The sequence below is a fragment of the Lentilactobacillus hilgardii genome (genome assembly GCF_009832765.1).
Classification (GTDB): domain Bacteria; phylum Bacillota; class Bacilli; order Lactobacillales; family Lactobacillaceae; genus Lentilactobacillus; species Lentilactobacillus hilgardii.
Window position 1 is genome coordinate 2,595,219 of sequence record NZ_CP047121.1, and the last position, 230,686, is coordinate 2,825,904.

The 230,686-nt window shown below is 40.8% G+C and carries 193 protein-coding genes, 3 rRNA genes, 1 pseudogene, 2 riboswitches and 1 other annotated feature (2 of these 200 only partly in view); of the genes and pseudogenes, 93 read left to right on the forward strand and 104 right to left on the reverse strand.

What is annotated here, in order from left to right; all coding sequences use genetic code 11:
• On the forward strand, positions 1-998 hold the 3' end of the coding sequence (locus GQR93_RS12340) for a M13 family metallopeptidase (protein WP_004466321.1). It extends 1,006 nt beyond the left edge of the window; the window shows 998 of its 2,004 coding nt (coding positions 1,007-2,004); its start codon lies off the left edge, out of view; the stop codon is at positions 996-998.
• Between the two features lie 263 nt (positions 999-1,261).
• On the opposite strand, the gene GQR93_RS15315 is transcribed toward GQR93_RS12340, so the two are convergent.
• Positions 1,262-1,432, reverse strand: coding sequence for a hypothetical protein (locus GQR93_RS15315; protein ID WP_004466315.1), 171 nt, complete (start codon positions 1,430-1,432; stop codon positions 1,262-1,264).
• A 215-nt stretch (positions 1,433-1,647) separates the two neighbouring features.
• Between GQR93_RS15315 and GQR93_RS15320 the strand changes: the two genes are divergently transcribed.
• The 3 genes from GQR93_RS15320 to GQR93_RS12350 all read left to right on the forward strand — a co-directional run bounded on the left by GQR93_RS15320 (position 1,648) and on the right by GQR93_RS12350 (position 3,371).
• Entirely contained in the window at positions 1,648-1,815 is a 168-nt protein-coding gene (locus GQR93_RS15320) for a hypothetical protein (protein WP_003558924.1), read from the forward strand.
• A 173-nt stretch (positions 1,816-1,988) separates the two neighbouring features.
• The gene (gene map, locus GQR93_RS12345) at positions 1,989-2,792 is read left to right on the forward strand and encodes a type I methionyl aminopeptidase (protein ID WP_003558922.1); all 804 of its coding nucleotides are present in this window, start codon (positions 1,989-1,991) and stop codon (positions 2,790-2,792) included.
• A gap of 78 nt (positions 2,793-2,870) precedes the next feature.
• Positions 2,871-3,371 (forward strand): phosphatidylglycerophosphatase A family protein, encoded by a 501-nt coding sequence (locus GQR93_RS12350; protein ID WP_004466309.1) that lies wholly within the window; start codon positions 2,871-2,873, stop codon positions 3,369-3,371.
• Between the two features lie 546 nt (positions 3,372-3,917).
• On the opposite strand, the gene GQR93_RS12355 is transcribed toward GQR93_RS12350, so the two are convergent.
• On the reverse strand, positions 3,918-4,544 hold the full coding sequence (locus GQR93_RS12355) for a DNA-3-methyladenine glycosylase (RefSeq protein WP_004466307.1): 627 nt from the start codon (positions 4,542-4,544) through the stop codon (positions 3,918-3,920).
• Positions 4,545-4,586: 42 nt separating this feature from the next.
• On the opposite strand from GQR93_RS12355, the gene GQR93_RS12360 reads away from it, so the two are divergent.
• Complete coding sequence (locus GQR93_RS12360) at positions 4,587-4,955, forward strand: DUF488 domain-containing protein (RefSeq protein WP_004466306.1); 369 nt, start codon at positions 4,587-4,589, stop codon at positions 4,953-4,955.
• Here GQR93_RS12360 and pgmB read toward each other — a convergent pair.
• Complete coding sequence (gene pgmB, locus GQR93_RS12365; RefSeq protein ID WP_004466303.1) at positions 4,937-5,611, reverse strand: beta-phosphoglucomutase; 675 nt, start codon at positions 5,609-5,611, stop codon at positions 4,937-4,939. The two genes, GQR93_RS12360 and pgmB, sit on opposite strands and share 19 nt — an antisense overlap.
• Before the next feature lie 121 nt (positions 5,612-5,732).
• Positions 5,733-6,173 (reverse strand): VOC family protein, encoded by a 441-nt coding sequence (locus GQR93_RS12370; protein WP_187117480.1) that lies wholly within the window; start codon positions 6,171-6,173, stop codon positions 5,733-5,735.
• Positions 6,174-6,273: 100 nt separating this feature from the next.
• Between GQR93_RS12370 and GQR93_RS12375 the strand changes: the two genes are divergently transcribed.
• The gene (locus GQR93_RS12375) at positions 6,274-6,933 is read left to right on the forward strand and encodes a DUF2179 domain-containing protein (protein ID WP_004466297.1); all 660 of its coding nucleotides are present in this window, start codon (positions 6,274-6,276) and stop codon (positions 6,931-6,933) included.
• Here GQR93_RS12375 and GQR93_RS12380 read toward each other — a convergent pair.
• Positions 6,927-7,916 (reverse strand): ribonuclease H family protein, encoded by a 990-nt coding sequence (locus GQR93_RS12380; RefSeq protein ID WP_004466295.1) that lies wholly within the window; start codon positions 7,914-7,916, stop codon positions 6,927-6,929. The genes GQR93_RS12375 and GQR93_RS12380 overlap by 7 nt on opposite strands.
• A 93-nt stretch (positions 7,917-8,009) precedes the next feature.
• Here GQR93_RS12380 and GQR93_RS12385 point away from each other — a divergent pair, with 93 nt between their 5' ends.
• On the forward strand, positions 8,010-8,456 hold the full coding sequence (locus tag GQR93_RS12385; protein ID WP_003558907.1) for a hypothetical protein: 447 nt from the start codon (positions 8,010-8,012) through the stop codon (positions 8,454-8,456).
• A gap of 210 nt (positions 8,457-8,666) precedes the next feature.
• Here the strand turns inward: GQR93_RS12385 and codA are convergent, their stop codons facing one another.
• Positions 8,667-9,908: a cytosine deaminase gene (gene codA, locus GQR93_RS12390; RefSeq protein ID WP_004466292.1), complete on the reverse strand. Its 1,242-nt coding sequence runs from the start codon at positions 9,906-9,908 to the stop codon at positions 8,667-8,669.
• A gap of 146 nt (positions 9,909-10,054) precedes the next feature.
• Between codA and GQR93_RS12395 the strand changes: the two genes are divergently transcribed.
• Both GQR93_RS12395 and GQR93_RS12400 read left to right on the forward strand, forming a co-directional pair.
• Positions 10,055-11,392 (forward strand): TrkH family potassium uptake protein, encoded by a 1,338-nt coding sequence (locus GQR93_RS12395; protein WP_003558905.1) that lies wholly within the window; start codon positions 10,055-10,057, stop codon positions 11,390-11,392.
• 40 nt (positions 11,393-11,432) lie between these two features.
• Positions 11,433-12,098 (forward strand): potassium channel family protein, encoded by a 666-nt coding sequence (locus GQR93_RS12400; RefSeq protein WP_035444702.1) that lies wholly within the window; start codon positions 11,433-11,435, stop codon positions 12,096-12,098.
• A gap of 55 nt (positions 12,099-12,153) precedes the next feature.
• On the opposite strand, the gene GQR93_RS12405 is transcribed toward GQR93_RS12400, so the two are convergent.
• A complete protein-coding gene (locus GQR93_RS12405; RefSeq protein ID WP_004466290.1) occupies positions 12,154-12,849 on the reverse strand; it encodes a YoaK family protein in 696 nt (231 codons plus the stop codon).
• 91 nt (positions 12,850-12,940) lie between these two features.
• On the reverse strand, positions 12,941-13,063 hold the full coding sequence (locus GQR93_RS15585) for a hypothetical protein (protein ID WP_003558898.1): 123 nt from the start codon (positions 13,061-13,063) through the stop codon (positions 12,941-12,943).
• A 168-nt stretch (positions 13,064-13,231) separates the two neighbouring features.
• Here GQR93_RS15585 and thiD point away from each other — a divergent pair, with 168 nt between their 5' ends.
• Both thiD and GQR93_RS12415 read left to right on the forward strand, forming a co-directional pair.
• Positions 13,232-14,044 carry a bifunctional hydroxymethylpyrimidine kinase/phosphomethylpyrimidine kinase gene (thiD, locus tag GQR93_RS12410; protein ID WP_187117479.1) on the forward strand — a complete coding sequence of 271 codons (813 nt, stop codon included), beginning with the start codon at positions 13,232-13,234 and terminating at the stop codon, positions 14,042-14,044.
• Between the two features lie 54 nt (positions 14,045-14,098).
• Entirely contained in the window at positions 14,099-15,220 is a 1,122-nt protein-coding gene (locus GQR93_RS12415; RefSeq protein ID WP_223800316.1) for a hypothetical protein, read from the forward strand.
• Positions 15,221-15,352: 132 nt separating this feature from the next.
• Here GQR93_RS12415 and GQR93_RS12420 read toward each other — a convergent pair whose 3' ends face one another.
• A complete protein-coding gene (locus GQR93_RS12420; protein WP_147605401.1) occupies positions 15,353-16,150 on the reverse strand; it encodes a hypothetical protein in 798 nt (265 codons plus the stop codon).
• 234 nt (positions 16,151-16,384) lie between these two features.
• Here GQR93_RS12420 and GQR93_RS12425 point away from each other — a divergent pair, with 234 nt between their 5' ends.
• Complete coding sequence (locus tag GQR93_RS12425; RefSeq protein WP_080544214.1) at positions 16,385-16,756, forward strand: helix-turn-helix domain-containing protein; 372 nt, start codon at positions 16,385-16,387, stop codon at positions 16,754-16,756.
• Between the two features lie 2 nt (positions 16,757-16,758).
• Here GQR93_RS12425 and GQR93_RS12430 read toward each other — a convergent pair whose 3' ends face one another.
• The gene (locus GQR93_RS12430; protein ID WP_003558887.1) at positions 16,759-16,938 is read right to left on the reverse strand and encodes a hypothetical protein; all 180 of its coding nucleotides are present in this window, start codon (positions 16,936-16,938) and stop codon (positions 16,759-16,761) included.
• A 2-nt stretch (positions 16,939-16,940) separates the two neighbouring features.
• A complete protein-coding gene (locus GQR93_RS12435; protein WP_004466283.1) occupies positions 16,941-17,657 on the reverse strand; it encodes an NAD(P)H-dependent oxidoreductase in 717 nt (238 codons plus the stop codon).
• Positions 17,658-17,716: 59 nt separating this feature from the next.
• Here GQR93_RS12435 and GQR93_RS12440 point away from each other — a divergent pair, with 59 nt between their 5' ends.
• From GQR93_RS12440 to GQR93_RS12460, 5 genes are all read left to right on the forward strand, one after another.
• A complete protein-coding gene (locus tag GQR93_RS12440) occupies positions 17,717-18,136 on the forward strand; it encodes an OsmC family protein (protein ID WP_003558882.1) in 420 nt (139 codons plus the stop codon).
• Positions 18,137-18,383: 247 nt separating this feature from the next.
• Positions 18,384-20,420, forward strand: coding sequence for an ATP-dependent Clp protease ATP-binding subunit (locus tag GQR93_RS12445; RefSeq protein ID WP_004466281.1), 2,037 nt, complete (start codon positions 18,384-18,386; stop codon positions 20,418-20,420).
• A gap of 194 nt (positions 20,421-20,614) precedes the next feature.
• A complete protein-coding gene (locus tag GQR93_RS12450; RefSeq protein ID WP_035178119.1) occupies positions 20,615-20,818 on the forward strand; it encodes a cold-shock protein in 204 nt (67 codons plus the stop codon).
• 186 nt (positions 20,819-21,004) lie between these two features.
• Positions 21,005-22,783, forward strand: coding sequence for an alpha/beta hydrolase (locus GQR93_RS12455; RefSeq protein ID WP_004466279.1), 1,779 nt, complete (start codon positions 21,005-21,007; stop codon positions 22,781-22,783).
• A 175-nt stretch (positions 22,784-22,958) separates the two neighbouring features.
• The gene (locus tag GQR93_RS12460) at positions 22,959-23,861 is read left to right on the forward strand and encodes an IS982 family transposase (protein ID WP_138467835.1); all 903 of its coding nucleotides are present in this window, start codon (positions 22,959-22,961) and stop codon (positions 23,859-23,861) included.
• 43 nt (positions 23,862-23,904) lie between these two features.
• Here GQR93_RS12460 and GQR93_RS12465 read toward each other — a convergent pair whose 3' ends face one another.
• From GQR93_RS12465 to ilvB, 6 genes are all read right to left on the reverse strand, one after another.
• Positions 23,905-24,756 (reverse strand): fructosamine kinase family protein, encoded by an 852-nt coding sequence (locus GQR93_RS12465; protein WP_225430317.1) that lies wholly within the window; start codon positions 24,754-24,756, stop codon positions 23,905-23,907.
• Between the two features lie 102 nt (positions 24,757-24,858).
• Positions 24,859-25,884, reverse strand: coding sequence for a ketopantoate reductase family protein (locus tag GQR93_RS12470; RefSeq protein WP_004466277.1), 1,026 nt, complete (start codon positions 25,882-25,884; stop codon positions 24,859-24,861).
• Between the two features lie 471 nt (positions 25,885-26,355).
• On the reverse strand, positions 26,356-34,782 hold the full coding sequence (locus GQR93_RS12475; RefSeq protein ID WP_004466276.1) for an LPXTG cell wall anchor domain-containing protein: 8,427 nt from the start codon (positions 34,780-34,782) through the stop codon (positions 26,356-26,358).
• A 384-nt stretch (positions 34,783-35,166) separates the two neighbouring features.
• Positions 35,167-35,949 carry an ABC transporter ATP-binding protein gene (locus GQR93_RS12480; protein ID WP_004466274.1) on the reverse strand — a complete coding sequence of 261 codons (783 nt, stop codon included), beginning with the start codon at positions 35,947-35,949 and terminating at the stop codon, positions 35,167-35,169.
• Between the two features lie 227 nt (positions 35,950-36,176).
• The gene (gene ilvC, locus GQR93_RS12485) at positions 36,177-37,217 is read right to left on the reverse strand and encodes a ketol-acid reductoisomerase (protein WP_004466273.1); all 1,041 of its coding nucleotides are present in this window, start codon (positions 37,215-37,217) and stop codon (positions 36,177-36,179) included.
• A 108-nt stretch (positions 37,218-37,325) separates the two neighbouring features.
• A complete protein-coding gene (gene ilvB, locus GQR93_RS12490) occupies positions 37,326-39,029 on the reverse strand; it encodes a biosynthetic-type acetolactate synthase large subunit (protein ID WP_004466272.1) in 1,704 nt (567 codons plus the stop codon).
• 758 nt (positions 39,030-39,787) lie between these two features.
• Between ilvB and GQR93_RS12500 the strand changes: the two genes are divergently transcribed.
• From GQR93_RS12500 to GQR93_RS12515, 4 genes are all read left to right on the forward strand, one after another.
• Complete coding sequence (locus GQR93_RS12500) at positions 39,788-40,507, forward strand: hypothetical protein (protein ID WP_225430316.1); 720 nt, start codon at positions 39,788-39,790, stop codon at positions 40,505-40,507.
• Positions 40,508-40,598: 91 nt separating this feature from the next.
• Positions 40,599-41,867 (forward strand): threonine ammonia-lyase IlvA, encoded by a 1,269-nt coding sequence (gene ilvA / locus GQR93_RS12505; protein WP_004466269.1) that lies wholly within the window; start codon positions 40,599-40,601, stop codon positions 41,865-41,867.
• 466 nt (positions 41,868-42,333) lie between these two features.
• A complete protein-coding gene (gene ilvD, locus GQR93_RS12510) occupies positions 42,334-44,076 on the forward strand; it encodes a dihydroxy-acid dehydratase (RefSeq protein WP_004466268.1) in 1,743 nt (580 codons plus the stop codon).
• Positions 44,077-44,135: 59 nt separating this feature from the next.
• Positions 44,136-45,119: a bile acid:sodium symporter family protein gene (locus GQR93_RS12515; RefSeq protein WP_187117478.1), complete on the forward strand. Its 984-nt coding sequence runs from the start codon at positions 44,136-44,138 to the stop codon at positions 45,117-45,119.
• A gap of 77 nt (positions 45,120-45,196) precedes the next feature.
• Here the strand turns inward: GQR93_RS12515 and GQR93_RS12520 are convergent, their stop codons facing one another.
• Positions 45,197-46,216, reverse strand: coding sequence for a lipoate--protein ligase (locus GQR93_RS12520; RefSeq protein ID WP_004466264.1), 1,020 nt, complete (start codon positions 46,214-46,216; stop codon positions 45,197-45,199).
• Between the two features lie 145 nt (positions 46,217-46,361).
• Here GQR93_RS12520 and GQR93_RS12525 point away from each other — a divergent pair, with 145 nt between their 5' ends.
• Positions 46,362-46,739, forward strand: coding sequence for a glycine cleavage system protein H (locus tag GQR93_RS12525; protein ID WP_003558680.1), 378 nt, complete (start codon positions 46,362-46,364; stop codon positions 46,737-46,739).
• 85 nt (positions 46,740-46,824) lie between these two features.
• Positions 46,825-47,058: a P8 family protein gene (locus GQR93_RS12530; protein WP_003558678.1), complete on the forward strand. Its 234-nt coding sequence runs from the start codon at positions 46,825-46,827 to the stop codon at positions 47,056-47,058.
• 43 nt (positions 47,059-47,101) lie between these two features.
• Here GQR93_RS12530 and GQR93_RS12535 read toward each other — a convergent pair whose 3' ends face one another.
• A complete protein-coding gene (locus GQR93_RS12535; RefSeq protein WP_375711425.1) occupies positions 47,102-47,428 on the reverse strand; it encodes a DUF7671 family protein in 327 nt (108 codons plus the stop codon).
• Between the two features lie 98 nt (positions 47,429-47,526).
• Between GQR93_RS12535 and GQR93_RS12540 the strand changes: the two genes are divergently transcribed.
• On the forward strand, positions 47,527-48,366 hold the full coding sequence (locus tag GQR93_RS12540) for a DegV family protein (RefSeq protein WP_004466260.1): 840 nt from the start codon (positions 47,527-47,529) through the stop codon (positions 48,364-48,366).
• Between the two features lie 113 nt (positions 48,367-48,479).
• On the opposite strand, the gene GQR93_RS12545 is transcribed toward GQR93_RS12540, so the two are convergent.
• A complete protein-coding gene (locus tag GQR93_RS12545) occupies positions 48,480-51,326 on the reverse strand; it encodes an MMPL family transporter (RefSeq protein ID WP_225430315.1) in 2,847 nt (948 codons plus the stop codon).
• 323 nt (positions 51,327-51,649) lie between these two features.
• The gene (locus tag GQR93_RS12550; protein WP_004466257.1) at positions 51,650-52,645 is read right to left on the reverse strand and encodes a LacI family DNA-binding transcriptional regulator; all 996 of its coding nucleotides are present in this window, start codon (positions 52,643-52,645) and stop codon (positions 51,650-51,652) included.
• 195 nt (positions 52,646-52,840) lie between these two features.
• Between GQR93_RS12550 and GQR93_RS12555 the strand changes: the two genes are divergently transcribed.
• Complete coding sequence (locus GQR93_RS12555) at positions 52,841-54,586, forward strand: phospho-sugar mutase (RefSeq protein ID WP_004466255.1); 1,746 nt, start codon at positions 52,841-52,843, stop codon at positions 54,584-54,586.
• 152 nt (positions 54,587-54,738) lie between these two features.
• On the opposite strand, the gene GQR93_RS12560 is transcribed toward GQR93_RS12555, so the two are convergent.
• On the reverse strand, positions 54,739-56,553 hold the full coding sequence (locus tag GQR93_RS12560) for a glycerophosphoryl diester phosphodiesterase membrane domain-containing protein (RefSeq protein WP_004466253.1): 1,815 nt from the start codon (positions 56,551-56,553) through the stop codon (positions 54,739-54,741).
• Between the two features lie 154 nt (positions 56,554-56,707).
• On the reverse strand, positions 56,708-56,926 hold the full coding sequence (locus tag GQR93_RS12565) for a hypothetical protein (RefSeq protein WP_147605399.1): 219 nt from the start codon (positions 56,924-56,926) through the stop codon (positions 56,708-56,710).
• A gap of 1,837 nt (positions 56,927-58,763) precedes the next feature.
• Here GQR93_RS12565 and GQR93_RS15325 point away from each other — a divergent pair.
• The 6 genes from GQR93_RS15325 (at position 58,764) to GQR93_RS12590 (ending at position 63,306) form a co-directional block, all read left to right on the forward strand.
• Positions 58,764-58,901: a hypothetical protein gene (locus GQR93_RS15325; RefSeq protein ID WP_004466242.1), complete on the forward strand. Its 138-nt coding sequence runs from the start codon at positions 58,764-58,766 to the stop codon at positions 58,899-58,901.
• A gap of 146 nt (positions 58,902-59,047) precedes the next feature.
• On the forward strand, positions 59,048-59,911 hold the full coding sequence (locus GQR93_RS12570) for a DegV family protein (protein WP_004466240.1): 864 nt from the start codon (positions 59,048-59,050) through the stop codon (positions 59,909-59,911).
• Between the two features lie 96 nt (positions 59,912-60,007).
• Positions 60,008-61,417: an MFS transporter gene (locus GQR93_RS12575; protein ID WP_004466239.1), complete on the forward strand. Its 1,410-nt coding sequence runs from the start codon at positions 60,008-60,010 to the stop codon at positions 61,415-61,417.
• Between the two features lie 274 nt (positions 61,418-61,691).
• The gene (locus tag GQR93_RS12580; RefSeq protein ID WP_080544213.1) at positions 61,692-62,201 is read left to right on the forward strand and encodes a TetR/AcrR family transcriptional regulator; all 510 of its coding nucleotides are present in this window, start codon (positions 61,692-61,694) and stop codon (positions 62,199-62,201) included.
• Positions 62,198-62,794 (forward strand): NAD(P)H-dependent oxidoreductase, encoded by a 597-nt coding sequence (locus GQR93_RS12585; protein WP_004466235.1) that lies wholly within the window; start codon positions 62,198-62,200, stop codon positions 62,792-62,794. The genes GQR93_RS12580 and GQR93_RS12585 overlap by 4 nt, the downstream gene beginning before the upstream one ends.
• A 77-nt stretch (positions 62,795-62,871) precedes the next feature.
• The gene (locus tag GQR93_RS12590) at positions 62,872-63,306 is read left to right on the forward strand and encodes a hypothetical protein (protein ID WP_004466233.1); all 435 of its coding nucleotides are present in this window, start codon (positions 62,872-62,874) and stop codon (positions 63,304-63,306) included.
• Between the two features lie 53 nt (positions 63,307-63,359).
• On the opposite strand, the gene GQR93_RS12595 is transcribed toward GQR93_RS12590, so the two are convergent.
• On the reverse strand, positions 63,360-65,174 hold the full coding sequence (locus tag GQR93_RS12595; protein WP_004466231.1) for an N-acetylmuramoyl-L-alanine amidase: 1,815 nt from the start codon (positions 65,172-65,174) through the stop codon (positions 63,360-63,362).
• Positions 65,175-65,529: 355 nt separating this feature from the next.
• Here GQR93_RS12595 and GQR93_RS12600 point away from each other — a divergent pair, with 355 nt between their 5' ends.
• The 7 genes from GQR93_RS12600 to GQR93_RS12625 all read left to right on the forward strand — a co-directional run bounded on the left by GQR93_RS12600 (position 65,530) and on the right by GQR93_RS12625 (position 70,438).
• The gene (locus GQR93_RS12600; RefSeq protein ID WP_004466229.1) at positions 65,530-66,264 is read left to right on the forward strand and encodes a hypothetical protein; all 735 of its coding nucleotides are present in this window, start codon (positions 65,530-65,532) and stop codon (positions 66,262-66,264) included.
• 563 nt (positions 66,265-66,827) lie between these two features.
• Entirely contained in the window at positions 66,828-67,046 is a 219-nt protein-coding gene (locus GQR93_RS12605; protein WP_223801631.1) for a hypothetical protein, read from the forward strand.
• 216 nt (positions 67,047-67,262) lie between these two features.
• Positions 67,263-67,670 (forward strand): hypothetical protein, encoded by a 408-nt coding sequence (locus GQR93_RS15465; protein ID WP_004466226.1) that lies wholly within the window; start codon positions 67,263-67,265, stop codon positions 67,668-67,670.
• On the forward strand, positions 67,625-68,110 hold the full coding sequence (locus tag GQR93_RS15470) for a hypothetical protein (RefSeq protein WP_004466224.1): 486 nt from the start codon (positions 67,625-67,627) through the stop codon (positions 68,108-68,110). The genes GQR93_RS15465 and GQR93_RS15470 overlap by 46 nt, the downstream gene beginning before the upstream one ends.
• Positions 68,111-68,209: 99 nt before the next feature.
• The gene (locus tag GQR93_RS12615) at positions 68,210-69,052 is read left to right on the forward strand and encodes a hypothetical protein (protein ID WP_004466221.1); all 843 of its coding nucleotides are present in this window, start codon (positions 68,210-68,212) and stop codon (positions 69,050-69,052) included.
• 178 nt (positions 69,053-69,230) lie between these two features.
• Positions 69,231-69,968 carry a hypothetical protein gene (locus GQR93_RS12620; protein ID WP_003553290.1) on the forward strand — a complete coding sequence of 246 codons (738 nt, stop codon included), beginning with the start codon at positions 69,231-69,233 and terminating at the stop codon, positions 69,966-69,968.
• A gap of 101 nt (positions 69,969-70,069) precedes the next feature.
• Entirely contained in the window at positions 70,070-70,438 is a 369-nt protein-coding gene (locus GQR93_RS12625) for a DUF1648 domain-containing protein (RefSeq protein WP_003553289.1), read from the forward strand.
• A 16-nt stretch (positions 70,439-70,454) separates the two neighbouring features.
• Here GQR93_RS12625 and GQR93_RS12630 read toward each other — a convergent pair whose 3' ends face one another.
• A complete protein-coding gene (locus GQR93_RS12630) occupies positions 70,455-71,669 on the reverse strand; it encodes an ArgE/DapE family deacylase (protein ID WP_159298801.1) in 1,215 nt (404 codons plus the stop codon).
• A 552-nt stretch (positions 71,670-72,221) separates the two neighbouring features.
• Between GQR93_RS12630 and GQR93_RS12635 the strand changes: the two genes are divergently transcribed.
• Positions 72,222-72,647 carry a YjdF family protein gene (locus GQR93_RS12635; RefSeq protein WP_225430312.1) on the forward strand — a complete coding sequence of 142 codons (426 nt, stop codon included), beginning with the start codon at positions 72,222-72,224 and terminating at the stop codon, positions 72,645-72,647.
• Between the two features lie 64 nt (positions 72,648-72,711).
• Here GQR93_RS12635 and GQR93_RS12640 read toward each other — a convergent pair whose 3' ends face one another.
• From GQR93_RS12640 to GQR93_RS12665, 6 genes are all read right to left on the reverse strand, one after another.
• Positions 72,712-74,238 carry an ABC transporter permease gene (locus GQR93_RS12640; protein WP_003553286.1) on the reverse strand — a complete coding sequence of 509 codons (1,527 nt, stop codon included), beginning with the start codon at positions 74,236-74,238 and terminating at the stop codon, positions 72,712-72,714.
• Positions 74,235-75,119: an ATP-binding cassette domain-containing protein gene (locus tag GQR93_RS12645; RefSeq protein WP_035444649.1), complete on the reverse strand. Its 885-nt coding sequence runs from the start codon at positions 75,117-75,119 to the stop codon at positions 74,235-74,237. Before GQR93_RS12645 ends, GQR93_RS12640 begins: the two co-directional genes overlap by 4 nt.
• Positions 75,120-75,368: 249 nt before the next feature.
• Positions 75,369-75,767, reverse strand: coding sequence for a type II toxin-antitoxin system HicB family antitoxin (locus GQR93_RS12650; protein ID WP_003553283.1), 399 nt, complete (start codon positions 75,765-75,767; stop codon positions 75,369-75,371).
• A gap of 27 nt (positions 75,768-75,794) precedes the next feature.
• Entirely contained in the window at positions 75,795-75,995 is a 201-nt protein-coding gene (locus GQR93_RS12655; RefSeq protein WP_003553282.1) for a type II toxin-antitoxin system HicA family toxin, read from the reverse strand.
• 181 nt (positions 75,996-76,176) lie between these two features.
• The gene (locus GQR93_RS12660) at positions 76,177-77,802 is read right to left on the reverse strand and encodes an ABC-F family ATP-binding cassette domain-containing protein (RefSeq protein WP_035444648.1); all 1,626 of its coding nucleotides are present in this window, start codon (positions 77,800-77,802) and stop codon (positions 76,177-76,179) included.
• A gap of 303 nt (positions 77,803-78,105) precedes the next feature.
• Positions 78,106-78,786 carry a histidine phosphatase family protein gene (locus tag GQR93_RS12665; RefSeq protein WP_003553280.1) on the reverse strand — a complete coding sequence of 227 codons (681 nt, stop codon included), beginning with the start codon at positions 78,784-78,786 and terminating at the stop codon, positions 78,106-78,108.
• 224 nt (positions 78,787-79,010) lie between these two features.
• On the opposite strand from GQR93_RS12665, the gene GQR93_RS12675 reads away from it, so the two are divergent.
• Positions 79,011-79,829 (forward strand): ZIP family metal transporter, encoded by an 819-nt coding sequence (locus GQR93_RS12675; protein ID WP_003553279.1) that lies wholly within the window; start codon positions 79,011-79,013, stop codon positions 79,827-79,829.
• Positions 79,830-79,884: 55 nt separating this feature from the next.
• Here GQR93_RS12675 and GQR93_RS12680 read toward each other — a convergent pair whose 3' ends face one another.
• From GQR93_RS12680 to GQR93_RS12705, 6 genes are all read right to left on the reverse strand, one after another.
• The gene (locus tag GQR93_RS12680; protein ID WP_003553277.1) at positions 79,885-80,742 is read right to left on the reverse strand and encodes an aldo/keto reductase; all 858 of its coding nucleotides are present in this window, start codon (positions 80,740-80,742) and stop codon (positions 79,885-79,887) included.
• Between the two features lie 14 nt (positions 80,743-80,756).
• Positions 80,757-81,317, reverse strand: coding sequence for a sugar O-acetyltransferase (locus GQR93_RS12685; RefSeq protein WP_003553275.1), 561 nt, complete (start codon positions 81,315-81,317; stop codon positions 80,757-80,759).
• A 310-nt stretch (positions 81,318-81,627) separates the two neighbouring features.
• Positions 81,628-83,052: an L-arabinose isomerase gene (gene araA, locus GQR93_RS12690; RefSeq protein ID WP_003553273.1), complete on the reverse strand. Its 1,425-nt coding sequence runs from the start codon at positions 83,050-83,052 to the stop codon at positions 81,628-81,630.
• A gap of 80 nt (positions 83,053-83,132) precedes the next feature.
• The gene (locus GQR93_RS12695) at positions 83,133-84,506 is read right to left on the reverse strand and encodes a sugar porter family MFS transporter (RefSeq protein ID WP_035444646.1); all 1,374 of its coding nucleotides are present in this window, start codon (positions 84,504-84,506) and stop codon (positions 83,133-83,135) included.
• A gap of 235 nt (positions 84,507-84,741) precedes the next feature.
• Complete coding sequence (locus GQR93_RS12700; protein WP_035444645.1) at positions 84,742-85,842, reverse strand: GntR family transcriptional regulator; 1,101 nt, start codon at positions 85,840-85,842, stop codon at positions 84,742-84,744.
• Between the two features lie 132 nt (positions 85,843-85,974).
• Positions 85,975-86,160, reverse strand: a complete 186-nt coding sequence (locus GQR93_RS12705) for a hypothetical protein (protein ID WP_003553267.1) — start codon at positions 86,158-86,160, stop codon at positions 85,975-85,977.
• A gap of 97 nt (positions 86,161-86,257) precedes the next feature.
• Between GQR93_RS12705 and GQR93_RS12710 the strand changes: the two genes are divergently transcribed.
• From GQR93_RS12710 to GQR93_RS12730, 5 genes are all read left to right on the forward strand, one after another.
• Positions 86,258-87,367: an aldose epimerase family protein gene (locus GQR93_RS12710; protein WP_003553265.1), complete on the forward strand. Its 1,110-nt coding sequence runs from the start codon at positions 86,258-86,260 to the stop codon at positions 87,365-87,367.
• A 234-nt stretch (positions 87,368-87,601) separates the two neighbouring features.
• Positions 87,602-88,447, forward strand: a complete 846-nt coding sequence (locus tag GQR93_RS12715; protein ID WP_003553263.1) for a transporter substrate-binding domain-containing protein — start codon at positions 87,602-87,604, stop codon at positions 88,445-88,447.
• A gap of 3 nt (positions 88,448-88,450) precedes the next feature.
• Entirely contained in the window at positions 88,451-89,119 is a 669-nt protein-coding gene (locus tag GQR93_RS12720; protein WP_375711570.1) for an amino acid ABC transporter permease, read from the forward strand.
• A gap of 207 nt (positions 89,120-89,326) precedes the next feature.
• On the forward strand, positions 89,327-90,256 hold the full coding sequence (locus tag GQR93_RS12725) for a YczE/YyaS/YitT family protein (RefSeq protein WP_003553260.1): 930 nt from the start codon (positions 89,327-89,329) through the stop codon (positions 90,254-90,256).
• Between the two features lie 55 nt (positions 90,257-90,311).
• Positions 90,312-91,295, forward strand: a complete 984-nt coding sequence (locus GQR93_RS12730) for a choloylglycine hydrolase family protein (protein ID WP_003553259.1) — start codon at positions 90,312-90,314, stop codon at positions 91,293-91,295.
• Between the two features lie 142 nt (positions 91,296-91,437).
• Here the strand turns inward: GQR93_RS12730 and GQR93_RS12735 are convergent, their stop codons facing one another.
• The 6 genes from GQR93_RS12735 to GQR93_RS12760 form a co-directional block, all read right to left on the reverse strand.
• A complete protein-coding gene (locus GQR93_RS12735; RefSeq protein WP_003553258.1) occupies positions 91,438-92,748 on the reverse strand; it encodes an MFS transporter in 1,311 nt (436 codons plus the stop codon).
• Between the two features lie 95 nt (positions 92,749-92,843).
• Positions 92,844-93,752 carry an isocitrate lyase/PEP mutase family protein gene (locus tag GQR93_RS12740; protein WP_003553257.1) on the reverse strand — a complete coding sequence of 303 codons (909 nt, stop codon included), beginning with the start codon at positions 93,750-93,752 and terminating at the stop codon, positions 92,844-92,846.
• On the reverse strand, positions 93,739-94,485 hold the full coding sequence (locus tag GQR93_RS12745) for an isocitrate lyase/phosphoenolpyruvate mutase family protein (RefSeq protein WP_147605397.1): 747 nt from the start codon (positions 94,483-94,485) through the stop codon (positions 93,739-93,741). The genes GQR93_RS12740 and GQR93_RS12745 overlap by 14 nt, the downstream gene beginning before the upstream one ends.
• A gap of 76 nt (positions 94,486-94,561) precedes the next feature.
• Positions 94,562-94,812, reverse strand: a binding site (T-box leader).
• Between the two features lie 76 nt (positions 94,813-94,888).
• Positions 94,889-95,581 (reverse strand): ABC transporter permease, encoded by a 693-nt coding sequence (locus tag GQR93_RS12750; protein ID WP_003553254.1) that lies wholly within the window; start codon positions 95,579-95,581, stop codon positions 94,889-94,891.
• Positions 95,565-96,497 carry an ABC transporter ATP-binding protein gene (locus GQR93_RS12755; RefSeq protein ID WP_003553253.1) on the reverse strand — a complete coding sequence of 311 codons (933 nt, stop codon included), beginning with the start codon at positions 96,495-96,497 and terminating at the stop codon, positions 95,565-95,567. The genes GQR93_RS12750 and GQR93_RS12755 overlap by 17 nt, the downstream gene beginning before the upstream one ends.
• Positions 96,498-96,698: 201 nt before the next feature.
• A complete protein-coding gene (locus GQR93_RS12760) occupies positions 96,699-97,322 on the reverse strand; it encodes a TetR/AcrR family transcriptional regulator (protein ID WP_003553251.1) in 624 nt (207 codons plus the stop codon).
• Between the two features lie 254 nt (positions 97,323-97,576).
• Here GQR93_RS12760 and GQR93_RS12765 point away from each other — a divergent pair, with 254 nt between their 5' ends.
• Positions 97,577-98,992 carry a DHA2 family efflux MFS transporter permease subunit gene (locus tag GQR93_RS12765; protein ID WP_159298802.1) on the forward strand — a complete coding sequence of 472 codons (1,416 nt, stop codon included), beginning with the start codon at positions 97,577-97,579 and terminating at the stop codon, positions 98,990-98,992.
• A complete protein-coding gene (locus GQR93_RS12770; RefSeq protein WP_003553248.1) occupies positions 98,992-99,687 on the forward strand; it encodes a DUF4811 domain-containing protein in 696 nt (231 codons plus the stop codon). The genes GQR93_RS12765 and GQR93_RS12770 overlap by 1 nt, the downstream gene beginning before the upstream one ends.
• A gap of 257 nt (positions 99,688-99,944) precedes the next feature.
• Here the strand turns inward: GQR93_RS12770 and GQR93_RS12775 are convergent, their stop codons facing one another.
• The 7 genes from GQR93_RS12775 to GQR93_RS12805 form a co-directional block, all read right to left on the reverse strand.
• Positions 99,945-100,820, reverse strand: coding sequence for a hypothetical protein (locus GQR93_RS12775; protein ID WP_003553246.1), 876 nt, complete (start codon positions 100,818-100,820; stop codon positions 99,945-99,947).
• A gap of 29 nt (positions 100,821-100,849) precedes the next feature.
• Positions 100,850-101,746 (reverse strand): hypothetical protein, encoded by an 897-nt coding sequence (locus GQR93_RS12780; protein ID WP_003553244.1) that lies wholly within the window; start codon positions 101,744-101,746, stop codon positions 100,850-100,852.
• Positions 101,747-101,857: 111 nt separating this feature from the next.
• Positions 101,858-103,036: an acetate/propionate family kinase gene (locus GQR93_RS12785; RefSeq protein ID WP_223801349.1), complete on the reverse strand. Its 1,179-nt coding sequence runs from the start codon at positions 103,034-103,036 to the stop codon at positions 101,858-101,860.
• 151 nt (positions 103,037-103,187) lie between these two features.
• A complete protein-coding gene (locus tag GQR93_RS12790; protein ID WP_159298803.1) occupies positions 103,188-104,273 on the reverse strand; it encodes a LacI family DNA-binding transcriptional regulator in 1,086 nt (361 codons plus the stop codon).
• 172 nt (positions 104,274-104,445) lie between these two features.
• Complete coding sequence (gene uxaC / locus GQR93_RS12795; RefSeq protein WP_003553237.1) at positions 104,446-105,864, reverse strand: glucuronate isomerase; 1,419 nt, start codon at positions 105,862-105,864, stop codon at positions 104,446-104,448.
• A gap of 18 nt (positions 105,865-105,882) precedes the next feature.
• Positions 105,883-107,508, reverse strand: a complete 1,626-nt coding sequence (locus tag GQR93_RS12800) for a tagaturonate epimerase family protein (protein ID WP_035444644.1) — start codon at positions 107,506-107,508, stop codon at positions 105,883-105,885.
• Between the two features lie 45 nt (positions 107,509-107,553).
• The gene (locus GQR93_RS12805) at positions 107,554-109,008 is read right to left on the reverse strand and encodes a glycoside-pentoside-hexuronide (GPH):cation symporter (protein WP_003553235.1); all 1,455 of its coding nucleotides are present in this window, start codon (positions 109,006-109,008) and stop codon (positions 107,554-107,556) included.
• 455 nt (positions 109,009-109,463) lie between these two features.
• Between GQR93_RS12805 and GQR93_RS12810 the strand changes: the two genes are divergently transcribed.
• A complete protein-coding gene (locus GQR93_RS12810) occupies positions 109,464-109,787 on the forward strand; it encodes a hypothetical protein (RefSeq protein ID WP_003553232.1) in 324 nt (107 codons plus the stop codon).
• 172 nt (positions 109,788-109,959) lie between these two features.
• Here the strand turns inward: GQR93_RS12810 and gntK are convergent, their stop codons facing one another.
• From gntK to GQR93_RS12835, 5 genes are all read right to left on the reverse strand, one after another.
• Entirely contained in the window at positions 109,960-111,501 is a 1,542-nt protein-coding gene (gntK, locus tag GQR93_RS12815) for a gluconokinase (protein ID WP_003553230.1), read from the reverse strand.
• A 233-nt stretch (positions 111,502-111,734) separates the two neighbouring features.
• The gene (locus tag GQR93_RS12820) at positions 111,735-112,727 is read right to left on the reverse strand and encodes a D-isomer specific 2-hydroxyacid dehydrogenase family protein (RefSeq protein ID WP_003553228.1); all 993 of its coding nucleotides are present in this window, start codon (positions 112,725-112,727) and stop codon (positions 111,735-111,737) included.
• 96 nt (positions 112,728-112,823) lie between these two features.
• Positions 112,824-113,708, reverse strand: a complete 885-nt coding sequence (locus GQR93_RS12825; protein ID WP_003553226.1) for an aldose 1-epimerase family protein — start codon at positions 113,706-113,708, stop codon at positions 112,824-112,826.
• Between the two features lie 11 nt (positions 113,709-113,719).
• The gene (gene uxaC, locus GQR93_RS12830) at positions 113,720-115,144 is read right to left on the reverse strand and encodes a glucuronate isomerase (protein WP_035444643.1); all 1,425 of its coding nucleotides are present in this window, start codon (positions 115,142-115,144) and stop codon (positions 113,720-113,722) included.
• Between the two features lie 21 nt (positions 115,145-115,165).
• Positions 115,166-116,791, reverse strand: coding sequence for a mannitol dehydrogenase family protein (locus tag GQR93_RS12835; RefSeq protein WP_003553223.1), 1,626 nt, complete (start codon positions 116,789-116,791; stop codon positions 115,166-115,168).
• Positions 116,792-116,995: 204 nt separating this feature from the next.
• Here GQR93_RS12835 and GQR93_RS12840 point away from each other — a divergent pair, with 204 nt between their 5' ends.
• The gene (locus tag GQR93_RS12840) at positions 116,996-117,679 is read left to right on the forward strand and encodes a GntR family transcriptional regulator (RefSeq protein WP_035444642.1); all 684 of its coding nucleotides are present in this window, start codon (positions 116,996-116,998) and stop codon (positions 117,677-117,679) included.
• Between the two features lie 83 nt (positions 117,680-117,762).
• On the opposite strand, the gene GQR93_RS12845 is transcribed toward GQR93_RS12840, so the two are convergent.
• The 6 genes from GQR93_RS12845 to GQR93_RS12870 all read right to left on the reverse strand — a co-directional run bounded on the left by GQR93_RS12845 (position 117,763) and on the right by GQR93_RS12870 (position 128,840).
• Positions 117,763-119,082: an MFS transporter gene (locus GQR93_RS12845; RefSeq protein WP_003553221.1), complete on the reverse strand. Its 1,320-nt coding sequence runs from the start codon at positions 119,080-119,082 to the stop codon at positions 117,763-117,765.
• 18 nt (positions 119,083-119,100) lie between these two features.
• Positions 119,101-121,845 (reverse strand): family 78 glycoside hydrolase catalytic domain, encoded by a 2,745-nt coding sequence (locus GQR93_RS12850; RefSeq protein WP_003553220.1) that lies wholly within the window; start codon positions 121,843-121,845, stop codon positions 119,101-119,103.
• The gene (locus tag GQR93_RS12855; RefSeq protein WP_159298804.1) at positions 121,846-123,375 is read right to left on the reverse strand and encodes an MFS transporter; all 1,530 of its coding nucleotides are present in this window, start codon (positions 123,373-123,375) and stop codon (positions 121,846-121,848) included.
• Positions 123,376-123,908: 533 nt separating this feature from the next.
• The gene (locus GQR93_RS12860; RefSeq protein ID WP_035444694.1) at positions 123,909-124,880 is read right to left on the reverse strand and encodes an AraC family transcriptional regulator; all 972 of its coding nucleotides are present in this window, start codon (positions 124,878-124,880) and stop codon (positions 123,909-123,911) included.
• Between the two features lie 228 nt (positions 124,881-125,108).
• The gene (gene gnd, locus GQR93_RS12865) at positions 125,109-126,011 is read right to left on the reverse strand and encodes a phosphogluconate dehydrogenase (NAD(+)-dependent, decarboxylating) (protein ID WP_003553213.1); all 903 of its coding nucleotides are present in this window, start codon (positions 126,009-126,011) and stop codon (positions 125,109-125,111) included.
• Positions 126,012-126,230: 219 nt separating this feature from the next.
• Entirely contained in the window at positions 126,231-128,840 is a 2,610-nt protein-coding gene (locus GQR93_RS12870) for a YfhO family protein (protein ID WP_035444641.1), read from the reverse strand.
• A gap of 422 nt (positions 128,841-129,262) precedes the next feature.
• Here GQR93_RS12870 and GQR93_RS12875 point away from each other — a divergent pair, with 422 nt between their 5' ends.
• On the forward strand, positions 129,263-130,168 hold the full coding sequence (locus tag GQR93_RS12875; protein WP_003553209.1) for a GH25 family lysozyme: 906 nt from the start codon (positions 129,263-129,265) through the stop codon (positions 130,166-130,168).
• A gap of 35 nt (positions 130,169-130,203) precedes the next feature.
• A complete protein-coding gene (locus GQR93_RS12880) occupies positions 130,204-130,707 on the forward strand; it encodes a C40 family peptidase (RefSeq protein ID WP_003553208.1) in 504 nt (167 codons plus the stop codon).
• A gap of 90 nt (positions 130,708-130,797) precedes the next feature.
• Here the strand turns inward: GQR93_RS12880 and GQR93_RS12885 are convergent, their stop codons facing one another.
• Positions 130,798-131,223, reverse strand: coding sequence for an OsmC family protein (locus tag GQR93_RS12885; protein WP_003553207.1), 426 nt, complete (start codon positions 131,221-131,223; stop codon positions 130,798-130,800).
• 235 nt (positions 131,224-131,458) lie between these two features.
• On the opposite strand from GQR93_RS12885, the gene GQR93_RS12890 reads away from it, so the two are divergent.
• Together GQR93_RS12890 and GQR93_RS12895 are read left to right on the forward strand one after the other, a co-directional pair.
• Complete coding sequence (locus GQR93_RS12890) at positions 131,459-132,646, forward strand: MDR family MFS transporter (protein ID WP_035444640.1); 1,188 nt, start codon at positions 131,459-131,461, stop codon at positions 132,644-132,646.
• 13 nt (positions 132,647-132,659) lie between these two features.
• Entirely contained in the window at positions 132,660-132,851 is a 192-nt protein-coding gene (locus tag GQR93_RS12895; RefSeq protein ID WP_003553204.1) for a hypothetical protein, read from the forward strand.
• Between the two features lie 60 nt (positions 132,852-132,911).
• On the opposite strand, the gene GQR93_RS12900 is transcribed toward GQR93_RS12895, so the two are convergent.
• Entirely contained in the window at positions 132,912-134,324 is a 1,413-nt protein-coding gene (locus GQR93_RS12900; protein WP_003553203.1) for an APC family permease, read from the reverse strand.
• A gap of 165 nt (positions 134,325-134,489) precedes the next feature.
• Between GQR93_RS12900 and GQR93_RS12905 the strand changes: the two genes are divergently transcribed.
• Complete coding sequence (locus tag GQR93_RS12905) at positions 134,490-135,068, forward strand: TMEM175 family protein (RefSeq protein WP_003553201.1); 579 nt, start codon at positions 134,490-134,492, stop codon at positions 135,066-135,068.
• Between the two features lie 92 nt (positions 135,069-135,160).
• On the opposite strand, the gene GQR93_RS12910 is transcribed toward GQR93_RS12905, so the two are convergent.
• A complete protein-coding gene (locus GQR93_RS12910; RefSeq protein WP_003553199.1) occupies positions 135,161-136,486 on the reverse strand; it encodes a sensor histidine kinase in 1,326 nt (441 codons plus the stop codon).
• A 333-nt stretch (positions 136,487-136,819) separates the two neighbouring features.
• A complete protein-coding gene (locus tag GQR93_RS12915; RefSeq protein WP_223801544.1) occupies positions 136,820-137,185 on the reverse strand; it encodes an iron-sulfur cluster biosynthesis family protein in 366 nt (121 codons plus the stop codon).
• Positions 137,186-137,320: 135 nt separating this feature from the next.
• On the opposite strand from GQR93_RS12915, the gene GQR93_RS12920 reads away from it, so the two are divergent.
• A complete protein-coding gene (locus tag GQR93_RS12920; RefSeq protein ID WP_003553194.1) occupies positions 137,321-138,295 on the forward strand; it encodes an NADP-dependent oxidoreductase in 975 nt (324 codons plus the stop codon).
• Between the two features lie 239 nt (positions 138,296-138,534).
• Here GQR93_RS12920 and GQR93_RS12925 read toward each other — a convergent pair whose 3' ends face one another.
• From GQR93_RS12925 to GQR93_RS12935, 3 genes are all read right to left on the reverse strand, one after another.
• A complete protein-coding gene (locus tag GQR93_RS12925; RefSeq protein ID WP_159298805.1) occupies positions 138,535-139,071 on the reverse strand; it encodes a hypothetical protein in 537 nt (178 codons plus the stop codon).
• Between the two features lie 10 nt (positions 139,072-139,081).
• Complete coding sequence (locus tag GQR93_RS12930; RefSeq protein WP_003553190.1) at positions 139,082-139,519, reverse strand: hypothetical protein; 438 nt, start codon at positions 139,517-139,519, stop codon at positions 139,082-139,084.
• Between the two features lie 95 nt (positions 139,520-139,614).
• Positions 139,615-140,625: a lipoate--protein ligase gene (locus GQR93_RS12935; protein WP_035444639.1), complete on the reverse strand. Its 1,011-nt coding sequence runs from the start codon at positions 140,623-140,625 to the stop codon at positions 139,615-139,617.
• Between the two features lie 172 nt (positions 140,626-140,797).
• Here GQR93_RS12935 and GQR93_RS12940 point away from each other — a divergent pair, with 172 nt between their 5' ends.
• From GQR93_RS12940 to GQR93_RS12950, 3 genes are all read left to right on the forward strand, one after another.
• Complete coding sequence (locus GQR93_RS12940) at positions 140,798-141,268, forward strand: universal stress protein (protein ID WP_003553186.1); 471 nt, start codon at positions 140,798-140,800, stop codon at positions 141,266-141,268.
• A 92-nt stretch (positions 141,269-141,360) separates the two neighbouring features.
• Complete coding sequence (locus GQR93_RS12945) at positions 141,361-142,269, forward strand: RluA family pseudouridine synthase (protein WP_003553184.1); 909 nt, start codon at positions 141,361-141,363, stop codon at positions 142,267-142,269.
• A 93-nt stretch (positions 142,270-142,362) separates the two neighbouring features.
• Positions 142,363-143,829, forward strand: a complete 1,467-nt coding sequence (locus GQR93_RS12950) for an amidase (protein WP_159298806.1) — start codon at positions 142,363-142,365, stop codon at positions 143,827-143,829.
• A gap of 91 nt (positions 143,830-143,920) precedes the next feature.
• On the opposite strand, the gene GQR93_RS12955 is transcribed toward GQR93_RS12950, so the two are convergent.
• Together GQR93_RS12955 and GQR93_RS12960 are read right to left on the reverse strand one after the other, a co-directional pair.
• On the reverse strand, positions 143,921-146,311 hold the full coding sequence (locus GQR93_RS12955) for a phosphoketolase family protein (RefSeq protein WP_003553180.1): 2,391 nt from the start codon (positions 146,309-146,311) through the stop codon (positions 143,921-143,923).
• 387 nt (positions 146,312-146,698) lie between these two features.
• Entirely contained in the window at positions 146,699-147,430 is a 732-nt protein-coding gene (locus GQR93_RS12960) for a GntR family transcriptional regulator (protein ID WP_003553178.1), read from the reverse strand.
• Between the two features lie 122 nt (positions 147,431-147,552).
• Between GQR93_RS12960 and ybaK the strand changes: the two genes are divergently transcribed.
• Together ybaK and GQR93_RS12970 are read left to right on the forward strand one after the other, a co-directional pair.
• On the forward strand, positions 147,553-148,056 hold the full coding sequence (gene ybaK / locus GQR93_RS12965) for a Cys-tRNA(Pro) deacylase (protein WP_003553176.1): 504 nt from the start codon (positions 147,553-147,555) through the stop codon (positions 148,054-148,056).
• A 4-nt stretch (positions 148,057-148,060) separates the two neighbouring features.
• Positions 148,061-148,789 (forward strand): hypothetical protein, encoded by a 729-nt coding sequence (locus GQR93_RS12970; RefSeq protein ID WP_003553175.1) that lies wholly within the window; start codon positions 148,061-148,063, stop codon positions 148,787-148,789.
• Here the strand turns inward: GQR93_RS12970 and GQR93_RS12975 are convergent.
• The 4 genes from GQR93_RS12975 to GQR93_RS12990 all read right to left on the reverse strand — a co-directional run bounded on the left by GQR93_RS12975 (position 148,786) and on the right by GQR93_RS12990 (position 155,616).
• Positions 148,786-149,427, reverse strand: a complete 642-nt coding sequence (locus GQR93_RS12975) for an HD domain-containing protein (protein WP_375711585.1) — start codon at positions 149,425-149,427, stop codon at positions 148,786-148,788. The genes GQR93_RS12970 and GQR93_RS12975 overlap by 4 nt on opposite strands.
• 287 nt (positions 149,428-149,714) lie before the next feature.
• Positions 149,715-152,333, reverse strand: coding sequence for a bifunctional acetaldehyde-CoA/alcohol dehydrogenase (gene adhE, locus GQR93_RS12980; protein WP_003553163.1), 2,619 nt, complete (start codon positions 152,331-152,333; stop codon positions 149,715-149,717).
• Between the two features lie 227 nt (positions 152,334-152,560).
• The gene (locus GQR93_RS12985; protein WP_003553161.1) at positions 152,561-153,097 is read right to left on the reverse strand and encodes a DUF1836 domain-containing protein; all 537 of its coding nucleotides are present in this window, start codon (positions 153,095-153,097) and stop codon (positions 152,561-152,563) included.
• Between the two features lie 122 nt (positions 153,098-153,219).
• The gene (locus GQR93_RS12990) at positions 153,220-155,616 is read right to left on the reverse strand and encodes a cation-translocating P-type ATPase (RefSeq protein ID WP_003553159.1); all 2,397 of its coding nucleotides are present in this window, start codon (positions 155,614-155,616) and stop codon (positions 153,220-153,222) included.
• 211 nt (positions 155,617-155,827) lie between these two features.
• Between GQR93_RS12990 and GQR93_RS12995 the strand changes: the two genes are divergently transcribed.
• Complete coding sequence (locus GQR93_RS12995) at positions 155,828-156,685, forward strand: aldo/keto reductase (protein ID WP_003553157.1); 858 nt, start codon at positions 155,828-155,830, stop codon at positions 156,683-156,685.
• Between the two features lie 230 nt (positions 156,686-156,915).
• On the opposite strand, the gene GQR93_RS13000 is transcribed toward GQR93_RS12995, so the two are convergent.
• Complete coding sequence (locus GQR93_RS13000; RefSeq protein ID WP_050757963.1) at positions 156,916-157,275, reverse strand: hypothetical protein; 360 nt, start codon at positions 157,273-157,275, stop codon at positions 156,916-156,918.
• A 210-nt stretch (positions 157,276-157,485) separates the two neighbouring features.
• On the opposite strand from GQR93_RS13000, the gene GQR93_RS13005 reads away from it, so the two are divergent.
• The 3 genes from GQR93_RS13005 (at position 157,486) to nrdI (ending at position 162,656) form a co-directional block, all read left to right on the forward strand.
• Positions 157,486-158,892 (forward strand): hemolysin family protein, encoded by a 1,407-nt coding sequence (locus GQR93_RS13005; RefSeq protein WP_003553154.1) that lies wholly within the window; start codon positions 157,486-157,488, stop codon positions 158,890-158,892.
• Between the two features lie 115 nt (positions 158,893-159,007).
• Positions 159,008-162,136, forward strand: coding sequence for a YfhO family protein (locus GQR93_RS13010; RefSeq protein ID WP_003553153.1), 3,129 nt, complete (start codon positions 159,008-159,010; stop codon positions 162,134-162,136).
• Between the two features lie 70 nt (positions 162,137-162,206).
• The gene (nrdI, locus tag GQR93_RS13015; RefSeq protein WP_003553152.1) at positions 162,207-162,656 is read left to right on the forward strand and encodes a class Ib ribonucleoside-diphosphate reductase assembly flavoprotein NrdI; all 450 of its coding nucleotides are present in this window, start codon (positions 162,207-162,209) and stop codon (positions 162,654-162,656) included.
• Positions 162,657-162,723: 67 nt separating this feature from the next.
• On the opposite strand, the gene GQR93_RS13020 is transcribed toward nrdI, so the two are convergent.
• Both GQR93_RS13020 and GQR93_RS13025 read right to left on the reverse strand, forming a co-directional pair.
• Positions 162,724-163,944 (reverse strand): MDR family MFS transporter, encoded by a 1,221-nt coding sequence (locus GQR93_RS13020; protein WP_003553151.1) that lies wholly within the window; start codon positions 163,942-163,944, stop codon positions 162,724-162,726.
• Between the two features lie 152 nt (positions 163,945-164,096).
• The gene (locus tag GQR93_RS13025; protein WP_003553150.1) at positions 164,097-164,861 is read right to left on the reverse strand and encodes an Ig-like domain-containing protein; all 765 of its coding nucleotides are present in this window, start codon (positions 164,859-164,861) and stop codon (positions 164,097-164,099) included.
• A 362-nt stretch (positions 164,862-165,223) separates the two neighbouring features.
• On the opposite strand from GQR93_RS13025, the gene zwf reads away from it, so the two are divergent.
• Together zwf and gndA are read left to right on the forward strand one after the other, a co-directional pair.
• Entirely contained in the window at positions 165,224-166,702 is a 1,479-nt protein-coding gene (gene zwf, locus GQR93_RS13030; protein WP_035444638.1) for a glucose-6-phosphate dehydrogenase, read from the forward strand.
• A 342-nt stretch (positions 166,703-167,044) separates the two neighbouring features.
• Complete coding sequence (gene gndA, locus GQR93_RS13035) at positions 167,045-168,478, forward strand: NADP-dependent phosphogluconate dehydrogenase (protein WP_003553146.1); 1,434 nt, start codon at positions 167,045-167,047, stop codon at positions 168,476-168,478.
• A gap of 124 nt (positions 168,479-168,602) precedes the next feature.
• On the opposite strand, the gene thiE is transcribed toward gndA, so the two are convergent.
• On the reverse strand, positions 168,603-169,235 hold the full coding sequence (gene thiE / locus GQR93_RS13040) for a thiamine phosphate synthase (protein ID WP_003553143.1): 633 nt from the start codon (positions 169,233-169,235) through the stop codon (positions 168,603-168,605).
• Positions 169,236-169,577: 342 nt separating this feature from the next.
• Positions 169,578-169,714, forward strand: a riboswitch (TPP riboswitch).
• Positions 169,715-169,854: 140 nt separating this feature from the next.
• Here thiE and thiS point away from each other — a divergent pair.
• The 4 genes from thiS to GQR93_RS13060 are packed head-to-tail and all read left to right on the forward strand — an operon-like array spanning position 169,855 to position 172,739.
• Complete coding sequence (thiS, locus tag GQR93_RS13045) at positions 169,855-170,049, forward strand: sulfur carrier protein ThiS (RefSeq protein ID WP_003553140.1); 195 nt, start codon at positions 169,855-169,857, stop codon at positions 170,047-170,049.
• Between the two features lie 16 nt (positions 170,050-170,065).
• The gene (thiF, locus tag GQR93_RS13050; RefSeq protein WP_035444637.1) at positions 170,066-170,710 is read left to right on the forward strand and encodes a sulfur carrier protein ThiS adenylyltransferase ThiF; all 645 of its coding nucleotides are present in this window, start codon (positions 170,066-170,068) and stop codon (positions 170,708-170,710) included.
• 14 nt (positions 170,711-170,724) lie between these two features.
• A complete protein-coding gene (locus GQR93_RS13055; RefSeq protein WP_003553136.1) occupies positions 170,725-171,510 on the forward strand; it encodes a thiazole synthase in 786 nt (261 codons plus the stop codon).
• A gap of 11 nt (positions 171,511-171,521) precedes the next feature.
• Positions 171,522-172,739: a hydantoinase/carbamoylase family amidase gene (locus tag GQR93_RS13060; protein WP_159298807.1), complete on the forward strand. Its 1,218-nt coding sequence runs from the start codon at positions 171,522-171,524 to the stop codon at positions 172,737-172,739.
• 171 nt (positions 172,740-172,910) lie between these two features.
• Here GQR93_RS13060 and lepB read toward each other — a convergent pair whose 3' ends face one another.
• From lepB to GQR93_RS13075, 3 genes are all read right to left on the reverse strand, one after another.
• On the reverse strand, positions 172,911-173,507 hold the full coding sequence (gene lepB / locus GQR93_RS13065) for a signal peptidase I (RefSeq protein ID WP_223801555.1): 597 nt from the start codon (positions 173,505-173,507) through the stop codon (positions 172,911-172,913).
• Between the two features lie 166 nt (positions 173,508-173,673).
• Positions 173,674-173,922, reverse strand: coding sequence for a hypothetical protein (locus GQR93_RS13070; protein WP_003553128.1), 249 nt, complete (start codon positions 173,920-173,922; stop codon positions 173,674-173,676).
• A gap of 89 nt (positions 173,923-174,011) precedes the next feature.
• Complete coding sequence (locus GQR93_RS13075; protein WP_003553124.1) at positions 174,012-174,389, reverse strand: hypothetical protein; 378 nt, start codon at positions 174,387-174,389, stop codon at positions 174,012-174,014.
• A 70-nt stretch (positions 174,390-174,459) separates the two neighbouring features.
• On the opposite strand from GQR93_RS13075, the gene GQR93_RS13080 reads away from it, so the two are divergent.
• The gene (locus GQR93_RS13080) at positions 174,460-175,974 is read left to right on the forward strand and encodes a multicopper oxidase family protein (protein WP_003553122.1); all 1,515 of its coding nucleotides are present in this window, start codon (positions 174,460-174,462) and stop codon (positions 175,972-175,974) included.
• Between the two features lie 56 nt (positions 175,975-176,030).
• Positions 176,031-176,196: riboswitch (M-box (ykoK) riboswitch) on the forward strand.
• A 624-nt stretch (positions 176,197-176,820) separates the two neighbouring features.
• On the opposite strand, the gene GQR93_RS13085 is transcribed toward GQR93_RS13080, so the two are convergent.
• The 4 genes from GQR93_RS13085 to GQR93_RS13100 all read right to left on the reverse strand — a co-directional run bounded on the left by GQR93_RS13085 (position 176,821) and on the right by GQR93_RS13100 (position 183,114).
• Positions 176,821-178,122: a cation:dicarboxylate symporter family transporter gene (locus GQR93_RS13085; RefSeq protein WP_003553120.1), complete on the reverse strand. Its 1,302-nt coding sequence runs from the start codon at positions 178,120-178,122 to the stop codon at positions 176,821-176,823.
• Between the two features lie 84 nt (positions 178,123-178,206).
• Positions 178,207-178,323: ribosomal RNA gene (gene rrf, locus GQR93_RS13090) — 5S ribosomal RNA — on the reverse strand.
• A gap of 74 nt (positions 178,324-178,397) precedes the next feature.
• Positions 178,398-181,317: ribosomal RNA gene (locus GQR93_RS13095) — 23S ribosomal RNA — on the reverse strand.
• Between the two features lie 223 nt (positions 181,318-181,540).
• Positions 181,541-183,114 (reverse strand): 16S ribosomal RNA (locus GQR93_RS13100).
• The 16S, 23S and 5S rRNA genes sit together here, the layout of an rRNA operon.
• Before the next feature lie 481 nt (positions 183,115-183,595).
• On the opposite strand from GQR93_RS13100, the gene GQR93_RS13110 reads away from it, so the two are divergent.
• Entirely contained in the window at positions 183,596-184,774 is a 1,179-nt protein-coding gene (locus GQR93_RS13110) for a thiolase family protein (RefSeq protein WP_003550388.1), read from the forward strand.
• Between the two features lie 87 nt (positions 184,775-184,861).
• Here GQR93_RS13110 and GQR93_RS13115 read toward each other — a convergent pair whose 3' ends face one another.
• Complete coding sequence (locus GQR93_RS13115) at positions 184,862-186,433, reverse strand: hypothetical protein (RefSeq protein WP_003550390.1); 1,572 nt, start codon at positions 186,431-186,433, stop codon at positions 184,862-184,864.
• Between the two features lie 91 nt (positions 186,434-186,524).
• Between GQR93_RS13115 and GQR93_RS13120 the strand changes: the two genes are divergently transcribed.
• From GQR93_RS13120 to GQR93_RS13130, 3 genes are all read left to right on the forward strand, one after another.
• Positions 186,525-186,776, forward strand: coding sequence for a CsbD family protein (locus GQR93_RS13120; RefSeq protein ID WP_003550392.1), 252 nt, complete (start codon positions 186,525-186,527; stop codon positions 186,774-186,776).
• Positions 186,777-186,942: 166 nt separating this feature from the next.
• Positions 186,943-187,476, forward strand: coding sequence for a GNAT family N-acetyltransferase (locus tag GQR93_RS13125; protein ID WP_003550393.1), 534 nt, complete (start codon positions 186,943-186,945; stop codon positions 187,474-187,476).
• A 62-nt stretch (positions 187,477-187,538) separates the two neighbouring features.
• The gene (locus tag GQR93_RS13130) at positions 187,539-187,730 is read left to right on the forward strand and encodes a hypothetical protein (protein WP_003550394.1); all 192 of its coding nucleotides are present in this window, start codon (positions 187,539-187,541) and stop codon (positions 187,728-187,730) included.
• A gap of 214 nt (positions 187,731-187,944) precedes the next feature.
• On the opposite strand, the gene GQR93_RS13135 is transcribed toward GQR93_RS13130, so the two are convergent.
• From GQR93_RS13135 to GQR93_RS13160, 6 genes are all read right to left on the reverse strand, one after another.
• Positions 187,945-189,090 (reverse strand): trans-sulfuration enzyme family protein, encoded by a 1,146-nt coding sequence (locus tag GQR93_RS13135; RefSeq protein ID WP_035444130.1) that lies wholly within the window; start codon positions 189,088-189,090, stop codon positions 187,945-187,947.
• Between the two features lie 464 nt (positions 189,091-189,554).
• Positions 189,555-190,118 carry a L,D-transpeptidase gene (locus GQR93_RS13140; RefSeq protein WP_003550398.1) on the reverse strand — a complete coding sequence of 188 codons (564 nt, stop codon included), beginning with the start codon at positions 190,116-190,118 and terminating at the stop codon, positions 189,555-189,557.
• Between the two features lie 90 nt (positions 190,119-190,208).
• Positions 190,209-193,973, reverse strand: coding sequence for a helicase-exonuclease AddAB subunit AddA (gene addA, locus GQR93_RS13145; protein ID WP_003550399.1), 3,765 nt, complete (start codon positions 193,971-193,973; stop codon positions 190,209-190,211).
• Complete coding sequence (locus GQR93_RS13150) at positions 193,973-197,518, reverse strand: PD-(D/E)XK nuclease family protein (RefSeq protein WP_003550402.1); 3,546 nt, start codon at positions 197,516-197,518, stop codon at positions 193,973-193,975. Before GQR93_RS13150 ends, addA begins: the two co-directional genes overlap by 1 nt.
• Positions 197,519-198,020: 502 nt before the next feature.
• Positions 198,021-198,395 (reverse strand): hypothetical protein, encoded by a 375-nt coding sequence (locus GQR93_RS13155; protein ID WP_003550405.1) that lies wholly within the window; start codon positions 198,393-198,395, stop codon positions 198,021-198,023.
• Positions 198,396-198,443: 48 nt separating this feature from the next.
• On the reverse strand, positions 198,444-199,010 hold the full coding sequence (locus GQR93_RS13160; protein ID WP_003550407.1) for an NAD(P)-binding oxidoreductase: 567 nt from the start codon (positions 199,008-199,010) through the stop codon (positions 198,444-198,446).
• An 86-nt stretch (positions 199,011-199,096) separates the two neighbouring features.
• Here GQR93_RS13160 and GQR93_RS13165 point away from each other — a divergent pair, with 86 nt between their 5' ends.
• Entirely contained in the window at positions 199,097-200,044 is a 948-nt protein-coding gene (locus GQR93_RS13165) for an aldo/keto reductase (protein WP_003550409.1), read from the forward strand.
• A 630-nt stretch (positions 200,045-200,674) separates the two neighbouring features.
• On the opposite strand, the gene GQR93_RS13170 is transcribed toward GQR93_RS13165, so the two are convergent.
• A complete protein-coding gene (locus tag GQR93_RS13170; RefSeq protein WP_003550411.1) occupies positions 200,675-200,905 on the reverse strand; it encodes a winged helix-turn-helix transcriptional regulator in 231 nt (76 codons plus the stop codon).
• A 489-nt stretch (positions 200,906-201,394) separates the two neighbouring features.
• Between GQR93_RS13170 and GQR93_RS13175 the strand changes: the two genes are divergently transcribed.
• From GQR93_RS13175 to GQR93_RS13210, 8 genes and pseudogenes are all read left to right on the forward strand, one after another.
• Complete coding sequence (locus GQR93_RS13175) at positions 201,395-202,555, forward strand: RNA-guided endonuclease TnpB family protein (protein WP_159298808.1); 1,161 nt, start codon at positions 201,395-201,397, stop codon at positions 202,553-202,555.
• Positions 202,556-202,669: 114 nt separating this feature from the next.
• Positions 202,670-202,864: pseudogene (locus tag GQR93_RS13180) on the forward strand (DJ-1/PfpI family protein); the annotation flags it as partial.
• Between the two features lie 272 nt (positions 202,865-203,136).
• Entirely contained in the window at positions 203,137-204,447 is a 1,311-nt protein-coding gene (locus GQR93_RS13185) for an NCS2 family permease (protein ID WP_003550421.1), read from the forward strand.
• Positions 204,448-204,559: 112 nt separating this feature from the next.
• Entirely contained in the window at positions 204,560-205,078 is a 519-nt protein-coding gene (locus tag GQR93_RS13190; RefSeq protein WP_003550422.1) for a QueT transporter family protein, read from the forward strand.
• A 108-nt stretch (positions 205,079-205,186) separates the two neighbouring features.
• The gene (locus GQR93_RS13195; RefSeq protein WP_225430340.1) at positions 205,187-205,411 is read left to right on the forward strand and encodes a hypothetical protein; all 225 of its coding nucleotides are present in this window, start codon (positions 205,187-205,189) and stop codon (positions 205,409-205,411) included.
• A gap of 295 nt (positions 205,412-205,706) precedes the next feature.
• The gene (locus GQR93_RS13200; RefSeq protein ID WP_187117493.1) at positions 205,707-206,981 is read left to right on the forward strand and encodes an acetylornithine deacetylase; all 1,275 of its coding nucleotides are present in this window, start codon (positions 205,707-205,709) and stop codon (positions 206,979-206,981) included.
• Between the two features lie 22 nt (positions 206,982-207,003).
• Complete coding sequence (locus tag GQR93_RS13205; RefSeq protein WP_003550425.1) at positions 207,004-207,381, forward strand: VOC family protein; 378 nt, start codon at positions 207,004-207,006, stop codon at positions 207,379-207,381.
• Positions 207,382-207,475: 94 nt separating this feature from the next.
• Complete coding sequence (locus GQR93_RS13210; protein ID WP_003550427.1) at positions 207,476-208,594, forward strand: glycerol dehydrogenase; 1,119 nt, start codon at positions 207,476-207,478, stop codon at positions 208,592-208,594.
• A 117-nt stretch (positions 208,595-208,711) separates the two neighbouring features.
• On the opposite strand, the gene GQR93_RS13215 is transcribed toward GQR93_RS13210, so the two are convergent.
• Positions 208,712-208,921, reverse strand: a complete 210-nt coding sequence (locus tag GQR93_RS13215) for a hypothetical protein (protein WP_003550434.1) — start codon at positions 208,919-208,921, stop codon at positions 208,712-208,714.
• A gap of 568 nt (positions 208,922-209,489) precedes the next feature.
• Between GQR93_RS13215 and GQR93_RS13220 the strand changes: the two genes are divergently transcribed.
• Positions 209,490-210,812, forward strand: coding sequence for an MFS transporter (locus tag GQR93_RS13220; RefSeq protein ID WP_003550438.1), 1,323 nt, complete (start codon positions 209,490-209,492; stop codon positions 210,810-210,812).
• Positions 210,813-211,244: 432 nt separating this feature from the next.
• On the opposite strand, the gene cls is transcribed toward GQR93_RS13220, so the two are convergent.
• Positions 211,245-212,705, reverse strand: a complete 1,461-nt coding sequence (gene cls / locus GQR93_RS13225) for a cardiolipin synthase (protein WP_003550440.1) — start codon at positions 212,703-212,705, stop codon at positions 211,245-211,247.
• A 133-nt stretch (positions 212,706-212,838) separates the two neighbouring features.
• Between cls and GQR93_RS15330 the strand changes: the two genes are divergently transcribed.
• The gene (locus GQR93_RS15330; protein ID WP_003550442.1) at positions 212,839-212,988 is read left to right on the forward strand and encodes a hypothetical protein; all 150 of its coding nucleotides are present in this window, start codon (positions 212,839-212,841) and stop codon (positions 212,986-212,988) included.
• A 110-nt stretch (positions 212,989-213,098) separates the two neighbouring features.
• Positions 213,099-213,647: a TetR/AcrR family transcriptional regulator gene (locus GQR93_RS13230; RefSeq protein ID WP_003550444.1), complete on the forward strand. Its 549-nt coding sequence runs from the start codon at positions 213,099-213,101 to the stop codon at positions 213,645-213,647.
• 60 nt (positions 213,648-213,707) lie between these two features.
• Here GQR93_RS13230 and GQR93_RS13235 read toward each other — a convergent pair whose 3' ends face one another.
• The 4 genes from GQR93_RS13235 to GQR93_RS13250 form a co-directional block, all read right to left on the reverse strand.
• Positions 213,708-214,457, reverse strand: a complete 750-nt coding sequence (locus GQR93_RS13235; RefSeq protein WP_003550448.1) for a glucose 1-dehydrogenase — start codon at positions 214,455-214,457, stop codon at positions 213,708-213,710.
• Between the two features lie 52 nt (positions 214,458-214,509).
• Positions 214,510-215,352, reverse strand: a complete 843-nt coding sequence (locus GQR93_RS13240) for an alpha/beta fold hydrolase (protein ID WP_003550450.1) — start codon at positions 215,350-215,352, stop codon at positions 214,510-214,512.
• Between the two features lie 222 nt (positions 215,353-215,574).
• Positions 215,575-216,438, reverse strand: a complete 864-nt coding sequence (locus GQR93_RS13245; RefSeq protein WP_003550451.1) for an alpha/beta hydrolase fold domain-containing protein — start codon at positions 216,436-216,438, stop codon at positions 215,575-215,577.
• A 183-nt stretch (positions 216,439-216,621) separates the two neighbouring features.
• Positions 216,622-217,623 (reverse strand): NADP-dependent oxidoreductase, encoded by a 1,002-nt coding sequence (locus GQR93_RS13250; RefSeq protein WP_003550453.1) that lies wholly within the window; start codon positions 217,621-217,623, stop codon positions 216,622-216,624.
• A gap of 174 nt (positions 217,624-217,797) precedes the next feature.
• Between GQR93_RS13250 and GQR93_RS13255 the strand changes: the two genes are divergently transcribed.
• Positions 217,798-218,346, forward strand: a complete 549-nt coding sequence (locus GQR93_RS13255) for a TetR/AcrR family transcriptional regulator (RefSeq protein ID WP_003550456.1) — start codon at positions 217,798-217,800, stop codon at positions 218,344-218,346.
• Between the two features lie 152 nt (positions 218,347-218,498).
• On the opposite strand, the gene GQR93_RS13260 is transcribed toward GQR93_RS13255, so the two are convergent.
• From GQR93_RS13260 to GQR93_RS13270, 3 genes are all read right to left on the reverse strand, one after another.
• The gene (locus GQR93_RS13260; protein ID WP_147605442.1) at positions 218,499-220,322 is read right to left on the reverse strand and encodes a DUF5776 domain-containing protein; all 1,824 of its coding nucleotides are present in this window, start codon (positions 220,320-220,322) and stop codon (positions 218,499-218,501) included.
• Positions 220,323-220,473: 151 nt separating this feature from the next.
• The gene (locus tag GQR93_RS13265; protein ID WP_003550459.1) at positions 220,474-221,799 is read right to left on the reverse strand and encodes an MFS transporter; all 1,326 of its coding nucleotides are present in this window, start codon (positions 221,797-221,799) and stop codon (positions 220,474-220,476) included.
• A 16-nt stretch (positions 221,800-221,815) separates the two neighbouring features.
• The gene (locus GQR93_RS13270) at positions 221,816-223,885 is read right to left on the reverse strand and encodes a beta-galactosidase (RefSeq protein ID WP_003550462.1); all 2,070 of its coding nucleotides are present in this window, start codon (positions 223,883-223,885) and stop codon (positions 221,816-221,818) included.
• Between the two features lie 188 nt (positions 223,886-224,073).
• Between GQR93_RS13270 and GQR93_RS13275 the strand changes: the two genes are divergently transcribed.
• The 5 genes from GQR93_RS13275 (at position 224,074) to GQR93_RS13295 (ending at position 229,919) form a co-directional block, all read left to right on the forward strand.
• Entirely contained in the window at positions 224,074-224,955 is an 882-nt protein-coding gene (locus GQR93_RS13275; protein WP_003550464.1) for a helix-turn-helix domain-containing protein, read from the forward strand.
• 318 nt (positions 224,956-225,273) lie between these two features.
• Complete coding sequence (locus tag GQR93_RS13280; protein WP_225430341.1) at positions 225,274-225,843, forward strand: PadR family transcriptional regulator; 570 nt, start codon at positions 225,274-225,276, stop codon at positions 225,841-225,843.
• Positions 225,827-227,401: an MFS transporter gene (locus tag GQR93_RS13285; protein ID WP_003550472.1), complete on the forward strand. Its 1,575-nt coding sequence runs from the start codon at positions 225,827-225,829 to the stop codon at positions 227,399-227,401. Before GQR93_RS13280 ends, GQR93_RS13285 begins: the two co-directional genes overlap by 17 nt.
• A 195-nt stretch (positions 227,402-227,596) precedes the next feature.
• On the forward strand, positions 227,597-228,514 hold the full coding sequence (locus tag GQR93_RS13290; RefSeq protein ID WP_003550474.1) for an NADP-dependent oxidoreductase: 918 nt from the start codon (positions 227,597-227,599) through the stop codon (positions 228,512-228,514).
• A gap of 553 nt (positions 228,515-229,067) precedes the next feature.
• On the forward strand, positions 229,068-229,919 hold the full coding sequence (locus GQR93_RS13295; RefSeq protein ID WP_003550475.1) for a hypothetical protein: 852 nt from the start codon (positions 229,068-229,070) through the stop codon (positions 229,917-229,919).
• 132 nt (positions 229,920-230,051) lie between these two features.
• On the opposite strand, the gene GQR93_RS13300 is transcribed toward GQR93_RS13295, so the two are convergent.
• Both GQR93_RS13300 and GQR93_RS13305 read right to left on the reverse strand, forming a co-directional pair.
• A complete protein-coding gene (locus tag GQR93_RS13300; protein ID WP_035444132.1) occupies positions 230,052-230,381 on the reverse strand; it encodes a hypothetical protein in 330 nt (109 codons plus the stop codon).
• A gap of 194 nt (positions 230,382-230,575) precedes the next feature.
• Positions 230,576-230,686, reverse strand: partial view of a hypothetical protein gene (locus GQR93_RS13305; RefSeq protein WP_003550477.1) — the 3' portion only. 81 nt of this gene lie beyond the right edge of the window; only the last 111 of its 192 coding nucleotides appear in the window; its start codon lies beyond the right edge, outside the window; the stop codon is at positions 230,576-230,578.

Here is a 230,686-nt window from a genome sequence, read left to right on the forward strand (position 1 = left end):
AAGAAGCAACGCCTCAAAAGAAGTCGGCTTTCTATCTGGCAACCGGTACTTTTGGCCAAACAATCGGCGACTACTACGCAAAGAAATATTTTGGACCAAAAGCAAAAGCTGATGTCGAACACATGGTGCGCAACATGATCAGTGTTTATAAAAACCGCCTTCAAAATAATACTTGGTTGGGCGAAGACACCAGAAAGAAAGCCATTGTTAAATTAAACAAGCTTGGCCTTCATGTTGGATATCCGGATCATATTGACCAACTCGAATATAAATACAAAATCACACCGGAAAATGAAGGTGGCAATCTGTTCAATAACATGACCCGGATTGGTCAGGTTGCTTTGGCTGATAATTATGCCAAACTTGGTCAACCCGTTGACCGAACCAAATGGGAAATGAGTGCCAGCACGGTTAACGCTTACTATGACCCATTCAAAAACCTGATTGTCTTTCCTGCGGCTATTCTGCAAGCACCATTCTATAGCTTGGACCAGACTTCAAGTCAAAACTATGGCGGTATCGGTGCCGTTATGGCCCACGAAATTTCACACGCCTTTGACAATAACGGCTCCTTATTCGATGAGATGGGGAACCTGAACAACTGGTGGACCAAGGAAGATCATGAGTACTTCACTAAACTGGCTGATAAAATGATTAAGGAATTTGATGGCATTCCTTTTGCCGGAGGTAAGGTCAATGGTAAATTAACTGTTTCGGAAAACATTGCCGATGCAGGTGGGCTCAGTTGTGCCAACGAAGCCGCAAAGAACGAACAAGATTATAATCTTTATGACTTCTTTATTAATTGGGCAAAGGTATGGCGAATGAAGGCCACAACCCAATATAAACAGTTGTTACTAAACATCGATGTTCACGCTCCAGCCGAATTACGGGCAAATGTTCAAGTCAAAAACCTGGATGACTTTTACTCAACATTCGAAGTAAAATCGGGAGACGGCATGTATCTCAAGCCGGAAGATCGCGTAAAAATTTGGTAGACTTTCTTTAAAAAAATGATATTATTTTCAACATAACCCAAAAGCAGCAGAGAAGCCCCGACATTATCCGTCTTGGTTTCTCTGCTGTTTAATTTGACCAATAAAATATATATCCGATTAGCATTATCAGGACTTCTAACCGGCAGCTAATAAGTATTTCGAACCCGCTTGACGAGTTTTTAAAATAATCGCATAAGCAAATCAAGCAACTATTCAGTCCTAAAACAGTTGGTTCATCCGCTTATAAATGTGACACACGGCCGCTACTGCTTTCTCTTAATATATGATTCAACCAAGCCGTATAAGGCCTCCAAAAACATCCCGATTACCATCATATACATGACCACCATGCTTTGACCAGTGTATAATAAGATTCCCATTACTAAGTAAAATAAAACAAAGAACCATTTTAACCAAATATTATCAACCATCATGAACCCACCTCCTTACTATTCAAGAATAGTTCTAACACAAGCCTATTTCAAATGTGACTTTTAGAAAAGTATGCTATGATGAAGTTGTTCATCATTTAACATGATTTTTAAATATCGTTCATTTAATTTTCTAATAGGGACATGAGATCATATTCATGTACACTTTCTATAAATGATATATAATATAAATAAAGAGAACCTGTGAGGTGATCATCATGAAATTAACAGAATATCTTCATGATCAATTAAAATTCTTAAATGATCAAATGAGTTCAGCAAAAAAAGATAAAGACGAAACCATGCAGTACTTGGTTGATTCTAAAATTACAGAAGTTAAATTGATTCTGGAAGCACTGCAAAAGGGAATCATCGATGAAGCATAGTCACGAGGTTGAGGCGAAACGAACGTTTTGTTGACAACCTCATTTTGTTTGGTCTATTATTAGCCTCACGATTCTAATCAACTCATTTCGGTTGCAGAAATGCCACTCATTGTGGTTTAATCGACTATAGTATGAATTTATTCAGTAAATAATTCTTAAGGAGCAAAACGAATTTGATTACATTAAAATCACCACGTGAAATTGAAAAAATGGCTGAATCCGGAAAAGTCTTAGCTGGTGTTCATTTGGGTTTAAGAAATATGATTAAGCCCGGATTGGACACATGGGACATTGAAGAGTTTGCTCGTAAATATATCAAAGATCACAATGCCTATCCTTCAGAAATGGGCTTTGAAGGCTACAAATTTGCGACCTGCGTCTCTGTTAACGATGAAGTAGCCCATGGTATCCCACGTAAGGGCCTTATCCTTAAAGACGGTGATATCGTCAAGGTTGATTTAACTGTTAATAAAGACGGCTTTGAAAGTGATTCCTGCTGGTCATACGCTGTTGGCGACGTTTCGCCGGAAATTAAAAATCTAATGGACGTTACCCGAAAGGCATTGTATTTGGGAATTGATCAGGCGGTTATCGGCAATCGTCTCGGTGATATTGGTGGCGCTATTCAAACCTACGTCGAAGATGAACATCACATGGGCGACGTCCGTGAGCTGATCGGCCATGGTATTCAACCAAAAATGCATGAAGAACCAAACGTTCCTGCATATGGTGTTCCTCACAGAGGTCTTCGTTTAAAGGAAGGCATGACCATTACCATTGAACCAATGGTTAACACTGGTACATGGGAAATTAAAGATCGTTATGACAAAGCAGATGATTGGACATACTACGTTTCTGCAGATGGTACCCCATCGGCTCAATACGAACACACTTTGGCAATTACCAAAGATGGTCCAAAAATCCTGACAATCCAAGATCCGGATATTGATGAAAAGTATATTTACCATAACAATTAGTTTTTTTGAATGACGAAAAGCCGGGTGCAAAATTTTATATTTTGTCCCGGTTTTTCTATAACTTGGAGGCTGATATTAATGAATAATAAAAGTTTTAAATTCCCGGACACAAAAGCATATAACTTTGTCATTGAGGCGCTAAAGGAACGTGGCGTTACCCCTGATGATATCTCAAGGATTGCAATTAACCTTCAAAAACCATTTATCCCAAACCTGTCCATGGAAGAAGTTCGAAAAGACACAACCAACGTCCTGCACAAACGGGAAGTGTTAAACAACGCTATGGTCGGCCTGGAATTAGATCGTTTAGCAACCGCGGGGCTCATTAAAGAACCACTCGAAAGCATCATTATGAATGACTCCGGTGTCTTCGGTGTGGATGAAGGCATTGCCCTTAACATTGCCAACATTTACGGTACAATCGGAATCACCAATTACGGCTACATCGATAGAGATAAAACCGGCGTCGTCAAAAAATTGGACGAGTCAAAAAGCGGCGCGTCCAATACATTTATTGACGATATAGTAGGTGCGATAGCAAGCGCGGTCTCGGCAAGAATTGCGCATAGAAATAACTAGTGTGTGGAACAAAGCGGTTAGTCTTCGGAGCATAAGGCGTTCATTTGGGAAATCCTGCTTTTGGATTTTTCAAATGAATCCCTTATGTGCAGAAGGCTGCTTTGAGGAACAGTCCTAACTAGTGTGTGGAGTCAGCCTGGTACAAGTCGGAGTACAAAGCAAGCGGCAGGAAATTCCCGGTCTTGGAATTTTTGACGATTGTTTTGTATGCAGGCTTGTGGCTGACGGAACAGTCCTAATCAGTGTGTGGAACAAAGCGGTTAGTCTTCGGAGCATAAGGCGTTCATTTGGGAAATCCTGCTTTTGGATTTTTCAAATGAATCCCTTATGTGCAGAAGGCTGCTTTGAGGAACAGTCCTAACTAGTGTGTGGAGTCAGCCTGGTACAAGTCGGAGTGCAAAGCAAGCGGCAGGAAATTCCCGGTCTTGGAATTTTTGCCGATTGTTTTGTATGCAGACTTGTGGCTGACGGAACAGTCCTAATCAGTGTGTGGATCAAAACGGTTAGCATCCCTTATATGGAGAGATGCTGTTTTGAGTAGCCGTTCTACTTCCACCCGAAATCACTCAAATCCATCTCTCGTTTCTTTATACCGGAAACAAACGGATTTCCTTTTACAAAGTATCTTAATGGCTTGCTTGCCCAATCCCCCTGGTTTGAAACACCGACTCGGTTCGAGGTTTCGATTACCTTGGGGATTTTTTTACGATTTTGATTGATATCGAGATTACCATCTCCAAAGATCTCAAAATTCATTTTTTTATCGGAGATGCCAAAAGCTTCCATTAATTTACCGGGCCCATTCGTCAAATCAAAACCACTTTTCGATCGATTTTCCAACATGATTTCTTTGCCAATAAACGGCTCAACCGCCCTTATCAGAACTCCTTGGGGAATATCTTTTTGTTGGGCCGCAACATCAAGAAGGTACCTCCCATGGATCGAATAGATGTAAACTGTACCTGGAGGACCATATAGTGGCTCATTAGAAGCAGTTCGCCGTCCTTTAAAAGCATGGGCTGCTGAATCTTTTTGGCCCATGTAGGCTTCGGTTTCAACAATCCAACCGCCAACCACTCCTTTGGGTGAGTTATATGTAAGCAGCATCCCCAACATTTCCTGAGCAACCTTATCTGTTGAGGCACTGGCATAAAATGGATCACTGGTACTCAAATTATCACAGCTTTCAAAAATTATTTAGGAGGAAATTTCAATATGGAATTAAAGCTTGAACGAATCTATGACAAACCGCAGGACTTATCCGGTTACCGGGTATTAGTAGACCGATTATGGCCACGTGGTATTTCAAAAGTTAACGCAAAGCTGGATGAATGGGAAAAAGAGATTGCCCCTTCAAAAGACCTGCGTTCCTGGTTCTCACATGATCCTGCAAAGTTCCCCGACTTTAAGAAAAAGTACATCGATGAACTCAATCATAACGAGCAAACCCAAGCCTTTATCTCATCTTTGGCCGATAAACTCAAAACAGATAACGTCATCCTGCTTTATGGCGCAAAAGATCGTGAACATAATCAAGCTGTCGTTTTAAAGCAGTATCTTGACGATCACTTAGACCAAGCCTGACGAATATTTTCAAGCGTTAATTCACGAGTGCTTTGAAAATTAATATCCGCTTCATGAAGTATTTGAGGATCACCAACGCCAATTGAAACAATCCCGGCAGCATTAATCGATTCAACACCAACGATGCCGTCATCGATACCAATGCAGGCTTCAGGAGGTAAATGAATCATTTCGGCCGCTTTAGCGAAAACGTCAGGAGCTGGCTTGTTATGTTTGATTTGCTTCAAATCAACTATGAGTGGAAAATAATTTTCCAACTTCAACTTTTGGATTTCTTTAGGTGCATTCGCCGAAGCGGACGCGATAATCATTTTGTAATTATTTTGAGTCAATTCATCCAGAAAGGATTGAATGCCCGGTAAAATGTCACTTGGATTCATTTTATCCAGCATTGTTTGATAAATGTCGTTTTTTTGATCAGCCAGTGCTTCTTTTTGCTGACGGGTAAATTGATCTTTTTTCCCAGCTGAATCAAGTATGGCATCCAATGAATCAATTCGGTCACGGCCCTTAATGGCTTCTTCCAAATCAGATGACCACTGAATGCCCAATTGGGCTGCAATTTCTCGCCAAGATTGGCTATGATATGCCCAAGAATCAGTTATAATACCATTTAAATCGAACAATACACCCTTTATTTTTGCAAAATCATCCATTGTTATACGCCCCTTTCACCCAGTCAGGTATCAATCTCTTTATATCATAAAACGAGGGGAAGAAAATAGTCTTTCATCTTCTCACCCTCGTTTTATAATAACAGTTAATCTTATAACCGTGTTATTTAACCGCGTTAAAAATCCAAGTAACACCGTACTTATCAACTACCTGACCGTATTTGTTACCGGACGACTTCTTTTCAAATGTCACAATGACTTTCACTTCTTCAGATTTAGCAACCTGCTTGTAAAGATTTTCCAACGCAGATTCCGCATCCGAATCATGAGCGTCAACCTCCAACATTAAAGAAATCAAAGAAGAAATAACCGGTTTGCCTAAAAAGCTGTCTGCAGCAAAGATTTGCTGATCCAGCACCTTAAAACTTGCCTGCAAAGTTAAATTATCGAGGTTAACGTCAGCATTTAGTGACATTTCCTCAGCCTGCTTTTCAGTTGGTGATTCACGAGTAACGTCTGTTGCACCGAATACTCGCTTATAATATTCGAGCGCATTTTTAGTGTTTTCAAATGTTAAGTATGGAATTAATTTCGTATTAGCCATTAGGTCAGCAACCCTTACTATTAAGATATTATTATTTTCGTAAATTATGTTCAAATTTTAGAATACCGTTAATTACATTAGTTGTCAACGTTAACAAGTCATGCATGCTGTTAAACCAGCTTTCGTCAACGTCAACATGCTATTATTTTACACCGAAAAGAGTAAACTATCACTAAAGTCACTTGGGAGGGATCGTTCAATGGAACTCGCAGTCACAATTTTTATTTTAAACGCATTATATATTTCAATTAACACTTTTAGAACCATGCTGGTTGTTAAAGGCCATCAATTTTTAGCACCTTTAGTAGCGGTTGGTGAAGAATTAATTTACGTTATTGCCTTAGCAATCGCGCTGGATCATATCGATAGTCCGTTAAACGTTGCCTCATATGCCGTTGGATTTGGGGTTGGTATTTACATCGGTATCGTCATCGAGAATAAGATTGCATTGGGATACGTTAATTTTCAGGTGACGGTTCAAATTGATCCGGAGAATCCGGTCCATGCACACAATGAAGAACTTGCCGAAAAGCTTCGCAACTTGGGATATGGGGTTACTGTCAGCCGCGCTGAAGGCCGCTCCGGTGCCCGCTTAGTCCTTAGTATCCTGGCACCACGAAAGGCTGATCGTCGTCTCATGGAACAAATCAAAGAAATTTCACCTGACGCGTTCATCATGGTTCAAGAACCGGTTCAATTATCCGGGGGGTTCTGGAGTAAAGAAGTTGATCGTCGATATCATGGTGCAAATAATCACTGATCTTTATGATCATCAAACAGCCCAAGCTGCTTTAGGCTTTCTTCAACATCGTGAACCGATTTTTCAACTTCGGATGATAATTTTTCCGGAGCCTGTTTCTCAGGATTAATACTCTTCGAATCCAATCTAATTTTCCGCTTCTTGCTTTCAATATGATGTGAAGGCTTTGGAGCGGTTTTTTGATCCTTAGGATGTGTAACTTTAAGTTTTGGCAGGGCGACTTTATCAGTCGATCGTGTTTCTTTAGGTGCCATTTCATCCATAGTTTGATTGAGTAAATGGTCAACAAAGACATTGCCTTCATTACTGGCATGCCCTTTTGTCCAGTGATAGCGAATGTTGGAAAACCGTTGAAGAAGTGCATCGATCTGCTGCCACAGTTCTTTATTCAGCAGCGGACCGCCACTTCGTTTCCAACCACGACGCCGCCAGCCAGAAAGCCACCCCTTTGTGACTGCATCCAACACATATTTAGAATCAGAAACAATGCTAACCGGCTGCTCTTCTAATTGATGATCTGCCAAGTAGGTCAAGGCTTTCAGTAGTCCCATGATTTCCATACGGTTGTTGGTCGCACCATATTCACCACCCGTATCGGAAACTTCCTGCTTGGGGTTTGCGATTAATATAAGATAAGCCCATGCTGCCTTGTCTCCCTGCTTAACGTGCTCACCCGAGCGGTTGCCATGACTTCTAGATCCACCATCCGTATAGACAATAATGTCATCACCAAAACTCAATTCAATCGGTCGATTTACAGCGACAGAGCTTTTTGACTGACGTTTCGAACTATTTTGATGGCCTTGAATGCTTTGTTTGCCAGTTAAAAAGCCCTCTGCTTCCGACTTTGACTTAAAACTTTTATATTCAGCGCCCGAGAAACCGGAAACCTGTTTGCTTGTTTCATCCCAAGTTGTAAAGATGCCGGTCTGACGGCCCTTTCTAACAGCGTAATATTTCATTTTCTCACCTCTAAATTTCATAAATTTTCAGAAAAAAATACTTATAATATTTCTATCTACTTTTCAATTAGATAAATCTATGCGAAAATAGTAAGTAAAGGGGGCAAAGACCATATGACCCGTACCAAAGCCACATTAATTACGGTCGAAGAAGCAAAGGCACTTCTTAAAGACCGCTCAGATCAAATCAATGAACGTTTCCCTAGACTTAAAAAACAAGGGAAATACATTCTGCCCGATTATCGACTCACGAGAAAACGGGAAGCCTTTAAAATCCGGAAGCATACTTTTTTGCAACGACACCCACGCTCTTATGTTGCTTTTGACTCAGAAAATGGACAAACGTTGTGGATGCATAATTTTCCAAGCTTAACCGAAGCAATTTTCTGGTTAGACACCGGCCTTAAACCAACCGATACGGATACCAGTACATCGTATAAGCAGTGGAAAACCCAGCATGAAGACGATATTAACGTCTTAAAAGAAATTCTCCGTAAACGTTCGCAGGAAAGAAAAGCGGCTGCAGCTAAGAGAAAAGAAGCAAAAAAGGTTAAAAAATAAGTGTGTGAATCAAAGCGGCTAGTACCCGGAATTTAAGCCAATCGATCTTATTTATAGCATCACTTTACCACTAATCAACCATTAACCACACTAAGCTTAACCCTGAAAGCAATGATTGTTTTCAAGATCAAGCTTAGTGTGCTTTTTATTTAGGCTTTTTATTTAGGCTTTTTATTTAGGCTTTTTATTTAGTCTTTTCTAGAAGCAAGCCTAAATCTTCAAATGATTATGAACCTGCTTTGGTTCTGTCTGTACCAAAATATCACCATGATGAATCGAATATAGAATCTCGGAACGCTCATTCAATGCATTATAAAAATTATCGTTATTCATAATAATACAATTAGCAGGCTTGCCTTCCTCAATGCCATAATGATCTGTGATATGCATTGCTTTTGCTGCATTGGTTGTGACAAACCGGTATGAATTCAAAATATCGTTATAACCCATTAAATGTCCCACGTGGATTCCCATCTCAACGGGATCAAGCATATTACCATTGCCCATTGGATACCAGGGATCCTTAAGATCATCTTCACCAAAAGCAACGTTAATGCCATCCTGAGATAATTCTTTAACCCGAGTCATTCCCCGGCGCTTTGGATAACTATCAAAACGACCACCCAGATTTGTATTGACCAGTGGATTCGCAATAAAGTTAATGTGAGACATTTTTAACAATCTAAATAGTTTATAAGTGTAAGCGTCATTGTATGAGCCCATGGCCGTTGTATGACTGGCGGTTACCTTGTCACCCATACCGGACTCCAAGGCCAAAGTTGCCAGAGTTTCAAGGCTTCGTGACTGAGGGTCGTCAATTTCATCACAATGAACATCAACCAATTTGTTTTTGGTTTCCGCTAATTTCATCAAAAATTTCAGCGATTTTACAGCATATTCACGAGTAAACTCAAAATGAGGAATCCCGCCAATGGCATCCGCACCCAGTTCAGCAGCTTCGGTCATTAATTCCTCACCGTGCGGAAATGATAAAATCCCCTCTTGCGGAAAGGCAACCAGTTGCAATTCCACCTGGTCCTTCAATTCTTCCCGAACTTCAATCAAAGCTTTTAAAGCGGTTAAATTTGGATCAGTAACATCCACGTGACTACGGACAAACTGAATCCCATTGGCGACCTGAATTTGAATGGCCTTTTTAGCACGCTGCTTAACATCAGCAATCGACAGCGTCTTTTTACGTTCACTCCAAATACGAATACCATCAAATAACGTACCGGTTTGATTCCACTCCGGATCACCGGCAGTTTGCGTTGCGTCTAAATGGACGTGTGGATCAACAAACGGTGGCAGTAACAGTTTATCGCTGGCATCAATCACCCGTTCTCCTTCACTTGCCTGAATTGATGGCGCAATTTTTACAAATTTCCCATCTTCAATTTTAACATCGCTGGTTGCTTGAGCATTTTGTATATGAACTTTTTTTATTAACATTTTTCCATTCCTCAACTTAGCATGTATTTACTCATATTATAGCCTATTTAGGCTATAAATAAGAAGGTTTCCGAAAAATGTGCGATAATGTGAATAGTCATACATAGATCATATATCAAGAAATATTTTTGAAGGGAAGTATCACATTGAGTTGGAGGGGAAGGCTTTCTTTACCGCAAATCTTAACACTGGGCTTTTTAACGATCATCTTAGTTGGAACCGTCCTGCTTTCGTTACCCGTTTCAAGTAAAGATGGCACAGCAACCAGTTACATCAATGCTTTTTTTACCGCAACATCTGCCACCTGTGTTACGGGAATGACGGTTGTGAATACTGCACTTCATTGGAGTATTTTTGGTAAAATCGTGATTTTGATTTTGGTTGAAATCGGTGGTTTGGGATTTATGACCTTTGCCGTTCTAATGTTCATTTTTATGCGGCGAAAAGTTGATCTGACAACCCAGCTGCTGACACAGCAGTCGTTAAACCTGGAAACTTTTGCCAATACCAGAAGTGTTGTCTTTTTAGTGGTTCGACTTTCGCTGGCCATTCAGCTTTTAGGCGCCATTTTATTATTTGTTGATTTTTATCCGCGTTATGGATTGAAACGCGGACTTGGTTACAGCATTTTCCACTCAATCAGTGCATTCTGTAACGCCGGCTTTGACCTGTTCGATAACAGTCTGGTCAGATTTCAAAACGATCCTTACATCCTATTTGTTTTAACCTGCTTGATCATTTCCGGATCATTGGGCTTTTTGGTTTGGAAAGACATTTTGCTTTACCACAAGGATCACTTCTTGAGTCTTCATACTAAACTGGCATTAACCACTTATTTGGGATTAATTGTGATTAGTTTTGCGGTTTATTTACTCACGGAAGGAAACTTCGGTGAAAATACCCACTTAAATGTGTTTCAGCGTTTAATGAATACCTATTTTATGTCTGTGACACCGCGAACAGCAGGTTTTTACACTTATCCATACACCAAGATTTCCATGGGCGGTATGTTCTTTACAATGATCTTAATGCTCATTGGTGGTACGCCGGGGTCAACTGCCGGGGGTATTAAAACAACTACTGTCGGCATTCTTTTAATTCGAGTCTGGGCAACTTTGCGGGGAAAACGGGACGCAACCTTTATGGGACGCCGATTCACAAATGACAACATCTCACGTTCGCTAACGTTGGTCTTCCTGGTTTTTGTTGTCCTCTCCATCGCAACGCTTGTCTTGACCATCACCGAAACCGTGCCAAAACATTTCGGAATTGAATACATTATCTTTGACGTCGTTTCGGCATTTGGTACCACCGGCTTAACACTTGGATTAACCCCTCACCTGACCATTATCGGCAAATTAATCTTCGCTGTTTTAATGTTTATGGGAAGAGTCGGTGTCTTCACGGTTATGTACTCGTTACTCACATCCAAACGTCCGGAAGACGCATTCAGATATCCAAAAGAAAATGTGATGATTGGTTAATTTTGATTACAATATCCAGTCGTTCGAAAGGATTTTAATCATGAAAAGTAATTACGCTGTGATTGGCCTGGGCCTTTTCGGTAGCAGCATTGTCAATACACTACTCGAAAACCATCAAGAAGTCCTGGTCATTGATAAGAAGGAAGAGAGTGTTGATAAGTTCCGAGACGTTGCTACAGAGGCGGTCGTTGCCGATACGCAAAATGAACTGGCACTCCGCCAACTCGGAATCGGAAACTTTGACAATGTTTTTGTGGCCATCGGAACCGACCTTGAGGCCAGTATTATGACCACATTGATTTGTAAAGATCTTGGGGTGAAACATTTAGTCTGTAAAGCAGAGAATGCCCGTCATGCTCAAGTATTGGAGAAGCTGGGTGCAGACGAAATTATCCAACCTGAACGCGATATGGGTGAACGGATTGCCCTTCACGTGATGGAGCCAAAGATTCTCAACGATTTAAAACTAAAGGGTGAATTAGCGGTTGTCGAGTTTGAATTAACCAATGCCAAATTCTTTAATCAATCTCTAAAAGAATTGAACCTAACCAACCGTTACAAGGTTTCCGTCATTGCCATTTCGCATGCAGACGAAGAAGGTGCCGCCATTCCTAACCAGTCAACCGTTGTGGAACAGGGAGATGTCGTGACCGTTATTGGGACACGAAAAGATGTCCAAAAATTTGAAGATATCGCTACCAAATAAGCGAATACAAAGGAGGCCGACAAAGATAATTTTGCCGGCCTTTTTACTAACTCATTTATTTCCCAACCACTATAACCACTAATAGAATAGCCGCTGAAAGTAAAATTGTCTGTCCCTGAAAATACTGAGCCAAATAGCCACTCAACAGTGCACCGATAAAGAAGGATCCGATAATCGTCACAATATCGCCGGCTTTTCGAAGCGCTTTTTTATCGCCCTGAGCAACAAAATCCAAAACATTTTCCGACAGTGTTCGGACGTTTCCGGTCATCATGAGCGATGTGAACGGACCATTCTTCATAGTCCGAAATTCCTGGAGCTGAGCTGCTGCTGCCATCGCTAGTAATCCAGTTGTCAACAGAATCGAAACCCGGCCCGCCAGGAAACTGACCAGGACAAAGAGAATAATTTCGTATGAGAGTGTAACCACTTTTCTCCTAAGTGCCAGCTCGCTGGGATAATGATATTGAATGACCCGAATAATAGCAACACCAACCGCAAACATGATCAAAGAGACAATTCCCTGGGTTATTTCGCCATAGTCTCCCTGCCCAACGCGTAGGCCGGTTAAGATCAGGTTTCCCGTTTGAAGCCCGGCAAACACACCGCCATCTTCTAAATACGTATAAGCATCCAGCGCACCGGCCGCCATCGCCAGCAAAGCGCCGCTCAGTAAACGTTCGTATACACCAATTTCTTTTTCTGCCATCCCTCTTACCTCACGTTCTAAATATTGATACCTTGATATCATAAGAATTTGTTTGAGAGATTGCAATTACTTTAGTCCAAAAAATAAAAGCGCCGGGAATAACTTTTCAGTTTATCCCGGTGCTTTTGTTGCATTACTTAGCAGGCTTTTGCTTCAAGAAGTGTTGAAGATCTGCTAATGCTTTGTTCCGCTTGATATCTTTCTTGCGGCTGATTGGTCGACGGCCTTGAACGCCGTTTGGATGACAAATACGCATAGTAAAACTCTCCTTAATATTTTTTCCAAATTATAAAATTCCAATAGACTAAATTATTATAATACAAATGACCGTTTAAACGCAAATCAATTATCAGATTTTCCCGATTGTTCAGCATTTGTGGTATCTTTGAAGTAACAAATAAGGATTTGAGATAGGGTGATTATTTTGGCAAATGAATTTCCACAAGCACTAACAATTGCGGGTTCGGACAGTGACGGCAGTGCCGGAATGCAGGCAGATTTGCATACATTCTTCAGACGTCATGTATATGGAACGTCTGTCTTAACGGCCTGTGTTGCCGGTAATAGTTATGGCATCCACGATTCAGTGAATTTACCAACAACGTTTATTGATCAGGAATTTAAAGACCTCGCCGACGATTATCATATTCGAGCAAGTAAAACCGGCATGCTCTCCGATTCCGACTTGATTCGAACGGTCATCAAAAATTATAAAAAATACGATTTTGGTCCTCTGGTGGTTGACCCGGTAATCACAACCAAACATGGTAACATGTTGTTGGAACAAAGTGCCTACCAAACACTTCGAGACGAATTGATTCCAATGGCAACAGTCATTACACCCAATTTTTTTGAAGCTCAGAAATTAGCTGAAATGGACATTGAAACAAGTGTTGATATGGAAACCGCTGCCCGTAAATTAAAAGCACTGGGCGCAAAAAATATTGTTTTAAAGGGTAGTCACCACGATCCCAATCAAACCAAAGTGTCTGATTATATTTTGCTTGAATCAGGCAAAAGTTTTTGGCTAACCGGCGATTTCTTTGATACCGATCGTAAAAACGGTACCGGTGACAGCCTTTCAGCTTGTATCGCTGCTGAGCTGGCAAAGGGCAATTCCGTTGAAGATGCCTGCCGGGTGGCTAAAAAGTTTGTCGATGCAGCTATTAAAAGCGAGATTCAAGTCGGTCACAAATTTGGTCCGATTAACCATTGGGCACCGGCGGACGAACTGTAATCATTTAAATGACTTATACTAAAACGAAAGAACATTTTTTGGAGGCTTGCCATTTTGTCAAAACGATCAATTAACTTATTGTTTTCCATCTTACTTTTTTGCAGTGCGGCTGCTTATACAATGACGTCACCGGCAACTGCCAACGCAAAGTCATCCTACAAGATAGTTAAGATCAAGACTTACTCAACCCGAGTGCCTTTTTACGTTAAAGGATCGGGAAACGTCTATATGTGGAATGCAAGCCACTCCAAAAAAATTTTAAATTTAAAGAACCATCCACGTTCTCAATGGTATCGTGCAAAAAGTGTCATTCTAAAGCACGGATCTTCTAACCGGGTATACTACAAATTAGTGTTAGGCGGCCATTACAAGTTTTGGCAGGGCTACGTACGCCGCAGTCAATTAGCCAAGGGATACGGCCCAAATTATAGTGGCCACGCACGAGTTGGCTACTACAAGCTCACACGAGCCCTTCAGTTAACCGGTCGGACTTATCATAACAAAGTCGTTTCGGGTTCTTTGCCCAAGGGTACCATCATCAGAGCTGCAACTTACGTCAGCAAGCAAAAAACATGGCTTAACATTTCATTGGATGGTTTAAGCCATCAAACCCGGTCAAAACTGAATTTTATGCTTTATATAACTTCCGATCTGCTCTATGCCAACAAAGATTTAAATCCACAGGCGCCAAACTACCTGACGCCTGTTTCGGAACCCGCATACATTATCCCTGCACCTCAGCGGGATAATGATGCCAAAACCTCTCCAAATTGGCGAACCGACCTTTATCCCGGTAAAACTTCCGAGTATTGGGATCAGGTGCTTCCCATTCTCCGATTAACGACTGACGGTTACGTTGAATACTACGCGCATCCAACGTTTCAAAATTCATATCTTTCCAGTAACGATAATCCAACAGCCTCTGAAAAGATTACCCATTACGAAACATCGGGAAACCAGACCACAATTTACTATGCAAATCACTTAGATGGTTTTAATGATCAAAAAACCGGCAGTAACACCGATCAGCAATATAAACTTACGATTGAAAATCAAAAAAAGGTTGTCACTGTTAACAAACGGGATGCTAACGGCACCATCTTCTCAACGACGTCATATGGTCAATTTCTGATAGGCGGCCGGCCATTCCACAGCTTGGATTATACAGACGATTAACCGAGTATTACTCGTTATCAATCATCATTTACAAACGGGTTTGATTAACAGAAAAGTGTTCCACAATTGTTAGGCGAACAAGCCTACTAATCGTGGAACACTTTTTTATAGCGGTTTCTTCATTTAACCGGCTTAACCGCCTAAACTGCCGGCGCTTGTATAATATTTTCGATTACCTAATTTATAGGCACTATACACAAATGTTTCTCCGTCAGAATCAGCTGGGCTGTACTTAACATCTCTCTTTAAATTAATTTCCGTTAAGCGATATTTTTGCTGACCGGATTGATGAACCTTCTTATCCAATAAGCCTTTAATATGATGGCGGTAATAAAAATATTTTTTATTGCCAACTATACTGATTTTATTAATTTTGGCATAGGAAGTCGGCTTGGATACAAAGTGATCATTCTTGTAATCCCGGGCATAATATTCCAGATAACCGTCAGTCGTTGCAACAACACGATCTCCTTTACCAAAGTGATAAGAACGACTTAAAATACCATAATCCTCTTCCATGCTCAGATTATCGTTTACAAGTAGGCCCTTCGGCATCGAAACCTGTGTGAGATAATCTCCTTCGGGTTTTAGCGCGCTTCTCGTCCAATTACCGCCCGGATGTGGCTTAGGCCACGTCTGCCTCGCCTTATAACTTAGCAGTTTGAAATTAATTTGGGCCATACTTTTTCCAGCATCGGATTTTGGAAGAACGTTTTGGACTTCTGTATACTTCATCGCTTTCACAACGGTACCCTTTTTAATCGTGACAGGTTGATTTGTCCCGTACATCTTTATCTGAAATGTCTGATTGGCCTTGTAAAATTGATACGTTGCGCCCTGACTGCCATCGGCTTTGACGACTGTGACAAAAACCATACTGAATAACAATACAATGGCACTTTCAACTAGAAATTCTTTTAATTTACTCATTTCTCTCATCCCTTCCTGCGCCACTCAAATCCGAGGTTGTTCTTCAACTTAATAAGTTCCAGGGAGGTGCCCGCCGCAACTACCTAAATGCCGGTTTATCAGGCATTCCCATCATACTTTCTACTTACGGTTGCGCAACACCGACTAGATTAGTGCGACCTTGCAACTAGCTAAATCTTGTCATACTGGCAACTTTCCCCCAGAATAGGTTTAACTATTAAAGGAGTGATGACAATGCTTCAGTTCTCGAAACAACTTAAAAAATATAGGGCAGCTAATAATCTGTCTCAAGACGACTTGGCCAAAAAGTTATTTGTTTCCAGACAGGCAATCTCAAAGTGGGAACAGGGAGACGCAACTCCCGATCTCAATAATCTTGTTAAGTTAGCAGAAATCTTTAATATCAGCTTGGACACGCTGGTGCTTGGCGCTTCGGAAACCAAATCAACGGTTGATCAAAACCAATATACTTTTGATCCTACGTCAGGTCTTTATAAGCGCCGCTATGGCCAAATGAATTTTTGGGATTTTCTAGCCCGATTTTGGTGGTTAATTTTTCCGATAGGCGGCTTCATAATGGCAATCATTGAAACACTTACCCCGTAGTCCTACCATTTATCCGGGCTCCAAATTCGTCCGTCAATTTCCTGCTGCCCCTGATCAATTCGTTTGGTTTGTTCAATAATCAGATCCTGAGCCGCTTTCAAAATTGATCGATTAATGAAAGACTGTTCATTCTCTGCTATCTCGGCAAGCTGTTGAACCGCCCAATCCTGCGTATCACCCATTACTATTCCTCCTGATCCCGAATCATTTTTATGTTTAACTTCAAATCATCAATTTGATCCTGACGACTATCAATCGAATCAATAATTAAATCAAGCAACTCCCTTTGTTGTGCGGTTTTCCCGGCCTCTAGTTGTTTAAGACGAGTGATCAGCCACTTCTCACGTTTTTCAAGGCTTAATGGCATTGGCGCGCTCAAATATTGAAGATAGCCAACCAATAATTCTTGCTTCTTTAAAACGTCCAGATAGCCGAATTGATCGATTATAAATGATTTCAAGTAAACCATCCCCGCCTTATTGGCAAATGCCTCAAACGGCTTCATAAGCTCGGAAATCGTGAATCGTTCCCGACCCCCGGCCTGAAAATCCGCCAGTGAATCGCCCAGCGTGATCACGAGACCCAATTCCTTATTTTTAAGCCAGTGTTTTGCGACAATAAACTTTCTGGTAAACACGTCATCCATGTATTGTTTTAAGCTCGCTGGTGACGTGTACCAATACATCGGAAATTGAAAAATAATCCGGTCAAATGCCCGCAATCGTTTTTGTTCATCGACAATGTTTATTTGGGTTGCGGAATACAAGTCATCAATAGAGCGCCATGTGACATTATCCAAATAATCAGCACTGGTTTTCAAAAAAGTCTGGGTAGCGGATGCTGTAGCTTTTGGATGTGAAACTAAAACCAACGTTTTCATTGTGATCACCTTACTTTCCATTCGTATTGTTACCTGCTATTGTATGCTATATCAGTAGGACTAACAAAGGGGATTTTAAAATGGCAACTTATACAATTCACACAACTTACCGTAACATTGGTGCACAGACGATGAATCAAGCTGGCGATCATCAATTTATCGCGGATGAACCCACTATTTTCCGCGGTACGGATGCTGGCCCAAATCCGGTTCAATATTTATTAGGAGCCGTTGGTGCCTGTCTTGGTGCCAGTGCTGCTTCACTGGTCAATAGACCGAAATCAACCATTAAAATCAAAAAATTCGATGTTCTTGTGACTGGTGAAACCGAACGATTTGCGGATAAATCATCCCGGGTTTCAAAAATTAACGTTAAATTAACTTGCGAAACGAACCTGAATCAGGAAGAAAATCGAAAATTCATCGAAGATACCATCCATTTATGCACGGTTCATAACACATTAAAAGATGCAGTCGAGTTTACATTTGATATCAATTAAGAAAAAGTTAACAGTAAGATTACAAAAAGTGTTAGCGCTCACAGATGTGAAGTGCTAATTTTTTATTTTATTTTTTGGTATATGTGTTAAGATCGCCTATATGTAGGCGTTCTCTATCAAAAATTAATCAAGCAAATTCTTGTACTGATAACAATTTCATGATATTATATAGTTGTTCGTAAGGGGAACAGATATTCTTATAGACGAACAGCTCAATTAGAAAACTAAATAGTAAATAATCGGAGGCATGCATATGAATAACGATATTTTTGATGACATTTTTAACGACCCGTTCTTCAAGCAACAATTACCAAATATGTCGGGTCAACAACAAATGCGACAGCAACCCGTTCAAGTGCAGGAACGCAGACCTCAAAATAAAACGACCTTATTAGACCAATATGGAACCGACCTAACCAAAATGGCTAAAGATGGCAAGCTTGACCCCGTCATTGGTCGGGATAAAGAAATTGAACAAATGGAAGAAGTTTTGAGCAGACGAACCAAGAATAATCCAGTATTAATCGGTGAAGCCGGCGTCGGCAAAACAGCTGTCGTTGAGGGTCTCGCTCAAAAGATTGTTGATGGTGACGTTTCCGAGAAACTGCTTAACAAGCGGATTATCTCTGTAGATGTTGTTTCACTGGTTCAGGGAACCGGCATTCGTGGCCAATTTGAGGAACGAATGAAAAAGTTGATTGATGAAGTTTCAAAGAATAAAGATGTGATCCTGTTTATTGATGAAATTCATCAAATCATCGGTGCCGGATCAACCGGTGAAGGCGATAAAATGGATGCCGGAAACATTCTGAAACCTAAATTGGCACGTGGCGACTTTCAACTCATCGGTGCGACCACCAGTAACGAATATCGTGATATTGAAAAAGACCAGGCACTTGCCCGTCGATTCCAGCCAATCATGGTTAACGAACCAAGCGAACAAGATACACTGACAATCATTAAGGGACTAAAGCCAAAGTATGAAAGATTCCATCACGTTCGTTATACCGACGACGCCCTAAAAGCCGCTGTGTCATTCAGTAACCGTTACATTCAGGATCGAATGAATCCGGATAAGGCGATCGATTTAATCGATCAAGCCGGTGCTAAAGTTGCGATGGGCTCATCAATTACAAAGGACAAGTCAACTTTGCAGCAAGAGGCTGAAAAGCTTGAAAAGTCCAAAAAGGATGCTTCATCTAATGAAGAATACGAAAAAGCTGCCGGGCTTCGCGATAAGCTCGACAAAGTAGAAGCTCAAATCAAAGCCATTGATAATGGCACTAAAGTAGAAGTACCCGAAGTTACTGCAGACGTTATTAAAAAAGTTGTTGAACGTATTACAGGCGTCCCTGTTACTGACGTTAATAAAAACCAGGTCAGTCAACTCAACAGTCTGAACAAAGATCTCAAAAAAGAGGTTATCGGTCAGAACAAAGCAATTGATGCAATCTCGGCAGCCATCAAACGTAGCCGGGTTGGCTTTACAGAGGGCAATCGGCCAATCGGCAGTTTCCTGTTTGTTGGCCCTACCGGAGTTGGTAAGACTCAAACGGCAAAGGCGCTTGCCAAAGAACTATTTGGAACAACCAAAGCCATGTTTCGTTATGACATGTCTGAATATATGGATAAGATTAGTGCTTCCAAACTAATCGGTTCGGCTCCCGGCTATGTGGGTTATGAGGAAGGCGGTCGATTAACGGAACAAGTCCGTCGTCATCCTTATAGTTTGATCCTGCTCGACGAAATCGAGAAGGCCCATCCCGATGTTCTGAACCTGTTACTGCAAATCTTGGATGATGGCCGCCTATCCGATGCACAGGGCCGAACCGTTGACTTCAGCAACACAGTCATCATCATGACCAGTAATGCCGGTCAAGAAAATAGCAGTGATAAAAAGGATGTCATTGATCGCTTGAAGCCTTACTTCAAGCTTGAGTTTTTGAATCGAATTGATGATATTATTCAATTCAATTCATTAACAAAGGCTGATTTGCTTCAAATTCTTGATCTCATGCTCAATGACTTGGATCAATTGGTAAACAAATCACGTGGTATCCACTTCACCATAACGGATGATGCTAAGAACCAACTGGTTAATATGGGATACAGCAAGGAACTTGGTGCACGTCCAATGCACAGAGTTATCACTAAGGAAATTACCGATAAATTAACTAATAGTTTCCTGGCTCACCCAGAAGAGAAAAACTTTACGGTCAACGCAAAAGATAATCAAATCGAGGTCACCCCTACTACCGGTAAAGAAGCAACGATCAGTAAGTAATGTTTCCGGTCGAAATCCAAGTTAATCCGTTGACATATACCAGCGATATTGGTATATTATAGTCAATGTGTTTCAGGAGTCGATTTTCAAAGGTACTTGTTTTATAGTTTTATGAAATAACTTCCTTGGAATCAGTTCAACTAGATACATTAAAATTTATGATGCGCAAAAAGCGCAAGGAGGTTTCATATATTATGAAACAAGGTACTGTTAAATGGTTCAACGCTGATAAAGGTTATGGCTTCATTACTACTGACGATGGTGACGTATTTGTTCACTTCTCAGCTATCAACAAAGACGGCTTCAAGTCATTAGACGAAGGCCAACATGTAACCCTTGACGTTGAAGACAGCGACCGTGGCCCACAAGCTGCCAACGTTACTGTTGTTGACGACTAATTAAAAAATTAAAAAGTTTTTTAAAAACCGACGAGAGATCGTCGGTTTTTTTGTGCTTACAGACACAAGCCCTGCATTAACTAACTCCTCCCGTTAACCATATACCCCTAAAATAATTAATCGTGTTCATTTAATACAAAACGCGGTATACTAAATTTGGATATTATATAAAGGGGTATATTAGTTATGGAAATAAATAGGTCAACTGCTTGCAGAAAGGTCATTTTAATAACGAGCTTTCTGGCTACTTTGATATTAGGCTTTCTGGTCGTTACCGATCATACATATGCTGATGTTCAGTCACAAACAACATGCAGCGAAACAACGTCTCAATCCTCATCCTCGGAGCAAACAATTGTCTTTAAGGAATCGGCTTCCAACAGCGATAATGTCGACTCATCAACTGACACGACGCTCAATAACACTTCGGATAGTCAAAGCAATAATCAAAATGCTACCACGTCAAATCAATCGTCCACAAGTGGTGCAACCACTCCTGCACCTTCGGAAAACACGGCCGATACCAGTCAGCCAACGTCTTCAGTAAATGGTTCAAGCACACCAGAATCGACATCTTCTTCATCAGAAAGCGCCAATGCAAGTTCTTCAACTAATGAATCGCAAGTTAACAATCCATCATCACAAGACGTGACCGGTACTGCATCATCGAAAGATCAAGGTCAAACCAACACCGATTCTACAAGTAATGATGTTGATTCAACAACTGGTTCAAGTCCTGTAACGGATCAATCCTCAAGTACCGACAACACAACGACCGGAGGAACCGATAAGGATCAGATCACCGTTACGGGTACCAATAGTTCAACTGATCCCGCAATCAAACAGTCCAGTTCCAATCCCTTACTCAATTGGTTGACAAATATGACCAGTGCCGGAGCTGCTGCCTTGATTTATCCATTTATCACTTCCCGCCAAGGGTCTCATTTATTATCAGAATTTCGAACATTATTATCCCCTACCCGCTACAACATTGATCAAACCTGGTCGGATTTGGATCAAAAATATAATCCTGACTATACAAAGCAATTCTACACTGATGCCCAGAACTGGTATGATAATGAGGTTAAAAAAGAAACGTTAACGGTTCCGTTTGCGGACGGCAGCGGAAATGCCTCGGCAACTTATATCGCTCATCCGGGTTCAAGCAAAACAATTATTTATGGTCAGGGTTGGACAACCGAGCCCGAGTGGATGGGATACATTTCGAAAATTTTCTATGACATGGGTTATAACGTTCTAATGCCTTATACCCGCGGGCAAAACAGCAGTGATGGCGAGTTCCTGACATTTGGATACAAAGATAAGGCAGATTGGATTAACTGGATCAATAAAATCGACCAACTAAACGGTCCCAACAGCGAAGTGGTCCTTTATGGCCAGTCACTTGGTGCCGATGACGCTTTGGAAGCCGGTGCACAAAAGAATCTACCATCATCAGTTAAAGCCGTCATTGCCGACTGTGGCTACTCAACGATCCCATCTCTTCTTTATTCGCTTTATACAGGGGCAGCCAACAAACTAAACGGCTATACGTCAAAAATCGGCTGGAACCTCAATGGATCGATCCCACTAGTGCCGTATGATCAATTTCTAAACAATCTTAATAACGTTAACCATCTTTTCCAAGGCTTCAACTTGGATGATGCCTCAGGATTGACAGCCGTTCAAAATTCAACACTGCCAACGTTATTTATTGCGACGGCCGATGACACCTTCATTCCGGATTCGGAAACCAAAGCTTTGTATAATGCCAGCATTTCTAAGGATAAGCAGCTATGGATCCTGGATGGCAATGTTGGTGGCCATGCCTCTGCCAATAATGCAGTGCTCGCCTACACCCAGCACATTCAAGATTTTCTTAACGCTGTTGATAATGGGCAAACCAGTTCAACAACTTCTACAAATCAACTAACGGTTGACGACAATCAAGCAGTCGCCGCTTAAAACCGTTTATATATCATGATGATTAAAAAGATCGACTTCCATTTTCGGAAGTCACGCGTTGTGCTAGTTGTGTCACATTCGTAACAATTGAATTAGTTTTTTGAGCTTTAAGCAACCCAAAGCCCCGCATACGCGGTAACTTCTTAGGTGACTAAACCAGAAAGAAGGAACTGTTATGCGAGGCCTCCTCAAAGTTATCGTAAAAACCAATCCAATTCAAGCTAAATTTCAACATTTTATCGAAATTATTGAACCGATTTATGAAACCATTAATCCGGCTATTCGTTTCCGGCCAAATTACCGCCAGCTGAAAGCCGATGATGTCATTATCCTGGCCTGCATGTTAATGCGGATTGAAGAACGGGACGGTTCCGAAACCTATTTTCATCAAAAATTGGTTAGCTGGGGAATTACTGTCCCTGAACGCTCCCGGTATAACCGGCGTTGTCGAGATTTAGTATTAATAATGAAATTCATGCGGGTCACTTTATTGAGACAGTGGGTCCCACCCGTTACCTATGAAATCATTGATAGTGCGCCGATTACTTTGGCAGCTACTCGTCGAAGCAATCAGGCCAAGGTTTTAACCGGTTTCGCCAACAAAGGCTATAATGCCACCAAACAGACCTATTACTATGGCTTTAAGTTACATGCCGTGATGGCCAACCAAGGCTACTTTCTGGCCTGGGAACTGACGCCGGCGTCCCTTGATGATCGAAAAGCCGCGGAAGAACTCTTATTAACCGCGCCCGCGCGACAGGTCTTAGCCGATGGCGGTTATTTAAGCCAACCATTAAAAGATCGGTTGGCCACCACCTTTGGCATTCATCTTTGGACGCCCTTGCGCAAGAACATGGCTGCCCAGACAACGGTCGATACCGGATTTTTGAAAAATCAACGTCGGCATATTGAAACCAATTTTAATAATTTAGATACGGTGGGCCACTTTGAACACCCGGGAATTCGAACCATGTCCGGCTTGGAGAGCCGCTTAGAAGCGCTGTTACTGTGGCACACGATTCGAGTTCATGAACAACTCGCCGCTGGCAAAAGCGGGTTAAGACTTGGCCATTACTAACCAATATTTCATAACTAGCACAACGCGTGAAGTCGATCTTTTATTATTGCAATTCCCTTAATAGTCGAACGACGCTCTCCTGATAACCAATACCGAACTTACCTAAGTGAAGCATTAAATAATAAAGTTGGTAGAATGGCAGTCGATTTTGATACCCTTCATCTAAAGGATATTCATCTTGATAGCCTTGATAAAACTCGGGGTCAAAACCGGCAAACACTTGACTGACACCAATATCAAACTCGCGATCTCCGTAGAAAACTGCCGGATCAATAATAACGGGCTGCCCATTTTCATCAAACATAAAGTTGCCCGACCAAAAGTCACCATGCAGTAAGGATGGTTTAGAATCATGAGTTCGCATTAACTGTTTAAACCTAACCAGACACTTTTGATACATTGCTTCCATACTTCCCGTCCACAAATGCCTCTTGAGAATAATCTTTTTCCGATATTCCAACCGCTCGTTAATAAAGAATGACGGCCAGTCCGGGTACCATGTACCACCATGATCAGACTTACCCTCGGGATCGTCGAGATTAAAGCCAAATTGCCCGTTAGCACTCGTTCTTTTATGCATTTGAGCAATTACCCGTCCTAAGGCATATTGGTCGCCAAATGACTGAGAATCAATATAGTTAAGAAGTAAATAGGCATTGCTTTCCCAAGTACCGTTTGCTAAGACACTTGGAACCATGGCTGTTTTTGTCAGCAACTTCAAGCCAACAATCTCTTGCTTATAAAAGTCTTTTGTATCGCTGGGATGCAGAAGCAGAAAATACTTTTTACCATTTTGACCGACTAGCTTATAAGCTGAATTAACATCGCCACCACCAACTGGCTGAGTGCTGATAATCGGTCCGATCGGTAATGTCGCCAAAAGTGCTTTATCCAATATATGTGTCCCCTTTCCAATTCTCATTCTTTGATGTCAATCCTAGAACCAACTTCGGGAATTTGTCAAAGGGATCAAAATAAAACTATGTTAGTTAAAAAACTATGCTTTGGCTTGAACTGTGGCTTGCTTTGCTGCCTGCTTCTTATCCTCGTCCAAAACCGATTGAATATAGCCATCAACATCGAATGTCCCAGAGAATTCAGCTAGATGAACCAAATTTCTCAAGAAGTCATGAGTCTTGGCTTCATAATGATACTTCAATCCCAAATCATAAATATAACCGTTGATGTAATCAACTTCGGTCTGCCGATTCTTGGAGATATCTTGGTACATAGATGGGAAATGCAATGGATTTGAGACACGACTGACGTATGAAACAGTCTGCCACTCTTCTTCACGGGTATTTAGCAAGGTAATGCCCGCTCGTTCACAAACATCAAATGCCTCATCAATTAATTGAACACCCAATTTCTTGGCCACTGGCGATTGAATATATTCACCCATGCGGATTTTAAACATGGTGCAAAGCGTATTAATAACCGAGTTGAAAATAACCTTAGCCATTAGTGTTCCCAAGAAGTTTGTTGTCAAATTAGGGTTTAAGCCTGCTTGCGTAAACTCATCAACGATTTGATGTGTCATTTGATCCGGCTTTTCGGTTTCATTGGCAACATTCATTGAACCGGCGCCTTTAGGACCGATAAAATCAACATCACCCGCCTTATTCAAAACCGTTCCGATTAAAGCAGTGCCGCCAAGAACACGCTCTTTAGGAAAATATTGATTTAGTTTTTCAATATGTCCCATACCGTTCATACAAGTCACGACGTATTGTTTATCGTTAAAGAAACGGGCACTTCGTTTCAAGAAGTCGTCTAATTGATACTGTTTCGTAAAGACAATCAAGACATCCGGATCACCCTTGTATTCTTCGGGATAATAAACATTTACCGGTACCAAATGCCGGTTCTGACCATCTCGGGAAACGTAGACCCCTTTTTGCTGACGAATTTTCTCAACCTGGTCCTCCCAAGTATCAACAAAATCAACATCGAATCCTGCTTCCTGAAGCAAAACACCATAACGCAACCCCATTGCACCTGCACCTAAAACTGTATATTTCATATTTATAACTCCCTTTCATGTCATCGCTATGTAACAACTATTCAATCGTCAACGAGTCAACCAAATAAAAAGTCGCCCTTCTGTCACTAAGACAAAAGGACGACAATTGGCCGCGGTACCACCTTCATAGATACGCTGTTCGTATCCACTCGTTGACATGCTTTAACGGACAAGTCCGAAACCGGCTAACTGCTAAAAACAGCTCACCAATCTAGTTAAAGAAAGCATGAAAGTCACGATCCGCAAATTCAATGTCATCTCTCAGCCGCCGAATGACTTTTCTGGTAATTGAATAGGACGAATGCTTCTTTCAAATTGATACTTCGCATTATGAGATTTAAATAACAAAATGTCAAGCATACTTTAATAAAAAGTGATAAAAATGTGAACGCTAGTGTCTTGTAAAACCAAGAAAAAGAAGCGCCGTAATTGACTTTTGGCGCTTCCTTTTTCTTTAAAAATTATTTTTTATCAAACCCGTTTCTTATAATAAACCATGCCGCCAATTGCAGCCATCAGCAATACCAATCCCAAAATAATCAGTTGCTGGTTAATATCTTCTCCTGTTTGTGGCAGGGCTGCTTTACCGGTATATCCTTGCGAAGGAATCCCGGACGGTGCGTCTGTTGAAGACCCTGATCCACTCACACCATTGCTGCCGCTAATCCCATCAGCACCACTCGTGTTATCTGAAGTGTTACCAGGCAGTCCTTGCGCTCCTTCAAGCGTCGCGCTGCCGTCATCACTATCTTCTTGTCCAGGAAGCGGTGCGGTTCCTTCAAGATCATCTTTAATATCGTTATGATAGATAAGATGGTCTGTGCCTGCCGTTACCGTTCCCGTTACGGTGGTACTTGGCATTGCAACACGGTTCTTCGTCGTTGTTGTTACATATCCCATCGACTGATAATCCTGTTCGGAAATGTTATACGCTGTTCCAAGCGGCATGCTTAACTTAATTGTCTGTCCATGCGTTAATTGGAAGGTTCCTTTGCCGTCAACTAAGGCAATTTGCCCAATCTCTGAAACACCGTTTTTAACTTTTTCTACTTGGAAAATACCATTCAGATAACCGCCAGCACCATCCTTCATCTCAATGTTAAAAGTAAAGGATTGTTTTGGATTACCAAGGTTGTTCACAAATTTGTCAATAATGAGCGTCCCCTCGGCAGGAACCATATCTTTGGTGTTAGTAAATGTGACCTTTCCCGCTTGATCTTTCACCAACTTAACGACGTCAGTCATCATCCCATCGTATTTACCTGCACTATTAACTTGATAACTCGCAGCAAACCCTTCAGCGAATGCCTCACCAATCTGATAAGTGCTGCTTATTGGCAGATCTTTAATCAGAATTGATTCGTCACCTTTTAGATAAATAGGTGTCGACTGTCCATTACGAATTGAAACCGTTACTTCTTCGCTATGACCATTTCTGGCGATCTTGGTTGCTTTAAAATCACCATAAGCATTTGTATAAATCACAAACTTGAAATTGCGATTCTTATCAGCTTCGGAAAGTCCCGTTCCAGCCAAGCGCTTGGCAATTTCCATAGAAGCAGTTTCTGATTTTTCCTTATGGTTGACAAAATTAACCAGTCCGTTTTTCCCATTTACCATTTTAAAACTTTCAGTTGCGTTACCAGCCGTTATTTGTCCACCATTCACCTGATAGGATGTACTGAAATCGGCAACCTTTGTTTCCGTTACCTGGTAATGATAGTCAATCGGAAGTCCCATGACACTTAAATATTCCGAAGATTTCAACGTCAAATCGGCAATACCGTTTTTAAATTCGAGTCCAACTTCTTCCATGTGACCATTCTGGCTTCGCATAGTTGCCGTGAACGTTTCATTTAAGGCAATATCCGATTTGATTCGGAAACTGAACGATCTCTGTAAATCCAGGTTACTAATGCCGTCCCCATCTACCTTTTTATGAATTTCAAGGTTTGTGGTTTCCGGTGAGTTTTTGGCATTATAGAATGTGACATGTCCAACCTTATCATGCTCAAGGCCAAGATATTCTGTGACTTCTTTTTGATGCTCGGCTCCTTTATCGATTCTGTAGGACACGTTATAGTCCGCCTGCATATCCTGCGCAATGATTTCGCGAACCGAATACTTGACGTTAGTTGGCAAGCCCTGGAATGCCATAGATTCGCCATCTTTTAATAGGACTTGCTCGGAACGGCCATCAGTAAACTTGATTCTTAGATTTTCCTTATTTCCATGCTGATCTCTCTTAACTGCTTGATAGGCTTTATCCGCCAATTCGGGAGTCGTTGTGACATAGAATTCAAATTGACGATCCCTATCTGCAGGTGTTAACTGATCACCTATAACCCTCTTGGTTATCTTTAATCCTCCTGCCAGTTTTTCATTCATGAATTGGACCACGGTCTTTTCATCTTCGTGAAGTGTCCAATTAATCGTTTCATTACCGGTTACCTCTGCGTTCGTATTGATCGCATGGCTGGTCTTAAAGTCGGCTTGCGATGTCTCAATAACTTTGACCTTTGCGCCGTCTGGTAACCCTGTAATCACAGCCCTTTCATCCCCGCGTAATTTTAAAGTACTCAGTTTTCCCTTATCAAGGGTAATCATTTTGATATTGCCATCTACTAAGGTGACAGTTCCCGATTGTTTATGATTTTCCCGATCAATAATGGTGATATCAAACTCTCCGTCTAATTTGCGGTCTTCCTTATCTACCACATTTAGCTTGAACTCGAATTCTGTCTCAAAATCCGTTTCAGAAAGGGCTCCCTTTAAGACCTTTCTGATTTCCAGTGATGTTCCAGGACGATGGTTTTTGAAGACAAGCGGCGGTAGGCAGTTTGTTCCACAATCATCGGCTGAACCGGTTGTCACTTGGGCTTCTTTGCCATCATTCCAGTTGTCGCCACCATATTGATGACTGACATGATAGTCATCACCAATGTCCTCAGTGATTGTCATCTTCAACCCTTTAATCATAAAGAAGGTGATTGTTTGGCCAACTTTGAGTGATACTTTGGCATGATAAACATTGCCTGCGGCTTTTGAGAACACGATCTCCTGCTCATCTGTTTCACCACTCTTGATAGCCTTAAACGTTTTTTTGTCACCCCATTCGGAATTTGGATTTGTAATCGTTAAGTCAAATTCAAATGCCTTGTCCTTTGGAATATCAAGTCCACTTGCTACTTTCTTAAGCGTAAACGGTACACAATCCGGTGGTGTATTTCGGAACATAACCGAGTTTCTTCCCTTTTCTCTGTTCAGGTTCAAAGTAACGTCATCACCGGCACGCTCGAATTCTCCATCGATGTGGTTGTAAACGGTCCAATCACCCTTTTGATAGTCAATTTCTTTAATTTTAAATTGTCCCGCATCCGTTGGTAATCCTTTAACAATCAACTTCTGATTATTTTGAAGATTAATCGGTTGTACGTTGGGTTGGTCACCAAATCGCAACCCGGTTGCTTTACCTTGATCATTAAACACAATCTTAACCGTTAAATGACCATGAACCGATTCTCCCGTTGCGGCATTAACAATTGCAACCACATAGTCGTTGCTCTTAACCGCATTCCGGGTTTCTTCGTTGCCGGCTGTTACATCAAAAGTAAAAGTATCATTGGTATCCCGGCCGGAAACTATTTTCTCGAACTCGAATTGATTTTCTTTGTGTTCGTTAATAAATTTGACATGACTGCCTATGGAAATCGGACCCACTACATGAAATCCGTCATGATCAACTTCGACCGCTTTTTCATCACCGTTATTTAGCTTGTAAAATGTTTTGCTGTAGACATCATCGTGTTTTTCCCGAACAACAAGCTGAACATTTCCCGGAAGCTTAATTTTACGATAACTTTCGCCATCCTTTAGCAGAATGTCTTTGTCGCCAAGTAACTGGGTGCTTTTACCGTTTTCAAACCTAAACTGAACGTCTGTATCTTGGCCATTGTTATGCTTAATTCCTGAAACTAACGAATTAAACTCTTCGTACAACTTGCCATCTTTATATACTTGGAGTTCAAATTTGAATTCCCGATCTTTATCACGATCCTTATTTTCGCCCCGAATCGCTTTTGAAAATTCAAACTCACCGGAATCCAAGGTATTCGTGAAAGTCACAATTCCGGGAGATCCCGAATCGTCAAATGCCAAGACATCGGTTTTCTTCGATCCGTCACCTGCCGGATGGGTAACGTTAAGTTGCCTAATACTATGAGTCGTTTTATATCCATCCCCGTTGGTTTCAATAACCCGGTAATAGGCATTGACCGGCAATCCTTTAATCTTAAGGATTTCACCATTCTTGATCCCAGGGAGGCCTTGGCTCACACCTTCGATAAAGGTCACTTGAGTGGATTGCATTTCACCATTAAGTTCTACATCAAAGCGACCGTTAACACTTTCATCTATCTTTCCGTCTTTGTCGGTAAACTGAACCTCAAACTTAAATTGATCATTTCGTGAAGCTGGGTCGCTGGATTGAACGTTTTTCTTAATGATCAGCTCATTCATCGTCGGATTTTCAACCTTAAGCACGTGTACTGTTTGGCCATTAGTCAAATCACTCATCCTAAATTCCGGAGACGTGTAATTTGCATAGTATCCACTCAGTCCCTGTGTTTCAACGATTCGATAGACGGCTTTATCGCCAAGATTGTTGAAGGACGCCATTCCATACTCATCCGTTGTCTCAACCATATCCTGTTTCTCGTTATTGCCATCCAGATACTGGGCCGGTACCCATTTTTGAGTGGCTTTATCATACCGTTCAAGCATAAACATGACGCCTTCCAAACGTTTGCCTGTCTTGGCATCCAATTTAACCACGTTAACCGCAAATCTTTCATAAGATCCCCACGCACTGGTATCGGACTTAACTTTTTCTTCCTCAATAATCTTTTCGTCACCATATTCCAAGGTCACTTTATTTTCAAAAGAACTATTGGCAGTTGAAGTCTCTCTAACCGTGTAGTATTGGACCAATATCGGTTGACCATCGATCACGTCTTTATCAAATGTGATGGTCATATTATCCAGCGAATCGGAATAATCCAGCTTATACGAGTCCCGTTGAATTTTGTCTCCCGCAGTGTACGTTACTTTACCATCGTCGCCAATTGATCGATTTGCTTTGAATAAAGTCAATTGGTAGGTTGGATCATGTGTAATCAAATGATGGTGGGTTTGATTGGCAATTGAGTCGGTCACTTTAATTTGTTTGGAATCAATATTTCGACCATCACCGTTAAGAACCACCTGCCATTTTATGGCTGGTAAAGTCCGTTCTTCCGGGGCCGGTGAAATATCCATTGACTGACCGCTCTTATCTAAAAGGTGACCATTGTCTGTATAGGAAACAGTAGCCTCAGTTGTCCTTTTACCATTCTCATCACCATACTGTCCCAAACCTGAAAGCGTAATTTTATTACGGAAAAGCCATTTTTTAAAATGCTCATGCTTATCATCACTAAAATCGAGAGATGGTACTTGAGCTTGAAAATTAAGAACAAAGACCGTTTTCCCGGCTCTGTATTTTGCTAGCCCACTTTCTGTTAGTTTTAAGTTGAATGTTACTTTATGATTCTCGTTTTCACTTTCGTCTTTGTCCTCAACAATTTTATAATCATTTTTCTCCAAAAGTTCGGCTTCACCATAACCGGAACCGTCATTCGCTAATTTAGCAAGCGAAATCTTTAGACTTCCTAATAGGTTTGAAATATCTTGGAGTGTTTTATCATTCGACACATCGTCATTACCGGTCATTTGATCGGTACCGACAATATCAGTAATGTCTATCCCGTCTTCTGTAAGAAGCTTTGCCAGTGCCTCGCCCTCACCTAAATAACCCATGTGATTAAATGACACTTTCCAGTCAATGTGACGACCGTTTTTTTCATGGAAGTTTTCACTCAATCTTCCAGTTTTGGTTAAGTGCTGACGCATAAAGGCGGGAACGCCTCTCCACGATTCAACGATATTGTCTCCACCGTTATAACTGACCTGCGCTCGGTTAACAAACGAGAATGGTGGTTTTTTTGCAATAGCTTCTTTATCCAGAGGAACATTATAGTAACCGATTCCGAATCTATAATTTGTCTGATTCTCACCGGGAAGTTTTTTAACCGTCAGCTTGATGGCCTTCGTAGTGTCGTTAAATTCAATCTCAAATGCTTCGTCGCTTGTTCCTTCCCAATAAAATTTGCCATTCTTGTATTCATACTGATATTCTTTCCCTGAAACATTATTTTCAAAGAATCTTAGATAGTTTTTAGCATCTTGGTATCCGTTACTCGAAAGTTCATGATAAAATTTTCCAAAATCAAGATAGTCAACATCACCGTGAGGCTCCGTAATCACAAAGTCGCCTGTCACTTTCCGATTAATCTGATTAACGTTAATGCCCCAATCAGTGGTCATTTTTGACCAATCGGCCCCGAGACTTTGCTTGGTATCAATCCTCGGGTTTTGAATTGTTGAATATTTTTCCTGCCCATCCCACTGAACAAAGTTTTTTAAATCTTTATAGTCAGTGCTCGTAGCTTCATCCTTGGGAATGATATCGTAATAAAGATAATGGGTACCCTGAGGAATATTCGGCTTAAACTTAATTGTCAGTGTGGCAGGAGAGCCCTCTTCACCAGAAATTTCCGTTGCTTCAACCCAATCCTGATAAACGTTTCCCCCTTCACCCTTTATTTTGAGTTCATAGGAATCGGAGCCGACAGCTGCAAAGGCAAACTTCTCACTGCCTAGCCTATCTGTCATCGTGAAATTCTTCGTGTCTTCATCCACCGTAAATCTCACTTCATATCGAACATTTCCACCCGATTGAACAGTTGCTTTCTTATCCAATTGAGTCTTTGCCCGTGTAATGCTGGCATCCGCCTGTGCGCTGGTAATCTGATGGCCACCGATTTGGATATCCGTTACTTGAATCGTATTGACAAATTCATTTTGAGCAGCCCTCGTAACTGTTCCAATTGTTTCCAAAACAATTGATTCAATCTTTTCGCCTTCTTCAAGAATCCCTTTTTTTACCAATTCTGCTGCTTCAAAGGTAAAATCAATTTGTCGACCACTTGATGCATGACTAATATCACTTAGTTTCACCTGTTTAGCGGTAGTTCCTTTATTACCGGTAACGTGAATGATATAGTCTGCCGGATCTTTGTCAATTCCGTATTGGTATCCTTCACCAAATGTATCGGTTAAAACAACTTTATCAGCGGCAGCCCCGTCTTTTTCCACTTTGAAAGTTGATTTCCAATGAAGTTTATTGTAGTCAACAACTCCCTCGTCATTATAAAAGTCGCCATCCTTTTTTAGACTAATAGTAGCCTTCTCAACTTCAATTTTTGCATCTTCCCCGGCAATTTCACCAAAGGAAATTTCTGAGGCTTCTTTGTTAAACGTAGTCGTTAAACTCGCCCCATAGGAGATGGTGGAATGCCCCGGCGCCTTAGCCGTTAGAAAAGTAATCCGAATATCGTGTTTGTCAGAGACGGTGGTTCCCGCACCATTTTTGTGTGGGCTAACGGTAAATTCACCAATTTTAACACCGTCGGCAACAATTTCCTGTGTCACTTTGTCTTTGCCGTCGTAGTCAAATTTAAAACCGCTTAACACAAAGTCATAATAATCGCCGTCTTCAATTTCAAATTCCGGTGAATTCATTTCTTCAATACTGGTTGTATCCCAGTGCCAAGTAATCACGTTCTTGGAACTGCCGTGAATCTGTTCAGGAATCGTAACCGTTTGGCCATCGCCAAGCTTAGCTGGAATATCAATGGTTTGATTATCCATTCCTAAGGTAATCTTTGAAAAGAACTGTGTATCAATTTTATCATTCAGACTTTGACCGGTCCTAGCGGCAAATATTTGGGCATTCTTTACCTCATTTCGAATATTCGCCCCCTTACTCGGAACATCACCATCCGCATCGCCGGCATCTTCAGCATCCGCCTGCTTCAACGCTTCACTTGTGGTTGTGACATCTCGATCAATTGCTACGCTTTTAGCAGCCTTGGATGAACCGGGGGTTGTCGCTGCATTATCCACGACTGACGAAGAAGATTCCGCCACTTTTCCACCATTGTCATCATTTTCGGCAATCGCTTTTTTATTATTAACGGCTGCTTTTTTCTGATCATTTTTCCGCTTTTCTTCAAGATAGCTTTGGCTCTTTGTCTGATTGGATTGAGATATACTCCCCGAAGACTTCTCACTTTCATCGGTAGTCGATTCAGACCCTTTTGACTGTGACTCCTGAGATTGTGCCTGAGCCTTTTGAACCTGTTTTTGGGTTTCCTTCATCCTTTCCTGTTGCAACATGTTGTTAACCTTGTCTTCCGACTTTAGGTTGCCACTCGATGAACCTGCTTGATTTTGTTTCGGCTTATTTTCTTTCGAAACAATTGTCAAAAATGGTAATTTAACCAGTTTATGGTCAACCGCAACCGTCAACCGATGTTGATTCATAGCTCTTCTAAATTTAACGGGCAGCTTTACTTCCATATTTGTTCGACCAACAGCGTTTCGCCAGTGAATAGTTGAATCTTTACCATCCACATCGACAACAACCACCGTTTGGCCATTTGTATACTTGTACCGTTTCTTTTTTATCGTTAAACTTTCTTCATCGTACCCGAATGTTACAGCACCGCTTTTCGATATTGCCCCAACCGTTAAATCAAATGATAGCTGGGCTCTGTCTCCAACTTTCGAATTAGAAACAAATTGCTGATGCTGATTAACAAACTTTGCATTTTCCACGGCAATTTCATCTGTCGAAACTGCATCCGCCAAGGCTTGGCCAGCAGTGAAAAAATTACCAATCAACAGAGTCAAAACGCCAATGACTTGAATAATGACTCCTCTTTTTTTAATCCACATTTCCAGGTCCTCCTAATGGTTTTAATTAGCAGTATCTAATCAACACTATAAGAGTAACAAGAAAGTTTGGCTTTTTTTAAAAGAAATTGTGACTTTTATATATTGTTTCCAATAGGCCAACTTTTAATTTATGACTTAAAACTATTCACCAATGGCCGTTGAAGCAACAGACCTGGCCTCATTAATGCATATTCCTAGCGTATTTTAAGAAAATGAATCAGTCATCATTTGAACATAATATTGAAGAATTTGTGAAGAATTATTCAACTATGAATATGTACAAAAAAATTGCGGCAACGTTATTTATTTGCCACAACTTTTTAAATTTTATCTGTTTCCCATATTTCGACCACACAACACATCGTTTTTAACTACGGCTGATCGCTATTTCGGATAAACTGCCAACCGGTTTCCGGAGATCGTCACCGTTTGAATCGGCTTACTATAAAAAGCCGATAAACTGGTTTCATTCAGTACGTCCTTCCGCTTACCTGCTTGAATAACCTGCCCCTGGCGCAAAAGTAACACATTATTAAAGCACGGTAAAAGCTCTTCAGTATAATGAGAAACCAAAAGCAGCACCGGTCGATTAGGCATCCGGGAAATTTGCGCGACCCGTTTCAGCAATTCTTCCCTTGCGAACAAATCCAGCCCGTTACACGGTTCATCTAAGATTAATAATTTAGGATGAGCCATCATTGCCCGAGCGATCAATACCAATTGACGTTCTCCCTGAGACAACACTGCATATTGTTTTCCCAATAGCTTTTGACCACCCATGTCAATTAAGGTTTGGCGGGCTTCGTCTAAATCCGCTTGAGAAAATTCTTGATAGATACCAATGCTGGCAAACTTTCCTGATAGAACGATAAAATCTACCAAATCACCCGTATGAAGCTGATCTTGGAGAGCGTTACTGACCCAGCCAATTTTGGTTTTCAATTCCGGAATATTAATATGGCCGAATACCCCACCGAGCACCTCCAAATTCCCAGAAGTTGGCCACAAATCTCCATGAATCATTTTTAACATAGTTGTTTTGCCGGCACCGTTCAATCCTAAAATCGCCCAATTTTCGCCTTGATTGACCTGCCAATTAATATGATGTAAAATTTTCTTTTTGCCTCGGGTAACCGAGACATCGTCAAAGCGTAAAATTCTTTCCATAAGCGGCCTCCTAAATGTATATGTATTCAAAAGGACTGAATAAACCGGAGCGGTTTTTATTCAGTCCTTTCGTTTAATTGCTTAGTTAAGCGTGAGTTGTGATGCTCACAATCGATCCGCAACTTTTTCCGAGTTAGTTAGCGGAAGTTCATTTATCATTTCATTCAATCAATGCACAAAGCCAGCTATGCCTAATGATCAGTTAGCAAACTTGTAGTTAGGCAATCTTACTTTTCAGCTTCTGCTTTTTCTTCAGTAGGTGTACTGTACTTGTCGGCTTCACCAACAAATGACATGTGATCACGAAGATCAGCACCAACACGTGAAAGAAGTGAGTTAGCTGAACGTTCACGCATCTTGTAAAGCTTCTTGAAGCCGTTACGGTAGTCATCCATGAATTCTTTAGCAAATGAACCGTCTTGAATCCGCTTCAAAGCGTCTTTCATAGCTTGCTTGGATTCCTTACCAACGACCTTTGGACCAACTACATATGAACCATATTCAGAAGTGTTCGAGCAGTCAGCATACATCTTGTTGAACCCACCTTCGTAGATAAGGTCACAGATCAATTTCATTTCATGATCTACTTCAAAGTATGCCAACTGTGGTGAGTATCCTGCTTCGGTTAAGACTTCATAACCGGTTTCAATGAGCGCGGTAACACCACCCATAAGGACGTTTTGCTCACCAAACAAATCTTCTTCAGTTTCTTCTTTGAAGGTTGTCTTCAATAGTCCGGCACGTGCTGCACCATTTCCTTTGGCGAATTCCTTGGATAAATCTTCGGCATGGCCTGAATAGTCTTGGAAATAACCATATAATGCTGGAACACCGGAGCCTTCAACGTATGTACGACGACAAAGATTACCTGGGCCTTTAGGTGCCATCATAACAACATCAACGTTTGCTGGTGGTACGATTTCTTTATAATGAATGTTGAAGCCATGTGAAAAGCCTAATACATTGCCTTCCTCAAGGTTAGGTGCAATTTCATTTTTATAAACATCACCCATAACTTCATCAGGCGTTAACATTTGAATCCAGTCTGCACGACGAGCTGCTTCGGCTGGTGTGTAAACATCGAATCCATCGATTTTGGCATTTTCAAATGATTGTCCTGGGCGAACACCAACGATAACGTCATAACCTGAATCTCTTAAGTTGTTAGCTTGGGCATGGCCTTGAGATCCATAACCGATAAAAGCAATTTTCTTTCCTTGAAGATAATTGGTGGTAACATCCTTGTCATACAACATTTCTACACTCATACTGATTCCTCCATTTTTTATGTTAAGTATTTTTTCTGAAACAATTGTCGTAGGAACTTAAACTCAATTTAGTAATGAAAGGCCTCACCTCCTAAAATGTGGTCATCCTTAGAATCCAATCATGTCATTATTCTTGTGACCAGGTGCTACCATTGGGTAAACCTGCTCATCAACCGGTACTTGAACTTCTACCAAAGTTGATTTGGGATCATCGAAGACATCATTGAGTTGTTGCTCCAACGGTTCTTCCGGATTTAACTGCTGATAATTAATGTCGTAGGCATCAGCAAGTTTCTTAAAGTCCGGTTGATGATCAAATAACGACTTGGAGCGATGATTTGAATAGAAAGCATCCTGCCACTGTCTAATCATTCCTAATGCATGATTATTCAAAAGGAAGATTTTAACATTCAAGTCCTCAGCGGCCAAAACTTCCAGCTCTTCACTAGTCATTTGAAAGCCACCATCCCCCACAAACAGAACAACGTCTCTGTCACGGTTTCCTAATTTAGCGCCAATGGCGGCTGGCAGACCATACCCCATCGTCCCTAAACCACCTGAAGTGACAAGTTGTCGGGCATGCTTGAATGGATATGATTGAGCTGCCCACATTTGATGTTGGCCAACGTCGGTCACAACAATTGCATCACCATTGGTCGCTTTTCCGACGGCCTCAATGACTTCATGAGGGTTAAACTGTCCCGCAGCCGGTTTGGCATCCTCGGGATTTTCATCTTTCCGGTCTTCCACCAGCTGATTCCAAGCAGGCGTCTGCGTTTTGGCTGCTGTACTGCGGTTCATTTCTGTTAATGCTGCTTTTGCATCGGCCTCAATCGAATAATCCGCCTTTAAGATTTTGTTTAACTCATGCGTATCAATATCGATATGAACAATCGTCTTATTATCCGCAAAATCTGAAGCTTTTGGCACCATCCGATCATCGAATCTGGAACCGATATTAAGTATATAATCGCTTTCGGTCAGTGCCATGTTGGCAGCATAGCTTCCATGCATACCACCCATTCCCAAGAATAACGGATCCTTGCTTGGGAGTATACCAAGTCCTAACAATGTAGCCACAACCGGAATGTTCCAGTCATGAACAAATTGATTGAATGCTTTGGTTGCTCCGGCGGCAGCCACTCCCGCCCCAACAATGACGACTGGTTTGGAAGCACTACTCAAGGCATGAAGTGCGGCTTCAATGGTCGCTTCTTGGGTTTTCCCCAATTGTTGTGGTTGCTTTGCCCGTTTCGTCGGCGCATTTTGTTCAAAAATAGCAGATTCAGAAGTAACATCCTTTGGTAAATCCACCAAAACGGGACCTTTACGACCACTTTGAGCAATTTCAAATGCTTTAGTCACAACACTATGTAAGTCGTTCACATCCTGAACTTGGAAATTGGCTTTGGTGATCGGCTTGGTCACACTCACAATATCCAACTCCTGAAAGGCATTGGTTCCAATTGCGGAGCGAGTAACCTGGCCCGTGAAAACAACCAACGGAACCGAATCCATTTGAGCATCCGCAATTCCTGTGACAACATTTCCGGCACCCGGACCACTGGTTACACAAACAACTCCCGTCTTACCGGTTGTTTTGGCGTAACCTTCTGCAGCGTGAACGGCACCTTGTTCATGACGGGTTAGTACGTTACTAAACGATTTTGTATAAAGTGCGTCATATAAAGGCAGAACCGCACCACCCGGATATCCGAACAAAAAATCAACGTTTTGTTCTGCTAATGCATCAACCAAGATTTCAGCACCGGTTTCAGTCGCGGTTGCTGGCTTTGACTCTTCTGCAAGCATATCTGATTCACATCCTTTCAAAACAACATGTGTCTAACAACATCACGTCAAGCTCACAATTGTTTAATCGGTGAATAACTTTTTCGTGATGGTTGAAATTTAACACGGAAGTTATAAATTTGTCAACACCCAAATTAAATATTTTCTAATCTGTTTCTCACGAATTGCTTTGAAAACGGTGTCACAGTCGTGATCTGACGCTCGTAAAATTATTTTTAAGGATTAAATTTCGATAGGATTCATGTGAGAACTTAGCGAAATTTAATTCTTGCCTATTGACAATACTAGCTTTTTGAAACAAGTCAAGACTTAATTTTAACTTTTTTACATGGTGATACATCACCTTTTGGCGCATTATATGAAGAAAACAATTCAAACTTTTTCAAATTAAATTTATTTGATAAAATTTGTTGCATTCTTCACAACCTGTGGTATAGTTAGCGAAAAGTTAAAAAATGAGAATTTGATTCAGGAAAAAGTAACTTGTCCGACTGTTAGCAAGAGAGTCCCGGTATGCTGGAACGGGATAACAATCAACGAGTGAAAGTAGATCCACTCTTATAATCAAAACCGGCACTGCCCGTTACCCAGCCGTGTATAAACATCGCACGATTTGAGACAGTTAGTTCCTTAACCGTGAACAAAGGTGGTACCGCGTTAAAAACGCCCTTTGAAAAACTTTCAGAGGGCGTTTTTATTTTTGACTTTTTTACTTTGACTAAACTTTTAGATTTTGATTTCAGAAAGGAATGATGACCATGACGACTAGCATAATCCCAGCTGCAGCAAATGCGCCAATGCTGAAATACTTCGAATCACAAGGATTTAACGAACTTTATATCGATAAGGACTCGGTGGAAAACCAATTAATGGGTGGGGATACCAACCGAGTGTTAAGTTTATCGGATTACGCGCAATACTTACGTTGCATGAGAAATGCTACCAGTGCTCACTTATTGGCTGACACTTCTTTTGGTGGCGACGATGCGACGAATTGGGCTGACACTGCCGACGAACTGGTTCGTTGTGGTGCCAACACAATTTTGATTAGTGATTACCAGAGTAAAACGACCAGTCACCAACCAAACCTACTTTCTGACGAAGATTTTGAGGCTAAGATCCGAACTATGAAAACAGAATTAACGGACACCAACACGAATGCAATTGTTAACCTTGGTGGTTTTTCAGTATACGGTTTGGAAGGTTTGACAACCCGTATCGATATTGCCCGTTCCCAAAATATTGCAAAGATTTCAATCAGCAACGTCACTGCAAAGGATCTTTCAATCATTGGGGCCATTATGGAGCCAAACCAAGAGATTGGTTTGGCGATCGATAACCCAAAGATGACATTTGGCAGTGCGCAACAGGTTAACCCTGCATTTGTCCTTGACACCTATCATCCCAAAAAAGCCACGCAGCAATGGGTACAGAAAGCTGGTCCTTCAGTTGTTCTGCGCCTTTACATGGGTAATTGAGAAATATGATGATCTAAGAGGATGAAAACCGGGACCACTGTCAATTTAACAGTGGTCCCGGTTTTTTATTTTGAGAAAGGAAAGTGATTTTATGCAAACAAGAACCGTCAAACTAACAGAAACAGATGTGAAAAATGCGTATCAGGTGTTAAAGCCCATCGTCAAACATACCGCATTGGAGTATAGCCGCTATTTATCGGACCGTTATCATGCCAACGTGTATCTCAAACGGGAAGATCAACAACTGGTCCGCTCATTCAAGCTTCGAGGTGCCTATTACGCGATCTCTCAAACCCCTGAAGGAACCAGAAAAGCCGGTGTCGTTTGTGCAAGTGCCGGCAACCATGCCCAAGGCGTTGCATGGACCTGCAACAAAATGAAAATTCCCGCAACAATCTTCATGCCAACGACTACCCCCGCCCAAAAGGTCAATCAAGTCAGATACTTCGGCGGTGATTACGCCACCATCAAGTTAATTGGGGATACATTCGACGAATCGGCAAACGCGGCACTCACCTTCTGCCAAGATAACGGTCAGACTTTTATCGCCCCGTTCGATAATTTAAATACAATGGCAGGCCAGGGATCCATTGCGGTAGAAATATTTGAAGATGCCAAAAAACAAGGATTAACAATTGACAGCCTCTTTGCTGCAATCGGTGGCGGCGGCTTACTAAGCGGCATCAGTACATACGCCAAGTACACAAGTCCGAATACAGAAATTATTGGTGTTGAACCCAATGGTGCCGCCTCAATGAAAGCCGCCTTTGATGCTGGTAAGCCTGTTGAACTGGAGGCCCTTGACGCCTTTGTTGATGGCGCAGCTGTTAGAAAGGTCGGTGAGTTAACTTATGCAACCTGCCGGGCAAATGTTGATCGATTATGCCAGGTACCGGAAGGCCAGGTTTGCAACACGATTTTAGATCTTTACAGTAAAACCGCCATTGTTGCCGAACCCGCCGGTGCCCTGAGTGTTGCCGCGTTGGAAGCAAACAAAGATCGGTTGGTCGGCAAAACAGTCGTATGCGTCATTTCCGGAGGCAACAATGATATCAACCGAATGCAGGAAATTGAAGAACGCTCATTGCTCTATAATCAGCAGCAACACTACTTCATCGTTAATTTTGCACAACGAGCCGGTGCACTTCGCGAATTCGTTAGCCATGTCTTAAACCCCGATGACGACATCACGAAATTCGAATATACCAAGAAAGTCAATAGTACCATGGGGCCTTGTCTGATAGGTATTCGCTTGGGAAATGTTAATAATCTGGATCAGCTCCTAAAAAGAATTAAGCAGTTTGATCCCCACTACATCAATTTACAAGAAAACAAAACCCTATACCGCATGCTAGTGTAATGTTCTAATAATCATCAATCAGTTTCTCATAAAAAGGCACGGCAGTGAAATGATTAAATTCACTGCCGTGCCTTAGTTTTGTCAATTAATCACATCAGGCGAAATGCTTGACAATGAAAAATAAATGAGAATAAACGTAGGGGAATTCCCCTATTTTATCCAATCACTGTTTACAAGTGAGATTAATTATAATAAGCTTAATGCAATTCTTAGACAAGTGAAAGGAAATCCCAACAATGAAAAAAACGAATGCCTTATTATTACAAATTATTGTTCTCGTCGTGATTATTATTAGTTAGACGGGCTAATTTGTAATGAGCCCGTCTAACCAGGCGGGCGGCATTGGTGGATTTCAAGCCAAGAGCTGTTCAACACAGCTCTTGGCTTTTATTTTATCCCTATATCAAGTCAAGAATCAAATTTTGGTGTCAAACACACCACTACATATCAGAGAGGATGATAGTTAATGGCAAATACACTTGATTTTAACGCAGAAGGAGAAGGTATCCATAAACGATCCGACAAGATCAAAGTTGGTGTTGATGAAGCGCCCTCAAAAAGCTTACTTTACGCAACAGGCCGAGTAAAAAACGAACACGACATGAAGAAGCCGTTTATCGCAATTTGTAATTCCTATATTGAAATTGTGCCAGGCCACATTCATTTACGCGCGTTAGCCGATGTTGCCAAACGAGCCATTCGTGAAGCCGGTGGCATCCCATTTGAATTCAATACAATTGGGGTTGATGACGGTATCGCAATGGGACACGTTGGTATGCGTTACTCCCTTCCAAGTCGAGAGATTATCGCCGACTCAGCAGAAACTGTTATTAACGCCCATTGGTTTGACGGTGTTTTGTTCATGCCAAACTGTGACAAAATCACACCCGGGATGTTAATGGCGGCTGCCCGAACGAATGTCCCATCAGTCTTTGTTTCTGGCGGTCCTATGAGAGCCGGTGTTGATCCCAAAGGCCGTGCGACAACACTGTCAACCATGTTTGAAGCCGTTGGTGCTTTCAAAAGTGGCAAGCTTTCAAAGAAAAACCTGCTGGAATATGAAAAGAATGCCTGTCCCGGTTGTGGTTCATGTGCCGGTATGTTTACCGCCAATTCCATGAATTCCCTAATGGAAGCCTTGGGAGTTGCACTTCCATATAACGGAACCGCATTAGCCGATTCCGAAGAACGAAAGGAACTCGTTCGAAAAGCCGCAAAACAGGTCATGTACATGGTTAAAAATGATATCAAGCCTCGCGACTTAATGACCAAAGAAGCATTCGATGATGCTTACGCGCTTGATATGGCAATGGGTGGTTCAACCAATACCATTCTTCATGGATTAGCGATCGCTCACGAAGCCGGTATCAAATATAACTTGGACGATATCAACAAGATCAGCCGAAAAGTTCCGTACTTAGCTAAAATCGCACCATCTTCTCACTGGACCATGCAAGATGTTCATGCTGCCGGTGGGATTCCAGCCATCTTAAACGAATTAATTGAAAAGGGTGGCATTTTACATCCTGATCGAATGACCGTTACCGGAAAAACCTTGCGTGAAAACGTTGAAGGTGCTAAAACCAAGAATCCGGAAGTTATTCATACCGTTGATAACGCCTACTCCAACGTTGGCGGACTATCAGTTCTTCACGGCAATCTGGCCCAAGACGGCGCCGTTATCAAGGTTGGTGGGGTTGATCCTGACATTCGTGATAAAGGCAAGTTTGTCGGTAAAGCAATTTGCTACGATTCACATGATGAAGCCGTTCATGGGATCGATTCAGGCGAAGTTCAGCCAGGTCACGTTGTTGTCATTCGCTTTGAAGGCCCCAAGGGTGGTCCTGGTATGCCGGAAATGTTGAACCCAACTTCAAGTATCGTTGGCCGTGGTTTGGGTCGAGACGTTGGTTTAATCACTGATGGCCGTTTCTCAGGTGCTACTCGGGGGATCGCCGTTGGTCACATTTCACCGGAAGCTGCCGAGGGTGGTAATATTGCTCTGGTTAAAAACGGTGACACAATCACCATCGACTTAAAGAACCACGACATTTCAGTTGACGTTTCAGATGAGGAACTTGCTGAACGTCGAACTCACTTACCTAAGTTCGAGCCAAAAGTTCGTTCAGGTTACTTGGCCCGTTATCAAGCCTTGGTTACTTCAGCAAATACCGGTGGTGTTATGAAAGGTTACGACGAATTATTTTAAGCGCCTATTAATATAGTAGAGAAAACTTTTAGAGAATTGAACTTTTTGGAGGAATGCTTATGCAAACTGTATCTAAAATTGGTAACTGGATGAGTAAGTGGTTTACGTTACTCGTTATCTTATGGGCCGCCGTTAATTATTTCTTACCACAAGCGAGCTTATGGATCGCACCTAATACGTCCTATCTTTTAGGAATCATTTTGTTTGGAATGGGGCTCACTTTAAGCAAAGATGACTTCGCAAGAATTTTCAAACGACCGGTTCCAGTTATTCTCGGGACTGTTGCTCATTATGTAATCATGCCATTTATCGCCTTTCTACTTTGCCAAATTTTCCATTTAACCGGTGCAACTGCCGTTGGTGTCATTCTGGTAGGTTCCTGCCCAAGCGGAACGTCATCAAGTGTGATGGCCTATCTGGCAAAGGGTGATGTGGCGCTTGATGTTTCGATCGAAGCTCTTTCGACATTATTAGCACCAATCATGCTGCCGCTAATGCTACAATTCTACGCTGGCCGGTACGTTGCAATCCCGACAACGCAATTATTCCTGAGTACTTTAAAAATCGTTGTTATCCCCATCATCCTAGGGGTTGTTGTTCACACACTCTTCAGCAAGCAAGCCGCCAAAGTAAATATGATTCTGCCGCTTATTTCACAGTTAGCAATTCTTGCCATTGTCGGTGCCGTATTTGCAGCTAACCACGATGATTTATTCACCGCCCAAACCGCTCTGGTTATCCCGGTGGTTATGCTTCACAACTTGAGTGGATACGCACTTGGCTACCTGTTTGGCCACTTGATTCGATTGCATCAGCCACAACGAAAAGCCATTACTTTCGAAGTTGGCATGCAGGATTCAAGTCTTGGTGCAACTTTAGCCATGAAGTACTTCGTTCCAGCTGCTGCTATTCCATCGACCATCTTCTCGATCTGGCACAACGTTTCCGGTTCTGTTCTCTCCTCGTGGTGGCGTCAACACACAACCGAATCCGTCAAAGAATCGATTCGTGCAACTGCCTCAAATAACGTTCCCAATAACTGATGTTTAAAAGATTAACTATATAATAGTAGAAAAAGATCATTTCCGAAAAAATAATCCGGAAATGATCTTTTCTATGTTCACTTCTCTTCAAAACTTTTATCCAAGAATTCAGCAAGTGCGTCATTATCAATATTATTAATGTTTCCCCTTTTAATAGCCTTTTTTATCGTTCTCGAAGACATTTTTCTTCCGATTAAATATTGTTCTACTTCGTTTAAATCACCGTCGACTTTAAAAAACGGATTGAATTTAAGGTGTACCATTTTACCATCCGTAATGGTCCAATTAATACCCATTTTTCCGGCCGCAAAGAGCTGATCTTGATAATCATAATAGCCCGGATTATGACCAAAGTTCCATTCATCAGTTCCATAAGTCTCTGCCAAACGTTGATCGGCCTTTTTCCAATCCTCGTCAGTCATATGGTAAGTTTCAATATCATCTAATGACTTGACTTGAAACATTTCCTTCAGCAAATAAGCTCGAAATTCCGCCATTGTCATGCCATCAGGTAAATAATCCTTCAAATTGACAATTGGACTTCGTTTGGAAAGAACGCCCAAACGTTTTTGCTTTTCAATTTGATTCTCAGTCAAAACCTTCTTGGCATTTTCAATATTCAAATCATACATAATCGTGCCACCTGCAGCAATGCCCTTACCGCTTTTAAACATTGTCATCCCGGACCATTTCTTACCATCCAGAATCAGATCACTACTATTGGGCTTCATTTTAACATCAATGCCAAGCTTTTGAAGTGCCTTCAAAACCGGTTCAGCAAAATGACCGTAATCGCCAAAGTCAGAAACATCATCAACGAGAATATTTTCAAAAATAAAGTTTCCCATATCATGATAAACAGCACCGCCACCGGATGTTCGCCGAACCAATTCAATATCATGTTCATGTAGATAATCAACGTCAACTTCCGCCCATACATTTTGATTTCGACCGATGATCACCGAGGGTTTGTTAATATAAAACATTAGTCCATGCCCCGGCAGCTTTAAATCATTCACAAAATAATTGTCCAAAGATTGGTTGACTCTGGCATCATAACTTGGTTGACCATTTCTGGAAATATCGATAAGATACATGAAACATTCCTCCCCATCTGCATTTATGTAATAACATCAATTAAGCTTTATCAAATAGCCTTATACTCCGGGTGTAACCGCTTTGTTTCGCACACTGATAATTATACGTTATAATTAAGATAAATAATATCGAGGCGGTGTCATTATGGCTAAAATTTCATTCTGGATGCGAATTAAAAACTTTTTTACCGGCAAAAAGCAACCAACCTTGTCTGATGTACAGGTAAAAGATGGTATTTGGTATGCCAAGCAAAGTGATGGCAATTATTTGTTGGGAATTGACGAGTCAGTTTATCAACTAATGGGCAAGATTACATTTGCTGACTTTCCAACCCAACTCAAGGACATTCAAGTTGATGACGATCTTTTAGATATTGAGGGCGACAAATCAGTCGAAACATTAAAATCTCCCATTGCCGGAACCGTCATTGAACAAAATGCCGATATCGGAAAAAACATCGACACACTGAATGAACCCAATCCACAAGTTAACTGGATCGTAAAAGTAAAGCCATTATCATAAAACGTGATTTATTGAAACAATTTTTGTGCCAAATTTCAAATTTGAACTATAATGGGTATAGATACAAATAAGGAGGTAGTTATCTATGGCAGAAGATATTGAAGAAGAACCAGGTGCAGAATCCCCATTACTTAACAAAAAAATGAGTGAGGCTTTCGACTGGAGCGATAGTAAACTTCCAGTACGAGATGCTTTATGGGATTATTACATGGAGAACAACGATCACGATACCATGAAGACTGGTAAAGACATGGAAAAATACATGGACATGTCTTCCGATGATCTAAAAGCAGAAGCTGAAAAGTTACTCAAAAAGTAATTCTTGACGCTTTTCTAACAAAAACAGCTCGGCACATATGGTGTCAAGCTGTTTTTGTATCTTTAAGTTCACTTTGAGCTTCATTTAAAACACTGTCTGAAACGAACTCAGTGGTAAACCGCTGTAATGGTGTAAATGTATGCCGGTCTTTAAAAGCTACAGGAATGGCCTTTACAATCACAACCATCATATTATTTTCAGTCATAAAAATCTGACCGAGTTTTTTAAACTTTCCCTTGGTATGTTTACCCGTTCGCCAACTATGGAGTTTGAAATGACCATTTTCATCGTATTTTATTTTATAATGACCAGAGTCATCCGTTTCCAGTGGTGCACCAATATATTGATTAACCTCATACTTGCCCTTCATCAAACCCATCCTTCCAATCAAATTATTTATCAAAATCGGTTAATAATGGTATCTTAAAGTTATAAAGAATAAATTGTATCATACAAAGAGGTGATCTTATGCATAACATCAAAATTGTGACTGATTCAGCAGCTCACTTATCTCCTAATGATATCAATCACTATCATATCACAGTCATGAACTCCCCTATCCTCATTAACGGAAAAGTTTTTGGCTATGTTAACAAAATCAGTAGTGAAAAATTCATGCAAATGTTTGATGATGATGGAAGAGCACCGATAATCGGTGAAATTAGTGTTGAAGCCTTAACGCATACTTATGATGAACTTGGTGCCGATGGTAGTCAAATACTCTCAATTCACTTAAGTGACACCCTTTCAAATACCTATAAGAATGCTAAATCAGCTGCTGCAAAATCCACAAGTCAGGTCACCGTCATTAACAGTAGAGTAACAGCAGCAGGATTAGCATATCAAGTCATGACCGCCGCAGAGGCCATCGCCAAGGGTCAACGTATGATTGATGTTTTAGCATCAATGGAACAGGTGCGTGATAAAACAAAAATCTTCTTTTCTGCACCTAATAATTCTCAACTGGTTAACAGACGTGTCATCGGAAAAATCAGAGGAACAATTGAAAAAAGATTAAACGTCTCTTACGTAATTGAGTTTAAAAATAATGATTTTTCATTTGTCACACGAAGCCGACAAGATGAACTTGTTAATCAATTTTGGCATGATCAATTAACCATCATGCATCACGAACCGATCGTTCAACTATCTATCCTTCATTCCGGTAATCCTGATCGGGCAAATTTCCTTTACCAAATGTTAAGTAAAGAATTTCCTTTCGTTCCGATTTCAAAGATTCCAACTAATCCTGAAATGGCTTGCTTTATTGGAAATGAAGCAACTGGGGTGACTTATCTATTAGGGTAGAACCATTTACTTTAAACGGGCCAAGCAATTTCATAACCACCAGAAATAAAATAAAAATGTGGATTAGAAAGCATCGATGCTTTCTAATCCACGTTTTTTATTTTGAAGTTACCTTATTTTTCACTTTTGGAATCGGTCCGTCGATGCCTAAATCTAAGTTGTTTAAAATTAAATCCTTCATAGGTTAATCTCATCAACCCAGGCATAATTGATGGTACAACAATACCAAAGATAATTAATCCGAAAATAACGGCAATGGCAACCTGAATTAACGTCAATACACCTGATGACATCAATGAAGCAAAGATGACACTAATCACAACAATGGCAAAAATAACCACCGTTCCAATTAAAATCGATGCATTAATCATTCGTTCCGCAGATTTACCTTTTCCATCCGTCTGCTTGTATTTCATTAAAAGGTAAATACTATAATCAACGCCAAATGCCAGTAACATCATGAACGTTAGGAATGGCATGTTTGCTGTCAACCATTTCTGTCCCAAGAATTGAGCACTAAACCATTTTGTAAATCCAAGTGACATCAGATAGGTTATTCCCAGCGATCCAACCAAATAAACTGGTTGCAGAATCGAGCCTGCAACAATCATCAAGATTAACGCAGCGGCTATACTCAACAGGATAGCAACTCGTTTAAAGCTGGTACGGGCTGCCTGTTGGTTATCGACAACCATTGAGTTGTAACCACCGACTGCAACTGTAGCACCCTTCAGTTGAGTGCCTCTCAAATCATAATTGACCTGATTCTCTAAATCCTGAACCAGTTCAATTGATTTCTTTGATCCTGGCGTCGCATTCAAGACAACATCAAGTCGGGTTGTTTTTTCGTTAGTGGACAAATATTCCCCGATTAATGTCTTAAAGTAGTCCGCATTAATCACGTTATCCGGAATATAAATGGTGTTTCCAACCGATGATTTAGCCAAGGCTTTTAAGAAGTTATTTGAATTAGTTAACGAGTTATTGAGGTTATCCAAGGTTGAAGCATATCCACGAACCTGATTCTGGACGTTCTGAAGTTCAGATTTAAATGAATTGGTGCTTGAATTAATGGAGTCGGTTTTAAGACCGATACCGGATAACGCACTGTTCATTTGCGTCTGCTGCTGTTGATCGTTAAGTGCCCGACTTAACGCCTCGGTCACAACAGTCCGCTGCATGCTCGTCAACCGTCTCCTGTGTTCACTTCTTAACTTCTGTTGAAGCTCATCGACCATTTGAGCAGGCGTCGCAAAAACCCCACTATTATTGAACTCATTTTGAATAGTTGAAACCATTGACGTAATTGACTGAGCATCGCCAGTGACTGAATCCAAGCCATCTGTTTGAATCGAGGTACTCTTCAGCTTCTTGGACGTATCACTCATCCCGCTTGAAACAGCATCATTATCTCCGGTCAACGTATTTAACTGCTGATTAACATAGAGTTGTTTCAATGGTTGGCCATGAGGTTCCGTAGCCGAATTTACGCTATGAATACCTTTTTGATCCCTGAGCGGCCTGGTGATTGTTTCAATCTGTTGTAAATCGGTTTGATCACGTAAGCTGTGGTCAGATTTGATATAGATTGACACCGGCGCATTCATTCCGTTGGCGTAGTGTTGATTCACGATTTGGTAACCCTTTTTGGATGGGTATTTCAGAGTAATTTCAGCTGCATCATTATGATTTAAATGCTTCTGGTTTAGAAAAACAAATGGCGTTGCCACAATTAATGCAATGATCAATGCAATTAATGGATGAGCGGCCGACTTTGTTGAAAGAAAGCCCCATGAACGACTGTAGTTGTGGGCTTCCAAGTTAGAAGACGGCCAAAAGATAGTTTCTCCCATGAAGAATAGGAAGAAAGGCGTGAACGACATTAAAACAAGTAATAAAACCAAGATGCCAATTGCCACACCTACCAAGGATTCATACAACGAATAGTTGGCAAACCCCAGTAAGCTGAAAAGAACAATCAGCGTTAAGCTTGAAATCAAAATCGTTTTGCCGGCGTTTCTTCGAGCAGCCAGTGTTGCTTCCAACTGGTCTTTTCCTGCACGAAGCTGCTTTTTAAACTCATTAATTAATAAGATACTGAAGTCGGTCCCAAGGCCCAGCAACAAGATGAGCATTGAAATCTGAGTAAAGTTTGAAAACGGGAAGTGGTAACGAGAAACCAAATTCAGAACAATTGCGAGTGAAATAATATACGCGATACCAGTTGAAATCAGGGAAACAAGCGGAATAAGCAAGGATCGGAACAAGAGAATTAACACAAGTAGAATAATGACAATTGCAATTATTTCAGTTTTCCCCAGCCCTGCTTCAGTCGCGTGCTGAGTATCATTGATGAGACTGTCGGGGCTGGTTATGTACGTTTTAACGCTTGCAGTACGAACAGCCGCCTTCAACTTGGTATCCATCTGACGCACAGTTAAATCCCGTTTACCGACATTTAACTGTGCGATCATTGTGGTACCGTCTTTGGAGTTCAACTCCGCTGAAACCGACGGATCATTATTTAACATTGCGTCTGATCCGGATGAGGCTGCACTACTTTGCGAAGAACTCGGAGCAGCCGCCGTACTTTGGGCATTTGACGGCTGGCTAACGGCCGCGGCCGAATCAACGCTTGGCTTAACAATGTTCTTAATATCAAATTGGTCTTTCTTATTCTCAAGCGTTGTTAACGTTGTATTAATTTGATTTCGCTGAATATCATTTAATTTTGCCTTGCCGTTACTAAAAACAACCAAAACCTGTCGTGTGTGACTAAGCTTAGGTCCCCAATTATTCTTGAGTGTGTTTGCCACTTGACTTTGGGCAGATTTAGGCAGGCTTGTCTGACCATGACTGGCTACTAAATTAAATGAGTTGGGCATCATAAAAATAGCTGCAATTGCAACAACTACCCAAGCGATGATGACACCGATGTATTTTTTGAAGAACTTATTCATGTTTTTCTCCTTATCTTCCCATATATTCATATTCCATGATAACCGTAAGCGATTCCCCCAACGGTATCATTGGTAAAGAGTTTTCTATTATATGTAAAAACCATAACGCAATCTATAACAAATTCATCACCATCGCGCAGGTTAAATTGCAGATGCGTCGTCGTGCTATGTGCAACACCGGCAAAAATTAGTGATAGTCATACATATATAAATTATAATTGTAATAATCAATAAGTCAATGATAGATGTAGCCTAAGTGCCGATATAACAACAAAAAACGCGCCTTGAAATAAATTGAACAATCATTTCAAAACGTGTTATAGTTACAAGCTTGATTCTCGTTTAATGAGTCGGTTTCCAACAATCACTTTTTGAGGTGTATGATGATCATCATCGTCATCCTCAATCGTATCAACAAGTGAAACGGCCACTTCCCCCATTTTCCCCGTATCAACTTTTACGGAACTTAACGAAGGAATGACATATTTGGCAACTGCCGTGTCGTTAAAACTAACAACACTGACATCTTCTGGAACGTTCACCTTATTTTCATGAAACGCCTTTAATGCGCCGACCGCCATTGCATCGTTGGCAACATACAGTGCATTGGGGAAATCCTTGCGATTGGTTTTCAATGCATTGTTCACCAAGTCAAACGCCGACTGCATGGTAAAATCACCAACAAACACATTAGCCGGGTCGTAAAGTGATTGGTTTTCCAAATAATCTTTAAAAACATCGAATCGCGGATCAACAATTTTTAATTTGTGATCGCTCGAATATTCCACTCCGGATAGCATACCTATTCGCTTTAAACCACTCTCAATAAAATATGTCAAAACTGATTCAGTCGAATTATCAAAATCGGTCACAACACAATCATAGCCCTTGGCTAAGGTATCAAAATCCACAAATATGACATTGGCAGTTACTTTTAACATCGCCTTAATTTGAGCATCACTAAATTTACCAATGGCAACAATCGCTTTTACATCTTTGATTTTTGATAATGAATCGTTGGCAAAAAAACGATGAACTTTATAATGAAGCCGCTCAGCTCGCTTCTCAGCCCCCATTCTAATAGATAGATAATACAAATCATCTAATTCCTGTTGCTCGGTATACCATTGAACAATTGCAATATTATCTTTTATATTGCCGGCCTTTTTCTTTTTAGTATAGGCCAGATCTTCAGCGACCCTGAATATTTTCTTTCTTGTCGTGTCACTCACTGAAAGTGTCTTATCATAATTTAAAACCCGCGAAACGGTCGTAATCGACACGCCTGCTTTTTTAGCAATATCTTTAATTGTCGCCAAAAATAATCCACCTCTAATTTCTAAAAATTTTACTTATAAATGATCTTTAGCTAGTTTACTAAAATAAATATATTTTGTTTTACTTGATAAGTCAAGGATGTTGCGACATATTAGTGTTTCTGGCTAGTAAACATGTTGACGAGAAGCTCGTAAATTTCTATAATGAAGCTGAACTAATAAAGGGAGGTCCATCTCGTGAACGACAATATTGAACACGCTTATCAAGAATGGTCTAAACAGCCAAACTTACCAGAAAACATTGTACTTGATCTAAAACAATTAAAAAACGACCCCGATAAACAAGAAGATGCATTCGGCACATTCCTTTCATTTGGAACTGCCGGCATGCGGGGCATCATGGGTGCCGGAACAAATCGAATGAACATTTATACGGTCCGTCAAGCCGCTGAAGGACTCGCTTCGTTTATGGACACGCTGGATGAAGCCACCAGAAAGCGCGGCGTTGCGATTAGTTTTGACTCCCGTTATCATTCAAAAGAATTTGCTCATGAATCTGCTAAAGTATTGGGATACCACGATATTCCAACTTTCGTGTTTGATGATATTCGGCCAACACCGGAATTGTCATTTGCAGTTCGTCACTTACACACCTATGCCGGTATCATGATTACCGCAAGCCATAATCCTAAACAGTATAACGGCTTTAAAATCTATGGTGAAGATGGTGGTCAAATGCCGCCTAAGGAATCTGATTTAATCACTTCTTATATTAGAAAAAACAGCGACCTGTTTGCCATTCATGTTAAACCGGAACAGGCATTACGCGAAGCCAAAATCATGAACCTGATTGGTGAAGATGTTGATATCGATTACCTCGACAATGTTAAAACAGTCAACATTGATCACAACTTGATCAACACTGTCGGTAAGGACATGAAGTTTGTTTATTCACCACTTCATGGAACCGGTAAAGTCATCGCACGGCGGGCACTTGAAGAAGCCGGTTTTAGCAACTATGTTGTTGTTCCCGAACAAACAATTGCCGATCCCGAATTCCCGACAACCCCATTTCCAAACCCTGAATTCCCACAAGCTTTTGATTTAGCCAGAAAGCTGGGTAAAAAGGTTTCCGCTGACGTCTTGATTGCCAGCGATCCGGATGCTGATCGATTGGGAGCAGCTGTTCGACAACCCGATGGCAGTTATCAATTATTAAGTGGTAATCAAATTGCCAGTGTATTACTCAATTATATCCTATCTGCCCAGAAAAAGGCGGGTTCATTGCCAGATAATGGCACAATTGTCAAATCAATTGTCTCGACGGATTTAGCCGTTAAAATCGCAGCGGACTATGGTGTCGCAACCAATAACGTTTTAACCGGCTTCAAATTTATTGCCGAAGCCATTCATCATTATGAGACCAAGCATGACCATACTTTTCTGTTTGGGTTCGAAGAAAGCTTTGGTTACCTGATCAAGCCATTTGTTCGCGACAAAGATGCCATTCAGACCGTTTTGTTATTGGCTGAAGTTGCTGCTTATTACAAGAGTCAGGGCAAGACCTTATATGACGGTGTTCAGGAAATGTTCAAGAAGTACGGCTATTACGCTGAAAAGACTATCGCCAAGGAATTTGACGGTCTTGACGGTAAGGACAAGATGGCTCACATCATGTCTGAACTTCGCGACAATCCACTAACCGAATTCAACGGTCATAAAGTTATCAGCCATGCCGACTACGCTAGCTCTACCCTAACTGATAGAGATGGTCAACAGAAGCCAATTGACCTGCCGAAATCCAACGTTCTTAAGTATTGGCTGGATGATGAGACCTGGCTGGCTGTTCGACCTTCCGGGACCGAACCAAAAGTGAAGTTCTATTTGGAAGTTGTCGATAAGAATCAGGAAGCTGTCGATGCCAAGCTGGCTAGTGACGTTGATGCCTTGGACAAAGTGATTGAACAACTGGTTAAAAACTAATCAGTCATTTTAAAAATAAAATCTTATAAATCAGCACATTCTTGATTTTAATTTTGATTATCTTCAAGAATCACTACTAAAAGAGCCGGTCGGAAGTAAACAACTTTTCCGATCGGCTTTTTCAATTCAATATATGCTTCAATATTAATCCGTTAATTTTGAGGCATACCGGCACTATCACTCGCATCCTGCAGTTCATTCGAATAAATCAATAAGCGCTGCGCATAGCTTGGATGATCAAACGTTGTTTCAATATTAACCTGTAGTTCATGAAGATCATCAGTAATAATCCCATCAACATTTAGAAACATCATTCGGGTCATATCATCGTCATCATCGACTGTCCAAGCAAAAACCTGTTGTTTTCGGGCGTGGGCCTCGTTCACAAAGTCCTGATTCAACGTTGTCTCTTCCATAGTATAGGCATTAGCTTTGGTTTCAGGAAATGAAAAATTAAACGGCAAAATGTAACTGACAAATAACTTTGATGCGCGCTTCTTTAAGCCGGTAATTACATGATAATCAAGTGAGTGAATCCGATCATGGTCACGCAGCAGCCGGTTTTCATACCGTTTGATAAATAACGCCAACATATTGGCACTATCGTACTTAGTTGTTTTAATTTCAACCAACAATTTTTGATGATCATGTTCGGCAGCCGTCAAATACTGGTCGAAACTGGCAATGTGCGCCGTATGGCCATTTTCATGCACCTTTAATTTTGTCAGCTGTTTAAGTGTCAATTGATGGGGCGCTTTATTAACACCCGCCAAATTTTTCAGATTTTCGTCATGCATCAACACAAATTGATGGTCCTTTGTCTCGTGGATATCCATTTCGACATAATCAGGCTTTTCCCGGCTGGTTTTGTTTAAAGCGGGAATGGTATTCTGTACGCCGTTACCATTATCAACACCCCGATGGGAGATGGTCAGTGGTCGCGTTAATAATGCACCCTGTAAATAAATGGCATTAAACGTCATTTGAAGGCTCAGAAAAAGCAGGACCAATATGGCCGCAAAGATTCGGCGGCGATAACGATGGCGCGTTGGTCGACTGACTACGGTTCCCACTGGTTGATTTATCCCACGGTCATCCAAATTAAAAATCAGTACCAACATGAAGACAACCAAACTAAAGGCGCCAATAATGTATTGCCAAATCGATAGAAGGCCCATGTTAATAACAGCACCGCTAAAGGCAACCAGGTTGGACTTTTGATCAAAATAAAGTTGAGCCAAATAAAGTAATCCCGAAAGTAACGTCGTCGTTAAGAAACTGATTGTACCTAATACCATCATTCGCCAAAGATAACGCCATCCATTATGATGGGTCATCTGCCAGCTCTTTTTGGCTGCGGCAAATCCGGGCTGCCGATTCAGAATCATTAACGGCAACACTTGAACTAATCGAATGCCCAGATAAAATAGCAGTAGATAAAATAATGCAACCAATCCCATCAGCCACCAGCTCTGATCAATCGTTTCAAAAATAAAGGCCGGCAGTTGAACTTTTGATAATAATGGGGAGTTCAGGTAAATATCCGAAAGCGGTAAGACCAGAATAAAATAGCCTAAAAAGAATAGAAAGCTTCCTGCTCGAAGATGGCCTAAATTTTTTAAAGCCGTCAATGCCACTCGTGGCAGTCGTTGATTTTGCCTTTCAGCAATATTTTGAATACCAAACATCAAAAACGCAAACTGCCAAAAAATCAATGCCAAAATGATGATAAGTAGAACCAATAATTCACCTACCGCTGCCGGTCGCTTGGTTAACAACCAAACGACGTTGGTATACGAGAGATATGGGACACCGTTCAATTTTAAAATCAGGCTGGTCGAAAAAGTCGTCAGAGGTACAACGATTCCCAACATCAAAAAATTGATAACGATGACCAGTATCGTATAGGCGCCCCAGTTTTTAAAAAACGTCTTAAATGCCTGCCGTAAGAGCGGTTTCCCTTTCATTTTATCTATCTCCTCACTTTGGAAAGATTGTTAACTGCACAATCGAATATTTTACCATTATTAAAGCACAAAAACACTCTACCGTAGCGATAGAGTGCCTTTGATTTGATGCATGCCAATAATTCAAAAAATTAAGATCATCTATTTGGGCTTTCTAATGACGCGTACGTTTACTCGTCATAGTTAACCCAAAGCCTATGATCAAAAATACCATAGCTAGGATCAAGACAAGATCCGCTCCAATCCCAGAGCCAGTTATTTCAAAAGCATGTCCTCGCTGTGAAATATTAAGACCCATGCCTTGATACTTAGCTAAAAAGGTTCCTAAAATCAGTAATATAAAACCAATGATCAGTTGAATTTTTCCTGTCAAAATCATCAACCCTCTTTGTGTTCTTTAATAACCATAGAAGCAAGATAAAAATCAAAGACAATGCTTAGCAGCACTCATCTCTTTAAATTAAGGTTCTACTCATTGACCTTATTTTCCATCGACTAAATAATAAAGAGAATTGAAATGCAAACATAAGTCTCTGCAGAATGATGCTTTGCAATTATATCAACACCCTGTAACTTTAGTGCAGAGCTCATCGCATTCATAATTAGTGCCTTTTCTTTCACGTACAAAATTAACCTGTTTAACTTTGCACGTGTTAACAATTCTTGCATATGTTTTGTATTTTTATACTGTTCTCTTTAAAATAGTAAGAATTTTTTCTCCTTCTCAATTTTAATTAAATGATAACATTCTAAGTTTTGATGTAAAGCTTTTGTACTAATTATTTTAACAAATGGTGTTGTTTCAGCATACTGACGGCTGCTTTTTGCTTTACTGCGCAAATGATTGTCTTTGATATCATGAGAGTCAATCTTTTTTTACCTTTTATCTAAAAAAATTATTTGTTATTCCCAAATTCTATGTTTAAACTATATTTTGTATAGTAAGTGTTTATGCCTTTTTGGAAATCAATTCTTATTTTCTATCAAAGGTTCTTAACCAGGGAGTTAAAAATAATAATAATCGTTACTGAAGCTATGTAAAAAAGCCGCCTAGTATAACTTTAGTAGTTACAGGACAGCGTTCATATTCTTTAATTAATTTGTCACCGCCTTTGAAATGGTTTGCTAAGGAAATTCTACTAGAACAGGGGTTATTTTTGAATCTTCACTAAATCACGACACATAATGCCAATCTAGGCAAAGCATCAAATTATATAGTATCAATATCTTGATAAAAGTTAGATTTCATCGATATTATCAAGCCAAAACATATTCAAGTCGTTTTATAAAAAACAAATATCCCCTTTCCTGAGTTGCCAAAACAAAGCTGCTATACTTTTGAGCTACACCATCTCGAACTGAATTTCTCAAATTCAAAAAAGTTAAATTTAAAAGTACCAAGCATTTTTTACTATTTTTGTGTGGGCATGGCATAGAAATAGAACAGACCAATAATTAACATCAAAATCGTCACAACTAGAATGGCTATCACCGATATCACAACAAATTTCTTCATATTATTCCCCTTCATTAAGATATTCCCCCTCGAGACAATATCCCTAAATCCGTTATAGTTCAGCATCCTTTACCCGTCAATACACTTTTGTAATAGTGCTATACATAGACAATTAATGACATATTATTTTTAATGCCTAGTTTGTATAAATCACAGTAATTGCACAAAACTAAATAACTATGCATAACAAATTTGAGCTTATAGGTATTTAAATGATGATTTCCTTAATTAAAAGCCATTAGAAAATATTTTGATCAAGGTGACAAAAAATGTGTCTAAATTTTCAGCAGGATACATTGACAAAAAATCCAAAACCATTCTTTCAAAATTACGCATCAGCAAGGCATTATCAGTCATCCTTTGACAAATAAAATTATGATTTTATCCGTTTTTAACTTCTGCATAAAAGAACTATTTTATCCAAGTCTAAATTATGATAATCATCGGTTTACTGCTCAAAACAAAGCGGAGTACCTTTTAAATTTCTTCTTGCATACACAAACCAATTAGTTATCCAAGGTTATATTAAAAGAATAGGCAGGAATTTTTTTATTTCCTTTTCTACTTTATTTTCCTTCAAGCCAAAATTCTTGTAACATAGAATTGATCATATCAAAAAGCTGTCGACTACTACTTTTTGCCTTATATCTCAAAAACACTAGTCCACTTTATAATCATCAAAGGAGGCCATGACATGAGTAAAGGCACATTTTATCAGGGTGACGCTTTATTTGTTGTTCTAACTTTCATAATCGATATCGCAATTATTGCTGCTGTTATCTACTTTGGAATCAAACTTTTCCGCGCAATTACAAATCGCAACAAAAAATAGTCATCAACACCTTTTTCAGCAATAATCAGCCATTGAAATCTTTCGGCTTATAACCTTATTAAACCTGTGACATCCCCTTTGATTCGGGTTAAACTTAATGAGGTACCAGAAACTACTTAGGAGAACCGTTATGGGGGAAACAATTCATGAAAACTGCAGTCATTACAGACAGCGCCAGCTATTTGGATAAAAAACTTGCTGCTCAATACAACATTAAAGTACTGCCAATCACGGTTATTTTTGGAACGGAGCAGTATCAAGACGGTGTTAATATCACGTCTCATGAGTTTCTCGAGAAATTAGCTAATGCGGATAAACTGCCAACGACTGCTCAGGTCACCATGCAACAGATGCAGGATGCGTTCGATGAATTAAGCGCCGCCGGCTATGATGAGGTCATTTGTGTCAACCTCTCATCCGGAATTACCAGTTTCTACGAAAATCTGGTTGCGTATAGCAAAACCGTCAAAAATATTCGCGTTTATCCGTTCGACTCCAAGATTGCCAGTGCCGGAGAAGCTGATTTGGCACTTTTAGCAGGAACAATGGCTCAAAATGGTGAAAATGCGAAAACGATTTTGCCGCGGCTGATCGACCTACGGGATTCAATTCACGTGTCATTGGTCGTCGACAGTTTGGATCACCTGATGCGAACCGGCCGAATTTCCAGCACTTCCGCCTTTGTTGGCAACCTACTGAGAATAAAACCAATGTTAACGTTTGACGATAATGGCAAGATCGTTCCGCTTGGAAAGGCGCGCACAATGAAGCAGGCGTTGGCTAAAATCCTCGATGAAATTGAAAATTCGCTTTCAGATATCGACGGTCAACTCAGAATTTCAGTGGCTGACGCCGATAATCCCAAATTAAGCAAACAGTGGGTGACCGAAATCAAAGAAAGGTTCCCCAATGCCGCTATCAGTACCTATCAAATCAGTCCGGCAATTACTGTTCATACCGGTGAAAAAGCAATGGGTGTCGTGTGGGATTGCGATTGGGAAGCAATGTAATTTAGTCACTTTCTTGTTTAGAATAACTAACCGGGCCGAGGCAAAAGCTAAAATTTGCTTCCGGCCCTTTATTATCATTTTCAAAATTTAATTTGTTTGGAGTGGAGATTTTTGGAAGAAAAAATTAGTCGGCAGACGTTACTTTCACTGCTAGCAGCTGCCCTATTATCATTTACGGGTATTTTAACGGAAACATCAATGAACGTCACATTCCCGGAACTTTCACGTCTTTTTAATATAACGCTTGATACCATTCAGTGGCTGACAACCGGTTATCTGTTGATGGTCACAATTGTCATGGCAACGACTGCCTACCTGCTTAAAAAATTTCAAGCAAAAAGTATCTACGTATTTGCCGCATCCGCCTTCATCGTTGGGGATCTTCTATGTGCGGTTGCACCAAGCTTTTCGATTTTACTGGTTGGTCGGATTATTCAGGCAATTGCGACTGGGCTTTCTACCCCACTCATGTTTCATATTATTTTCACTCAGATCCCCAAGGGTAGAATCGGCTCCATGACCGGTCTTGCTGGAATGGTCATTTCTCTGGCACCGGCACTTGGTCCTACCTATGGCGGTGTAATCTCCTCAATCACAACTTGGCGCCTAATCTTTTGGTTGATCTTACCGATTGTCCTCATTGGGTTATTTCTAGGTATTCGATATATCAATATTGCCCCGTTCGGTACGGACAACTCATTTGACGTTTTGAGCCTGCTATTTCTAGCCGGGACACTAACCGCTTTTGTTTATGCTGTTAGTAAAGCCGCTTCGTTTAAATTAACCAACCTATCAGTGGTACTCCCGATTATAGTTGGCCTCATCTGCTTGGTCTTATTTATCATGGCAAACAGTCACGGTGAAAGCGGACTGTTGGATCTCAGCATCCTCAAGCAGGCAACTACTTCCCTTTCCGCATTTACTTATTTTAGTCTGCAATTTATCAACATCGGCATTTCATTCGTTATCCCGGTATATTGCCAATATGTTCTTCATACATCTGCGATGGTGGCAGGTTTAACACTATTGCCAGGTTCAATCATCGGCGCACTCACGTCTCCTTTTGCCGGCAATATTGCCGATTCCCACGGATATGCACTGCCAATCACAATCGGCCTGAGCTGTCTAACACTTGGGAGCTTGGTCTTTTTGGTTGCACAGCAGTGGTTGACCGCATTGTTGGTTGTCTTCGCGTTTTGTATACTAAGATTCGGCTTTAACATGGGCTTTTCAAATTCGATCTCAAATGCTTCCATTAATGTTCCAAAGGAAAATACCGCCGATATCAACTCGTTTTTTAACATGCTTCAGCAGTTTGCGGGGTCAATCGGGGTCGGTATTATGGCCGCTATCATGGCTTCAAGCCAAAACAGCGGCCATGGCTCCTTTGTTCAACGGTCATACATTGGTGGTCACTATGATTATTTGTTTGTGACCATTTTAAGTATCTGCGCATTAATTGCCGCAGTCATTAATTTTCGACTTCAAAAACGGGCTCAAGTTTAAATCAAGCCTGTCTTCTGACACATCTGTCGACTGAATAATCATTTTGATAACAAAATAAGCAGCGCTGTGAAAACAACCTTATTTTTTGCTTTCACAGCGCTGTTTAACGATATTGCCTACCGCCTACCCTAACTTATAAAATAACCGCAACTTATTTTAATGATTTACAGCCATAGGATAACGGTGTTACCTTATAAACATCAAGGAGGGGATTAATATAGTAGGAAAAACCAACAACACCAAAAACGATATTGTTACCTTAACCATTCGCAAAATCAAAGAAACCGGTTATCAGGGAATTTCGTTACGAAAGTTATTAGCAGAATTACACTTGACAACCGGTTCATTTTATAAACATTTTGATAGTAAGGATGATCTCTTCCGGACAGTGACCGCCACGCTCTCCGAACGACTCAGCCAGCAAGCACGGCAGACGGCTACGAAAGAAAAAGACCCACTCGTCCAGCTCATTGATCTCGGTGAGTTTATCATCATCCAATTCAAGAAGCAGCCCAACCTGATGGGTTTCCTATTTTTCAACAATAGCATTCTCGATCTCTACCAACATAATGGTACCAGTCATTTCCCTTTGCTGGACGATACCCATCAACTAATCAAAAAAATCATGGCGGTTTATCCGACTCATGATTCCGAAAAAACATTATTTGTCAAAGTCTGGGCCTTTATTCAAGGGTACGCCATGTTGATTCAAAATAACGCGGCTGACTATGATCGGGTCTTGTTAACTAACACTGCTAAAGAAATGATTGGAGTGAAATCATGATGAAAAAAATCGTTGTCGTCTATTGTCATCCCTATAATCAAAGTTTCAATCACGCCGTTTTGGAACAGGTATTAACCAACTTGCATCACCAGAATATGACCCCGGAATTAATTGATCTATATGCGGAACAATTCACTCCCGTTTACGATGCCGAGGAACTTCGATTATTTCATCAGGGAAAAACGCATGATCCATTGGTTACCAAGTACTTGAACATGCTGCGAAACGCTGATGGGATCATCTTTATCACACCGGTATGGTGGAATGATCTTCCGGGGATGCTTAAGGGATTTATTGATAAAGTCATGAAGGAGGGTGAAGGCTTGTCTCACACCGTCACTAAAACCGGTGTTCATGGTGAATTAACGAATCTCAAGCACGCCTATGTTTTCACAACTTCAACTTCGCCAACCTTTTACCTTCGGATGTGGTGTGGGAATGCGATTAGGAAGATTTTTATTAAAGTAACGCTGAAACAGTTAGGCATTAAATCTGGAACGTGGCTTAATTTTGGCAGTATTTCGACTTCTAAACCAGAAAAGAGACAGACCTACCTGAAAAAATGTGGGGAAATGACACTTGATTTTAGTTAAAAGTCAATCGTCATATTTAGTGAATTCATTCACTAATAAAGTTATAATAAATCCAAACAGTTCGTTTGGAGGCGATCATGATGCAAAAAACAAAAGGATTATTATTCCCAGTCGTCTTTTTAGCACTTGTACTAACCGGTTGCAGCTCTTCCAGCCAACAGAAAGATAACAAACCCGCCAATCAAAAGACGGGAGATTGGGCAGTTGTTTACAATGCATCGAACAAAAAAGTGACAACCTTACGCAGTAAAAGTGCAATTGATTATATTTCCGATAAAACCGGTGACGATGGCGGTAATCATCCGAACGGTATCAATAAAGACGTCCCTGCCGGTTCCAAACTGCGTTATCGGTATGACTTGTATCAGAGTAAGCCGCGGGTAAAGATTTCATTATATGTTTATTCGAATAAATATGCCAAGTTAACCAATCTTCCGGTTATTTCCAAGATTTCTTGGAAGATGAGCAATCAGGAATTTCAAAAATTCAATCATCCAAAAGAAATCGAATAACCAATTAAAAAAGCAATTCAAAAGTCGAATTGCTTTTTTGCTGGAAAGAATTTCTATTCATCACTGACAGTGACATCCGCTGCTTTAACAAATCCGATCCGATGATTGAATTGGATTTGGACGTATTGATCATTTCCTTTAATGACATTTTTAGCACTGTTCGAGTTGAAATGGGAATTAAAGTAATCTGATGTCATCTCGCCGCCATAAACATACTTTTGCCCTGGTGCAATAGTATATATTGGCGATGGTTTGGTTCCCGTTACCTTGTTTTTCTTCAAAATTGAGCTGGTTGGATAGGCACTCCCATAAACCGGAATGGTACTGGATCCCTTCGGTGTGACCAGCTTTCCAGTCGCATTCGTGGTATTGGCATCGTTAGGGTTATAGAACCAGGCAGGTTGTCCACCATAGTCAATTTCAGTCCAGTCCCCTGATTGACCGACTTTATAAAACTGCTGGCCATCAACAGCTTTATCTGTCCAGTCATCTTTTTCGGTTGTACCAACAGAACTGGTTGAAAAGTCCTTATCTGAAATAAGACTGCTATCGAAACCCGGCTGTTGATACAGATAAACAAAGTTAGAGCCCTTCAATGGCAGATCAACGCCATCATCCGTTACCTTTTGGCCTGAATCAGCTGTTAAGTTATGATCTGGGTCAGGCGTGATCGTCACGATACTGCCGGTTCCCTGACTATCCTTAAAATTAACACCCAACAAATCAAAGTAATGCTGCCAGTTCCAATAAGTCCCAGGGTCCCAATGCATTGTCTTCTGAGCTGCAGGGGTTAGCCCCGGCACGTTGTCATGGCCGATAATGTGCTGGCGGTCTAATGGAATATTATATTTAGCGGCCAAGTATTTGACCAGCGCTGCTGATGATTGATACATCGCTTCAGTATACCAATAGCCACCAACGGCCGCGTATCCTTCATGTTCAATTCCGATTGAATGTGAATTAATGTACCAATTGCCGGCATGCCAAGCAACATTTTGCGGACGAACCATCTCAGCTACCGTCCCCTGTTCCGAACTAATCACGTAATTAGCAGAGGTGTAACTAGGAGTTGAAGCAAATAAATTGGTTGCCTCATCAAAAGTTGTCTCTGTGTTATGAATGACAATATAATTGATTTTCAGCCCGTCACTTGGTCGATTGGCTAAATCATAGTTACCGTAGTCACCTTTATTATCAAATTCCTTATAAAGAGCCGGCACCCATTCAACCGGCAGCCCGTCCGGCCCATCAGTCGTACTGGGAACGGAGGCCAAATCAAGTTTCTCCGATTGGTCCTTCAATGGCTTCACCTTCTGTGCAGTCAGTATAACGCCGGATTTTGTGACACCCTTTTTGATTGTTTTGTAAACATTATCCGCAAAAAATGCCGCTGCCTGTTTAGTTGTGTCCTGACTGTATTTTTCAACTGCACCATACCAAGAATTAGCATGACTAGTCAACGAATGGCCAAGCTTCTTTTGATAATATGCTAGAAGTGCTGCACCACCGTTAATATTGGTTCGTGTATCTTCCTTAAGCCTTTTAGTTGAATAGCCTGTCAACCCAGCGGCTTTATTTAGCGTGTGAAGTGCTGCCGAATCAGGCAATGCCTTCGATGTATTGTCGGTGCCCGTTATCGTTGAACCATTCACATCTGTTAGGTGCATGACACCATAACCCCCAGCCACACTGGGTTTGCCATTATGTGCATCAAACCGGGTCTCGTTGTACGAAACCGCCTCTAAAACCTTAACCGGTACACGATATTTTTTAGCAGCCTGCTGAAAATCAACTTGAAGTGTCTCCTTAGCTTTCGCATTAACGCCGGTTGCCATACATATCGAAAACAAGCCAACTGCTGCACCCATTAATAACCAACGCCCAATTTTATATACCCTGTATTGTTTCAAAGTTGCGTCCCTCTTTCTGCATAGATATCCGTTAACCGATTATAAATCGTTTAAAACTAGAATACACTGAATGCATTTAAAAAGATATTATAAATGATAATTATTTTAATTTTTAAAAGTTATCTTTAATAATCATCTGACACATCGGCGTCACAAATAGATGATTACAAACTTCCATCCAGTTAAATTTTATTTTCCATTCCCAGTAATGTTATCATCGTTTTCTAATTTTTATGTTTGACTTTAGCGGTCATTAAGGTAAAATCAGTGTATACTTTCGGTATAATTATAATTCAATGTGGAGGGGATTCTTTTGACCTTATATTTAAAGCACAAATTGTCGTTACTGCTCATGGCAATTGTCTCTGTTACCTTTATCAATTTAGCAATCAACGTACGCGCAAGTACAACCGATGCCCCAACAGTGACATTAAACGAGCCTCTGCAAACCGATCCCAATACTCGAAATTACCTACCGACAGGCACAGAGGCGCTTTATACCAAGATCCCCAACCAGAAAGATGCAAAAATCAGCGTTAAGGCAACTGATTTAAAGTCCGTCGCAACAACGGCCGACCAAGGACAAACCTATTTCCGGGGTTATCGGGTCGCTCAAACCAGTGACGGTAAGTTCTATTTAAAAGTTGTGTCGTTTAATAAAGCCTATAGGGGGTGGATTTATGTCGGCAACAATAATCCAAGCAGTGACACCACTTCCGTCACGAATGGCCTAACATCGGTTCAAACGTTCAAAGAAGAAACCCCATCCGACACGGTTGCCAAGACAACTTTCTATTTTACGACACCCAAAGCGTCAACACTTACTTACACCGCCCCGGATTGGACACAATATAAGGTCGGTCGAAATCTTAACGCCACAACCGCATATGTGAACGATGCCCTTAAAGTTACTCAAATCGGCACTAAGCAAAATAATCGGGACAATAACGCTACTTACTATTACGTTGAAGACAGTGCCAATCCACAAGTAAACGGCTGGATCAAATCATCTGAAGTTTCCGCAGTGAAGCAAACTTTTAACTATTAACCATAACTAAAAAGTCAATATCGTTTTGGATACGCAAAATTGTATTGGCTTTTTAGTTTGCTCATGACGATTGTTACCACTCTGTTATTCTCAATAGTGATGAGCCACTTATCAACGCCGACCTTTTGAGATCATGTGATCCTCATCGAGCTGCTGACCAGTCATCTATATAACACCATAAAGAAACTCAACAGACCGAGTTATACTTATACCGTAGTTATCTTTATTGTTTGGAAGGACGTAATCAAATGGATAACAAGAAGTTGACTAAGCGAATAAGTAACTTTTCTTAGTCGGCTATCATCTTAATTATGATATTTGTTTAGTTTGTTGTTGGAAAAGCCAAATTCTATATTGGAGAATAATGACAGTTAGTTTATTTATTCCAATTTTCTTTTCGCCAGGATACTCTCTAAACAAGCTCATAACAAATGATATAAAACATCGAAAACAGAATTGACTTGATTTTAAGTTCCGAGCATAAAGATACAATGACGGCTATTCCCCACTGAAATCAACCAATATAATACTGTATGCGTTATTACTTAAAGGGGGAAATTGGATTGAACATCAAGATAACTGAAACCGGAATTAGTGATTTTGTAAGATTCCTGGGGATTGTATGTATGGCATCTGTTCTATGGATTACTAAACAAATGGGTATGGCCTTTTGGGGTTCAGGCGTTATTGTCGGCATTGTTTCCATATTCTTTTCTCCGGGATACTTTTTAAATAAAATCGTTTTTAATTATTTCAAAAGGTTGCAAAAGAAGGAGAAATAGATTTTCTTACTGTATCTTGAAATATTTATTGCCGTAGCCTTCCCTGATCATAAACCACATGAGTAGGGCTCCTGGAAGTTTTTAAATAACGGCTTAACTGCTGAGATGTCATTGAGTTAAGTTGTCAGCTTAATCCATAATTATCTTTTCATCTCATCCTACCTTCTAATTGTATAACCAGTTTCTGTTATAATGCATGTAGTGGAGGTATTTAATATGCTAAAAAAGAGTTTGTCGTTTCTGTTACTGTTAGGGGCTATTTTTCTTAGTCTAGCAAGTGTTGGCTCGGTATCTGCCAACACCATTCCAAGCAACTATTCTTTTGATGGCTCCAAATTTACAGGGCCGATTCCGTATTATTCAAGTACCAAAAGTCAGAAAGCTTATATTTGGAATAATACCCAAACCAAACGAATTCATAATTTAAAAAACTATCCTAACACTGTCTGGTTGGTTTCCAAGGCATTCGTGAAACCCGTTAAAGGCAAAAACGAAGTGTATTACAAGTTATATTCGGCATACAAAAAAAAGTTAAAGGGATTGCCTGGTACGGTTATTTCAAAAAAAGCATTATTAAGTTGCCGGTTCTCTTTAATAGCCAACAGGCCTACCTTAACGACCTAAATAGCAATAAAGCGCTAAAGTTAACTCGACTGGTTGCTAAGCTGTTTCCTAATTCCAAAATTAATCTAAATCTGTCTAAGAGCCTGTACCTCACTCAGCCTCAAAACGCTTATCTACTAAATAGTTTTACAAATACTAAAGAACTGGATTTAAATAAGCAAACTGGTAAGTGGTCCGTTAGTGAATATGAGCGTATGGCGTCCTCTAAAGCCATTAAATTAATTGACCAACGGCTTACGGAGTTGGGGTATGATCAGAATAAAAGAAATAGTATGTCTGATTACGACATTGGCTTAAATATTGTTGGCTATGCGCAATCCTTTTATAAGCAAAGTGACTTAAAGACAGCCAATCAGTACCGATATCCAGTCACTCTGCCAGGCTTTCGCGACATGGAAGATTATCAAGCTTGTGCCATTCAGCTTGGAATTCCCAAATAAAGTAAATAATATGTACCCCTTCCTTACTCAGGAAGGGCTTTTTCCTTTTTAATCCTGTAATTTAACTTTGATATACTTAAAATAATAAGGAGGAAAAACATGAAAAAATATTTAATCATCATTTTATCTGTATATAGTTTGATCACCGGTTTAACATGCTTAATTGGAGATCAGGCGAATGCTAAAAGCAATTCCAACTATCAAATAATCGCCAGTAAGCATGTTAATACCTATAAAGCGCTTAATTCATTCAATAACAACAGTATTCTCCATGTTAAAAATCAGTATAAAAACAAGAATGTGTATGTTTGGAATAAAGAGCACACCAAGGTCCTTTACAATTTGAAAGATTTCCCTAATTCCTATCTTTCGGCTTTAACCAAGCAAACTTACCTTCATGGTGGCCATAAAAGTCTGTATTATGCCGCATACATTGTAACCCCAAAGGGTAATTCCTCAAGATACGGTCGTATCTGGCAAGGTTATTTAACCAAAGGATATAATCGTCATTATCAAAAATTAAATTATTTAAGTACAGTTGGCTTCACTAATGATCAAGACTATCTAAACTACATCAAAAAATCACCATCGCAAGTTGTTGCACGTGCAGTTTTGAAACTCTTTCCAAACAGCAAACTTTCACTGAGATTATCAAACCTTGGTCAATTTAATTCAGACGTAGATTCAACTAACAAACCTTTTGAAGAATACTTCACGAATCGAATCAATTTACAAAAAGTCGCTGCCTACTTGGGACCAACCAAGTCAAAGCTAACAAGTTCGCAAAGAATCACAAAAATTAAACAAACATTGGTTTCAGAGGGCTACACAACCAGTAAGCGACATGCGATGAGTCACTATGTCATTGGTATTTATGATCCTAATCCAAATATGGCGTGGGAAGAATTTGTCTGGAGTATTAATTTAGCTAAGCCACTATAAATCAGTCAACCCGCTGTTACCCATTAAGCATTAATTATTTTGCAAACCTTTTTACAACATTAGATAATAAGGTTATCGAAAGGAGAATCGTGATGAATAAAAAAATCGTACAATTCTTATCTATCGGCTTATTAACGCTAGGAATCAGTATGATTGCCCAACCAGTGATTTCTCATGCTTGGACATCTACAATAAGTACACCTGGACCTCTGGAAAAGCCGATGCTGCAATTTATTACACTAACACAAATAAGAACGCGTATATTTGGAACTCCCGTTTTAACAAAAAACTGCATAATTTAAAAAACTATCCATATACCACTTGGTACATCAGTCGCTCATTTGTCCGGAAGAACAAAGTCTACTACTCAATTAGTAACGGTGGCAAAGTTAAAGGAGTTGTTTGGCACGGTTACGTGACCCCAGCCGTTGTTAAAAACCTTAACAGCTTTAATAGTGATAGCGATTATCTCAGCTACTTGAATACCGACAAGTCTCAAAAGCTTTCACGGGCATTACTAAAACTAATTCCCAACGCAAATGTAAGCCTCAATTTATCTCAGCAAGCTTCCATGAACAAAATTACGGATTATCAAAATATAATCAATCTGGGAACTGTAAGTGGTACTGTAACCGAAGGAGCAATCACTCACAAAACAATTGTTCATGATTTCTTGATGGGCTTCAGTGCAACTAACGCCGCTAAAGCAAAAACTGCTGGGAAGATGCTGGCGGCAAAGGGATATACAAGTGATAAATTAGCTTCATTGATGAGTCAGGGCTACCAAGTTGGTATTTACGTTAATGATGGCGCCGCAACTTCAGTTGGTAAATCTGGATATCCCAGCACCATTAGTTTTAAATCGTCAGTTCAAAATAACATGGCATTTGTGATTGCAAAACCAAAAGAAAACTGAACCCGGATGTCTAAAATCCTCTGATCAAAAAAGGACTTGTCTTCTTAAAATTTTATGCTAGGATAGCTGATAAATGGTTTTTAAAACCGCCTACAAAGGAAATGAGCCAATTGAGATATTCAATCATCATCACAAAGGTTTTGAATAAACTAGTAACTTTTAATTGGGGCATAACACTTTTATCGTTCATTACGGCAATTATTTTATATCCACAATTACCGGGACAGGTTCCGGATCATATTAACGTTGTCGGCGCTGCTGACGGCTATGGCAATAAGCTAACAATCTTTATAATGCCGATTGGACTACTGGTAATCGGCTTTTTATCGTCTAGCAAATTAATAGACAGTCGGTACGCAGATCTTACAATACAAAATACTTTCTTAAAAACATTGATGCTGGCGATATTGATCTTGCTATGGTACGGAACCGGGCTTTTTTTCTTTACTTACGCCCAACTACTGAGGTAAATTTCCCTGTCGCTAGCTATCCAGCCTGCCTTGCAGGACGAATCTGCGGGCTAACTACATCAGCAGCCAACTGTTCTGTTCGGCTACCTGCTTTAAAGTAACTAACTGCTATATCTTCATAAGCTGCAATGACCTGATAGAAGCCGCTTAGTGTCGTGTATTCGTCAACTTGATGAGAAACGGCCTTTTCATCCGGGCCCAGAATAACAACCGGCATTGTCGGATTTCCCTTGATAAAGACACTGGCATCAGTTGCACCGTTTGTTATTTCCAGTGCCACATTCCGATCAACAAACGCATCGGCTGCTGCTCGTTGTACCAGTCTTACAAAAGGATTATCGGGAGTGGTTTCAACCGGAGGAAAACTATGAATTAGGTCAAATTCCAGATGATAGTCCGTTTGTTGATTGATTTGTGAAATGGCAGTCTGAATCAATGCAATGACTTGCTGGTTATCAAAACGTTGCGTTGGTCGGACGTTCCCTGACAATTCCGCATAATCGGGAATTGTATTAACCTGCTCACCGCCACCAATGACTGTAATACTGTATTTTACCGCACCTAAAATCGAATCCAACGGTGCTTGTTGAAATAGTGTTGCTTCCGCTGTAGCAAACTGCAGTAATCCGGAAATTGCGTTAATTCCCTGTGTTGCCCGCGCACTATGAGCAGACTGCCCATAACTCTTAATACGGTAATTCAAACTTCCGGAATGGGCATAAACAATCTGACCATCGGTCGCTTCGCCAACCAGCAAAGCTGAAAGATCGTCAACCACACCTTGTTTCAATAAACGATTGGCACCCGGTGTTCCGTATTCTTCGCCTGCAGTCGCAATAAACCTCAATGTTCCTTTAACAGCCCGTTGTTCATGCAATTCGATAAGGGTGATAATTTGAGCTGCCAAGCCACTTTTCATATCGGCAGCCCCACGGCCATACAACTTATCGCCCACCACTTCGGCAGCAAACGGTTCATGGGTCCAAGCCCTTTGGTCACTGACATTAACGGTATCCTGATGGCCGGTAATTCCCAGCACTTCATCGGTCTCTTTCAAACCAACCTCGGCAACCAAATTAGCCCGATTACCATCAAAGCGGTCAATACGGTACGGAACATGATGAAGCTTGAACAAACCGCCAATGTATTCAGCCGTTTCAAGTTCATTGCCATTTTCAGTATTGATTTTAATTAAGTCTTTTAGAATTTGGAGCTGTTCATCTTTTCTCATTACCGTTAACCTCCAGAATTTTTATTGTTATTATCAATTTTTAGTTTGATGTTACTGTTTTGATAAAGACAAAAAAGTCCGTCCCTGTATTTTAATGAATACAGGGACGGACTTTCCGTGTTACCACCCTTTATCACGATTATTTTGCAGTAATCGCCTCAACAACTCACACTTAAGTCGTGTAAGTTCGGGATCGTAACGTGTCCTCACGTAGGTATCGCTTCCACTTACCTAATGCTCAGAGCTCATCTTCGTTAACGTTTCAAAGCCGCCCTTTCACCAACTGACGGTCGCTTACTCAATTACTCGGTTAACTACTCTTCTCTTCATCGCAATTTTATGTTAATGAAAACATACGCCATGGTGAAGATTTTGTCAACTTAATTGTGCTGACAAAGTTTGAATTGCGTCTACATTCAGTTCATGCTACGCTTTGATTGTCAGAAAAAACACAGTCCGGTTGGTAGTCCGGATGCGGTAAGCTTTCTTACCGTCAGTATCCTTCCCTCCTGGGTCGTCCATCTGATGATCACAATAAAAGGAGGGCTAACAATGACTAATATTGTTAGTGGTACGTTAACCGTTATTTTTGATCCACCATTTTATAAGGGCATTTTTGAATGTCATTTTGCGGAGACCTATCAAATTGCTCAAGTTATTCTCGGTACTTCAGCGCCAACATCGCGGCAAATCGAAGAATTTTTAATCCATCGTTGGAAGTCATTGGATTTCTTTCAGTCTGATCAGGTGCCAATACCCCTTATTCGAAAGATTAGTCCGAAGCGACTTTCACGCCTCGCCAATAAAAGTATCCGAACCACCGGGGTTGGAACAAAAGCCCAACAGGCACTGCAAAAGCAGCGTGAAAGTAAAAAAGCGGCTCATAAGAAACAGTATAAAATGTTCAGGGATCAACAAAAACAGTTAATTTACCAAAAGAAACGCAAGAAACATCAGGAAAAACATAAGGGACATTAATATAAAGCCGACTCGTCAATAAATGATGAGTCGGCTTTATACTATAAAAAATCAAATTTATCGTCTAATTTTTAATTGGATAAATTTTTGGAAAAAACAGCAGTGATAAAGATCCCAGACCAATCACCAAATAAATGACCGTTGGCAGTGTCAGACCGGATTGGTCAAACGGAAGTAACGGGGCACCATTAATATAGAGGTAAAAGAAAAGGACTATCACTAATTGAACCGGTCGCTTGCTGCCTGTTAGGCGACCTAAGAGTTGACAAACCAACGGTAATTGAACGGCCCAAATAAACAATGCCACCATCATAAAGGCTGGTACCTTACTCAAAGCGGGGAGCACAAGGAAAATTGATAACGCGATCCCAGCGAGACACTCCCTGAGTGTTTGGCGTCTTTGACCATTTGGTATCGTCCGCAGCCACTGATAAACATCGTTTTGAACCCCGCCGGCACCAAGTTCCGCAAATAACGGAATAACCGCTAAAAATAAAATTGGAAACGCCGAATGAATGAGTCCGCTATACGTACTGCCCCAATTCCACAACCAAATAATCATAATGATTAAAACCCAATAGTTTGTAACGCCACCCGTTAATAATCTGGACGATATATAGAATTGTGAGTGTTTGATACCATTCATTTCCATGGCTGGTAGCCGTTTGGCCGGTAATCGGAATGCAGGTAACCGCATTTCCCACCTACCCATATGATAAGCGCTGATAGGTCGACGCTCTAAAAGCAGGGCGGCTAACACGACCAGTCCAATTCCCAATAATACAAGCAGTCCCATATTCAAAAAATCCAATCCCGTTAACTTCAACGTCGGAAAAACAAGGTTATGCGCGCCCGTATACCGAGTTGAGGTACTGGCGCCAATGACTTTTAGTAACGTTAACGGCTTCCCGGAGGATTGCACCACGGCTTGTTTAATATTTGTAATTAAGTAGCCGCTGCCGGATAAGTTGAATAAACGCAGGAGATGACCGGGGGTGTGCTGATAATTCGCCCCTGCCGCATACAAAATAGCCAAGAAAGCCACTAAGCCGGCAGTACCAAGTCTACCGCGTAATCCCGGAATGAACTCCGTAAAAATTGTTAACGCAGAAACAAAAATCAAACCAGGTAATAATATCAAAAACGGCATCAAGAATTGACCCAGATTAAAGGTTGTCTGCCCAAATTTAAGTAAGGTGCCAATTAGTGAAAAGATTAAAATAATTAACCAGAAAATCAACATGAGACATAAATTGCTTAAAAATTTCCCCATGATATAGTTCAACTTTGAAAATTTAGTGGTTAAAAACAATGTCATCGTGCCATTATCACGATCCATTCGAATCGTATTTCGGAGAAAAGTTGCCCCGATTAACGGCAAAAAGAATCCCATCATAAAACTGACACTGATCGATGCCCAGCTGGCATTATTGGCTTGTTGATATGTATCCGGATTGACAATAATTGCCCGCATCACACCGGATCCTCTGGGAATCATCAGTGAGACCGAAAAGATCAGGGCAATGCATAACGCGACAAACGACATCCGCCGATACTTTTCCCGAAAAGTAGCCTGAAAACTATCTTTCATAAAGAAATCACCCCTTTAAGGGCACCCAAGTATGCTTCTTCTAAACTGGGTAACACTTGGCGGGCTTGTGGCTGCCTAGGCGTCTTCGCAATTTCTCTAATTTGAATGCCGTCCGGCCGCTGAATCAGTGAATTTGTCGGTTCTTCCAACTGTTTGGCAGTCAGCGGAGAAGTGTCGGCCGTGGTAACCGGATACTCCCAAACATGACCGATACTTCGTTTTATTAAATCACTGGGTGTCCCCTGATATAAGAAATGACCTTCCTTAATTAACAAAATTTGACCAGCGATCGCTTCCACATCGGAAACGATATGTGTGGACAGCAAAACCAAATGATCATTTGCCAACTCACCCAAAATATTTCTTAACGTTACCCGTTCCTCAGGATCAAGTCCGGTCGATGGCTCATCAGCAATAATGATTTTCGGGTCATTCAGCAAAGTGGCCGCAATGCCGACACGCTGCCGCATGCCTCCGGAGAAATCTTTTAATCGCTTATGACCTGTATCTGCCAAATGCAATCTTTCTAGAAGTGACTCGGTCTCTCGTCTCGCCTCTTTAGCTTTCATCCCTTTCATCCCAGCGATATAGTTTAAATATTCACCCGCCGTTAAATTAGGAAAATACGGGACCTGCTGAGGCAAGTAACCCAACAGATTTTTCATTACATTGGGATGGGCAATCATGCTTGTCCCATCAATCAAGACATCTCCCTTGGTCGGTTTCTGCAACGTGGTTAATATCTTCAATAGTGTTGTCTTTCCCGCACCATTCGGACCAAGCAGCCCGATTAAACCACCATCGTGAAGTGTCGCGTTTAGATCAGAAAAAATCTTTGTTTTACCATAACTCATGCTCAGATTTTGTATTAATAATTCCATTTGTCTCTCATCAACCTCTTTTCCGGCATTAACCAAAGATTCGTGGTTAAAATGCCTTATCACCTATTTATTATCATTAACCTATTTATCAATATATAATAACAATATGCTTTACGAAATTATTTGTCCAACATAGTTTTATAATATCTCGTTTAAATTTTATCGTTATAGCCGTTAGTATCTAATCATTGCCTTACTTTTAATGGTTAATAATCGCAAAAAAGCACCCCTTTTTAAGAGTGCTTCTGACTATGCATTTAATTTTTCCTGTAACGCATTCGTTAATGTCTCACTAAAATTAATGCCGCGCTTCTTTGCTTCATCGGCAAGTGCAACAGGAATCGTGACATTTTTATGAACAGTCCTTTTCTTCATTTGCTTCAGTTTCGACTTCATGTCAACCCCGACTAAGCTAACAACTAAGTTAGGATTTTTAGCCTGTATCTTTTTTATATCTGACGGCTTAGGATATATTGGATAGTCTGGCAATGCAACCGCAATCGCGTCAGGTGCTTCTTTCAGCGCTTCGGTCAATGTTTTTCCTTGAGATACCGTATCGGGAATATCCGGAAAGGTTACTGTGTAGTAGCCATCATTACCCGTATTATCAAAGATCGCCGGATATACAACATAATCTGGATTTTTCATTTGCTTGGAGTGCTTGAAATTGTAACTTTATTTTAGCCCCGCCTGTTTTAAGATTGACTGATAAGTTCCCGGTGCAATAACTGTTTTTTTGCTTGCGAACGGAATCGTGACTTTATGCCCACGATCATCCACAAATCTATGATGATCGCCTGATTGCCGACTCTTAAGTTCACGAAATCCGTTTCTCTTTAACAGTTTTAACACCTCAGAGGCTTTTACTTGAGGCACTCCCTTGACTCCTTTCTATAGGTTATTATACACCCGTGTGTATTGATTTCATGTAAACATGAGTGATGTTCGAACACCACTCATATTGTTATTTACGTTATTTCTTTGGCTTTTTTTCGAAAAAAAAAGAAGCAAGATGAAAAATCATCTTGATTCCGTTTTTCAATCAGTTATTAAATTTTCAATCGTACAGATCAGCCAACTTTTTCTGAACATCCGGATGATTGATAAACTCATCATACGTTGTGTCAGCCTTATCAATGATCCCGTTATTCGAGACTTCAATAATATGATTGGCAATTGTCTGAATGAATTCGTGATCATGTGACGTAAAGATAATGGATCCCGGGAAGCCAACCAAACCCTCATTCAGTGAGGTAATTGATTCCAAATCCAAATGATTTGTCGGATCGTCCATTAACAAGGTATTTCCCTTTTCCAACATCATCTTGGACAACATGCAGCGTACTTTCTCACCACCGGAAAGGACTTTAACCTTTTTATCAACGTCATCCCCGGAGAACAGCATTCTTCCCAAGAATTGACGAAGAAAAGCATCATCATCGCTTCCCTTAGGCGCATATTGACGCAGCCAGTCAATAATTCGTAAATCATTGTCATTAAATTCTGAAGCAAAGTCCTTTGGCATGGAAGACATTTTAACTGTTTGACCCCAAGTAAACTCACCGGCGTCAGGCTGACTTTTTCCGGCTAAGATCTGCATCAACGTGGTCGTTGCCAAATCATTTCGACTCACAATTGCAGTCTTATCACCGGGACGCAACGTAAACGTCACATCGTCCAAAATCTTAACCCCGTCGATTGTCTTCGAGATTTTATCCACTCTCAGCAAATCATTTCCCAATGGGCGCTCTTCCTCGAACTTAATGAACGGATATTTTCTTGACGACGGTTTAATATCGTCAAGTGTGATCTTTTCAAGCTGCTTCTTTCTGGAAGTAGCTTGTTTTGATTTGGAAGCATTTGCACTAAATCTGGCGATAAATTCCTGAAGCTCTTTGACCTTTTCAGCCTTCTTGGCATTAGAGTCCGTTTTCATCTTAGCAGCTAACTGGCTGGATTGAAGCCAAAAGTCATAGTTGCCAACGTACATTCTGATTTCTCCAAAGTCAACGTCACACATCATCGTACACGTTTGGTTTAAGAAATGGCGGTCATGAGAAACGATAATCGTAATCTTTGGATAATCAGCCAGAAAATTTTCCAGCCATTCAATCGTATAAACGTCCAATCCGTTGGTTGGCTCATCCAATAATAAAATATCCGGTTCGCCAAACAACGCCCGGGCCAACAGTACTTTCACTTTTTGACCTTCCGTCAATTCACTCATTAATTGTTCATGAAGGTCTTCCGGAATTTCCAAAGACTGCAATAGCTGCGACGCATCAGCTTCAGCATTCCAACCATCCATTTCAGCAAATTCAGCCTCCAAATTGGCCGCTTTAATGCCGTCCTCATCGGAGAAATCAGCTTTGGCATACAGAGCATCCTTTTCCTGCATCACATCATAAAGATGCTTATATCCCTGAATCACCGTCTGCATGACCGTCTGATCTTCGAATCCGTAATGGTCCTGGCTCAAGCTTGAGATTCGTTCATTTTTATCAACGTGAACGTTGCCGGTAGTGGGCGTTAATTTACCTTCCAATAATTTGAGAAAAGTGGATTTACCCGCACCATTTGCACCGATAACGCCATAACAGTTACCCGGTGTAAATTTTAAATTCACATTTTCATATAGTTTTTTACCTGAGAGTTGTAATCCCATTTCTGAAATTGTAATCATTAACTTCTTTTCCTCGCGTTTCTGTATTTCCCTGAAATCATAGTGAAACAATTTGATTCAATCTGTTTGTATCGACAGCCGACTTTAACATCACATAGTCACTTGTTATTAACGCTATTATTATCATCGTTCGGTCCGCATTGTTTCACAAATCATTTCTATAATCAAACAAAGAGGCTGTGGCAAACTCCTTTGTCCCAGCCTCAAACACATCTCATGTAAATCTATCATATATAGAACAGGTTAGCAATCCCATTCATCCATTATATAAACAAATTCCAATCTAATTGAGCAAAAAACGACCTACCGATCAATGGCATCCAGTTTGTTTGCCCATTCAACTTTAATATCATCATCTGAAATGACCAATTTCGTAATTGCCCCATTAGCAATCGGCACACCGGTATCCAAGTCCGGCGCATAGCGGTCAACAATAGAACGGATCGTCATACCGTGAGAAACGATCAAGATTGTCTGATTGTCTTCGGTACTCTCCCGAATCTTATCAAAACCGAAGTTGAGTCGTTCCCAAAACATCGCATTATTTTCAGCATTATTATACAGATCTGCTCGATGAATCAAATCTCTGGCACGCTCAAGGCCAAAATCTTTAAGCACTTCTTTTTCCGAAGTCTTTTGAACCTGAGCCCCCACAAACTGCCACATCTGGTTTAAATCATTACCCTCGAAATAACCGTGAAACTGTTCCCGCAATTCCGGATATTGATAACTGACAATATTTATATTGTGAGGATTTGCCCGCAATATAATCCGTGCCGTATCAATAGCCCTGCCTGAATCACTGGAAAATGCAGCATTGAAATTAATGTCCTTCAGCCGTTCACCAGCACTCTTTGCATCTTGAATCCCCTTTTCGGTTAATGGTGAATCAATCCATCCCTGGACCTTGTTATACAAATTCATGTACGTTTGTCCGTGTCGGACGAGATATGCAGTGACTTTTTTCACGAGAATCAGCCTCATTTCATATTTTTTCAATCATATACACTCTAAGTATAGCGAATCGCGAAGAAAGAATCACTTAAAAACAATCGCAACCCACAAAAATGATTTAAATCACAAATTATTTTGCCATTATTTTTTCAGAATCAAATTATCAAATAAAGCAACATATTTTGTTATACTTATTGTGAAGGAACAAACTAAGTGAGTACTATTCGTCTTACGCATGAAAGGACAGAAATCCAATGACCTATTTGTTAAATTTTGCGCCTTGGCAACAGGCACTCTTCGCCACACTTTTTACATGGGGCGTCACCGCCCTTGGTTCTGCTCTTGTCTTTGCATTTAAGACCATTCGAAGTCACGCACTTGCCATGATGTATGGGTTTGCGGCTGGTGTCATGATTGCTGCTTCTTTTTGGTCACTACTGGATCCGGCAATCAGCCTGGCTGAGGAGTTGGATAAAACGCCATGGCTGGTTGTCTCAAGTGGCTTTATACTCGGTGGTCTTTTCTTATACGTGGCCGATAAAATTATTCCGGCACTCTACATCAGACACAACGAGAACGAAGAACCACCGCATAAAGTTAAACAGGCAATTCTACTGGTCTTTTCAATTACCCTTCATAATATTCCGGAAGGATTAGCCGTCGGCGTAGCTTTTGGTGCTATCCAAGCAGCCAGCAGCGCCCAGCATGCCACTATGGTGCTGGCGGCGGTAACGGTTGCAATCGGAATCGGCCTGCAAAACTTCCCCGAAGGTGCTGCCGTGTCAATCCCACTGCGACAAAATGGGATGAGCCGGCCGCGGGCTTTCATGTACGGGCAGGCAAGTGGGATGGTTGAACCAATTGCCGGCATTTTGGGTGCCCTATTAGTTTCCTATGTCAGTCAAATTTTACCATACGCACTGGCATTTGCGGCTGGCGCAATGATTTACGTTGCTTGTAAAGAGTTAATTCCGGAAGCTCATGCCCGAACCAAATCCGAATCACATTGGGCCATTTTTGGTATTATGGCTGGTTTTACTTTAATGATGATTCTGGATGTAGCACTAGGCTAAAAAACCGTTCGGAGAAAGATCCTCCAAACGGCTTTTTAATGACTAAAGCATGATCTTAATGATGCGGATATTGATGGCCGATTTCATAAACCATTTCAGGTTCCTGACTAATTCGTGTGTTACGGTTCAAGCCATCAACCTGGTTCATTTCATCATCGCTCAACTCAAAATCATAGATATCGGCATTTTGCTGAATCCGTTGCGGGTGAACGGATTTCGGAATAAACGCGTCTCCTCGTTGTAAATGCCAACGTAAAATAACTTGAGCTGCTGACTTACCGTGGGATTCAGCAATCTTAACAATCACCGGATCATCAAAAATCCGTCCCCGTCCCAACGGTGCCCATGCTTGGGTGACAATGTGGTTATCGCGATCAAAATCAACCATTGCCTGTTGAGATAGATATGGATGAACTTCCAATTGGTTAACAACCGGCATGTCATTTGCCTTGGTCGCTAAGTATTGTAAATGAAGCATGCCGTAATTACTCGTTCCGATTGATTTAACAAGTCCCTGCTCTTTCAAGGCTTCAAAGGCACGCCAAGTCTCAAAAAAATGGGTATGAATTGGCCAATGAACCAAAAGCAGGTCAACATAATCCAGTTGAAGTTTCTTCAAAGAATCCTCAAACGAAGACATCACCTTATCATATCCCTGGTTTTCTTCAGCAATTTTAGTGGTGATAAAGATCTCATCGCGTTTAACGTTCAAATCCTTAATTGCTTTACCAACAGCTGCCTCATTTCCATACATCTGGGCGGTATCGAATAACCGATAGCCATCGCTATAGGCGGACTTAACCGAGTTAATCAGCTGATCCTCATCCGTCATACGATAGACACCCAACCCCTGGACGGGCATTTTATTGCCATCTGCTAATTCAATTCTGGAACCGATATTTTGCTTAGACATTAAATTCCTCCGTTTTACTTTAATTCTTTAATAACATGGGCAGGGTTTCCGCCAATTAAAACGTTGTCACCAAATGACTTTGTGACAACAGCACCTGCAGCAATGATCACATTGTTTCCAAGTGTGACATTTGGGGTAATGACAACACTGCCACCAGCCCAAAGATTATCACCAATTGTCACTTTACCCGGAATTTCAATGCCACGGTTTCGCTCCTCAACATCAAAGGCATGATCCACCGTATAGATTTGGCAATTTGGACCAAGCAAACAATTATCACCAAATGTAATGGAGGCAACGTCAATAAACGTGCAGCCATAATTAGCAAAGAAATTATTGCCCACCGTAATGCCATATCCGTAATCGCATTGAAAAGGTGCCATCACCTCAAAGTTTTTCCCTGTTTTTTGAAAAATATTACTTAAAATTTTCATTGCTTCATCCGGGGCTTCTTTGGACAAATCGTTAAACTCATTAATTCGTTTTCGAGTTTTCCAACGGTCTTCTGATAATTCCTTATCTGTATTCAAATACTTCTTACCCGCGAGCATTTTTTGCTTTTCAGTCATCGCCATTGATTATTTTCCTCCGGTTCCGTTTTTATTAACCACTAATGACATTATAGCAAATGCCCGCAGTTTATTTTTTGAATGACATATTAAAACGAGGTTGAGACAACATTTAAATTGTCTTAACCTCGTTTTTTTAGTGCGTTACATTCTTCCTAGAATAAGGTCACTATTTTAAGATTAGCTTCACACACTATTTTAGGACTGTTCCGCTAACCATAAACCTGCATGTAAGCTGACAGCCATCAAATTCCAAGGACAGGAATTTGTTACCTGCCAGCTTACACTCCGGTTTATCCCAGATTAGCTTCACACACTATTTGATATCGTTAAATGGAAGATCAAACATTGTTGCAAGATCAGCGATTTGTTGTTCACTGGCAGCAAATGTCAATACGGTATGGTGACCGCCACCATCGTGGATCCATTGAGTAGCGCCGGCCTTCAAGCCAACTTTTGGTGTCCACATTTGTTTTGCAACTGGAAGATGTGGTGTTGGCTTTGGAGCTTTATGTCCTTCAACAGCGTAACCAATCATGCGATATTCATTACCAAAGTCTGAGATGGTAACATCGAATGCGTCACCTTCACGGCCGGTAAATACCAAACGTGCAGGATCTGCTTTACCACCGATGTCCAATGGATGAACTTCAACCCGAGGCTTGTCACTGGCAATGCTTGGATCAACTTCAAGCATATGTGAGCCAAGGATTGCTTCTTTGCCCTTTTGTAATTCAAGGGTGTAGTCTTCCATGAAAGCAGTTGATTGGTTATGAGTCAAGACTTTGAGCAAACGATCCAAAGCGGCTGTCTTCCAGTCACCTTCAGCACCGAAGCCGTAACCGTCAGCCATCAACAATTGTGCTGCAAGACCTGGTAATTGTTCCAAACCATAAAGGTCTTCGAAGTTAGTTGTGAAAGCAGTGTAATTTTCTTTATCCAAGAAGTTCTTGATACCGAAGTATTCACGAATTTGATAACGTACTGAATGTTCGTACTTATCTTTATCGTTGTCTCCTTGAACAAATTCATACTTATCTTGTAATTCTTTGTATTTAGCATCAATGTCGCTTTCAGAAACGGCGTTAACTGCTTGTACCAAATCGCCTAAGGCATAGTAATCAACAGTCCAGCCAAATTGAATTTGTGCTTCAACCTTGTCACCTTCAGTAACAGCAACGTTACGCATGTTATCACCGAAACGGGCAACCTTGATCTTGAAGCTTTCATTATAAGCAACTGCGACGTCTTCCCAGTCGGCAATTTCTTGTTGAACGTCTTCGTCACCCCACCAGCCGTAAACAATCTTGTTGTTCTTACGAAGGCGGGCATTGATAAAGCCGTATTCACGATCACCATGAGCACTTTGGTTAAGGTTCATGTAATCAAAGTCAATGGTGTCATATGGGATGTGGTTCAAGTATTGGGTAGCTAAATGAAGCAAAGGCTTCTGAAGTAATTTAGTACCTCTAATCCAGTTCTTGGCAGGTGAAAATGTGTGCATCCAAGTGATCACACCGGCTACGTTATCGTTGTAGTTGGCATCCTTCATTAATTGAGTGATGCTGTCAGCAGTAGTGGCAACCAACTTAAACTTGATTGGGTAGGGAAGCTTGTTGGTAGCGTTTAATTTGTCAACGATATCACGCGCATCCTTCTCAACTGATTTCAGTTGTTCTTCACCATAAAGATGTTGACTACCGGTAACAAACCAAAATTCATAATCAGGAACTTGTAACATAGTATTTTCTCTCCTCTTTGGTTAAATATTAATGAAACATTTTTATTAATATTTGAGATCAAAGTCTCAAATATTGATAACTATTTAATAGCTGAAGTATCGGATTCCTTGATTCCAGCACGTTTGTGAAGGTCAAGTTCGATCTCTTCAAGCGATTTACCACGAGTTTCAATGAACTTAGCGTGAACGAAGAAGATCGCAATTCCGCAGACGACTGCGTAGAACAGGAAGGCATTATCAAGTCCCCATGCACTAAGCATCATTGGGAATGTTAATGAAACAACCATATCGGCCAACCAGTTGGTAGCTGAGCAAAGTGATGTTCCCAAACCACGAATGTTGAGTGGGAAGACTTCACCAATCAGAACCCAGGTAATTGGAGCCCAAGTACATGCATAAAAAGCAATGTAAACGGTCAAGGCAATCGCACTAACCATTGCGGCAGTTTGAGAACCACTATCGAACTTAAGAATTGTGTACATCACAATTAAGGACAAGCCCATGCCGCTGGCACCAAAAATTAACATCTTTTTACGGTCAACTTTATCCATCAGCAACATTGCAACAACCGTAACGGCAACGTTAATCACACCAATTCCGATATGGGCAAGTAAGGCAGCGATAACGCCCCAGCCAACATCGGTAAAGATCGTTGGTGCATAGAAGATAACACTGTTTGAACCGATAACTTGCTGGAAAACGGCTGCGCCAAGACCAGTAATCAAAGCCGGACGAACTGCTTTACCAAATAATTCTTTCCAACCACCGGTCTTCTGTGAAGCTGTTTCTTCAATTTCACTCATTGCCTTGTTAACGGCACCTTCGTCACCCTTGTTTGTGTTCATCAAAACAGAACGAGCTTCGTCTTTTTTACCGACTTTAACAAGGAATCGAGGACTTTCTGGCAAGAACAACGCACCAACATATAGGATGGCAGCTGGTAATGCGGCAAATCCTAACATCCAACGCCAGCCAGTATACATATGAGCGAATGTGTAGTTCAAAATGTAGGCTAATAAGATACCAATCATGATCATTAACTGGAACATTGTTGCAACCGCACCGTGCATACTCTTTGGTGCAAGTTCATGCAGATACGCAGGAATCAATGCTGATGTAATACCAACACCAACACCCAAGACAATACGGGTAATTAACAATACCCAGAAGTCTGGTGCAAATCCAGATGTAATGGCACCAATGAAGAAAATGATCGAGGCCCAAACAAGTAACTTACGACGGCCATACGTATCCAAAAACTTACTGGTTGCCAAAGCACCAATAATGGCACCGATTAAAACAGAACTAACAACCATACCCTGTTGCCATGGTCCTAAGTGAAGTTGTTTTTCAATAAATAGAATTGCACCTGAGATAGACGCAATATCGTAACCAAAAAGCAATCCGCCTAAGGCACCGAAACTATATATAAATCCGTTTGAAACTTTCTTCAAAACGAGCACCCCATTCGACTTTTTAAAATAAAATCAACAAAACAATTGCAAAAACTTTGTGCGCACACTGTAAACGGTTTCTGACATCGCTTACAAAAGCAGTATAAAATATTTATCCGCATAAATCAATACATATTTTATTTGTTAGCATAACAATTTTTTGTAAAAAAAGTCGAAAGGGGTTCGCATGCCTGTAACATCACCACCTTTCGTGATTCGTTCCTTTCCAAAAAAATCAGACGGTCTTGGTTGTATCGATAGCTTTGGTAGAATCTCGTACAACCAATTCAGCATCAAAGACCTTAGAACGATGCTCTTTTTTATTAATCATATCAATCAGCATTTTTGCGGCCGTTTCACCCAATAAACGCTTAGGATGAATCATTGTCGTAATCCCTGGATTAATATATTTTGAAATTTCGTAATCATCAAAACCGGCAACCGAAATATCACCGGGAATATCAAACCCTTCTTTGCCCAACATCCCGATCACTTCCATTGCCAACTGATCGTTATAACAAACAATCGCTGTTGGCCGCGCATTATCCGGTACTTCTACACGATTCTTGATCTTTCGAAGGACATCATTAATGTCATCACCGGAACGATACATCATAATATCACCGGAAGACGCAACGTTGGGGTGTGTCTGATAAGAACGAATGTAACCGTTCATCCGGTTAACTCCCTGCATATCATCAACCTGAAAGACACCCAATACCCGTTCATGCCCGTGATCCAACAAATAATCCATTAATTTCTTCTCGCTGGCAGTGTCCGCCACTTCAACATATGGAAAATCCAATTCTGGATAATGTGCATTAATGAAAACGGCAGGTTTACCGGACTGAATAATCATCTGATAAACATCCAAATTGGGATTTTCCAATGTGCTTCGCGTCGGTTCGATAATAAATCCCAGGACATCGTTATCCAACATATTTAATAAATTATGCCGTTCATTATCGTGTTCATCATGGGTATTTCCTAAAAGAAGAGAGTACCCGGCATCAGAAATGACCTGATCAATTCCACTGATAATATTTGGAAAAATATAATCCGCAATGTGGGTTGTGATCACGCCGATGCTTTGATTTGAACGTTCCGAACGAACTTTATTGTTGATCCAATCATTAACGTACATACCACCGCCCTGGACACGATAAATGTATCCCTCATGTTCAAGATCACCTACCGCTCGTCTGATGGTATATCTACTGACTGAATAAATTGCCATTAATTCGGATTCGGTGGGGATTTTTTCGTTAATCTTATATTTTCCATTAATAATATGGTGTTTAAGGCTCTTTTTGACCATGACATACTTTGTTTCCATTTTGTTAACCCCCACTCGTTTAAAATTGAAAGTCTGCAAGACTATCTTTTGTGCACTTATCGAGATCATTACTATCATTTGACGTACTCATCGAGCTGTTTGTAGATAAAAAAGCCACTTTGCTTAACCCGATTATTTTCCAGCACCGGCCGCAAACATTAGAACCACCGTTAATGCTAACGTTGCCAATGTCCAAAGCCCGAAATGATGGTTATGCTTTGGTTTCTCTTTTCGGGCATAGTCAAAGCCCCATAGAAAAATTAGAACAATTAAAGACACGTCTGATATGCCCGATAAAATGTACAGTATATTTTGCATAATAAACCTCTCACTTTTTCCCTTAGAATATCCCTACCAATAAAATATCATACTTCTAAGGTAAATAACATAGAATTGTACGGATAAATGTTAAATATTGGATTGGACCTCCGTACAAAAAAACATTATAATACATATAAAAGCGGTTTCAAAGCTTAAATTTATTATTTTTAAGGAGCGGTTCATAAAAATGCAAGCAAAAAAAGAATTATTCGATAAATATAACGATCAAGATATTCAAAAGTTCACGTTAACGAATGACAACGGCGTTTCTATTTCTGTTATCTCACTTGGCGCAACTTGGCAGGCATTTAATTTTCCGGATAAAAATGGTAAAACAGCCAATGTCTTACTTAGCCAAGCATCCAGCAAGGAAATTATGGCAAACCAATACTTCTGCCAAGCCATTGGCCGAACTGCCGGTCGAATTACCAACGGTACTTTCTCCATTAAAGGAAAAGAATACCATGTTGACCAAAATGAAGGCAATACGACACTTCACGGTGGCCCTCACGGTTTCAATACTCAAGTATGGAACGGGTCAATCGAAGATAATAAGATTGTACTTGAAAAACACATTGATTCATCCGAAGATTCATTCCCGGGAAATATCGACGTTAAAATTACTTGGACATTAGACGATGATAATACTGCTACTGTTACCTATAGTGCCAAAAGCGATGCTGATACACTGTTCAATCCAACTCAACATGCTTACTTTAATTTAAGTGATGCTAATAACGTTTACGGTCAATCCCTCACAATTGATGCGGACAACTATTTGGAATTAAATAAAGATAAAACACCATCCGGAAAGATGATCAGTGTTGCCGGATCCGCCTACGATTTCCGCTCAGGTCAAAACATCAAGAATGGTATTGACGACATGAAAGCCAGCGTTGGTCATACTTACGATGAAGTTTATGTCATTAATAATCATAAAGCTGAAGATCCGATCGCTACTTTATCCGATCCGGATTCCGGTCGTCAAGTTTCAATCTTCTCCAACCGAAATGCGTTGGTTGTCTTTACCCCAGACGATTTGGATGGGGTTAAATTCGAACGTGGTGCAGGTGTTCCTCATATGGGAATTGCAACGGAAGCTCAAACCTTACCCGATACGCCAAATCACAAGGGCTTTGGTGATATCGTACTGCCAGCCGGTGAAGAAAAGAGCTACTCAATCAGCTATAAAGCCGAATTCTAATTTAGCACGACTACAAGACCATTTTTATTCAATCAACATACGATGACATTGAGGTCCAATTAATGAACTGACTGCGCTCAGTCTTAATTGGATCTTTTTGTGTGACAGGCAACATAAGATAATATCCAAATTCCTAAAAGGGTCCTTGCCGAATCGATGTTCAATCGGCTTGTGAAATCGGTTTCACAAATTTATAATAATGGAGACCCATAAAAATTTTAGAAGGATCAGACTATGAGAACATTTAAGTTTCGTTGGTTGGGGTTACTAGGGACGATTGGTATCGTCCTGATTTTACTAACCGGCTGTGGCAAGAGCAATTCTTCATCCAATTCAAAGGGACCGCTGATCTGTGCGACTTCCGGAACACTTTATCCAAGTTCATTTCACAATGAAAAAGGTAATAAGCTAACCGGTTTTGATGTTGAAATTGTTCGTGCCGTTGCTAAAAAGATGGGGCGAAAAGTTGAATTCAAAGAAATGAACGTTGATGGTCAGTTGACCGCCGTTAAAACCGGTAAGGCCGATATCGCCGCAAACGACTTTTCTGTTTCACCTGCCCGAGAAAAGCAATTCGCTCTATCTACGCCTTATAAACATTCGTTTAACAGTCTTATCGTTCGTCAAAAAGATGATTCAAGTATTCATTCCTGGGCTGATATTAAAGGCAAACGGGCGGCCGGTGAAGCCGGAACCAGTTATCAGCGACTTGCAAAACAACTAGGTGCCAAACCGGTCAACTATGATAACGTCTCAAATGATATTTACATGAAAGATGTTAAAAATGGTAAAACCGATCTGATTATGAATGACTATTACCTGCAAAAGCTAGCCCTGGCTGCGGTTCCAAATAACGGATTAAAAATTTTAAGCAATATGTATTTCAAAACTAATGAAGACGGCAAAGGGACCGGCATTATTATGAAGAAGGGAAACACGAAGTTACAAAAGCAAATTAATAAGGCACTGGCTGAATTAAAGAGTGACGGTACTTTAAGGAAATTATCAGAGAAATATTATCACGCCGACGTTTCCAAACAGCCGAAAGTCCATATTTCAAAAGCTTTCACAATCAAGTAGGTGATGCACTTGAGCATACTCAATTATTTCTCAATTCCAAACTTTTTCAACGCCCCTTTGGCATTCCACTCAATCCCAAAAATTTTGGCTGGATTTCCAATGTCACTATATTTAACAGCCATTAGTTTTATTGGGGCTTTGATACTGGGTTTGTTTTTAACACTAGCTCAAATGAGCCATTTTAAATTACTTCACTGGCCTGCCAGAGCGTTTATTTCCTTTATGAGGGGCGTTCCGATGCTGGTATTATTATTCATCATTTACTTTGGCTTTGGTGCAAATGCATTGCCAGCCGCTGTGATTGCCTTTACGATTAATTGCAGTGCATTTGTTTCCGAGGTCTTTCGTTCCTCATTTAGTGCCGTGGACCGCGGTCAGTGGGAAGCCGCGTATTCTTTGGGGCTTCCCTATCGAACAGTCATCGCCAAGGTGATTTTTCCACAGGCCTTTAGAATCGCAATCCCGGCATTGGGAAACATTCTGCTGGACCTATTTAAAAGTACCTCGCTGGCTGCCATGATCACGGTTAGTGAAATGTTTATGGATGCAAAAATCATTGCAGGTGCCTATCAGGACTATATGAGTATTTATATTGTCATGGCTATCATCTACTGGTTCTTCTGCTGGCTGATGACAGTGGGGCAAACCCAACTGGAACATGCTCTTACCTAAACATTTTCCATAAAAAGTTTTCAATTCCGCTTCTCGATCAGCGTTGATTTGGAAACTTTTTTACGGTTTCCAATCCCCCGCTCCCGTCATTATTAAAACGCTAACAACTGATTGGGCATCGATTTCAAACGGTTGCATCACTTTATCTAAATGTTATAATCGACACTAATTTCTCAATCAATTTGAAAACTCGAAAGGAAGCGTTGGATGATAAGTAACACCAAAGAAGATTCTTCAGATAGTGATCCGGCCAATATTAATAAATTTGCAGATGTGGGGTTAAGAACACTAATGGCTTTCGTTGGCATTGCCATTCTTTCATCGGGGACCACCCTTCTTCGTGAAGGAAATGTTGGTTTGGATCCATTCACTGCAATGAATACGGGCTTGGCTGCCAAAATCAACACCGGCCTCGGAAACGCACAGTTAATGGTCAACCTGATCATTTTTGTTTTAATTCTGATCCTTGATCGAAAAAAGATTGGTATTGGCACTATTTTAAATATGACATTGGTCGGCTACGAGATTCAATGGTTGTCCTCGGCATACAAAATGATTCTGCCCAATAGTATTAATATTTTTACAACGGTCGCCAACTTAATCGTTGGTCTGTTACTCTTTACCCTTGGCTCATCCCTTTACATGGGTGCTAATCTAGGGGTTGCCCCCTATGATGCCATTGCACCAATTGCGTCTACACGGTTACACATCAAGTACCGTTCTGCCAGAATTACACAGGACGTTTTATTTATGGCAACTGCCTTCTTTATTGGCGGAGCAGTCGGCTTTGCCACTATCATTGTGGCCTTCTTTACCGGACCTTTAATCACTTACTGGGATACCCATGTAAGTGAAAAAGTAAAGCAGGGCATTACCAATTTCAGCTCCACACCCAGCTTTTCAACTGCCGGAAAGCAGCTGGCCAGTGTGGGTAAAAGCAGCTATTACACCGTTCGGCGAGCCTACGAACTCACTGAACAAACACAGCGCCAATTATCAAACTATTCGAATCAGGAACTAAATGACCGAATTGAAAGAACCAGAAATCGCTCTAAACAACTCGGCCAAGTATACGAAAATACTCAAAAACAACTCAGACTCTTGCAGGGTGAAGCAGACAAACGGAGAAACAACTAATGGTCGTCTGCCTCACTTTACAACGGTCTAACGACAAATTCACGGAGGATTAATCATGTGTACCAGTGTGACCTTTTTATCAGAAACCGGAGATAATTTTCTTGCCAGAACCATGGATTTTGATTTCGATTTAGACGGTCGGCCAGTTGTCATTCCACGTCACCAGCATTTCAACAGCGATGCCGGAAAAGATGGATATGACACCAAGCTTGCCTTTGTCGGTGCCGGCCGAAACATCGGTAATTATATTCTTGTCGACGGCGTCAATGAACGTGGTCTAAGTGGTGCCGCCCTTTATTTCAGCAATGAAGCCAGTTACGCCAACCAAATCAAATCGGATCAAACAAACATTGCTTCTCACGAAGTGCTTAATTGGCTTTTGGGAAACGCAGACAGTTGTGAAGATGCGGCGGACTTAATTAAAAAGCTCAATGTTGTCAACGTCCCGATTAAGCTGCTGGGTAAAGTAGTCCCATTGCACTGGATCCTTTCAGACCGGTATGGTGACTGTCGCGTCCTTGAAATCAGAGCAGACGGTGTTCACTATCTTAAAAATCCGGTTGGCGTTATGACCAATTCACCGGATTTTGATTGGCACTTAAAAAATCTGAACAATTATACGGAATTGCAGCCCAATCCCCACCCGGACCGTGATTATAGTGGCTATCACATCTCGTCTTTCGGACCGGGAAACGGTGCTTTGGGAATGCCTGGTGATTATACATCGGTTTCCCGATTTGTCAGAACGGCTTTTATGCGTCAATACACAATCAGCGCCCAAAGTAAGGATGCCGTTAATGTATTGAGCCATATCTTGAATTCGGTCGAAATTCCCAAGGGCGTTAAGCTCAAGGAAAATGGCGATTCTGATTACACGCAATATCGGGGTTACATGGATTCCAGTCGCTTAACATATTATATGCAGCCATACGATAATCAAACCATTTCAAAAGTAACGTTGACCGACACATTAATGAACAACGATCGCCCTGTTGAGTTCCCGCTGACACATGAACAAACTTATCAAACATTAAATTAATTTTAAAGACAGCATTCTCTAATGATTGCTGGGATTACCTTCTTTTTACATGAACATCTTAAGTGAACAATCATCAAATAAAAATCACACTTCACCTGTTATTGGGAAGCGTGATTTTTTTAGATTAAAGCCACTTATTTTACTATTTAATCGCCTTTTGATCCGTTTCCGGTCCGAATAAACCGATAATAATCGCTGCAATAACAGCCAATCCGGCAATGGCATAATAGATAAACGATGGTGATACCCGGGTGATCATAACGGCGACAAAAGTGGGCATCAAAACATTTAATAATTTAGATGTGCCGTTTGCAATCCCTGCACCCCGAAAACGATGTGCGGTTTCGAACAGTTCATTTGTATAAATACTAACAACCGACGCAACTAAAATATAGAGTGTCATTGTTAATAGAAAACCATTTATCAAAATACCGCTTGTACTGCGCTCATAGGCATAAGCAATTCCTAAAACAGCAGTTGCAATAAAAGCCGTTAAGATCAGCTTTTTTCGTCCGGTTCGATCAATCAGTAATGCGCCTATTGCAGCTCCGATTGGTGCACCAATCATCATGATAGCCGAGAAGCTGATTGAATCTACGATGTTAATACCCTGCTTCAAAAGTAAGGTTGGTACCCATGACGTAAAGGTGTATTGACATAATAAGGTGGCACTCACTGCAACAATGGCAATAAACAACCCTTTAGCAAATGAAATATGGCTAACCGGTTCATCGGCGTCTTTCAGCTCATCTTTTTCGTATAGGCCATTAACAGTTAATTTTTCAATAATCTGATTAGCTTCCTGGGTTCGGCCTTTGGATAATAGCCAGCGCGGAGATTCCGGAAAATGCCTGCGTGCCAACCAAAGGATTAATGCCAATACGCCCATTGTCATAAACATTGACCGCCAGCCAAATCGGGGAATCATAAAGGAAGCAATCAATAACGTTATAGGTGCACCGGTATTTGCAACAATCGCAGTCATTCCCGACCAGTGACCCCGGCGTTTAATCGGCGCAAATTCATTAACAACCGCATAGCCGGTCACAATTTCTGCCCCTAAACCAATAGCGGCAAAAAACCTTAAAGCAATTAAAATTGTCATATTTGGCGTAAACGCTGAAAGTAACGTGAAAATGCCAAACAGCAATAAGTTAAAATGATATGACAGCTTTCTACCATAAAAATCACCGATGTATCCAGCAAGAATGGAGCCGATAAAGAGTCCTAAAAACCCACTTGATAAGAAAAACGAGCCTTGGGAAATACTCGCAAATTTATCTTGGATCAGGGTACTGTTAATTGCACCGGCCATGTACACATCAGCCGCATCCAAAATCATACCGGCACCAGCCAACGCGAAAACTTTATAAAAAAGTGGCGTTTCTCTGGCATCGTTCAACCGGGTTTCTAAAGAATCCTTATGATATTCAGTATATATGTTATCAGCCATTGGCAAATCCTCCGTTTATGTGTTTGTTCTATGTGAAATTGAACTATGTGATATGTGTTTTTAGCTTACTATGTTGACTTCTATGTGTTTTAAAATCACTCATTCATATAGACTTTTTTCATCTTTTCCGGTGAATAACCGGCATTCCTTGCATTAACTTTATCCAACCCAACAAACTCGTTGAACTTGGGGAACGTAATCATTCGATCCTTATAGGCTTTTGTTGTGCCATCCCGACGCAAAGTTTCAATCAGTGTCTTTTCAGCAAATGCCTGTGTATAGGTCATCGCATTTGGATGAACGACAATGTTAAATCCCAGGCGTTCCAAATCTGCCGTTTTTGTCAGTGGTGTTTTGCCATCTTCAATCATATTGGCCATTAACGGCGTGTTCGGAAAGGCTTCATGAATTTTTTCCAGTTCGGCAACACTTTGAGGAGCTTCAATAAAGATTAAATCTGCACCCGCTTCCCGATAACGCTTGCTTCTGGCAATCGCGTCATCCAAGCCATAAACTGCTCGGGCGTCGGTTCTTGACATGATCAAAAAGTTGTCATGCTTTCGGGCTGCTTTAGCGGCCCGAATTTTGGCTTCCAGAACTTCAGTGGGTTCCACTTTCTTACCGTCCATGTGGCCACAACGCTTCGGCCAAACCTGATCTTCGATAAACATGCCGGCCGCCCCGATTGCTTCATAGTTTTCAACCGTTCGCCTGATATTATCAATATCACCGTAACCGGTATCCGCATCAGCAAATACAGGAATGTCAACCGCATTTACAATCTGCCGACAACGTTCCAGTGATAGTCCAAAGTCGGCAATCCCTCTGTCCGGCATTGCCAGTGCTGATGCACTTGTAGCATATCCCGCCGAAAAGACCGCTTGGGCACCCTCTGATTCAGCAATTTTAGCCGCTAACGCATCCGGTGCCACCATCATTCGCACAATGTGGCCACTCATAACTTCATCTTTAAATTGGGTTCTCATTCGTTCATTTTTCAGCATAGGCAAGTCCTCCCTGTTTAATAAAATTAATAGCTTGATTTTGAGCTTTCTGAATAACAGTCGATAAATAGCCTTTATCAAGCCAACCGGTAATCCCATCAATTTGCTCGGTACCAGGCTGCCAAGTCGCCAGCAACGGCAATGGCAGCTTCATTTGTGTTAGCTCTCGAAGTTGCTGACCATCGTAATGGTCGATAGCAATGGCATCCGCACCTGCTTTTGCAAGATACTGAATCCGTTCAATAATCCCTTCAATGCCATAGGAATGGATGCCCTCCAATTTAATCCAAATCCGGGTGTCAGGATTTTCAAAGCTATCCTTGGCCGCCCTCAACTTACCAATCAAATCCTCGGGCGTTGTTGTCAACGGTTTGGCTGTGGTGTGAGCCGGATAAGTTTGATCATTCAATAACAGAATGTCGCCGCCAGACCTTTCAAGTTCTTTGGCCGCGTAATAGGTGTTCAAAGGATTACCAAAACCGGATTGAAGGTCGGCAATTAATACTCCTGTCTTCTTGAGTCGCATATCGCGCAAAAATTTAGCATATTCAGACAATGTCAGCATTCCCTGTGAGTCTTCAGCAATCAAATTCCTGCTTGTCAATGTTGCATCCAGCAACATTGCCGGAAATGATTGTGCGCTTAGTGCTTTAAATGTGTTACCGTCCCCTGAAGCGGGAATAATTGTTTCGGGCCGATTGTCCAAGTAATCTAGTAAAGTTGTTTTAGTCATATAGATTCCTCCATTCTCATAATCGTTAAAAAATTGCCATAAAAAAATGCACCCTTCAACGTATATCAATATATACTCGAAGGGCGCATTCAGATGCACGGTACCACCTTGATTTCATTAGATTCAAAAAATAAAAACCTAATCTTAGCGAACACAACTTTATCAATTGTAGTCGTTGGCCTTGTAATGGTGGCATCCAGTAAACACTCAGTTAATCGCATCTACAGCTCAAAGCCTACTTTCGCTTACTTCCCACGGTTTCCTCTCACCAACCGGAAACTCTCTTAACATGGGTTATAAGCTACTCCCGCTTTTCATTGCTTTTCTTAACGTTTTCTAATTGTTAAGTATAATAACTCATTAATTTCTAATTGTAAACCTTTTTTATTTTCACAGAACTACTTTAATCCGTGTGGTCCCCACGAGTCCACCAACTCATAGTTCCCAAGACACCAATTCCGGCAACAACAATGACGGCTAGCCAACTAAACAGATTAACAACACCGGGTTTACCGCTCAAAAGCATCGGAATCGACCATGGAAAATAATGACCAATCGATTCAGCAGCCATTATCTTCCCAATCAACAAAGCCGCAAATGACATACTGATTGGCATCAACAATCCCTTCGACAGGCTGGCCAGTAAAGGAAACAGGTAGGTCAGACCAATTGCTGCAATCATCGACATCGCGAATCGTTCCAGTAAGACTAAGATGACTGTTGCGTGAAAGGCGCTCAGGTGAAGAATCAAACCAAGAATAAACAGCCAACCAATGGACACCAACGCAAGCAACACTTCTGTGATGGTTAGCGAAATCAACTTCGCCCCAACAATCTGATTCCGGGAAACGGGCAATGCCAACAGGTCTTTAAACGTTTGATCCTGATATTCCCGGCCAAATACCCAACTGCTGAGAATGCCAAATCCCATCATGCCCATCACTAAGGTGAACCAGTTTAATTTTTCAGAAATAAAACCGGACCATGTATGGGAATCAATATGGAAAAACAGCAGAATCGCAAATGCCAGGAAAAGATAAATTGGCAGACGACCGCGCCAAATTTTTTTTAGTTCAACTTCAATCATTAACCACATGTTTTCTACCTCCTATCTGTCGCAAAAAGAACGACTCCAAATCTTCCTTCACCGGGTTAAAACTGGTTGGTCGAAAGCCCTGTCCTTCAATTGTGTGCAGCAATGACGCATAGTCGGCAATCGGTACCCCGGATATCGCCAGTTCATGTTCATTTAAAGCCATTGTCTCAAGCCCTTTGCCATTCAAGAAGTCAGCCAATAGGTCAATCTTTGACTCACTTTGAACAGTCAATTCGGTCTCTCGCTCCTGATCAAATTGATCAAAGCTTAATTCTCTCAATAAGTGACCGTGTGCCAAAATACCGATTCGATTAACCATCTCCTCCATCTCCGCCAATAAATGACTTGAGATAAAAATGGTTGTCCCATTTTCAGCGAGCCGTTTCAATATGGTTCGAACCGCCACCAAGCTTTCAGGATCCAGGCCGTTTGTCGGTTCGTCCAATAATAAAATAGCCGGTTGATGAATCAACGTTTTGACCAGTCCTACTTTTTGATTATTTCCCAAAGATAAATCTTTCACTTTTACATTCAAGTAAGGTGTCAACAATAACTGATCAGCCAATGTTTCAATTCGTTTCATCATTTGATTTGGCTGGATCAGCCGTTGTTTGGCATACATGACCAGATTTTCTTTGACGGTAAAATTTGGATAAGCGTGTGGCGTTTCAATCATATAACCAACATGATTCCAGAATGTGGCCGGTAAAGACGAAGCATCTCTTCCCTCAATCATGATTGACCCGGAAGTCGGATGAATCATTTTCAGTAATAAGCGCATCGTTGTCGACTTCCCCGCACCATTTAGACCCAGGAAACCATAAATATCACCCTGATCAACGTTTAAATTAACATCTGAAATAACCTGTTTTTTTCCAAATCGTTTTGATAAGGCTTTAGTTTCAATCATTTTCATATAAGACACCTCATTTAAAATTAGGTACTTTAAGTACCTTATAAAGAAACATCCTAACATCCTCATTTAATAAAAGCAAGTACTGAAACTAGCCTTAATCATCTTTCGTCATTCAAATCATTAAGAAACGCAAAAACGACTTGCTTTAAATGGCATCCACTTAAAGCAAGTCGTTTATCGACAGATCCAAAAGATTAATGGTCATTGCGCGTTGAACACCGGCAACAAAATCTTATCTACCAAGAAAACAACCGTCTGCAAATTATAGTCACTTTCACTAATCACCCGCGACAGTATGAGTAAAATAGGCAGATTCATAATAGTGACATCAAATGTTTGCGGATCGGAAGCGAGCTCGCCTCGCTTATACGCCCGGTTTAATAATGCCATGACATACTGAACAACCAAATTATCCGTTGACAGCTGCTTGGCCTTTTCCGTTGATTTCTTTGGTGAATATTGCCTGGCATTTTGAACGGCAGATAGTCTATCGCGGGCAATTTCCTTGATATTCTTCATGCCGATTAATTTAACTATCGGCACACCAGCAGCGAGAAGCTCAATAAGATCTCCCCGTAAACTGCCGGTATCAGGAGCTGTAAATTTCTTGACTGGGACATTTTTTCGAAGTGCTGCTGTTGTCACATCAAATTTAGTTTTCCATCTTCGATAAATCGTATTTTTATTAGTATGCGCTGTTTTAGCAATATCATCCATCGTCATATTTGCATAGCCGGTTTCATGAATCACCTGCCACGTTGCATCCAATATCGCATCTTCAAGGGCTTTACCCCGTCGACGATGCGTTTTATTTGTTTTTTCCATTTTAAACACCCTTATGTGTATTTTTATAGGACTGTTTCTTAAATTGGCTCCGCACACTTTTTAGGACTGCTCCTCTAATCATAAACCTGCATATAAACCAACAGCCATCAAATTCCAAAAAAGGAATTCGCTGCCTGCCGGCTTACACTCCGGTTTATCCCAGATTAGATCCGCACACTTTCTTATTGACATCCTAAAAAAAGGTAGTATTATCTTTAGCGTACGTTAAGTACCTTAAAGGAGAGGATTGAGAAATGAATGAATCAATGATTAAAGAAAAGAAAGAGCCCTCAATTGCTACAATTGGCATTGTACTCGTTTTAGGCGCCATTGTGCCAATGCTGGACACAACCATGACCAACGTCGGTATTAACACTATTCTGAAAGATTTAAGCTCAACTGTCAATGTGATGCAGTGGGTAGCTACTGCTTATGTGCTGGCATTAGGGTTAGCCGTTCCACTTGCCGGTTGGTTATTGGATCAAGTCTCCGGCCGACTACTGCAAGAAGTTTCGCTGATTATTTTTATGATCGGCTCATTAGTTTCCGGAACCGCCAACTCAATTCCGGCATTAATTATCGGTCGAATTATCCAAGGCGCCGGCGCTGGCGTCATCATTACCGGTATGAGTGCCCTGGCCATTCGAGCCGCCCATGGACAAAACCTTGGTAAATTAATGTCAGTCATTGGATTGCCAATTGTCTTTGCACCAATTCTGGGTCCGACCGTCGGAGGGGCATTGATCAAATATTTAAATTGGCACTGGTTGTTTTACATTAACATACCATTTGTTGTGGCAGCTTTAATTGCAACTTTTGCACTTCTGCCTAAATTCACCCCATCCGCCAAGGGAAAAGCCTTCGATTTTCTTGGCTTCCTTTTAATCACCGGCACATTTTCCGGGATCGTCATTGGTATTACGAATTATAGTGCCGATAACATTTTTGGCAAACTCTCCGTTCTACTTCCAGTATTTTTAGGCATTGATTGCTTACTTGTCTATATCATTTATGCCTTCAAACAGCCAAATAAAGTTCTCGTCCCTCTTGGTCTTTTTAGTAGCGCCAACTTTTCAGCTTCAACAGCGTTACTTTTTCTATCCGGTTTAATGGTCAATGGTGTCATGTTCGTTTTGCCACTGTATCTACAAAACATCCGCCATTTGAGCGTTATCTGGGTTGGCATTTACCTAATTGCTCAAGGTGTAGGAATGTTGGCAACCCGATCAATCACCGGTACCTTAACTGACAAATACGGTGCCAGGTGGATTGTGATCACTTCAATGGTTGGAGCAGCAATCACAACACTTCCCTTCGCCTTCTTTACGGCTAAAACTTCCGAATGGTTAGTCTTGTTTGTTTTATTCTTAATGGGACTCACCCGAAGTGGCATTACAATACCCGTCATGTCGGATGCTTATACGGGATTGGATCCAAAATTAATTCCCCAAGCAACTGTTGCAACCAGAATGGCACAAAATATTGGCGGTTCGATTGCCACTGCAGTCCTGGCAGGCGTTATTCAAAGCATCGTCGGAAATAATGTTGCCGCAGATGTGACATTAAACAATGCCTATCAAACAGCCTTTATTTGGACAAGTATCGGTACACTTCTAGGCGTTATTCCGGCAATGTTCCTAAGCAATCGCATCGGAAAGAAGGCAAACTAATGTTAATCCTGATAGTGATTATTTTATGCATTGTAGCTGGAGTCAGTTTTTATAAGCATCATAACCTCTTGGGAAGTATAACAATCGTCCTTCTGATCATGGCTCAAGCACTACTGGTGATGGACTCGCAATACCACTATGCCACTAAAGTTAACGACGACATCCATATCTCACAGGTAAAACCGATTACCAGTATCCACGACAACCACGTCATGGTGACAAAAGGAATTAAGGAGGGCAAAACAACCTATCAGGCCTTTGTGACCAAAAATAAAACCAATTCAAAAAACCATATCATTTTAAATAAAGATAAAAAGGTTCTCGTTAATCGAGAAAAGAATCACCAAAACCAACTTGTGACAAACAATCATCAATACCAATATACAAATCAATTTGCCAATCTATTGTTTGCCGGAATTACCAATCAAAACCAATTGAAGCAACAAGTCGTCACTTATAATCTCGGCAATGACTGGTATCTCTTAAGTAAAGGACAGTTAAAATCAGTCGCTAAAAAACTAAAATCCAAGAGCTTCCAAAACAAATTGACAAATACCGTCAAGATAAGTGTTCAGAAAAAAATAAAGCGGAATCCGAAATTGCTTAAGCAGCCTCAAAAACTAAAAATAATCCAAAACCAATTGATAAAAAGTAAGATCGGGTCACTGTTAAAAGACTCTGAGGCTTCAAACTAAAAGTCATATGATCATTAAATCAACTCAAAAACGAGACAGGTGCAAACGTCATGTTTACACTAATCTCGTTTTTTTAGACAATAAAATCAATTCATCCAATTCTACATGACGACAAACTCACTTTATTTATACGTCTCCTATTTATCAAAGAGAAAAAATTCAGACTTATTTAAAACATTGGCCGATCACCATCAGTGTTGGGCTTTGAAATACCTAAACTACTGTTTTCATGCCGACCGGGATCTTTGATCACTTTTTTAGTTAGCCCCTTGTGCAATTACAGTATAAAACTGTTTACCACCAACGGTATAAATGCTGGAAGCCGCGTGATCATCACCGTACGCCAGGTCTTCGTAAGCAACGGGTGTATGGTGATTATGAATGGTCAGTCGGTATTTATAAGGGCCGGACGACCGGACCTTTTTCTGGGCAATCCCCTTTACTTTTTTACCGGTATAGAGATAAGTATTAGCGCCCTTTTTTAAGGTACGATTAATTTTTGCGGCACTTTCTGGCTTGGTAAAATAACTGGAAGTAGCCGTGCCACGTACGCCATCCATGTCAATGCTAGGATAGCTTTGAAGATGATATTGATAGTATTCCAGCCAACCATCGGAAGTGATTTTTAAGGCATCACTTTTTCGTGAAGGAAGTTCGGTAATTGCCTTTAACCCACCGCTCAACATGGTTCCACTTCCGTACGGTAACACATACGCCGGTCGTTTAACTCGAGTCAGTTTGGATGTTGGTAGTTTAAACTCAAACATTAAATTGCCATTCCCATAAAGTGCCTTACTAACTGTCTTGCGCTTTAAATAATAGCTAATATCCGTTGTCATACCAGGTTCCGAAATTGCATGCTTCTTAAACAATCCACTGGCAGTGATAGTCGTCCCCTTTGGTAATATTGTGGCCTTCACGATCGTTCGAGAATCCTTTTTGGATGAATAATGAATATTAACCTTCATTTTTTTATTAATTCGATAAAAACGGTTTGTAAATAATCCCGGATCATCTTTAAGGGAACTTTTTGAAACGTGAATATAAGTTGTTTTAGCCTGTACCGGTTGATGATTGGAAATGGCTATCCCCATAAATGCCCCCAAGAACAATAGTAATAATTGTTTCTTCATCTTAAACTCCTTATCTAATCGGTGAACGACTATCCAACAGTAGCAATTGAGTACATCGGAGTACCACCAAAGGTATACAAACTGGCATATAAACGATAATGGACAGTTGGGTCAATTCTCGAATACGGCGTATGCAAATTATGAATGGTTAACCGATACCGATAATTACCACCCCGATGAATATGTTTATCACTAACACCCTTCAGTTTGGATTTGAAATACAGATAGGTATTAGCACCCTTTTTAATAGTTTTTCTAATTTTAACATATGAATTCGGCTTCTGACGGTAATCAAATGTCACCTGCTGATGCTTTTCAGTGAATGTGATTGGATGATAACGATAGTATTCCATGTATCCATCAGTCGTGATTTTAACCAGATCTGCATGATAGTTTTTATCTCCAAAAGCCTTTAATCCACCAGTATAAAAATAATTAACCTGATTTGGAAATAGATATGCCGGTCTTTTAACCCGAGTCAACCCACTTTTTTTGAAGGTGAACATTGCCGGCAGGAAGCCGGTCCCGTACGTCCCCTTTGTATAAGCTCGACGTTTGACATAGTAACTGAGATCCGGTGTATAATTCATCACCGGATTATCATTAACACTGCCATCAGTCACAATCGTTCCCTTTGGCAGCGTTATGTGTCGAACAACGAGATTCGGACCCGCGCTTCCACTAAAACGAATAGCAACTCTCTTAGCTTGATTCAACCGATAATATGCGGTCGCAAATTGTTTGCTCATTGCATTAACGGTCGTTGCTGTCTCCCGTACAGGCTTGGTGTTGACGGTTGAAGCACCGACTGTTATGCCGGAAATACCAAATAACAAGCCGACACAAATGATTGCTGAGTTCCAACCGTTTAAATATTTTGTCAAAACACCAGCCATGTTAAAAAGCCATTTTCTGATTTGTTTCATCAATCATCCTACCTCCAAAAAATATATGCTTGAATTAAATCAGCCAACCTAACTTAAAGATGGTGATCGGTCATTGAAAGCTACCAATAACCCGATCACCATCTTTTTATCTTAATTGGCGTTGATTTTGTCTGCCACATCCCGAACCATTGCCAACTCCTCATCGGCTGGAATCAACAAAATTCTTGCCGCAGAATCTTTAGTGCTTAAATCTCCGGGGGCTTGTTTTTCGTTCAACATGCCATCCAACTTAATACCAAAGATTTCCAGCTTCTTGCAGACCTGTTCTCGGACCCATTTGTCATGTTCACCAATCCCACCGGAAAAGACGATTGCGTCAACACCACCGAGTTCCGTGATGTAGCTGGCTGCATATTTAACCGTTCGATTGACAAAGATATCCAGTGCTAATTTGGCACGGTCATCATCAGAGCTTTCCAAATCCCGCATATCGGAGGAGACCCCTGAAATACCCAGCAATCCGGAGCGATCATTAAACATTTCAATCACTTCTTCAGCCGAAGCACCCATTCGTTTCATAAAGAACGGTACCAATGCCGGATCAACATCACCGGAACGTGTGCCCATGGTTAGTCCGTTCATTGGCGTGAAGCCCATTGACGTATCAACGCACTTGCCATCCTTTTCAGCAGCGACCGAAGCGCCGGAACCCAAATGAAGTGTCACAAGTTTAGCTGTCTTATAGCCTAACAACTCCTGGGCTTTCTGGGTAATATAGCCGTGATTAATGCCATGCTCACCATATCGACGGATTGTAAACTTTTTGGTTAGTTCATACGGAATACCATAAATCGCATTAACTTCCGGCACATCCTTGAAAAAGGCACTGTCAAACACCGCATATTGATCCGTTTCAGGAAGAATTCGGCGAATAATCTTGATATATTCAGATTCAACCGGATTATGAATGGGCGCAATTTCGCTTAATTCGTCAATCCAATTCAAGGCTTTATCATCAATCTTAGCAACCTTGTCAAATACGGTACTGCCGGCAACAACCCGGTTACCCACTGCATCGATGTCGTGAAGATGGTCAATGACGCCAAGATCCTTTAAATTGTTCAACATGATCGCCGCAGAACGTTCATAATCAACGTTATCCTCAACACGTTTGAACGTTTCGCCATCCCCGTACTTAATCTTAATAATTGAGCCCGGCATATTGATTCGTTCAACTTGGCCATCCGCAAGAACGGTCTCCTTTGGCATATCAAATAACTTAAATTTTAAAGAAGAACTTCCTGCATTAACAATTAATACTTTGGACATAACACTAACCCCCGACATTTATGATTTGTATTCGTTGTGAAACCGTATCCATGCATACAGTATACTATTTATTGAGGGATTGTGATATGATTAGCTATTTAATTTTCGCTGTCAGTGTCTATCGCTTAATGATCCCAAAGGTAAAAAACAACTATCTGTCCGTCAAATCCGTCTTATTCATATTCAGCACAGAGCTTCTAACGATAATTTCCGGATCAATAATCTTTTGCTCAATATCGTCCTGTTGACCATTTTCCATAATTTCCACCAATCGGGAAACGCCCATACCGATAATGGTCGAAGTCGGTTTACGAACAGTCGTCAATGGTGGTACTAAATATTTGGAATAGCCCATATCATCAAAACCGATAAACGAAATATCCCGAGGCACCTGATACCCCAACTCTATGCAGGCATTGATTGCGCCAACCGCCATATCATCATTTTCACAGATGACACAGGTTGGAATATTACCACTTGATAAAATCTGTCTCATTAAGACATTTCCGCTTTTCGGCCGATAATCCCCCTGTTTAATCAGTACCGGATTAAGCTTAATGCCGTGTGCTTTAATGGCACCCATAAAGCCCTTTGTCCGTTGGGTAGATGACTCAAAAGCATCCACACCTGTAATCAGGGCAAACTTTCGATGTCCCATTCGAATAGCGTACTCCGTTGCAATCTTGCCGCCAAGTTCATCCCCAACCGCATAATTATTAATATCATCCCGATCAATCACCCGGTTGAGAACGACCAATGGTAAGCCGGTTTTATGCAGATAGTCAATAAAATCATCATCCGAATCAGACTGACTAATCACAATAATGCCATCGAAATTATTGACGGAAACACTCTGCCCGTCCATCGCATTATCAACACTGTTAATTGACAGTGAATAACTTTTGGGAAGCATTCCCTGCGCCTGCTCAATAACATCCGTTAAAAAACTGGCGGAAGTTCCTGTATCCAAATTTGTAAAGAAAATACCAATCATATAGGAACGATTAGTCACCAAACTTTTAGCGTTAAGATTGGGTACATAACCAATTTGGCGGGCAATATCCGCAATTTTATCCCGAGTTGCCGGTTTCACCAGGGAACTGCCGTTAAGCGCTCTGGAAACCGTAGTATGAGAAACGTTTGCCATTTTAGCGATGGTTCGAATAGTCACGGCATTCTCATTTTTATCAATATTTTTCACTTCCAGCGCTTCCTTCCCTATACTATGATTAGTCATATCAAAATTATTATGGGTGCCACAGGCGAAAAGGTCAAGGCACAAAAGACACCCGGAGTTCTTCGTATCTCCGGGTGCCTTTTAAGCTTAGTCTATCAGATTGGAGATCAAGGCCAACTTTTAACTCATGCTCTTTTTGCAACGCTTGTTTCACAGACAGGCAACTTGAAACCTAATCCAAAAAGCCAAAATAGTTTTTAGCATTGTTATATGAGATGTCCTGAACAATTTTACCCAACTTCTCAATATTATCAGGTACACGACCCTGCTCCGCCAGCTTGCCGTAGAAATTGCATAGTACCCGTCTGAAGTACTCATGGCGCGGATAAGACAGGAAGCTTCTTGAATCCGTCAGCATACCGACAAAGTGTGGCAGCAGGCTTTCCTGGGCGAAGATTCTTAACTGATCATCCATCCCTTCAGCAGTGTCGTTGAACCACCATCCGGCACCCAGTTGAAGTTTCTGAACGGTCCCACCTTGGAAACAGCCCATCATGGTTGCCAATTGCATCCAGTCATTACTGTTCAATGAATAGAAGATCGTCTTGGGAACCTGATTTGTATCCTGCATTTTAGTATAAAGCTTCGTTATGTGAGCCACAATATCCGCTTGGGTACCTACCGCATCATAACCGGTATCGGGACCGATTTTGTCAAACATTGGTCGATTCAGGTCCCGACTGGAATTGATATGAAATTGCATGGTCCAATTAAATTCGGTATTTAAAGCCATCAGGTTTTCCAATAACATTGTCAGGTACTTGTCAATTTCGGTTTGACTAAGTGAGTCATTGGCAACCCCTTTTCGGACAATCGCATTCAGCTCATCTTCACTGGCCTCATTAAAATGATAAGTCAGCAATGAATGATCCGAAAGCCGGCCACCCATATCATTGAAAAATTCAAACCGTTGATGAAGAGCCTTGATAATATCCGCAAAGCTATTAATATCAACATTTGAAACATCACTCAAGGTCTTCAAGTACTCGCCGAAGCCATCCCGATCAATTTGAATGAGTTTATCAGGTCTCATTGCAGGCAATGTCTTGAAACCGCTTTGGGCCTCTTCTTTCTTGAGCAGTTTATGATATTTCAAGTCCGAAGCCGGATCATCCGTTGTGCAGACAACCTGTACATTTGAGTTCTTAATCAGATTTCGCGGCTTAAAGGCATCAGTTTGAAGTAATTGATTTGTCTTGTCCCAAATTTTTGGAGCGAATTCCTGGGTAAATTCTTCATCAATATGGAAGAAGCGGCGTAATTCCAAGTGAGTCCATTCGTACAATGGATTACCATATGAATTTTCAATGGTTTTAGCCCATTCAACGAACTTCTTATATTCATCGCCATCACCCGTAATATAGCTTTCATCAACACCGTTTGCCCGCATTAAACGCCATTTGTAATGATCGCCATAGGTGCCCTCGTTAAGCCAAATCCGCGTGATATTGGGATAATTTTTATTTTCATAAATTTCTTCTGGATTCAAATGACAATGAAAATCAATGATTGGCATTTTAGACGCATAATCATGAAATAAGGTTTTGGCAGTCTCGTTACCCAGTAAGAAATCGTTGTCTAGTAAACTCATAGCCGATTTGAACCTCCCTTAATTTTTAGCAGTTTCCTGAAGTTCTTGAATCGTTTCTTTCGAAATATCGGTCTTTGGCTCATTCTTCTCTTGAGCTTCCTGCTTTGTCTTAACAATTCCTTGAAGCAAGTCCAGATGTTCGGCAATATGAATGTTCAAATACTTGTCATAAAGTGCTTGGTTCTTGAGTAAAATATTCCAAAGTTTGTCACGATAAACATAATGGTAATTATGTTTCAGATTCATGATCGACCCATACATTGTGTGCAAAACCTGACGTGCATCATCATTGTCCAACAAGTCCATCACATTTTCTGTCGTGATACTTTCCGGCTTCGGAGCAGTGCCATCGGTTTGGGCATTGAACACATAGAAAGCTTTAACATCATCAAGGTTCTCGTATGAGAATTTGTATAATTCCAACATGAATTTAGGATCTTTGTGGGCAATGACTCTCAATGCCTCCAGCCAGTTAGTCCCGGCGGTCTTCACATGCCAACCGTGCTGCTTGGAAACGCGGCCAATAATTTCGTAAACCGATAATTTATCAGAACCTGAGTGAATGCTCAGCTTGTAGCCAAAATGTTCGGCGATGGCTTCATGGATAACATATTCACGTTCGAAGCGCTTGGTATCACCAATGTAATCAATCGCCTTCTGGAATTCACCATAGAAACGAGGTGCCATTGTTGTCGGTGTAATACCGCGACGATGCAATTCATTAGCAAAGAAGAAGTGATTTGGATTTGTTGTTTGATAAGGCGTTTCATCCATCGAAATTTCAAAATCCAAGTTGTAAGGCACAACAAACTTCTTGTAAATACCTGCCGCAAACAGGATTGCGTCATAGAAAGTCAACACAGATTCTTCAACATCATGCTTCGTGAATTTAACCGAGCGGCCATTTCCCAAGTCAAACGTCTTGTTCAAATACGTATCATTGAAATAGCTGATTTGATCAGGATCAAGTGTGTTAAATCGTTTGTCCAACTCGTCATCTTTTAGATTAACAATGTCATTATTAATTTCTTCGGTGCAGTCAAGCGTAATCATTGAGCAGCCGATTTTGACGGCATAGTCAACTTCATATGGGGTCTTAACGTGATCGCCATCAGCACCCCAACCATAAGTAAAGCCCTCTTCAAAGACTGCCCACGATGCGGATTGAAAAACATCGGTATTGGTTCGATGCATTAAAACCAGTTCACGAATCGATTGTTGTGCCAAAACCGGCATAATACCGCGGCCTTTGAACAAACGCAAATGTGCATTTGATGCATTTCCCAATCGGTCACCCAAGCCAAATGTGTATTTGTAATTACGACGAGAAGTTGGTCGCATCCATTGGAAACGTTTTGCCAATGCATCATTATTCTTTTCGTTTAATTCACCAACTAATAATGTTGAGTCAACATCGGTCAATGAATCTTCAGCGTCAAAGTCACCGGCTGTCAAACGATTTTCGTAGACTACCAGACTCTTTTGAATGATACCTTCAGAATCAGTTTGATGGAGAATGAAGTAAACATTTCGACGATCAACCTGAATGGAAGGGGTATAAATGTCTTTGTTACTCAACTGATCGTAATTGCCATCAGCTGCCAAAATTTCTTTAACATCATCTAATAATTGATTTAAATTCATCATTAATTCCTCCATATTTTAATACTGTTTTAAAAAGCTCAAATCCTATTTATCACCAATCTTGCCGCCTTCCCAACGACCATGATCCAAGTCATTGGCAATCTTGCCAAAACGCTCACCATCCAGTTTATACAAGAAACCGATAACAACCGCGGCCAAGACCAGGCAAACGCCGGGATATAAAGTCATGGCGGCTTTGATTCCCCGAAGAGCACCGGCAGTTTGATGGGCATTTGCAACATAGCCGGTCAATGCAAGTACCCCCGCAGAAACTAACGCGGCAATTGATTGGGCAATCTTTCTGGAAAAGTTGAATGCCGCATACGTGATACCTTCTTTACGAACACCGGAACGCCATTCACCATAGTCAATAGCGTTTGAAACCATCGCCCACGTAATCCCGTTTGGAATCGCCAATGCTGTGTATCCGACTGTCACCAGAATGACAAAAACAACAACGTGATCGGGAAGAACAAAGTTCAAAAGGTTAGCCGCTGCGCCAATCGCGAAGCTCCACATTGCGGTCCTTTTTTGACCAAAATGTTTTGTGAGTGTTGGAATCATAAAGACCCCGGCAATTGAACATCCCATCATAATAGCGTTAATAACGGGCTGAAGCGCAATATTACCTAAATTATATTCTGCGTAAAAGACCATCATTTGATTATTGGTATTCATGGCAGAAATTGTAAATAATGTCATCAAAATCAAGGCACCCAGGGGCCCGTTTTTAAAGATGACTTTAAAGTAATCTTTGAAGCCTTCCTTTTGAGCCGTCTTACTTCTGTTCACGTGAACATTTTCTTTAGTACCTAAATAGCAAATGCCAAACATTAAAACCCCAATTGCAGCAAAGATTGCAGCTGACCAGAAATAGCCAAGCCGTTGATTGCTTCCGCCAATCATGACAGTTAACGGAATAAACGCAACCCCAGCTATGAACTGTGCGCCAACCGACCCGATTTGACGAGTGGTTGCCATAAAACTGCGGTCCTGTGTATTCCGTGACATGACGGATGCCAGTGAACCATAAGGATCATTGGTAAAGGAATATACCAGCCCCCAAATCATATATGCCGCATACGCATATATGATTTTTTGATTCATTGACAACCCATCAGGCATGGTAAAGGTTACAACAGTCAAAACACCGAGAATAATTGCTGAAACCATCATAAACGGTCGGAACTTACCCCGTTTACCAATCTTCTTACGATTATCAACGACCGAGCCGGCAATCGGATCCATAAAAGCATCAAAGATCTTGGTAAACGCGAAGATTCCCGCTACCACACCGGCACCGATACCAACACCATCAATCCAAAACTTGGTTAAGTAGGATTGACCAAGGTCAAACATAAAGCCATTTCCAAAATCACCGAAACCATAAGCTATTTTTTGGTGCGTTGGGATTCGCTTTGATGAATCGTTCATTAACTCATCATCGTGATTCTTTGTCTTGCCATCGTTAACGACAGCTTTTGCATCAGTGGTTTCCATGATACACCTCCATATTAGACAAACATTTTAACGGTAACATTTTTATAACGAGGCCTTCGTTCGTTAGCAGGCTAAACGACTCATTTCGTTGTCCTTGTTAACGCTTACAACTATACCATATAAAAATGCACACGTTAACACTTTTTTGTAATTTATTTAAATTCACAAGCAATCAATCGTCTTCTTGCACGTCTGTCAGCGTTCTTAACATCAAAAAATGATGTATGTGAACCATCCGCCCAAAGACTTATAGCTTAGCTTGTTATCTAACTAAACCACCTTGTTCAAAACAGGTCAGACATAGACGATCAGGTTCGAATAAATCGTGTTAGATAGCGTTTTTATCGAATTTTCACGTTTGCATATCGATCTAAATGTTGTAAAATGAATGTTGAGAGAGACTGATTGGTTCATTTATTAATCACTATTGACCGTACCTAAGGAGGTATTTATTTATGCAATACTCAGCTTTTAAGGAATCTTTATCATCAGACGACGCTTTTGAAAGCTTTCTCAAGCATTTCTTTTCCGATCACAAACAACTGGAGGGTTCTTATGAAACCCGCGAATATTTTGAAAGCTACCGTGTTCGCTTGAACAGACATAATAAGTTGGCTTTAACGACAACCACCTGCCTCAATATTGCTGCCGCTGCTATTCCCTTAAGACAAACGGAAAACATTTCCTTTTCCGACTTTCGCCGATTAGTCATGAATAAGAAGTTCGCTGATATTAACGCAACCCTTGCGGAAGTGTTTGAAGCATCATTAAACCGATAAGCATCTTTATTGATATATCATTAAAAGCAGGTGACCGAAATCAATTTCGATTTCAGTCACCTGCTTTTATTACGCCAAATGCAATACCATTCAATTTGCATAATCTTTTTCGATAACAGCCTAATCGTTCCTGATTAATGTCCGTTAAGCATTGATTCGAACCACGCCAGCCTTATTTATCGTTAGTAAATTCCCGTTGATAATCCGCAATATCCTTATACTCAGTTGAGAAATCACGGCTTAGGCGAATATAAATCGGAATCAATTTACGATAACGTTCAAATGTTTCTTCATTTGGCTGATAACGATGCTCTTTGCCAAGGTACTTTTTAATATCGGCTAAATCATCTTCCATGCCCAACGCCATTTTAGCTAGGAACATGGCTGCCAGGCTGCCGCTTTCATACGATTCCGGAATCGTAATGTCATTTTCAAAAATATCGGCCATCATTTGGGTCCAAAGCTTTGAACGGGCAAACCCTCCGGCAGCCAAAACAGCTTTGGGTTCTCCAGAAACTTCTTTCAACGCCAACGAAACAGAATAGAGATTATACATAATGCCTTCCATCACGGCTCGAATCATATGGGCCCGGGTATGTTTCCGATTAAGGCCGAAGAACGATCCGCGGGCGTTGGCATCCCACAGTGGTGCCCGTTCACCACCTAGATAGGGATGAAAGATCAATCCATCCGCCCCGGCAGGAACGGTCGCCGCAATTTTCGAAAGCATATCATAGGAATCGATATCCAGGAGCTTTGCGGCTTCCTGCTCGGCGCCGAATAGGGAATCATGTGCCCAGTTTAAAATGATACCGCCATTATTAATTGGGCCACCGACCAAATACTTCCCTTTCATAATTGGGTAACAATAAAGCCTTGCTTTTGGGTCAATTCGAGGTTGGTCAACAAACGTCCGCACGGCAGCCGAGGTTCCGATGTTGATCGCAAGGACACCGGTATCAATAGCGCCGACCCCGATCGTTGATAATGCGCCGTCCGTCGCGCCCATGACAAAGTAAACATCGTCATCAATGCCCATTACTTTAGCATATTCAGAATGAATCCCGCGAAATTTATTCGTAATATTAACTAATTCAGGCAACTGACTCTTCTTAACGCCGGTTTCTTTCAGTGCCACGTCGTCCCACTGGGCTGTTTTCATGTTCAAAAGTCCGGTGGCAGCAGCCATCGATACCTCTTCCTTTAAAGTGCCGGTATAACGCCAGATAATATATTCTTTAATGCCTACCCAGTAAGCTGCTTTTTTATAAAGATCCGGTTTTTCATTTTTAAGCCAAAGTAATTTGTAAAATGGCCCCATCGGGTGTATTGGCAACCCGGTCCGCTTATAGATCTCCATACCGCGACCATTTTGTTTATATTCAGCAGCGTATCTTTCGGCACGGTTATCTGCCCATGTCATTGTTCGCATTAACGGCTTATAGTTCTCATCCAATGCAATCAGACTATGTTGTTGAGCCGACCACGAAATAGCGACAACCTTGCCATCGGTAAGCTGAGATTGTGACACAACTTCCTGAATAGCGGACAGCGTTGCGTTAAAAATTTCATCCGGATCTTCCTCTGCCATATCCGGTGTATCTTGATAAAGTGTGTATCCCTTATTTGCTTTTGCGTAGATTCTGCCATCGGTATCGTAAAGCAATGCTTTCGTACTGGTGGTTCCCACGTCAATTCCAATAATATAATCCATAATTAAAATCTCCGTTCTCACGATAACTAATATACCAGTAGCTTAAATCAAATATATCAGTTTGTCAATAGCGCTTTCATTACCGTCTGTATGCGGAAATAATCCGATTGGATCTCACATATTCTCCCATTATTTATTTGTCTGGGAAGAGCCGGTTCGTGGCAACTTCTCTACAAAAAAAGATTGCATGATCTGGGTTAACTTCAGGCCATGCAATCTTCTCAAAACAAGGATTAGTCGTCTAACGTATGGGTCAATTCTCGAACCGGTCGTTTGCCGGCAACGATGTCTTTAACATCTCCAACACACTTTTCACCCATTCCATGCAGACATTCATATGTGTATGCTGAAGTATGTGGGGTCAAAAGAATGCGATCATTCTTTAAGAATGGATGGTCTTCCTTTACCGGTTCAACTTCCATTGCGTCCGCAGCATAGCCCGACAGTTGACCACTTTCAATCGCATCACTAATTGCTTTTTCTTCAATCAACGCACCGCGGCCGTTATTACAGATATAAGCACCCTTCTTAAGGTTCTTGATTGTTTCAGCGTTAAGCAAGTGGTAGCTGTTATCATCCAAAGAAGCATTCAATGAAATATAATCACATCGCTTTAATAGTGTTTCCAAGTCAACGCGTTCTACGTTATTGTTGGTTAGCCATTCACTGGTAACATGTGGATCCGGATCATTAACCAACACCGGACCGCCGAAAATACTGAAAAGTTCGGCTACTCGACTGCCAATATTGCCACAACCGATAACACCAAACGTTTTACCACTGAATTCATTTCCCATAAATTGGGCACGGTCCTGATAACGGCCGGCACGTTCACGTTCTGATGAAGGGACAACTTGGCGAACCAATGCCATCAAGTTTGCCAGTTCATTTTCGGCAACCGAATTTCGTTCAACTAATTGTGGCACGATTGTGACCTGAGTCCCGTGTTTCTTGGCTTCTTTAACGTCAACATTGTTAAAACCAATTCCGTGACGGGAAATTAATAAGGTTTCATCTTTGTTATCAAAGAAATCTTTATTAAAGAATGGTGTCACACTTGCAATAATAACGTTATAACCATGAAGCTTTTCAGCTAATGACTTTCCGTCAATATCGGTTGGCAGCATGAAACGTTTCACATTTCCAATCTTTTCAAGTTCCTGCCAATGCTCTTTAAATACTTGTCCAAAACTGCTTGAGTTAACAACCGCGATGTTATATTCCATCTCAAGTTCTCCTTTGAAAATTTATTATTTGCTTACACTGATATACTAGTTCTTTATGATTAGGATGTCAAAATCTTTTTAAAGTCTTCAAGAAGCCTACTTTAAGTCCACCTTGACGCTATAACTGGACGTTAAACCGGCACTGGTATGATGGTTTCCTTCTTTTTCGCCAAGTTCAACCAAATCACCGTAGACATCCGGTAATCCGTTAAAGGGTTCAATACACAGAAATGGTGCGTTTGCCCCCTCTTTGGTCCAGAGTGTGACATGCTCAAAATCCGACACGTCAACCGTTACAGAATGTGATGTGTCAGTTTCCGAATAAAGTTTAACAGACTTGATGCCCGTGCTCTTAATAATCAAAAGTCCCTTTTCAAACATCTGGTGGTCAAGTTTCACAACACCGTTTGCATAGTTGGGTAATACCTCTATGTTCCCGGAACGATATGGATTCGGCTTTTTGACAATTTCATAAGTCTCCAGCTGATGATTGACAGGCTGAATAGCTAAACGATAATCATCAAATGCCCCTTCTCCGTTAATGGGAACATTGAATGCAGGATGGTACCCCAGTGAGTATGACAAGTCTTCAACACCGTCATTCTTAACATTAAAATGAACAGCCAATCCCGTTTCACTGAGACTAAAAGTTACCCGAAGCTTGAAAACGAATGGATAATAGGCCTTTGTGGCTTCATTTGCAACCAATAATAACGAAACCTGGTCAGTCGTTTTATCAACGACTTCAAAATCCGCGTCCCCGGCAAAACCATGTTGAGGCATCTCGTATTTTTGGCCGGCAACCAAATAAGCATCATCATTTGAACGTCCAATTGCAGGAAAGAGAATCGGGGCGTGTTTGGGCCATAAATCGTTATTCCAGATATAATCAAAACTCTCTGATCGATTAATCAAATGCGTCAATTGTGCACCATGCTCATTGATATCGGCAGTAAAATAGTCATTCTTAATCGTCTGCATACTCTCAGCTCCTAGTCCTGATCAAAGAAGCCGAATTGATCGTGTGCATTGTTATAAGAAATGTCTTCAACAATTTTACCCAAATAATCTTCATCTTCAGGTACCTGCCCACGAGCTGCCCATTCACCGATCACGTTGCAAAGAACCCGTCGGAAATATTCATGACGTGGATAAGAAAGGAAGCTCCGCGAATCCGTCAGCATACCGACAAAGTTGGGCAGTAGGCTTTGTTCAGCCATAATGGTCAACTGGCGTTTCATCCCATCAAAGGTGTCATTAAACCACCAAGCTGCTCCTAACTGAAGCTTTTGAACACCATCCTGTTGAAAATCACCCATACCGGTAGCCAATTGCATCCAGTCATTAGGGTTCAATGAATAGAAAATAGCGCGCGGAATGTCATTTTTGGTCTGCATATTAATCAACAACTTCATGAATTCCTGTCCAAGATCAGCTTGGGTACCCATAGAATCAAAACCGCCATCCGGACCATATTGCTTAAACATTGGTTTGTTTGCATTTCGAGTAGCATTCATATGAAATTGCATTGTCCAGCCGAATTCTTTGTTAAGTTTCATCAGTGATTCAACCAGCATTGTTTGATACTGGTTAACTTCTTTATCCGTTAATGGTTGATTATCACGTGCCTTTTCAATAATGGCATCCATTTCGCCTTTGCTTGCCGGCACAAAATGAAAGAAGTTCAGCCCATGATCGGACAAACGTCCACCGAGGCTTCTGAAGTATTCGAAGCGTTGCTTGAGGGCAGCGACTAATGTATCGAATGATGTAATATCAACACCGGAAACCTCAGAAAGCTGTTTCAAATAATCGTTATAACTGTCGGCAGTCAAGTTAAAAGCCTTGTCTGGGCGCATAGCCGGTAAAACTTTAAAGCCATTTTGCGATTCTTCCTGCTTTAAAAGCTTGTGATATTTCAAATCCGATGCAGGATCATCCGTTGTGCAGACAACTTGAACATGAGAGTTTCTAATTAAGCTACGCGGCTTAAAATCATCCGATTTCAATATATCATTTGCTTTTTTCCAGATTGCCGGTGCACTCTTACGATTAAAGACATCGTCAATACCGAAGAAACGGCGGAGTTCCAAATGGGTCCATTCATACAATGGATTTCCGATTGCCTTTTCAATAGTACCGGCCCACGCCATAAATTTGTCATAATCCTCACCGTCTCCGGTTATGAGTCTTTCAGGAACACCGTTGGCCCGCATTAAACGCCATTTGTAATGATCACCGAATCCATTCTGATAAATCCAAATTTGAGTAATATTTTCATAATTTTTGTTTTCATAGATCTCTTTTGGATCCAAATGACAATGAAAATCAATGATCGGCATTTTAGATGCATGATCATGAAACAATTTTTTAGCCATTGGGGTCGTTAATAAAAAGTCATCATTTAATAAAGTCAAAATCCAAGTCTCCCTTATCTTCTAGTCGACGTTTTTTGCGTATTTTGCCAATGCTTCTGCCAATGTCTTACGAACGGCACCGGTACCACTGATTTGTGAGGCAAAGTAAGCTTCTACTTTTTCACCCAAACCAATGGCATACAGATCATGACCAAAGATGGACTTATTAGACAAAATATCCTTCAAATGTGCATGCACATCTGTCTTGTCGCCCAGTTTGATATCACTCACTTTTGGCTGCAACTCACTCAACAAAGGATCCGGACTTGGTGTAAAGGTCTTGCCTTGATCATCAACGGCCATCAAGTAACGGCACCAAGTAGCCAAAACCAATGGAATAAAGTTCAGATCAGCCGGTTGACGCTTAGGATCATCAATGTAATGTTGGATGGTCACCCCATAACGAACAGCCAACTTCTGTGACGTATCGGAAGCAATTCGTTGTGGCATATCCGGAATATATGGATTCGGCAAACGTTTGTTAACCAATTGGTCGATAAACTTCTTTGGGTTGATCACTTTTGGATCGGTAACAACCGGCAATCCCTCAACGTAGCCGATTTGCTTGATCAGGTTCAGCATGTCAGGATCACTGACCTCTTTAGCGATTGAGTTAAAGCCAAGTAAACTACCATTAACGGCCAAGGCAGTATGCAATGGGTTCAAGCAGGTCGTCACCTTCATTTCATCCGCATCATTCACCGTATCCCGATCAGTTAGAATAACACCGGCCTTGTCCAAAGCCGGACGGCCATTCGGAAAATCGTCTTCAACGACCAAATAATGCGTCTCCTCGGTATTGGTAAAAGCTGCAATATTGGTATGACCAGGCGTATGAAGAATTTGATAATCTTCAAAACCGTCCTTTTTCAATTGATCCGAAACCGTGTCAGAGGGATTTGGTGTGATCCGATCAATCATTGAAAGTGGAAAACTAATGGTTTGATCATCCTTTAAATAGTCGACAAATTCAGCCGGTACCAAACCATTCTTAGCCCAACCATCCGCAATAGTCAGCACACTCTTTTGAAGCCGTTCGCCATTTTGGGAGAAGTTATCGGTACTTAAAAGGGCCATTGGATATTTGCCAGCCTTAAAACGGGCAAACATCAAAGCCGTTAAGCTGGCCATGTTGTTTTTGGGTGCCTTGGGACCATTCTTGATATCATCCTGAATAGCCGGTAATAAATTGCCTTCGGTATCCCAAAGGTTATAACCCTTTTCGGTAATTGAGAAGGTTGCTAACTGTAAAGCCGGATTTTCAAAAATCTTGAATAATTTATCCCATTCTGCCTGATGATCGGCTGCAAAGAACAATGAGTCGGCAACCGAGGCAAAGAGTTCCTTCTCGAATTTGCCATCTTCGTGAGTGATCACTCGTAAAATTCGATCATTATATTGCTTATAAACACCTTCGACAACGTCTGGATCATGGGTTTCAGCAACCACCACCCCGGCATCCAAATCACCGGATTCAAGCAAACGATCAGCAATTGCCGCGTGAAAGGCCCTAAACAAGTTGCCGCCACCAAAGTGAACCCAGCGAGTGGCACCGGTCTTTTGAGTGATGTCGTAACTCGGGACCTTAATGCCGGCATCGGTAAATGCTTTTTTATCAGTTAAGTAATTGTCAGTAATTTTTACCATGAACAAATCCTCCTAAAATAGTCTCGGATCAGCGTTTTCAACAAAATATTTCGAAACTGATACACAAGTCTACTGAATCCGTTTTCAATATCATTATATTCTGATATATCAGATTGTCAATACCCTAGTTTTTACAATACTTTACGTTAACTTTTGAACAAGTTTATGCTACTATTAAACTCGTATGAAAAGGAGCAAAAACCTATGATGGATAACATGCGAAGCGATGCTTACAACGAAATTAAATATAGAATCATTCATTTTGACTACATCCCTGGACAAAAGATTTCCGAAAAGACAATTTCTTCGGAACTTGATCTTGGAAGAACGCCCGTCAGAGAGGCGATTATCCGAATTGAACGTGAGGGCCTTATTGAAGTGATACCTCAGAGCGGTACCTACATCACCCGAATTGATATGGCAGATGCCAAGGATGCCCGCTTTGTTCGAAACTGTATTGAACCCAGTATCATGGTGGATGCCGCCGTTAAAATGACCGATAATGCAAAGAATGTTCTAGAAGATAATTTAAGGGCACAAACCAAAACAGCCATGAACAATGAACCCGATAATTTTTTTGATCTGGATCAGGACTTTCATCATGAATTTTATAAAATTGTTCATAAAGATACCGTTTGGCAATGGTTGCAAATCAATAATACCCAACTTAATCGTTTCCGCAGATTACGGTTAAAAGAAAGCGAACTTAACTGGAGCACCCTGCTTGATCAGCATCAACGAATCTTCGATGCCGTGTTAAATCAAAATATCGATGACCTCACATTTTTGGTCACACAACATCTTCATTTGATGCTTCTGGAAAAACAAAAAGTCTTGAATGCTTATCCGGATTATTTTAAGAATTATGAAGAAACTTCAAAAAACTAAAGATACAGTAAAAGAGATGTCACTCATTTATGGGTAACATCTCTTTTTAAGCTTAAAAAGCATTTCTTATCGTTATTCTTTGATTAATTATTTGGTGTTGCAGTGACATTTGAATCCTTCTTTGTCGTCTCACCAGTTTTATCATCATCTTTAAGCATATGATATTTCTTTTCGAAATGGATCATACAGAATCCGGCAATACCGAATACCAGAACAATTCCAACAAATCCCCACATTGTCATTTTAATCGTTGTTGGCAATACAAGAAGTGGTGTCACCATGGCAAGTAGGCCACAAAGAAATCTTGAAACGCCATTAATAAACCCTTGAATGCTTGCCCGAATTTCTTCAGGGAATGATTCCTGTGTCCAAACCTTGTAAATTGCTTCTCCGGAAAGCATGCTACCAACACCCCAAATCAGCATAAATGCAACGATTAGGGCAATTGATTCACTACCAAAGACCGCTAATCCAGCCATTGCTACCAGTGCAAAGACAACCCCAATCGCAAACCATGTGTTTCGTTTGGCAGAACCTGCAATGGTTACATATAATCCCAAAATAAACAGTGCAGCAATGTGAAGTCCCAAGCCAATCCCAGTAGAAAGCGTCTGGGAAGCCCCTGCTTTAACGAACATAAATGTCGTAAACTGCCCAAATGTATTCGCTACGAAATTCCAGAAAATATAGTAAATAGAAATAGCAGCAAATAATTTCATGTAAACTTTACGTCGGGGACTCTTGAAAAGAACCTGTGTCATAGAAACCTTAACTTTTTCTTCCTGCTTACTTTCACGCTGAGCCAATCTTTCTGCAGCTTCTTTATGCAGTACTTTAATCCCTTTGGAAAGGGTACGCCAAACCCAAAGAATTAACGCAACGATGGCAAAGAATCCGAAAACAATTCGACCACCCGTGACACTCATCGTTGAAACAACGAAGGCAGCACCGGTTGAAACAAATTGACCGGCTTGCCAAAAGATCTGGGTTGATGCCACCATTTGTGAAGCCATTTCCTGGTTTGGTGCATCCCTTGAGATCACCGTTAATGAAACCGGCAAGTCTGTCCCTGAGGCGATACCACAGATAACCGTTCCGATCAGTAACATCCAGTAGCCGTTCGCAAAGACACAGACTCCGGCGCCAAGCGCATACAGAAAGTTAACCCAGTCAAAGATTCCAACAATACCGACTTTATCAGCAAAACGACTGCCGAAGATTGATCCAAATGCGATTGCAAACGTCAAAGCACCGGAAATAACGCCCACCTGACCATTAGTTAAGTGTAATCCAAGCTGCCAAACTGTAATTGTACTTGCCAATCCAACAATAATACCTGATCCAAGCATTGATCCCAACCCTGCAGCTATAGTTAGGTTCCAATAGCGCCCATATTTTTTCATAAGTTCTTCTCCTTTTTATTAAACGTGGAGCTGTTTTGACCTTAACAACTCATATGAAATTTGGTATTTTCCTGATGATAAAGTAACCCTATTTTCGGTAGACAGGTCACCACTCAGCTGATTCCCATCGATATCTTGGATCACAACGGTCTGGCTACCCTTTTCCAAATCAATAACAGCTTCTGTATTCATTGGGATATCAACGTTGATTTGAACATGTCGGTTTTCCCGTTTATATTTTGCTTTGATAATGCCCCGGGAAGATGGTGTAGTCACTCGAAGATAAGAAAGGTTTCCAGGACGGATTTTAATCCGAAATGTTTCAAAACCTGGTTTAATCGGATTAATACCCATAATCCCCTGAACAATGGTTAAACCGGGGGTGGCACCCCAAGGATGGGACAGTGTTAAATTCGGTTTATAAGCATTGCTCCATGCCTCAGGTGCAATCGTTGCATTTAATTGATCCAAAATAGCAGCAAATGTTTTCTTATCTTTTCGATTATCATCATTGGTTAACAATGTGATCGCGTCATTTGCATGTCCGGAATCAATTAATCCCTTCAACATAAAGTAAATAAAGTAAACACTCCCAATAAATTCACCATCGTTGGCAACAAATTTACTGATTTTATCTGCCATATTCTGGCCATCGTACACGCCATAACATAAAGCATAGGCGGAAGCATGATGAGATGTGTGTTTATTTACCGACAAATCCTTATTTAAAGAATCATAAAATCTACCGGTTTGTGGATCATATAGTTTGTCGATTAACTGCTGTTTAATCCGATTTGCACGTTGTTCGTAAAACCGGACATCGTTTGGATGATTGGTGACTTTGGCAATTTTGCTCATCATTCGATAAGTCCCAAAGTAGATGGCATTAAAGGGTGTATTATATTCTCCTTCTACAAAGCCATCCCGCTCGCGAATCGGCCAATCAATCAGGCCATCATTGGTTACTAAGCCAACCTGTTCGTCAAAGTTGTCAATGCCTTTACCGTTTCGCAGTGTTCCCATGAAATCATGCGCCGCACCGTCAAAACTATCGGCACCTTTCCCCCGGTTGAATTTAACTTTTAAATCATCGTAACGATCATGAAGCAACTCATCGTTTCCTGTATACAAATAATCCAGCCACGCCATTTCAACATTGAACAATTTATAATCTTCTGGCCAAGTCGGATTATCAATGAGGTAATCCAATGAATGTCTGCCTAATGAGTAATGAGATGAGACAACATAACTGGTGTTGCCGTTAACAAGCAAATCTCCTTCATACGGTCGACGCTCACGGGCTTGGGAATCAACGAAAACATCCTGATTAGTTGCCTTAATCGAATATTTGGATAACTCATATTCACGATTCAGCAGGTCATTATCACTTTCAAATGAACTTTCGGTTTCAGAAAACGCCTGTTCCATTGCCCAACCGTTAATATCATTAAGCTTTAAGTCCCCTTTAAAACCAACCAGCTCAATATATCGATAATTTTTCATCTGTAATGTTGTAAATGAATTCTCACCTTGAACCAGCGTCCAATTCTCAACATAATCAGGTCCACACGCCAAGTGGTGACGGACATGGCCATCATCTTTTAACTGTTCACCCATCAAAACGGTCACCCGTTGTAACAATTGACTGTCTAAATGAACGTTTACGCCGCCAATAATTTCTTTTCCCAAATCAATCAGATAGTTTTGCGGTCCAAGTTTACTAATTTTTTTAGTTGGTTGATGAGAGTCAATTCGAAGTGTGTTTTCGCTTCTATATGGTACCAGTCGTTCGCTGGTATTTACCATGACATTTGGATTAACCCAGGCGTTATCCCAACCGTCATCCTGGAAATTGACGGTCGTCCAATTCTGGGGGTAGTATCGCATATCCACGTTCTCAGAAACCTGTCCGAAGTACAGGCTCCGCATTTTCACACCAAAGTCGCCAAAGGCACTACTGCCATCCAAAGCCTTCCAACTACTGTCAGTGACAATCACTCGTTTCTTTGTTCCATCCGTTCGATAAACATCAAGTTGACACCAAAATGCCTTCCTCATCGAACTGGCGGTTGCCAGAGAACTGATTACATTTTTACCATTTTTAATAAATTCGGTTACATCATACTTGTTATAATAAATGCCTGTTTGATCGGATCCGTCATAATCTGCCTGCGGGCGTGCAGATCCGACACCAACACTTCTGCCATTCATAAACAAATCAAAGCCCTGTGCAAAAAGAGGTTCGTTCCCTCTAGAGAAAGCGGTTATCACTGCAGTATCAATTTCAGCTGAATTCAATGTTATTTGGGGACTGCGAATAAAAGCAACGTTCCCTAATTTAGGCAGCTCCTGATCAACGGTTGACGTCTTCGATGACCATATTCCTTTTGGGCTTTCATTTAATTTATCATCACAAATAAATTTATTGGGTTCCGAAAAGTCACTGATGTTTCCATGATTATCTTTTATTCGAACCTGCCAATAATACAATTCTCCTGCCTGCAGCAAAGAAGACAATTGTGCCAACTTAACAGCTGTATTATTGGTAACTGCTACCCAACCACTGTTAAACAAATACGTTTGATTGGCTAATTCATGCAACCGTTTTGAAACGACAATTTGAAAGGCTGTTTGATAGCTGTTGGAAAGACGACTATGGTCCCACCAGCTAAAAACCGGTGACTGTTCAACGTTATATGCAAACGATAATAAATTGACGTTTAAATGTGTCGGCATTAGTAATTTTTGATCTGTATCAACCATTTATTTATTCCTTTCCAAATCATCTTCCGGCCAAACATCGTCATAAGATACCCCGGTCAATTCTTTCACCGTCTCAGCAACCTCTGGTTTAACATCTTTCTTTTGGCCGCCATTTCTCAAACGGACGATTTCCTGGAGAACAATTTGATGAGTACGTTTATCAAGTTTGAATGTCAAAGCCACCAGCAGTGCAATAAGCACCAAGCCACCGGTTCCAAATAACAAAATGTTTGCAATTGCATGCTGAGTAGCTAAAGATTGAGTAGCTGCATTTTTCGTAAAACCACTGCCATCAAGTACAAAGCCGACTGCAATTGTTGCTACTGCCACCGTTGATTTCCGAGTAAAACTCATCACTGCGGCAAAAATACCGGCTCGGCGACGCTTCGTCACAATTTCGTCTAAATCGGGAATAAACGGAAAAACATTCCAAGGCGTAAACTCCAAGGTTGCTCGGCCGATTTGATAAAACAATGACACGAAGAAGAGTAACAAGATCGTATGGGAAGTAATATGAAGTTGGAAAATCAAATAATATCCAACCAGCATTAACAGCATTAACCCATAGCCAACCTCATACAAAAACTTCGGCCCAAATTTAACCATGCCAAAACCTGCTACGATTGTGACCAATAAGCCGATCAGGGATAACGACAGCATGTTAGCCGCTACGGTTGCGGAAAGTCCCAGACAATAAATACAGAAATAAGCAAAGACCGTATTGAATGTATCCTTACCCGTGAAAGAAAACAGGTAGATCAGCAAATGCTTTCTAAAGCTCTTAATCCGTAACGTCGATCCATAGTCTTTAAGCAAACCCCAAATTCGTTGAAACACAGAACCATGATTAACAGAATCCTTTTCCAGTTCCTTTTTCATTTCTTCTGTAACCGGTTTTTCCCAAGTGACTGCGTAACAAACATAAACTCCGATGGCAAAAATAATAGCGAATAACGTACCGTTTACTAAGAAAGGCATCGGACTATGTTGTCCTAAAATAGCAAATAGTTGTCCGGGAATAAAGGTTGCAAGGAAGGTCGCACCTGCCGAAATGAACATTCTGGCCGAAGATAATTTTGTCCGCTGATTATAATCATCTGTCATTTCGTTTGGAAGTGTTTCATACGGAATCATCATGGCACTTGAGATAACCTCAAAGACCATGTACGTTGCAAAATAATACCAATAATTCATCCCGGCAATCCAAAGTGTAATGTACAGCAGCATCAGTGGCGACCCAATTAGCAGAAAGAAATGACGACGGCCAAATCGTTGCCCCAGCTTAGTTTTATAGAAGTTATCAGTTAGACTCCCCATCAATAAGCTACATATTGCATCAGCTACTCTGGCTGCACCAATAATTGAAGCCCCTTCAACAGCCGTAAGATTACAATACGATGTATAGAAGAACAGCATCCATGCCCCAATGATTGTCATTGAGCCACCACCAACAAAATCAACAATGCCATAGCCTATACCACGCCAAATGGTTATTTTACGTGGTGTATAAACTCTGTTTTGTTTCTGCATTTCTTTTATCTCCAATCTTTTATTTGATTATAAGGAAACATCAAATGATTCATAGCACCTCCAACTTGTTATCTGATATATCATTGCCTTTTAAGGATAACTTGTGAAATTAAAAAGGACAAGAAACCGTTTCCAACATTTTGCCTCTCCTTTACATATCCATAAGGAACGCCTACCGTGCCAGGGGTTACAATTAAATCGTATTTTAAGACTGTCAAAATAAAATATGTAGATTTGATACTATTGGTAAGTAAATATGAGCTTGATTTCACAAATATATTCAATTTTAGTAAAAAGTGGATTATTACTTTAATGTTTTACTTTAGTTTTCTCGTACTAAGTAAAACATTGTTATATCAACTGTCAAGCATGGCATTCTTCTAAATAGCCAAAAATTTGTTTAACATAAATATCGCCTCATTTTCATCACTGACATATTACTTTTAAATAATTAGTTAATACACAAAAACAGCAGTTTACAGGTCTCAATACTTGACCATTAAACTGCTGCTTGATTAGTTGGACATAAATCTTCATCGATTACTTCCAGGCGTTTTCTGATAATAGCCCATGTATTTCCTGTAAAAAAAGGCTTTGTTGCGAATTCCAACCCGTTTCATCACTTCGGAAACCGGCAATGCGGTCGAAGTCAGGAGTATATGAGCATTTAACATTCGCTGCTTATTCAGAGTTTCTGAAAAGGTCGTTCCGGTTTCTCGTTTGAATACGTTGCTAAGATAATTACGATTATATTTATATTTAACGGCCAATTTTTCAAGGGATACCGTTTGAAAATCACTATCAATATCTTGCAAAATTTCCAAAACTAGTTGCTGTGATTTTGAAGCCGGCTTTTTAACCTTAACATGGTAATTTCGGACTAATTGGGCAATTAGTATTGACATATAGCCACTAATCATCGTATCTGCGAACTGTCTTTGGAGATAGTACTCATCAATAATTCGATCTAACGTATCCTGAACTTCATCAACTTGGGCATGAGAAAACAACAAGTGATGAATATCCCCTCTTCCACCAAGCTTCCGATCCAATAGAAATTCATAAAAAACACTTTGACTACTTCTTAATCCATTCAATAATTCCAAGTTAATATCCCGATCACGAAAAAGAATATTAATAAGCAAATCATTTGTCCCAAGGTACCCGATCGAATGGCGACTGCCAATATCCATTAAAAGAATATCCCCGGTATCCAGATGAACCTTCTCACCATCCACAACCTCATCACAGGACCCCCGAAGCATATAATTGATCTCAAAGAATGTGTGAGAATGTTCCGGATAAGGCGCATAACGATTATGCTTACTCACGTATATTCGCTTATTCCTGAAAAAATGGTCGTTCAAAACCGGTGCATGGTCTTTCTCTGATAAAGCAGGATCAAAAGCATCGATTGGGATGTCATCATGAACTTCAAAACTTTTTAACTGTTCTTTTTCAACCGGCGTTGTCTTCATTAATTTATTTAATATGGCATCAAGCATTGTGGTATCTCCAATCACACTAATAATAAAGCTAGTATAAAGGCTTTTTTGTGTAAACGCTAACATATAATACAATCCTTTTTGGATTAACACTTTTGATGACCCCAAAATGAAGCTAAGACAAAAGTCAGCTTTTGCTCGATAGTAATCGTGGTGACATTAAAAAGAGCCAAGACAAAATTACTTTTGTCTCAGCCCTACTTAAAATCTATTTTTTATTTTAGATCATTACTTTTTCATATCCATTGCATGGCCACCAAATCCGTGACGCAATGCTGAAACAACTTTACCGGTAAAGGTATCTTGTTCCATTGAACGGTTACGTGCAAATAATGAGTCAGTAATAACCGGAACCGGAATACCTTGCTTGAGGGCTTCTTGAACAGTCCACTTTCCTTCGCCTGATGAGAACATTTTACCGCTGATCTCATCCAGGTTAGCATCTTTAGCAAAGGCTTCTTGAGCTAATTCCATGAGCCAGCCACGAATAACTGAACCATTTACCCAAACTTTGGCAACAGCTTCGTTATCATAGTCATAAGGACTGTGATCCAAAACATCGTAGCCTTCACCGATAGCTTCCATCATACCGTATTCGATACCGTTATGAACCATCTTCAAATAGTGACCTGAGCCTGGTTTGCCGGTGTAAAGATAACCATCTTTTTGTGAAATACCTTCAAATAATGGTTTCAAATGTTCGAATGCTTCGGCACTGGTACCACCAATCATAAAGTTACCACCGTTCAAGGCACCATTTTTACCGCCTGAAGTACCGCAGTCGAAGAAGTTAACACCCTTTTCTTCAGCGATTTTCCCATGACGAATTGAATCTTCATAGAATGAGTTACCACCATCAATTAAGTAGTCACCCTTTGAAAGCAAGCCAACAAGTGCTTGAACAGTTGAATCCGTTGGCTTACCAGCTGGAACCATAATCCAAACAGTGCGAGGTGCATCCAATTTGTTGACAAGATCTTCATTGCTTGAAGCTGGTGTTGCCCCGGCTTCTTGAGCAAGTTTGATGTTATCTTCATTTAAATCAAACGCAACAACTTCGTTTCCGTTACGGATCATGTTCTTAACAAGATTAAGACCCATTTTTCCGAGACCAATCATACCAATTTGCATAAGTAATCGTACCTCTTTCGTCTAATATACTAGTTTCTTATTACCCTTTACGAGAATTATTATATAATCTGAAAAGAATTTTCGCAAGTGTTATGCGTAAATTTTTTTCATAATTTTCGATAATTGTGTAAATTCATTTTAAAAAAGATCGTTGAAGCCCACAAATCAATATTTATAAATGATATTTCAGCATAATAACAATGTAAATTTTTTTATGAATTAATGTAAATGTTTTACAAAGTTTACCCGCTTTTTCCGCCACCATTCCGAAATAGCCAATAATGCCATCCCTAAGATACTAATTAACATCCCAACTCCCAATCCTCTGATGTGGTAGTTAAATGCCAAATGGTGTTTACCAGGTGACAGTTCGGCTCCTACTAGTCCATCTGCAACTTTAATCACTTTATGAGGTTTCCCATCGACCGAAAGCTTCCATCCCTTATCATACGGGAAACTCATTAGCAATGTCCGATCCCTTTTAGAAACTTGAACTGTCCCCCGAAAATGTCCACCATGTTTGTTAATGTCCCTTGCATCCCTTAACTCAAACTGATGATTTTTAGATTGTGCGACAACTGATTCAAATTCCTTCAAATCAATTCCCATTGCAATTTTCGGTACCACAGGCAAAGGCTTGGTAGATTGAACCCGAATAGTAGCCGTTTGACCCTTTAGTAAATAACCAATCGGAATCATTTCTGTCCCAAGCCCACTATAGGTATTGGAAAGCTTGGCACCATTTACCCAAATAGCCACATGGTATAACCTGACTTTAGGAATATAAATGTAGTGCGGACCACTTGTATTGGCTTGGAGCTGCATTTCATAATGGTAGTTACTGCGTACGACTGCCTGTTTATATTTAGTAATGGTCGGCCGGTAGAGGTATCGACCCTTGTTCCCAGCCTCAGCCTGAACCAAAGCATTAAGATTGTTAAAGATCTGATCACGTTTATATGTTACATGTTGAATTTGATTATTCGTCATAAATCCAAGTTGAGCTGCGTTTTTTCTCACAAGTAATTTCTGTGAGTGCTTTCCAATAACATAATAATATTTAATGCCAAATAAATGATTGGTAATGACCGAACCGCCCAGCATATCAATTCGTCGAATATTGCGGCTTGAAAAGCCAAGGCTGGCCAACACATGATGCGTATGGGAATTTAATGTCGAACTATATGAACTAATGCCATGATTTTCAAAGAGTAACGAATCATTGTATCCACTATAGGGAACTTGATAAATATTTCGATACGGCTGATCCATGATCAACAGCCGATAAAATTTGTTTTGTGTCAATTTCAACTGACGAACATGGTGAATTGCCTGCTCGGATTGTTGGTACCGCTTTTCAAATTGCTGTTGATTGACGAATGGTGCGTCCATCGTTGCAACAAAGAAGTTCATCATTAATTCAAAAATCAAAATCCCCGATAAAACAACCCTGCTTGAAGGTTTGCGGTTGGTTAACGATACAATTGCCACGACTGTTAGAATCAAGAACCCCATAGCTAATACATAAATGAAATTATTAACAGAAAGCTGTGGCGTTGAAAATTCAAATTGGGTTAGTCTTTTGCCAAAGATGTTTGCCCAGATATAACCAACTGAAATCGCCACGCCGAGTGCAACAGCCGAGAATACCACGACTCTGGTTTCCTTAAAAATCCCTTTCAAATAACCCTCATATGCAACCATAATCAATGCAAAACTAAACAGAAAGACCATTCGAAACGGAAACCCAGCCGGGCGCTGGAAAAGGTGCCAAATTGTATTTAACGGAAGCAGCCACATTCCCAAAAGGATGCTGCCAAGTAAAAATGCAGAAGCTTGTTTATCCCGACTGGAAACCGCTTTAGAGAAAAAGTACACTATGCCAAGAATAATAAAGACTGATCCTGTAAACATACTCGGATTATGAAACAGCCGACCTGCAAAATCATTTCCACCAAATCCTAGATTAACAGTAAAGCTTGGCCCAAATGTTCCCTTCAGAATAAAATTCCGGAAATGGATATCCTTTTTCCCAGTGGACATCATTGAAATTGCGGTTGGAATCAGAACTACCGCAGCCAGCATGCCGGAAAGCACCGAATACCACAGGAAACGTCCAATCTTATTCACCTGACTTTTTAAATATAAGGTAAATGTCATCTTGTTTGGTTGATTTTTAGTCATCAAATAAACAAAATAAATCATGCTGAATATACAAATAATATAACCCATGTAGTAGTTAGTCATAATAATTGCAGTTAATCCGAAGACATAAAGCCAGACCTTGTTTTGCTTATAAAGCTTTTCAAGCCCATAAATCATAATTGGCAGAAGTATTAGGGAATCCAACCACATCAGGTCATAGAAATACATCGAAACAAAACCGCATAGCCCATAAGCCAAGCCACCACAAATCGCCATAAAATCATACCGTTGATATTTATGGCCCAAAAAGGTACTCATTGAAATGCTGCAAAGTATGATCTTTGCCCAAATAATCAAATCAATTGCAATAGGTAATTGAGACGGATCAAAGAAAATCACAATCAAATTAAGCGGGCTTAACAAGTAATACGCATAGACAGGTATTAGGCTGTCACCAATCGAGATCAGAAACGAGTAGCTGGAAAATGAAAGATGTATTAATTGCCGCCTTAATTCGGCAAAAAACTGTAGGTATTGTGTCGAAAGATCGCTAATCAATAAATTTCTGGATCCAAAGGGTGCAATACTGATGATTGTAAATAAAAGACTCACTACAATAATAGGCAGTAAGATTGAAATGATGTCATACCTCATGCGAGGATGTTTTCGAGTTCCCTTTAACATAACTTATAATCTCTCCAAATATCACTTTTTTATTTAATACACTTATCTTCCCTTTTTTAAACCAAAATCCTACTTAGTATAACCTACTCAAATTTTATATACGCAAAAATAAGTATTTTTTTACCAACAATTATTAATTTGGTTCAAATATTACGCTTAACCACCTTAACTTGTAATATTCGGCCTAATTTTTTGGTTTTCGATTGCTTTTTTACTGTTTTTCCGGTGATTAACGAGAAAAAGAAACCTTCTTTTTCTCATTTTAGTTTCCGAACATTGCCATTGGTTCGCGTTATATCAATAACCAATAGGTGTGAAGAAAGTGTGAAATTGATGTTTAATATTTATGAAACAATCTTGAGACTGTTATGTAGCATTCTTCTCTTATACTATTCCTTGTAGTTTTAAAGGAGGACTATTCGATGACTCTTAATTTTAAAAAAATAGCCGGCCTGTTTATGGGTGCCCTGGCAGCTTTCACTATTTGCACTTCCGTAAGTGCAAGCAAAACAAAAATTGCCGATGTTTCTCAATATCAGGGAAATATTAATTGGAGCAAGGCATCCAAGGATCTGAAATATGCCATTATCCGGGTGCAACATGGTGATACCGGTGATGCCGATTTTCGGATCGACTCGAAACGTAACATCAACGCTTCAGGTGCTAAAAAGTACGGCATTCCATTTGGTCAGTACGGATACGCAGAATTCAGCAGCGTTGCCGATGCAAAAAAAGAAGCGAAAGACTTTTATAATCGTTCCAATGCCAGTGCCAGATTCTATGTATTAGACAACGAGCACAGAAAAGGCAAAGGCTCCGAACAGTCCTACGTCAACGCATGGTTAAGCCAAATGAGAAAATTAACCAACAAACCGTTAATTTATTACTCATATGATAACTATGTTGCCGTTCACAAAATTAATTATTCAAAATTCGATGGTTCATGGATTGCCAATTATTCTAAGAAGCCAACCGCTTCCGCCGATCTTTGGCAGTATACATCCAAAGGACGTGTCAGCGGCATTAGTGGAAACGTCGATTTAAGCAAAGCCATCAATTCTTCAGTTGTTGACTCTTGGTTTAAAGCAACATCCGCTGATACGGCAAAACCAACGTATTATACGTCGGTTCCAGCAGACCAAACAATTACAACTACTCGTCACATTTACGAGTATAAAGATGCTAATTTTCAAAGTCGAATAACTAAGCTGGCTTCCGGAAAAAGCCTTCCGGTTAAAGCTATTACTCGTTCGAACAGCGGTGCTTACAGGTTTCAATTAACAAACGGAAACTTCGTAACTGCCAACAAAGCATTTGTCTCAGATTAAATCATAAATATTGCAAATAGAAGGGAATTATTGTCGTGTCTCACAGTCATAGAAATATCAAATCAGCTTTAAAACCATTTTTGTTAATCGTTGCATTGTTCAGTTTCGCAGTTACCGCTTTTTCATTTGCACAAGAAGCAAATGCCGATAGCACAGACGAACCGCATTATTCAACAGTCTACAAGGAAGCCAAAAAGCATTTGGGTACCAGTTATGTTTATGGTGCCGTTGGTCCAACCCACTTTGATTGCTCAGGGTTTACTAAATATGTTTATAAAAAATCTATCGGAAAATCATTACCAAGAACTGCACAAGCACAATATAACGGTACAAAAAAGGTTTCAAAGAAAAATATTCAAAAAGGTGATTTGGTATACTTCGGCTCAAGCAAGTCAAGTATTTCCCATGTTGGCATGTATATAGGCAACGGTCGCATGATTGACTCACAAAATCGTGGTGTTGTGACGGAACAGGTTTATGCACCTTGGTGGCATGTCGTGGGCTTTTCACACCCAACCGACTTATCATACGATGATTAATCTATTAGTCTTATAACATTAAAAGCGGGAATTCAGAAAAATCTGAGTTTCCGCTTTTAATGTTATCTTGGCATTAATATCGATTAAAGTTTAAAAACTGAATTTATCAACAACTTCAAAAGTGACATTTTCATTTGCCTTTAATAATTTAGCAACCGGACACTGATTTAATGCTTCATCAACCATCTGTTGTCCCTGTTGATTATCCAATTTGTTAAAGAAAATCTGACAACGGACAATAAACTTATAGCCAACCGTATCCTTCACAATATCAACACCGGTATGAATAATACTATCAGGTTCAAGTTTGTGCTGACGTTCTACGATACCAATTGTAGCGTTAAAACAGGTACTTAACGCGAAACCAATGAATTGTTCAGGGTTTGTTCCCGGACTGTTTAATAATGAACTGCTGACACCCAGTGCCAAACCTTCATTACCATGAACATAACTTTGACCTACCAATCCATGTTCGTTAACAATTTCAGTATGATAAAGTGATCCATCTACAGCCATATTAAAATCCCTCCAGTTATCTTAAACCAATTCCATACATTGATAAGCTGCACAAAATAACAATTATTTCTGCAGCTCCTGACGCATTTACAACTTAATCTTATGTTATTTACAAATGGAAGTCCATCAAACAGCACTGTAAAATGATAACGCTTACCTTAATGATTAAACTAACTAACCACTTGGATTTTTGATAAACTGGTTAGTAGAACTTTTTTTAAACGGAGGTGAAAATATGAAAACAATCAGCCTTAAATGGCTAGTAACCGGTGCACTTTTAAGTAGTGTCGGAATGAGCTTTATTTGGCCGCTCACCAGTGTTTATTTGCATAATCGCTTGGGTGTTTCGTTAACAACGGTTGGCATTGTCCTATTATTCAACTCGCTGGCAAGCGTCTTGGGAAGCTATATAGGCGGTTACCTATACGACAGGAAGAATCCTTATCACCTGATAGTTGGCGGCGTTATTGCGACTACAGTGACGCTTATTGCACTGATTTTCTTTCATGGCTGGCCCGTATTCGGCTTTCTACTCTTCTTTAACGGTCTGGCTTCTGGATGGAATCTCACAATCGTCAATTCAATTGGAACCAGTATTAAAACGGTCGATAGCCGTTACGTCTTTAACATGCTGTATTTTGCCCAAAATCTAGGCGTTGTTATTGGTACTTCGCTGGTTGGCTACCTTTACAGCATTAGTGTCACGTTGCTCTTTGTCGTTGCAACAAGTTTATTTCTATTCTTTTTACTTGTTGTTTCAACTAAATATAAACCAGCAGCTTCTGTCCAACGCAAGAAAATTGGAGATGGTGTAAAAACAAACTGGTCCAAACAATCCCTTCCACGACCAAACGCCATTGTTTTAACAACCTTTTTCATCTCATTACTGATTATTTGGACGATGTATCAGCAGTGGGTCTCAAACTTATCTGTCTACATGACCACCTTGGGTATTCCGCTTAGAAACTACTCTTTTCTTTGGACAATCAATGCCGGTTTGATTGTTGTCATCCAGCTTTTTATCAACTGGCTTGCCCGAGATCACGAAAATCTGATTGTTCAGATTCTTTTTGGTGTTTCAATGATTGTCCTTTCATTTGTTATGCTCATCTTTGCCAAAAGTTATCCCTTCTTTGTCATATCAATGATTATTTTAACAATTGGTGAGGCATCTACTTTCCCGACTATTCCTGCCTTGGTTAACGCCCTGACTCCCGTTGAGGCAAAAGGAAAGTACCAGGGACTTATTAACGCATGGTCCTCCGCAGGTCGCGCATTGGGACCACTTTTTGGCGGTTTGGTGATTGAATTACAATCATATACATCTTTGTTTATCATCGCAACAATAGCTATTTTGGCTGTCTGGCTGAGTATCATCCTGATTTGGCGTATCTTTCATCACCAGCTCACCTTTTATAGATAAAGGAGAAAATTAATTGATCATTAACCTCTTACTTTGCCTGCTCATTGCGTTATTTGGTGCTTTTATCGGTGTTGTTGCAGAGAGCCACTGGCATTTCCGGCAACTGGATTTTCAGCATTTTACCCGTTACTTACTTGTATCTGGATCAATTTGTTTGATAACGATTGCCATTCTCTTATTTGAATACTTCTCGGCAGCATATTAAAAAAGTCCCTGAGTAGACTGATTCACTACTCAGAGACTCCTTTACTTTTATGGCACAGGCTTAAACTTCTCGATCCTTATTAATCTTACTATGTCTAATGCCATAGCTGAAGTATAAGATTAATCCGATCACAAACCAGATTCCCGATGCAACCCAGGTTTCTGTCGGAAGTTTTGTCAGCATATATAGGCAAAGCAGTGCCGATACAATTGGAAATACAGGATAACCGGGAACTTGGTAACCATGATTATTTTGAATTTCTTTGTTGCGCCTTAACGGAATGATACCAAATGACACAAACAAGAAAGCAATCAACGTTCCGATATTAACCAAATTGGTCAATTGGTCAAGTGGAATAAAACCACCCATAATCGCAATAATAATGGTCACAATTAATAAACTATTACCCGGATTTCCATGTTTATTAAGCTTGCCCAGAAATTGGGGCAATAAGCCATCACGGCCAATCGAATAAATCAATCGGGATGAACTATAAATCATCGTCACCATCATTGTAAACATCCCAGCCAATGCTCCGATTGAAATAATTCCGGCCACCCAATTCAAATTAACAAATTGAAGTGCAAAGGCAACCGGATCGGCTACATTTAACTTGGTATACGAAACCATTCCTGTCAGCACAATTGACACACCAACATATAAAATTGTTGCAACGATTAAAGTTCCGATAATACCGATTGGCATATTCTTCTTGGGATTTTTAACCTCGGCAGCCGAACTGGATACCGCATCAAAACCCAAATAAGCAAAGAATACCGCGGCTGCCCCGCCAAAGACACCACCTTTACTGCTACTCCAACCATATGGTAAAAACGGATGCCAATTTGATGGCTTAACGTAGAATAGTCCGACAACAATAAATAGTAAGATAATGCCGATCTTAACAAATACGATAACATTGTTTACCCGTACCGAAGATCTCATACCGTGGCTCAACATCCAAGAAATCAATAGTACAATAATAATGGCAATAACATTTCCATATGTTCCCGCAGATGGGTTAAATGGTCCGGAAATGGCTGTTGGAAAATTAATGTGAAATCCCTTTAAAAATGATTGGAAGTAAGCCCCCCAGGCACTGGAGACTGCCGCAACGGCCAGTACATATTCCAAAATCAAGGCCCAGCCAAGAACCCAACCGATAATCTCGCCAAAAACCAGGTTACCGTACGAGTAGGCACTTCCGGCGACTGGAAGTGCCGATGCAAATTCGGCATAACACATCGCTGATGTTGAACAAACAACTGCGGCAAAAATGAATGACAGAATAATGCCGGGACCCGCTTTGGTAGCGGCCACAGTTCCCGGAAGAATAAAAATACCGGTACCGATAACGGCACCAATTCCTAATGAAATCAGATCAAGTGCCGACATTGTTTTAATAAACTTTTTATCGGTTTCAAGATAACGATCCAAATTTTCACGCTGGAAAATTCTTGAACCTAATGACATAAAATTAGCCTCCAAATAATATTAACAATTCATTAGAATTATTATTCCATTTTAACTTTTTGAGCATCAAAAATCAATTTAGGACTCATCTATTGTATGCTGAATATGAAGACTTATGCTAACGTTATTGGGCTAATTAAATGATATATTAAGGGGGAATCATTCATGGGGAAAGGCCGCCTGGAAGCTTTTACAGATGCCATCATTCCAATCATTATGACGGTGTTGGTCTTGGAATTACAAACACCTCGTCGATACTCGTGGGAGGGACTATGGGAAATGCGTCAGGAATTACTCACCTACGCAATTTCGTTCTTCCTACTCGCCATTGTATGGGGAAACCATCATCACATGTTTCAAGTGGTAAAAAGAATTAACGGAAACGTTATCTGGGCAAATACACTTTTGGTATTTTTCTTATCATTTATCCCGTTTGCCACTTCAATCGTAAACGATGATCCAAACAGTCTTTTTGGATCACAACTTTATACACTACTTTTTATCTGTATTAACCTGGCATGGAATTTTTTAAGGGTTGCATTACTACATGCCGATAAACATAATGACGTTTTAGTGGGATCGTTAAAACACGAACCTAAAAGCCTCATCACATTAGGTGCCTTCATCATTGTCTTCCTGCTTTCTTTTGTATGGCACGAATTTGGTATGATAGGAACCTTCCTGGTCATGATGATTTGGTTGATGCCATATAAGAGAATTGAAAATGCTTTTCATAATTTCTAAAAACAATAAAACGAGTGATTGGAATAAAATCAATTTTTATCCTAATCACTCGTTTTATTGTCGACTAGTGCTACTTCAAAACACATGCCTAATTACTTTAAAATTGGAATCATCATTTGAAAAATGGTGCCACGAGGATGATTATCCCGAACGTCAATTTTTCCATGATGCTGCTGCACAATAAATTTAGCGATTGCCAACCCTAAACCATTACCACCCGTTTTACTATTTCTCGATTCGTCGACTCGGTAAAATCTTTCAAAAATTTGGGTCTTATCTTTATCACTAATGCCCGTACCTGTATCACTTACAGAGATAATCAACTTTCCATGCTGCTTTTTAATCAGCACCTCAATCACGCCTCCTTCGGGCGTATATTTAAGTGCGTTGTCCAAAATAATAACAAGGGCCTGACGCATCAGATCAGGATCAAAAACCACTTCACCAGACACGAGAACATCGCTTCTCAACGTTTTGTGCCGGCTTTCAGCAAGTGGTTGATAAATATTAAAAATTCGTCTTGACCATTCCTTTAAATCAACCGATTGACGCTGAATTTGAATGATATTGGCATCCCCGCGTGACAGCATCAACAATCGCTTAATTAACGTCTGCATTTGCCCAACCTCATCCAAGGTAGTCGAAATACTTGAAGCTTCATCCAGAATCCTCTTTTTAGGTTTCGTCAATAAGTATTCCATTTGATTTTGAATAACAGTAATAGGCGTTCTCAACTCATGGGCCGCGTCGGCACTGAATTCACGTTGCTTCTTCCATGAAATCAGGATTGGCCTCATACTTAGCCTGGATAAAACATATGCAATCGCAATTGCCAATGCCCAGAAAATCAATAGTGTGATAAATAATGATCTTTTAAAACTTTCGACCGCCAGAAGGTCTGCATCGATATTCTGCAGAATCAATACATATTTCCCCGAATAAGTGGTGTTCGTATTCGTATGCGGTACTTTTATCAGTAATGTCATAAAATAATGATTCGACTGTTTGGTCCCAAACTGCGTCGTAATGACCAAACCTTTAACTTTATTGATATTTTTCTTAACAAGCTTTATTCCCTGAAAAGCGCTGAAAGCACCCTGTCCAATCATTCCTGCGTTCTCAATCCGCCCACTGCTGCTAAAGATCAGCGCATTTGTCCGAAAGGTTGCATTATTTGTGGGTGGAGGCGTAGATCGTGCTCGATAAGGATGGATACTATCCCCACCGGTTGACGATTTCCGCTGACTTCGCAGAATCTCTGTTTTTTGGCCGTACAATCCTGAGTTAATATTTTTATCAATTGAATCTTTAAAAGATAAATAGATGATGCCGCCTAAAATGGCAAACAAAGCCGTAAAACTAACCAGCTCGTTAATGAAAAACTTAACCCATTGTTTTTTTGTTGCATTCTGAACCATTCTTAGCAAAGTCCCCCAGTTTAAGCATTCTCTGCCTTATTTCTTATAGAGTGACGTTAGTTTAGCAGAGGAAGCTTAAACCAAACTTAATGTCAATATTGCCGGCAGACAAACGAGCTGGACGCATAACAGTTGAATTTCAAAAGCCATGTGACTTAGTCGTTTATTGTGGATCCAGGAATGTTCTGGTAATCAGTTTAAGTATCCAAAAACGACTTTCAAGTACCTATTTCTTAGTAACCGTCATGATGGCCGAAAAGGAGTTGGAACAAGGTTAAGTTTTGCTCCAACTCCTTTTATAATCAAAAGCGTGTCATTTCATTTGTTATTTAATTAATTTTTAAATGCGACGTTCTGTTTGGTTAAATCCTTAATTGCAACGCTTCCATCTAAAATACCGCTTTCGCCGGATAACACGAGTTGATTGTTTTTAACGTCTAATTTCATATCATTATCTAAATAAATGTTGGAATAACCCTTAAATCTCCAATCACCTTGATTAGTATGCAAGACAGCCTCATAATCCGGCGTCTTAGCTTCATTATCGACAGCAATAATATCAAAGCTCGTATCCAGTGAGCAAACACCCACTTTTGAAAACGGTCCAACCCCATCATCGAAGCTTAAGAGTAAACGGCTATCATGGGGTACTTTTTTGTTAAGTTTATCCGATGCACGATCAGTAATTGTTAATTTCATTTCAACACCTCCACTACTATAAATCATACACGCATATCAGTCTTTGTCAATTGAGTTGTACACAATTTTAATAGTTACTCATTCCATTTTCAGATAACTATCTGTTTCTAAGCGTTTCTTCTCGTGATACCATAAGTGAGAGGTGAGAAAATGACAAACACAGAAAAAATGGATGCAATTGTAATTAATGCTTATGGTGATGAAAATCAACTAACTGAGCAACAAATCGATATACCGTCAATTAAAAATAATGACTTATTAGTAAAAGTTCAAAGTATTGGTGTCAACCCCATCGATTGGAAGACCAGAATGGGCTTGCGTCAAAGTCGCTACCCTTTTGATTTCCCAATTGTTTTAGGACAGGAAATGGCAGGAACCGTCGTTAAGGTCGGCAAAGAAGTCTCCGGGTTTAAAGTTAATGATGAAGTGATCGGTTATGGCACACCCAGCAACCGTGGTACCTATGCGCAATACTACGCAATAAACGCGGATCAGACCGCTCATAAGCCTGAAAACCTGTCATTTGAGGAAGCAGCTGGCTTGGGATTAGCTGGGACAACAGCTTGGGAGGCCATTTTTGATGCTGGACAACTAAAAGCTGATCAAACAGTTCTGATTCTCGCCGGTTCCGGTGGTGTCGGCTTAATGGCAATCCAGTTAGCCAAAAACGCCGGTGCGCACGTTGTGACAACAACAAGCAGTAAGAATGCCGACTATGTTAAAAGCCTTGGTGCCGATGAAGTCATTGATTATAACAAAGACGATTTTTCAACTCGTTTGTCCAATATTGACCTAGTCTTTGATACCCTTGGTGGTGACAATCAAAAAGCAGCTTTTAAAGTTGTAAGGCCTGGTGGCCGACTGATTTCAATTGTTGAAACAACCGATCAGGCAAAAGCTTTAGGCAATCAATATGGTGTTTATTTTGATAAAATTAATGCCCATCCGGATAAAAAAATAATGGCAAAACTCGCTGACATGTTCGGATCAGGAAAACTAGTTGTCCGGGTTGCTGAAAATTTACCTTTCACAGTTGAAAACGTCCGTAAGATGCATCTAGAAAGTGAATCTGGACATGTTGTTGGAAAACTAGTATTAAACATTAATTAAGATACAAAAAAGGCCAACTGATTTCTCAGTTGACCTTTTTTACGGTACTCATACAAAGTATGAATAGACTTCTTGGACTCCACAATCCTCTGAAGTCAGACACCACAAATCCGTGCTTAAAATGTGCCCCGTATCTAAAAACATCACCTAGCCGCTTGCGCGAACAGTATAAAACTGCGTGATCTTTCTCGACTCATCGCATAATGCCATTATGCCACATTTACCCGGCAAACACAAACCTACTTCTTCTGAGCAGTCTTTCTAGCCTTTGCAGCAGGCTTCTTTGCTTTTTCCTTCTTCTCATCTGCTTCTTTTTCGGCTTGTGTCTTCATATTTTCCTGAACGGCCGCCAAATGATCAGCCAACCACGAATTCATCATTGGTAAATAATGATCCATGTCTTCGATGAACTCATCCGCAGAAGCAACTTCATCGATACGCAAACTGGAAACATTTACATATGGAGAGCTCATAACCAAATAAACGTTGACAGGTAATGTATCTTCATCAGAAATCATTTTATCAATTCGCTTAATATCTTGCAGTGGTAAATTAATGAGGTTTGTTTCCAATCTAATGTTCACGTCTGCGTCATCAACCTGAACCTCACCATAACCAAGCTTACCAAGATTCAATTGTTCCTCAACAAATTCATAAATTGGTGCCATTGTCTCATCAGGTTTTGCCACCAAATCAGCCAATTTAATATTGACTGTTTTATGTTCGACCTTTTCGTCCGTCACATCAGCAATGAAACTTGTTACATCTCTATTCAAATTCTTTCACCTATTTCTTTAATTGTTTATTCTGATTAAGTCGTTTTTCCAATGATTCCCGTTGGAAAATGGCACGTAGCTTAAAGGCTAATATAAACCAATAAAAGTTCACGATAATGCCAAATGCACTCAATGCCGCCATCACTAATTTAACAATTATATTAGCGCTGCTCCCCGTAAACATTGTTGCCAGCATTCCAACAAAGCCGACTGTATAAATAGCAACAACGACCGCCATTAAATAGTAACTGATTTTCACTTTCAAATAAGCTAATAAAATCGTTGCAAGATAAAACACACCTGCAATGATCGTTACCCTAACTGCCTCAGAAAGTAAAACCCGTCGATCAAGTCGCATAAAATCAAGAGTCATTAACCAATTGACCAGTAAAAAGAAAACTAATGAAATAACTGCCCAATAAATGACTTTTTTCTCTTCGTTTTTCAACTATATCCTCCAATAATTCCAACAAAAAAAGATAAACTCGTATTGTAGAATTTATCTTCTATACTATCAATGTTAGTTTAACGTATTTGCAAGCTTTAGAAAAGCATATCCAGGAAATCTTCTTCCGGAATACCCGTGAAGTATTGATTCAAGTCAACATCTTTAAGCGCATTTGAAACATCTGCCCGTTCGAAACGAACACCTTTCAGCTTGTCGGCAAGTTCGTTTGTATCCCTTGGTCCAAAGAAATCGCCAAAAAATGTGACGTTTGAAATTTTTCCGTCATCAACTTGGAAACGAGCGTCGATGGTACCATTTGTGAAATGTTGACGCTTCTTAACGGTAAACTCGGGAGAATTACCATAAACCCAGTTCCAGTTATTATAGACATCATCAAAAATCTTATCAATGCCCTTTTTATCTTCATCAGTTAAATGATATTCCTTATCTTTGATTTGATTCAAATCTTCAACATGGAAGAGTTCCTTTAACAAACGGTCACGGAACTCGGGAGTCGTTAGGTTTTGATATTCAGGTGCCAAATATGGCTTTAAATTGGTTACCCGTGATCGAACTGATTTAATTCCCTTAGATTTAATTTTATCCTCAGGAACGGTCAAGGCATTAGGAATCACTGATAAATCAACGTCCAGCATCAAAGTACCGTGTGAAAATGTCTTACCGCCCTTAGTGTACATCGCATTTCCAGAGAACTTCTTGCCATCGACCAAAATATCATTTCGACCGCTGACTTCCGCAGAAGTAGCCCCCATATCATGCAATGCATCAACAACCGGTTGGACAAAGGACTTAAAATCACCAAATTCTTCGCTGTCACTGTCTACCACAAAACTAAAGCAAAGGTTTCCCAAGTCTTGATAAACAGCACCACCACCGGAAAGTCGACGGGTAACGACAATACCGTGTTCATCAACATACTTCTTGTTGATTTCTTCAAGCGTATTCTGGTTTCTTCCTACAATAATACATGGACCTTCAATATAAAACAGTAACAACGGTTCATCAAAATTAATTTCATTCATCAAATATTGCTCTGTAGCTAAGTTGCGACGAATATCGTTGGACTTCATGACGTAGTAATACATAACGAGAATAGCCTCTTTTCATTTTTTCTTTCACAAGATAATGTTAGCACCTCAGGTAAGCGATTACAATCACAAGTGACAATCCGTGCTATCAACCAAATGATTATTGATTACAAGCCGGCTTGAGAATGTTATAGTTAAGGTAAGAACAAATCGATGACGGGGTGATCACATGGAAGACCAAAATTACAAGAATGTCCTAGTACCAGTAGACGGTTCGGCCGTTACGAGTTCAGTGCTCAATCGCGCAATTGCCGTTGCATTGGCAAATGATGCCCACCTGGATATTTTAAATATTCTGGAGGTTAATCAATTTAATCAAACATACGGTAGTGCTGTAAGCGGTGACGTGGTTTTCAAACTAACTGAAAATACTGAAGATAAGCTCAAAGAAATGAAACAAAAAGCATTGGCTGCGGGTGTTAAAGATGTTGATATTCACATTCGGTTTGGTAATCCCAAACCGATTATCTCACGTGAATTTCCGCATGATCACCATACTGATGTCATTGTAATCGGCTCAACCGGTCTCAGCGCGGTTGAAAGATTGATTATCGGATCCGTTACAAGTTACGTAACACGAACTGCTCTATGTGATGTTTTAATTGTGCGCTCAAAAAACGATCCAAAGCAGCCAAAATGATAAGAATATAATTTAAAAAGGGAACCGGACCAGGTACAGCTTAATATACCGCAAGTCCGATTCTCTTTTATTGTAAAATAAGGACTGATTCAATGAACACTCAATGGCTTTTTAAGACGACTGTTCCTCAAACAATGGATGGCAAACCGTTACGCTATCTTCTTCATCATTACTGGTTGTTGCCGAAACACTTGGTTTTTAGTTTGCGTTCTGATGAACGAATTTTGGTCAACAATCGATACTTACCAGTTAATTTTCCTGTTCATTTTCATGATCACATTTCGTTAACCTTTATTCCTTCTGATTTTCAGCATCCCTTCCCACAAGTACTGCCCGATTCAGCAGCCACGTTAAAAATCCTCTATGAAGATGCCAATTTAATCGTTATCAATAAGCGCCGGGGCAATAAGACCCATCCAAATCAACCCGGCGAAGTTGGTGCAACTATTAATCATTTGGCGGCTTATCTTAAGACAAAGGGGATGCTTCCCTACATGGTTCATCGCTTGGATCAGGAAACAAGTGGTGCTATTTTATTTGCTAAAAATCCGGCGGTCGTACCAACTCTAGTCGCAAAGATTGCGGCTAAAAACATTAAACGTACCTATTTGGCATGGGTAGTGGGAACTGACATTGATTCCCAAGGTATCATAGACTTTCCAATCGGACTCGATCCTAATGATAAACGAAAACGCATGATAGATGGGAGCCATCCTGCAAAATCCCTGACACATTATACTGTTCTTCAGAAGGAGGACGGCTATTCACTGTTGGCAGTTCAACTGGAAACCGGTCGAACTCACCAGATCCGTGTTCATTTAGCCGCAATTGGCCATCCGCTAGTTGGTGATCCGCTATACAATCCTGATGATAAGCACCCATTCTTGTTGCTGCATTCATGGAAGCTTAAAATTCCGCTCCCCTTCAGTGAACAGGTCATTGAAATCACCGCCCCTTTACCGGCACATTTTGACGATTTCAAATTGTCACTTTTGACATGAACAAGCCGATTAGTTGTCCATACTACCTGCAATTATCAGCAAGGTCTCTTATACTTAATCTATACGGATGTCATTTATAAGGAGGTTTCACCAATGGTAAATAATCTACTAGCAACCAACTCTGCTACCCAGTTGACAAATTTGATTCATAATCATCAAATTTCCCGAGCAGACCTGCTCCAGCAATTATTAGACACAATTGAAGAACAAAATCCGCGGCTAAACGCTGTTACGCACCTGTGGCCCGAGCGCGCCCGACAAATGGTCACTCATTTTAAAGATGACGGGCAGCCCTTTGCCGGTATCCCAATTCTTTTAAAGGGGCTCGGTCAATCCTTTAAAGGCGAAATTGATTCAGGAAGCTCTCAATTATTACGAGATTACATTGCCCCCGAAACTAATAATTTCGTAAAGGGATTGTTGTCAGCAGGATTAATTCCGGTTGGTGAAACAAATGCACCGGAATTTGGATTTAAAAACATTACCGACTCCAAGCTCTATGGTAATGCCCATAATCCGTGGAATACCGATTATCAGCCCGGTGGCTCTTCCGGAGGCTCTGCTGCTGCGGTCGGGGATGGCTGGCTCCCTATTGCAGCTGGGAACGACGGGGGTGGTTCCATTCGAATCCCATCCTCCTTCTCTGGCACAATCGGATTAAAGCCCACTCGCGGTCGTGTTCCTACTGGTCCCGACGAGTGGCGGGGATGGCAAGGTGCATCAATTAATTTTGCAATCACTAAAGATATTCAAGATACAGCCAAATTATTGGATGCCTTATCGGTTGTCCAAATGTCTGCACCCTTTCAGGTCCCCTTGCCGGAACATGATTTTGAAAGCACATTAAATGAGCTCCCTAAAAATCTTAAAATTGCCTTTTCAACTAAATCTCCGGTCAACACTCCCATTTCTAACGAAGCAAAAAGAGCCGTTAGTAATGCCGTTGATTTCTTAGAAAAAGCCGGTTACGACATTATTGAAGCTGACGCGCCAATTGATGGCATTCAATTAATGCAAACTTACTACACGATGAATGCCGGTGAAACGGCCACGATGTTCGCAAATATGGATCTCGACAGCCAAACTATTCATGATAATGTTGAGCCACTTACATGGGCATTAAATGTAGCCGGGGAATCAGTCTCAGCTGTCGCCTACAGTCAGGCACTGGCGTTTTGGGATCAGGTTGCAGCCACAATGGATACTTTTAGTGATCAATATGACCTTTATTTAACGCCAACGACGGCTTTTCAAGCACCCCAAGTTGACCAACAGCTTGTTTCTGATCAAAATATGGAAAAGCTGATAAACATAAGGGAATTTGAACCTAATGAACGCTTACAAATCATCTGGGATCAGTGGCTACCGGCACTAACCATTTCACCTTTTACTCAATTAGCAAATATCAGTGGTCAGCCCGCAATTAGTTTACCGACATACGTTGGCAATAACGGGCTTCCACTCGGAATCCAATTTATGGCAAAAAAGGGACGCGAAGATTTACTGCTTCAAATTGGACGACTTTTTGAAAAAGCCGGTACATTTAAACTAAAGCATTAGTGTTTGTTGATAACTATGTATAGCAAAGAGGACGGAAAACTTAAAGTTTTCCGTCCTCTTTTGGGATTTTAGTAATTACTATTTAACTAGATTACTTGTTAAGTGGTTCCCAGTTCCATGATGTTACTTCTGGAAGGTCAGTACCAACCTCACGGATGTAACGGTTATGCTTGTCAACGATGTTGTTCATACGTTGGATGAAGTAACCACCCTTAACGGCGTATGCTGGAATATGACGAATAGCATCAGCAGCTAAGTGGAAACGATCCAATTCGTTCAATACACGCATATCAAATGGTGTAGTGATATCACCGTTTTCACGGTAACCATGAACGTACAGGTTGTGGTTATGACGATCGAAGAAGATATCCTTGATCATATCTTCGAAACCATGCCATGCAAAGATGACAGGCTTGTCAGTAGTGAACAAGTTATCGAAGTCTTCGTCGCTTAAGCCACGAGGGTCCTTCTTAGGTGAGTTAAGCTTCAAAATATCAACAACGTTGATAAAGCGAATCTTCAACTCTGGGAATTCCTTGTTCAAGATTGAGATAGCAGCCAAGGCTTCCAAGTTAGGTTCGCTACCTGCAGCAGCAAAGACAACATCAGGTTCTTGACCTTGATCAGTTGAAGCCCAGTCAATGTAACCAAGACCGTTCTTAACCAAGTCTTGTGCTTCATCCATTGAGTACCACTGACGACGTGGGTGCTTGGATGTCACAATCAAGTTAATCTTTTCGTAAGTTCTGAATGCTGAATCACCAACGGCTAACAATTCGTTAGCATCGGCTGGCAAATACTCACGGATGAATTCAGGCTTCTTCTCAGCTAAATGAGTTAACAGACCTGGATCTTGGTGGGTATAACCATTATGATCTTGCTGGAATACTGTTGAAGTATCAACAAAGTTCAATGATGGGTATTGCTTTCTCCAGTATTGTTCTGAAGCTTTACGTAACCACTTGAAGTGTTGAGTTAACATTGAATCCACAACACGTCCAAATGATTCGTAAGTAGCAAAGAATCCATGACGACCAGTTAAGACATAACCTTCAAGCCAACCTTCTGCTTGGTGTTCTGAAAGTTGTGAGTCAATAACACGACCATGGTTTGCAAGATCTTCATCATAAGGTTCATGAATATCTTCCATCCATTGACGCTTACCATCATCAAGCAAACTGTAAAGACGGTTTGACTTGGTTTCATCAGGACCGAAGCCACGGAAAGTTGTTGGGTTCAACTTAGCAACTGCATCCAACCACTTGGACCATTCGATCATATCTTGCTTTTGTTCAGTACCACGCTTGTCAAACTTAACTTCAAAGTCACGAACGTTAGGAAGCTTCAATGGTTCTGGCTTGATACCACCGTTTGTGATTGGGTTAACTGACATGCGTTGTTCGCCCTTAGGTGCAAGTGCACGAAGTTCAGGCTTCAAAGTACCGTTTTCATCAAATAACTCTTCAGGCTTATATGACTTCAACCAGTCAACAAGTTCATCGGCATGTTCCATGTCATTTGCATCAACAGGAATTGGAACTTGGTGAGCACGGAATGAACCTTCGATAGGGTTACCATCGAGATCCTTCTTAGGACCAGTCCAGCCTTTAGGTGAACGGAAGATGATCATTGGCCATACTGGCAATTTAACATTGTCAGGTGTTTCGTTTTCACGAGCATTCTTTTGAATGGACTTGATCTTTTCAATAACAGTATCCAATGTCTTAGCAAATTCTACTTCAACTTTTGCATGATCAGTATCAGCAGTAGCTTCAACAAAGTGTGCTTCCCAGCCCATACCTTTGAAGTAATCAGTTAAGTCTGCATCACTCATCCGTGAAAGGATAGTAGGGTTGGAAATCTTGAAACCGTTCATGTTAATGATAGGCAATACAGCACCATCAGTAATTGGGTTGATAAACTTGTCTGAGAACCATGATGCGGCCAAAGGACCGGTTTCTGATTCACCATCACCAATTTCAACAGCAGCGATTACATCTGGGTTATCCAAGATAGCACCGGTACCATGTGAAAGTGAGTATCCAAGTTCTCCACCTTCATGGATTGAACCTGGAGTCTCTGGTGCGGCATGTGAAGCAACTCCACCTGGAAATGAGAATTGCTTGAACAATTTCTTCATACCATTTTCGTCTTGTGAGATATTTGGATAAATATCTGAATAACTACCGTCAAGGTATGAGTTGGAAACCATAACTTGTCCACCGTGACCTGAACCTTCAATATAGAACATGTTCAAATCATATTTGTTGATGGCACGGTTCAATTGAGCGTAGATGAAGTTTTGGGAAACGATAGTACCCCAGTGACCAATTGGCTTGATCTTTACATCATCTGACTTCAAAGGACGCTTGAGCAATGGATTGTCACGCAAGTATAACTGACCTACTGAAAGGTAATTTGCGGCACGCCAGTACTTGTCTAGAAGATCCAAATATTCTTTGGAATCGTAATCTACTGTCATTAATTAACACTCCTTCTAAGATTTAACAACAAAGCTACTGTATAGAATGTTCGTAAAATTCATCAATTAGCCTGATCAATTTACACCATTAATACTACACTATTTTTTATGATAGTCAACCTTTTTGTAAATTGATACGGTCCAATTTAAATCGTTTAAAATCCTATACTTATTTGCCATTATGAGTGATATAAAAACAATAGTCCACTAAAATGTCGGATTTGTAACAAATTTTTTACAAAAATATAACCGGCTCATCCGCTTAATAAAGGCAACCCTATCACACAGCAGGAAGTTGACTTTTTTGCACATTTTTGCTCGGTAATAATCGTGATAAAATCAAAAGAGACTGGACAAAATTACTTTGTCTCAGTCTCATTGTTTGTTTTATCGATTTTCGTTCAAATCAACAAACGTATTATAATTTAAATATTTATAATGCAGCCTCATATTTGAAACCTCAAACGGTGTGCCGTCATCTAAAAAGAAGATACCTTCCATCACACCAACGGGTTCAACCGGCTTCAAGTTAAGCAGCTTTTGGTCACCTTTGTTTGAAGGCTCGGTTGTTATTGTCATAAATGATTTAGTAACCGATTTACCGGTTGTATCTTCAAAATAATTAAAGATTGATCCTTCGACACGCTCTTGGTTTAAATCCGGCACCACTTTAATTGGAATGTACCCCAGTTCAATCATAAAGGGTTTGTCTTCAAAAGTTCGCAAACGCTTAATTTCATAAACAAAATCGCCTGGATCCAAGAATAATTCTGTTTGTAATTCCTTATCAGCCGGGATAACGTTAAAATCCAACAGTTTAATCTTAGGAATCTTACCATCACTTTTAAAACTGTCGGTTACCCCTAGATTAGACCCTTCATATTGAAAAATTGATCGGTTCTTTTGGTACAGTGGATTAATAAAGGTTCCCGAACCGCGTTTTTTAAAAATGATGCCCTGATTTGCCAGAACGTTTAAAGCCCGCTTAACTGAGCTGCGGCTAACACCATAAGATTCGCTTAAACTGCGTTCATCTGGTAAGCGCTTGGAATCGAACTCATTCTTTTTGATTCGATTCTTTAAATCTTTCATGATGTTTTGATACACTAAATCAGCCATGCCGTCTCCTTAATTCATCAAATCGTTCGTTAACATTATTTATAAAGTATACCAGATATTTATTACAAATTCAGACGGAATTACCGGATATGATGTGATAAAATGTTCGTGAGGTGTCGTAAATGTCAAAAAAGAAACGCAACAAAGTTCATAAAACACTCGTTGAACAGATTCTAGATAAAAACAAAATTCCGTTTGAACAAATGACCTTTCCAACCCATCAAGAAGGCGATGTTGAACAAATCAGTGTCGACCATTTAGATCAAGATGAACACCAAATATTTAAAACATTGGTTCTGACCGGAAAAACTACCGGTCCCGTCGTCGGCGTTGTACCGGTTGATGAACATCTTGACGAAAAGAAATTAGCAAAAGCATCCGGCAACAAAAAGGTCACGATGGTCCCTTTAAAAGAGTTATTGAAAACAACGGGGTACCAACACGGTGCCAACACTCCTATTGGTATTTGGGAAAAATTCAAATATCCCATTTATATTGACCAAGAGGCCCAGAAAATGGGAGAAATCATTGTCTCTTCCGGCCAAATCGGTCGTTCTGTCAAAGTTGATGCGGAACAAATGCGTCAATTGGTTCACGGAAGCTTTGCCGATTTGAAGGAAAAATAACACCATGCTAAAAACAATCATGATTAACATCGCCACGGTACTCGGATTCCTAATCGGAGTACCGTTTCTTTTTATTTTCCTGCTTGCAATGATTAACCGGAACACCAAAGCCGTTATTGCCAAAAGATTTGGTATTAACGGTCAACTGATTTTCGGCTTTTTGGGTGTCATCATTCACGAAGCAAGCCACTTAATTGTCGCTTTGGTATTTGGTCATAAAATAAAAACCGTTCGTTTAATCAGACGACCAACGATAGACAACCCGTCGCTTGGTTATGTCAACCATACATGGCAACCCAGAAATCTTTATCAAACCATTGGCAATCTCTTTATTGGCGTTGCACCGATTTTTGGCTGCTGCACAACTATTTTATTTTTAGCAAGGTGGTTGTTACCCAATATTTATAATCGGCTCGTCACTTTAACGTACCAACCGCTTTCGATAACGGCTGTTCCAGCCTTTCAGTGGGGACCAATGCTACTATTTATTTTATTGACAGCCAATATCTGTATCGGTGGGTTTGATCTAAGTTCATCCGATTATCGCAACTCGATTCAAGGATTAGCCACGACCATTTTGTTGCTGATAAGTTTAACCATTGTCCTATCGCTTATACCAATCGGAACAACTGTCTTTGCCGCTCTGTATCAGGCTATAAAAGTAATCACTGTGATTTCAACTTTTAATTTATTAATTTCAGCTGTCTTAAATTTAGTTTTCAAATTGATTTAAGCCTGCCCGTTCCACTCATCCATAAACTCATGAAGAAAATCAAGCATCACCTGTTGCCGATGCTCGGCAAGTTTCTTAGCAGTTGGCGTATTCATTTGATCTTTAAGATTTAACAGCTTCTCATAGAAGTGATTAATCACTGTGCTTCGTTTGCGATATTCAGACTTATCCATACCGGTTCGTGGCATTATATGGGGATTATACATCACTTCACCAAAGTGGCCGCCGAAATAAAAGGTCCTGGCAATGCCGATTGCGCCAATAGCATCCAAGCGATCCGCATCTTGAACGATTTGGCCTTCAATTGACAATTTATGCTTGGTTTTCAGATTTGCGCTAAAGGACATGTTGTCAATAATGTCAAAAACTTTGTCGATAAAAATCTGATCATAGCCAATTTCTCTTAATTTATTGATCATTGCTTCCCGTTTAGCCTTAGGGTTGGTAGTCACCTTATCATCACTCACGTCATGCAGGTAAGCGGCTACCAACACCAATTGTTCATCTGCCTGCTCACCCTTTAGGATAGTCCTGGCTAAACTGACTACCCGCGTAATATGCGTATAATCATGGCCGGATGTTTCATACCCTAATTCTTCTCTCACAAATTCTTGAATTCTGCGCAATTCTCGTATCATGATTATTTCCCTCATTATTTAGTCTATACTAGGATCGCTTCTCAAAGCAGCACCACGCCATATAAGGGATCAATTTGAAAAATCCAACTCCCGGATTTCCCAAACCGACGCCTTATACTCTGGGTGCTAACCGCTTTGTTCCGCACACTTGTATCACTTATTTCTATACTTTTACATTATAGTCATATTTTTCAAAAAAATAACCACCGATCATTTAAAAAGTGATCAGCGGTTATTTAATAGTTCTTAAAAATTAACTTTCATGAGTTAACCGTTCTAGATGTGCTTTACTTCTCAACACCTTTTCCATCGTAATCATCCATCATGATCTGTTTCAAATCAGCAATTAATGGTTCCTTAGGGTTGGCAGTTGTACATTGATCCTCATATGCAAGTACTGACAGACGATCAACGGCAGCATCAAACTTATCTTTGTCAACACCCCATGCTTTTAAGCTAAGGGTAACGCCAACCGAATGAGCCAAGTCGATAATCTTTTGAACAAGGCCTTCTACCAAGTCCTCGTCAGTCTTTCCTTGAATACCAACATAACGGGCAATTTCAGCGTAATCCTTGTTAGCACGGAAATATTCATACTTAGGCCATACGGCAATTTTTTCCGGTAACTTGGCATTGAAACGGATAACGTGTGGCAATGTGATTGCAATCGCAATTCCGTGAGTTAAGCCGAATTCTCCACCAAGCTTGTGGGCAACAGAGTGGGTAATTCCCAAGAAGGCATTACCAAAGGCCATCCCTGCTAGTGTTGCAGCATTGTGCATTTCTTCACGCGCATGCTCATCACCATTATAGGAGTTAGTCAGATTTTCAAAAACTAACTTGATTGCTTGCAATGACAATGGTCGTGTATAATCCGATGCCATTACTGAAACAAATGATTCAATACCATGGCAGAGTGTATCAAGCCCAGATGCAGCAACAGTCCCCTTTGGAACGGTTTGAACAAACTGAGGATCGACAATTGCAACATCAGGTGTCAACGCATAATCAGCCAATGGATACTTAACGTGAGTCTTGGAATCAGTGATAACAGCGAATGGCGTTACTTCTGATCCTGTCCCTGAAGTTGTTGGAATAGCAATCATTTGGGCCTTACGTGGTTTATTGAAGCGGTAAGCCCGCTTTCTGATATCAATAAATTTCTGTTTTGCACCAAAGAAACTGGTTGTCGGATCTTCATAGAATAACCACATGTTCTTAGCGGCATCAAGCGGCGAACCACCACCTAAGGCAATGATGGTATCAGGTTTAAATGAACGCATCTGAGCAACACCTTTTTCAACTGTATCAGTTGTTGGATCAGGCTCAACATCTGAGAAAAGTGAGTATTCAATTTCATTTGGACGACGCTTTAATTCATCCAAAACTGTATCTACATATCCATGTTCTACCATTCCAGGCGTTGTCACAATAAACACTTTATTGATGCCTGGCATATCATCGAGATATCGAATTGATGTCTTTTCAAAGTATACCCGTGGTAATTTAACCCATTGCATATTATTTCGTCTCTTTGCGATCGTTTTAATGTTTAATAAGTCGTAATCGGTAACGTTATGAGAAATTGAATTTGCACCCCATGAACCGGTTCCCAACGTTAGAGATGGTGTCATTTCATTATAGAGGTTTCCAATACCGCCAAAGCCTCCCGGTGTGTTAACAAGGACTCGGGCAGCCTTCATCTTAATGCCGAATTTAAGCGCAATATCGTCATCAGTTGTCTGAATAGCAGCTGTATGCCCCAAACCACCATAGTTTAAGAGTTGTTCAGCAATTGAAAAGGCATCTTCATGGCTTTTGGCCTTATAAACACTGATTACCGGGCTCAGCTTTTCGCCGGATAACGGGTACTTTGGTCCGATACCGGTCATTTCAGCTGCTAAAACCTTGGTGTTATCCGGGACTTTAATCCCTGCCAATTTGGCAATTCCTTTTGCGGATTTACCGGCGATTGGGCCACGAACACCCCCACGCTTAGGGTCAAACATTGCTTCAGCCAATTTTGGCTGGTCTTTTTTGGTAACGAAGAAGACACCGTTTTTAATGAAGTTTTCTTTCACATCATCATAAATTTCGTTATCAATAATGGCGCTGTTCTCAGTTGCACAAATCATACCATTATCAAATGTCTTTGAAAGAACAATATCGTTAACGGCTCGAAGAATATTAGCCGTTCTTTCAATATAAACAGGACCATTACCGGGACCAACACCTAAAGCAGGTTTGCCGGTTGAATAAGCAGCCTTAACCATTCCCGGACCACCGGTAGCAAGTGTGCTTGCTACACCAGGGTTATTGATTAATTTGTTGGTTGCTTCGATACTTGGTTCCTCGATCCACTGAATGGCACCTTCTGGGGCACCGGCCGCAATTGCAGCATCACGAACAGTTTTTGCAGCTGCAACGGATGACTTCATTGCTTGTGGATGGAAGCTAAAGATAATCGGGTTTCGGGTTTTCATTGCAATAATCGATTTGAACAAAGTTGTTGAAGTTGGGTTGGTAACCGGTGTAATTCCGGCAAGAACCCCAAGAGGTTCGGCAACTGTGATCAGCTGGCGTTCCCTATCGTCTTTGATAACACCGACCGTCTTATGGTCGCGAATGCTATGCCAGATTTCTTCGGTTGCATACATATTTTTTATGGCTTTATCTTCAGCGACTCCCCGACCGGTTTCTTCAGCGGCCATGAGTGCCAAATCCATATGTTTATCTTGACCGGCCATTACCATTTCATGGGTAATGTGGTCTACTTTTTCTTGATCAAATGAATCCATGATTTCGAGAGCTTTTTGGGCTTTTGAAACTAACTTGTTAATCATATCGTCAACATTGGTTTTTTCTGGTTTTGTCGTCTTGAGTTCTTTTACTTTATTCTCAATCATTAGTTAGCCTCCGTGAAAATTCTTTCCGAAAAATTCTTTGTTATCTATTTCACAAAAATAACTATACCACGATTTTTTTAAAAGTAAATACTTTTGTTTACTAAATCACAAAAGTTCTTTCATCCAGTTACATCCCTTTAACAGCAGCTAAGGACGAAAAAAAGCACCCACTGGATGGATGCTTCTTTCATGAAAACGGTTCCATTATTTATATGTGAATGTTTTCACTACTTGCTGATTTTCGTCAATGGCTTTTCAATGATCTTTAATAATGTTTCAGACTGTAACCGATCAATTATGACATTAACTGCTACCTGCATTAATTTGTCATTTAAATTTTTTTCCTCTAACGCCTGCCCATTTCGATTAGACATATTTTTAAACGAGAACATGAGTCGCTTAATAAAGTTATCATAAGCTTGTTGCGGATAAATATTAGCCGTTACCTGATCGATTCCATGGCGAATCGTTTCCAATGAAAATGCCGGCTTTAGTAAGCTAATTAAGATGACATCTGCAATCTGCATGGTTTGATACTTCTTTTTAACCGGTGCCATAATAGCTTTATGCTTAACATAGTTATTAATCATTGCCGGCGTGACGCTGTCTACGCCAATTGGCCCCAACGTTTCATTTACCAAAGCGGTCACTTGATCCATATATAGTTCAAATTTAGGTAATTCTGCCCAAAGCGGTAGTTCAACTGTCTTTAATTTATCTTCCCATTTTTCATATAAGTCGTACTCTTCGTTAATGGATGGCATTGTCATCACTCCCTATAAACAATTATACCACATTATCTAGTCATTAAAACTAGATGAAATAGGTTAATAAAAAAGGATTGACAAATCGCCAATCCAATTCTACTTTTTTAATGTATTCAGCCCTATTTATAATTTTGTTTATTGGCCGCCCGTTCTCTTTTTCGAACTTCCCTGCGATCCAATACTTTGGCAATCACACCCTGCATAAAGATATAAAGTGGGTATGCCGTCGCAATTAGCGGCACAGCATACAACCATATATCTTTATTAAAGAATGATACAAGCGAAAAGACGTCATTAAAGAAAACGATGATTGCCAGAAATGCCGCCAACACAAGAATATCCATCCCAAATTTCAATCGATTCCAAGGCCGTGAGACCAGAACCAGTGCCAACCAGCAAATTGCTCCGGTCAGAAGGACACATAAGGTTGATGTGAATTCATAATGCAGTCCAAAGAATCGGCCCACGATTTCAATCACCATAATATAACCAACCACACACACCGCAGCCGGAGCCGACACGATTAGAACCTGACGCATAAATTGGTTGGTAATCCGACTGAAGTTGGGTTCCAACGCTAGAAAGAATGATGGGATACCTACCATTAAAGACGTAATTGGCGTTAATTGAATAGGCTCAAACGGATACTGCATTGCCAAGAAAACAAAGATTAACGACAACGCAACGGAATACATGGTTTTAATCAGGTACATGGAAGCAACCCGCTCAATATTGTTAATCACTCGGCGACCTTCATTCAACACATCAATCATCGCGTCGAAATTAGAATTAATCAGCACGAAATCAGCGATACTTTTGGTACTCTCACTTCCCGAAGCCATTGCAATACCACAATCAGCCTGTCGTAATGCCAGCAAATCATTAACCCCATCTCCGGTCATTGCAACAGTATGCTTTTTTTCTTGAAGGGCACTAATCAACCGCTTCTTTTGATCCGGTGTAACCCGTCCAAAAACAGTATTTTCAGTCACAAGTTGTCCAAAATCATCGTTATCACTAACAGTTGACATATCAATGCTGTGGCCTGCATTTTGAATACCCGCGTTCTTAGCAATCGTCGAAACCGTTGTTGGATCATCTCCGGAAATCACCTTAATCGTAACATCCTGATTTCTAAAATATTGGAACGTATTAACCGCATTCGGCCTGATCACATCTGAAATCAAAATCAGGCCAATCATCCGGGGATTCCCCAAAGGCTTTTCGGCATCAAGCAAATCAACCTTGGCAACAGCCAAAACTCGAAATCCTTTTTTGGCATATTCTTGAATTTGATTTTTAGTGTCAGCATCCAACTGATGAAAAATAAATTGTGGTGCGCCGAAGACGTATTCACGGCCATTTGTAAATTCGACACCGCTCCATTTACGCTGCGATGAAAACGGTACAATCGTCGAAGCGGCCATATTCGGATCCTCAATGGCATTTTTAATGGCATTTGCTGTTTCGTTGGTATCACCGGTACCATAAGTAATGCCGGCGACAATCTTTTCCAACTCCGCCGTTTCTATACCGGTCATCAACGGAATGGCTTTTTCAAATTTTAAATCACCACTGGTAATCGTTCCGGTTTTATCCAAACAAATCACGTCGACTCTCGCCAATGTTTCAATCGCAGGAAGATCCCGAACCAGTGTCTTTTTCCTGGCCAAATGCATGGCAGACACCGCTAACGTCATTGAGGTTAAAAGAACGAGTCCTTCTGGAATCATCCCAATCATTGCCGCAACCGTTCCAAGAATTGCTCGGTTAATATCGTTTCCGCCAAATAATTTTGCGATGAACAAAATTAAACCCAGCGGAATAATGACGTAAGTTAAAACCTTAATAATACGATTAATTGTATTCAGTAAAATACTGGAGGTATCTTTTCCTTCTTTGGCTTCGTTGGACATGTGATTAACAAAGGTCTGCGCACCAACCTTTGTCACCAACATCTTCCCGGAACCACCCACCAGATAAGTACCGGAAGTTAATTTGCCGTTAACCGCTTTCGATATAGTCTGTGATTCACCTGTAATTGGTGATTCATCAACTTCCATCCCACGTGACTGCATCACAACACCATCAACAGGAATTTGGTCACCCCGGTTCAAAGCCAAGACATCGCCAAGAACAATGTCTTCCGGATAAATGTCGACCGGCTCTCCATTTCTAATAACAGTTGACTTGCCTTCTGCCAATAACACCATCTTATCAACTTGCCGTTTTGAGCGAATTTCCTGAATTATTCCAATAATAGTATTAAAGAAAGCAATCCCCAAAAATAGCAGGTTCTTGTAACTTCCCGTATAAAAAACCAGCGCACCAAGAACAACGTTAATCAGATTAAATAGCGTAAATGTGTTGTCCCTAAGGATTTCCTTAACGCTTCGGGTAAGAGATTGCTCTCCCAAATTTTTGTACCCACTCTTGACTTGGTGCTCAACCTGAGCAGAAGAGAGGCCCTGCTCAGGGGTTACTTCTGAAATTTTAACATCTGCCAAGTTAAACACCTCACTCTACGTTAATTGTACAAAATAATATCCGAAAAGCACATTTATTTGTATGGATTCAAAAGAAGTTTAAAAAATTTTAAATTGCCGTAGGGATTTAGGAAAATCACCCCGATCATCTTTATTTTATCATTTTATCAAGCGCTTACATTATTATAGGTAGGAAATATGCTAAAATTAAGCCATAACGATTATTACAAGGAGGAATTTTATGTTTGAACCCGATAAGTCGACTTATCAATTAAATGACGGCAATCAAATGCCGGTTTTAGGCTTTGGAACTTATAAAATCGCAAAGCCGGATTTAATGAATCAAACAATCCAATCTGCATATGAAAACGGCTACCGTATGTTTGACACTGCCCAATATTATCGAAACGAAAAAATGCTGGGCGATGCGATCCGCAACTTGAGTGTCCCCAGACAAGATGTCTTTATTATTGATAAAGTGACCGAAATGAATCAAGGCCATGATTTGACTATTAATAGTACCGACTTTTCCCTACAGCAATTAGGAACGGATTATGTAGACCTATTACTTGTTCATTGGCCAATCGCCGACAAGTTCTTTGAAACATGGGAAGCCTTTGAGGAATTAAAGAAGCAGGGGAAGGCCAGATCAATCGGCGTCAGCAACTTTACTCGTTCACAGTTGGAGCTGCTCAAAACGCAGGCCGATGAAATGCCGGTAGTTAACCAAATTGAAACCCATCCTTACCTTAATCAGGCACCACTCATTAAGTTTGACAAGAAACAATCTATTGTCACTCAAGCTTGGAGCCCTCTGGGAAGAGGTGCCGTCCTGGATAATCCAATGATCGGTAAAATGGCGGTTCACCATGGAAAAACGCCTGCTCAAATTATTTTACGCTGGGATATCCAACGAGGCATTTCAGTCATTCCAAAATCGCAAAATCCCGAACGAATTGCTCAAAATGCGGATTTAAATTTTGAATTAAGTGACGATGAAATGTCCATGCTGGATGTAATGAACCGAAATCAGCGAACGGGTAACGAACCCGAATTGGTTTATGAATTGGGAAAACAATATAAACAGTTTAAAAAATAAAACTGTATCGGATAGAATAAAGATCGTTCCGACTAAACCTGATTCTTTTAGTTGGAACGATCTTTAGTGTTGGTTTAATTTTGATCGGGGCATCTGATAGATTATTGTTGTCATCCAACTATTCATCCGATCAACATCAAAACGATCCAACAATGATACTGAACATCATTGTTGGATCGTTTTGATGAAATTATTTAATGTCTTATTAACTGCACACTCACCTGGTAGCTTTATTCAATTCTTTCTTTCAATAAATCTGCCAACTTTTGTAGTGCAGCATCACGTGTCTTAATAACATCCATATTCCAAATAATGGAGTCAATATCTCCACCTACGAAATCAAATTTTTCGTAGTAGATGTATGGATCTTCATCACTTTTTTGAAAGACTTTATCGACCTCTTTTGAAAATCCCTTTGCCCAATCATCATCATCCATTTCTTTAAAATCGAGCTTGGTGACATAGCCTTTTTGTTTAATCAAATCGACAGCCTTTTTAATTTCATTATCCGGATAGTTAAAATCTTTTTCGGGTTTCTCTTCCTCGTCCGCCTTTTTTTCCTTTGCACTTTCCTTAGCTTTCTGAGCCATAAGATACATCCCCTTATTTCTGTCTACTTTAAGCGTAGCACTGTTAGCAGCCAAAATTAAGAAAAAGCACCAATTTTTTTATAATAGATCGGGAATCTGTCATAATGGATTCAAATAGGAAATCCTCTTAAAAAAAGACTTGTATAAGCGTATAATTAGAGGTAGTCTTTTCAGTACCAATCAATAGGATTATATTAAATATATTTTGAAATGAGGAATAGAATTTTGGGCGATAGCCAGTTAATGACCAATTTATTGATTATTATAGTGACGTTCTTCTTTGCAGCTTTCTTCGTTGCAAGTGAATTTGCTCTTGTTCAATCAAGAGTGAGTGCACTGGAAGAAAGAAAAAAGAATCTAAAAGATCAAAAAATTACCAAGGGTAAAAAGATAACCAAGCTTAATCGGGAAATTCATATGGTAACCAATTTGAATGAATACCTATCAACAACTCAAGTTGGTGTTAGTTTGGCAGGTATCATTCTTGGCTATATCGGTGAATCTTTTGTTGTAACAATTTTGGTTGACGTCATGGAAATTCATAATTCGCCAATCAACCCTGCAACGGCCCATGCAATCGGTGCAGTTTTAGGAATTATTATTCTGACATACTTGGAAGTTGTCCTAACCGAAATTGTTCCAAAGAATATCAGTATTGATATGCCAATGAGAGTATTGAACTTTGTCTCAACACCACTTCATTATTTTCACATCATTTTTTATCCGTTTGTCTGGTTATTAAATGTTTCCGCAAACGGTATCGTTAAGATGCTGGGATTACCGTTTGCCAATGAAAATGCCGAATCATTTTCTCAAGCAGAAATTTTAAGCTTATCAAAAAATGCCGTTAAAAGCGGTGCGCTTGAACAAAATGATTATCTTTATATGAGACGGGCCTTCCAACTAAATGATAAAGTCGCAAAAGATATTATGATTGATCGAACACAATTGGTTGTGATTGATATTACAACCAATGTCAAACAAGCTATCCAAGTTTATTTGCAAAAGAAATTCAGTCGAATTCCGGTTGTCGCCAATAACGATAAAGATAAAATTCTCGGATATGTTTACAACTATGATTTAATTCGACAATCTCAAGTCGATTCAAGCATTAGAATTGATCGCTTACTAAGAGACATCTCGACAACTCCCGAAATGACGCCCATTACGGATGTTCTACACCAAATGATTGAAAAAAGAACACCAATCGTTGTTGTTGTTGATGAGTATGGCGGTACATCTGGTATTATTACCGACAAGGATATTTACGAGGAATTGTTCGGGACCGTTCGTGATGAAATTGATCCTTCCTTTACCGAATATGTGTTTAAACAGCCTAATGGCACTTATCAAGTTAGCGGAAAATTGACAACACATGACTTTGAACGTTACTTTGATGCAGACTTCCCTGAATTCACGAGTTCAGATGCTGTGACACTGGCCGGATATTTTCAGGATAACTATCCCGATGTTAAAGTCGGCGATGAGATTTCATTTGAAAATTTTGATTTCAAGATTGTTGATTTGGAAAACTCATTTATCAATTGGTTTGAAGTCACTAAACACAAGCCAATCACACCTACAAAAGATGATGACAATGATGGCAAATCGGATTAATTAAAAAACTCAAGAGACTGGTACAAGACAATTTGTTTTGCAGACAGTCTCTTTGTATATCGGGGTTGTTTTTAATTTTTACAATGACGAAGATATCTTCTAGGAGGATTTAAAATTGACAAAGCTATGGCGAAAAACACCGGCCTGGCTTACATACTCGGTGTTATTTACTGTGCTGACCGGCATCATTGCCGGCAGCTTACTTATGACTGGCCGATCGATGGTCTGGGAATTGGATGGATTTGCGCAGCATTACCCGATTTTGGTCCAACTTCGGCACATGATTGCAACGTTTCTTTCCGATCCCAGTCGTGGATTCACACACTGGAGCTGGGGGATCAGTCTCGGGTCTGATCAGCTGACCAATCTTTCATACTATGTAATCGGCGATCTATTCAACTACCTGGTCATTTTATTTCCTAAAAATCATATCGAAATAGCATTTGAATTTCTGATTTTTTTAAGAATGTATGCCTCGGGTCTGTCTTTTATGCTTTACACCTCAACGTATAAGTTTAAAAAGATAAGTCGTGTCATCGGTGCCTTGGCCTACGCGTTTAATGGCTATGCGCTATCCACAGGCTTGCACCATCCCTTTTTCATCCTGCCATTAATTTTCTTCCCGTTACTTTGTTATGGAATCGATCGTATTATACTGAATAAATCTTGGATTCCACTTGCTTTAGCCGTCTTCTTAACGCTATTTGCCAACTTTTATTTCGCTTGGATTTTGGCAATCGGCACGTTTATTTATCTCATTATCAGGGTACTGAGCCGCCGAAAAGCTGCTGACTTTCATTTTCTAAAGTCACTTGGTAAAATGGCCATTTCAGTTATTTTGGGACTTGGTATGTCGGCCATTGTTTTCTTACCGACTGCTCTTTTTGCAACTAAATCAACCCGTATCCATCAAGCATTTGCCAATGGAATGGTTCTTTTCCCACCCGAATATTATCTAAAAATGCCAAGTGCCATCCTTCCAACAGGTCGCGCCATGAATTTTTGGTTGGTCATTGGTATCACCAGCCTATCTTTTCTAGGTGTTGTTTATACACTTAGGCATTTTAAAAAATATTTTTGGCAAAACGTCGGCTTGATCATTGCACTTATCGGCATTCTCATTCCCGCTTTCGGTGCCATCATGAACGCCATCTCAACGCCATCCAACCGGTGGTTCCTGCTTGCCAATATAATCTTTGGTTTGGCAACAATGGCGCTCATTGATAACTTGGATCAACTGACCAAAAATGATATCGCCTGGTTGACTGCTTCAGGTATTGTTTTGGTTATCCTTGTCTGGGCGACCAATGGGTTTATCCTCAACTTAAAAGCACACGATGCCATTTCATATGGGTATTTATTTTTGACAGTCATTGCCCTACTGGTCATTTTCACTTTCAAATGGAAGCCGTGGGTAAAAGTCAGCCTTATTTTATGCCTCTTTATGCTCAATATTGCTTCAAATATTATCGGTATTTACAGTCCGAATGCAAGCAACTTGGCTATTCAGCAATTAAACCGCGGTTTAGCAACCCGGTTCAGCAAAGATTACTATAATGGCGCACAACAATACATTAAGAAACAACCCGGCTTCTTCCGGACATCCATGGCGCCAAGATACCATTACAACGAGCATCTCCAAAATTTAGCCAACTATACAAATACCAATACCGACCTGTCAATTAACAGTGGAATTAATAATACGTCCGTGTACCTCACCCTTCAAAACGGCTACCTGGGAAAGTTCTCACGTTCGGTTGGCAACAGTCAATTTTCAATGAATACCCCCATTGCACAGGGAGATTACCGAACAGCCTTTAATAACCTAATAGGTGTGCAATACATTTTTGCAAAGGCCAATACCAAAAAGCCACCGATGGTTCCATATGGTTATCACATCATAAAAAACGCCAACGGTCAGCCAAAAGTTTTCCAAGCTCAAGCCAGAGTTAATGCGGTTCCTGCTATCGAAAACATGGACGGCACGGTTATTTATAAAACAAATAACGCACTGCCGTTGGCCTACACACAATTTAGGACATTTTCGACCAATGCCTATAATCATCTGGACCCGGTCAACCGTGAACGTGTTATGACTCAAGGCGCAGTTGTTAGCCCTAAGAATAATAACAGCCCACTTACTTATCAATCAGCAAGTAAAAACTTAAAGTATCAAGTCCAAGTCGATCGATCCTCGTTTATTGACTCAGGCAAAAAACTAACGGCTTACCGTCTGGGCATTTTAGGCGATAAAGATCAAAAACAGGTTATTGAACAGCCGCACGCTCAGGTGAGTCTCGGAGCCAATCTTCAAAAGACAAAAGATTTACTGGCCACCAACAGAATGATTTATGAAAATAATCAGTACGAGAATCGCAACGGTCTTAGGAAGATGACAACCGATGTCACCGGCAAACCGCTTCAGTATTCTCTAAAAGTTAATAAGCCCAAGCAAACAAAGAATGCTGAATTATATTTGGTCCTTACCGGTATTAACCAAACCGATGGGTCAATTGCCGACCATAATAACTGGGCTGCCAATACGTTTTTACTTCAAAACAAACTTTACTCCAGACTCGGCAAGTTAAACGTTGCCCGACACAGTTTATTAACACCCACATTTGGTGGTTATAATTTTGATGCTTTTACCAACGTTTTTCACAACGGCTACGCGCAATACGACAATGACAATCTTTCAAATTACCGACAAATTGACAACATGGTATTAAATCTTGGTTACTCAACCAAATCACGAAAACAGATTAAACTCGATTTCAACCTGGTTAAAAACATTAAATTTAAATCTGTTAAATTAATTGCCATGCCGTTCAATAAATCTTACGATAACCAAATTCAAAAGCTTAAAAGAACCGGCCTTAATCACTTAAAGGTCTCAGATAATCAGGTAACGGGACAGTCTCACAATGGTTCTAACGGCACTTTGGTCACTTCAATTCCATATTCCAGCGGTTGGAAGTTACAAATCGATGGGAAACCCACAAACACGTTTGTCGTCAATAAAGGTTTCATTGGTGCAACGCTGCCTGCCGGTAATCATCAAATCAAACTTGTTTACACGACGCCCGGGCTTCAAATCAGTAAATGGATTTCCATTATCAGCTGGTTAATTATGATTCTGGCAATGCTTTCCGTAGGTTTTCGACTAGTACTGCCAAAAAAGAAAAACCGAGCAGCACATGCTGTCAACAAACAACCTTCAACGGGCCAGAAACCGCTTGATTAGTTGAATGATAGTGGTTACAGTATATTATGTATGATTTTATTATGTCTTTATATACGAGGAGAGTGGCTTAATGACACCCATCAAAATTTTATTTATCTCAATTGAAGGAAATACCCGTTCTTTCATCAAAGATTTGACCAAATATGCAGTGGGGATGCATGATCAGGATTCAAGCAACCCACTTGTTATCAGCAAAGAAATCAGCGATCAATCTGATTTTGAAGATGAAAGCGACCCATTTTTCGCTTTTGTTCCGACTTATTTAGATGGCGGCAACGGTATTGACAATGGTGTTAAAGAGTTAATGACTAATACACTTGGCGAATACATTGCCTATGGCAAAAATGCTTCGCTGTGTCACGGCATTGTCGGCAGTGGCAATAAAAACTTTAATGAGCAATATTGCTTAACTGCCAAACGGTATGCGTCTCAATTTAATGTGCCTTTCTTGGCAGATTATGAACTGCGTGGAACCGGCCGTGACGTTGAACGAATTTATAAGCTGTTAGCAAAAGGTTAACTCAACAAGTACTAAAAGGAAGCGGCTCGAAAATAATCGAGTCGCTTCTTTTTAGAATATTACTTTATCAATTAAACTGTTGATTAATCCTATTTCGCCTATGATTCAAAATCATTAAAATAACTAGGAACACAATGATAATTCCGGCAGCAAACGAGAAAAGCACGCCATAAGGTGCAAAATCTAAAAAGACACCACCGATTAGTGGACCAAGTGCCCTTCCAAAGGACATAAACAAATTATACATCCCTTGAAACTTTCCCCGCTGTTGCGGTGTTGATAAACTATCAATCCAAGCCGGAATACCCGGAAAACCAATCATTTCGCCAATGGTTGTCACAACCATGACGATGATAAACGCATAATATTGCTTGGCAAAAATAAGGCCGATAAACGAAATCGCAAAGATAAAGACCCCAATGTAAGTTTGCGTACTTAACTTAAAATGCTCACCAATCCGGTTAACGAACGGTTGCCCAAAGACAATCATCAACCCGTTCAACGTCCACAAAAGACTATAGTTCTCAAATGGAATATGAAGGTTCGTCATGTGAACAGAAATGACACTTTCCCAGAGTGCGTATGATAGATACACCCCCAAAACAACTCCGCAGATTGCCAGGATCATCGAACCAACATTGGTCTCATGTGGTGCCCCGGGTTGAATCTTTTTTCCGGGAGCTCGTCGCTGCACCACAACATTGAAATCGATCAAGGTAATCACTAACAAAATAAAGTAAAAAATGGCGGCAACAATAAAAACGGTTGTCACACCATGGGACAATAGGAATCCAACCATTAAGGTTCCAATAACGATCCCCACGTTTTGACCAATATACAAGACATTAAAAATTGCTCGTGTTGACCGTGTCTTAATACTAGCCGCATAAGAATTCAATAGTGTCATACAGGCACCATCCCCGAATCCTACAAATAGCAGCAGGATTGAAAACATTGGCCAACCATGAAAGAAGACCAGCCCGATAATTGCCGACATTGAAATGACAACACTGATAATTGCTGCCTTGTAGGGCGACCAACGGTCAAATAAATAACCCCCAAGGTAATTTCCAATCATCATAAATACCGACATTACCAAAATAGTCATTCCGGCCAGTGTTAACGATTTATGAAGGTAATTATGCATGTAAACCGTTACCAGGGGCCACATAAATGCAGCACCCGCATTCAGGATTAATGAATATAAAATAACAGAACTAAACCGAATTTCACTTCTTTTTGGCACATTATCCCTCCCCTCTGTTGATATAAAAATCTCCTCTCCCATTCTCTCACACCTCTTAGTGTTTCAGCAATTGGAAAGCCAAGTGATTTTTTAAATCTGGTTTTAATTATCTTTAAAATATGGGTCATTTTACAGACGCAAAAAAAAGTTGAAACAAATTAATTTGTTTCAACTTCCCATTTAAGCGGTCATTCTTATTTATTATTTACAAGCACAAATTTGTAATAGTGATAAGGTGCATTACCATATTTAACTTTAAGACCCTTATTAGCCTTGTTAACAATGATAAAGTGTGTGTTATCAGTAAATCTCAAATAGAACGTTTGAGTCGTTTTGCTTCCACGTTCACGATAAGTAATTTTCCAGAATGACTTGCTATAAGTCGTTACTTTATAGTTTGCGTAGTTGATCAATTTCTTTTGGAATTTACCATTCTTGTACAACGCTTGATTCAAACCAGTTGATTGGTTGAATGTTGTCACGACACGATAACCATTGTTATTACCTGAATACCACTTACCAGTTGGTTCGTTAATCGTTAATTTACTGGAAGCGCTGGTTGAAGCAGTTGCTTTTGAAGAACTGCTTGAGCTGGTATTGCTTGAACTAGTAGTCGTCGTTGTCGTCTGAGGTGTCTTAACAGTGACAATCCGGTAAAAATACGATGTTGATGATTTACGGGCATAAACATAAAGCTTTTGGTTTGCCTTTAGGTTTGTGTGTAAATCAGCACTGAATTTACCAGTTTGATTATCAGCTGTTGAAGTTGCGATAGTATTCTTATTTGAGTTACGAACAATGATCGAAACACCTTTGGTTGCAGTTCCGGTTACACTTGATGACGTTGTGTAAACGTTATTGACCGAAAGCGATGGAGAACTAGCAGATGCTTTTAAACTAACTCCTAAAAAGAATGACGCAAGAACAGCAATGAACGCGATAAACTTGATTTTCTTCATTTACTTGTTACTCCCTAATGTTTAATTTGCAAACTACATTATAAGCGAAACCGAAAAAAAAACCGCTGTTTAGATCTGTATTTAGAGGATTCTTAAGAAACAGGAAACCTATCACTTTTTCAAGTTATAATAATAGGTAGTTTAAAAAAAGAAATCAATTTTTTGTTTCTCACAAGCTGGCTAAATCTGGTCATTTTTCACTTTGTAAATCTTTTTCAAAATGAAAAGACCTATTCTGTAAATTTTTATCATTTACATTGTTAATTCCCTTTCGTTGCCGGCAGTTGTGTTATATAATGTTAGCGAAGTGGTATAGACAATATACCGAATTTTGCTTAGTTAATTTGATAGGAGTGAAAAAATTGCCAACTGAAAGACGTTCATTGATCATGCTATTCGGGGCAAACGGCGATCTTGCCGTTCGAAAACTTTATCCAGCTATGTTTAAACTTTTCGAAAAAGGAAACATCCGTGATCATTTTGCTGTAATTGGCTCATCACGATATAAGGTGGATGATGCTAAGTATCGGGATATGGTTACAAAATCTGTCGAAAAAGAATCCAGTAATAAAAAAATGATTGCTGACTTTGCCAGCCATTTCTACTTTGTTACCCATGACGTAACTGACTTATCTCACTATTCTGTCTTAAAAGATAAGGCCGATGAACTGGATAAAAAGTATAAATTGGAAGGAAATCGTGTCTTTTACATTTCAATGGCACCCAATTTCTTTGGAACAGTTGCTAAAAATATCAAGACTCAAGGATTACTCTCCAACAACAGCGGCTTCAACCGCCTGGTCATTGAAAAACCATTTGGTAGAGACTTTGAATCTGCAAAAGAATTAAATGACGAACTAAGTAATGCTTTTGAAGAAGATCAAATCTTCCGAATCGACCATTATTTAGGTAAAGAAATGATTCAAAATATCGAAGCTATCCGCTTTGGTAACACCATTTTCGAAGCCCTTTGGAACAATCGTTATATCGATAACGTTCAGGTAACACTTGCTGAAAAGCTGGGTGTTGAGGAACGTGCCGGTTATTATGACAACTCAGGCGCTTTAAGAGATATGGTTCAAAACCATATTATGCAGATTGTTAGTTTACTTGCGATGGAGCAACCGGTTGCATTTAAAGATACTGATATTCGTGCTGAAAAAGTTAAGGCCTTACGTAGTCTTCGTGTTTACAACGTTGCCGAAGCATCAACCAACTTTGTTCGTGGTCAATACGGCGCCGTTGGTGAAAGCAAAGCTTATCGTGATGAAGATGGCGTGCCAAAGGATTCAAACACCGAAACCTTTGTTGCCGGAAAACTTTTATTTGATAACTATCGTTGGTCAGGTACCCCGTTCTATATCAGAACAGGTAAGAAACTTGCCGACAAATTCACACGGGTTGATGTTGTCTTCAAAAAGCCGTTGGTTGATATTTTCTCCTTCCCTCAAAGTGGAAAGGCCTTACTCAACGCTAACGTTTTAACCATTTATATTGAACCAACTCAAGGATTCTCATTAGTTGTCAATGCTAAAAATAGCGAACAAGGATTCCATACTGAGCCGGTTAACTTGGAATTCCTCGAAGATTCAAAACGAACGAAGGAAACACCACAGCCTTACGAACGTTTAATTCATGATGTTCTTAAAGGAGATGGCACAAACTTTGCCAGCTGGCCGGAAGTAGCTAGCGCATGGAAGTTTGTTGACCAAATTCGTCGTGTTTGGGATATTCAACAACCAATGTTCCCTAACTACATTCCCGGTTCAATGGGTCCGGTCTCAGCTGATGAACTATTAGCTCGAGATCACAGAGAATGGATCTATAAATTGAATCAGTAATTAAATGATTTTACGAAAAGATCTGGACATTCCTGTTCAGGTCTTTTTTTCGTTCTAACAGGCTTGAAAAAAATTACCAATTTATGAAAATGATTTCAACTTGTCTGCCGTGGCTTGTAACCTAATTTTCATCATAAATCCGCGTTGCTTACGGGTGTTCATAAAAAATAGTTTAGAATTATGAAAACGCTTAATGATTTTCGACTGTCTTTTTTCACAAACTTATCATTAAAATATGGATATTGCCTATTCTAACGATATTTTATTTCACTTTCTGCTTGTGCAATGGTAAACTAACTGTGTAGTATCGTAGTAATTCTTAATAGAAAAGGATGGTTTTAAATGTCTGATCAAAAAGCAAACATCGGTGTTGTTGGTATGGCCGTTATGGGTAAAAACCTTGCCCTTAACATCGAAAGCCGCGGTTACACAGTTGGAATCTTCAACCGTACCGGAGCTAAAACAGAAGCTGTTATAAAAGACCACGGAGACAAGAAGCTGCTTCCAAGTTATTCAGTTGAAGACTTCGTTAAATCTCTGGAAACTCCTCGTAGAATCATTTTAATGGTTAAAGCTGGTAAACCAACTGACGCTGTTATTGATGAATTACTCCCACTCCTCGACAAGGGCGATGTCCTTATCGATGGTGGTAACACAAACTTCCATGATACGATGGCTCGAAATGCCCGTCTTGATAAATCAGGTATCAACTTTATCGGAATGGGTGTTTCCGGTGGTGAACTTGGTGCCCTCCAAGGTCCATCATTAATGCCCGGCGGTCAAAAAGAAGCTTATGATTTAGTTGAACCAATTCTTAAGCAAATCGCTGCCAAAGCACCTGCCGATGGCGAACCATGTGTCACATATATTGGCCCTAATGGTGCCGGTCACTATGTTAAGATGGTCCACAACGGTATCGAATATGGTGATGAAGAGTTAATCGATGAAAGTTACAATATTTTAAGAAACCTTGCCGGTTATTCAGTTGATGATTTAGCTGGCATCTTTAAAGAATGGAATAAAGGTGAACTTGACAGTTATCTAATTGAAATCACCACTGATATTTTGACTCATAAAGATGATATTGGTGATGACAAGACCAAACCAATCGTTGATATGATTCTCGACCGTGGTGCCAATAAAGGTACCGGTAAGTGGAGTTCACAAGATGCTCTTGAAGTTGGCGTTGATCAATCAGTTATTACTGAAGCCGTTTATGCCCGCTTCATCTCAATGATCAAGAAAGAACGTGTTGCAGCTTCTAAAGTACTTCCTAAGCCTAAGGGTGACGTTGATTTCGACAAAAAAGAAATTGTTGAAAAAGTCCGTGAAGCACTCTACTTTGGTAAAGTAATGAGTTACGCTCAGGGCTTTGCTCAATTGAAGGCCGCTTCAGACAGCTACAAGTGGAACATTAAACTTGGCGAAATGGCTAAGATTTGGAGAGCCGGATGCATTATTCGTGCCCGCTTCTTACAAAACATTACCGATGCTTATGATAAGAACCCTGATCTTCAAAACTTACTTCTTGACCCATACTTTATTGATATCGCTAAGAAGTATCAAGAATCAGCTCGTGACGTGGTTGCTTTGGCTACTAAGGCCGGTGTACCGGTTCCATCACTTGCTGCAGCTGTTTCATACTACGATTCATATCGTTCAGAAGTTGTTCCTGCAAACCTCTTACAAGCACAACGTGACTACTTCGGTGCTCACACTTATGAACGTGTTGATCGCCCAGGCAGTTTCCATTACACTTGGTACAAAGAACAATAAACCGTGCAAAATGATCTTTATTTGATCACTAGCTTAAAAAGGATGTCGGATAAATTATCCGGCATCCTTTTTTGATACTTAATTTAGACATCTGAAGTCTATCTGTTCCACTTTCTTCTAAAACCTATCCAATGGCATCCTCAACAGCATCCAATAATTCTCTAGTTGCCGCCTTTGCATTTTTGGCCTGCATAATGGCTGAAACAACTGCAACCCCGTCCACATGTGCCGGTTCAATTGCTTGAATATTGTGAGCCTTTAACCCACCAATTGCATAAACCGGAATATTAACAGCTTCCTTAATTTTTCCCAATGTCTCGATACTGGTATGAACCGTCTTTACATGGGTTTGGGTTGGAAAGATAGCCCCTACACCTAAATAATCTGCCCCTTGTTCTTCAGCAAGCTTAGCCTGTTTAAGTGTTTTTGTCGTTGCGCCAATGATTTTTTTGTTCCCCAAAATCCGCCGGGCAATTTCAACCGGTAAATCGCTTTGCCCTAAATGAACCCCTGCTGCATCAACAGCTTGCGCAATATCCAAACGATCGTCAATCATTAATGGTACTCGATGCCGATCTGCAATATCTTTTACCTTGACAGCCCACTCATAAATATCACGGCTTGATCGATTTTTTTCGCGTAATTGCAATAAACTGACGCCGGATTCGCAGGCAAGATCAATTTGTTGTAAAAAATCTTCATCATTTAAATTTGTATGGTCGGTTACCAAGTACAATGGCCGGTTTGTCACTTTCATGGATGATTCCTCCAAATTTACTTTTGTGTATGCTTTATTTATATGTTCGAAAAAAGTCTACCTAACTTAATCATCATTTGCAACTTAATGATTGTTGTTATCCATGGTTTCGTAAACATTTTTAAAGTGACTCAAAACATTTTCCGCTTTGCTCCACACACTTGACTAGGACTGCTCCTCAAAGCAGCACCACTTCATATAAGAGATCGATTTGAAAAATCCAAACCCGGGATTTCCCAAATCGCCGTCTTATACTCCGGGTGCTATCCGCTTTGCTCCGCACACTTGACTTTTATCCATGAAACCGCTATAAATAATACATGAGCTAATAAGCTTAATTAAATATTTCGTCTGGGGTGCCTGAACGTGTCTAAGTAAATGATTAAGATCATTTATTACCACGTTCGTAAAGGCTGAGATAATACCCATCGAACCTGATGCAGTTTGTACTGTCGAAGGAAGAGCGAACCGGAAAATTGATTTTAAATTTGGATTCCGAGATCTTCTTTTAACAGAAAAGAAGATCTTTTTTCTTTTTCTGTTAAAACCTGTTTGGATTCCAAGTCCGCCAATCTTGGTCCCCTTCCTTCGAGCAATCACGAAGAAGGGGGCTTTTATTATGGTGACAGTTAATGGTCAAGAAGAAGACGTTGCCGGTCAAACCGTCATTGACTTTCTCAAAAAGCGAAACGCACCAATTGAAAATATCGTCGTTGAGCGAAACGGCGACATTGTTCACCGAGCGCAATTCGATAAGATCAAGCTTGAGTCCGGCGACAAAGTCGAACTAATCTCATTCGTTGGTGGCGGCTAGAGGAGGAAACGCAAAAATGGAAGCAGAAGTTCAGGGACAGCGTTACAAAGATGTTTATGATGGCATGAAAGAACGAAATGTTAAAGACTCAACCGATAAATTAGCTGCTGCTCATGTCACAATTGCCGGTTCAGGTGGACTTGGTTCAAATATCGCCATCGCATTAACCAGAATTGGTGTCGGTCATTTAAAATTAATTGATTTTGACTTCGTTGAATTGAGCAATTTAAATCGTCAACAATTCAAATTAAGCCAGGTTGATATGCCGAAAGTTGTTGCAATGAAGCAAAATTTACAGGAATTCAATCCATTTATTGATATTCAAACGGCTCAGGTTAAGGTTACCCACGATAATGTCAAAGACTTATTTGAAAGTGCCGATATTATCTGTGAAGCATTCGACAATCCGGCTGCAAAAGCCATGTTGTTGGATGCTGCATCCGAGTTTTATCCCGACAAGCCATTAGTTATGGGAACCGGGATGGCCGGGATTCACAGTTCAAATACCATTACCACCAAGCATCCCCGCCCTAATCTTTACATTGCCGGTGATGGCACAACCAAAGGTGCCGAAGGTCTAATGGCACCTCGGGTCATGATATGCGCAGGACATGAAGCTAATATGATTACACGTTTAATTTTAGGACAAACAGAAATTTAGGGAGGACTATTATTATGTCAGCATCCATTCAAGACAAAGATGAATTAGTTATCGGCGGTCATAAATTTACGTCCCGTTTTATTCTTGGTTCGGGAAAATATTCTTATGACTTGATTGATTCGGCCATTAACAATGCAAAAGCTCAAATCATTACGATGGCACTTCGCCGGAACACAACAGGATCAGAAAATATTTTGAATTTTATTCCCGAAAATATCACTATTTTACCTAATACTTCCGGTTCGACAACCGCTGAAGAAGCTATTCGAACGGCACGAATTGCCCGCGAATTAAGTGGCAGCAACTTTATCAAAGTTGAAGTCGTACCTGATAAAAAATACTTGATGCCGGATAATTACGAAACCCTGAAGGCAACCGAAGTTCTGGCAAAGGAGGGCTTCATTGTGATGCCTTATATATTGCCGGACTTAAACGCAGCTCGACAATTAGTTGATGCCGGAGCAGCCACCATCATGCCGTTAGCTGCTCCGATTGGAACGAATAAAGGCCTTTCAACAAAGGACCTTATTCAAATCCTGGTAGATGAAATTGATGTTCCGGTTATTGTAGATGCCGGAATTGGTCGACCGAGCCAAGCCGCAGAAGCAATGGAAATGGGTGTTTCAGCAGTCATGGCCAACACGTCGATGGCAACCGCCGGTAATATCCCACTTATGGCGGAGGCCTTCAAATTGGCAATCGAAGCCGGCCGAAAAGCCTATCTCGCAAAGCCCGGCCGGGTTATCGAACACGGCGCAGTTGCTTCATCACCATTAGCCGGTGTCAGCACTGCTAAATAGAAGGTGAAAAAATGCCAATCAAAACTGACCAATTAAACAACCGTTTGACGACTATTAATCAATTCTCTAAAAATGAAGTTGGTCAAAACCGTTTGGTATACTCGCCTAATTGGGTTAAGGGACAAAAGCAGCTTATTTCTTGGGGCAATCAGGCTGAAATGACTATAACCGTTGATACCTACGGCACTGTCTATTTGGATGTCATTGGTTCACAATCGCCTGACACTATTATTGCGACGGGATCACACATGGATACGGTTGCTCATGGTGGGCCATATGATGGCCTATATGGCGTTGTTGGCGGTCTTCAAGCCATTCTGAACCTCGTTCGTACATTTGGTCAACCCAAGAAGACATTACGCCTCATCTCATTCAGTGAGGAAGAAGGCAGTCATTTTCCAGCAACGTTTTCCGGTTCAAAACACTATGCAAGGATCCAAAACGTAACTGGAATTAAGGATCAATCCGGCATCGCTTTTGACACAGCTCGCCAAAAAGCCGTTTCTAAGTTAAAAGAAGCGGCTGATGAAATGGGGTTGCCCAATATCCCCTCAACATTTACAGAACTTCATATTGAACAAGGGCCTCGTCTGATTGAGTCACACTGTCAAATCGGCTTGGTAACCTCAATTGTTGGTCAACGACGCTTTACCGTAACAGTAAACGGCATCGCCAATCATGCGGGGACAACACCGATGACCGACCGCCACGATGCTCTTCAAATCGCAATTGTTTTAATTAGCCACCTTAAAGCTATTGCGGCAGAAATCAGTCCACAGCTCACATTCACAGTTGGCGAATGCCATGTCTGGCCAAATACATCAAATGTTATTCCTGGGAAAGTAATATTTAGTATTGATACCCGTCATGTCAGTGATACCACTTTGAATCTTTTTGAAAACAGGCTAAGAGATGAAGCACAAAAAGCTTCAAATTCACCCGTGTCGATTACTGTAAACCGGTGGGTAGCTGACCACCCCACACAACTTGATAACGGCATGCTGACCAGAAATAAGCAATTGGCAAAGAACCTTGGTATTAGTTATCAAACACTTGCTTCGGGAGCTGGTCATGACAGCGAAATCATGAGTAAAGTAACTAAGACGACTATGATTTTTGTTCCGAGTATTGACGGTATCAGTCATGCACCACAGGAAAATACGTCTGATACCGATTTGCATACTGGCGTAAAATTACTTCAAGAAAGTCTAAGAGAACAGGCATACTAACTTGTGAGACGTATTACTTTGATTACTTCTAAAAAATGTTCGTAGAATAAACCACACTTTTCTTTCTAAGATAATAAAAACCAAGTTCGATTAATGAGCATCAAACTAGCGATGGAAAAACTCATTTGATAGCTTAATCGAACTTGGTTTTTATATTGACAGCGTCAAAAATTAGTTTGAACCAGCGAGTGAGTCAGTCGAATGATTCACTTTACCGGCATTCTTGTCGAATGGAACAGTCTTAACAACGCCTAGTACCTTGTCTTTGTCAACAAAGCCCCAGTATCGACTGTCGTTTGAAACAGAACGATGATCACCGAGTACAAAATATTTGTTTCGAGGAACTTTCACGGAATTTTGATCTTTCGTCCAATGTGTTGACAAACTTTGAAGATTCCAATTACCCGTCCCGGTACTTCGCTGATATTGACTAATATAGCTTTGATTTAGCGGTTGATTATTGACGTAGATCGTACCATTATTGCTGCTGACGGTATCACCGGGAAGACCAATCACTCGTTTGACGTAATAATCAGTGCTTGCCTTGGCCTCTGGATCCTCGCCGTGAGCGTTAAAAATAATGACAGCGTTTCGACGAATTGGTAATGTTTTGAAAACGCCCACCACTTCAGCATTCTGTAAGTTCGGCTGCATTGAAGTCCCTTTAATAAAACTGGCACTCACAAAGTATTGGCGAACAGCAAAACCGATTAACAATCCCATCGCAATTGGGAACACCCAACTAAAAATCTTTTTAAGTATTTTCAAATTGCCCTCCAATAAAAACGTTTATTAATCCTGTAAAGATTAATTTCATAATATCACGTTCTTTAATTAAGGTTGTTTAAGATTCATCTAAGTCGTAAAAAGACTGAAAGTAAAAGCAGTCTGCTTTTACCTTCAGTCTTTTTTATGTCAGACACGTCACTACTATCTATTCGTAATGGGTACCGCGTAGTCGATCCAACGTTTCTTTCTTCAAGTAGTAGGGAGTCACTCCATCATCAATGGCTTTATCCAGTAACCCCTGTGCCTGTTTACGAGCAACGATAGTAGGTACCTTTATAGAAAGAACCGATTTATTAATCAGCATCTGATGAACATCCAAATTAGTTTTGGTTTTAAACCTTAATTTGGGTTCAGCCTTTGTTTCCTTTGAATGATTGCTTTTTTCCTTAGCCATGAAGATCCCTCCTCACCATTAATCGAAATAAAAGAATTAGTCGTTACCTTCATCATAGCAAATCGCTCAATAAAAGTATATTTAGATGACTAGTCTCTAACGGGAACTTTATTAAACTTGTCTTGATACCATTCTTCCCAAGTACCGGAAATCAAATTTCCGTTGTCGTAATACTCAGGATTGATCACTGAAATGACGTGTTTGAGGTCACCGCCGCATTCCTTATAAAGCTCATCACGAAGCTCCTCAGGAGTAAACGATCGATTTTCGAAAATGAAGTGGTTAATGTCAGCCAGATAATAATCTACTTTATACATGGAAAGAATCTCCAAATTATTTTTCTTCAAACGTGGTAAATAAAAATCAACGAAATCTTTAATTGCCTTCATTGTTGCTGTCTCATTCAATTTATCGATAGTAACTGTTTCTGCCACGATAGCACCTCCTTTTATTCCATTATGCCACATTTCCGTCTTCAATGATCAACCAAAGTAGTATGATGGAGATGGATCTAAAATAACAAAGGATGCGAATAGCATGGCAGATAGAAAAGTTTATACCGATTATTTCTTCGACGAACCTGCATTTAATACTCATGATGGTGGTTATGTGCCCCTCAAGGAGCCTGATACCCCACAGGAAAAGTTGAGGATCCCGGCGTTATTGAAACCCGATAAAGAGACAGATACCGATATGTATTATACGGTGATTGCCCAAACTGGCGAAACCCAGTTATTGCCAGGCGCAAAAACCAAAACATGGGGATATAATGCCAGCATATTAGGTCAAACAATTGTTTTTAAGGATGGTAAAAATATTCACATTACATTAAAAAACGAATTACCTGAATTAACAACCTTCCATTGGCATGGTCTGAATGTACCAGGACCAATCACAGACGGTGGCTGTCATGCACCCGTTTATCCGGGAGAGAGTACTCAAATTAATTTTAAGTGTAACCAAGTAGCCGCAACTTTATGGTTACACGCACATCCGTGTCCAGCGACCGCTCAACATGTCTGGAAAGGATTAGCCACTACCGTGATTGTTCAAGACCAAACCGAAAGCCAGCTGCCATTCCCAAGAAACTATGGTGTTAACGACATTCCCTTGGTTCTTCAAGACCGCAATTTCCATAAAAATAATCAACTCGATTATATGGCGGATTATGATCCGGATGGCATTCAGGGACCGACCCCAATGATCAATGGGACAATTAATCCATATTTCGATGTCACAACTCAACGGCTCCGTTTACGTATTTTGGATGGCGCTAATAGACGTGAATGGCGGTTACATTTTAGTGATGATTTAAAATTCACCCAAATTGCTTCTGATGGTGGTGTCTTACCGGAACCCGTCGATTTTACCCATTTGATGTTAACTTGTGCGGAAAGAGCGGAAATTATCGTTGATTTTAGCGGATACAAACCCGGTGATGAAGTCACATTGTATTCTGACGATGTGCCACTTGTTCGTTTTAGAATTCATCAGTTTGCAAAAGACGATACAACACTGCCAGATCACCTAGTAAACATTCCTGATCCAGACGTCACACCAAATACAAAAATCCATCAAGTTGTTATGGCCGGAATGGATGAAGAAGTTGAAATTAATGGTAAAAAGTTTGATATGCAGCGAATTGATGACAAACAACAGGTTGGCAGCGTTGAATACTGGGACGTCAGCAACACCAATGATAAAACGGGTGGGATGATTCATCCTTATCATATGCACGCAACTCAATTTAGAATTGTTTCCAGAAATGGTCATGAACCCTATCCAAATGAACATGGATTAAAAGATACAGTTGGTGTTAACCCGGGTGAAACCGTTCGATTAAAAGTTTGGTTCGATAAACTGGGTGTCTTTATGAACCATTGCCATATCCTTGAACATGAAGATGGCGGCATGATGGCACAATTTGAGGTTTATGATCCTGATCATCCAAAGACTTACAAGTTAATGGATATGGATACGTTAATGACCGCTTTCGCAAAAGAAAGAGGCGTTAAGAAAGAAGATTTAAACATTCCCGGCATGCACATGTAGTTAATTCTTGCATTGCTGAGAGGTGTATGATAGTATACTAGTTGGAATGAAAATCGAATAGAAGCTGTTAGGTGAGGCTCCTATGTGAAAAATGCTACTGCTCAGAAACGTCGAAAAACGCCAATGAGTCAGCTGTTCTAGTCAAAGTAAGGCTTGAACTAACGTAGCTGTTATTGAATAACTACATCACATAGTGCTAAAGCTCAACGACTGGCTAAAGCTTTATTTAGGTGTCCAGTCGTTCAGCGACTGGACACTTTTCATTCTAAAAAATGAGTTTAAGAGGTGAGATTTATGACAACTGAATTTATAGATCCTGGAGCGACGAAACACCAGTCTACCAAGGGAAGACCGGTTGTGATAGTATCTCTCTCGCGGATTAGATTCTAAGGAATCCCAACGAGAAATTGTTACAATCGATTTTCCCAAAGAAAGCAAAATTTGACATATCTAAACGTATTATTTCTTGATTCTAAGGCTTTAATGCCACATGTGTCACAAGAAAATTCTCGTTCTCGTTTGTTTAGGTATTTCAACACTTTTGGGAATTCGATTAACACAATTTCTCAGTGGTTTTGGACATTTAGGTACTGACGTACTTGTGTCCGATCGGCTGAACGCGGCCGAAAAACGCTTCACCTTTTAGGAAACTATTTGGGGAGAATGACATTAATCGTGATATATTGCCAACACATAAATACGGTAATAATAGTAATTACGAGGGGACAACCTCCAAGAATCCGGCGGAAGCTAATTCTTGAAAAATGACTGCTATCTTACTGGATAATAAAATTATAAAGCCACCAACGTAAATTCGTTGGTGGCTTTTTTTGCATCTTCATTAGCTCAATTCAAACGTTCAGCTTTAGGATTAGGCCGCTTGAACTGTGAAATATAATTTTCTGATTTCTGTTCATCAAATTCGTTTTCCGATTTTCCAATAACAACTGTCGCAAGTGAATTACCAACGACATTAACAGCTGTTCGTCCCATATCAACAATTCGATCAATGCCGGCAATGAACGTTAATCCACTCATCGGTACACCAATCGTTGAGATGGTTGCCAACAGCACGACAAAGGATGCACCAGGAACCCCAGCCATTCCTTTAGAGGTGATCATAAGGACAACCAGAAGTGTCACTTGTTGCCCAATGGATAGATGTATACCATATGCCTGTGCTAAGAACAACGCGGCCAGAGATTGATAAATAGCCGAACCGTCTAAGTTGAATGTGTAACCGGTAGGAATAACAAAAGAAACAATCCCTTGATTTGTCCCAAATTTATCCATTTTTTCAATCATTTTTGGTAATACCGCTTCTGAACTAGCCGTTGAAAACGCAAGTACAATTTCATTTTTAATAACTCTAAGCAAGTCAGAAATTCGAAATTTAAAGAGTCTGGCCACAATACCCATCACGACTAGCACAAAAATAATCATCGTTAAGTATGTAATAATCACAAAATAACCGAGTGGTATTAGCGCACTTATCCCCATTTCGGCTAATGCAACCCCGATCAAAGCACAAACACCAACTGGTGCTGCATGCATAACCCAATTAGTCACTTTAAACATCACTTCTTGAACAGCTTGAAGAAAATCAATTAAGATCTTTCCTTTTTCACCAATAGCAGCTATACCAAGCCCAAAGAAAACGGAGAAGAAAATAACTGGCATCATATTACCACTTGCCAATGAACTAAAAATATTGGTAGGAATAATGCCTAATAGTGTATCCCAAAGTCCAGTATGCTTTGCCGATTTAGCGGTTGCCATATACTGACTAATATCGGATCCGTGAAGTGAATGAATATCAATCATCGTACCAGGATGCAGGACATTTGCAACAATCATTCCCAAAGCAATAGCGACCGTTGTCATTAATTCAAAATAAATTAAGGTTTTCAGGCCCACTCTCCCCAACTTCTTAATGTCTCCTATACTAGCAATTCCTACTGTTAAGCAAGAAACCACAATTGGTAAAACAATCATTTGAATAAGACTGATAAACATTGTCCCAATATTTTGCATCGTTGTAATTGCAACTTGATTTTTATAAAAAATAATGCCAAATACGATTCCCAATACCAGACCAATAAGGATTTGCCATCCCAAAGTCAGACGATACGATTTATAACGCTTCATGATTTCACCTTTTTCCAAATAGTTTCACTTTCTCAATATATAACAAAGACCTTCGATAGTAAATAACTATCGAAGGTCTAATTTGCGTGGCAACGTCCTACCCTTGCAGGGGGCGATCCCCCAACTACTCTTGGCGTGCAGAAGCTTAACGACTGTGTTCGGCATGGGAACAGGTGTATCCTTCTGGCTATCGCCACCACACTATTTTCCTGAAAGAACTTCGTTCTCTCAAAACTAGCTAATATTAATTTTCTGCCTTCAAACACCATTTCTACTTGGTTAAGTCCTCGACCGATTAGTATTGGTCCGCTCCGTGCATCGCTGCACTTCCACTTCCAACCTATCTACCTGATCATCTCTCAGGGGTCTTACTTCCATATAGGAATGGGAAATCTCATCTTGAGGCGAGTTTCACACTTAGATGCTTTCAGCGTTTATCTCATCCATACATAGCTACCCAGCGGTGCGCCTGGCGGCGCAACTGGTACACCAGCGGTATGTCCATCCCGGTCCTCTCGTACTAAGGACAGCTCCTCTCAAATTTCCTACGCCCGCGACGGATAGGGACCGAACTGTCTCACGACGTTCTGAACCCAGCTCGCGTACCGCTTTAATGGGCGAACAGCCCAACCCTTGGGACCGACTACAGCCCCAGGATGCGATGAGCCGACATCGAGGTGCCAAACCTCCCCGTCGATGTGGACTCTTGGGGGAGATAAGCCTGTTATCCCCAGGGTAGCTTTTATCCGTTGAGCGATGGCCCTTCCATACGGAACCACCGGATCACTAAGCCCGACTTTCGTCCCTGCTCGACCTGTCTGTCTCGCAGTCAAGCTCCCTTCTGCCTTTACACTCGTCGAATGATTTCCAACCATTCTGAGGGAACCTTTGGGCGCCTCCGTTACTGTTTGGGAGGCGACCGCCCCAGTCAAACTGCCTACCTGACACTGTCTCCCGCCACGCTAAGTGGCGCGGGTTAGAGTGTTCACACAGCGAGGGTAGTATCCCACCAATGCCTCCACCGAAACTAGCGTTCCGGCTTCAACGGCTCCTACCTATCCTGTACAAGCTGTGTCAACACCCAATATCAAGCTACAGTAAAGCTCCATGGGGTCTTTCCGTCCTGTCGCGGGTAACCTGCTTCTTCACAGGTATCTCAATTTCACCGAGTCTCTCGTTGAGACAGTGCCCAGATCGTTACGCCTTTCGTGCGGGTCGGAACTTACCCGACAAGGAATTTCGCTACCTTAGGACCGTTATAGTTACGGCCGCCGTTTACTGGGGCTTCATTTCTGGGCTTCGCCGAAGCTAACTCATCCACTTAACCTTCCAGCACCGGGCAGGCGTCAGCCCCTATACGTCATCTTACGATTTTGCAGAAACCTGTGTTTTTGATAAACAGTCGCCTGGGCCTTTTCACTGCGGCTGGCCATGTGGCCAGCACCCCTTCTCCCGAAGTTACGGGGTCATTTTGCCGAGTTCCTTAACGAGAGTTCACTCGCTCACCTGAGGATTCTCTCCTCGACTACCTGTGTCGGTTTGCGGTACGGGTAGTTGATGACTCACTAGAAGCTTTTCTCGGCAGTGTGACGTGGGTTGCTTCCCTACTTAAATTTCGGTCCTCATCACCACTTGTCAACCCGCCAAAAAGCATTTGACTCTTTGACTGACTCGTGGCTTGAACATGCCTTTCCAACTGCATGCACAACTTAGCCTCCTGCGTCCCTCCATCGCTCAAACATCATCAACTAGTACAGGAATCTCAACCTGTTATCCATCGCCTACGCCTTGCGGCCTCGGCTTAGGTCCCGACTAACCCTGGGAGGACGAGCCTTCCCCAGGAAACCTTAGTCATTCGGTGGATCAGATTCTCACTGATCTTTCGCTACTCATACCGGCATTCTCACTTCTAAGCGCTCCACCGGTCCTTGCGGTCCGGCTTCGTTGCCCTTAGAACGCTCTCCTATCACCTGAACAAAGTTCAGGTCCGCAGTCTCGGTAATATGCTTAGCCCCGGTAAATTTTCGGCGCGGGATCACTCGACTAGTGAGCTATTACGCACTCTTTAAATGGTGGCTGCTTCTGAGCCAACATCCTAGTTGTCTATGCAACTCCACATCCTTTTCCACTTAGCATATATTTAGGGACCTTAACTGGCGGTCTGGGCTGTTCCCCTTTCGACGATGGATCTTATCACTCATCGTCTGACTCCCGGATAAAAATCAATGGTATTCGGAGTTTATCTGAACTTAGTAACCCATGACGGGCCCCTCGTCCAAACAGTGGCTCTACCTCCATGATTCTACGTCCGAGGCTAGCCCTAAAGCTATTTCGGAGAGAACCAGCTATCTCCAAGTTCGTTTGGAATTTCACCGCTACCCACACCTCATCCCAGCACTTTTCAACGTACACGGGTTCGGCCCTCCAGTGCGTTTTACCGCACCTTCAGCCTGGACATGGGTAGATCACCTGGTTTCGGGTCTACAGCAACATACTTCAACGCCCATTTCAGACTCGCTTTCGCTGCGGCTCCGGCTTTAACACCTTAACCTTGCATGCAACCGTAACTCGCCGGTTCATTCTACAAGAGGCACGCTATCACCCATTAACGGGCTCTAACTGCTTGTAGGCACATGGTTTCAGGAACTGTTTCACTCCCCTTCCGGGGTGCTTTTCACCTTTCCCTCACGGTACTGGTTCACTATCGGTCACTAGGGAGTATTTAGCCTTGGGAGATGGTCCTCCCGGATTCCGACGACGTTTCACGTGTGTCGCCGTACTCAGGATCCTGAACTGAGGGTGCTGGATTTCACCTACGGGGCTATCACCCTGTTTCGCCAATCTTCCCAGATTGTTCGGTTATCCATCACTTTGGTAACTCAAATGTTCAGTCCTACAACCCCAATGAGCAAGCTCATTGGTTTGGGCTGTTCCCCGTTCGCTCGCCGCTACTGAGGGAATCGAAATTTCTTTATTCTCCTGTGGGTACTGAGATGTTTCAGTTCCCCACGTCTACCTCTACTCAGCTATGAATTCACTGAGCAGTAACAGTCGATTAAAACTGCTGGGTTTCCCCATTCGGAAATCTCCGGATCAAAGCTTACGTACAGCTCCCCGAAGCATATCGGTGTTAGTCCCGTCCTTCATCGGCTCCTAGTGCCAAGGCATCCACCATGCGCCCTTGATAACTTAACCTAAGTATCCTACGGATACTTTAGTTAATTGAGTATTTGCGATTTTTTACTTAGTTAACAAACTCAAAATAACGCGGTGTTCTCGGTTGAAATTGGATTATATCCAATTCAATAAATTACAGAAAATTAATATTATCTAGTTTTCAAAGAACCAAGTTTGAGAGTAGACCTCTCAAAACTGAACAAAACTTTCGACATTGTGTAGGTTTCCGAATTTTCCTTAGAAAGGAGGTGATCCAGCCGCAGGTTCTCCTACGGCTACCTTGTTACGACTTCACCCTAATCATCTGTCCCACCTTAGACGGCTGGCCCCCGAAGGTTACCTCACCGGCTTTGGGTGTTACAAACTCTCATGGTGTGACGGGCGGTGTGTACAAGGCCCGGGAACGTATTCACCGTGGCATGCTGATCCACGATTACTAGCGATTCCAACTTCATGTAGGCGAGTTGCAGCCTACAATCCGAACTGAGAACGGCTTTAAGAGATTAGCTTGACCTCGCGGTTTCGCGACTCGTTGTACCGTCCATTGTAGCACGTGTGTAGCCCAGGTCATAAGGGGCATGATGATTTGACGTCATCCCCACCTTCCTCCGGTTTGTCACCGGCAGTCTCGCCAGAGTGCCCAACTAAATGCTGGCAACTGACAATAAGGGTTGCGCTCGTTGCGGGACTTAACCCAACATCTCACGACACGAGCTGACGACAACCATGCACCACCTGTCATTCCGTCCCCGAAGGGAACGCCTAATCTCTTAGGTTAGCAGAAGATGTCAAGACCTGGTAAGGTTCTTCGCGTAGCATCGAATTAAACCACATGCTCCACCGCTTGTGCGGGCCCCCGTCAATTCCTTTGAGTTTCAACCTTGCGGTCGTACTCCCCAGGCGGAGTGCTTAATGCGTTAGCTGCAGCACTGAAGGGCGGAAACCCTCCAACACTTAGCACTCATCGTTTACGGCATGGACTACCAGGGTATCTAATCCTGTTCGCTACCCATGCTTTCGAGCCTCAGCGTCAGTTGCAGACCAGACAGCCGCCTTCGCCACTGGTGTTCTTCCATATATCTACGCATTTCACCGCTACACATGGAGTTCCACTGTCCTCTTCTGCACTCAAGTCTCCCGGTTTCCGATGCACTTCTCCGGTTAAGCCGAAGGCTTTCACATCAGACCTAAAAAACCGCCTGCGCTCGCTTTACGCCCAATAAATCCGGACAACGCTTGCCACCTACGTATTACCGCGGCTGCTGGCACGTAGTTAGCCGTGGCTTTCTGGTTGGATACCGTCACGATGTCAACAGTTACTCTGACACCCGTTCTTCTCCAACAACAGAGTTTTACGAGCCGAAACCCTTCATCACTCACGCGGCGTTGCTCCATCAGACTTTCGTCCATTGTGGAAGATTCCCTACTGCTGCCTCCCGTAGGAGTTTGGGCCGTGTCTCAGTCCCAATGTGGCCGATTACCCTCTCAGGTCGGCTACGTATCATTGCCTTGGTGAGCCATTACCTCACCAACTAGCTAATACGCCGCGGGTCCATCCCAAAGTGATAGCCGAAACCATCTTTTAAACAAAAACCATGTGGTTTTTGTTGTTATGCGGTATTAGCACCTGTTTCCAAATGTTATCCCCCGCTTCGGGGCAAGTTACCCACGTGTTACTCACCAGTTCGCCACTCGTCTTAATGTCAAATCAGTTAAATGCAAGCACTCAACTTCATTGACCAAGACGCGTTCGACTTGCATGTATTAGGCACGCCGCCAGCGTTCGTCCTGAGCCAGGATCAAACTCTCATCTTAAAATCAAAATGATCATTTGTGACTCATTGATTATTTTTTATTGTTACTAGCGAATTGACTTCGCAATTTGTTAATTGGCTTCGATTAAAATCGAAGCACCCTACACAATTTGTTTGTCGAAAATTTTATTCAGTTTTCAAAGGTCTACCTGCAAAACAACATTTAAATTTTAAAAGGATTTAAATGATCCAGTTTGATGAATCGTTGTTGTCCTGCGCTTCAAGCAACGAAATTAATTATATATCATCGAATCTTTTAAGTCAAGAAAAACTTTTTCGGAAGCGATTGGTATATGTTGTTCGTATCGAAGCAACGAATAATATATTACCAGCTATTTTAGAGAAGGTCAACAGTTTTTCCAAATTAATTTCAACTTTTCTTGAAAAAACTAAGAAAGCAGTAAAGTAAAGTCACATAACCACCTAAAACAGCCTGCTATATGTATACTAACACTTGAATACGGAAAAGGAGCCAGGAATCATTGGAAAAAATCGTAATCATTAATGCCAAACGAACACCTATCGGAAAATTAAACGGTGCGTTAAAAGATAAAAGCGCCGTTGAACTTGCTACCGAAGTCTCCAAAGCATTAATTAAAACTGCAAAGATACCAATTGAAGATATTAATCAGGTTATATTTGGCAATGCAATTCAAGCTGGCAATGGTCAAAACATTGCCCGACAGATCGAACTAAACAGTGGCCTTTCAGCTAAGACAACAGCTTTTACAATCAACCAAGTGTGCGGATCGGGTTTAAAAGCAATCCGCCAAGCTCAAATCGAACTTTTAATAGGAGGACACAAAACCATTTTAGCGGGTGGTACCGAAAGTATGTCCAACGTGCCATTTTTGAACATGAATCAACGGCAGCCAACCAAATTCGGTTCGTTCACCGTTTACGATGGTTTGGAACGTGATGGATTAACTGACGCATTCTCCAATCGTCCAATGGGAATAACAGCAGAAAACGTCGCTAAAATCTATCACGTCAGCAGAAAACAACAAGATCAATTTGCACTTGATTCACATCTTAAAGCCCAAGATGCCATTAATCACCATTATTTTGACGAAGAGCTTGTGCCGATTCAAACGACTAATAAGAAGAAAAGCACCCTCGTTAGTCAAGATGAATCCGTTCGCTTTGATACAAGCCTCGAAAAACTGTCAACACTTCCCCCTTCTTTTGAAACAAACGGCACGGTAACTGCGGGAAACGCTGCAGGGTTAAACGATGGTGCTTCAGCGCTGCTGCTAACCACCGAATCACATGCCAAACAGTTGAATCTGACTCCATTGGCAGAAATCATTGATTACGCCGAGCAGGGAATTGATCCTAATATTATGGGATATGCCCCTTATCACGCAATTAAGAAACTACTCACTAATCAAAAAATGCAGGTTACCGATATTGATCTCTTTGAAATCAACGAAGCTTTCGCATCACAATGTATTGCCGTTTCAAGAGACCTATCTATTCCTGAATACAAACTAAATATTAGTGGCGGTGCCATTGCACTTGGACATCCGCTAGGTGATTCGGGAGCACGCATTGTGACGACCCTGATCAATAATTTAAACCGTACAGGTCAAACATACGGGATCGCCTCCTTATGCATGGGCGGCGGCATGGGTTCAGCAATGCTAATTAAAAAGTATTAATCAGAAGCCGCAGCTTTACACAAAAGACGACGCCGACTTAAAAAATTTAAGTCACGCCGTCTTTTTAATTTTGTCATTCTTTTCCTATTACAACCTAACACGTTCACTTTCCGGCAATTCTTTAAAGAAAGAACTCTGATATAGCCAATAAAGCACTTTCTTTGTACTTTTAGACCGCAAGTCGTATGCCGAATCCAGTGATCGAAAGACCGGATCAGCTTTCATAAGGTGGCTAAACGCGCTCAGACTGTCTGCCTGCGTTAAGTTGGTATAATTGGCCATCCCTCTACCAATCAGCCCGGAGAAGTGTGCTACGTGGACGACAGCAATGTATTCTACGTGTTCTGTTAATGTTGTCGGCTTAACAGGGATCGTATCTGCCAGTGATGTTAAGTCAAAGGATAAATGTTGTCGGGCAAACAAAAGTGCCCGATTTCTGGCAAATGAGTAGTTTAGTAATAGAGGCAAAAGCAATTTTTTTAACATTCCGGTAAAGAGTTGATCAAAGGTTCCGTAATCAATTTCAATTTTTTGATGAAAATCATTAATAATCGGCTTGTGTAATGGTCCGAGGACATAGGAAAAAATCTGTTGGAAGTTTTGATTGTCAGCATTTCTCGTATGGGCAACATCACTTAAATCAAGAATTGCCATCTTTTCAGCACTTTTGACAATCGTTGCCGGTATCCCCATTTTTAAAAGAATAATTGTCTCGTTCATTTCAAGACTTGATGCAATAGCTGTCCGGTCGGTTGACGTCATCAGAGCTGGTATGCCAAGCAAATCATAGTTATCTACAGTCAACTGTTCCCTGCAGATCGCATACAACACTACTGATACCATCAAATCAATTAAACCTGTAACATCTCGCTTAATAAACTGCCTGACTGCATCCTTCAAGTGGTTATCAGCAAGCGAGCGGACAATTATCGGCGGCAAATCATGCTGGTCACTGAAATCAGGGCCATCGTCGCTACTATACTGAAATAAAGTTCGCCCACTGATTTGATATTGGGTCAAAAAACCGGAATCGTACTCATTAATCATGCCCTTAACAATATGGCTATCAGAAGTTGCTGTTAATTTCTTATAGGGAGAGACGTTCCTTAAATAACGATTAATGTGGGAAAACCAGGCGTCTGCCATCTGGGAAGCCTCTTTAATTGAGAATCCTGCAAGTCGATCCATAATGGTCGGCAAAAAACCACCTTCACCAGAAATTGCCTGGACAAAATGGATCACTGCGGTTTGATAGCCCAATGTGAATTGTCGTTCATCCCGGCTTTCTCCAAGGTAGGCCGCATAATTTCTCCCCGTAGCCTGATTCACAATTTCCGGCGTCTCCTCCCCGGTTGCCCATGCTATCATGAAAGAAAATTGATTAAAATTAATTGTCATTAAATCTTTAACAGCTGCCAAATAGCCCAATTGACTTGACTTTGCCATTTTAAATTCGGCAAGTGATAAACCTGCGTTCAATGGGTGATTCAAGGAACTGTGTGCGCCCCTTATGATACGTTCGGAATAGATCGTACTTTTTGCGTATGTATTTTCGCCAAGCAGTTTAGACACAACGGAGCCAAACAATCTGAAAGTCCTTTTTACCCCGGCAAGCTGATCAGATTTATGAGACTTGATTGAAGCATCATCTTTAACCATTTTTTCCTCCTTGCAAATTCAATTTATTCTAACACAAAGTGTTCCCTCAAAAAACAATCTTTAAAATTGCAAAGCCCCCTCTTAATTAGTTATGATAAACATAAGAAATACGAAAGGATGTGTCAAAATGGGCAAATTAAAAAACGAATCTGATAAAGTAGTTGGCAAAACAAAAGAAGGACTTGGTGAAGCAAGCGGCGACGACAAGATGAAGTTAAAAGGTAAGCTCCAAAATGCATCCGGTAAAGCAAAGGAAAAGCTTGAAGACGCCAAAGACAAAGTCGCTGAAAAAGCAAACGAATTCTTGGATAAGCATGAGAAGAACAATAAAGAAGACAACTAATTCTAGTTGTGAAGGTTGAAAGACGGCATCGATTGCAGCTTTCAACCTTTTTTCTTTTCTCACCCGTTTCTTCTTGCAATTAAAAAATCGATGCTCTATAATGCTCTTTCGTGCTAAGCAAATCTAATCATTCAGATTAGAAATAACAAAGAGGATGTGAGCATTGATGTCTGCAACATATTTACGTCAAGCAACGAATCAAGACCTTCCAGAAATCAGAAAAATTATTACGGATGCTAAAGCCTTTCTAAAGAAACAGGGAATCGACCAATGGCAGGACGGTTACCCAACCGATGAAGATTTGGAAACCGATGTTAAATTCGGCATTACCTACGTTCTAATTATCGACGGAAAAATTGCAGCAACCGCAGCCCTTCACCAAGGCCTCGATGTGAGCTACTTACAAATCCACGACGGTGAATGGTTAAACGGCGTTCACGGCAGATACACCGCAATTCATCGGATTGCCATGTCGGCAGATTTTCGTGGACAGCATTTATCAGAAAAAATGATTACCGGTTTAATTACCATTTCAAGTGTCCTAGGCTATAAAGACGTTCGAATCGATACACATCCCGATAACAAGGGCATGCAACATGTTATCACGACAAATGGGTTCACTAAACGGGGAACGATTTACATGGAAGAAAAGGATCATGAAGCATCCCCACGTTACGCCTATCAACTAATCATTGAATAATCGAAGCCGTTTCTTTTCTCTGTGTTTGCCTTGATGTACAATAATTTTATTGAGGTGATCTAATGGCACTTTCAGATGCAGATGTTAAAACAGCTTTAATTACAATGTATGTTATTGGCATTATTTGTTTGGGAATCACTTTCTTCTTACTCGATAAGGTCAACGGACAATTCTTCACCAAGTTTTCAACAGGATTAATTGTCATTGTTTTAATAATGGGTGTTATTCTTGTGAACTTGTTTAGTTTAAGTTGATTCTAAAGTTAAAAACCGAGCCGGCAATTTGCCGACTCGGTTTTTTGATTGGTATTTGGGACTGCTTTACTAGTCGGTTTGTTCCGCACACTTGTTCTAGGACTGTTTCTCAAAGCAGTATTCTACACATAAGGGATTCATTTCAAAAATCCAAACCCGGGATTCCCGAAATAAACGCCTTATGCTCCGAATACTAACCGCTTTGTTCCGCACACTATATTTTTTTAAACGCCTGATCCAAATCCGCGATTAAATCATCCGCGTCTTCCAAACCAACTGATAAACGGATCAATTCATCTTTGATACCCATTGCCAAACGATCCGGCTTTGGAATCTCAAAATGCGACATAAATGCCGGTACTTCTACTAAACTTTCAGCAGCGCCTAAACTAACCGCCAGAATAATTAATTGGAGGCTGTTAACAAATTTAGCAGCGTCCAGCCCATCCTTCAATTCAAACGACAAGACACCGCCGGCACCCCTTGCTTCATCCTTAATAATAGCGTAATCAATACTATTCTTATCAACGGTTGGATAATAAACCCTGCCGACTTTATCGCTTCGCTCCAAATACTTAATAATCTTTTTAGCATTTACAATATGGCGATCCATTCGTAAGTTAAGGGTTTGAATCCCACGTCGAAGCAAGTTTGCTTCCTGCGGTGCCAAAATAGCGCCAATACTATTTTGAAGGGTATAAACTTTATCACTTAGCTCCTTAGTCCTCGTAACAATAATACCGGCAGTCATATCAGAATGACCGCCCAGATATTTAGTTGCCGAATGAAGGACCAAATCAGCCCCCAAATCCAGTGGTTTTTGAAGATACGGCGTTAGAAAGGTATTATCCACGATAACCATTGCATCATGTTCATGGGCAACCTTTGAAATCTGCTTCACACTGGAAACTTTTAATAATGGATTTGTGACCGTTTCAAAATAAACCGCCTTGGTTTCCGGCGTGAACGCCTCTTCAAGTGCCTGAATATTTTGCGTATCCACTTCAGAAAACTTAATACCGCGTGGCTTCAAGAAATCATTCACCAATCGAAAGGTTCCACCATAAATATTATCGCCAATAATGATGTGGTCCCCTGGCTTAAACAACGAAAGTGCCGCGTGAATGGCCGCCATCCCGCTTGAAAAAGCAAATCCCCGATCACCATTTTCAAGTTCCGCACACACGTTTTCAACATTATCCCGAGTTGGATTTCCAGAGCGCTCATAGTCCCAACGTACATCTGAGCCCAATTTGGGATAACGATAAGTTGAAGAATTATAAATTGGCACATTAACAGCACCAGTATGGTTATCGTCCGGCTTGCCGCCACGGACTAATAATGTATTAAATTTAGTCAAAAAAAGCACCTCTACATATTGAATTATCTTATTAAGTTGATTTATTCAGGTTCACTTGGTTTACTCCGAACGTTAACCGCTTTGCTCCGCACACTCTTTTAGGACTGCTCCAAAAGACTGATCCCTGCCATACAAGGAACTAAATCCCACCTTCCAAATTCGGGAATGTTGAATTTAGTTTCTTGTACTCTGGGACCAACGCGTCTTTTTCCGCACACTCTTTTAGGACTGCTCCGTCAGCCACAAGCCTGCATACAAAACAATCGTCATAAAATTCCAGAAACGAGAATTTCCTGCCGCTTGCTTTGTACTCCGGCTTGTCCCAAGCTGACTCCGCACACTCTTTTAGGACTGCTCCGCCAAGCAGTACCGCACCATATAAGGGATCAACTTGAAAAATCCAAATTCGGGATTTCCCAAATTGACGCCTTATATTCCGGGCACTAACCACTTAACTTCGCACACTAATCTATAACGACTTTCGTTCCCATCGGCACTGTCCGGTTAATCCACTTTGCGTCAGGAATTGAAAGTCGGATACAACCGTGTGAGTTTGCCTTTTTACCCAAATGCTGAGCTTCCGATTTTATATACTGTCCCTCCGCATTGGTCGGTACAGTATGAAACAGGTAAATCCCGTGATCTTTCCATGATGTCCAATAATGAGCACCTTCACGTGAATCACCATTATAGAAGAAATTGCCTCGTTCCTGCTGGATGTGATAGGTTCCCTTCGGGGTAGAATGATGAATTCCAGTTGATGCATACATCGTATATAGGACTCGGTGTTTTGGACTCATGACATAAACGCGTTGCTTTTTCAGCGAAACTTGCAAAAACCGTCCATTATTAGTCGTAATCTTAGGATACGGCTTGTTTTGAGACGGCTTTTTCCAATTAATCACTTTTACGCTTCTATTCTTTTCCGAGTCGGTCCGATGATGACTATCAGCGTGATCACTGCCACAACCGGTAAGCAAGAGGGCCAAAACTATTGCGGTAATGATTTGTAAATATTTTCGCATCATATCTCACTCTCAATAACAGTCTGAATTCATTATATCATCATCCATTTTTTCGGTTATGAAGTCGCTCTTTAATTTACTCATGCTTAATAATTAGCCAACCTGAACAGCCTGGTTTGCGGAAAGTAAATACAGATATTTGTGCGTAATCGGCCGCCCCAGAATCTTTGAAAGCGCTAGTCCGTAAAGTTCCAGCTGACCCCGATACCGATCGATAATATCCGAAATTGTCGTTTTTGGTGTTATATGATCCGTCTTATAATCAAACAAATAAACAGCTTCGTCAGTGACAACATAACCATCAATAATGCCATGAATTAAAATCGTCTGCTCATCATTATCTTGAAAGTCTTTAAATACATCCCTGGCTTTCATCAATAATGAAAATGGTGCCTCACGATGTGTGCTTTCCGGATTTGCCAACACATATTCGCCAACTTCGCTTTGATAAAAGCGTAACACTTCGTCAACATTGATTTGTGAGGCAACTGCAGAAGAAATAACCTGTTGTTTCACCAAATTGGCAATCAAAGCCTCAATATGTTCAACCGTTGGAACCGTCGTTAAATCAATCTGTTGAAGTACCAAATGCGTGGCCGTACCGATTTCTGTCGGGGCAGGCTTTCCGCCACCCTCAGAAATAAACTGGGGTACTTCAAAATCAGTTTTCAAATAACGACCGGTCTTTGCAAGTTTATTAACATCCAGTGTTGAATAGCCCGACAACTGCGTATTATCCGGATCATCAAACAGTCGCTTGATCTCTGAAACCGATTGGTACGCCGTTGTTTTGGTTGCCGCAGTATGAGGGTACTTAAAGGTCATCACTTGGGAAATGGCTGCCTTTGTTGGTTGAGCGACTGTAAGCTTTTTCTGTGCCAACTGATCGATAAAGTCATTTGGTGATGTCTGATTGGCTTTCTGCCTCCCTGAGGCCTTCGTTATTCTCTCATCGTCGTAAAAATCAAGATTAAACAACGTCGGATCGCCTGCCAACACATTGGAATGAATACTGTCCCCAAACCGGTCTAAGACATTGGGATGCCTGGAAATGGCCGGTCCAATCCAGCCCAAATAACTTTTAGCCGCATTGCGAACCGCCGCCGGAAGTACCAACTCATTGGCGTCGGTCAACCCCTGCCAACCTTGAATCAACTGTTGATTGTCGCCGCTTTTTTCACCCTTAACCTTTGCGACCAGATACAAACGTTGCTCGGCTCGGGTCATTGCGACATACAATTTTCGCATTTCTTCGGACAAGCCGGCATTTTTTGTCATATCCAGAATTGCCTGCTTCTGAAGTGGTGACCTAAATTCCCTGGTCTGATTATTCAGGTAGTCAATCCCAATGCCCCAATGATCATTTAGGACGTATTTGCCGATTGTATCCTGCATATTGAACTGCTTGCCAACATCATTCAAAAACACAATTGGAAATTGAAGCCCTTTGCTTCCGTGAATCGTCATCACGTGAACCGTATTTTCAGACGTAGTCGGGTTGGCATTAGCTAAATCGTTATCTCTTTCCTGCATCCTCTGAATGAATTTTACAAATTGAAAGAGGCCCTTAAAGCCATTCTTTTCGTAATCAGCTGCACGATCATACAACGCATGCAAATTGGTTTGACGCTGAAGACCTGCAGGCATCCCGCCGACATAATCCAAATAGCCGGTCTGATCATAAATATCCCAAATCAGTGAGACCAGGCCATCCTGCTGCGCAACATCTTTGAAACGGCGCAGTTGTTTCATAAACCGGTCAACTTTTTGATAAATCCGGGTTGCGTAATCATTAGGCTCCAAGCGGTCAAATCCACGATAGAAATCCAATACCGCCTGATAATAATTACCGGTATTGCGATTGATTCGTAAAAAGGCCAATTGATTCTCATCAAGACCAACAATTGGTGAACGAAGGACGGCCACCAGAGCAATATCTTGAAACGGGTTATCAATAATAGATAATAACGACATCATAATTTGAATTTCAGTTGTTTTAAAATAACTTTTTGCACCGGTAATTTCGGCAGGAATGCCATACTGGGTAAAAATATCCGAAAGTGTCAATTCATTATTATGGGTTGGCGAAATAATCGCGATGTCACCAAAAGTAACCGGACGCATTTCTTCCAATTTTTTATCATAAATCAGCTGTTTGTCATCAACTAAAGTCCGAATCTTTTGAGCGATAATCTCTGCCTGACCACTGTCACTGTCTTCAATCTGATCACCGGCCCCCAAGTCTTCATTCGAAGTTGCAGCAACTGATGATTTAGTTCGATAGATGATCAATGATGCGTCGGCCTTCATGTCATCCGGATAATAAGTCGCACCAAATTGGAGCTTTGATTTGCCGGTATACGCAATATCACCCACTTGATGATCCATTGTTTGTTCAAAAACCAAATTTGTAAAATCATCAATATTCTTTGCCGATCGAAAGTTCTCTGACAGACTAATCAATTCATTGTCATTATCCTGTTCGATATACTGTGCCTGCTTCTTAATAAACATTGTCGGATCGGCTAGCCTGAACCGGTAAATTGACTGCTTAACATCGCCTACCATAAATCGATTGCCCCGATCGCTTCGAGCAATCTTGTTTAAAATGGCATCCTGAAGACGGTTGTTATCCTGATACTCATCGGTCATAATCTCATAGTATTGATCCTGAAGCCTTTGGCGAACCTGTTTGGCCTGCTCACTGACATCATTTAAAATATCGTAAGCCGCATGTTCAATATCAATGAACTGCATCAAATGACGCCGAGCCTTGGCCTGCTTATATGCAGCCCTGAAGGTTCGCACAACGGTCACTAATTTTTCAATACGTGCTTTGGCGGCATTCATTAAGTCAACGTTGTCCTGTTCATTCCAAGCAAAGTAGCCGGTCACCAATTTTTGCCACTGCTTTTTCATCTGGTCATTTGTTCCCTTAACCAGTTTGTGAACCTGCTTTTGATATTCATCGGCATCCTTTGTCAATTTTGCTTTTGTCATCGACTCAAAATCAAAACCGGTGATCAACTGCCGAAGGCCATCCCAGTCAGCAGCTTCGATAACGCCTTTTTGGAGCTGGGTAACCGACTCCAGCTGCTTCGTAAATAAGGCTTCATCCTTCTCCAATTCAGCCTGTTGCGCCATTTTGATAATTGCCTGGTGAGAAATAACCAGCCGTTTGACCGCATCAGAAACTTCCCGTGAAATTAATGCCGTGTACAACTCACTGTGAATAAGCCCCTGATCGCCGATCTCATAAAATGACGCAGCGTCATTTAGCCACTTATCAGGGTCCTCATTAACATTAGCAAACTCGTCCATCTGAAAAATAACGTTTGTTAATCCCTCATCACTTCTGTCATTTGAAAAGTTTTCGGTTAAATCGGCAAACGTATGATCTTCATCTTGACCATACAATGCTTCACGGACGTTATCCCAGACTTGTTCCTTCAATAATTGGATTTCAGTATTATCGGAGAGTACCCGAAAATTGGGATCGATTCCTAAAATATAGTAGTAACGTGACACCAACTTTTGACAATAAGCATCCATGGTCGTGATATCGGCAACTGCAACCTTACGAATTTGCGTCAATAAATGTTTTTTACTTTCAGGATCGGTCGCCTTTGAAAATTCGGACTGAAGCGACCCTCTCAATCGTTCACGCATTTCCTTTGCAGCGGCATTTGTAAATGTCACAACCAGTAATTGATCAATGTTGATGCCTTGATTTTTCACCATATCAATGATCCGATCCACCAACACCCTAGTTTTACCTGATCCGGCTGATGCAGAGACCAGAACATTGCCGTCGGGACGATCTTTAATAGCCCTTTGTTGATCCGGTGTATATTGCATTATTTTTCTCCTCTCAGCTTTGAAATAATGTCCTTTTTATCATAGTGGGGCACTAATCGATAATTATTTTCAGGCAACAGTGGATCAAAATTCATAATCGATTGATACGACGTAAATTGTAAGGGCGTAACGTTATCAATTTTAACAGGGGCAAGTGACGTATCCCCGTCAAAGATCCGTTCGGAAGCATCGATAATCAATTTTTCGGTCCGATCCAAAAACGCGTTTAAATCATTTTCGGTAATTGTCGAAGAATTCTTGCCAACATTGCCATTCGCTAATTTATTAAACGGATAGACAAGTGAATGACCATGGTCCTTGGCTAAATCGGTATCCAAATGATCGACCAAATCGACATCGTCCACCAAAATCCCTTTATATTTATGCTGGGTCAATAATGATTTTTCCAAGCCTTTCTTAAAATCATCCGGCTTAAAAGTCGCGTTGTAAATATGCATGTAAAGCGCACCGGCCAATAACGCATCACTTGAGTCGGGATTCAAGGTGGATAGATTATAGCGCAAGACGTCCAAATACGTCAGTAACTGCATTGACGTGCCAATGTATGCCTGATTGAAATCGAATTTTTTATCAGCAGATTTATAATCAACAATCCCGAAGTAGCGCTTATCGTTGACTTTCATCGAATCAATCCTATCGATTCTTCCCCGGACATTGACCTTTTTTTGATTTGGCAGCTCAAAACTAAGGCCCTTTAAGCCCTTTGAAGACGGTTGACCAAAAATCAACTCGGTATTTTGTGGCCGCATCGGCGTTATCCGTTGCTGATCACGCATAGTGCGGATCATTTGCTGAATGGTTGCCTGAAGCTGTAGCGTGATGTAATGCATCCGATTGGAACTGTTTAAAATAATATATTGGAAATTATCAGGATCATTCACCATGGCTTCAACATTTTCAGCCACCAAGTCATCAACGTCACGGTCACTTAGTCCTGCCAGATCGATTTTCTGCTCATGAACCATCGAAATGATTCGATCCAACGCTTCATGAAAAAATTGACCCGTAGAAGCCGGTGATAGTTCGAATTGTTCCCGTTCCTGTAAGCGCAGCCCATATTTCAGAAAATATTCATACGGGTTTTCATAAAATGATTCCAACTGTGAAATCGAAATATTCAACGCACTCCCGTACAGCTTTTCAGCAATTTCCCGACTTAACGGTACCGGCACATTTTTGTAATCAATACTGCCAAGTAATCGGTTGGTTAAGGGGGCTGCATCCGGGTCCTGCTTTAACTGATTAAAAATAAACGCCCAGGTATCATTCAGCTGTCCTTTATTCTTATAAGTATCCTGAATAACCTGAATCAAGTGATGAAGCGTTGCCCGTTTAGACCCGATATACACATTGACGGCCCTTTGATTGTCCGGAACGGCAGCATAATTCACAACTTTCAAATTAAAATGAGCCGCAATTCTTGATACATAGGGGGATAAATTAATCCCCGATTCATCATTCACATGATTGGTGTAGGAAAAAATCAAACGGGAAGACGGACTGGTAAAAGCTAAATAATTCAGGTATGGTTCGGCTGCCATCTGCTCATCTGCCGGATCATTTAAATACTGGCTGTCACTTAAATTGTCCTGAATTTGTGAAACATCGTCATCACCAAAAAGGCTTTCATTAACAATTCTTTCCGGCATTGTTTCATCGTTTGAACCAATCATCATCGTTACTTTACGATTATTCATCTGAACCATACCGCTTTCGGAAATTTGAACCTGATCCAGTGTTGACGGAATCTGAGAATAGGTTGCCCCTTCAAAGCCCGCGTAAATCAGGGCCCAGAAATCTTGAGCAACAAATGGCTTATCACCTAATATTCGGACGTTTTCATCCAGTAATGAGCAAAAAGTCCGCCAAACCTGTTCGATTTCATCGGAACGGTTGATGTCTTGGCGATCAACAGCCGCATTCCGCCAATCCTGCAAACGATTCACAACACCGTTTTCAACCAGGAATCGGTACAAAATCCCAGCTGCATCGGCATTGGTCTTGGCTTTATAAAAACGGTTGTAAAAATTGGGCAATGCATTTTTTACCAAATGCCGAATGACATTAATCTGCTGCGTGATCCGCTTATCTTTGTCGGTCAAAACCGTACCGTCATCATCGTCAGCCACCCAGACATACTGCCAATCGTCATCCTGGATCCACTTTTTACCCTCAAATCCGTTTTTCAACACTAAATTTTCCGTCAATGAAACGGCCTGCCGATAATCGTCAATCTTCATTGCCGTTCCATCGGTAGCTTGCGGCAAAACAAGTTCGGACTTTAAAAAACGCATGACATCATCGTATCGATAATTGCGTGGTCGGTCTGGATCATACATATCGAACAGGGCCCCTAATAGTTCAACCAAGGGGTGATCAACCATCGATTTTTGAATATCTCTGAAATAAGGGATTTGCTGCATCGTAAAAATCGAGTCCAAAATTGTTTCATAACTGTCCAAATGTCGGGTCAAAATCAAGAAATCCGAATACCGATACTTACCGGTTGACACCATCTGGCGAATTCTGGTTGCCATCTGATCCAATTCTGAGTATTGATTGTCCGCTTGATAAACCTGGATTGACTTCGATACTGTGATGGGATTGTCATCAATTGCGCCCAACCCACTCGACTGAATCCAAAACTTCTCTAATTTCAGCAAATCAGCACTGATTCGTGGCTGATCGGCAGTGATAATGGGAAGATACGGAATTTGGTTATCTGCAGCAAATTTATAAAATCGTAAAAATAATTTGGCTGATTGATAGAACAGGTTGGGTTGGTCAGGCAGCGCCGTCCGATAAGGTTTATCCAAAATCAACGACATGGTCATACTGGCACCGCCTTGAGTCAGTGTCTCAACCAAACGGCATTCCTGTGCGGTAAACTTCGAAAAATCGGAAATATAAAAATGATAATGTGACAGATCCTGCCTCTGCAAATAATCGCTTAACAGGTTTAACACATTGTGATTATCAAAATACTGGTCATCAATTCTTTTTTCATATTCCGCATAAATAATTGAAAAGTCATGCAGTTTATCCCGCAGATCATTTGAAAGCCTTGATTCCTGATTTTCGTTCATTTTCATTAGGTCTTCCGGTAAGATGTTTCCAGCTTGCATGACTGAAATTTGATGGGCAATTTGGTCAATGAAGCCGGGTAGTCCGGCTTCTTGACTAAATAGAATCAAGTCATCCTGATGCTCTGTCATAATTTGATACAAGAGCATGTTGATCCCTGCAGGACTGATCCGTTGTTTTTGATACTGAGACGTCGTTCGCAAAAAATACCATGCCAACCTTGTAAACGATAGGACCTGAACGCTGCTTTGAGCCGTCACATCATCGTTTGCCCCGGCCAACCGCTTTAGGATGCCAACTTCTGATTCAAATTTAATATGATTGGGTACCAAATAGAAGAACTGATCATCGGGATGAGCAGATTTTTGCTTTTTTAAAATGTCAATCATCTTTTCCTGATGATCATACCCGTTTGTTCCCAGTACAAATTGTAAAGTCACGGCTTGTCCTCCTTCAAAATTTACATCAATTTTAGCATATCTTCCTACGAAACAGTTATTCGTTAAAAATTAAACATTTAGTTATTAAACACAAGCGCTTTTCGTTGAACATTGTGAAAAATAGGCTATTATTATAAGTGGATGTAACGATGCATCCATTATTTGACCTAAATGAAAGCTTTATGCTTGCATTGATCTTGTTTACGAGGACTTTCCGACCGCTACGATTTAATATCGGAAGCAAGAATTTACGATCTACCCCCAATATATCTTTCAAGTTCAAAAAGGTCGGTTCGTCCTCTCTCCTAATAACGCCTGGATCCAACCAGGCGGTACATACTATTAGTTACATTCCCTTGAAAGTGAAATGAAAGCCCATTATCTACTTTCATTTCACTTTCAATTAATAAAAGAAGTTGAGGCTGCAGCAAATGTACAATGTACATGAGTTGCAGCCTCTTTTAATTTGATTATACAAGCACCGACCCCACTCATTTAATCGTTAATTATTCCCGCTTGCTTCAGCGCTTCGAACCTTATTTTCCGACATCACTTTATTCGTATAGAACTCCAGGTCATCAACGACTTTTTCACTTTGTTGCCCCTGTGTCTGAGCCGTATGCAAATTTTGTTGCGCAACGGCCCAATAAACGAGATTGTCAGTAATCGGCAAAATGTCTCGAATCACGTGAAAGTCAAATTTGTCTGAATTGGTTGTTTTCATATTTAAATAATTATTCCAATCAGTGACCATCTTAACGCTGGTATTCTCCTGCTTTGAAATCGCCACAATGATAACAAAATGTGAACTGCGGTTTGCCGTATAAAGTTGTTCTTTCAGTTGTTTGATTTGTTCCGGGTCCAGTTTAATTGCCATATATAGGATCACACTCCTAACATTCCTTCAAATTTTTCAAAAATTAGTTTAATCATTACCAGAATCCATTATACCGACGGAATGGTTAATGAGCTTTTGATTGACGAAAGCGTCAAAAATCAAATCAGCAACATTTTTAGCCGAAACACTGCCTACCGACATTTTGTTGCCTTCATTAAAGAGTTGATAATCCGAACGTTTTCCATCCATCAGTGAACTCATTCTAATTATAGAATACGGAATTTCGGATTCGTCAACAATCTTTATGGCATATCTTTGTTGTTTTATAAATTCTTGGCGATTTTTTACCTCTGGAAATACCATCGGTGACTTTAACTCATCATCAATGCCGGCATAGGAAAGCATGACAAAATGCTGAATTTTCGGAGCAGCCTGATCAATTGCATCAAATAATTCTTCAAAGTCCAAATCAACGTCTTCCGGCCCCAATGCGGAAAGAAGCCAATCAACGCCTCTTAAAGCCGTTACGTAATCTCCGGCCGATTGAATATTCCCCTGAAAAATCCGATAAGAGATTTCATCACTTTCATCAAGCAACGGTAACAGCTCGGAGACAACCGGACTATGTTGATTTAAAATTAATAATTTTTTCACGTTTTTTACTTCCTAGTCGAAATTATTTATGATTAACTTAATATGTAACATAATATAGAAGGAAAATCAAAGGAGGATTTTGCAATATGGCAAAAAACGTCACAATTGGTCAATCTAAAGTCACCACTACGCCATTGGGTTTGGGAACAAACGCTGTCGGCGGTCATAACCTTTTTCCGAATCTCGATGAACAAACCGGAATGGCCACCGTTAAAGCGGCACTTGACAGTGGCATCACAATGCTTGACACTGCCTATGCTTATGGGCTCGGACGTTCAGAAGAACTCATCGGTCAAGTGATCAAAAACTACGATCGTTCAAAGCTCACCATTGCGACCAAGGGTGCCCAACTTGTTAAAGATGGTCAATCAACAATCAGTAATGCCCCGGATGATTTAAAGCGTTTCGTTGAATCAAGCCTGAAGCGCCTCCAAACAGACTATCTGGATATATTCTACATCCATTTTCCGGATGAAAACACCGCTAAAGACAAAGCAGTTGCTGCCTTACAGGAATTAAAAGATCAGGGACTGATTCGGGCTATCGGTGTTTCCAACTTTTCACCGGCACAACTTAAAGAAGCCAATAAAAATCACCAGGTAGACGTCATTGAAAATCAGTATAGTTTGATCCACCGTGATCCGGAAAATCATCTATTCCCTTATCTACATCAGGAACATATTTCATTTGTCCCCTTCTTTCCGCTGGCATCCGGCCTGCTAACAGGTAAATACGATGAAACACCAAGAAAGTTTCCAGAAGATGACCTTAGAAGCCAGGATCCAAACTTTTCCGGCAGCCGATTTAAAGCCATTGTTGAATCTGTTAACAGCCTGCAGCCGATTGCGGATAATCACGATGCCACGATTGCCCAAATCGTTTTGGCATGGTATATCAAAAATCCAGCAGTCAGTGTCGTGATTCCGGGTGCAAAATCACCAGAACAGGTCCAAAGCAATGTCAAAGCACTGAGTATCGTGTTATCTGACGAAGAATTCAATACGATTGATAATGCGTTTAAGTCATTTGAATAAGAGTGCGGAACAAAGCGGTTAGTATTCGAAGCATAAGGCGTTTATTTCGGAAATCTCGGGTTTGGATTTTTGAAATAAATCCCTTATGTGCAGAATACTGCTTTGTGGAACAGTCCTAATCCAGTGTGCGGAACAAAGCGGTTAGTATTCGAAGCATAAGGCGTTTATTTCGGAAATCTCGGGTTTGGATTTTTGAAATAAATCCCTTATGTGCAGAATACTGCTTTGAGGAGCAGTCCTAATCCAGTGTGCGGAAAAAGACGTTTTGATTCCAGAGTACAAGGAGCTAAATTCAACATTTTCGAATTTGGAAGGTTGGATTTAGTTTCTTGTATGGCAGGAATCAGTCTTTTGGAGCAGTCCTAATCCAGTGTGCGGAACAAAGCGGTTAGTATTCGAAGCATAAGGCGTTTATTTCGGAAATCCCGGTCTTGGATTTTTGAAATAAATCCCTTATGTGCAGAATACTGCTTTGAGGAGCAGTCCTAGTCCAGTGTGCGGAGCTAACCGGGATAAACCGGAGTGTAAGTTGACAGGCAGTGAATTCCTACTTTTGGAATTTGATGGCTGTTAGCTTACATGCAGGTTTATGGTTAGCGGAGCAGTCCTAATCCGTGTGCGGAACACCACTCACTTCCCCGAATCACGCGTTACCTGATCATTAATACTGAATTGAGGATCAACCTGCAACGTGCTGATTCGTTCTTCTCCCCATTGATACATCTGATTTAAAATCGGCATAAGTGAACGCCCAAGGTCGGTTATTGAATAAACTACTTTGGATTGTGTTCCGGGGATCACTGTTCTGGTAATCAACTGGTCTTCTTCCATTTCACGAAGCTGGTCAATACTTGAATACATTTTTAATAATACGAGGACGTGATGAATTGCCCCGTTTTTACGTCTAATAAACGATAATTACCTGCCAATAAATTCCCTTGTTTTTATGAATCTATGTATACACTAGCACTCTTAATATGCTATAATATTTATTGAAAAAGTACAAACAAATTAATGTATGACCAAATATCGTTGCATGATGCGAATTACCATTACACGTGGGGAACCAGACTTTAACTTGTCCCATTGAGGAATTTGCAAATGCTCTGATTTACAAGGCCCGCCGATGAACACGGTTTTGGAATTGTTCATATAAAGATTGGCCAAGATGATTAGGTCCAGCTATTAGTAAGCGTGCCTAAACGGCATGACTGCCTTTCGGTTATTTTGTCAGTGTCCAGGGTTACCGACTTTAATTGACAACCAAAGGATCGTCACTGGTGGTTACCGCGTGATGATGTTAAAAGCATTGGCACCAGAGAAAGAACAATAAAGAGAGGAGGCATCCCAGTGACCACAGTGGTTAAAGGGGTTAAACTGCGCTTATACCCTAACCAAACACAAATTGATCAATTATGGCAACTATTTGGTAACGATCGGTTTGTTTGGAATCAAATGTTAGCGATGGCTAATAAACGTTATGAAAATAACCCGAAAAGTCATTTTGTTGGCGAATACGATATGAATTACCTGCTTAAACCGCTTAAGCAGGAGTACCCATTTCTAAAAGCCAGTGATTCCACCAGCTTATTTGTGGTTAACCATAACCTCGCGCTGGCTTTTAAGAACCTATTCCAACAGCGTGGTGGTCATCCGCAGTTCAAGTCCCGCCATAGTGCTAAACAAGCCTATACCGGGCAATCGACCTGCGTCGTGGAAGCTAAGCGGCGATTAAGATTGCCTAAACTCGGGAGTATTCGGACCAGCAAGACCAACCAATTAGCCGACGCTAAAATTAAGCGCTACACGATTAGTCATGATGCCACGGGGCGCTACTATCTTTCCCTGCAGGTTGAAACCGAAGTTCACGATTTGCCCAAGACTCACCAAATGGTTGGCTTGGACATGGGCGTTGCCGATTTAGCAATTGACTCCAACGGGGTTAAGTACGGGACTTTCAATGCCCAGTGGTTCGAAAAGCAAGCGACTTTATGGCAAGCAAAATTTAGTCGGCGCAAGCGTCAGGCCACCGTTGCGATGCGCCAATGGAATCATCACCATCAATTATCCAAAATGGCACTCAACGATTATCAAAATTGGCAACGGGCTAAAATAACCAAAGCGCGTTATCAAGCAAAAATCGCCAACCAGCGCAAGGACTATCTCCATAAACTGACGACGGACTTAGTTAGAAACTATGATGTGATTGTGATTGAGGATTTGAAAACCAAGAATCTGATGCGCAATCACCACCTAGCCAAGTCAATTGCTAATGCCAGTTGGTATCAATTCCGAACCATGCTGGAATATAAGTGTGCCTGGTACGGCAAGCAATTAGTAGTGGTAAGCGCCAGGAATACTTCCCGAATCTGTTCAGCCTGCGGGCAGAATGACGGCCCCAAGCCCTTAGCTATTCGGGAATGGACGTGTTCTAAATGCCGAACGCACCACGACAGAGATATTAATGCGGCAGTTAATATCCTTAATTGCGGACTAAAAGCTATTGGTTAGGAACTAGCCATGGTAAAAGAGCGAAGTTCTGTAAGTTAGGTCTTCGGCATACCGATGTAACAGCCTAAATACTACTTTGTGTTCCCAGAAGCTCGGTCATTCATGACCGAGTAGTTCACCCAAACCGGTTTAACCAAAGGCCGAACCATGACTGCCTACACAACGGTTCGTCCGGATTTGTATTATGCAGGTGCCGTTGTTAAAGACCAACCCGTTGTCGTCGATCAGAATTTAGTTACCAGCAGAACCCCGGACGATTTGGATGCCTTTAATGGTTCAATGTTGGAGACACTGAAAAGAAACGCCTAATTTTTTGAAAATCACTAACTGAAAAACGGTTTGTTTTTGATTACTATTTAAAACTTAATCATGAGACTGGTCATTTTCCTAAATCATCTATTGGATTAGCTTAGATAATGGCCAGTCTTTTTATGTAGTTTTAAAAGAAAACGCTTTATAAAGTAAATAATCTTCACCTTTTATGATATTTAATTCGGTTATTGAAGATAATCAGCTATAATGATAATATAAAATACGTTGTTTTTATTTCATATCCGAACGATAAGGGGAGCTATTATTTTATGCTAAATTCAATTGCAAAGTTTTTCGATTTCGAAGGTCGAAACACGAACTTCCGAAAAGAAACAATTGCCGGCATTACGACTTTTGTTTCAATGGTGTACATTCTGTTCGTTAATCCTAACGTGCTGGGTGTTACCGGGATGGATAAAGGGGCCATTTTCACCGCAACTGCCCTCGCTTCGGCATTTGGCTGTTTCTTGATGGGATTACTTGCCAACTATCCGATCGCAATTTCCGCCAGTCTGGGAATTAACGCTTTCTTCGCCTATTCAGTTGTCATTGGCATGAAGGTTTCCTGGCAGACCGCATTGGCAGGGGTCTTCGTTGCATCAGTTATTTTTATTATTTTAACCGCCTTGAAATTACGGGAGAAAATCATCGATTCAATCCCGGCGGATTTCAAAGCAGCTATCGGTGGCGGTATTGGGCTATTCATTGCTTTTATCGGTATGAATGACGGTGGCTTGATTCAATCAAGCAAAGACACGCTGGTTAGTTTGGGGTCTCTTCACGTTGGTACGACATGGCTCACAATCTTTGGCCTGTTGGTTTCCGTTATTCTTATGAGTATGAAGGTTCCGGGTGCCATTTTTATCGGAATGGTTTTAAATGCCATCTTGGGAATGGTAACTGGATTAATCCCGCTTCCACATCAATGGGTAGCGGGCATTCCAAGCCTGGCACCAACTTTTGGTGTTGCACTTTCGCATATCGGTGATATCAACTCACTTCAATTGGTAGTGGTTGTTCTCACGTTCTTGCTGGTAACTTTCTTTGATACGGCCGGTACCTTGGTCGGATTAGCAGAACAAGCCGGGTTCATCAAAAATAATCGTATTCCAAGAATTGGCCGGGCTTTAATCGCCGATTCTTCAACAATGGCAGTTGGTTCAATTTTGGGAACTTCTCCAATGGGCGCCTTCGTTGAATCCTCAGCCGGAATTGCGGTTGGTGGCCGAACTGGTTTTACAGCCGTTGTCGTGGGTATTTTATTTGTTCTCGGAACCTTCTTCTCACCATTACTGACGGTCATTACCAGCCAGGTAACTGCACCCGCCTTGATTATCGTTGGTGTCTTAATGGCACAATCATTGAAAAATGTTCATTGGGAAAAATTCGAAATTGCCGCACCGGCTTTCATCACTTTGGTCGGTATGCCTTTTACTTACAGTATCGCCGATGGCATTGCCCTTGGCTTTATTACCTACCCGATTACAATGATTGCCGCAAAACGTGGTAAAGAAGTCAGTGCCATGATGTATGGTTTGGCAGTCGTCTTCGTTATTTTCCTTTGGATTTTAAACAGCTAATCCATCCAGTCTCCGTTCCAAAGAATCGGCAGCCAAGTTGAAATATAGAAAGAAAAGCTGTAAAGTTAATGGGTTACAAATAACTAAATAATTTACAAGGAAGGAATTTGTTATGAATTCTAAGACTAATGTTCTCGGCATCGACAGTGTATTGGACTTAACCAAAGCTGCCGTTGTCGCTGCACTCTACATCGCGTTAACGATGGTCTTTGCAGCCGTAAGTTATGGGCCCATTCAATTCCGTTTTTCAGAAGGATTGAATAACCTCGTCCCATTCAATAAGCGCTATATTGTCGCAATCACGCTGGCATGCTTTATCACTAATATCATGTCTCCAAACGGTGCAATCGATATGGTGGTTGGGACTGCAGAAACATTAATCAACTTAGTGACAATTTATCTGGTTACCAAGCATATGCAATCAGTTGTTTCTAAGTTGATTGCATCGGTTCTGATTGGGACATTCTATATGTTCATTATTGGTTTTGAAATTGCCATTATTGGTCACAGTGCTTTTTGGCCAACATTCTGGAGTACCTACCTCACTGCCGGCATTGGTGAATTTGTTACCATGGCGATCGGGGCAATTGTGATCTATCTGATTAATTTGAGATACAATTTAAGCGATTAGCTATTAGTAGGCAGTTGGGGAAAAATCGAAAAAACATTTTTAAAGGGCTTGTAATATCAGTGTATGCTGAAGTTACAAGCTTTTTTTGATTTAATAGGGAGGATTAGAATGAATATGAAAGTAACCGAAAGACTTATCAGTGAATCCATAAGGTTTGTATGTATTTTAGTTTTGGGGACTACGTTATGGATTACGAAACAGGCAGGCGTTGTTTTTTGGGGAGTTGGTTTGATCGTTAGCCTGGTCGCCGTTTTCTTTTCTCCCGGATATATTCTAAACAAGATTGTTTTTAATTATTTCAAAAAACAGCACTATCAGAAGAAGGGCAAATGAATTCAATTTTTAACACTATTTTCACAATAAATAGGACAAAGACAACATTAAAAAGTTATTTTTTTATTCTGCATCAAGTCAGCTAAATATGCTATGCTAATAACAGCTAGGGGAGCAATTTGCTGAGACCTTTATCGGAACCCTTTGAACCTGAGAGTTAGCACTCGCGTAGGAAAGCCGTTATTAACGTGAACACTAAATTCAATTCAAAGAAACTGCAGTCTTAATAACTTCTCTAGCGATGGTTCAAAATCAATTGCTGGGAAGTTATTTTAGATTGGAGAGAATAATAAATATGGCAAGTATCAAAGAACAGCTCTTAACTACAATCGATCAATATCAGGGGGATTTGTTGAAACAGCTCGACCGGATTGTGGCCTTTAACACCGTTTCACCTCCTGCCCGCAACACAGCTAAGCTGCAACAGTTTATTCACGATGAACTGGAAGAATACGGGTTTGATGCAAAGCAACAGGATTTTTATGATGGCGATCAATTATTGTCCGCCACCAAAAGCGGAACCCATTCCGATAATCATCACAGCTTGATCCTGAATGGTCACGTAGATGTCGCCGCATTGGAAAATCGTGACGAATGGCAGACAGATCCCTTTAAGCTCGTCAAGCGTGGTGACACTTTAATCGGTCGTGGCGTAAGTGATATGAAAGGTGCTGTGGCAGCTTATCTATTTATTTTTCAACTGCTTAAAAAGCTTAATATCGAGTTACCCGGTGATCTGAAATTTCAGTCGGTCGTCGGTGAGGAATTGGGGGAAGCCGGTACTAAAACACTGCTCAAACAAGGCGAAAAAGCTGACTTTGCGATTGTCGGCGATACATCCGGTACCCATTTTCAAGGACAAGGCGGTGTGATTACCGGCTGGATCACCTTAAAAAGTCCCCATACCTATCACGACGGTAACCGAATTTCAATGGTTCAAACCGGCGGTGGCCTCAAAGCTGCCAGCATGGTTGAAAAAATGGTGGTCGTCATTTCCGCACTCCAAACGCTTGAACGCTACTGGGGCATTACCAAAAGTTACCCCGGCTTTAAACCCGGAACCGACACAATCAATCCCGCCTATATCAAGGGCGGTATTCATCCGGCCTTCGTTGCAGATGAATGCCGCTTATGGATCACTGTTCACTTCTATCCAAACGAAACTGTTGAAGGCATCGAAAAAGAAGTCGAAGACGAAGTGATTGCGGCCGCCAAGGCGGATCCTTGGTTACGCGACAATCTGCCTACCTTTAACTGGGGCGGTGACTCAATGTTAGTGGACAAAGGAGAGGTCTTTCCATCCCTTGAATTAGACAAAAACAGTGCAGCCATGAAATTACTGAATACGTCCTATCAATCTTCATTTGGTCAAAAACCGGTTATCGGTATGTCAACTTCCGTTTCGGATGGCGGTTGGTTTGGCTATTATCACATCCCCGCCGTTATTTATGGACCGGGCGAATTGGTTCAAGCCCATAGTGATAACGAAAGTGCCAGTTTTGATCAGTTATTAAACTATACAAAATCAATTGCCGGTTTTGTGGTAGATTGGTGTCAATCAGAAAAATAACGATTTAAAGAAGGCTTTTATTTTGGAATTAAAAAATCTTGACCACTTTGTCCTGACCGTCAAAAACATCAATGCAAGTTGTGATTTTTACCACAATATATTGGGCATGCGCGTCATAACCTTTAATCATGGTCGCAAAGCATTGCGCTTCGCCAACATGAAGATCAATCTTCACGAGGTTGGTCATGAGTTTGAACCAAAAGCGCTTCATCCAACTCCCGGATCCGCTGATCTGTGCCTGATTACGACAACTCCACTATCAAAAGTGGTTGATGAATTGCACGCCAAACATATTCAAATCGAGCTGGGACCTATTGCTAAAAGTGGCGCATTGGGCCCGATTAAGTCGGTTTACTTCAGGGATCCTGATCGTAACCTGGTTGAGGTTTCAACTTATTAATCCCAACGAACCTCCGAAATTCTTCCATTTCAATGTTCAATCGAATATAATATATATGTGAAATAAATCACGCATTTTATAGGAGGCTTTTCTTATGACACAAGTATTTGCAAGTCCCAGCACCTATATCCAAGGTCCAGGAGAATTATTTAACAGTGCCCAATATATCAAAAAATATGGTCAAAAAGTGCTGCTGCTTTCAGATCAAACCGTTTTAAAAATTGTTGGTAACCAATTCATTGACTATTTAAAGAAAAATGATTTTGATGTCAACCTCGCAACATTTGAAGGCGAAGCATCCGAATCCGAAATTAACCGGGTAACTGAACTCGGCAAACAAAGCCAAGACCAAATCATTATCGGTTTGGGTGGTGGTAAAACCGCCGATTCTGCAAAAGCCATTGCGGACAACCTCGATATCGCCGCAATGATTGCCCCTACAATTGCGTCAACCGATGCACCTTGTTCACGACTTTCGGTTATTTATACTGACGATGGTCAATTTGATCACTATCGATTCTATAAAAAGAATCCGGAAATTGTTTTACTAGACACCAAGATCATCGCCGGTGCGCCGGTTCACTTACTGATTTCAGGAATTGCGGATGCTTTGGCAACCAACGTTGAAGCAATTGATGTTCGCAGAGCCAACGCCGACAATATGTTGGGTGCAAAGCAGACGATTGTTGCCGGTTCGATTGGCCAGGCCTGTGAAGATAATTTATTTGAGTATGCCGAATTGGCCGTTGCCGCAAACCGGGCTCATGTTGCAACCGAAGCGCTAAACCACATTGTTGAAGCCAACACCCTTTTAAGCGGTCTTGGCTTTGAAAGTGGCGGATTAGCTGCTGCCCACGCCATTCATAACGGTTTTACCGCGCTATCAGGGGAAATTCATCACCTGACACATGGTGAAAAGGTTGCATATGGCACTTTGGTTGAATTAATCTTGAACGGCAGTGATCAAAAACGTTTCGAAAAGTTCTTGAAATTCGATTTAAAGCTTGGCCTGCCAACAACTCTTGCCCGACTCCATTTGGCCGATGCCTCTGATGAAGACTTAATGAAAGTCGCTACTCAGGCATGTGATGAAAATGACACCATGAAATATATGCCAACTGATATCACACCGGAAGATGTTTTTGCCGCTATCAAAGCAGTTGACGAATATAGTCGTGATTTCCAAGGCAGATCAGTTATGGAACTAGACTAATCCTGCTTTAAAACAACTAAAAAACGACTTGGTCAGTGAGGCTTCTCTCTAAAAGTGCCTCAATACCAAGTCGTTTTTTATGTTGATCGATCATCCGTCGATCCAGACAACAGATCATTACATTTTTTTATGGTTAGCTTCATCAACCGCATGCATCCCTAAATAGACAATCGCTAAAACAGCTGCCACACCAATGACAATAATGATCCACCAATTCACGCTGTACATTGGCGGTGTTGAGATAAGAGCGGCAGAAAGGTTAACTGCCAATATCACAACACATAGCCAGAAAATATAGGATTTATAAAAGTTCTTATTAAACCTCATTTTCTCACCCTCTTAGAAACGCAAAACAAAAGATTTTCCTCCACCTAAATCATATCATCTTGAGAGATATTCTGTTAGTAATTGACGTTTTATTTGAAAGAATCATATTTATAATCGCTTTAGGGTAGACAATGACCACCATTTAAAGGACAACTATATTAAGGATTAACGAATTAAAATTAAAATATTTTCATTTTCTTATTTACTTTTCATTTTTAATCTGGTAAGATTCTATCAACCTAAAAAAGCGAGGAATAAACTTATGAAAACCAATTCTACTTTCAATTTAGCCATTATTGCCGTCCGTGTCGTCATTATTTAATCTGCGGGCGCAATTTTGCATGCCCGCAAGAAGCGGGCAGAGTTGGTTTTTAAGCCAAGAACTGTCAATTCGGTTCTTGGCCTTTTTTTATCCTTAAAGGAGCTGATAGATCCAATTAATTGAACAATCATAAAATATTGACAAAAAACGCTATTGACAACGTTGCTTGATATTAATCATCCAGGCCTGCTTGGTTGAGACTACCCAATATCTAGTAGCCCACAAATGAAAGAGAGTTGACCTCAAATGGAAAATACCACACCAACATATGATTCAGCCGTTAAATCCGAAACCTTGCAACGAGACCCGGTGAAAACCGTTATTTTGGCCTCAATGATTGGTACCGCTATTGAATTCTTCGATTTTTATGCTTATGGCACTGCCGCAGCTACATACTTTCCCAACGTTTTCTTCCCATCACTAACGCCGACAATTGCAATGATTTTAAGCCTTCTAACATTTGGTGTTGCCTTCGTTGCCCGGCCGCTGGGTTCCCTGCTTTTCGGTCATTTTGGGGATAAATTAGGTCGTAAACGGGCATTGGTTGTTTCATTACTGCTCATGGGTGTTTCAACCGTCATCATCGGCCTATTACCCGGTTACAAAACACTCGGAATTTCTGCCATTCTATTACTCTGTCTAGCAAGATTTATCCAAGGAATCGGCCTTGGCGGCGAATGGTCCGGTGCCGTTTTGGTTGCTACAGAAAATGCCCCAAAGGGAAAACGAGCGCTTTATGGTGCCTTTCCTGAATTAGGTGCACCAATCGGCTTTTTCCTCAGTAATGGACTCTTCTTCCTACTTGAATCATTCCTGACACCGGCTCAAATGAACACCTTTGGCTGGCGGATCCCGTTCCTGGCCTCAGCTGTTCTTGTTATTGTCGGTCTCTGGGTACGTCGGAAAATGCAGGAAACCCCACTATTCCGTCTGGCACAACAGCAAAATAACGTTCAAAAGGCCCCACTAGTTGAGGTTTTCCGCAAAAACTGGCGCCAAGTTATCCAGGGAACCCTGACAATGGGTGTTGCCTATACATTTTTCTTCCTGCTTTCAACTTGGTCATTAAGTTATGCCACAACCTCGCTTGGATTTAACAATAAAGAATGGCTGTTGCTTCTCATGGCTGCTATTATCGTTTTTGCACTTATGATCGTTTATTCATCAGTACTGGCCGATAAATTTGGCCGTAAGAAAGTCCTCATTACAGGAACGATTTCAATTATTACCTTTGCTTTTGTCTTCCCGTTCTTCTTCCAAGGACAACACAACTTGCTTGGGAGCCTGTTCTTCCTCTTCGTCGGTTTCTTTACGATGGGGATTGTGTATGGGCCAATCGGCGCGCTGCTTCCCGAACTTTTCCCAACCAGTACCCGCTATTCCGGAGCCGGAATTGCTTATAATATGTCCGCAATTGTCGGTGCCGCTTTCGCACCAACCATTGCGTCATTCCTAGTTGACGAATGGGGCATTCATGCCGTTGGAATCTACTTGGCAGTGATGGCAACCATTTCACTGATTGCACTGATCACCACAAAAGAAACAAAATCGGTTGATTACACTAAATAACCTTGATAGTCAACGAGGTCGGGCTTTGATGTCCGACCTTTTTTTGATTGCTTCTATATATGTATATTACTATGTAGGCAATAGCGACAGATCATTTTCAGAAACCTTGGACAATAAAAAGGAACGCCCCTTCATCCTCTAGATGACGGCACGCTCTTTTGAGATGGTATCCTTCTGAAAGGTATTAGACCAATCATTGACCAATGTTAGCTGGTCGGGTATTGTGTTTCGTTAAATATCTCTGTTGTCAAGAAGCAAACTACGCGGATCTAGGCTCGATGACCTAGCGCCTTATTTATATTTCTGCATTTATCCCTCGTTTGCCAAACAGGTGATTAGTCCATTCACCTTTCACCATTATTATATGCTAATTCGTCAGGTACTTACAAATAATTCGTCTTATATTCAAAGAACCATTTTTGCTTTTCAACTTTAAAGAATTGGCGATAGCAGTCGACTAAACGTTTGCTTGAATTTAAGCCATAGTGGTTGTTTGTCAAACATCTCCGGTGTCTGCAATTCACTGACAGAAATGTCATTTAAATAAATATCACGCATTTGAGTGGCGAATTTCTCATCATAAATAAAAGAATTAATTTCAAAGTTTAGTTTAAAACTCCGATAATCCAAATTAGCAGAACCCACCGAAGCGATTTCGTCATCAATCACCATCGTTTTGGCATGCATAAACCCATTCCCATAATAATAAATCTTAACGCCTTGTTCTGCCAATTGTCGGGCGTAATATTGCGTGGCCCGGTAAACAAACGGGTGATCCGGCATACTTGGAATCATTATGCGCACATCAACTCCCGACATTGCCGCAATCCGCAGAGCATCTAAAACACTATCATCAGGGATTAAATACGGTGATTGAATCCAACAATACTTAGTTGCCATTGTAATTAATTTAATATAACCCATCTTGATCTGTTGCAAATCCGAATCCGGTCCGCTTGAGACAATCTGCATATTCACATTACCCTTAGTCGTGGTAACCGGAAAATATTTAGCTTGAACCTCATCTTCATCAATCTGTCCACGTGGACTGGTCGCATTCCAATCCAAAATGAACCGGGCTTGAAGGCCAAACACGCCCGATCCGATGATTCGAATATGGGTATCACGCCAATTGCCAAACTTTTTCTTACGGCCCAAATATTGATCCCCAATGTTAAAGCCGCCTGTGTATCCAATGATGCCATCAATCACAACAATCTTTCTATGGTCACGAAAGTTAATACGGAAGTCCAATAAGACTGATCGGGTATTCAAGAACGGATAAGCATGGCCGCCGGCTTCTGTCAGCGGTTTAAAAAACCGTCGGGTAGTTCCCATCGAACCCCAGGAATCATAAATCACCCGAACTTCAACACCCTGCTTGGCCTTTTGAATGAGCAAATCCCTGATTTCATTACCGATTTTATCGTTGTAAAACGTATAAAATTCGATATGAATACTTTTCTTTGCACTTTCAATATCTTCAATGATACGATGAAACAGCTCATTACCATTTGTAAAAATGTGGACTTTGTTTTGCCGAGCCAAGAAAGCGGAATCCGTCGTCATAAACATGTCAACCGCGTTTCGATTTCGGCGGACAACATCATCTGCAGGTGTCTTATCATCGTGTCCCAGCTGGCTTCTCTGTTCGTTTAGCCGCTCATCCAGTTGCATCTGAACGTGCTTATGTAATTTAAATAACCGATTTTTAGGTAACTTTCGACCCAAGAAAGCATACGCAATAAAACCAACCAGTGGTAGGAAAACCAACACCAGCAGCCATGCCCATATTGCCGCAATATCCCGTTTTTCTCTAAAAACCGTTAAGACGGCAAAAATCGCGTTAATAACGACAATTGCATTAAAAATAGAAGATGCATCAATAGTCATATTTTCCTCCTGATGCAGAAATTAGTTTAGTATTAGAATAAAACAGAAATAGATTTTAAACAAATCTCCCACTTTAATTCTACTTAATCAGAAACCTCACATTAGTTAGTATACTAGAAAGAAGCTAAATGTTATGAATATTTTTAATTTTTTTCCAGCAGCCCTTCACGGATTTCACTCGGTTCGCTTCATCCACTTTATTTTTAACGAACAGCCGATGATTGGCATTGCGTTGATTGTTGCGTTGGTACTGTATATGATTTATAAGATAATGAATCGCTAATTTATGCAAAATAATTGATTTGATCTCTGATCCAAAAGAGACCAGGCGTCATAGTCAGGAGGAAACACAGTAATTTACCAACTAAATATGATAGATTACTTGATGGAATTATGGAAAAAATTACCCAACAAAAAATTATTCAAACCGCAGAACATCTTATAATGGAAACCGAAAAACCCGAAGTGACGCTTTCACAGATTGCTACCGTTTTGGGAATCACCCATGCCGCTTTATACAAACATTTTAAAAATAAGCAAGATTTATGGGAGGCTGTTGCCAAGGATTGGTTCGATAAAAATATTCTTGGCAACATTAGGGTAAATAAACAAGCCTACACCAATTCAAAAGAACTCTTACACGATTGGCTCTGGCAATTTGCTACCGCAAAAAAGCAGGCATATAATCACGATCCCAAAATGTTCGCATTAAATACGCACTATATTGATAATCAGCCACTGGCACTTCATGATGTCCTTTGGGACTCCTATAGTATCATCGACAACTTTATGGACTATCACGATCCGAACTTGGAGAGGGCTGAAGCAATCCTATCTGCATTTGCCGTTTTTAATTTAGCCACTTTTAGTGAAACATGGAATCTGCCAAATTATCAACAACGCTTTGAGCAGATCTGGCAGTTAATCGAGCCTGGTATATAAAAAGGGGCTGGAACAAAGCTAGCAAAAGCTTTGTCCAGTCCTTTTCATATTAATGACTATTTAATGACGACCTGCCAAAGCGCCGCCGTCAACTACCAACTCTGTGCCTGTCGTATAGGCCGCTTCATCAGAAGCTAAATAAGTCACTGCCTTGGCAATATCCTTTGGTTCACCAATAGTGGGTATCGGATCTTTGGAATGACTAAGAGCCGTTCTGACATCATCTGTAACAATGTCGGTTGCGACTAACCCAGGATGAACCGAATTAACTCGAATCTCCTTGCCCATCTTGATAGCCTCCACTGCAGCAGCTTTGGTTAGCAACCGTGTACCGCCTTTTGAAGCAGCATAACTACCGGTTCCAATCATCGATGCAATAATACCAAGTACTGAAGAAACATTCACTATCGCACCACTTTCCATCCTGTTCAACGCTGCCCGAACCCCTAGGAAGTTCCCGGTCAGGTTGATATTAATAACTTTTTGCCAGTCTGCCAAACTTGTCTGGGCAATTAATTGTCCAGAGCCTCCAATACCAGCATTATTAACCAAAATATCCCAGTGACCGAATTGATTGATCGTTGTTGTCACAACGTTATCCCATTCTGCTTCTTGGCTAACATCCTGTTTAATGTACCGGACCTGTTCTTCGCTGCCCAACTCTTTGGCAACTTGAGTACCTAATGTTTCACGACGACCAGTAATAACAACCTTGGCCCCTTCGGCTAAGAAGTCCTTTGCAATTGCTTTCCCAATTCCGGAAATGCCGCCTGTCACAATAGCGACTTTATTTTCTAAACGTTTAACCATTTTTATTGAACCTCTTAACCTTATTTTTTATTTAAATTAAATTGTTTAACCGCTAATTATCTAAAAACGCTACTGCGGATTCAACAAAAGCTTCATGATTCTGAAAAATACCGCCATGACCGGCGGCCGGATAAATAATCAACTGACTATTTGGAATCCGGCTATTTAACTCATATGAATTCACAGTGGGTACCATCCGGTCCTCATCACCGTTTACAATTAGTGTAGGCTGTTTAATTTGGGATAAATCAGCCGGCAAAGCCAATCCCCATGCAGTAATTGCTTTTAATTGCGTTCGATAAGCTTTCAAACTGATCCCTTTATCCCGATTTTCTTGTCGTTCCTTTAGTCGCAGAAGAAACGCCTTTGCCTTTTTCTTACCATTATCTGTGCGGGTAAAGAATAAATAGGTTTTGACATCTTTCAAAGTCAAAAGCGCTCGAATCGAATCGCGATCGGAAAGCTTGGTCACATTTTCAATGCCTTCGCCACCACGTGGACCGGTTCCAGCTAAAATCAATTTTCGGACTAACGATGGTTCAATTGCAATTAATTCCTGAGCAATCATACCTCCCATTGAAAAGGAAAGCACATCAATTTCTTTTAGTCCCAACGCGTGAATAAAGGTTAAACTATCCCGGGCCATTTGTTCAATTGAATTGGGGACTTGTCCCCTGGAGAATCCAACACCTTGATTATCAAAGGCGATTACCCAATGATTTTGAGCAACACCATCCACAACCCGCGGATCCCAATTATCCAAAGTTCCAGCCAGGTGGACAAAGAAAACAACTGGAACGCCCTTCTTCTCACCCAATTCACGGTAAGCATATGTTTCACCGTTACTTGCTTGGATTGTTAAGTTTAGCGCCTTTGTGTACTGATAATTTACCATCTAACGTCATCCTCATTCTCTTATTTGACAAAGCAGCCACCATCAAAAACAATCAGCTTAAAGTTGGATAATCTGTGTAGCCAACCGCACCATTTACCCCATCTTCTCCTGCACGACTTCATGTCATCGGAGCCATAACAAGGCAGTTTTTTAATCGAAGATTGCCTCAATCAACTGGTTCTCATAGTTTCGCCATGAATAAAAGTCCGCCATTTTAATGTTTTAGCCATTTGATTGAATGATTTGCGTCATCCGGTCCAGTGAATCACGTCCTTCAGGTGTAGGAAAAATTGAAAAAACATGATTCATGGCGTGATATTTAAAAGTCGTCACTTGCCAATCTTTTTCATCAGCCATTTGCTGAAATTTCATAGCATCGGCATTCAAAATATCATGGTCGCCGGTAAAGACATATATCGGTGGTAATTTAGCCGAATTCCCATAGATCGGACTGACAAGAGAGTCCTTCGGATTAAGGTCACCAGCGTAGTATTGGCCTAACAACGTTAAATTGGGCAGATCAAGCATGGGGTCCAGTGGCTGAATTTCAGTCATTTTAGGATTGCTATTGGTAATATCCAGCCAAGGAGACAACAAGAAGGCTTGGTGGGGCAACGGCAGGTGATTATCCCGTAATCGTTGAAGAAGTGCCAAAATCAACCCTGCGCCAGCCGAATCTCCCATGACTGTTATTCTTGTAATATCAATTTGTTTATCGTTAAGCAAACTCAAATAGCTTTTAAGAACCATTTCATAAGCATCATTTGCTTCATATGCCGGTGCTTTGGGATAAATCGGCATAATGACCCTTGATCCCAATTGTTTAGCCAACCGATGAATGGCGTTAAAATGGGCCATTGTGGGTTGCCCCCAGTAACCACCACCATGTACATAAAAGATCACCTGATCTTCACTATTTTCAATAGCCGGTTTCATTTCCAAAACGTCTTTTTGGTCTCGGAAATAATGAACATGATAGAGACTGGCAACGGACTTAGGGAGTTGATAACCCCTTTGACTTTTTTCAAGGGCTTTTTGATAATCCTGATCCGTCTTGATTTCCGGTACAGCCGGAATATATGACAACAGCTTTTCAAGTAATAGACTTCGAAGGCTGCGCTGTTCTTTAACGGCTTGATACTTTCCAAGGCCAAGTCCGGCAGATAAACCGGTTAGGCCGACTTTGGTTGCTTTTTTGATTTTAGTGCCCTCCTTGTGAGACTTAAATGTTATTGTTAATCGATTATTTTGACCAAAAAATTATGCAGCTTAAAACATAATGACAACTTTCCCTTTAGGACGGCCGCTTGTGACCAACTTAAGGGCATCGTTAATATCTTCAATATGAAATTCAGTTGGATCAACTGCCGGCACAATATTATTTTCTTCAATAATTTTAGTAAGGTCTTTTAACTGACTGCCACTGCTGCGAACGAAAATAAAATGGTATTCAACGTCCTTTTCAGCCGCTTTTTTATCAAATTTGGCCCCAGCCACGCCAAATAGTTTTTGCTTCATCCATGGGAAGTTACGGTCAACTGCAAATCGTTTGTTAGGACCCGTTCTCAAGGATAGTAACCGGCCACCCGGTTTAATAATTGACAGTTCATGGTCAAATTCATCTGGTCCCAATGTATCAATCACGTAATCAACGTCTTTTAAGCGTTCCCAATAATTTTCAGTTTGATAATCAAAATACTGATCCGCACCACTGGCTAAAGTACGTTCTTTTGCCTCTGCGTTGCCGCTGACAATCACAGTTAAGCCCATGTCCTTGGCAATTGGAACTGCCATTTGACCAAACGATCCCGAACCGCCCGGAATAAAAACAGTTTGTCCGGGTTTAGCTTCAAGTTCTTCATGAAGCCCTTGATAGGCCGTTAAGCCAGTAAGGGGTGCAGCCGCACCGGTTACGAAGTCCAGATTCGTTGGTAATAAGCCAATTGCATTAGCGTCTACCGCAACGTATTCGGCAAATGCACCAATCTTTTTAAGCGGTAATCTTGTATAGATGGCATTCCCGACAGAAAATGTCTCAACGTTTTGACCAACTTTTTCTATAACACCGGTTAATTCATTCCCCATCGTCAGTGGAAAAGCATAATCCTGAATGAGTTTGACACTACCGGTCCCAATCAGATTCTCCAAAGGGTTAACTGCCGCTACTTTAACTTTAACCAAAACTTCGTCCTTACTAATTTCTGGAGTCGGAATATCATTAATATCAAGTTGATAGTCTTTTGCGTATTTTTTTAATTGAGCTGCTTTCATAAGATACCTCCGTGTTTAATTCAGTAACATTAATAGCTATTTGTAATTAATACATGAAGCTTACCAAGTTTAGTTACAATTGTCAATAATTGTAACTAAAAATCATCTATGCTATATTTATTCCAGTTAATGATAAGGGAGGAATGATACGACTTTTTACGTATCAGTAATACAATGAAAAAAATCACGCAACAAAAAATTATTGAAACAGCTGTCTTATTAATTGGGCAAACCCAAAACACTGAAGTCACCCTCTCACAAATTGCGGACAAATTAGGTATTACTCACGCAGCGTTATACAAGCATTTCAAAAATAAACAAGATTTATGGGAAGCGGTTGCCAAATGTTGGTTTAATAATCAGATTCTCGGCAAAATTAATCTAAAGCCCGAAGATTATGCTAGCCTATCCGAATTTTTATATGCCTGGTTATGGGCCTTTGCGAATGCCAAAAAGAAAGCCTATAACGAAGATCAAAGAATGTTTGACTTAAACACCCAATACGTCGATAATCATCCCTTTGTTCTTCGAAATGTCCTGACAGAAGCTTACAAAACAATCGATCAATTCATGAATTATCATGATCCAAATTACGAACGGGCAGAAGCCATTCTCTCAACCTTTTCAGTCTTTAATCTACCTATGTTTAGTCAAACTTGGGACTTACCAAATTACCAAGAGCGCTTTGAAACGATATGGGATTTAATAAAAAGTGGCATCTAAGATTGCTTATGATTGATTATATTTATGGCAAAAATATGAAACAAAATTAGTTGCAATACTTCAGAGAGCAGCTGCTTATAGCGCAAAAAACATCCCATCACAACTTTTATGTGACGAGATGTTTTTTGTATTAAATGTTCTAAATCAAACAATTATTTGGTAACCTTTACGAACTGCTTATTACCAGTAACGTAGTGTCCATTCGTTAATTGATATCGAGTAGCTGTTCCTTTACGAACCAATTTCTTGACCTTAACCACCTTGCTCTTCTTTAAATGTTTAACAGCGCTCTTCTTAGTTAACTTGGAAGATTTGTATTCCCAGGTTCCCTTTGGATTAATCACGCGAAGTGTTTTGATCTTAGCTTGATTATATAGTTTAGTGACATAACCAGCCTTGGTTGTGATGTAGCTGCCATCACTCAATTGATATCTCAAAGCGCCGTTCGAAGATTTAGTAGTTGCGACAACCGTAAATACTGGTGCTTTGGTAATTGATTTTTTAGCATAGTGTTTAATCCGGTTAGCTTTGCTGAAGTTCACGTTGTTATATCGATAAAGGGCTTTGACTGCAGCAACTTTAAATGGTTTAACTTGCTTAATAACGCTTGTTGAAGGTGCAGTTGTTGTAGTTGATGAAGATGTTGAACTTACAGTTGAGCTGCTTGAGCTTGAAACACTTGAAGAACTGGCAGCTGGTACACTTGATGATGAAGATTGAACACTTGAACTCGAACTACTTGTAGGTGTTGTTGGCGTCACTGGTGTTGTTGGTGTTGTTGCACCGCTATCCGAAGAATTTATTGCCTTATCACCAACATCAATTGTTTCAACAGTTATTGCTTGCTCACCTCGGACAACCAATAACATGCCATTTGCAAGTGGCATTATTTCACGATTATACGCTTGACCAACTTTTGGTTTGTAAGTCGTATCTGCAGCGCCAATACCTTTTTGCAAAGTTTCTGCATTATTGAAAATGTATACTTTACCATCACTACCATTATTATTGAAAGCAATTCGACCGTCATTCAACGTCGTGATATATGGTGCGCCACCCCAGGCAATCGTAGTTCCTGCGCTGGTTGAGTTCCAACTTTCTGGATCACTAGAGATCTTTAGTCCAACACTTGCGCCACCTTTTTGTTCATAAGTCATTGCCCATTTACCATTGCCGATAGGTGTCACAACGGGCATTCCGGGCCGAGTATCATCATTTCCATCTGTGTCCTTTAAGCCATTGGGGTCGACATCCATCACAAGTGGGCTCCAAGTTGTACCGTCCGTAGTTGTTTGATGAACAATCGCCTGAGCCTTTGGCTTTAATCCTGAACTATCCCGCTCATCTGAGTAGTAACAAACAAGCTTATTGTTGTGTACCATCAAATAAGGTTCCCAGATCGGATCGTCGTTGATAAAGTTTGCTCCGCCACTTGCAATTGTACTTTCATACTTCCAAGTTTTCCCTACATCAGTACTTTTGGTTAATTGCAATTGAGTACCACTTAAATCATTAGGCGTTGCATCCCCAGCGATAACAATGGTTCCTTTGGGCATATCGCCAATTTGCTGTGGGAGCTCATATAATTGCGGGCAGTTGGCCATCCCCCACCCTACTTCTTTAGTTTGGTGAACATTTGATACCCAATTCCAATGCGCCCCATTATCATCACTTTCATAAATCGGAAATACCGGTGTCTGACCTGCTTCAGGTACTTGTTCAAATGTCAGCAGTAATTTCCCGTTATCTGCAGAATTAGCTTGGTGTTCCAGCTGGATGACTCTTGGTGAACGGGCACCATAATCCCGATTATTTAATAAATGCCCACTTGCTGGCACTGTTGTTTTGTACACTGTAGTTGGTTGGACCGGTGTTGGCCTGTCCGCAGCATGTGCGCTAACTGTGCTGCCCATTAGGACAATACCAAATGCAAACACAATTTTTGCAATAGAAGCTAATTGTCTATGTTTAAACATAATTTCAATAATCCTTTCCATATAAAGCGGTTTCATTGCGATTATGTATAAAGCCAGGGCAATGGGGTGCACTACTCTGGCTTTATGCATTTTTACATGTGCAGCTGAAGGGTGCTTCAGTCAGAAAACTGCACAAGTTCTTGCACATTTTTTAGATAGCCTTTTTGGTTTCCTTGATCATCAGAACAAGGACGGCACCAACTAAGGCGATGATTGAAAGAATTGGTAGGATTGGCATATATTGCTTGCCAACCATGTCGAACAGGATTGCGCCCAAGACAGGCGCTAAGATTTGAGCACCAGTATTGGCAAAGTTCAAGATACCAAGGTCTTTAGCAGCAGTTTCAGGATCAGGCAAAACTTCCAGGTTCAAGGCCTGATCAACTGAGAAGAAGATTCCTGAACCGGTTCCGGCAATAATTCCGTACCAGATCATTGCTGAGGGATCACGGAAGAAAAATGGTAGGATTGTTCCAACAGCGGTTAACAATGCCGCAAAGGCAACCGGCCACTTTCGAGTACCCAGTTTATCGGAAACTGCCCCTGAAGTTGATGAAAAAACAATAGCAGTAATCATCGTAGCGGTTCCCATCCAAGACACATATTTACCGGCTGCAGTACTTCCAAGACCCATGCCACTTGTTAGGATGAAAACTTGGTAAGTTGCAAAGGCAGTAACGGTAATATTAATCATCATCTTACCGAATAAGGCAAGATAGAAATTGCGAACATGGTGAATTGGGAAGATAAAGGCTTTAACGAAGCCACTCAAATCCAGCTTTTCTTTTTCCATTCCCAAGCTTGATTTTTCGTGCATAATGATGGCCGCAATTGGACCGGAAATGAGCATCATGATTGCTAATGCGTAATAACCGGTGTTAACTAAGCCAGGATTGGCACTACTTAAGAAACGACCACCAATAACAGGGCCACCATATTGGCCGATAACGTAACCAATGGCATAAATTGATGAAATCGTCCCACGATGTTGCGGTGCAACCATATCAGCCATAACAGCGATTAATGGTGCCACAATCATGTTGATAAAGGTTTGAATCAAGCACCACAATACAATAAAGATTGGTAATTGTGACTTATCATTGATCATTCCCAAACCAACCATAACGGCAGCAGTTAAAACTGAGCCACAGACAATCCATGGTGTTCGGCGACCCCAACGTGTTCGGGTTCGATCTGATAAAGCTCCAATGATAATGGTTGTGATTGTTGATGTAACAGCTCCCAACGTTCCAAGCAAAGCCAAGAAGTTGTTAACTTGACTACCGGGACCGCCGAAAATATTAGCTAATTTAGCTGGGTTTAAAACTGAATTTAATCCCATAAATGGTGCTAACCAAAGCAAGGCCCCAAGTCCGGTAGCGATTCCGATAAATATTGGTACTTTTGGTTGTTGCGCGTCTGTCACACTGGCCGACCAAGTGCCGTCAGCGTTCAGGCTTTCATTCTTTTTAGACAATGTCAAACCCCTTTTCTTAATTCTCAGCTTTAAAGACTTGAAGGCCCCAAGGTTTCAATGTAAAGGTGTCTCCTTGTTTCTCACTAAGATCGTTCATGATTGATTGACCATTTTTTGAACAATAAGTAACCGTTTGTTCTTGATTTGAATAGTTAAAGTAAAAATCAAGGACCGCGTTATCTTTGGTAATCAGCTGCTTATTGATAATTGGAAATTCCTGCTCTTGACGAGACGTCCAAAGGCCAATCTTCTTTAGAATATATTTATATAAATCCGTAATAGATTGCTGATTCAAGTACGATCCGGCGTAAAAGGCATTCCCCTTACCATATTGGTTTTCCGTAATAGCTGCGTACTTGCCCCAATATGGGTGATTATAGGTTGCCAATGCCTTACCGGTTGTGGTCGTTAATAATTCCATCCAATATTTAACCGGTTGTTGATCAATTCCGCTTAATTCTTCCGTGCCACTGATCGTGACATCCTTTTCCGGCTTATCGGTACCATAATTACGATTAGGCTCTACAAACAATTCATATTCGGCACCCACCGCTTTAGAAATCAAAGCCGGTTGAACTTCAGTCCGGGCTTTTACATCCTGATTGGTGTAACCTGAACGGAATGAATAGAGAATATTGCCACCATTTTTAACAAAAACATTCAATTGTTCAAGTTGCTCGTCGGTCGCTGAATATAACATTGGAACAACTAAAAAGTCGTAGTTGTCATTTGAGAGCCGTGGATCACCGAGTTGTAAAATGTCAGCTTCAACGTTCAAGCGATACAACGGGTCATAATAGGAACGCAAAACATCATTGTATTGATGTTCACCGGTCTTATCAAAAATTGTGTTCTTATACGGGAACCAGTCAACCGCGCTCAAAGCCTGGTTGCTGACAACGAATGCTACTCGATTTTTCTTCTTGGTATCCAAGAAGTTTGAACCGACTTCTTTAAGTTTCTTCCCAATCGTCTTGGCTTCGTTGTATACCGGATTTGGTCTAAAGTCGTGTCCAAGTAAGCCTTTCCAATATGTTTCATAACTATTATGAACAGAATGCCAGTGCCAATAACCAATCATGTTGGCACCAGAAGCAATGTGTGAGAATGCTTGGAGTGTTAATTGACCGGGATATGGTACCCAGTGTCTGAATGCCTGGGCTTCGGTTTCCATAACAATGTAATTCTTATCTTTTGTTGAACGGGCAACATCCCCACAAAAGGCAATTTCAGTGCCTGTCAAGTTATCCTGAGTTGGATGATAAACATCAACTGCTGTAACATCAAACGGCTTTGAAACCTCAAAGTGATTTGAGTCGGCGTTCAAGCCAAACGATTGCTTTCGCCATTCGAAGTCAAAGTTGTTCGTGACGAATTGGTCATCACGCTTATATTCATTCACAATATCAACTTGCCAAGTTAAGAAATCGGTTACAAGAGTCCGTTTGAATTCTTCAAAGGCTGTGCCTAAACTGCCGTTAATTGTCGAATTGATTGGTGGGAAGTCTTCCCAAGCATTAATTCGATTACTCCAATAATCTAATCCATAAGCATGATTTAACTTATCAAGATCGCCGTTGAATTTTTTCTTGAGCCATTTTTCAAATGCCAGGTAAACATTTTCACTACTGGTATCAAAGTGCTTTGTTTCATTATCAACTTGAAAACCAATGACAGCAGGGTTATGAACCGTTCTTTCCACCATCTTACGAATAATCCGCTCTGAGAAATTTCTAAACGTCGGGTTGGTAATATCGATGATTTGGCGAGAACCATACTGATGTTTACCTGTCCTATCAGTTAACAACACTTCTGGATAAGCTTTGGCCATCCACGTTGGAATTGCATAAGTTGGTGTTCCGATAATGACGTTAATGCCAGCTTTTTGCATAGCGTTAACAACCTTATCCAATTTAGAGAAATCAAAGATTCCCTCTTGAGGTTCGTACGTACTCCAAGTACTTTCACCTATCCGAACAACATTAATATTGGCATCTTTCATCATCTTGATGTCTTCATCAAGTCGATCATATGGCAGGTACTCATAGTAGTATGCAGCACCGTACAAAAAGTTTTTGAAATCCATTTAAAAATCCTCCTAACATCTCACTAATACAGCCTTGACTTGGAAAGCGCTTTCTTTATCACAGACAAGTATGCCTTACTATCACGCCAATGTATATTGGAATATCGGCTTTATATTTATCCAAATATGACCTATAATGAAAATAATCACAAATAATTGGTTTGCAAACAGGGTATTGGAGGTAACTCATGGACTTTCTAAAACATGCAAAAAGACTACCAGTACTTGATTGGAATTTAACCTTTTTTGGTGCTCACGAACAAAAAGTTGGTCCCGAGTGGGTTGTACCAATCGAGAAGCACTATGCCTTTGAATGTATTTTTGTTCTTGAAGGCCACGAATACGTCAAGATTCAAGATAAGACATATACGCTCTCCGCCGGTGACTTTTTCTTAATTCCACCTGAATTCCCTCACCAGGTATGGGCTGGACAAATATTGAAATACTTCTGTTTCCATTTCGATCTGGATGATCCCAATTTAAAGGTTCAACTCATTCAAGGAATCAGTTATTATCATCCTTGCAATTCGGAATTATGTAAAAAAATTACGCCACATTTAACTAAACTGGACTCATTAATTAAAGACGGTTCTTTTGATTTCAACACCAAAATGATTATTCAAATCGAGCTTTCAAAAATGTTGCAGTCCTTCTATCAATCTGCAATGAAACACACTCATGACGCCTCATCAACCCACGTCGAGTATTCAAGAATTATGGCCGATTATATGAAAAGCCGATTAACAAATCAGGTCCTCAGTTATATTAAGAACGGCTATGCACCGGTTGAAAAACCGGTTGAAGTTGATGACGCAATTAGAAAAGTCGGTCTAAGCAATGGCTATGGCTTTAGAATCTTCAAGCAAACTTATGGTATCTCACCAAGAGAATACCTCTCCAAGCTTAAAGTTAACGAAGCTAAAAAGTTGCTTATGAAACCCAGCTATTCGGTCGCAGATATCGGATTGGCACTTGGATATAGCGGATTAGCCAATTTTAGTCGCCAGTTCAAAAGATGGACCGGCCTTTCACCCAATCAGTTTCGAGTTAATGCCTCCCAAAAACAATAATTGGTATACGTATTAGACATCATATAAGGATAAAAAATAGTTCGATTTTGCATTAATCACTACTAACGCTTGCAGACTTTAAGCACCTCTCGAAAAGAGATGCTTAAAGTCTGTATTTTCATTTGAGCATATTTATTATTTTCTTTGATTAAGCTCTTGTGAAATATCGTCAATAAAATGTAACCGTTTTACCACAAGGCCCTCTATATCAACATCAGTACGCCATATAAATATTCGAAATTTGTGAAAAATCACTTGCATAATATGTCGAAGCGACCTATGATAGATAAGTCGCTTCGACATATTAGGAGGAAAATTTTGTACGAATTATTAATTTTAGGTGTCCTGACGTCACGGGATATGTCCGGTTATAAATTACGGATCATACTGGAAAGCAGTTTGGTCCCCAGGCGGGAGATCTCAAACGGCGTGATGTATCCTCTACTGCGAAAATTAGCCAATAAAGGATTTATTGAATTCATTGAGGATGATCATAATCTCAGAAATAAAAAAATGGCTCATATCACTTCCGCGGGAATTGAACGTTTTCGCCAGCTAATGAACGACACCGTCTCACGTGATGCCAAGCGGGAATCAATTTTTCGCTTTAAGTTTCGCGCCATGGCCGGCGTCGATTCAACGACGCAGGAACAAATTTTAGATGACTTCGAGGCCGCTGAACACAGTGATCTTAAGGTCTATCAGGAAGTCCATCATCATTTACACGCCAAACTCGACGATCCAACCGCCAATCATCCCTATATCATTTGGGCGATTCGTTCTTTGGACCTTAGTCTATCGATTTGCCGAGCAAAGATTAAATGGATTAAAAATTGTCGTCAGAAAATCAATGAAGATAGGAAGCGTTTAAATGGACAAACAAAGTAAATCAAAGCAATGGATCGCACTACTTGCGATGGGTCTCGGTGTCTTCATGGGGCTGTTGGACGTAACGGTTGTCAACGTAGCGCTCCCAACAATGGCACGTGGCTTCAACACAACTTTTACAAATCTCCAATGGGTGTTAAACGCCTATACCCTGGTTTATGCCGTTACTTTAATGATCATGTCAAAATTAGGCGATATGTATGGTCGAAAAAAGGTTTTCTTAGGATCACTGATCCTGTTCGTGATTGCTTCGGCAATTAACGGAATGGCACCCAGCCTGTTTATCCTGGACATAGGTCGAGGTATTCAAGCAATCGGTGGTGCCGGAATGATGTCACTTTCAATGGCACTGGTTGCGTCCAACTTCGAAGGTAAGCAACGTGGCTTGGCCCTTGGGATCCTTGGTTCAATCATTGGTGTTTCATCAGCGTCCGGTCCTTTAATCGGTGGCTATCTGGTTGAACACTTCGGTTGGCCGGCCATCTTTTACGTCAACGTTCCCTTTGGAATCATTGCGGTCATTCTGACCATCTTCTACGTTGCTGAAACACCGAGTTACGGGAAAAATCATAAAATCGATTTAGTCGGAATGATCCTTTCCGCAATCGGATTATTTGCAATTATTTATGGGTTGATTGTCAAAGAAAGTCATCCCCACTGGTCATGGCTTGATTTTCGGGTAAGCGGCCTCCTCATCGGCGGTGTAATTGTCATGGTCATTTTTGTTTTGGTCGAGTTACGGGTTGAAGATCCCATGATGGATATCAAAATGTTTAAGCGGCCTCATTTCCTCGGTACAATTGCCGTGGCTTTTGCTTTAGGTGCCGGAATTTACGCTTACAACGCATTTTTAACTGCTTTAATGCAAAATTATATCGGTTATTCAGCCGTTCAAACCGGAGTCAGACAACTGACAATCAGTGCCTGGTCACTTATTCTGGGTCCGGTTGCCGGGATTCTCAGTGCGCGATATTCGAAGAAATGGATGATTGTGGTCAGTTTACTGATAGGTGGTCTCGGCTTCTTCTCGATGGCAAAGGCAATCAGCCCCACCGTTAGTTTCGTTGAACTCTGGCCGGGAATGGTCCTGATGGGACTGGCAAATGGGATGGTCAATCCATTGCTAAATACAGCCGGAATGGAAGGCGCTTTGCCAAATGAAATGGGAATGGTTTCCGGATTATTGAATGTCTTTCGTCAATTTGGAACAACTGTTGGTGTTGTTGGTCTGGGACTCATTCAAGATGCCCAATTTGAAAATTATTTAAACGCCAACCTTCACCACATTTCAATGCCGACCCAGGCACTCAATGGTATTAAAGAAGCTTTAATTAATGCCGGTCCATTCTCCGGCCACAGCATTGCCTTTTCATCCCGAATCGAGAAAGCACCATTTGCCCATGCATTACAACAGGTTGTCATTAAAGCCTATGATAATGGTATGGCCGCCGTAGCCATTACGTCAGGGGTTATTGTTGTCCTTGGTGCTATCGGCGCCGCATTCCTCATGAGAAATCGGATGGCAACTCAGGATATCGAATTGAAACAGCCTAAATAGGAAATCATTCTTTATGGAATTTGGGTTTTAAACCCATTCTAATTTTTACTGATTTAAAAGGTCCATCGATCGTCGCGTCGACCCAGCAACAGACAATCGCTTTGTCCACTGCTTGGCAGGGCAACTTGCTTGCTCTTGGTTGTGTTTCCGCTTACAATAACCACGTTATCAACAGTTATGAGGAGGCGGAGATTTATGAAAGCATTTGGGTATGATCATCATGGTGCTCCGGACGTATTTCAAACTTATGACATCCCGACACCATCTCCTGCAGCAGATCAATTGTTAATTCGGACAATCGCAATCGGCCTTAACAACCGTGAAAGAGCAGAACGGGCTGGTGGTTATGGTAGTATTGGTTCACCGGTTATTCCGGGACGTGATGTCGTCGGCGAAGTTACCATCGTTGGTGGGCGCGTTTCTGGCTTCTCAAAAGGAGATTTAGTCCTAACCCACACCGAACACGGCTATGCAGAGTTTGTCCTTGCAGACCTGGACGCCACTGTTAAAGTACCGGATGGCATTACACCAACCAGAGCCGCCGGTATGATTACCCCTGGTTTAACAGGTTATAAAGCCGTTAAGTTTTTTGGAAACGTTAAGGCCGGTCAAACCGTCATTGTAAAAGGCGCTTCCGGCGGTGTTGGCTCGATTTCCGTTCAGATTGCAGCTGATCTCGGTGCAAATGTGATCGGAATTGCATCCAGTCACAATGAAGATTTTGTAAAGTCAATTGGAGCCAGTCAATTTGTTGCCTATGATCAAAGCGATCCAGCAACGGTATTAGCTGATCAGGGAGACGTTGTCATTAACAGTGCCATGAATGGTGCCGGAACGGATGACGATATCGCAATGGTTAAACCAAACGGCACTATTGCCAGCGTTGCGCATGAATCACCAACGACAGATAAGCCCTTAAAATTTGTCCACATTCATCCAACAAATGACATGACGGATCGGGAAGCTTTACAAGCCATCGTTGATTTGATGAGGGATGGTAAATTAACCGTCAACATTGGCTATACGTTGCCATTTTCACGTGACGGATTCGTCAAGGGCCATCAACTATTGGAAGAAAAACATGACGGTCGCGTCATCATTGTGAATGAATAATAGTTTTTTATTTAAAAGGCACCTCATAGTGGTTATTATTAATGAAAAATAACCGCTATGAGGTGCCTTTTGTCTGTTTTATTAAGTTGCTACTGATTGTTTAAAGGTTGCCATCAAATGGTGAAAAATTGGTTTTTGATAATTACCGCTTTTGTGATGCGGATAACAAAAAAAGCTCAATTGACTGCTAGGCTTAATTCGTCATGATAAAATAATAGTGTGGCTATCCCCCTAGCCACATTTCCCCGCGTGCAGTTTGCATGCAATAGTTGCTCCCCGCGTTTTTTTATCGTGGGGAGTTTTTAACTCTACAAAGGCTAAAACGTCATGAGCCCTTTATTTTAATGAATCTCAGTGCACTAATCACTGTTTTTCCGTCAAAACAGCCTCAATGCTCCCAGAAGATGTTGAAAAGCCATTGATGTTTTTACTTTAAATACCTCTAATTCAAAATTCACAAACTATAATCTATTAGCCGATTTCGCTACAATAGAATTTGGCACTAGGTAGCACTAGGTATAAAAATACGTTGTTTTCAGAAAGGAAAGTTCACATGAACAAACTCAAATTAGTACTAATTCTACTGACAACAATTGTCAGTTTTGCAATTGTCACAGCTGGCAACGCCGAGGCCAACCAACTTCCAGCTAATTATTCATTCAACTATCATAAAGCTCAAGTTGGTGCGGTGCCTTATAAAGCCAAGTCAGCCTCACAATCAGCCTACTTATGGAACTATCGTCACACTAAACGGCTTCACAATATCAAAAATTATGCTAATTCAAATTGGTATGTTTTTTACGCAAAAGCCAAAAAATATAATAACAAGCGAGCGGTTTACTATTATGTTGGTGCCAGTGCCAATTTCAAAATTAAAGGTTGGATTTGGAGTGGCTACCTCACCCGTTTACTAGCTAAGTCGCCTGCAAATTTTAACACGGAATCGACATTTATCAACTATGTTAAAACTGATCGATCGCAAAGATTAGCTAGAGCAATTCTAAAGCTATTCCCTAATACTCAGCTTAAACTGGATTTGTCCAAAGCCGCAGCCACAAGTGGAAATTGGAAACCCACTTTAGATCCAAATTATACCAACTATATCAACGTGAATGATTTGAAGCCTGCCGGATCAACCCAAGTAAGCGATGATATAATGTGGTATTTAAGCAAAACTGCCGGAAAGCCTATCACCCAAAGAGTTAACCATGTTAAGCGTATTTTAAATGAGAATGGGTATCCAGACGAAAAGCGGAAGAGTATGGACCATTACTATATCGGGATTGCTTCTTTTGACGGCGCTCAAGATGGTCCTGAATCGTACTTCACCACACCTTATCCATCCGTTTTGTTAGATGACAGTCAAAATAATAGTACCTTGATATACTTGGCCACTGCTAAATAACTATTTGTATATTAAAAAATAATTTGCTAGTTTCGAAAGCAGTTTATTTTCACCAATTGTCAGGTTACGAAAACCACCTCATTAAATAGGCAAATACACCTACAATTTACCAGTCTTGAACTTTAATGACCCTCATTTTACAATATCGGGCTGTGGGGTTGCTGTATAAAGAAATGAATGATGTTGAATTCGATACATCCCCACCAAAAAATTGCCGCTTGCAGAAGAATACTGATCCTTCTTCGAAATACTATAAATTGTGGTATTTAAATAACGGCTGTAATCTTTATCATGATACGGGTTACAGGTTATGGCCATAACAGGATGACCATCGTGTATCATACGCAAGCAAACAGCGTTTCTGGGTGATGTAGACAACGAAACGATACAAATAATTAAAAGGATGATCACTGACAAAAATACTTTTCCCAACTTCATAATACTTTTGTCTTTCGTTTTCAATGTCTTTAGATCTCCGCTTTAATTATTATCCGACTTTAATGCCATATGCTACTCTCGCGTTCACCAGGGCCTATGTATATTGCTTTCCCCCATAGATTCTTTCACATATCATTACAAATGCGGACCTGATCAGTCAACACACTTACATCAGCCTTTTGAAATAGGATACATTCTTCATTTTCAATTTTACGATGCTACTTTTTAGATGATTTTTTTGCTGTCCATCCTTGCCATATAATGACGACTAATGCGAATAAATAGAATATTCCTCCAAGGATATCAGAAAAATCAAATGCCAGCCTATC

Coding starts and splice junctions, on each gene's coding strand:
- GQR93_RS12720 (WP_375711570.1), top strand. CDS start 88,451: ATGCACTTGAGCATACTCAATTATTTCTCAATTCCAAACTTTTTCAAC.
- thiS (WP_003553140.1), top strand. CDS start 169,855: ATGGTGACAGTTAATGGTCAAGAAGAAGACGTTGCCGGTCAAACCGTC.
- GQR93_RS13060 (WP_159298807.1), top strand. CDS start 171,522: ATGCCAATCAAAACTGACCAATTAAACAACCGTTTGACGACTATTAAT.
- GQR93_RS13255 (WP_003550456.1), top strand. CDS start 217,798: ATGAAAAAAATCACGCAACAAAAAATTATTGAAACAGCTGTCTTATTA.
- GQR93_RS15330 (WP_003550442.1), top strand. CDS start 212,839: ATGAATATTTTTAATTTTTTTCCAGCAGCCCTTCACGGATTTCACTCG.
- GQR93_RS12800 (WP_035444644.1), bottom strand. CDS start 107,508: ATGAATTTAAATCAATTATTAGATGATGTTAAAGAAATTTTGGCAGCT.
- GQR93_RS12790 (WP_159298803.1), bottom strand. CDS start 104,273: ATGACTAATCATAGTATAGGGAAGGAAGCGCTGGAAGTGAAAAATATT.
- GQR93_RS13115 (WP_003550390.1), bottom strand. CDS start 186,433: ATGGTTAAAGATGATGCTTCAATCAAGTCTCATAAATCTGATCAGCTT.
- GQR93_RS12520 (WP_004466264.1), bottom strand. CDS start 46,216: ATGTATCTTATCGATATTTCCAGAAATGGTCAACCAAGTTATGATGCC.
- GQR93_RS12530 (WP_003558678.1), top strand. CDS start 46,825: ATGGCAGAAGATATTGAAGAAGAACCAGGTGCAGAATCCCCATTACTT.
- GQR93_RS13260 (WP_147605442.1), bottom strand. CDS start 220,322: ATGTTTAAACATAGACAATTAGCTTCTATTGCAAAAATTGTGTTTGCA.
- GQR93_RS12855 (WP_159298804.1), bottom strand. CDS start 123,375: ATGCAGAAACAAAACAGAGTTTATACACCACGTAAAATAACCATTTGG.
- GQR93_RS12635 (WP_225430312.1), top strand. CDS start 72,222: ATGACTAATATTGTTAGTGGTACGTTAACCGTTATTTTTGATCCACCA.
- GQR93_RS12900 (WP_003553203.1), bottom strand. CDS start 134,324: ATGTCATTAGGTTCAAGAATTTTCCAGCGTGAAAATTTGGATCGTTAT.
- GQR93_RS12375 (WP_004466297.1), top strand. CDS start 6,274: ATGCATGCTGTTAAACCAGCTTTCGTCAACGTCAACATGCTATTATTT.
- cls (WP_003550440.1), bottom strand. CDS start 212,705: ATGACTATTGATGCATCTTCTATTTTTAATGCAATTGTCGTTATTAAC.
- GQR93_RS12890 (WP_035444640.1), top strand. CDS start 131,459: ATGAAAACAATCAGCCTTAAATGGCTAGTAACCGGTGCACTTTTAAGT.
- GQR93_RS12780 (WP_003553244.1), bottom strand. CDS start 101,746: ATGAAACAAATCAGAAAATGGCTTTTTAACATGGCTGGTGTTTTGACA.
- GQR93_RS13005 (WP_003553154.1), top strand. CDS start 157,486: ATGAGGAATAGAATTTTGGGCGATAGCCAGTTAATGACCAATTTATTG.
- GQR93_RS12445 (WP_004466281.1), top strand. CDS start 18,384: ATGCATATGAATAACGATATTTTTGATGACATTTTTAACGACCCGTTC.
- GQR93_RS12435 (WP_004466283.1), bottom strand. CDS start 17,657: ATGGAAAGTAAGGTGATCACAATGAAAACGTTGGTTTTAGTTTCACAT.
- GQR93_RS12545 (WP_225430315.1), bottom strand. CDS start 51,326: ATGAATAAGTTCTTCAAAAAATACATCGGTGTCATCATCGCTTGGGTA.
- GQR93_RS12480 (WP_004466274.1), bottom strand. CDS start 35,949: ATGGAAAGAATTTTACGCTTTGACGATGTCTCGGTTACCCGAGGCAAA.
- ybaK (WP_003553176.1), top strand. CDS start 147,553: ATGTCAAAAAAGAAACGCAACAAAGTTCATAAAACACTCGTTGAACAG.
- GQR93_RS13140 (WP_003550398.1), bottom strand. CDS start 190,118: ATGATGCGAAAATATTTACAAATCATTACCGCAATAGTTTTGGCCCTC.
- GQR93_RS12755 (WP_003553253.1), bottom strand. CDS start 96,497: ATGAAAATGATTGAAACTAAAGCCTTATCAAAACGATTTGGAAAAAAA.
- GQR93_RS12950 (WP_159298806.1), top strand. CDS start 142,363: ATGGTAAATAATCTACTAGCAACCAACTCTGCTACCCAGTTGACAAAT.
- GQR93_RS13025 (WP_003553150.1), bottom strand. CDS start 164,861: ATGAAGAAAATCAAGTTTATCGCGTTCATTGCTGTTCTTGCGTCATTC.
- thiE (WP_003553143.1), bottom strand. CDS start 169,235: ATGAAAGTGACAAACCGGCCATTGTACTTGGTAACCGACCATACAAAT.
- GQR93_RS13290 (WP_003550474.1), top strand. CDS start 227,597: ATGAAAGCATTTGGGTATGATCATCATGGTGCTCCGGACGTATTTCAA.
- GQR93_RS12425 (WP_080544214.1), top strand. CDS start 16,385: ATGCTTCAGTTCTCGAAACAACTTAAAAAATATAGGGCAGCTAATAAT.
- ilvA (WP_004466269.1), top strand. CDS start 40,599: ATGCAAACAAGAACCGTCAAACTAACAGAAACAGATGTGAAAAATGCG.
- GQR93_RS12680 (WP_003553277.1), bottom strand. CDS start 80,742: ATGTCTAAGCAAAATATCGGTTCCAGAATTGAATTAGCAGATGGCAAT.
- GQR93_RS12715 (WP_003553263.1), top strand. CDS start 87,602: ATGAGAACATTTAAGTTTCGTTGGTTGGGGTTACTAGGGACGATTGGT.
- GQR93_RS13295 (WP_003550475.1), top strand. CDS start 229,068: ATGAACAAACTCAAATTAGTACTAATTCTACTGACAACAATTGTCAGT.
- GQR93_RS12685 (WP_003553275.1), bottom strand. CDS start 81,317: ATGGCGATGACTGAAAAGCAAAAAATGCTCGCGGGTAAGAAGTATTTG.
- GQR93_RS12630 (WP_159298801.1), bottom strand. CDS start 71,669: ATGAGAAAAGATGAACAGCTCCAAATTCTAAAAGACTTAATTAAAATC.
- GQR93_RS13230 (WP_003550444.1), top strand. CDS start 213,099: ATGGAAAAAATTACCCAACAAAAAATTATTCAAACCGCAGAACATCTT.
- addA (WP_003550399.1), bottom strand. CDS start 193,973: ATGCAATATACACCGGATCAACAAAGGGCTATTAAAGATCGTCCCGAC.
- GQR93_RS12385 (WP_003558907.1), top strand. CDS start 8,010: ATGACCCGTACCAAAGCCACATTAATTACGGTCGAAGAAGCAAAGGCA.
- GQR93_RS13215 (WP_003550434.1), bottom strand. CDS start 208,921: ATGAGGTTTAATAAGAACTTTTATAAATCCTATATTTTCTGGCTATGT.
- GQR93_RS12945 (WP_003553184.1), top strand. CDS start 141,361: ATGAACACTCAATGGCTTTTTAAGACGACTGTTCCTCAAACAATGGAT.
- GQR93_RS12810 (WP_003553232.1), top strand. CDS start 109,464: ATGCAATACTCAGCTTTTAAGGAATCTTTATCATCAGACGACGCTTTT.
- GQR93_RS12970 (WP_003553175.1), top strand. CDS start 148,061: ATGCTAAAAACAATCATGATTAACATCGCCACGGTACTCGGATTCCTA.
- GQR93_RS12360 (WP_004466306.1), top strand. CDS start 4,587: ATGGAATTAAAGCTTGAACGAATCTATGACAAACCGCAGGACTTATCC.
- GQR93_RS12400 (WP_035444702.1), top strand. CDS start 11,433: ATGAAAAGTAATTACGCTGTGATTGGCCTGGGCCTTTTCGGTAGCAGC.
- thiF (WP_035444637.1), top strand. CDS start 170,066: ATGGAAGCAGAAGTTCAGGGACAGCGTTACAAAGATGTTTATGATGGC.
- GQR93_RS12645 (WP_035444649.1), bottom strand. CDS start 75,119: ATGGAATTATTAATACAAAATCTGAGCATGAGTTATGGTAAAACAAAG.
- GQR93_RS13085 (WP_003553120.1), bottom strand. CDS start 178,122: ATGAAGCGTTATAAATCGTATCGTCTGACTTTGGGATGGCAAATCCTT.
- uxaC (WP_003553237.1), bottom strand. CDS start 105,864: ATGAGTTTACTAGACAACGATTTCTTACTGGGTAACGAGACTGCCAAA.
- GQR93_RS12825 (WP_003553226.1), bottom strand. CDS start 113,708: ATGCAGACGATTAAGAATGACTATTTTACTGCCGATATCAATGAGCAT.
- GQR93_RS12475 (WP_004466276.1), bottom strand. CDS start 34,782: ATGTGGATTAAAAAAAGAGGAGTCATTATTCAAGTCATTGGCGTTTTG.
- GQR93_RS12910 (WP_003553199.1), bottom strand. CDS start 136,486: ATGGTTCAGAATGCAACAAAAAAACAATGGGTTAAGTTTTTCATTAAC.
- GQR93_RS12675 (WP_003553279.1), top strand. CDS start 79,011: ATGACCTATTTGTTAAATTTTGCGCCTTGGCAACAGGCACTCTTCGCC.
- GQR93_RS13195 (WP_225430340.1), top strand. CDS start 205,187: ATGAATATGAAAGTAACCGAAAGACTTATCAGTGAATCCATAAGGTTT.
- codA (WP_004466292.1), bottom strand. CDS start 9,908: ATGTTAATAAAAAAAGTTCATATACAAAATGCTCAAGCAACCAGCGAT.
- GQR93_RS12735 (WP_003553258.1), bottom strand. CDS start 92,748: ATGGCTGATAACATATATACTGAATATCATAAGGATTCTTTAGAAACC.
- GQR93_RS12820 (WP_003553228.1), bottom strand. CDS start 112,727: ATGGAATATAACATCGCGGTTGTTAACTCAAGCAGTTTTGGACAAGTA.
- GQR93_RS15325 (WP_004466242.1), top strand. CDS start 58,764: ATGAGTAAAGGCACATTTTATCAGGGTGACGCTTTATTTGTTGTTCTA.
- GQR93_RS12845 (WP_003553221.1), bottom strand. CDS start 119,082: ATGAAAAAATATGGGCGCTATTGGAACCTAACTATAGCTGCAGGGTTG.
- GQR93_RS13275 (WP_003550464.1), top strand. CDS start 224,074: ATGGACTTTCTAAAACATGCAAAAAGACTACCAGTACTTGATTGGAAT.
- GQR93_RS12765 (WP_159298802.1), top strand. CDS start 97,577: ATGAATGAATCAATGATTAAAGAAAAGAAAGAGCCCTCAATTGCTACA.
- GQR93_RS13250 (WP_003550453.1), bottom strand. CDS start 217,623: ATGAAAGCAGCTCAATTAAAAAAATACGCAAAAGACTATCAACTTGAT.
- GQR93_RS12650 (WP_003553283.1), bottom strand. CDS start 75,767: ATGAAAAATCCAGATTATGTTGTATATCCGGCGATCTTTGATAATACG.
- GQR93_RS13220 (WP_003550438.1), top strand. CDS start 209,490: ATGGAAAATACCACACCAACATATGATTCAGCCGTTAAATCCGAAACC.
- GQR93_RS13270 (WP_003550462.1), bottom strand. CDS start 223,885: ATGGATTTCAAAAACTTTTTGTACGGTGCTGCATACTACTATGAGTAC.
- GQR93_RS12870 (WP_035444641.1), bottom strand. CDS start 128,840: ATGTTAAAGGGAACTCGAAAACATCCTCGCATGAGGTATGACATCATT.
- GQR93_RS12835 (WP_003553223.1), bottom strand. CDS start 116,791: ATGGTAAAAATTACTGACAATTACTTAACTGATAAAAAAGCATTTACC.
- GQR93_RS13165 (WP_003550409.1), top strand. CDS start 199,097: ATGGCAAAAAACGTCACAATTGGTCAATCTAAAGTCACCACTACGCCA.
- GQR93_RS12740 (WP_003553257.1), bottom strand. CDS start 93,752: ATGCTGAAAAATGAACGAATGAGAACCCAATTTAAAGATGAAGTTATG.
- GQR93_RS12875 (WP_003553209.1), top strand. CDS start 129,263: ATGACTCTTAATTTTAAAAAAATAGCCGGCCTGTTTATGGGTGCCCTG.
- GQR93_RS12770 (WP_003553248.1), top strand. CDS start 98,992: ATGTTAATCCTGATAGTGATTATTTTATGCATTGTAGCTGGAGTCAGT.
- GQR93_RS12805 (WP_003553235.1), bottom strand. CDS start 109,008: ATGGAAACCACTGATGCAAAAGCTGTCGTTAACGATGGCAAGACAAAG.
- GQR93_RS12540 (WP_004466260.1), top strand. CDS start 47,527: ATGCATAACATCAAAATTGTGACTGATTCAGCAGCTCACTTATCTCCT.
- GQR93_RS12985 (WP_003553161.1), bottom strand. CDS start 153,097: ATGCCATCCATTAACGAAGAGTACGACTTATATGAAAAATGGGAAGAT.
- adhE (WP_003553163.1), bottom strand. CDS start 152,333: ATGATTGAGAATAAAGTAAAAGAACTCAAGACGACAAAACCAGAAAAA.
- nrdI (WP_003553152.1), top strand. CDS start 162,207: ATGACACCCATCAAAATTTTATTTATCTCAATTGAAGGAAATACCCGT.
- ilvD (WP_004466268.1), top strand. CDS start 42,334: ATGGCAAATACACTTGATTTTAACGCAGAAGGAGAAGGTATCCATAAA.
- GQR93_RS12370 (WP_187117480.1), bottom strand. CDS start 6,173: ATGGCTAATACGAAATTAATTCCATACTTAACATTTGAAAACACTAAA.
- GQR93_RS12775 (WP_003553246.1), bottom strand. CDS start 100,820: ATGAAGAAACAATTATTACTATTGTTCTTGGGGGCATTTATGGGGATA.
- GQR93_RS13055 (WP_003553136.1), top strand. CDS start 170,725: ATGTCAGCATCCATTCAAGACAAAGATGAATTAGTTATCGGCGGTCAT.
- ilvC (WP_004466273.1), bottom strand. CDS start 37,217: ATGAGTGTAGAAATGTTGTATGACAAGGATGTTACCACCAATTATCTT.
- GQR93_RS12625 (WP_003553289.1), top strand. CDS start 70,070: ATGAGCCAATTGAGATATTCAATCATCATCACAAAGGTTTTGAATAAA.
- GQR93_RS12885 (WP_003553207.1), bottom strand. CDS start 131,223: ATGGCTGTAGATGGATCACTTTATCATACTGAAATTGTTAACGAACAT.
- GQR93_RS12940 (WP_003553186.1), top strand. CDS start 140,798: ATGGAAGACCAAAATTACAAGAATGTCCTAGTACCAGTAGACGGTTCG.
- GQR93_RS12960 (WP_003553178.1), bottom strand. CDS start 147,430: ATGGCTGATTTAGTGTATCAAAACATCATGAAAGATTTAAAGAATCGA.
- GQR93_RS12455 (WP_004466279.1), top strand. CDS start 21,005: ATGGAAATAAATAGGTCAACTGCTTGCAGAAAGGTCATTTTAATAACG.
- GQR93_RS15465 (WP_004466226.1), top strand. CDS start 67,263: ATGCTAAAAAAGAGTTTGTCGTTTCTGTTACTGTTAGGGGCTATTTTT.
- GQR93_RS12840 (WP_035444642.1), top strand. CDS start 116,996: ATGATGGATAACATGCGAAGCGATGCTTACAACGAAATTAAATATAGA.
- GQR93_RS12525 (WP_003558680.1), top strand. CDS start 46,362: ATGGCTAAAATTTCATTCTGGATGCGAATTAAAAACTTTTTTACCGGC.
- GQR93_RS12665 (WP_003553280.1), bottom strand. CDS start 78,786: ATGAGGCTGATTCTCGTGAAAAAAGTCACTGCATATCTCGTCCGACAC.
- GQR93_RS12700 (WP_035444645.1), bottom strand. CDS start 85,842: ATGGAAACAAAGTATGTCATGGTCAAAAAGAGCCTTAAACACCATATT.
- GQR93_RS13170 (WP_003550411.1), bottom strand. CDS start 200,905: ATGTATTCAAGTATTGACCAGCTTCGTGAAATGGAAGAAGACCAGTTG.
- GQR93_RS12470 (WP_004466277.1), bottom strand. CDS start 25,884: ATGAAATATACAGTTTTAGGTGCAGGTGCAATGGGGTTGCGTTATGGT.
- GQR93_RS12905 (WP_003553201.1), top strand. CDS start 134,490: ATGGGGAAAGGCCGCCTGGAAGCTTTTACAGATGCCATCATTCCAATC.
- araA (WP_003553273.1), bottom strand. CDS start 83,052: ATGTTACAAGTTCCTGATTATGAATTTTGGTTTGTTACCGGTAGTCAA.
- GQR93_RS12955 (WP_003553180.1), bottom strand. CDS start 146,311: ATGACAGTAGATTACGATTCCAAAGAATATTTGGATCTTCTAGACAAG.
- gntK (WP_003553230.1), bottom strand. CDS start 111,501: ATGGATTATATTATTGGAATTGACGTGGGAACCACCAGTACGAAAGCA.
- GQR93_RS12450 (WP_035178119.1), top strand. CDS start 20,615: ATGAAACAAGGTACTGTTAAATGGTTCAACGCTGATAAAGGTTATGGC.
- GQR93_RS13120 (WP_003550392.1), top strand. CDS start 186,525: ATGATAAACATAAGAAATACGAAAGGATGTGTCAAAATGGGCAAATTA.
- GQR93_RS12615 (WP_004466221.1), top strand. CDS start 68,210: ATGAAAAAATATTTAATCATCATTTTATCTGTATATAGTTTGATCACC.
- ilvB (WP_004466272.1), bottom strand. CDS start 39,029: ATGCTTGCAGAAGAGTCAAAGCCAGCAACCGCGACTGAAACCGGTGCT.
- GQR93_RS12705 (WP_003553267.1), bottom strand. CDS start 86,160: ATGCAAAATATACTGTACATTTTATCGGGCATATCAGACGTGTCTTTA.
- pgmB (WP_004466303.1), bottom strand. CDS start 5,611: ATGGATGATTTTGCAAAAATAAAGGGTGTATTGTTCGATTTAAATGGT.
- GQR93_RS12405 (WP_004466290.1), bottom strand. CDS start 12,849: ATGATATCAAGGTATCAATATTTAGAACGTGAGGTAAGAGGGATGGCA.
- GQR93_RS12570 (WP_004466240.1), top strand. CDS start 59,048: ATGAAAACTGCAGTCATTACAGACAGCGCCAGCTATTTGGATAAAAAA.
- GQR93_RS13130 (WP_003550394.1), top strand. CDS start 187,539: ATGGCACTTTCAGATGCAGATGTTAAAACAGCTTTAATTACAATGTAT.
- GQR93_RS12430 (WP_003558887.1), bottom strand. CDS start 16,938: ATGGGTGATACGCAGGATTGGGCGGTTCAACAGCTTGCCGAGATAGCA.
- GQR93_RS13125 (WP_003550393.1), top strand. CDS start 186,943: ATGTCTGCAACATATTTACGTCAAGCAACGAATCAAGACCTTCCAGAA.
- GQR93_RS12850 (WP_003553220.1), bottom strand. CDS start 121,845: ATGGTTGATACAGATCAAAAATTACTAATGCCGACACATTTAAACGTC.
- GQR93_RS13210 (WP_003550427.1), top strand. CDS start 207,476: ATGACACAAGTATTTGCAAGTCCCAGCACCTATATCCAAGGTCCAGGA.
- GQR93_RS12760 (WP_003553251.1), bottom strand. CDS start 97,322: ATGGAAAAAACAAATAAAACGCATCGTCGACGGGGTAAAGCCCTTGAA.
- GQR93_RS12725 (WP_003553260.1), top strand. CDS start 89,327: ATGATAAGTAACACCAAAGAAGATTCTTCAGATAGTGATCCGGCCAAT.
- GQR93_RS12595 (WP_004466231.1), bottom strand. CDS start 65,174: ATGGGTGCAGCAGTTGGCTTGTTTTCGATATGTATGGCAACCGGCGTT.
- gndA (WP_003553146.1), top strand. CDS start 167,045: ATGTCTGATCAAAAAGCAAACATCGGTGTTGTTGGTATGGCCGTTATG.
- GQR93_RS12350 (WP_004466309.1), top strand. CDS start 2,871: ATGAATAATAAAAGTTTTAAATTCCCGGACACAAAAGCATATAACTTT.
- GQR93_RS12380 (WP_004466295.1), bottom strand. CDS start 7,916: ATGAAATTTAGAGGTGAGAAAATGAAATATTACGCTGTTAGAAAGGGC.
- GQR93_RS12500 (WP_225430316.1), top strand. CDS start 39,788: ATGACGACTAGCATAATCCCAGCTGCAGCAAATGCGCCAATGCTGAAA.
- gnd (WP_003553213.1), bottom strand. CDS start 126,011: ATGCAAATTGGTATGATTGGTCTCGGAAAAATGGGTCTTAATCTTGTT.
- GQR93_RS12860 (WP_035444694.1), bottom strand. CDS start 124,880: ATGCTTGATGCCATATTAAATAAATTAATGAAGACAACGCCGGTTGAA.
- GQR93_RS13080 (WP_003553122.1), top strand. CDS start 174,460: ATGGCAGATAGAAAAGTTTATACCGATTATTTCTTCGACGAACCTGCA.
- GQR93_RS13070 (WP_003553128.1), bottom strand. CDS start 173,922: ATGGCTAAGGAAAAAAGCAATCATTCAAAGGAAACAAAGGCTGAACCC.
- GQR93_RS12915 (WP_223801544.1), bottom strand. CDS start 137,185: ATGAAATTAACAATTACTGATCGTGCATCGGATAAACTTAACAAAAAA.
- GQR93_RS12745 (WP_147605397.1), bottom strand. CDS start 94,485: ATGACTAAAACAACTTTACTAGATTACTTGGACAATCGGCCCGAAACA.
- GQR93_RS12420 (WP_147605401.1), bottom strand. CDS start 16,150: ATGAGTAAATTAAAAGAATTTCTAGTTGAAAGTGCCATTGTATTGTTA.
- GQR93_RS12590 (WP_004466233.1), top strand. CDS start 62,872: ATGATGCAAAAAACAAAAGGATTATTATTCCCAGTCGTCTTTTTAGCA.
- GQR93_RS12995 (WP_003553157.1), top strand. CDS start 155,828: ATGTTTGAACCCGATAAGTCGACTTATCAATTAAATGACGGCAATCAA.
- GQR93_RS12640 (WP_003553286.1), bottom strand. CDS start 74,238: ATGAAAGATAGTTTTCAGGCTACTTTTCGGGAAAAGTATCGGCGGATG.
- GQR93_RS15585 (WP_003558898.1), bottom strand. CDS start 13,063: ATGCGTATTTGTCATCCAAACGGCGTTCAAGGCCGTCGACCAATCAGC.
- GQR93_RS15315 (WP_004466315.1), bottom strand. CDS start 1,432: ATGATGGTTGATAATATTTGGTTAAAATGGTTCTTTGTTTTATTTTAC.
- GQR93_RS12440 (WP_003558882.1), top strand. CDS start 17,717: ATGGCAACTTATACAATTCACACAACTTACCGTAACATTGGTGCACAG.
- GQR93_RS13020 (WP_003553151.1), bottom strand. CDS start 163,944: ATGGGAGAGGAGATTTTTATATCAACAGAGGGGAGGGATAATGTGCCA.
- GQR93_RS13235 (WP_003550448.1), bottom strand. CDS start 214,457: ATGGTTAAACGTTTAGAAAATAAAGTCGCTATTGTGACAGGCGGCATT.
- GQR93_RS12660 (WP_035444648.1), bottom strand. CDS start 77,802: ATGATTACAATTTCAGAAATGGGATTACAACTCTCAGGTAAAAAACTA.
- GQR93_RS12785 (WP_223801349.1), bottom strand. CDS start 103,036: ATGTCCAAAGTATTAATTGTTAATGCAGGAAGTTCTTCTTTAAAATTT.
- GQR93_RS12750 (WP_003553254.1), bottom strand. CDS start 95,581: ATGTGGTTAATGATTGAAGTTGAACTAAAAAAAATTTGGCGCGGTCGT.
- GQR93_RS13285 (WP_003550472.1), top strand. CDS start 225,827: ATGGACAAACAAAGTAAATCAAAGCAATGGATCGCACTACTTGCGATG.
- GQR93_RS12935 (WP_035444639.1), bottom strand. CDS start 140,625: ATGTATTACTACGTCATGAAGTCCAACGATATTCGTCGCAACTTAGCT.
- GQR93_RS12975 (WP_375711585.1), bottom strand. CDS start 149,427: ATGATACGAGAATTGCGCAGAATTCAAGAATTTGTGAGAGAAGAATTA.
- GQR93_RS13185 (WP_003550421.1), top strand. CDS start 203,137: ATGCTAAATTCAATTGCAAAGTTTTTCGATTTCGAAGGTCGAAACACG.
- GQR93_RS12535 (WP_375711425.1), bottom strand. CDS start 47,428: ATGAAGGGCAAGTATGAGGTTAATCAATATATTGGTGCACCACTGGAA.
- GQR93_RS12515 (WP_187117478.1), top strand. CDS start 44,136: ATGCAAACTGTATCTAAAATTGGTAACTGGATGAGTAAGTGGTTTACG.
- GQR93_RS13000 (WP_050757963.1), bottom strand. CDS start 157,275: ATGGCTCAGAAAGCTAAGGAAAGTGCAAAGGAAAAAAAGGCGGACGAG.
- GQR93_RS12730 (WP_003553259.1), top strand. CDS start 90,312: ATGTGTACCAGTGTGACCTTTTTATCAGAAACCGGAGATAATTTTCTT.
- GQR93_RS13155 (WP_003550405.1), bottom strand. CDS start 198,395: ATGGCAATTAAACTGGACCCGGAACAAATCAAACAACTGAAAGAACAA.
- GQR93_RS12460 (WP_138467835.1), top strand. CDS start 22,959: ATGCGAGGCCTCCTCAAAGTTATCGTAAAAACCAATCCAATTCAAGCT.
- GQR93_RS13075 (WP_003553124.1), bottom strand. CDS start 174,389: ATGTGGCATAATGGAATAAAAGGAGGTGCTATCGTGGCAGAAACAGTT.
- GQR93_RS13190 (WP_003550422.1), top strand. CDS start 204,560: ATGAATTCTAAGACTAATGTTCTCGGCATCGACAGTGTATTGGACTTA.
- GQR93_RS15320 (WP_003558924.1), top strand. CDS start 1,648: ATGAAATTAACAGAATATCTTCATGATCAATTAAAATTCTTAAATGAT.
- GQR93_RS13240 (WP_003550450.1), bottom strand. CDS start 215,352: ATGGTAAATTATCAGTACACAAAGGCGCTAAACTTAACAATCCAAGCA.
- GQR93_RS13200 (WP_187117493.1), top strand. CDS start 205,707: ATGGCAAGTATCAAAGAACAGCTCTTAACTACAATCGATCAATATCAG.
- GQR93_RS12560 (WP_004466253.1), bottom strand. CDS start 56,553: ATGAAAGGGAAACCGCTCTTACGGCAGGCATTTAAGACGTTTTTTAAA.
- GQR93_RS12585 (WP_004466235.1), top strand. CDS start 62,198: ATGATGAAAAAAATCGTTGTCGTCTATTGTCATCCCTATAATCAAAGT.